The following is a 228,086-nucleotide window of genomic DNA, read 5'->3' as shown; positions in this document are numbered from 1 at the left end:
GATCTATTGCCTGGGAGCTTGTTGATGAATTGACGAATGTACTCATCGTTGAAGATGGCCAGTACTGGCAGTCACCTAAAAATTTTGAAAATTCTCCGCAAATTTCCATGGAGCAAATCAGGAGAGACCCCGATCTTGCAGCAATACTGAATTCGGACCAAAATGCCAGCAAGAGAATGCTCCTGCCTAGAACGAATGGAAATGAAGAAAGTGAAGTACTGGTTGTCGGGGTTCCTTTTGAAACTGTCAGCGGCATGACAGGGACTGTGTTTATTGCGCAGTCTTTGCTTGCTGTTCATGAAACAACAAAGCATACCACAAACTATATCTTTCTGGCCGCAGGAATCGCATTTGTGTTAACAACATTTTTTGCTTTTTTCCTTTCTACAAGAATTACCTATCCGCTCAGAAAAATGCGGGAGGCCGCCCAGGAGCTTGCCAGAGGAAAGTTTGACACAAAAGTTCCCATCATGCAGCATGATGAAATCGGGGAGCTTGCCGTCGCATTCAACCAGATGGGCAGGCAGCTGAAATTTCATATTAATGCACTCAGTCAGGAAAAAGAGCACTTATCCAGCATTTTAAGCAGTATGGCGGATGGCGTAATTACGCTGAATATCGATGGTACGATACTTGTATCCAATCCCCCTGCTGAACGATTTTTGCAGGCATGGTACTATGAGCAGGGAATGAACACTGAAGATGAAGAAGAACTCCCTCCGCTTGCTTTGGAATTGTTTCAAAGAGTTGTCAGCGCTGAGAAGGAGCAAATTATAGAAATCACGCTTCAAGGACGGAGCTGGGTCATTTTAATGAGCCCTCTCTACAACCAGTCCTATGTAAGGGGAGCTGTTGCTGTCCTGAGAGATATGACTGAAGAGAGGCGGCTCGATAAGCTTCGGAAGGACTTTATCGCAAATGTGAGCCATGAACTTCGTACACCGATTAGCATGCTTCAGGGCTACAGTGAAGCCATTGTAGATGATATTGCGAGTTCAGAGGAAGAGAGGCGGGAGATATCTCAGGTCATATATGATGAATCTCTCAGAATGGGCCGTCTTGTTAACGATCTTCTGGATCTCGCGAGAATGGAAGCCGGGCACATCAGCTTGAATTATGAGGAAACTTCTGTACCTGATTTTATTGAAAGAATAAATAGGAAATTTCAGGGGCTGGCCAGAGAGAAAGGCATAGATTTAATTAGTGAAATTCAACTCAAAAACTCTGTTTTTGTTCTGGACCCTGATAAAATTGAGCAGGTGCTGACCAATTTGGTGGACAATGCAATCAGGCATACTGATTCAGGCGGATCAGTTGCGATCGCGATTTCAGGTTCAGATAGCGGGTTGAAAACAGATGTGAGGGACTCAGGTTCCGGAATTCAGGAAGAAGACCTTCCTTTTGTATTTGAACGATTTTATAAAGCTGATAAAGCGAGAACGAGAGGCAGATCGGGAACAGGACTCGGGCTTGCGATTGCCAAAAATATTGTCGAAGCACACGGCGGAACCATTCATGTACACAGTAAACTGGAAGAAGGAACTACCTTCTCATTTTACCTGCCGCAAAAAACACTGAACAATGACAGTGTGTGACGAACAATCTTGTTCCATGGGAAACAAAAACAAGAAAAATCTTGCTTCCTGTAGGGAAGGTATTTTAAAATAAAAAGAGATCAACTGAATATTATTGATAAATTCGGTACCTGTACGGGTTTAAAAGGGAATTTGGTGAAAGGCCAAAACTGTCCCCGCAACTGTAATTGCTGACGAAATTGGGCATGCCACTGCAAGAGTATTCTTGCGGGAAGGGCCTTTGAGTAGGAAGACGCATAAGTCAGTAGACCTGCCGGTTTTTCAACCTTCAGTATCTTTTCTTCGGGGATTGAGAAAGGAACGGCGGATTTTTTTTTGGCGTCGTTTAGCTCATTCTGTCCAGAATGGGCTTTTTATTTTTCATCTTCCTGATACTTAAAAAATAGGAGGACTGAACATGAACAAATACTTAATGGTGTTGATGTCCCTTGTGCTGGCTGTTTTGACTGCCTGTGCACCGGCTCAAACTGACCAGAACGATTCGGGCGCTTCACAGCAGCCTGAAAACGGGCAGCAAGAATTATCTAAAGAAGCAGGTGAAGAGCTTAGTGCTTCTATTAAGCTGACAAAAGATCAAAAGGCTGAAGAACTTTCCAGCAAAGAGGTTGTCTTTGAAGGGGGCGAATCTTTAATGGAAGTAATGAATCAGAATTTTGAAGTAGAAGATGAAGCTGGATTTATTACCAGCATAGACGGAATTGAAGCGAATGCAGATGAAAAATATGCATGGATGTTCGATGTAAATGGAGAACCTGCAATGAAGGGCGCCAATGATATCATCCTTGAAGATGGAGATGTTGTTGAGTTTGACCTTCAAAAGTGGGAGTAAAAATGAGTGTTAAAAAAATAAGCTTGCTTTCTCTGCTGGCAGCATTAGCTGTTGCAGGGAGGGTAAGCTTTCAATTTATTCCGAATGTCCAGCCGATGACAGCGGTCATCATGATCACTTCCATTCTGCTAGGACCCTTAAGCGGATTGATTGTGGCTGCATTGGGAGCATTTCTTTCCAATTTGTTAATGGGAATGGGATACTGGACCATCTCTCAAGTTGCTGCATGGGGGTCGATTGCAGTACTTTTCGGGTACCTTGGAAAACTTTCAGTAAAGAGGATGCTGATGATAGGTACGCCTTTTGCAGTCGCTGCGGGTTATCTATATGGCTTCATCGTATCACTGCCAATGTTTATCATGACAAAACATGGCTGGCTGTACTATTTGTCCGGACTCCCGTTTGATACGGCTCACGCAGTAGGAAATGGCATTTTCTTTTTTATTTTATATCCCGTGATGGCAAGGGCATACTATTCGCTTTCTGATAGATGGCTGTACTCATAATTTCACCGCAGGTTCTCAACTGCATTTGAATAGAAAACAAAGAAATGAGCATAATAATAGAATAATAGAAAATACGTTTATAACAAGGGAGGAACCTCAATGAATCTTTATACAAGAACCGGAGACAAAGGGAAAACGAGCATCATTGGCGGAAGAGTGGATAAAGATGATCTCAGAGTTGAAGCATATGGAACAATTGATGAGTTAAATTCTTTTGTCGGGCAGGCCATGACGCTTTTAAAAGAACCCGCGTTTCAGGATATTTATCAGGAGCTTGAAAAAGTGCAGCACGAACTCTTTGACTGCGGAGGAGATTTAGCTGTGATTCATGAAAAGCAAAAAAGTCCCTACAAAGCAAATGAGGAGATGGTGAAATTTCTGGAAGAAAGAATTGATGCTTATACTGCAGAGGCGCCCCCGTTGCAGCGCTTTATTCTTCCCGGAGGCTCTCCTGCAGCAGCTGCCATTCATGTGGCAAGAACTGTAGCCAGAAGAGCAGAACGAAGAACAGTTTCTTTGCAAAAAGAAACAGAGATACACAGTGTAGTACCAAAATATTTAAACAGGCTCTCTGATTATTTTTTTGCAGCTGCCAGAGTAATTAACTATAGATCCAGCTTGAATGATATTGAATATGAGAGAAGTGCGGTTGTTTTCAAGGAAAGACCAAAGGAGCAGGACTGAGACTGCAGACACACTCGAGTAACTTGAGTGTGTCTGCAGTTTTTTTAAGTTACAATGAATACATGTGGAAAAAAAGGAGAATACATATTCCCTCTATATTGCATGTTTAGCATAGGGAACTGTAATTTACTAACTACAAGATTCGTTTGCTGTTTTTCTTTCTTCAGCAGCTGTAGTCGTTGTGGTATGCTTCTGCAGATATTGTATTTTTTCTATATAATAATAGTTATAATGTAACTTTTAAAGATATATAATCGACAAATACATTGAACGGAGGGTTCTCCGATGGAAAAAACCTTTCACAGGTTATACGAAACGTATCACTATGATATTTTTCAATATTTATACTATATGGTAAAAAACCGTGAGCAGGCTGAAGATTTAACTCAGGAAGTTTATATAAGGGTTTTGAGAGCTTATGACAAGTTTGAGGGAAGAAGCAGTGAAAAAACCTGGATATTATCAATAGCCAGACATGTTGCCATTGATTGGTTCAGAAAACAAAAAACTGTCAAACAGCGGATTCTTGAGAAGTTTGACTGGGAAAAAGAACAAATCAGGGATGCTGGGCCTCTTCCTGATGAAATCACCATGCAGGGAGAGCAGGTGGCTGCAATATACAAGGCACTGGATTCTTGTACGGTTGATCAAAAGTCCGTTGTGATACTGCGTTATATTCAGGGCTTGTCCATATCTGAAAGTGCGGAGGCGTTGTCCTGGACGGAAAGCAAAGTAAAAACAACCCAGCACAGAGCATTAAAGGCAATCAAGAAATGCATAGAAGAATTTAATACTGAGGAGGGGTACAGTCATGAAGAAATCCAAAGTAAGCGATGATCAGGAAATAGAACATTTGCTGAGTCAATTACCTCCTGTTAAAGACCGGCGTACACCGGAAGAAATCTATCAGAACGTGTCGCTGAAAATGCAAAGCAGTAAAAAGAAAATTTGGCTCGGTCCAGTGTTGGCAAGCGCTGCAGCTATATTTATTCTGTTTCTGTTTTCCCCATTTCTCTTCGAAGAGTTTCGCAGCGGCTCACAATCCGGGAATGAACAATCTGCAGGAAACTCCTCCCAATCCACCGATCAAGCTGTCACAGAAGATTTGCCCAAAGAGAGGGATGATGTTAATGATGTAGTGCCTGTTCCTGAAACTACAGATTTAAAAGAAGAAGTTGATACCTTTGTTGTTCCAGCTGAGAGTTCGGAGACCTTTATCACGGTTGCATTTAGAGATGCCAATCTTCAAAATTTAATTCCGGTCAGTCTGAAAGGAATTGCTGATAGAGACAAAGCTTCTCAAATAAAAGGCATCCTCGAAAACTTTAATGAAGAAGAAGCGGGACTTGCTACCTCTTTTTTTGAAAAAGTCCAGCTGAAAACCCCAATTGAAAGTAAGAATAGGGTTCAGGTGAATCTTGAAGCTGCTGTTCTATCCTCAAGTGCAGATTCAGAAGGCTTGAATGAAATTTCTGAAACCCTGAAACAAAATGGTTATTTGGAAGCTGAGCTATATTCCAACAGCTTTCAGGAAAAGGGTGTAGAAGCCGGAAACTATGGCAAACTGGAAGAGCTGGAGCTGAAGGGGCAAAGTTTTAAAGCTTATTACCTGTATCAAGCTGACGAAAACACACCTAAGCTTCTGACACCGTCGGCCGAGACTTTTACAAGCATAGATGCTGCACTTGGGGCCATGAAAAAAAGCATTGATACCCATCAGCTAAAGTCATTATTTACAGAATCAATCAGCTTTTCTAAAATTGAAAAGTCGGAAGGCTCACTGACACTGACATTTTCGAACAGCGCGCGCATTGAAAATACAGAAGCAAATGTATTAATGCTGGAAGGCATTTTGCTCACCGCTAAAGAGTTTGGATATCAGCAGGTGAAATTTGAAAACACAAACATTTCAAAGGTAGGAAGTATGGATTTAACACAACCTATTGTTGTCCCAGCCTCGCCAAATCCGCTTCCACGAAACTAGAGATGCATACAGCATCTCTTTTTTACGTTATTTGATAAATAGAAGAAGGAAATGAGTATAGAAACGGTAAGAAAAGAAATACCGCTGTATAAATTGGAAGAATTTGCTGCAGACTAGTTTTGTTTAATGGAAGCATGTATCAATATATTGCTTGAAAGTCTAGGAGGATACAATGAGAGTATTACAATATAGCTTTGCGCTTATTTTCCTGTTATTGTCGCTTTTGTATTCAATAGAAATAAAGAGAATTGCTGCTGCAGAGCACAAGGAAAATGATTGGGTACTTCCTGTAAACGGTTATATATCTGATACATTCGGTACCAGGGCGGGGAAACATAAAGGAATAGACATCGCTGCAAGTAAAGGTGAAAAAGTCTTTTCTGTCAGCAAAGGAATTGTCAGCAAATCTTATTATTCACAAACATATGGAAATGTTATTTTTGTCATGCATGAAAATGGCTATGAAACAGTTTACGCTCATTTAAATGAGAGACTTGCAAGAGAGGGAGAAAAAGTCTCAGGAGGGCAGGTAATCGGAACGGTGGGCAACACAGGCGTATCCAGAGGAAACCATCTTCATTTTGAAGTGCATAGAGGAAACTGGACGCCTGCAAAAGAGCATGCGATTGATCCGTTTATTGTGCTTTCTGAGGAAAAAATGCAAAGTGCAGTAACTGTTTCCGCACATAGTGATCTTCAGTCAGTTGATTCAGCAGTATTTGTAAAAAAGGGAGATACCTTATGGAGCATCTCGAAGAAGCTTGGGGTGGGAAGCGAAGAGTTGAAAAGCTGGAATCACCTTTCTCACGATAGAATTTATCCTGGTCAAAAGCTGTTAATATCGAAGCCTTGCGTAAAGCATATTGTTGCTAGGGGAGAAAGCTTGTCCTCGATTGCCCAGCATTATGAAAAGTCATTGAGTGAGCTAATAGAACTTAATGAATTAAAAGACGATAAAATATTTCCAGATCAAATCCTCCTTCTTGAGAAATAGAGGACGGGAAAAAATTTTACTATTTTCAGACTTCTTCGCTATAATGTAAGAATAGCGGGAGGGATGTATATGTTGACCGATTTTCACAACCATTTGGAGCGAGGCAGTCTCACACTAGATTATTTAAAAAAATTTACGGATGAAGCAGCCAGAAAAAACATTGCACATTTTGGCATTTCTGAGCATGCTTATCACTTTTATCAAACAAAGGATATATTGAGCAATCCCTGGGTGGAAGAAAGACGTTATTATGATATGAATGATTATGTCAGCTTATTTCATCAGGCATGGGATGAAGGCATTGATGTGAAAATGTCAGTTGAAATGGACTATACTCCAGGGAAGCATGCCGAAATGAAGAAATTTATCGACAGCTACGATTTCGATTATATCATTGGATCCATTCACTGGGTTGATGGTTTTGGGATAGATCTTAAAGAATATCTTCATGAATGGGATAAGAGAAACGTTGAGGACGTATACATAAAGTACTTTGACCAGGTAGTCACGCTTGCGCAATCCAATTTATTTGATATTATCGGCCATTTAGACCTAGTGAAAATTTTTCAATATGTCCCGGCAAATGAACAATTTTTGCTGGAGCAATATGAAAGAGCTGCTGCGGCTCTCGCCGAATCTAAAACATGTGTTGAAATTAGCACAGCCGGACTTAGAAAGCCGATAGGGCAGCTTTATCCAGATCCGCGCCTGCTGGAAATGTGCTTTAAAAAAGGTGTGCCGATCTGTCTTTCTTCTGATGCACATGTGCCTGAGGATGTTGGGGCAGATTACTCAAAGGCAGTAGAGTTGGCTAAAGCAACGGGATATCAGTCTCTCATGACATTTACAAAGGGACAGGCTAAAGAAATTCCTCTTCCTTAAAAGCCGGAAGACGGTGAAAGCTGCTCACAAAAAGAGGAAGTGCAAGGGCACTTCCTCTTTCCTTATGATGTTGATCATGAATAAGTACATATACCGGGGTGTTGAAAGGCTTATAAATCAATGGTTCTGACTGAGACAATACCTTCAAGGTCATTCAGTTCAGAAACAACTCTTTCAGTAACGGCTTTGTCAAAGGAAAGCATCATGATCGCATCACCGCCGCGCTGCTTTCTCCCAACCTGCATTGTTGCAATATTGATAGAATGGTCTCCCAGAAGACGTCCAACCCGGCCAATCGCTCCAGGCTTATCAGAATGCTGAATATACAGAAGGTGGCCGTCCGGATAAAAGTCAATATTAAATCCGTTTAACTCAACAATTCGTTCGCCATAATGGGGAATATAGGTGCCTTTAATAGAAAAAACACTTTTATTGCCGACTACTTTAACAGTCAAACAATTTTCATAACCTGAAGTTTCATTTGAAATTTTTTCACTAAAGCTGATGCCTCTCTCTTTGGCAATCATTCCTGCATTAACTTCATTTACGGTTGAAGCTACGCGGGGACTTAGGAAGCCTGCAATAAGGCTTTTCGTGATAGCTGCAGTTTGAAGTTCTCCTACTGAGCCTTCGTAAGCAACTGAAATTTCGTTAACAGGCTCTGCCATGCACTGAGAAACAAAGTTACCCATTTTTTTAGCCAATTGGTAAAACGGCATAATTTTTTCATATACTTCTTTGGAGATTGTTGGCAGGTTTATAGACGAAGTAACAGGCTCTCCATTGAAAAAAGCGAGCACCTCCTCAGAGACCTGAGAAGCTACATTCAATTGTGCTTCTTTAGTAGAAGCTCCCAAATGAGGAGTCGCAATTACCTGCTCATATTGAAGAAGCGAAGTGTTTTCAGGAGGTTCCGTTTCAAAAACATCGAGTGCGATTCCCCTTATATGGCCGCTTTCCAGTAGAGGTATAACGGCTGCTTCTTCAATAATTCCTCCTCGAGCACAGTTAATTAAGTAAACACCTTTTTTCGTTTTGGATAGTGTTTTTTCATTCAGCAATCCTTTTGTTTCCTTCGTTAGAGGAGTATGTACAGTAATAATGTCTGCTGTTGAAAGCAATTCATCCAGCGACGCCGTTGTAACGCCGATCTTATAAGCTCGTTCTTCAGTCAAAAAGGGATCAAACACAATTACATTCATTTCAAAAGCTCTGGCACGCTTCGCCAGCTCGCTCCCGATTCTTCCAAGACCGACAATCCCGAGTGTTTTTCCTCTCATTTCAGTTCCAACAAACGCGTTTCGGTTCCATTCATTTGACTTTACAGAGACGGTTGCCTGAGGAATGTGCCTGAGCATGGATGCCATCATGGCAAATGTATGTTCAGTTGTTGAAATGGTGTTTCCGTCCGGAGCATTTATAACAACAATCCCTAGTTTTGTGGCTGCTTCTACATCAATATTATCAACACCTACACCGGCTCTTGCCACAATTTTAAGCTGGGGCATTTTTTTCATTAATTCTTCTGTTACTTGCGTTGCACTTCTGACTAAGAGTGCGTCAGCTGTCTCTAGTTCCTCACCTGCATCAGCAACATTTTTGTTCACGAGCATAATATGAGAAGAGTTTAACAGCGGTTGAAGACCTTCTTCACTAATTTTATCTGAAACCAATATTCGAAACATAAGTGAACTCCTCCTGTAATCAATTATCAGATAATTTACCATATTTAAATAATGGTGTCAAACTTCTGTAAAGCGTTAATAGATGAAAGAGTTGTGCTGATATACTGCAGGCAATCATTTGCTATGGTAATCGCAAATATTCGGCAACAATCATTTTTATATACAAATATAGTTTCATGCATTATAATTTATCTTGAAAACAAAATAATATGATCAATCTTCGGGGCAGGGTGAAATTCCCGACCGGCGGTGATGAACTGATTTCAGTTCTAAGCCCGCGAGCCAATGCAACACGGCAGGATTCGGTGCGATTCCGAAGCCGACAGTACAGTCTGGATGGGAGAAGATGGAGGTTCTGCGTTTTTAAAAATTACTTTTTAAACGCTTATTCAACCTGCTCACATCTCCCTTTGCTGTTATAAGCAAGGGGTTTTTTAGTGAACAGGAAGAATGGACCAATGCTTCTTTTCAAGTTGATCATGAAAAGGAGAGGAAACAAATGAAACAAAGTAAGTTAAGAAAAAACATAGCAGTTGGGATGCTGAGCAGTATTGCTTACATTCTGATGATGCTGGATTTCCCGTTCCCGGGGCTTCCGCCATTTTTGAAAATTGATTTTAGTGATGTTCCTGCCATTATCGCGGCTCTAGTGTTTGGTCCTATAGCGGGCATAACAGTAGAAGCTGTTAAAAATGTACTGCATTATCTTATTCAGGGAAGTGCGACTGGCGTACCAGTGGGACAAATGGCAAACTTTATTGCCGGCTCTCTTTTCATTCTGCCTGCAGCACTAATATTCAGAAAACTGCAGTCAGCGAAAGGACTGCTTGCCGGTCTGGCGCTTGGCACTCTGTTAATGACAGTTGTCATGAGCATTTTAAACTACTATGTGATTCTTCCGGCATATACCTTATTTTTAAATATGCCTGCTATGTCTGCGGTAGAAACAAGGCAAACAATAGTTGCAGGTATACTGCCTTTCAATTTTGTTAAAGGAATAATTATTGCCTCAGTGTTTATGATCTTATTCTCTAAATTGCAGCCTTGGCTGAAAAACCAAATGATATATAAAAGTGCGTAGATAAAGTAAAATATTTTTTATTCTTAAGGCTTAAGTAAAATTTAAGGTCCCCAGGCTGTCGAGATACTCTCGGCAGTCTTTTATTTTATCTTTTATTTTGAATTTCTAAAGTGCGAGTGAGGATTTTTGAATATTTGGAAACCGGGACACAAGAAACTAGCTTTGCGGCGCTGAAGGCAGTTAGGGGGATCATCAAAAAATGGTCTTCCTGTAACTGGTCTTTTGCTTAGTTATGCGATTCCAGAGATACTATAATAAAACCTCATATTTGTTATACGACCGGAGTTTAAACTCAAAGCAAAAAAATAACATAGTAACTGTATATAGCTCTTTCTGCAAAAAAAAAAAAGCGAAAGCCGGGGCTTTCGCTTTTTTCTATTCGAATTTTAGAGCATCGCCTTCAAATGGCTCGTCAGATACTTTAATGGAATCTGTAGGGCAGCCTTCAAACGCGTCAATCATATCTTCTTCCAGAACATCTGGAACTTCAACAGTACCTTGATTGTCATCAAGGGTTACAAAAGCAATTCCTTCGTCATCATAATCATAAATATCGGGAGCAGCAGCACCGCAGGCTCCACAGGCAATACAAGTATCTTTGTCAACAATTGTATATTTTGGCATTTAGAAAAACCTCCTGAAAATCGTTCATAAATGAACAGTATCTATAATAGTACTTTACACCGTTAAAGGTGTAAACTCTTATTTCTATACTATTGTAAAGATGTTTTTTTAACTTTTCAATAAAAAAATCATTGAGAATGCTTATCATAGAGGGTTTCTCATTTGTAATTTTCCCTTATAGTACCCCTTTAAACATTTTCATTTTCCCGAAAACTGATAAAATAGAGTTAAATCGAAACATGTCAAATCTTGCAGGGTGATATTAGTGAAAGATGAATATTTTGCAGTCATTGTCCTTTTTTGTATTAAAATGTTAAGGGGAGAAAGATCTCTTCCTGCAGTTTATCACCTGTTTAAGGGGAAAAAATCTTCTCAGACCATTCAGGACTGCCGCTTATTCAATTTGCACCAGCTGTTTTCGCTTTTTCAGGATATCACCAGAAGAGACATAGAGGATGCTGGGAAGTACCTGGTGGAAAACGGATATGTTCTCTGCTCAGCTGAGGATAAATATTTGATTACTCAGCAGGGTGAAACATTTCTCAGCAGCACAATGCAAAAGAGGCACATCCCTTCTTTGCTGAACGGCTGGGAATATGGCGATGCTGCAAGAGAGCTTTGGAGCAAACTTGCTCTTTTGGTACAGGTTCTTTCTAATTACAAGGATGGTCATAAAGCTTACCTGCCAATTACCAACAATGAGAAAACGATATCCTGGCTGAAGTCATATTTGCCCGCAAACAGGGAGGAGCGCCTGGCATTATCTTCTCAATTATATGCTGAACTCTCACATTTGCTTCAAGAGCACAGTACCGCTGAAGCAGAAATTTTTGTATATAAACTGTCTTCTGCGAAACGTATTGGATATACGAACAGCCAGATTGCAGACATGTTCACAGAGAATGAGTCGTTTGTCTCCCTCTCATTTTGGAACGTTCTTCACGGCATTGTATCAAAAGCAGACAGTGGGAAATTTCCGGTCCTGCACGAAATAGCAAATACCCATAAGAGAGAAAGACTTTATTTGACAGCTTCCACCGCAAAAACGCTTCAGTTTATTTCTTCCGGCTTTACCATAGATGAAATCGCAGTGCGGCGCGGCTTAAAAAAAAATACGATCGAAGACCACATTGTTGAAATTGCCCTGAATGATCCTGCGTTTGAATATGAAGGTTTTATTTCAACAGATCAGCTTGATGCGATTGTCAGGGAAATCAAGAATAAAAACACGTTTCAGCTGAAAGTGTTAAAAGAAGCTTTAAAACACGAGTATAGTTATTTTCAAATCAGGCTGGCCGTTGCTGTAGCTGGAAAGGAGATATTGCACAAATGAATTTAACACCCATTTTGAAATCGCGGTTTGGCTATGAATCATTTCGGCCCGGGCAGGAGGACATTCTACTCGACATTCTCTCAGGCAGAGATACGATCGCTCTTCTTCCAACCGGCGGAGGCAAATCTCTTTGTTATCAGCTTCCTGCATATGTTGGTGAAGGAAGCGTTCTGATTGTTTCACCTTTGCTGTCGCTAATGGAAGATCAGGTCCGCCAAATAAAAATGAGGGGCGAAAAGAGGGTCATTGCCCTGAACAGCTTTTTGAACGGATTTGAAAAAGAAAAGGCACTGAACTCTCTTGGGGATTACCGCTTTATCTTCAGTTCGCCTGAGGCCTTGGGAAACAGCAGCGTGTTAAGGGCGCTCAGGCAGAGTAATATATCTCTGTTTGTTGTTGATGAGGCACATTGCATTTCTCAATGGGGCCATGACTTCAGGCCTGATTACTCCAGGCTGGGCAGCATAAGGGCTTCTTTAAATTCCCCCGTCTGCCTTGCACTGACCGCTACTGCAACTACTGAAGTGATAGATGATATCAAAGCCTCGTTATGTTTGTTGAACCCGAGTGAGAGGCTGCAGAGTATTGACCGGCCAAACATTGGTATTTCACTGGAACAGCATGACTCGTTAAAAGATAAGCTGAACAGGCTGGGTGAACTTGTGCAGCAGCTAAAAGGTCCGGGCATTATTTACTGCAGCAGCAGGCAATGGACAGAGAAGCTTTCAGCTGCTTTAAGAGAACAGGGAATTGAGAAAACAGCATATTATCATGGAGGCATGGATAACGAGCAGAGAATACTCATACAGCAGCAATATATACATGGACAGCTCGATGTTGTTTGCTGTACAAATGCTTTCGGCATGGGCGTCAATAAGGAGAATGTCAGATATGTCATCCATTTTCACATACCATCACAGCTTGAATCATATATGCAGGAAATAGGCAGAGCAGGAAGAGATGGTCTTCCCAGCATTGCAATTATGCTCATATCAAAGGGAGATTTTGAGATTCCCAAAAATCTGATTTCATCAGAATTTCCAGAAAAAGATCAGGTGAAGTACTTTACAGATCATCTGCAGGAAATATTGGAGGGAAATCCCGAACATTTCGGCTTTACGGAAACACAGGGCAGATATTTGACCTTCCTGACCAGTCAGCATGCTGAAGAACAGCAGCAAATTCCGCTTTTCAGCTACATAAACCAGAGAATCTCTGCCCGATTGGAACATAAGCATGACAAGCTCAGAAACATGGTAGAGTTTGCCAGCTTGACCACCTGCAGAAGAAAATTTATTCTCGAATATTTCGGCAGCCAAATACCCCAAAAGGCAGCGGAGATTTGCTGTGATGTGTGCGGACTGCAGCTAAAAGCGTATCTATCTGCAGGGAATAGGCAGGAAGAGAACAGCCCATTGAGAGACTGGCGCCTTGAATTGCAGGATATTTTTCTATAAAGAGAGTTGTTCATGAGTGTTTAAAAACCAAAATGAGCTGATTTCCAGGTTAACAGACAAACAAATGGTTCAGCAGCTGTATCTCACACAAGCCTTCCTTCTTTTAGCATCAATTCTTTTGGGCTTCTTTCTTTTTCAGTCTTTTGCAGAATTTATGTCTTTGTGGAATGTTTCCTTTTACAGCATATTCTTTATAGGTGGAGGTACCGCACTTCTTGTCATTGCAGCTGACTTGCTGCTCGTCAAATTTGTGCCGGAACACATGCTTGATGATGGTGGAATCAACGAAAAGCTATTTCGAAGCCAAAGCGTGCCTAGTATTATCTTTTTGACAGCGCTAATTGCAGTAACAGAGGAGCTTTTGTTCCGCGGAATCATTCAGACGCATTTCGGCCTTTTTACAGCCAGCATCATTTTTGCGCTCCTGCATTTCCGCTATATAACCAAATGGGTGTTATTTATCATGGTAGTCGGGGTCAGTTTTTTACTGGGAATTGTGTTTGAGGCAACCGGAAGTCTGCTGACGACTATTTTTGCCCATTTTATAATCGATCTGGTCTTTGCTTTGCAAATCAGAATTTCTTATAAACATAGAGGTGATAAAGGATGACTCAGGAAAAAGTGCAGATGGACCGCAGAAAGTATCATAAAGAGAAAATGATTCAAGAGAGAAAAGATAAAACAGGTGCTTATCCTTCCAGGAAAGAAGTGCATACAAGGGTAAAAAAGCAGGAGGAAAAAAACACTAAGCATAAAAAGCTGAAATATCCCGTTATTAGTATTCTTGCTGTACTGTTTATTCTGCTGCCAGTCATGATTTTATCTTATTCATATTATACAGAAGCCAAAGGCGATCTTCCCTTTGGTGGGGGAGGAGATTTTGAAAATATCTTTATCCAAAAAGGCAGCAGCGGCAATGTACCGGCTGCCTCAATAAAACTCCAAAAGGAAACGAAGGAAGAAACGCAGACAGCCGAAAAAGAGGCTGATGAACGTCAAGAAGACAGTAAGCCGGCTCAAGAAAACGTGGAAGAGGAGCCTGCCTCTGTACAATCTGCTGAGGACACAGCAGACCCGGAAACCAGCTCTCCCCAGAATGAAGCTTCAGATACTGTTCCACTCGCAGCACAAGAAGAGAATCAGCCGGAAGAGCCCCAGCCTGCAGAGGAATATGATGTGATTTCCCATACTGTTGGCCCTGAGGAAAATTTATTTCGTATTTCAATGAAGTATTATAACAGTCGTTCAGGTGAAGAACTGATACGAAGCTGGAACAATTTGCATGGTAATGAAATCTATCAGGGTCAGGTGTTAAAGATACCAATTCAAAGATATTGAGTGCTAACCGCTGAACTGATAACAACTCTCCCGTACATGTGGGAGGGTTGTTTATTTACGTTACTAAAGTAAGAATTACTCTATATCTATACCCCCGGCTTTCTCTCAAATAAGAGCTTCTGCTTCATAGAATGCTGCCTTCCTTCATAATATGTATTATTAACGGACAAGGGTGATGATATGGAACAGGCCATTAGGGAATTGGATCAGCATACTACTGATGAACCCGCTAAACATATGCTGCAGGGACTTGTTGAAAAGAAGAGAAAGTTTGATACTTTAAAAAAGAAGTGCCTGCAGGGTCAGTTGTTTACATTCGGTTTTGCCATTTGTTTTATGATCTATTTTTATTACTTCATCCTTCAGCCGAACACGGTTGATTTTACAGTCATACTGAGCAGATTTGTGCAGGATCCGTTTCATTTATTCTTTGTCGTTGGAATTGCAGCCGGTTATGCAACTTGTGTATATTACAAGAAAAAAGAGGAAAAAGCTGAGGCTGAGTATCATCAATTAAGGTGTGAAGTTATCAAAAAAAGCCAGGAGCTGTGGCCTCAGCCCTATTTCTGGAAGAAAAGACATGAAGTATATACGATGATGAAAAGTGAGTTTGGCATAAACTTATTTTTTGAGAGCAAATAATGTCCTTATGCTTCAGCAAATGCCTGCGTTTCTTGACGAAGCAGGCATTTTTCCTTGTTTTGAAATCTGTTTTTATATATGATATGTCAAATAAGAAGAGGAGCAGCAGGAGGATATGATGGTAATTGTTTATATCACAATGGCATTTGGAGCATGTTTGTTTTTTTATATGCTTTATAATGCGTTCAGAAATAATGTAAAGAATCAAACGCTTTACTTTAGGAATCTTCCAGAGGAATTTGATGGCTTTAAAGTGTTATTTATCTCTGATATTCACAGGAGAAGAGTCACTCACAGACTAATTAGTAAGATTTCAAGCAGTCCGGATGCTGTTTTGATTGGCGGAGATATGACGGAAAAAGGTGTACCTGCCAGCAGAACGAGAGAAAATGTCAAGAGGCTGTCCGAAATAGGTCCGCTTTATTTTGTATTAGGGAACAATGATTACGAAGTGGATACTCTTGAGCTGACAGCTATGTTAGAAGAGCACGGTGTTTCTGTCTTACAGAATAGTTCAGTAGTGCTTACGTCCGAAACAGGAAAATCACTTGCTGTTGTGGGTGTGGATGAAATGAAATTCAGGAAGGATAACCTTTCTCTGGCTTTAAAAGGGAGCGGTGAAGCAGATTTTCGTATTCTGCTCTGTCACAATCCTGATATTGTGAAAAAGGTAAAAGCTGATGATTCCATTCATCTCATTTTAAGCGGCCATACTCACGGGGGGCAAATCCGAATTTTTGGCTTCGGACCCTATGAAGCTGGAGGTATTAAGAAAGCTAATGGCCTAATAACACTCATCAGCAATGGTTATGGAACTACTCAGCTTCCTCTCAGGCTTGGTGCCCATCCGGAAGTGCATATGATCACGTTGAAAAAAGGCTGCGATAAATAAACTATTGTTTCCTCACAAGTAACAGGGTCCGTTTAATCCAGCTAGGAAAGGACAAATAATGCTGCAAAGGAAAAAAAAACAGAACTTTTGTAGTGATGCACAGGAAAATAACTCTTTTCATGCTGCTTTGGGATTAATAGGCGGAATACCTAAGGAGAGCTATTCTTTAAATAAGCAGAAATGTGATGCCTGTTGATCAGGTCAGAATCCTCATTCTCAACCATGCAGCACCCAGTGATTGCAGAGCTATAATGAAATTAATTAATATCTCTTTATAAAAAATCGCCCACAACTGCTTTTCAAAGATTATACAAAGTTTACACAGTGTGTTTAATCCTATATAATTTAAGCCATGATGCTGCGCGCTTAAGGTAATGTTTACCAATTATAATTTGATTGTACGCATTACCATTGTGATTTATTTAATGGAGGAAACACTAATGTCTAATCAAGAAGGAAAATATAATATTAAAGCTGTTTCCAAAATGCTTGGTATCCAGTCCGGTACTCTTCGTGCATGGGAGAGAAGATATAATATGATAGCGCCTGTCCGTAATGATTCCGGCCACAGGCTTTATACTGAGGAACATTTAAAAATTCTGAAATGGCTGATTGCAAAAGTGAATAAAGGCTTTACGATTAGTCAGGCCGTCAATCTTATGGAAAACAGCGGGCTGAAAGAGAGTGTTCCTGAGAACGGTGAGGAGAATATCTCCCGTAACCATTCACAGGATTTGATGGAAGAGCTGATGAGAGCTCTTTTGGCTTTTGATGAAAGTGAAGCACATGAGTTAATGAATAAAGCATTTAGTTTATATTCCATCGATAAGGTGGTTATAGATATACTGGGTACAATGCTCGTGAAAATAGGCGATTTATGGGAAACTGGCAAAATCACCTCTGCACATGAGCATTTTGCTTCGTCGTTTCTTCGTTCCAGAATCGGGATGATACTTCACACTCTGCCGGTAAATGGGTTGCTGCCAAAGGTAATCGCTGTTTGCGGTCCGGATGAATGGCATGAGCTTGGCCTGCTGATTTATACTTTGTATTTAAGAAGACAGGGGTTTGAAGTAATCTATTTAGGGTCAAGCATTGCTGAAGGTGATATCGATATTGTGCTGGATCAGATTCAGCCGAAGTTCCTGTTTCTGGCCTGCACGCTGATTGCTAACCTTCCTAAAACACTTCAGCTTGTTGACCGGCTGGAAGAAAAGTATGAAGAACTTATCATCGGCCTTGGCGGAACAGCTTTTCAACGTGCAACCCTAAAAGAGTTGGAACCATTCTCAGATCACATTGTCGGCGAGACTCGCGGAGATTGGGATACATGGCTGAGAAAAAAGCTCCAGACACAGTACACATGAACAAAGGCTTGTCTTCTTTTTGCTGACAGTGTAAACTGTTAACAAATTCAAGAACCAACTTTCTTATTTCACATAGTATGAATGGAGATAAGTGTGACGGCAGGAGGGAAAACAATGCGGCTGGAGCGTCTGAACTACAACAAAATTAAAATCTTTTTAACAATCGACGATCTTGTTGACCGGGGTTTAACAAAAGAGGACCTTTGGAAGGACTCCTTGAAGGTTCATCAGCTATTTAGGGAAATGATGAACGAAGCCAGCGAGGAGCTTGGTTTTGAAGCTCATGGACCAGTGGCTGTTGAAGTGTATTCTCTCCAGGCGCAAGGTATGGTTATCATTGTAACTAAAAATCATGAAAATGAAGATACTGAGGAAGAGTACGAAGATGATTATATAGAAATGCAGGTGAAGCTTGATGAAACAAGCGACATCGTATATGAATTTCAAAGCTTTGAAGATTTAATTCAGCTGTCAGGCTGCCTGAACAGGCTGGACGTAAACGGCGGTTCCGTTTACTTTTTTAACAGCTGCTATTACCTGCTGATTGACGGCGAACAATATATTTCATTGGATCATCTCATTGCAGTTCTCGCAGAATATGGGAGTCCGACAACTTATACTAAATACAGGATTAAGGAATACGGCAAAGAGATATTTGCTGATTTCGCCATCCAGGGTTTAAATCAATTCTTTGGAGAAAAGCGGTGATAATTTTACCGCTTTTTTTATATGGAATGATCTGCTGATAAATACGGGCCGCTTACAGTGAATATCCATGCTGGCTTTGAAATTAGACCGTCTTTTCCCGCGCATAATCATCTTCTTAAATGCCCGCTGAAATGTTTTTTTATATTCTAAACCCCCTATTTGTAATCGCTTACAAATTAAATGCAATTTTTCTCCAGATTGAATTGTTTTGTCTTTGCAGAAAGAGAGGGAAGGTGTATACTATGTCATGAAAGGTGGACGCCACTATTTTTAACTTGAATGTATATTAGGAGGTTTACTGAATGGTAGCCGAAAAAAACACCGGAAAACAGAAGGACACTCATGATGTCTTAAAATCAACTCAAACGGTGATACATAAGGCCCTTGAAAAGCTGGGTTATCCTGAAGAAGTATATGAATTGTTAAAAGAACCAATCCGAATGATGACAGTAAAAATACCTGTAAGAATGGATGATGGCTCTGTAAAAATCTTTACCGGCTACCGTGCACAGCATAATGATGCTGTTGGACCGACAAAGGGCGGAATCAGATTTCATCCTCAAGTTTCTGAAAAGGAAGTTAAAGCGCTTTCGATATGGATGAGTTTAAAATGCGGAATTGTTGACTTGCCTTATGGCGGGGGAAAAGGGGGTATCGTCTGTGATCCCCGAGACATGTCATTCAGAGAGCTTGAAAGGCTGAGCAGGGGCTATGTTCGGGCAATCAGCCAGATTGTCGGGCCTACAAAGGATATACCGGCTCCTGATGTTTTTACAAATTCGCAGATTATGGCGTGGATGATGGACGAATACAGCCGGATAGATGAATTCAATTCCCCGGGCTTCATTACAGGCAAGCCGCTTGTGCTTGGAGGATCCCACGGACGGGAGTCAGCTACTGCAAAAGGCGTGACAATCTGTATTGGTGAGGCGGCTAAAAAGAAAGGCATTACTCTGCAGGGTGCCCGTGTTGTCGTGCAGGGATTTGGAAACGCAGGAAGCTATCTTGCGAAATTTATGCATGATGCAGGAGCAAAGGTAATCGGTATTTCTGATGCATATGGCGGGCTTCATGATGAAGACGGCCTCGATATTGATTATCTGCTTGACCGCAGAGACAGCTTCGGAACAATTACAAAGCTGTTTAACAATACGATTACCAATAACGAGCTGCTGGAGCTGGATTGCGATATCCTTGTACCTGCGGCAATTGAAAATCAAATTACGGAAGACAATGCCCATAATATTAAAGCAAGCATTGTAGTGGAGGCTGCGAACGGCCCAACCACACTCGAAGGAACAAGAATATTAACAGACCGGGGAATCCTGCTTGTTCCTGATGTTCTTGCCAGTGCAGGGGGAGTAACCGTTTCCTATTTTGAATGGGTTCAGAACAATCAGGGGTATTACTGGACAGAAGAAGAAGTGGAAGAAAAACTGGAAAAAGTAATGGTAAAATCTTTTGGAAATATTTATGACACAGCTTCAAACCGCAGAGTAGATATGAGGCTGGCAGCTTATATGGTTGGTGTAAGGAAGATGGCTGAAGCCTCACGTTTCAGAGGCTGGATTTAAATCCTGAAGCCCTTCTATTTGCAACTGACTGAAAAATCTCCTATCATTGTATAGGAGATTTTTTGCAGTACAACAGATCATATGGAGTGACTTCCCATGAATAAAGAAAAAGCCATCATTATAGGTGGAGGGCCCTGCGGCCTTGCTGCAGCGATAGCCTTGAAAAATATTGGAATGAATCCTCTTGTTATTGAAAAGGGTAACATCGTCAATGCAATCTACAATTATCCAACTCATCAAACATTCTTCAGTTCGAGCGAGAAGTTGGAGATTGGCGACGTCGCATTTATAACAGAAAACAGAAAACCTGTCAGAAATCAGGCTCTCAGCTACTACAGGGAAGTAGTGAGGAGAAAAGAACTGCGTATCAATGCTTTCGAAAAGGCGGAAGAAGTCCAAAAAGCGCAAAACGGATTTTTGGTATATACAGATAAAGCACAGTATGAAGCTTCCTATATCATTATAGCGACCGGTTATTATGATCATCCGAATTATATGGGCATTCCAGGCGAAGAGCTTCCGAAGGTATCCCATTATTTTAAAGAAGGACACCCATTTTTCGGTAAGCGGGTGGCGGTGATCGGCGGGAAAAATTCAAGTGTGGATGCAGCGCTGGAACTCGTCAAAGCTGGTGCAGATGTAACGGTCCTTTACAGGGGAAGCGAGTATTCGGCAAGTGTGAAGCCGTGGATTCTTCCCGAATTCCATGCGCTTGTTCGAAACGGCACGATTACAATGGAGTTTAATTCCCTTGTGGATAAAATAGCGCAGGATACATTGTCGTATACCAAGAACTGCAAAGAACAGATTACCATACAGAACGATTTCGTATTTGCAATGACTGGCTATCATCCTGATCATAACTTTCTGCGTAAGATGGGGATCTCCATTGATGAAGAAACAGGGCGTCCTTATTACAGTCATGAAACCATGGAAACAAATGTAGAGGGTATCTTTATAGCAGGAGTAATTGCGGCCGGGAATAATGCCAATGAAATATTTATAGAAAACGGAAGGTTTCATGGAGATTCAATTGCTGCCAGCATTCTGGAGTACGAAAAAAAATCAAGGGGTTAGCCCTTGATTTTTTTAATGTGAAAAAATTTGCTCCAGTTTTTCTATGTTTTTAGTTGTTTGTAGTGCAAGCATCAGCTTAATCCGGGCTTTCTGACCATTAAGGCCGTTGCTTAATATCACGCCCATATCTTTAAGCTGCTTTCCGCCGCCTTCATATGCATAGATATCCTGAACTACGCCGTTAAAGCAGCGGGAAACCATCACGACAGGGATTTTCCTGTTTATGAGTTTTTGCACTGCCTGTGCTACTTTTGGCGGCAGATTTCCCTGTCCCAGCGCTTCAATCACAAGACCGTCCAAGGTACTGTTTCCTATTAAGTCAAAAATAAATTCATCCATGCCGGCATAAGCTTTAAGCAGCAGAACATTTTTGTTAATACTGGTGACAGGAATTCTTTCAGATAACAGGGGCATATGATGAAAATTCACGCCCTTTTTATTTACAATTCCAATCGGACCATATTGAGGGCTCTGAAATGTGCTCACATTGGAAGTGTGGGTTTTAGTCACGTTTTTGGCAGTATGAACCTCATCATTCATCACAACAAGAACGCCTTTTTCACGAGCTTCATCAGCGGATGCTACACGAACAGCCGAAATAAGATTGTACAGCCCGTCTGATCCAAGCTCATTGCTGGAGCGCATTGCTCCTGTTAACACAACTGGTATCTCGGTTGTTAATACGATATCTAAAAAATACGCTGTTTCTTCAAGAGTATCGGTGCCGTGAGTGATTACCACTCCATCTATTTGATCACTCTTTGTATAGTCTTCAATTTTACATTTCAGCTTCAGCATTTCAGCTGGAGTAATGTGGGGAGAGGGCAGATAAAATACTTCTTCCATAAGAAAATTCACATCTTCAAATAAATGAGCGCTGTTCAGCATCAGCGGATTTTCCTGTCCCGGTTTCACTTCTCCCGTTTTGTCGTCCTGCTCCATTGAAATGGTTCCTCCAGTATGAAGGATTAATATCTTTTTCATCTTTTCTCCCCCAATGAATCTTTCTATTGATATAGAATAAAGGATTACGAGTAGAAAAATCAACGACGAAGAAAGCCAAAGTTAGAAAATGTATACATTTTCAATTCAATAGGAACATGGTACGATGTTATTTAGAAGATATTTCAAGAAATGAGGCTTTTGAATGCTTGCGATCATTTCTGCCGGAATTGCGCCGGGACTTGCACTCCTCAGTTATTTTTATTTAAGAGACAAATATGAAACAGAACCGGTTTCAATGGTCATCAGAGCTTTCATTTTTGGGGTTTTGCTTGTATTTCCAATCATGTTTTTACAGTATGTGATAGAACTGGAGCAGGTTTTCTCCAATCCTGCTGTCCATATCTTTTTTACATATGGATTTCTTGAAGAGTTTTTCAAGTGGTTTATTCTGTTCTATACAATCTATCAGCATGTGCAATTCTCGGAGCATTATGACGGTATTGTGTACAGTGTTGCAGTCGCCATGGGTTTTGCGACCTTTGAAAACATCCTTTATCTATTTGCAAACGGAATTGAGCATGCATTTGGAAGGGCCATGCTACCGGTATCGAGTCATGCTCTTTTTGGAGTCGTGATGGGCTATTATCTTGGAAAAAGCAAGTTTTCAGAAAAAAAGGATAGGCCAAAATGGCTGTTTCTCTCTTTATTTATCCCGTTTTTGCTGCACGGCACCTATGATTTAATTTTGTATCTTTACCATCATTGGCTGTTTATCATTCTCCCGTTCATGGTTTTCTTATGGTGGTTTGGTTTGCGAAAGGCAAGAAAAGCAAATGTTATAGAACAGCATGCGGATTATTAAGGCTGACGCCCTGTCAGTCTTATTTTTTTTTTCACAATTGAACTGTGAATTGCCATCCGTGAATGAAAAGCACCTGATTATTTTCCTTTTTTCATCAAATGGCGAATAAAATACCAGCGGCAACAAAAAATACAATATAACAAATTTACAATGATTGGAGGCAGCAAGATGAAAAAGAAGAATGTTAAAACCACGACTGTGTTGATCTTGTTAGCAGCAATTTTGAGCATCACTCATTTTGTGGCACTTCCATCCCATACAGCCCATGCATTCACAGCTCAGGTTATCCAAAGAGGAGCCACGGGGGATGATGTGGTTGAGCTGCAGGCCAGGCTTCAGTATAACGGATATTATCATGGGCCGATTGATGGTGTGTATGGGTGGAGTACTTACTGGGCAGTCCGCAATTTTCAACATCAATTTGAGCTGAAGGAAATTGATGGACTGGTAGGCACGAAAACGAAAAATATGCTTGCCGACTACACGAAGTTTTATGCTGAATTTGTGCATACACAGCTGAATAAGGGCAGAGATTTTACTCACTACGGCGGAATTCCGCTGAAACAGCAGGTAGCTCCTACTAAGGCTGAAAAAGCAAAATTTAAGCAGCAGGCTGAAGCAAGAAGAGCTCAGCAGGAAAAACAATATGCTGCCCGGCAGCCAGCCGGGGAAGGTACAGAAGGGCAGGAAACGCCAGAACAGCCGCAAGAACAGTCTCAGGAACAAGGGCAGCCTCCACAGCCTCAGCCTGAAGAGCAGGCTCAACCGGATCAGCAGGCACAGCCTGAAGAACAAGCAGAGCCTCAGCAGCAGAATGCCGCTGTGAACATGCCGGAAGGTTTTTCGCAAAATGACATTCAGCTGATGGCCAATGCCGTATACGGGGAAGCGCGGGGCGAACCTTACGTCGGCCAGGTGGCAGTGGCAGCAGTTATCTTGAATCGCCTGAACAGCCCTACTTTTCCAAATACAATTTCAGGTGTAATTTTTGAACCTAGAGCTTTTACTGCTGTAGCAGATGGTCAAATCTGGCTGACACCGAACGAAAGAGCAAAAGAAGCAGTAATGGATGCGATAAATGGCTGGGATCCTTCCGAAAATGCAATGTACTATTTTAATCCCATTACTGCTACAAGCGGCTGGATATGGGGCCGCCCGCAAAAGAAGCAAATCGGAAAACATATCTTCTGTGATTAAGAAGGGGTGAGATGATGATGATAAGAGGAATATTAATAGCCGTCCTGACTGTTGGATTGGTCGGCACCGGCTATTGGGGCTATAAAGAACATCAGGAAAAAAATGCTCTTTTAATAGAGGCAGAAAATAACTATCAGCGAGCTTTTCATGATTTAACATACCAGGTTGATCATTTGCATGACCAGATTGGAGCAACACTCGCAATGAATTCAAGAAAGTCTCTTTCACCTGCCCTGGCGGATGTTTGGAGAATTACTTCAGAGGCTCACAATGATGTCGGACAGCTGCCTCTGGCACTGCTGCCTTTTAATAAAACAGAAGAGTTTCTGGCTAAGATCAGTGACTTCAGCTACCGGGCAGCTGTACGTGATCTTGATAAAGAACCGTTATCAGATAAAGAATACGAAAATCTGCAGGCTCTGTATGAGCAATCTGCAGACATTCAGAATGAATTGCGTTCCGTTCAGCATAAAGTCCTTGCCAACAACCTGAGATGGATGGATGTTGAGATGGCTCTTGCTTCAGGTAAAAAGCAAGCGGACAACACAATTATCGACGGCTTCAAAACTGTTGAGAGAAATGTGGATGCATACTCGGAAACCGATCTTGGACCTTCCATGACATCAGTTAAAAACCGTGATGAGGGCTTTAAGCATTTGGAAGGCAAAACAATAAATGAAGAAGAAGCTGTGAGGATTGCAAAGGAATTTGTACCTGACACAACGGATTCCTTTAAAGTAACAAAAAGCGGAAAAGGAGCTGACTTTCAGTTTTACAGTATATCTATTAACCATCAGAAGAATCAAGCTGACATTTATATGGATATTACTGAAAAGGGGGGCCATCCTATTTGGCTTATTCAGGAACGGGAAGTCAAAAACCGCAAAATCAGCTTGAATGATGCCTCCAATAAAGCTGCAGAATTTTTAAATTCGCATGGCTACAAAAATTTGCAGCTGGACGAAACAGCTCAATACGATAATATTGGTGTCTTTACCTTTGTTCCAGTAGAGAATCAGGTAAGGCTTTATCCTGAAGCAGTTCGGATGAAGGTGGCAATGGATAATGGGCAGGTTGTTGGTTATTCAGCAAGAGATTATTTGTCCTCACACCGCAAAAGGGAGCTGCCTAAGCCGCAAATAGAGGAAAAGGAAGCTGCAGGCATGCTGAATCCAAACCTGCAGATTCAGGAAACGAGATTAGGGTTAATCGTTAACGAATTAGGAGAAGAAGTATTGTGCTACGAATTCTTCGGTACGATTGACAATGACACATACAGGATTTTTGTGAATGCAAAAGACGGTTCTGAAGAAAAGGTTGAAAAGCTAGATAATTCCGAACCGCTGTACAGCGGCTTGTGATTTTGGAAAAGGAAAAGTTGAAAGAGACTTTTCCTTTTTTTCATTCCATGATTTAATAGTAAAGACAGCCTATGAGTAACTATGAGTAAATAATGAAAGTGATGGTTTTATGCTGAATATCGGGGATGTATTATTGCTTGAGCAAGAGGGTGAAGGCAAACAACGAATGAAATGCAAAATTGCCGATCTTGACTCAAACTACATATACATTGATTATCCAATCAATGAAGAATCAGGAAAGACTGCTTTTCTGATGAATGACGAATGTTTGTATGCTTCCTTTACAACCGGAGAGCAGGCATACAGATTCACTTCAAAAGTTGCAGGAAGAAAAAAAGAAAAAATTCCATTAATCTTGCTTAAGCTTCCTTCAGAAGAAAAAATAGAGCGGATCCAAAGACGGCAGTTTGTCAGGATTGAGGCAGCTTTAGATGCTGCTGTTCACTCGCTTGACGGAACATTCGGTCCTTTTACTACGCTGACTTCGGATATCAGCGCGGGGGGATGTGCCATTAAGCTGAATGAAGGACATCCACTTGGACACTCCAGAGAGATAAGGCTGCTGCTCGCTTTGCCTTTTAAAGAAAAAGTGGAATATATTGATGCGAAGGCAGACATTATCCGCATTCTTAAAAATGAAAAAACGGGCACACTGAAAGCCCCGCTTCATTTTACCGAGATACAGGAAAGTGACAGGCAGGCTGTTTTGCGCTATTGCTTTGAAAGGCAGCTGCTTCTAAAGAAAAAAGGGCTTCTTCCAGAATAAACCACAAACTTTTTCAGCATACTAGTAGAAAAATGCAGGAGTTGACCTTGCTTGCCGCGACTTGAAAAGCTGTTGATCAAAATCATTGCAGTTCAATTAGTATGCCTGATTATTGTTCAGATCCTCATTCAGCAGGAAGCTGTATCACCCTATTTATCTAAAGTTGTTCAATATGAGGGCGTAAATAAAATGACCGTAACAGAATGGCTTGAAACATTTAAACAATGATCATTGCAGGTGAGCCCAGCCTGCAATTTTGTTTTTCAGCAATTCTATGAAACTAAAGGAGAAAAGTATGACACGAAAAATTTCAATTGCAATAGACGGACCGGCAGCTGCTGGAAAAAGCACAGTTGCTAAAATTATTGCAGAGGATATGACATATATTTATATTGACACCGGCGCCATGTACCGTGCTATCACATTTGAAGCCCTTAACAAAGGAATCAGCCTTGAGGATGAAGAGGCTCTAAATATGCTGCTGAAAGATACACAGATTGCCTTAATTCCTAAGAACGGAAGGCAATTGGTAGAAATAAACGGTATGGATGTCACAGATATTATTCGCAGTAATGAAGTGACCAATTCAGTTTCCATTCCAGCCAGGCTTCCAAAAATAAGAGAAGAAATGGTGAAACGGCAGAGAGAAATGGCTTCCTCAGGCGGTGTTGTGATGGACGGCAGAGATATCGGGACCCATGTTCTTCCCCATGCAGAAGTAAAAGTATTCCTAAGAGCTTCAGTGGAAGAAAGAGCTCGAAGAAGATTTGAGGAGAATCTCGGGAAAGGGATCGACACCGACTTGGAACTTCTAAAGCATGAAATAGCCCTGCGTGATAAAATTGATTCAGAAAGGGAAGCTGCTCCCTTGAAAAAAGCAGAAGATGCAGTAGAAATTGATACAACCTCTCTCGATATACAAGGTGTGGTCGGCAGAATTAAGGAATTAATTAACGAAAGGCTCTGATTAATATGTTATTTTATCAATTTGCAAGATCTGTGGTTGCTTCAGTTTTAAAGCCCCTGTATAGAATAAAGGTCAGCGGGCTTGAGCATTTCCCAAAAGAGGGGGGAGTGCTTCTTTGTACAAACCACATTGATAATTTTGATCCTCCCGTAGTGGGAATCACCTCTCCCAGGATGGTTCACTTTATGGCAAAAGAAGAATTGTTTAAAGTTCCTGTTCTTGGAAATACAGTAAGAAATCTTGGTGCTTTTCCGGTTAAAAGAGGTATGAGCGACAGAGAAGCATTGAGAAGCGGGCTTAAAATCCTGAAAGATGGGGGTGTGCTCGGACTGTTTCCTGAAGGAACAAGAAGCAAAAACGGAGAGCTGGGAAAAGGACTGGCAGGAGCAGGCTTTTTTGCTCTGAGATCTCAGGCTCATGTTGTGCCGTGTGCAATCATTGGTCCTTATAAGCCCCTTCAGCCTTTAAGGGTTGTTTATGGAGAACCGCTGAACTTAACAAAACTGAAAGAGCAAAAAGCTTCTGCTGAGATGGTTACTGCTGTTATAATGGAATCAATAAGCGATCTGCTGATCAAAAACGGCCGGCAGCCGCTGCCACTTGACAAAAGTTAGCATTTATCAGAAGTTTATAAAAAGTGGGTTTTTCATTTCATTCTTTAGGGAATGGAAATTATACATATTCTTTTTATTAAGTCGGGCAGGTTTTGGCCAAGGAGGTAAAACGGAATGGTAGAAGAGATGAACTCAGTTGATGTAAAAACCCCGGAAGTTGGAGATGTAGTCAGAGGAACAGTTTCAAAAGTAGAGGATAAACAGGTAATTGTTGAAATTGAAAATGTGAAACACAGTGGAATTATCCCGATCAGTGAGCTTTCCAGCCTGCATATTGAAAAAGCTTCTGATGCAGTAAGCGAAAATGACGAGCTTGAGCTTAAGGTAACAAAAGTAGAGGATGAAGCTCTCATTCTTTCTAAAAGGGCTGTGGATTCCGACAAAGCATGGACTGATCTTGAGAGAAAATACGAAGATAAAGAAATTTTTGAAGCAGAAGTAAAGGATGTTGTCAAAGGCGGCTTGGTCGTTGACCTTGGCGTACGGGGATTTATTCCTGCTTCACTTGTTGAAACGCATTTTGTGGAAGATTTTTCTGATTATAAAGGAAAAACCATTTCACTCATGGTAGTGGAGCTTGATAAGGAGAAAAACCGTGTCATTCTTTCCCACCGTGCTGTTGTTGAAAAAGAACAGACTGATAAAAAGCAAGGTCTTCTAGACAACCTTCAAGTTGGTGATGTTGTTGACGGCACTGTACAAAGATTAACAGACTTCGGTGCCTTTGTAGACATCGGCGGAATAGACGGTCTTGTCCATATTTCTCAACTGTCCCATACACATATTGACCGGCCTTCAGATGTTGTTGAAGAAGGGCAGAGCGTCAAAGTAAAAATTCTGTCTGTCGACCGGGATAATGAAAGAATTTCTCTTTCTGTCAAAGAAACTCTGCCAGGACCTTGGGAAGATATCAGTGACAGACTCAAGCAGGGTGAAGTTGTTGAAGGAACTGTCAAGCGCCTTGTTACATTCGGTGCATTTGTAGAGATTCTGCCAGGGGTAGAAGGCCTGGTCCATATATCTCAAATTTCCAACAAGCATATCGGCACACCTCAGGAAGTGCTGGAAGAAAATCAGACTGTAAAAGTAAAAGTTCTTGATGTGAATGAAAATGAACAAAGAATTTCTCTAAGCATTCGTGAGCTGGAAGAATCGCCAAAAGCATCTGATGATGATTTCCGTAATTATCAGCAAAAGGAAGAGTCCAGTTCCGGCTTTCAGCTTGGCGAAATGATTGGAGATCAGCTTAACAAACTAAAATAAATTGGTGATGAATGGTGAGCAGAGCAAAGCGAAAAATCGATCATATCAATCATGCAATAAAAACCGGGCAAAGCCGCCAAAATGGTTTTGACGATGTTTCATTTGTTCACCACAGCCTTCCGAATATTTCTGTAAATGAAATTTCACTTCAGACGTCCATTGGCGAACTTTTATTAAGTTCGCCATTTTTTATTAATGCGATGACTGGCGGAGGCGGACAGGAAACATTACATATTAATAGGAATCTTTCTCTTGCAGCTGCAGAATGCAACATACCAATCGCTGTAGGATCGCAAATGTCTGCAGTCAGAGACCCCGCTGAAAGAAGCACATTTGAAGTAGTCAGAAAGGTAAATCCAAAAGGGATCATTTTTGCGAATCTTGGGAGTGAAGCTTCTGTTGAGCAGGCTCGGCAGGCAATAGAAATGCTTGAAGCAAATGCGATTCAAATTCATTTGAACGTTATTCAGGAACTTGTCATGCCTGAAGGAGACAGAAACTTCAAGGGGGCATTGGATCGAATTGCTCAAATTGCAGCATTGTCGGGCGTTCCTGTTATCGTGAAAGAAGTTGGCATGGGCATTAGTAAAGAGACAGCTGTAAAGCTTGAGAGTGCGGGAGTTACAGCAATTGATGCAGGGGGCTATGGGGGTACCAACTTTTCTAAGATAGAAAATATGCGCAGATCCACGGTTCTTTCCCAGTTTGATGATTGGGGAATTCCAACTGCAGCCTCCATTGCCGAAATTTCACCCTCTGTTCGAGAAGTAACTATTATTGGTTCAGGCGGGATTACAAACGCTTTAGATGCAGCCAAGGCCATAGCCCTTGGAGCATCAGCAGCTGGTCTGGCTGGATTTCTTTTGAAAACTTTTGTAGACAGGGGCTATGAAGCTTTAATTGAAGAAATTTCATCATTAAAAGAGAATCTTGCTTATATCATGACTGCTCTTGGTGCAGCCTCTATTGCTGAACTTCAAAAAAAGCAGCTCGTTATATCTGGGGAAACTCATCACTGGCTATCTCAAAGAGGCGTCAGCACAGAGGAGTTCAGCAGAAGATAATGCAATGCAATGTAATGACTGATTTATTAATTCCCAAAGGTTATCATAGCTTTCAGTATTCGTACATGTAGTAAAAAAAGGGTGAATTCCAGCATTGTTCTGGCATTCACCCTTTTTAATTTTGTGGATTTTTTTGCATTGCTCCCTGCATGCCGGTATTCATCTGCTGTACGAGGCATACAACACAGTGGTCTGGTAACAGAAATACCTGACTGCTTATTTATTTCGTCTTCTTGCTGATTCAGGTCCTTCCATTACGGTTGCTCCGTTGTAGTTAATCTGCTGATCGCGGTCTGATTCAACTCTTCCGCTTTTTTTGAGCTTTTTTTCTTGTCTATCCTTTCCCATCTGCTTCCCTCCTTTATCAAGTAATATTGTTTAACTTCTGCTGCAGGATGATACAAAACAATTTTGCTGTTTTTGGATTAAGTTACATGTTTTCAATCCATAATGGTAATAATGGGGAGGATGATGTATGGAGGGAATATTATTTTTATGGTTAGCTTGGGGTTATTGGCTGTACTGTACATTCCTTATGCAAAAAAACAAAGCACGGACTTTACAGTCGGCTGCTGTGCTAACAATTATTATATGTAGTTCTCTTTCACTGCAGCTTGGTGCCTTTCACGTTACAGGCGCATTGCTGCTGATTTGGATCATCTCTATGATAAGTGCTTCAGCTGGCGGCTTGCATTATACCTTGACGTTTCCGGCTCTCGTGCTGGCTCTCACACTTGCATCTTCAGGACTTAGGCTGTTTGAGCTTTGTGATCCAGTCTGGTTTGTTGTAAGCGGTGTTCAGCTTGCATCAGCTATTGCTGCAGTATGTTCTAATTATTTCGGGAAATCACTGCAGGAAAAGCTCAGTGTTTATGGCATGTCAATGATTCAAGGCGAGGTTTTATACAGCTTGCTGATTCACCGGCTGAATCCGGAAGGGGTTATAGGATCTCTTGCATTTCTGGATCCTTTTTTTGCAGGTGGAGCTTTTATTGTCTTATGGTCAGCTTTTAACATTTATGTTGTCAATATGGAGAGCTGGCTTGAAAGAACTTGGAAGGAAAGGGAGGGATAGCATGAATGAATTTGTGTATCCGATTTTGTTTGGAGTCATAGTAGGAGTAGCGATTCGCATGTATATGCTGAAAACTGATTACAGGCAATATCCTACCTATTTGCATGGCAAGGTCATACATATTGCTTTAGGATTTATTGCGGCAGGACTGGGAACGATTGCTGTTCCTGCAATTATGGAGGAAGAATTTACTGCCATCACCTTTTTAGCTCTGGCGGCTTCGCAGTTCAGGGATGTTCGGAATATGGAACGAAACACCTTAACAGAACTTGATGATTTAGAGCTTGTGCCTAGAGGCAAAACATATATTGAGGGCATCGCAGTTGCATTTGAAAGCAGAAATTATATCGTCATTTTTTCCTCACTGCTGACCACTTTTGCCTATCTTGTTTTCAATATATTTGCGGCAGCAGTTGCGGCGATTCTTTGTCTGCTTGCAGCAAGAATGCTGATGGCTGGCAAAACACTAAAAGATATTGTGGATATTGAGTATGTAGAACCTCATTTTGAAGGTGCTGGGCTGCTTGTGGACGATATTTATATCATGAATATCGGAATTCCAGAAAAACAGAAAATGATTTTAAAGTATGGAATGGGGTTTGTTCTGGTTCCTAAAAACATGAATGCCAGATCTACTATTGCAAATCTTGGTCAGCGGCAGGCAATCCTGCACGATGTATCCATTGCCCTTGGCATTGTAACCGACTCTGGAGAACCTTCCCTATCGCCTCTTGCCAAGCGGGATCTTGATGACGGCAGAGTTGGCATTTTTGTGCTGCCGCAGTTGAAAGACAGGGAGATGGCTTTACAGGTGATAGGTGATGTCCCAATCCTCGAAAATGCTATCAGGATGCCAACGGAAATGAAAGCCAGCAAAAGGGGTCGATCACAGTGAGCGCTGCACTAGAAAAATACATACTCGCCATTATTACGACCAGCCCTGAAAAAGCTGCAGGCGGAACGGCTATATTTGTCTGCCGAGACAGAGATGAAATGGACTTTTATGCCAGAAATCTCGAAGCAATACTGGATGGTATTGCCCATGGAATCGGGGAAGATATGTACGTGGTTGTAAGACATTAAGTTGTCGAACTTAGGAAAAACTGATAAAATATAAAAGTTAACCCTTCTATGGCAAACTAGAAGGGTTTCTTTTATAAAAGAATGGCCAGGCTCTCTTCTGCTGATACGGCCGGCCACAATCCTGATGTATTGCTGTTACAACTGTTTCTTTTTATAAAAGTATGCTGTTTTTATATTCTTACTTATTTCAAAAATTCTTTCTTATAGCAGATATGAAATGTGTGGATGACTACTCATGAATTGGACTATTTATTATGCTGATAAAGCAGCAGATGCATGGTTATCATTCTTTACCGAGAGGAATTGCATCTCCTTTAGACACCTTTTACAATATGAGAAGGAGAAAATGGAGCTGGTGAACTCAACGCCAGGGAAGCTAAAGCTTCTCAGGCTGCCCGCAACCCGAATTTTCTCACTGGAGAAATACAGGTATTGCAATTGGACAGTTTTGTTACTTGCGTAATACGGATAAAAAAACAACTAAAAAATGATACATAAATGAAAGGTGCGAGCATGTATGCCAAAACCGATAATAGCGATTGTAGGAAGACCTAATGTAGGCAAGTCAACTATTTTTAACAGAATTGTAGGAGAGCGAGTATCAATTGTTGAAGATATTCCCGGAGTAACAAGGGATCGCATCTACAGCTCAGGAGAGTGGCTGACTCATCAGTTTAACATTATTGATACTGGTGGAATTGATATAGGAGATGAACCTTTTCTGGCACAAATTCGCCAGCAGGCAGAAATAGCCATTGATGAAGCTGATGTGATCATATTCTTAACAAATGGACGTGAAGGTGTTACCTCAGCAGATGAAGAGGTAGCGAAAATACTGTATCGTTCCAAAAAGCCTGTCGTTCTTGCTGTAAACAAAATTGATAATTTTGAAATGCGCTCAGCTATCTACGATTTTTATTCACTTGGCTTTGGCGAACCGTTCCCGATCTCTGGATCCCACGGAATTGGACTCGGCGACCTTCTTGACGAAGTTGCCAAGAATTTTAAACATATTGCGGCGGATGAATATGACGATGAAACAATAAAATTTTCTTTAATTGGCCGTCCCAACGTTGGGAAATCCTCTCTGGTGAATGCAATCCTGGGTGAGGAAAGGGTCATTGTGAGCAACATCGCTGGAACAACAAGGGATGCGATTGATACTCCTTATAAAGCAAACGGCCAGGATTTCGTCATTATTGATACGGCTGGTATGCGTAAAAAGGGTAAGGTATATGAAACAACTGAAAAATACAGCGTTCTTCGTGCATTAAAGGCCATCGACCGCTCCGATGTAGTGCTGGTTGTGATTGATGGAGAAGAAGGAATCATTGAACAGGATAAAAAGATTGCAGGCTACGCACATGAAGCCGGCAGAGCAGTCGTAATTGTGGTAAACAAATGGGATGCTGTAGAAAAAGATGAACGCACGATGAAAGAATTTGAACAAAATATCCGGGAACACTTTTTGTTCCTGAGCTATGCGCAGGTTGTATTTCTTTCCGCAAAAACGACAAAGCGTATTCATACCTTGATGCCTGAGATTGTGAAGGCAAGCGAAAACCATGCACTCAGGGTGCAAACGAATATCTTAAATGAAGTAGTCATGGATGCAGTTGCCATGAATCCTACTCCGACAGACAAAGGAAAACGTCTGAAAATATTTTATGCAACACAAGTTGCAGTCAAGCCGCCTGCCTTTGCTGTTTTTGTCAATGAACCTGAACTGATGCATTTTTCGTATGAGCGTTTTCTTGAAAACAGAATTCGGGATGCATTTGGATTTGAAGGCACACCAATTAAAATTTTTCCAAGAGCTAGAAAATAAGCGTATTTCACTCTAAAGAAGTTTTTAAGAAGGGGTGTTTCCATGGAGAAAATAACAGTGCTTGGCGCAGGGAGCTGGGGAACGGCTCTGGCTATGGTGCTTGCCGACAATGGCCATGATGTCAGGCTGTGGGCTCACCGGCATGAGCTGATTGAGGAGATTAACAAAAACAAAAGAAATGAAAGATATCTGCCCGGTATAGAACTTCCCGCAAATATAACTGGATTTTCAGGGATTCATGAAGCGTTAGAGGGAATTCAGTATGTTGTTCTTGCTGTGCCGACAAAAGCAATTCGGGAAGTGCTTCATCAGGCACAAACTTCTTTGCAGCAGTCTGTTACAATCATTCATGTCAGCAAGGGCATTGAGCCTGATAGCTTGTTAAGAATTTCAGAAATTATCAGGGATAGCATGCCAAAAGAAAAGTTGAATGATGTTGTTGTTCTTTCAGGACCAAGCCATGCAGAGGAAGTAAGCCTGAGACAGCCTACAACTCTCACTGCCTCATCAGAGAATATGAATGCAGCAGAAAAGGTGCAGGATTTGTTTATGAATCACCACTTCAGGGTTTATACCAATCCCGATGTCATCGGAGTGGAGATTGGCGGTGCACTCAAAAATATTATCGCGCTGGCAGCTGGCATTACTGACGGTCTTGGATACGGTGATAATGCAAAAGCAGCATTAATTACAAGAGGCCTGACAGAAATTGCAAGACTGGGAAGTGCAATGGGAGCAAATCCGCTGACTTTTTCAGGGCTGACAGGTATCGGTGATTTAATTGTAACCTGTACAAGCGTACATTCAAGAAATTGGCGGGCAGGCAACTTGCTTGGTAAGGGGCATAAGCTTGATGAAGTGCTTGAAAACATGGGTATGGTGGTGGAAGGTGTCAGAACCACAAAGGCAGCCTATCAACTATCGGAAAAATATGAAGTGAAGATGCCGATTACAGCGGCTTTGTATGATGTGCTTTTCCATCAAAAACCACCAAAAGAGGCAGTGGATGTGTTAATGGCAAGAGTTAAAACACATGAAATGGAAGACCTTGTAAATATTATGGATGACAAAAGCTTTTTAAAGTGACAGCGCAATAAGCCGGGGCATATAATGCATGGAGTCAAAAAACAGGTGTATAAGAAGCAAAGTTTTCCAGCTGTTTTGCAGTAACTAGGCCATTAGTGGATGCAAAACCTCCAAAACGTGCATAAAATGCATCGTATTATACGTAGAGGTGTTCTAAGTGTTTGGGGAATATTAGTCAAAACGGGCTGAAGCAGAGCTGCCCCCCTCTGCTTCAGCTTTTTTTGTGGGAGCAGACAAGTTTATGGAGTTTTCCTGAAGACAAGCTGCATCTGTTTTTTCAGTGTAATGAAAATAGTTAAAAAATAATCATGATAACTGTATTTTGATATGATATAATAATTTTCGGAAAAAGGGAGGAAAAAGAATGAGTCCAGCACTAATGAAAATGTGGGTTGCGCTTGCGTCCATGGGCTTTATGTTTATATCAGTCATATCGATTTATTTTAGCCGTTTCAAATTTCGTAACCGCTTTCTGAAAATAATTTTTTCAAGTATCGCCTATATATTTATGATTCTAGCAGGCCTTATCATCTTTTTTGTCGTGTTAAGCGGACCTGTCAATGAATAAGCGTGTAAGATTATCAGGGACTATATTGATTTTAATGTCTGTTCTGCTGTCCGGCTGCCTTTATCCACAGGACAGGCTTCAGCAGAATCAGGCTCCCTACCGTGATCAGATAGCTGCTGTTCAAGAAGCGGTTAACGCATTCAGGGAAGATTCGGGAGGCCTGCTTCCGATTCAGACAAGGGATATGGAAACCCCGATATATCAGAAGTACCCGGTGAATTTCAAGCAGATTGCTCCAAGGTACATAGCAGATCCCCCGGGAACCGCATTTGAAAGCGGCGGAATTTATTTGTATGTTTTAACAGATGTTGAAGAAAATCCAACAGTAAAGCTGATTGATTTAAGAGTAGCTGAGAAAATTCAGGAGTTGAAAATTAGAATTGAAGCCTACAGGCAATCCAAGGGATATCCCCCTTTAAAGGATGTCCTCGGCAAAAATGTTCTCTCTCTTGACTATCAGAAGCTGGGCTATAAAGAACCGCCGCAGGTGAAAAGTCCATTCACAGGCCAGCATCTTCCTTTTGTGATGGACCGTACCGGTGAAATCTATGTTGACTACCGTTTAGATTTGTTTCAGGCGCTTCAAAGGGAAGAGGAATCTTTTTCGGAGGGTGATGATATAAGGGATATCCTTGTAAAAAACTCGCCTTTTGTTCCGGCATTTTCCTTGCCTTACACGATAAATGAAAAAAATGAGCCAATCTTTATGGCCGAATGAGTCATGAACCCTTCTGACTGAGAATAGACTCAGTTAGAAGGGTTTTTATATTTAACTTTCTATCCTTGTCCTGCTTATTTGAAAAAATATATCAGCCCTAGTCATAAATAAATAGGACAACATCATAGATATATACTGTCCTAAACTGAAGCAAGTAAACGGAATTCATACAACCATTAAACATATGACCGGGAGGAGATCACTTGGAAAAGATTGATATTTTCAAGGATATCGCTGAACGTACTGGTGGCGATATATATTTGGGAGTTGTAGGTGCAGTCCGCACCGGAAAATCTACCTTTATTAAAAAGTTTATGGAACTGGTAGTTCTGCCTAATATCAGTAACGAATCAGACAAAGCCCGCGCTCAGGATGAACTTCCTCAAAGCGCTGCAGGTAAAACCATCATGACAACAGAACCTAAATTTGTTCCAAACTCTGCTGTATCTGTTCATGTGGATGAGGGGCTTGATGTGAACATCAGGCTTGTAGACTGTGTAGGATATACTGTTCCAGGTGCAAAGGGATATGAAGATGAAAATGGTCCCCGAATGATTACAACCCCTTGGTATGAAGAGCCAATTCCTTTTCATGAGGCAGCTGAAATCGGAACACGCAAAGTCATTCAGGAGCATTCAACGATCGGGGTCGTCATCACCACTGATGGATCGATTGGGGAGATTCCAAGAAGAGATTATTTGGAAGCGGAAGAAAGAGTCATAAACGAGCTGAAAGAAGTTGGCAAACCTTTCATTATGATTATTAACACAGTTCACCCTTATCATCCGGAGACAGAGACTCTCAAAAATCAATTGAATGAAAAATATGACATTCCTGTTTTGGCAATGAGTGTTGAAAGTTTAAGAGAATCTGATGTTATGAGTGTGCTTCGAGAGGCATTGTATGAGTTCCCGGTTTTAGAAGTGAACGTCAACCTTCCAAGCTGGGTAATGGTTCTTAGAGAGAACCACTGGTTGAGAGAGAGCTATCAGGAGTCTGTAAAGGACACTGTGAAGGATATTAAAAGGCTGAGGGATGTAGACCGCGTTGTAGGACAGTTCAGCGAATACGATTTTATTGAAAGAGCAAGCCTGGCGGGAATTGAAATGGGGCAGGGTATTGCCGAGATTGACCTGTACGCACCGGACGACCTTTATGATTCCATTCTCAAAGAAGTGGTAGGTGTTGAAATTCGAGGGAAAGATCACCTTCTGCAGCTGATGCAGGACTTTGCTTATGCCAAAGCAGAATATGACCAGGTTTCCGATGCCTTGAGAATGGTAAAGCAAACCGGCTATGGAGTAGCGGCACCTGCTTTGGCAGATATGAGCCTGGATGAGCCCGAAATCATCAGACAGGGTGCCAGATTTGGAGTACGCCTAAAAGCGGTTGCTCCTTCCATCCATATGATTAAAGTGGATGTAGAGTCTGAGTTTGCCCCGATTATCGGGACAGAAAAACAAAGTGAAGAATTGGTAAGATACCTGATGCAGGATTTTGAAGACAATCCGCTATCTATCTGGAATTCCGATATATTTGGAAGAAGCTTGAGCTCCATTGTAAGAGAAGGTATTCAGGCTAAGCTTTCACTCATGCCGGAAAATGCCCGCTATAAGCTAAAAGAAACACTGGAACGGATTATTAATGAAGGATCAGGCGGATTAATCGCCATCATCCTATAAGTAAAAGACCTCTGTCAAGCAGAGGTCTTTTACTTTTTACTGTCTGTCAGCTCTCTCTATGAGCATGCAGAATGAGTGAGTGGACATGCTGTATGTACAATAGCAGCTAAAGAGCAGCTCAGTTAAAAAAAAGAAGCAAATTATTCTATAAAAGTTTTATATATGATGAATTGTGGTAATAGTTTTGATGTAAGCCTGTTTTTTTAAATCTTGCAATAATGATTGATTTTGGAACGTTTGTTCTGAAAAATGGCTAAAACCCTTATAAAACAAGTGTTTGAGCTATTAAATCTCTTGATAAGACAAAACAGATATGATAATCTACTAACAGTAATTCATTTTCAGCTGGTCAAAACTTCCTTTATAGGCAATAAACATAGCGAAAAGGATTGAATTATGAATTCCTTTCCGTTATTATAAGCCTGACCACAGTTAAAATAGCTCTTCTATGTATAGAATGGGCACGATCTGTGAAGAAATGAAGATAACAGGCTGTCTGTTAAATGAACGTTTCCTTGGGAGGAGGTGAAAGGCATGAACAAAACAGAATTAATCAATGCTGTAGCGGAAGCTAGCGAACTATCTAAAAAGGATGCTACAAAAGCTGTTGACGCAGTTTTTGATACAATTTTAGATGCGTTGAAAAACGGTGACAAAATTCAATTAATCGGTTTTGGTAACTTCGAAGTACGTGAGCGTGCTGCTCGTAAAGGGCGCAACCCGCAAACTGGAGAAGAGATTGAAATCGCTGCAAGCAAAGTGCCTGCTTTCAAACCTGGTAAAGCACTTAAAGACGCTGTAGCTGGCAAATAATTTATAACAGCTTTAGTGTATGAAATGCTAAACAATTACATACACATTTCTTCACAGAAAAGCCCCTGAAGCAGGGGCTTTTCTTTTTGCAGAGCAATAAAAGCTGAAGGTCTTTCCTGTTATTTTTCTTAAGAGTGTTTACAAGAGTGCCTGCTTTGCTTTTTGCCTTCCTTTTATGCTAGACTTCAACTACATGAGCTTGCAGGAGGATTTTATTATGGAAGAAAAAAACATGGAACAAATTGAACAGGCAGTCAGAATGATTCTCGAGGCCATTGGCGAGGATCCGAACAGGGAAGGGCTGCTGGATACACCAAAACGCGTGGCCAGAATGTATACTGAAGTATTCTCCGGTTTAAATGAAGATCCTTCTGAACATTTTAAAACAGTGTTTGGAGAAGATCATGAAGAACTTGTACTAGTAAAGGACATTCCTTTTTATTCAATGTGTGAACATCATCTTGTTCCTTTCTTTGGAAAAGCACACATTGCCTACATACCGAGAGGCGGAAAGGTGACAGGCCTCAGCAAACTGGCAAGAGCGGTAGAAGCTGTCGCCAAGCGTCCTCAGCTTCAGGAAAGAATTACATCCACAATTGCTGACAGTCTATTGAATTCACTGGAACCTCATGGGGTCATGGTGGTTGTTGAAGCAGAACATATGTGCATGACCATGCGCGGAGTAAAGAAACCTGGTTCCAAAACCGTTACTTCTGCAGTTCGGGGAGTTTTTGTAAACGATGAAGCGGCCAGATCTGAAGTTCTCGCTCTGATAAAATACTAGAGGCAGGTGATTAGCATGAAGGAACAAACTAGTGAGATTGTTGTAATAAAAGCCGCCGAGGACGGAGTGAATGTCATCGGTCTGACGAGGGGATCTGATACGAGATTTCATCATTCTGAAAAGCTTGATAAGGGAGAAGTGATGATTGCGCAGTTCACTGAGCACACTTCAGCCATAAAAGTCCGCGGAAATGCCATCATTCAAACAAATGTGGGCCAAATTGAAAGTGAATCTCGTAAATAAGCAGGTTTTCCTGCTTATTTTTGCATATTGAAGAGCCTGTTGTCTCAAATATACTTCATATGTATGTTATAATAGCTATTATCTAATTACTTTTATGTTATTGCTAGCTATTGAATGATTCGTAAAAAACTAAGCGCATTGATTATGGGAACAAGGGTGATATACTTGCAGGACATCTATGCTAAGATAGCTGATATAAAAGAAGTACTCAATGATAAATTATCTCATCCCTATCTTTTGAAGCATCTTTCTTCTCCTAAGATAGATGAAGATAAGCTTATTTTGTTTATTGCTTTATTCGAAAACATTCCTTTGCAACAAGCTGAAAAGGACAATTACATAATTACAGCGATGCTGGTTCAAACCGCCCTTGATACCCATGAGGATGTCACGACCGCTGACAGGCTGGGCCGAGACCAGTTTGTCCAAAGGCAGCTGACTGTGCTTGCCGGCGATTATTTCAGCGGTTTGTACTATGCTCTCCTGTCCGATATGAAGGACATTGAAATGGTTCGAACGTTAGCAACAGCCATAAAAGAGATAAATGAACATAAAATCCGCTTATATGACTATTCACAGCAGGATTTTTCACGTTTTATCAACAGTCTGATGATTATTGAGACTGCACTGTTTCAGCATATATTAAAGCATTTTAATATGGAGCCATTCACAGAACTGACTGAAAAATACCTGTCATGCAAAAGACTCTATATGGAAAAAAGAAGATTCGAGACAGACGCACCCACCGTGTTTCACGTTCTTGAAAAGAGTTCCAAAAATACCATTGAGCTCGCCGGCACATTTTTTAAAGATATGTGTAATACCTATTTTGAAGAGGCGATATCTCTTTTACATTCAACGCTCGGGATTTCTCCAGGGACAAAAGCTGTCTTAATCAGCAGGCTTCAGTCCTATGGTTTTAAGGATGCGGGCCTATACAATTCGTATGCGGAAGAAGGATTATAACATGCAGCAATCTAAAGAAGAAAGAGTCCACGGAGTTTTTGAAAAAATATATAAAAACTACGATCAGATGAACTCTGTCATCAGCTTTCAGAGGCACAAGGCATGGAGGCGCTATACCATGAAGAGAATGGATGTGCAGCCCGGCGCTTCTGCTCTTGACGTATGCTGTGGGACTGCGGACTGGACGATTGCTTTAGCTGAGAAAGCCGGAGAAAACGGAAAAATATTCGGATTGGATTTCAGTCAGAATATGTTGAAAATTGGTATGGAAAAGGTGAATCAAAAGCAGCTGTCACAAGTGGAGCTGCTGCACGGCAATGCCATGAGCCTGCCTTTTGATGATAACAGCTTTGACTTTGTGACAATTGGTTTTGGACTGAGAAACGTCCCTGACTATATGAATGTATTGAAGGAAATGTCCAGAGTTGTAAAACCTGGAGGAAAAGTTGTCTGCCTTGAAACGTCTCAGCCCACTCTTCCAGTTTTTAAAGGAGTTTATCATATTTATTTCCGCCATGTTATGCCGCTGTTTGGAAAGATTTTTGCTAAAAGCTATAGTGAGTATTCATGGCTGCAGGAGTCTGCAAGAGATTTTCCAGGTATGGAAGAACTGGCAGCAATGTTCAGAGAAGCCGGACTGACTGATGTAGAAGTTAAGGCTTTTACCGGCGGTGTTGCAGCAATGCATCTGGGGCACAAGCCGAAGGAATGAAAATGAAAGTGTTTAGGTGACTGCAATGAAATTTAATTTAATGTATTCATTTCTGAATACTGACCTGGATGTAATTGAAAGAGAACTAGAAAGCACTGTTAAGTCTGATTATCCTCTGTTAAGTGAAGCAGGCCTTCATTTGCTTCAGGCTGGGGGAAAGCGGATTCGTCCGGTTTTTGTTCTCCTTTCAGCAATGTTTGGCAATTATGATATACAGCGCGTGAAAAATGTAGCTGTAGCACTTGAATTAATTCATATGGCTTCTCTCGTGCATGACGACGTAATAGATGACGCCGAGCTGAGAAGAGGAAAACCAACCATTAAAGCAAAGTGGGACAATAAAATTGCCATGTATACCGGTGACTATCTCTTTGCCAGATCGCTTGAATTGATGACGGAGCTGGACAATACGGCTGCACATAGAATATTATCAAAAACCATTGTCGAGGTCTGCCTTGGAGAAATTGAGCAGATCAAAGACAAATATGTTTACTCGCAAAGCATAAGAACTTATTTCAAGAGAATTAAAAGGAAAACAGCTTTGCTGATTGCTGTCAGCTGTCAGCTTGGTGCAGTATCAGCGGGTACAAGCGAAGAACTGCATAGAAAACTATTTTTGTTCGGATATTATGTCGGCATGTCGTTTCAAATTACAGATGATCTATTGGATTTCACTTCGACTGAAAAAGAGCTGGGCAAGCCTGTCGGCAGCGATCTCCTACAGGGAAATATTACCTTGCCGGTCCTGTTTGCCATGAAAGATCAGCAGCTGAAGGAAGAACTGTCCGCTATATCTGCAGACACTACCCCTGAAGAGATTCAGCCTGTCATCCAGAAGATTCTTCAATCCGGAGCAATCGAGGAATCTGCCAAAGTCAGCGACCACTATCTTGATAAAGCTTTTGGGATATTGGAAGAGCTGCCGCGTAATAAAGCAAGAACCACACTTTATAATATTGCTAAGTATATTGGAAAAAGAAAATTTTAGAATATTCTCCACTTTAATTGCTAAATATTTAAAAAAATGGTACTATTTCGTTGGGGATAGAAAACCTTTACATAACGACAATTGGGGTGGAGAATTTCATATGGAAAAGACATTTTTAATGGTCAAACCTGATGGAGTACAAAGGCAGCTAATCGGGGAAATTGTTGCTAGATTCGAAAGTAAGGGCTTTCATTTAGCCGGTGCCAAGCTGATGAGCATCTCTAAAGAGTTAGCAGAGAAGCATTATGGTGAGCATGACGGCAAGCCATTTTTTAAAGATCTTGTAGACTTTATCACTTCAGGACCTGTTTTCGCAATGGTGTGGGAAGGCGAAAATGTGATTGAAATCTCTAGACAGTTGATGGGAAAAACCAATCCAAAAGATGCACTTCCAGGTACAATTCGGGGTGACTATGGAATGTTTGTGGGAAAAAACATCATTCATGGTTCAGATTCTCCGGAAAGTGCAGAAAGAGAAATCAGCCTCTTTTTTAAAGAGGAAGAATTGTTGGAATATACTTCTTCAATAAAAGAATGGATTTACTGAGAAAAGCCGGCCCAGCCGGCTTTTTTTTTATCCAGAAAAATTGGCTGCTATTTTAGAATTCTTAAACGAGATGAAAATTCCTGCATCCAGAATAGGAAAAATACGCTATACTAATGTAAAAAAAGCAGCAGATTTGGAGAAATGATTTCAATGGAAGATTATCAGCAGTTTATTAAAAATATAAAGATAAAAACTGGTATTGATTTATCTCTATATAAAGAGGCGCAAATGAAAAGAAGGCTGACCACTTTATATGAAAAGAAAGGTTTTAAAGGGTTTGGAGATTTTTATAGTAAGCTACAGCAGGATCAATGCCTCCTGCAGGAATTTCTCGACCGAATGACAATCAATGTATCCGAATTTTATCGAAACAGCAAAAGATGGATGGTGCTGGAAGAGAAAATCCTGCCGCAACTATTAAGTAACAGCCCCAGCCCGAAAATCTGGAGTGCTGCCTGTTCAACCGGAGAGGAACCCTACACAATTTCTATGATTCTTTCACGCTACAAGCCTCTTCACTCAATAGAGATCTTAGCGACAGACTTGGACTATAATGCACTTGCTAGGGCTAAAATAGGTTTATATCCTGAAAGATCTCTTCAGGAGGTTCCTCAAGCAATGAAGAGCAAGTACTTTGCAAAAGAAAACACATTATATAAAGTTTCAGATGACATTAAAAACACAGTCACATTCAAACAGCACAACCTGCTGGGAGATTCTTACGGCAGCGGCTTTGACTTGATCGTCTGCCGAAATGTTTTAATTTATTTCACCGAAGAGGCAAAAGAAGAAGTGTACAAAAAGTTCAGCAGTGCTTTGAAGCCGGGAGGCGTTTTATTTGTAGGAAGCACCGAACAGATTTTTCATGCAGAACGATATGGATTGAAATCGGTAGACACTTTTTTTTATCAAAAAACTTAAATAGCACTTTTGGATTTTTATTCAAGCGGACACATCCTCAGTGCGTTCTAATATAACAGCTATCAGCCCGTAACAGGTTCGTACAATTGTGTAACACTGTTTTCAGCGACGGAAACAATGCGGTTTTTTGAATTTTAAATTTACAAGACGCCATCCCATCACAACAAAGAAAAAATAAGCGTAGGAATTCCGGTTAAATCCAGAATAGGTCGTTTTTTAAAGAAAATAAGGGAATGAATTCCTTTTAAGCTACTGAAAACACCTCATTTTAAGGCTACTCAGGTACAAAGACGGAAATCCTCCGTTTAGTTCGATTCATTTTCGTTAGTTTTTCTGAATAGGCGGAATCCCTCTGTTAAATCTAATACATTTACGTTAGTTTTTCTGAATAGGCGAATTTCGCTAACCCTGAAAAAGATTTGTGTCCTTAATGAAAAATTCACCTGATCGTTTCACATAGCCTCTTAAAAAGAACGGTATAACTTTTTGTTTATTTTTTCTGAATGTATGTGTTATAGTTTTACTTAAAAGCGTTAAAGGATTGAAGGGAGAGTGTCGAATGAGATATTTAACAGCAGGAGAATCGCATGGACCTCAGCTAACAGCAATACTAGAAGGCGTTCCTGCGGGTCTGGAGCTTACAGCTGAAATGATCAATGAAGATTTGGCACGCAGGCAAAAGGGACATGGCCGGGGCAGGCGGATGCAGATTGAAAAGGATACTGTACAGATTTTAAGTGGTGTGAGACATGGAAGAACACTCGGAGGCCCGATTGCTTTAGTGGTAGAAAATAAAGACTGGACGCACTGGACGAACATTATGGGAGCTGAGCCAATCAGCAAAGAAGATGCTGCAGAGGTAAAAAGAGTTATTTCCAGGCCCAGACCCGGCCACGCAGATCTGAACGGAGCCATAAAATATGGTCACAGGGACATGAGAAATGTTCTTGAAAGATCTTCGGCAAGGGAAACAACAGTGAGGGTCGCTGCTGGTGCGGTAGCGAAGCAGATTCTCTCTCAGCTGGGCATAGAAATAGTAGGACACGTCATTGAAATTGGCGGCATCGTCAGCAGTCCTCTTCGAGATGCTTCAATCAGCGAATTGAAAAGGGTAACAGAAGAATCATCAGTAAGGTGCTATGATGCTCAGGTGGAAGAGAAAATGAAATCAGCGATTGATGAGGCGAAGAAGAATGGCGATTCTATCGGCGGAGTGGTCGAGGTAAGGGCAGAAGGCGTTCCAGTCGGGCTAGGAAGTTATGTTCACTACGACCGAAAGCTGGATGCTAAAATTGCTGCAGCCGTCATGAGCATCAACGCATTTAAAGGAGTAGAATTTGGTATTGGCTTTGAGGCTGCCAGAAGAAACGGCAGCGAAGTTCATGATGAAATACTCTTTAGTGAAGAACGCGGGTACTACCGCAGGACGAACAATCTTGGAGGTTTTGAAGGCGGCATGACAACAGGGATGCCTATTGTTGTCAGGGGAGTGATGAAACCAATCCCGACATTGTACAAGCCGCTTCAAAGTGTCGATATAGAAACGAAAGAAATTTTCCAGGCAAGTATTGAAAGATCCGACAGCTGTGCTGTCCCGGCTGCTGCAGTTGTGGCAGAATCTGCGGTGGCCTGGGAGTTGGCAAATGCGATCGTGGAACAGTACGGCGTTGATACGATGGAACTCATTTCCAGCAATGTAAGTAGCGCTGCTGAACGTTCAAAGGATTTTTAATGATGAAAACCTTACACGTACAAGCAAGTTCAGCTTCTTATCCTGTATATATAGGAGAGGGCCTTTTAAACAGTGCGGGTAATCTATTGAAGGAGTTAGGCTTAAAACCTTCAAAAATTCTTATTGTCACAGATAAGATTGTAGAAAGATTATACAGTAAGGAGCTTCTTCCGCAGCTTCAGAAGGAATATGACGTTTTTACGTATATTGTAGATAGCAATGAGACAGCGAAATCTTTTGAAAATTATCATGGTATTCTCACATACTGCCTTCAACACAATTTTGACCGCTCCTCCTGCATGATGGCCCTTGGGGGAGGGGTTGTAGGAGATTTGGCCGGCTTTGCAGCATCTACATATATGAGAGGCATTTCTTTTATCCAGCTGCCCACGACTCTATTGGCCCACGACAGTGCGGTAGGGGGAAAAGTCGCAATCAATCATCCACTGGGCAAAAATATGATAGGTTCCTTTTACCATCCTAAAGCAGTCATTTACGATGTGCTTACTTTGGAAACCTTGCCGCCAAAGGAAAGAAGATCAGGTTTTGCCGAAGTGATTAAACATGCATTGATAAAAGACGGAGAAATGCTGAAGTGGCTGCATCAAAATGTCAGCGGTCCTGCAGATATTGGACCGCCGCTGCTTGAAGACATGATTTTTAAGGGAATTCACATTAAAGCGGGCATTGTGGAAAAAGATGAAAAGGAAACGGGAATACGTGCATACCTCAATTTTGGACATACTTTAGGCCATGCTATTGAATCAGAAGCTGGTTATGGGAAAGTGCCGCATGGAGATGCAGTAGCTTCCGGAATGCTGTTTGCGACGTGGCTCAGCAATGAAATATTGCAGTCAGGGCTGGATTACGGCAAAATGTATCAATGGTTTAAAAAACTTGGTTTTCCTGTAGCACTGGAAGAGCATTATCATACAGATTTACTGATCAGCAGAATGACCATAGACAAAAAGGCCTCTGGAGGCAACATCAGGATGGTGCTGCTGCAGGATATCGGGCAGCCTGTACTGCACGACCTCACAGTTGATGAAAGCAGATCCTTTTTGCAGAGATGGAGAAAAGAGGGAGAGTTATGATCCGTGGTATTAGAGGGGCAATAACTGTAAATGAAAACACCGAGTCTAATATCGTAGCTCAAGCGGAAAAGCTTTTAAGAAAAATGATAAGTGATAACTCAGTTGCTGCAGAGACGGTATCATCCATACTCATTTCAGCAACAGCTGACATAGATGCAGCATTTCCGGCAAAAGCTCTCAGAAATATTAGGGAATGGCAGTACGTTCCTGTGATGTGCATGAGAGAAATAGAGGTGCCGGGGGGACTTCCGTTTTGCATCAGAGTCATGATGAATGTAGAGACAGAGAAGGAACAGAGAAGCATAAAGCACGCTTATTTGGAAGGTGCAGAAATTCTCAGACCAGATTTGGCATTGACAGATTAAGACGGAATATAATACCATTGTAGGAAGGGTATGATCGTTCACTTCAGGAAGTAGAGAAAGTGAAGAAATAACCCCGAATGCAGAGCAGAGAGCAAGCAGTAAGTAATAGCAGGATTTATCCAGACAGTTGAGATGAGAATAGCATAGGGTAGCAGAGAATGAGCTGAGCAGAGGGATATGTTAGTTAAAAAACGTCTACCCAAAAACCAGTGTTTTTGGGTTTTTATATTTTCTCTTTGATTTTTAACATCAGAGCGGAAACTCTTTTAAGGATGGAACCATCAGCAGTAGCGCCGGTGCTGTTCCTCCTTACCCCCATCCTCCCCACTCATTCTCCTCCTGATGCACAAGGAGTGAGAAGATATGCAGACAGATTTTAAGATGTTTTCAGAAGCTGCTAAAACCTACAAAACCATTCCAATCGTAAAGAAATACAAAACAGATTTACTTACACCCGTAAAGATTTTTCAATCTTTGGAAGCTGATGCAGTATATCTCCTGGAGAGCAATGAAGCGCAGTCACAATGGTCAAACTTTTCTTTTGTCGGCCTTAAACCTTTTTTAACCCTAGTGGAACAAAACGGAGACATTCTTCTAAAGGATGCAGAAGGGTACGAGGTATACAGATCAGATAAACTTAAGGAAGTCTTTTCGTTTATTCAGGAAAAAATGGCTGTAATGGTTCCAAACCTCGACATCCCCTTTACGGGGGGAGCAGTAGGAGCGCTTAGCTATGAATTTATCAGTCTGACGGAACCTGTTTCCTGTAAGGAGAATCAGAAGGCAAAGTGCATGCTGTATATATGCGAGACCATTGCTGCTTTTAACCACAAGCAAAATGAATTAACCTTCATCCATTATGTTCCATTAAGCGGAGGGGAAAGCATAGAAGAACTTCGCACTCTTTATGATATTGGAGTGCGAAAAGTAGAAAAGTATACAAGGCGGCTATTATCTTCACCGCAATTGGAAAGTTTAATTCTTCCTTCTGTTTCTCGCGGGAAAGTGGATATGAGCCATGTCAGGTCCAACTATCAAAAAGAAGAGTTTGAAAGAGATGTCAGAAATATTCAAGAGTATATTAAAGCGGGAGATATTTTTCAGGCAGTACTGTCACAAAGATTCGAAGTAGACGTTACAGCTGCTGGATTTGATTTATACAGAGTTTTAAGAGCAGTCAATCCATCTCCATACCTGTTTTATATTAAGTTTCAACATGAGGAGCTGATTGGCAGTTCTCCGGAAAGACTGGTGCATGTACATCAGTCCCGCCTGGAAATTCATCCTATTGCAGGGACTAGAAGAAGGGGGCGGGACGATCAAGATGACGAGCTGCTTGGGGAAGAGCTGCTCTCTGATGAAAAAGAAAAGGCGGAGCATTTTATGCTGGTGGACCTGGCCAGAAATGACATTGGTAGAGTCGCGGAATACGGAACCGTTCAAACTCCAGTGCTGAAAGAATTAATCAGATTTTCTCATGTCATGCACCTTGTTTCAAAGGTAACCGGAAGGCTGAGAGAGGATATTCACCCTGTAGAAGCCCTTTTGTCTTCGTTTCCTGCAGGAACAGTATCAGGTGCCCCAAAAATTCGGGCAATGCAGATTTTATCTGAATTGGAAACTCATCCAAGAAACTACTATGCCGGCTGCGTCGCCTATGTTGGTTTTGACGGAAATATTGATTCCTGCATTACGATCCGAACCATACAGCTGAAAGATGGAGTGGCATCTGTGCAGGCAGGCGCAGGAATTGTGGCAGATTCAGTTCCGGAGCTTGAGTGGAAGGAAACGATTAACAAAGCAAGTGCGCTCCTGCATTCAATCAGCATAGCAGAAGAAACGTTCAGCAAAGGGGGAGAAACGGAAAATGAAAGTTTTACTTACTAAGTGCCTGAGCGGCACACCTTTGAGCGGAGAAGAAGCAGAACAGGCGATGGAGCTTATGATAACAGGAGAGGCAACAGAAGCCCAAATATCCAGTTTTCTGACGCTTCTAAAAATGCGCGGAGAGTCTGCGGAAGAGATCGCCGGCTTTGCTGCCGGAATGCGCAGGCATATGGAAAAGCTGAAGGCAGACGGCCCGGTTATTGATACTTGCGGAACTGGAGGGGACGGGTCATCAACATTTAACATTAGTACTGCGGCTGCCATTGTGGCAGCTTCGGGAGGTGTGAAAGTGGCAAAGCATGGAAACAGGGCCATGTCTTCTAAGAGCGGCAGTGCGGATGTTCTTGAGAAACTGTCTATTCCGTTTCAATCACAGCCGGAAGAAGCTGCAAACACCCTGCAGCAAACGAATCTTTGTTTTTTATTCGCTCCCTACTATCATCAGTCCATGAAGCATGTAGCAAAGGTAAGAAAAGATATTGGTTTTAGGACAGTCTTTAATCTATTAGGACCACTGGCAAACCCCGCCGGTGCTTCCAGACAGGTGATTGGCGTTTTTTCAGCAGAATATGCTGAGAAAATGGGAAAAGCGCTTCTGTCACTTGGAACAGAGCATGCTCTCCTTGTAGCAGGCCAAGACGGCCTCGATGAAATAACGATAACGGGATCTACTGACATCATCGAAATAAAAAATGGCAGCTTTTCAAGATATACAGTTACGCCGGAGGAACTGGGGGTTGAGCGTGGGCCACTCCATTCTCTGCAGGCAGCTAGTCCTGCTGAAAGCGCGGAGAAAATACTGGCTGTTTTTGAAAACAAGTCTTCTCTGGCAGAGCGGAATATTGTCGCTTTAAATGCCGGTGCCAGTTTTTATGTCGCAGGAAAAACCAGTACTTTAAGGGAGGGAGTTGCATTGGCACTGGCTGAAATAGAAAAGGGCTCTCCGCTCCGTAAATTGGCCGAGCTGCGATTGGGAAAGGAGGTTAGTGCATGCTGAACAAAATTCTTGAAAGAAAAAAGGAGGAAGCAGCACAGCTGATTCTTCCCCCGGCTGCAGACGTGCACCGATATTCATTTTCAGCTGCTTTAGAAAAGCCGCATCGAACGATGGGATTAATTGCCGAGGTAAAAAAAGCATCTCCCTCAAAAGGGCTTATTAAAGAGAACTTTCATCCTGTCAACATTGCAGCTTCATATGCTGCCGGAAAGGCAGACTGTTTATCCGTTCTCACTGACCGGGATTTTTTCCAGGGCAGTCCTGACTATATTGAAGCAATAAAACAAGAAACTGAACTGCCGATATTGCGCAAGGATTTTATTATCAGCCATATCCAAGTGGAAGAATCATTCAGAATTGGTGCAGATGCGCTGCTTCTCATAGCGGAGGCGCTCGACCCTTTGCTGCTGCAGGAACTTTACGTTCACGCTCAGGAGCTGGGTATGGATGTACTGGTGGAAGTCCATTCGCCTCAAGCCCTGGAAAGTGTCCTTACAAAGATAACTCCTTCTTTACTGGGAGTGAACAATAGAAATTTATCTACATTTCAAACGAATGTACATCAGCTAAAAGAAATGCGAGGAATGGTTCCCAAGCAGTCTTTGCTGATCAGCGAAAGTGGAATCTCTTCTTATGAAGATGTTGAACTAGTTAAAAGCTATGGCGCTAAGGCAATTTTGGCAGGTGAATCTCTGATGAGGCAGGAAAATCAGACGGATGCGATATTACAGCTATTTGGTGAAAATCTATGACCCGGCTCAAACTATGCGGCAATAAATCTCTTGAAGATTTGCGGGTAAGCAGCGGATCAAGCAAAGCAACCGATCTCGGCTTTATTTTTACACAGCACAGCAAAAGAACAGTTTCACCAGGAGACGCAGCAAAATGGCTGAAAGAGATACCTGTTAAAGATAAACGACTTGCAGGAGTATTTGTAAATGAAGAGATTGAAGAAATACTGAAGGTGCTGACTCTTGTTCCGCTGCATGTGATTCAGTGCCATGGAACTGAAAGTGCAGAACAGCTTGCAGCAATAAAAAATGCAACAGGGCTTGAAATCTGGAAAGCACTGCCTCATGAAGAGAAAACCCTTGAAAAAATGCAAAAATATAAAGAGTGTGCGGATGCCTTCTTAATTGATTGCGCAGTAAAAGGGAAATGGGGAGGAACAGGTGTATCGTTTGATTGGAGCTATGTTCCTTCCTATATGAAAGCTGCGGAGCAATGGGGCAGAACCTGCATGATTGCAGGGGGAGTTAATCCTGACAATGTGAGTAAACTCGTTGCTATGCGCCCTCATGGCATTGATTTGGCGAGCGGAATAGAAGTAAATGGAAGCAAAGACAAAGAACTGATACTAAAACTAGAGGAGTGTTTATAATATGAAGCTTCAATATCCGGATGAGAGGGGCAGGTATGGGGATTTTGGAGGTAAATTTGTCCCGGAAACCCTGATGCAGCCTCTCAAAGAAATAGAAGATGCATTTAGAGCCAGCAGGGAAGATCCTGCTTTTCAGATAGAATATCTTAACATGCTGAAGGAATACTCTGGAAGGCCGACAGCATTAACAGCTGCGGATAATCTGTCTAAAAAGCTTGGCGGAGCAAGGATCATACTAAAGCGGGAGGATTTAAATCATACAGGTGCGCATAAAATCAACAATGCAATCGGACAGGCGCTACTAGCAAAAAGAATGGGTAAGACGCAGATTATCGCTGAAACAGGTGCAGGTCAGCATGGAGTTGCAGCAGCAACGGTTGCTGCTAAGTTCGGGATGAAGTGCAAAGTATTTATGGGCGAAGAAGATATTGCGAGGCAGCAGCTCAATGTTTTCAGAATGGAGCTTCTTGGAGCCGAAGTGGTTCCGGTATCCAGCGGGAGCCGGACACTGAAGGATGCAACCAATGAAGCCATCAGATACTGGGTGCAGCATTGCAGTGATCATTTTTACATGATTGGCTCTGTGGTCGGTCCTCACCCATATCCTTATATTGTGAAAGAGTTTCAGAGAATTATTGGTGATGAGGCAAGAGAGCAGTTCTTAAAAATCTATGATTCTCTCCCTGACAGGATTGTAGCTTGTGTGGGCGGAGGCAGCAACGCAATAGGGATGTTTACTGCCTTTTTGGAAGATGATTCAGAAATTTTCGGGGTGGAAGCAGGAGGCCTTGGCGTTGAAACGGATAAGCACGCGGCCACGATTACAAAAGGAACCAAAGGAGTGATACACGGTTCTTTAACTTATCTTCTTCAAGATGAATACGGCCAGATTATTGAACCTTACTCTATTTCAGCCGGACTGGATTACCCGGGGGTAGGTCCGGAGCACGCATATCTTTCCAGCATTAACAGAGTGCAGTATGTGAGCGTTACGGATGACGAAGCTTTGGCGGCGCTCAGGCTTTTGGCGGAGACAGAAGGAATACTGGCCGCAATAGAATCAGCACACGCTCTTGCTAAAGCATTTCAGCTGTCTCAGCAGATGGATTCTTCTCAAACAGTGCTTGTTTGTTTATCGGGAAGAGGAGACAAAGATGTTCATACTTTAATGAACGCAGAGAGGGGGATGTAAATGGAATCACTACAAAAATTGCAGCAATCAGGCGAGAAATTATTTATCCCTTTTATCACTGCAGGCGACCCTTCTCTGCAAGCTTCAGCAGATCTGGCTCTCGCCCTTCAAGAAGCGGGCGCCTCTGCAATTGAACTTGGAGTCCCTTATTCAGATCCGCTGGCAGACGGACCTGTTATCCAGCGGGCTTCCGTTAGGGCATTAAGCAGCGGTGTTACAATTAAAAAGGTGATGGAAATGGTTCCTGAGCTAAGAAAAAAAGGGGTTACAATCCCAATAATTCTCTTTACCTATTATAATCCTGTGTTACAATTAGGTGAAGAATACTTTTTCGCTTTAATGCGAAAAAATACCATAAACGGGCTTTTAATTCCTGACCTTCCTTATGAAGAAAACCGATACTTGAAAAAGCAGTGCAAAGAAAATGGGATCTCACTGATCTCACTTGTTGCACCTACTTCCTCTGATAGAATCAAAAAGATTACGGAGGAAGCAGAAGGCTTTCTTTATTGTATATCCTCGCTTGGCATTACTGGCGAAAGGCAGGGTTTTGAAGAGGAAGCCTATACATTCATTAAAGAGGTTAAACACATGAGCCCTGTCCCTGTAGCTGTTGGCTTTGGCATATCGTCAAGGCAGCAGGCTGAGGAAATGAACAAAGTCAGCGACGGAATTATTGTAGGAAGTGCTTTGGTCAGAAAGATTGAAAGCCTTCGTGAACAACTTCAAAATCCTGAGACTTATGACAGAGCTCTTGCTGAATTCAAAATGTTTGCCAGCGAATTCAAAACAACATAATGCTTACTTTGCACCTTTTTTCTCATAGCGTTATGATGGGAAAAAGGTGTTTTTCAGAAAGAGGTGTTCATGAAATATGGAAATTAAAAATCAGCTGCTGAATTTAAAGCCCTATCAGCCGGGCAAACCGATTGAAGAAGTTAAAAAAGAATATGGCTTGTCAAAAATAGTCAAGCTTGCTTCAAATGAAAACCCGTTTGGTACTTCTCAAAAAGCAAGAGAAGCGGTTCAAAGAGAATTGACACAGCTTGGTATTTATCCTGATGGATACAGTGCCGTGCTGCGTAATGCCCTCGCTGCTCATCTTGGAAGAAAAGGGGAGGAAATTATCCTCGGTAACGGATCTGATGAAGTTGTGCAAATCATCTGCCGTGCCCTGCTGAAACCCGGCACCAATACGGTGATGGCCGTTCCTACTTTTCCGCAATATAAGCATAATGCAGTAATAGAAGGTGCAGAAATCAAAGAAGTTCCGCTTGTTGATGGGAAACACGATTTGGATGCCATGCTAAAAGAGATGAACAGTGAAACAAAAGTGGTGTGGGTCTGCAGTCCTAATAATCCGACAGGCACACATGTCAGCAAGCTTGCACTTGAGCAGTTTCTTTCTAAAGTTCCCAATCATGTCCTGGTTGTTCTCGATGAAGCTTATTTTGAATACGCAGTCGCGGAAGATTATCCTGATACACTTTCCTATTTGGATACATACAGCAATGTGATGGTTTTGAGAACTTTTTCCAAAGCATATGGCCTGGCCGCCCTGCGCATCGGTTACGGGGTAGCAGGCAGAGAGTTTATTGCTTCAATCGAGCCTGCAAGAGAACCTTTTAATACAAACAGAGTCGCACAGGCTGCAGCAGCTGCGGCATTGGAAGATCAGGATTTCATCCGCTATTGCAAGGAAGAAAATAGAAAAGGCCTGCAGCAATTTTATGATTTTTGTGATGAAACTGGCTTAAGTTATTATCCTTCAGAAGGAAATTTCATTTTAATTCATTTTGGCCGCAATGCAGATGAGCTGTTTCAAGCACTGCTTGAAAAAGGATATATCGTTCGTGCGGGCACTGCTCTTGGATTTCCGGAAAGCCTGCGGATTACAATTGGTACGAGGGAGCAAAATGCAGACATCATTGAGGTGCTCGGCAAATTGGTGAATAGAGAATAGGTCCATGGGGCTGAAGCCGTCTGCTGTGCTTTGAAAAAAGCGGGTTCATGGCCTGCCGCCATGAAAAGTGGTCATGGGCTTTTAATAGGAGATGGCATGTATGCAAAAAAGTGTATTGATTCTGGGCCTCGGACTGATTGGCGGTTCAATCGCCCTTTCTATAAAACAGGAATACCCGCAAGTCTCAATTATTGGCTATGATCGGGATGAGAATACATTGAAAGCTGCAAAAAAGCTTGGTGTGATTGATGACAAGGCAGAATCAATCGTTGCTGCGGAAGAAGCTGATTACATTATCTTTTCAACTCCGGTTATCCAGACGCTTGAACTGATGAATCAGATTAGTACTCTTTCATTAAAGCGGGATGTAATTATTACTGATGTTGGCAGTACAAAGGGGAGCATTGCTGCAGAAGGTGAAAGGCTTTTTACCGGGAGTAACGGTGTTTTTGTCGGCGGGCACCCAATGGCAGGCTCTCATAAATCGGGCGTAACAGCTGCAAGAGCAAGATTATTTGAAAATGCCTTTTATATCCTAACGCCCACTTCAAAAGAGAGTGCTGAAGCCGCAGAAAAGCTTAAAGTACTCCTAAAAGGTACAAATGCTCACTTTATTGACCTGGATCCACAGCAGCATGATTCCCTCACAGGAGTCATCAGCCATTTTCCTCATGTGATTGCGGCAGGCCTTGTACGCCAGGCAGAAATACTTCAGGAGAGCCAGCCCCTGACAAGCAGGCTGGCAGCCGGCGGTTTTCGTGATATCACAAGAATTGCTTCCAGCAATCCGGCAATGTGGAGGGATATACTTCTCCAAAATAAAGAAGAGCTTCTAAAGCTGTTCCAGCAGTGGCAAGGTGAAATGGATTACGTTAGAACAATGATTGAAGAAGAAGATGCTGCAAAAATATATACATATTTTTTGGAAGCAAAACAGTTTCGGGATGGCCTTCCTGTGAAAACAAAAGGAGCTATCCCGGCATTTTATGATCTATATGTGGACGTTCCTGACTATCCGGGTATTATCTCTGAGATAACCGGATACCTCGCTGAGGAAGAAATCAGTATCACCAACATCCGCATTATTGAAACACGCGAGGAGATTTACGGCGTTCTGCGTCTTAGTTTTCAGTCAGAGGCTGATAGAATGAGAGCGCAAAGATGTATTGAAACAAAAGCAAAATATGACACTTTTTTTATGGAATGAGGTAGAAGAATGAAACTGAAAAAAGCAGCCTCACTAAAAGGTATAATCAGAATTCCCGGTGATAAATCGATTTCCCACAGAGCGGTGATGTTCGGCTCTATTGCGGAAGGTATAACCAGCATCACTAACTTTCTTCCTGGCGCCGACTGTTTAAGCACCATTTCCTGTTTTCAAAAGCTTGGAGTTGAAATAGAAAGAAAAGGCACAAATGTGACTGTCAAAGGTATAGGGCTGAAGGGTCTTGCACCTGCTGAAGAAACTCTGGATGTCGGCAATTCCGGCACTACGATTCGGCTGATTATGGGCATCCTTGCAGGCACTTCTTTTGAATCAAATTTAGCGGGAGACGAGTCTATCAGCAAAAGGCCGATGTCTCGTGTAACGAAGCCCTTAACAGAAATGGGAGCAAGCATTGTTGGGAGAGAAAATGGAAATTATACCCCTCTGACAATTTCAGGCGGTCATCTCAAAGGAATTGAGTACAAGTCTGAGGTTGCAAGCGCTCAGGTGAAATCTGCGATTCTTTTGGCAGGATTAAGCGGAGAAGGAATGACAACAGTGGAAGAACCACACAAGTCCAGGGATCATACAGAAAGAATGCTGAGAGCTTTTGGAGTTGAAGTTGAAGAGGAGAAAACCACAGCATCAATTAGAGGCGGACAAACGTTAACAGCAGCAGACATAAACGTTCCCGGCGACATTTCTTCTGCGGCTTTCTTTCTAGCAGCAGGTGCCATTGTGCCAGACAGCAGCATTACTCTGCAAAATGTTGGTGTGAATCCAACCAGGACGGGTGTGCTGGATGTTTTAAAAGCTATGGGAGCAGAAATCAGCATGGGGAATATGAGCAGTTCGGCAGAACCGGCTGCAGACATCTCAATAAAAACGTCCAATTTAAAAGGGACCACGATCTCCGGAGAACTTATTCCCCGCTTAATTGATGAAATTCCGATACTGGCCCTTCTTGCAACACAGGCAGAAGGTACAACCATCATTAAAGATGCGGAAGAACTAAAGGTGAAAGAGACGAACAGAATTACAACCGTTGTAGAGGAACTCAGCAAGCTGGGGGCTGATATAAAAGCGACAGCTGACGGAATGATCATAGCAGGCAGAACTCCGTTAAAAGGGGGTTGCAAGGTCTCTTCACATGGCGACCATCGCATCGGCATGATGCTTGCAGTAGCAGGACTTATGACAGAAGAAGAACTGGAGCTGGAAGGCAGCGACGCCATTTCTGTATCTTATCCAAGTTTCTTTGATCATCTTGCAGAGCTTTCAGCAAGTTCCGAATTATAATAGTTAGCAGTCCGGCCAGTTATATTACTGCCGGACTTTTTTTTGATGCTTAGAATAACATCTCCTCTGTCAGCATAGCTTGTCTATAGAAAGGCAGGAGATGGAATGAAGTACATCGTATATGGCGCCTCCCTTTTCTCCAATGGCTGCCTGACACAGCAATCTTTACTGATTAGCGATAACAAAGTCTGCTATAAAAAAGACACCATGGATAACTATAGTTTCATGAAGCTGGATGCAAAAGGCTTTCTTCTTACACCAGGCTATCTGTGTTTTGTTCAGCAGGAGAAAGAAGCTGGATCTTTTACAGCATTGAAAAAGGAATGTAAACGTTTGATTGCAAAGGGAGTTACGTCTTTCATTACGGTTGTTGAGGCTAAAAGCCAGCATGAGCTCCTGCCTTCTATTAAGCTTTGCCGCCAGCAGCTTTTGAACTCGCCGATTGACTATTACTTAGCAGTGAAAATTCCTTTAAAAGTGTTAACTCCCGGGCTGATACAAATTTGCAAAAAAGCAGGAATTACTATGCTGATTCTGGACTACTCCACACCAGAGGAACTGCAAAGCATTGCCTGGAGCTGGATCAGGGGGGTTCTTCATAACCAGCCTCTCACGCTGATTTCTGCACCTAAGGGCCAAAGCGGCTTTTCCTTCTTCAAAAAAAGGGACAAATTTGCCGAACTAATGAAAAGATATGGTTTCAGCCACTTTTCTCAGCCCTTTTCTCCGGGAGTTCCGCTAACAAGAGAAGATCTGGGCATACTCGGGATCTACCCCCATAAAGGAGACATCAGGGTAGGAGGCTCTGTAGATTATAATTTATACCTCATGGACAAGTTAAGCTATACTGTTGATGAAAACCCTGTTCTCGATTATGATAGTTACATTCCCGATTGTGTCATTCATAAGGGGAAAGTCTTAAAAGCCGGGAATGTGTACTATATTCATCCCGGGTTTGGGGAAGAATGCAAGATGGCTTTAAGCGGAAGCTTTCTTCCATATCCTGTATAGATGCAAGAGAAGGGGCGAGAACGTTGAAAGAAGAACTGAATTACGCAATAGACCTGGTAGAAAAAGGACAAGTAGAACAAGGACTGAATTTACTTTTATCTATAGAAAGTAATCTGCATGATGAAGAAAAGTATTACCTTGCTGAAAAATACTTCGAATGGGGTAATACAGAAAGAGCACTATCAATCGTTGAAGATCTGCACGAATTGTATCCTGATGAGACAGATATCTCACTGTTTCTGGCTGATTTATTTATCGATAGTGATAAAGAGGACGAAGCGATTACAGTACTGAACAGTATATCGCCCACTGAACAAGGTTATCCTCAAGCTTTGCTGTTACTGGCGGATCTATACCAGATGCAGGGATTAAATGAAGTCAGCGAGAGAAAACTTCAGGAAGCAAAGAAACTTCTTCCAAACGAGCCTATCATTGATTTTGCTTTAGGGGAATTTTATTTTCACAAAGCAGATTACAAAAAAGCTTACGGTTATTATGAAGAGGTATTAAAAGAAGCGTCAGTGCTTGCCGGCATCAGTATTCACCAGAGGCTTGCAGAATCATTAAGCCTGACAGGCAGCTTTGAGGAAGCTCTTCCTTTTTACGAAAAAGCTGCTGAGGAACAGCCGGATCTTCAGACGCTGTTTGGATATGGATTTACCGCCATGCAGGGGGGGTTTTACGGAACGGCGATCAGCCAGTTTCAAGCATTAAAGGAGATGGATCCCCAATATACCTCACTTTATCTGCATCTTGCGAAAGCCTATGAGCATGAAGGAATGCTCAAGGAAAGCCTCCAAACAGTGAAAGAAGGCCTTTCAGAGGATGAATTTAATAAAGAGCTTTATCTCTACGGGGGAAAAATAGCCTTAAAAGCTCAGCGCCCTGAAGAGGCAGAAGCTTTGCTGAGAGAAGCCGTAGCTCTTGATCCGGGACATGTGGAAGCAATCATTACACTGACTAACATTCTGCTTGTGGAAGAAAAATTTGAAGATGTAGCTGATGTACTGAATGAGACGGCGAAATATGGCGAAGAGGACCCTCAATTCGATTGGAACATGGCTAAGGCGCAATATCATCTGGAAAATTATTCTGATGCACTAAATCTTTATCAAACGGCATATAATTCTTTCAAAGACAATCAGGCATTTCTGATTGAGTATGCATTCCTGCTGATGGAAGAAGGCGACAGGAAAGAAGCGAAGAAGTTATTTGATAAAGTTTTGGCTGAAGATCCTGCAAATGTCGAAATTCAAGAGATTGTGATGCAATTAGAAGATGAATTTTCGTTAGAATAAGGAGGATTTCCTTTTTCTTTTGTTGAAATTCTCTATTAAGAAAAGTCACGAAACAGAGGAGGGAACAGAATGGAAGCCCCTGTATCTGTCAATGAAAAAAAGGACTTTGTTCGCTGGTTTCTCAACCACTATCAGCTAAAGCGGAGAGAGTGCGTCTGGATCCTGAATTACTTGATGAGCCATGATACCTTAATGGAAAGGGTTCACTTTGTAGAGCAAGCACAGTACTGTCCCCGCGGCATCATAATGTCGACTCATTGTGTTGAGGAAGTGCCGTTCAGATTCTATAAAGAGAATATCATGACTACAGACGCTGAAAAATCCTTTCATGATATTAGGCTTAATAAAGAAGAAGAGCTTTATATTCAGTTGAATTTCCGTTCTTCCTATCAGTCTCCGCATTATGCTGCGGTACTTGAGAGCAATCCATTTATGCCGAAGCACTTTGCAGCTAACGAAAAAGACCGGCTGATTGCAGAGAGACTTCTGGAAAATTCGCTTAAGAGCTATCAGAAAGAACTGCTCCTGAAGCAGATTGATGATGCTCTTGACAGCAATGACCGGGAAACATTTGTCAAGCTCAGTGAACAATTAAGAAGATATGTGAAATAGGACCTGGGGACAGGTTCTTTTTTTTGTTAAAAAAACCAAATGACAGAGAATGATGATGCTTTCAACTTGCGGGAGTCCCTATTATAGGGCTTTTTCTATTTACAACAAAGGCTGATGAGGAGTAAGCTAAAGGATAGCTTGATTATCAGGGAGGAAATAACATGAAGTGGACAACGAAAGATGCAGAACTCTACAGCCATTCCAAAGAATATGTAGACACAGCAATAATGCCAATACTTTTCGCAGGCGGCAATCCAAGTGATAAGGCAGCGGCAGGAGAGGCCGAATTCGTACAAGTGCTTTCACATGAGCTGGAACGGCAGCTAAAAGGAAGGTTGTACTTGTATCCTTCTCTGCCTGTCAAAGATGCAGGAGAGGAAGCGTTTCAAGCTGCTGAAATGTGGCACAGGGAACTATCGGTTCAATTTAAACATGTTGTATTTTTAACTTGCAGGCGCGAGTGGAAAGAGGAAGAATCTTCTCTTCGTGACCATGTCATTTATATACCCCCGGTTCCTCTGGAGCACATGGATCAGCAGCTGAGAGATTCTGTTATAAGAGACCAAATACAGCAAATTTTGAACATTTTATTACAAAAATGGAATATGGCATAAAAACCCTTTCATTTTATTTTTTCCAAAAAAGGATTATATTGACCTTCCTTACAGATTGCAGTATCATGAGAATGTCCTAGTTTTATATATTTATAGCCTTGTCCGTACGGACTTCAGCATAAGAGATAGAGGGGGGAAATTTATGAGCGAGAAAAAACACCGGGTTTCAAGGCGCCAGTTTCTTAATTATACGCTTACTGGTGTAGGCGGTTTCATGGCTGCAGGCATGCTGATGCCAATGGTTCGCTTTGCACTCGACCCTGTGTTAAGACCAATTTCAACTCAGGATCTGGTTCAGGTGAAAAAAGTAGACGAATTAACTGAAGAGCCGCAGCGTGTTGACTTTAAAATTCAGCAGGTTGATGCATGGTATGAATCTGAGGAAGCAAGGTCGGCATGGGTCTACAAAGAAGGCGAGACAATAGTAGCCCTATCTCCGGTATGCAAGCACTTGGGGTGTACTGTAAACTGGAACAGCGACCCAGGCAATCCTGAGAAATTTTTCTGTCCTTGCCATTACGGACTGTATGACAAAGACGGAACAAACGTACCGGGAACACCGCCGCTGGCACCGCTGGATCATTATCAATATCAAGTGAAGGACGGCTGGCTGTATCTTGGCGGAGCTAGACCAAAGGAGGCGTAATCGTTGTTAAATAAAATTTATGATTGGGTTGACGAACGGTTGGATATCACGCCTTTGTGGCGGGATATAGCTGACCATGAAGTTCCGGAACACGTGAACCCGGCTCACCATTTTTCAGCTTTTGTTTATTGTTTTGGAGGTCTTACATTCTTTGTAACCGTGATTCAGGTTCTATCGGGAATGTTTCTGACAATGTATTATGTACCGGATATTAAAAATGCTTGGGAATCTGTTTACTATCTGCAAAATGAAGTCGCGTTCGGACAGATTGTCCGCGGGATGCATCATTGGGGAGCGAGTCTTGTTATTGTCATGATGTTCCTACATACTCTTCGGGTGTTCTTCCAGGGTGCATACAAAAAGCCTCGTGAGCTTAACTGGGTTGTAGGTGTTCTTATTTTCTTTGTTATGCTTGGTTTAGGTTTTACAGGCTATTTGCTGCCTTGGGATATGAAAGCGCTGTTTGCTACTAAGGTTGGTCTGGAAATTGCTGCGGCAACCCCTTTAATCGGTGAACAAGTGAAAACGCTTTTAGCAGGACATCCGGAAATAGTCGGGGCACAAACTTTAACCCGGTTCTTTGCAATTCATGTATTCTTCCTGCCGGCAGCGCTGTTTGGATTAATGGCTGCCCACTTTATCATGATCCGCAAACAGGGTATTTCTGGTCCATTGTAAAATAGCAATTATATATTATAGAAATGTTATTGATTACCACCTTATAAAGGAGGGGAAAGCATGCATCGCGGTAAGGGTATGAAATTTGTAGGCGATTCGCGTGTTCCTGCGGAAAGAAAACCAAATATTCCAAAAGATTATTCGGAATTCCCGGGAAAAACAGAAGCGTTTTGGCCGAATTTCCTTTTAAAAGAATGGTTGGTAGGTGCCGTGTTTCTGATCGGCTACCTCTGTTTAACAATTGCGCATCAGTCTCCTCTTGAACGTGTGGCGGATCCGACTGATACGGGATATATACCACTTCCAGACTGGTACTTCCTGTTTTTATATCAATTGCTGAAATACGAGTTTGCAGCAGGGCCATATACAGTTTTGGGCGCATTTATTATGCCGGGTCTTGCTTTCGGTGCACTTCTTCTTGCACCGTTTATTGACCGCGGGCCTGAGAGAAAGCCGTCAAAACGTCCGATTGCAACTGGTATGATGCTTCTCGGTGTAGCTTCCATTTTTTATCTAACCTGGGAATCAGTCGTATCCCACAACTGGGAAGCTGCTGCAGAGCAAGGAAAGATACAGGAAGAGATTGCAATAGACACAGAATCTGATGCTTATGCAATTTATCAGGAACAGGGTTGTGTTTCCTGTCATGGAGATACTCTTCAAGGCGGAGCTGCAGGGAAATCTCTTGTTGATACTGGATTATCTCCTGAAGAGATTGCGAAGATCGCTGTTGAGGGACAGGGTGAAATGCCGGCTGGGATTTTTAAGGGTACAGATGAAGAGCTTCAGACTCTTTCAGAGTTTATTTCAGAAGTTACTTCAGACTAAAGCTGACAATTGTCAGCTTTTTCATTTTTCTGTCCTGTTCAGACAAAATGAACCAGTTAAGAACGTGTTGATTTTTCTGGAATGTGGTGCCCATGCTATAATGGGAGCTAGTGAAAGAAAGATAAAATGGTTAGGACTGTGATGTTTTTGAAAAATCTGCTTAATTTCTTGAGTTTCAGGCCTTTTTTATGGCTCATATTCTGGGTTAACCTGCTTGGTACGATTTACGGTTACATATGGTATATACCGCAGCTAGTCATTACTCCGGCAAAGTTTTTAGTGTTTGTGCCGGATAGTCCCACTGCGAGTTTATTTTTTACGATTGCAATAGCAGGTTTTCTGTTCAAGAAAAACCTCCCTTTCATTGAGGCGCTTGCGATTGTAACACTGTTTAAATATGGCATATGGGCAGTAGTTATGAATTTGCTCGTTTTAGCAGAAACAGGAAGTATGGCATGGCAGGCCTATATGCTGATCTTCTCTCATCTGGGAATGGCTGTTCAAGGACTGCTTTACAGCCCCTACTACAGATTTAAAAGTTACCACTTAGCAGCAGCAGCAGTGTGGACTCTGCATAACGATGTGATAGATTATGTATTTGGCATGATGCCCAGATATGGTTCCCTCATGATTTATCTTCCGCAAATCGGTTATTTTACATTTTGGCTCAGCATGTTATCCATCTTCCTGGGCTATTATTTAGTGGTGAGGAAAAAAGCATACAAACTTTCCTTATCATTCGCGCAGTAATGTTTACTGCGTTTTTTGGTCTATCCTTGTCCCTTTCCTCATAAATTTTAATAGATGTTTTAGGAGGGACAAGGATGAAAAAAATAATAGCCGGTATGATGGTGTTCTTTTTTCTTGCTGCGCCTGTTATTGTTCAGGCAGTTGAAACACATGACTGGGGCACATTAAATAAGCTTTCAGATACAGCCTATCAGCTGGCGAAGCAAAATAAGTTTACAGAGTCAGCTGAAATACTAAAATACTTTGAGCAGGAGATTCAAAAAATGCCTGAGCTTGGAGAATCTATGCCAAAGGAGCATTTCAGGACCATATCTATTTCTCAGCAGCATGCACTCGAAGCGATGAGCTCAGGGGGAGCAAGAGAAGATGAGAAGGTAAGGGCAGTAACCCAATTCAGGCTGCTAGTTGATGCATTAGGCTCTCAATACGATCCTTTGTGGAGTTCCTTTGAGGAGCCGGTTATGACTGTTTTACAAGATCTGAAGCGGTGTGCCGAGAGAGGGGATACCCTATCCTTTCAATACAGCTGGAGCAAATTCGCAGGCATTTATAATATGATCTACCCTAGTGTAGTGGTGGACGTTCATCCCCAGGAGATTAAGAGAATGGATGCGCACATTTCAGTAGTAGAGGATTCTCTGTTTTTTTCCCTTCCGGCTACTGCCCGAACCAAGCAGCTGCTGGTAATGGAAGAGGACTTAAAAACTATCTTTGAGAGGGCCCATAAAGATGAAGCAGATCCATCGCTGCTTTGGGTCATCATTTCAACAGGGAGCATTATTATTTCCACTTTAACCTATGTTGGATGGAGGAAATACAGAGCGGAAACTGAAAGAAGAAATCAGCGGGATACAGATCAACAAAAATAGGAAGCCGGCAGGCTTCCTATTTTTTAGTGAAGGTAAGGGCGTTGAAGTCGCTCCTTTATGAACCATTAAAGTTAACGGATAAGGGGTGCCTTATTTTCATCAAGCGTAAATCCTTCTCCGAGAACATCATGCACATCACTGACTGCAACAAAAGCATGAGGATCAATGGACGTAATGACTGATTTCAATTTTACAATTTCGTTCTTTCCGACAACACAATACAGGACATTTAAATCCTGCTTTGAAAATGATCCCTGACCTTTTAAAACCGTCACTCCCCGGTCCATTTCCTTCAAAATCTTGGCTGAAATCTCCTCGTTTTTACTGGAGATAATGGTTGCGCCTTTTGCAGCATACGCACCTTCCTGCATAAAATCAATTACCTTTGCTCCAACGAATACTGCCACCAATGTATACATTGCTTCCCGATAGGAAAGATAGACTGCCAAGGAAACAGCGATCACAGCCGCATCGAATAAAAACATTGTTTTTCCCATGCTCCAGCCGATATATTTATGAGCAAGTCTCGCTATAATATCGACTCCGCCGGTAGTTCCGCCGTACTTAAAGATAATTCCAAGTCCAACACCGATAAATACGCCTGCAAAAAGTGCGGCCAGTGCCAAATCCTCATAAAGCGGCATATGAATCTGATAGCGCTGAAACAGCCACAAAAACACTGATAAGCTGACTGTTCCCAACACAGTGTAAATAAAAGTGATCCTTCCAAGAAGCTTCCAGCCTATGAAAAATATCGGGATATTCAGCAAGAGGTTGGATATGGAAGGATCTATGCCAAAACTAAAATAAAGGAGAAGGGTGATACCTGTAAATCCTCCTTCTGCAAGCTTGTTCTGCATGTTAAAATGGACAAGGCCAAAAGCAAAAATAGCTGAGCCGGCAAGAATAAAAATAATATTGCGGATTCTAATCTCAGAGAACAAAATATTCAGCTCCTGTTCACTCTTTCTGTAGCGAATCTATTATAGTAGAAGATGAATGGAGTGGCAAATTTATTTTATATACTCGAAATATTTGTCAAAGCTTCAAGGATTAGCTAACATGGAAGAGAATAAAATTGAGGTGAAGGATAATGGACCGAAAAAGCATCCATGAAATGCAAGCAGAGGTAGATACATACATAGGACAGTTTAAAGAAGGCTATTTCAGCCCGCTTGCTATGGTGGCAAGGCTAACTGAAGAGCTGGGAGAGCTGGCAAGAGAGGTAAATCATCAGTTCGGTGAAAAACCAAAAAAAGATACTGAAAAAGAAAAAGCAATTGAAGAGGAACTTGGCGATTTGTTGTTCGTTGTGATTTGTTTAGCGAACTCTCTTCAAATTGATCTGCAAGAAGCTCATGACATGGTCATGAATAAATTTCAAACCAGAGATAAAGACCGCTGGACGAAAAAGGAACTATAGGGGGATTCACTCGATGGAAAAGACAATCAAGGTTGTTATTGCAGGACCAAGAGGAAGAATGGGCAGAGAAGCAGTTAAGCTAGCTGAAGAAACAGCCCATTTTGAGCTTGTGGGCGTGGTTGATCATAAATTCGGCGGCATGCAGCTGAGTGATCTGGAAGGCTTTACATCTAACGCTGCTATTTATGAAAGCATGACTGAGTGCTTTACAGAAACAAATCCCGATGTCCTGATTGACTTGACAACTCCGGAAATCGGAAAGAAACATACGAGGCTTGCACTAGAATACGGAGTAAGGCCTGTTGTTGGAACGACAGGATTTTCGGAATCGGATTTGAAAGAGCTTGAAGGGTTGACAGAACAGAAGGGAATAGGTGCCATTATTGCTCCCAACTTTGCAATCGGAGCCATATTAATGATGAAGTTTTCTAAGATGGCTGCAAAATACTTTGAGGATGTAGAGATTCTTGAAATGCATCATGACCAAAAGCTTGATGCGCCTTCTGGAACTGGAATGAAAACTGCAGAACTGATAGCATCTGTTCGCGAAAGCAAACAGCAGGGCCACCCAGATGAAACAGAATTGCTGCCTGGAGCCAGAGGAGCAGAATTTGACGGTATCAGGCTTCACAGTATCCGTCTGCCCGGACTTATTGCACATCAGGAGGTTATATTCGGAGGAAACGGACAGTCATTGAAAATCCGCCATGATTCATACAATCGCGAGTCTTTTATGTCAGGGGTAAAATTTGCAGTGGAACAAGCGATGAAAATTGATGTGTTGGTGTACGGTCTCGAAAATTTGATGGAATAGGAGGCGAAACGATGAAAATTGCATTGATCGCACATGATAAGAAAAAAAACGATTTGGTTCAGTTCTCTCTTGCTTATCAACAGGTATTAGCATCTCATCAATTATTTGCGACAGGTACTACCGGCCTAAGAATTAATGAGGCAACGGGGCTGCCCATCCACCGTTTTCAGTCCGGCCCGATGGGAGGAGATCAGGAAATCGGGGCGATGATTGCCAAGAATGAAATGGATATGATTATCTTCTTCAGGGATCCCCTCACAGCTCAGCCGCATGAACCGGATGTATCCGCATTGATTCGTCTATGCGATGTTTACTCTGTTCCTCTCGCTACAAATATGGGGACAGCAGAGATTTTGATTAAAGGACTCCAAAGAGGAGACCTGACCTGGAGAACTGTTATTCAGGAAGAGGGAGAAACTCCTCTGTCAGAAGAATAAAAAGGAACAAAAAAGCGGAGGTATGATTTGCTGGATAGGAGCAGTGTATGCTCTGGCCATGCCTGCAAACAGAGGCTGAACTTTAAAAGCAACTTTCACCTACATAATAAGTGTAAGAACTTATGCTTTTGATAATTTTATCAGCTTTTCGGCTACAATGAAAATGGATGGCAGGGAAGCTTGTGAACACTTGCTGCTGTTGGTTCATTAAGAAGGAAACAAGCACGGCAGCCTTTTCACACGCCATGCTACAGGCTGCTTTAGATGGAAAAAAAATATTGCCTGCAGGGCAAGAAGGTAGGGCAGAGAGGGTATCTTGAGCTGAGAGACGCTGCTGCATCAGGCTTTCTCTGCTTTTATCTAAAGATTTGTTAGGGGAATAGAAGATGAAAAAGCTTAAAATTGGAATCACATGCTATCCTTATGTTGGAGGATCTGGAGTAGTTGCTACCGAGCTTGGCAAGCTTCTTGCTGAGAAGGGCCATGAAATACACTTTATAACATCAAGTCTCCCTTTCAGGCTCAATAAACTGATGACAAACATTTATTTTCATGAAGTGGAAGTGAATCAATATTCTGTTTTTAAATATCCACCGTATGACCTGGCGCTTGCAAGCAAAATGGCGGAGGTTGCTAATCGGGAAAAATTGGATATTCTTCATGTTCATTATGCCATTCCCCATGCTGTTTGTGCATTTTTAGCAAAGCAGATGGTAGGTGATCATTTGAAAATTGTGACAACTCTCCACGGAACCGATATCACTGTTCTAGGGCATGATCAGTCAATGTCTGAGCTGATTAAGTTTGGAATTGAATCTTCGGATACAGTCACTGCAGTATCAAATGCGCTTGTTCAAGAAACATATGACTTGCTGCGCCCCAGCAAAAAAATAGAAACAGTTTATAATTTTATAGATGAAAGAGTGTATTACAAAAGAGAAGACTCTGGCTTAAAAAAAGAACTTGGAATTGCAGATCATGAAAAAGTATTGATTCATGTATCAAACTTCCGCCAGGTTAAGAGAGTAAGTGATGTGGTCAATTGCTTTCACCTCATACAAAAAAACGTGGATTCTAAGCTCATATTGGTTGGGGACGGCCCTGAAATGACTGCGGTCTGCAAGCTTGTTAGTGACCTTCAGCTGAAAGAAGCTGTGCTGTTTCTAGGAAAACAGGAAAATTTGGCGGAGCTGTATTCTATAAGTGATCTGATGCTTCTTCTTTCTCAAAAAGAAAGCTTCGGGCTTGTTCTTTTAGAGGCAATGGCCTGCGGCGTACCTTGCATCGGAACTGATATAGGCGGAATACCTGAAGTCATTAAAGATGGTGTAACAGGATACATTTGTGAAGTTGGCAGCATCGAGGAGATTGTCTCTAAATCACTTTCGCTGCTCGAAAACCCTGAAAAGCATGAAACTTTTTCTGAGCGTGCAATCTCTGAAGGAACTGCAAGGTTTCATTCTTCAGAAATTGTAAAGCAGTACGAAGATATTTACAGGAGCGTTTTAAAGAAGGGGGAGTAACCTTGCAGTCCGAATTTCAATCAGCTCTTCCGATTCTGCAAAAGCTTCAAGATGCCGGATATGAGGCGTATTTTGTCGGGGGCTCTGTCAGGGATTCTCTTTTGAAAAGAAGCATCGGAGATATTGATATTGCTACATCTGCCAAGCCCAGGGACATACAAAACTTATTTAAAAAAACGATAGATGTTGGAGCAGAACATGGGACAATCATTGTTCTGGAACATGGGGAGCCTTATGAAGTCACTACCTACAGGCAGGAAAGTGAGTACATCGGCCACAGGCGCCCCGCCGGCGTAGTGTTTATTGCTTCACTAAAGGAAGATTTGAAAAGAAGAGATTTTACTATCAATGCGATGGCAATGGATGCAGACGGGGAAGTCATTGATTACTTTGAAGGCAGGAAAGACTTGCAGCAAAGAATTCTCAGAACGGTTGGAAAAGCAGCAGACCGGTTTTCGGAAGATGCTCTAAGAATGATGAGAGCAGTGCGCTTCGTAAGTCAGCTGGATTTTAAACTCTGCCCCTTTACACTCGCTGCGATCAGCACTCATGGTTCTTTGCTTCAGCATATTTCTGCAGAAAGAAAGACTGCTGAATTTCAAAAGCTGCTGAGGGGTCCGGGTGTCGGGGAAGGTGTCAGGCTTTTGGTGGAAACAGACTTGTACAAGCACCTGCCGGGACTGAACGAAAAGGCAGCACAGCTGATGTCATTGGGGGCACTTCCTCTTCACAGGCTTCAGAGTGCGGATGAATTATGGACTGCAGCTGTATGGTCCCTGAATCCGGCATCACTACAGATTTTTCTTCGGGACTGGAAGCTGCCGGTTAAGCTTATAAAAACGGTTGAAAGCTATTGCACCATAACAGAGAAGGTCATGGTATCCGGCTGGACTCTGGAACTGCTGTATTCAACAGGGTCAGAGCAGGCTGCATGTGCAGTAGAAAGATTAAGAAGCTGCTTTACTTTCTCGGAGGAAGCTTCGGAAAAGATAGCCGCGAAATATCGCCAGCTGCCAATCCAATCTAGAAGTGATTTACAAATAGATGGCAGGCAGCTTGCCCAGTTTTACAGGCAGACGCCTGGGCCATGGATAGCGGAGATATTAGGCAGTGCTGAAAGAGAAATATTAAACAAAAGGCTGTGCAATACAGAAAGTGCTATAAGGGAGTGGCTGGAAAAATGCAATCTCTAATAAGAAAACAGCTGCTGGAGGCTTTTTCGGAAGCGGAAGGGAATTTTGTTTCGGGACAAATCATAAGTGATTTGCTGGGCTGTTCAAGAACAGCCGTCTGGAAGCATATCGAAGACCTGCGGAAAGAAGGCTACGAGTTGGAAGCTGTCCGCCGCAAAGGCTACAGAATCCTTTCCAAACCTGACAGTATCAGCGGCGATGCGGTAGCCATCGGACTAAAAACAAGATATATGGGCCGGCAGATCGTGCATGAGCAATCAGCAGGATCCACTCAGAAAATCGCTCACAGCTTTGCAGCAGAAGGTGCTCCCGAAGGCACTGTTGTTTTTGCAGAGGAACAAACAGAAGGAAGGGGAAGGATGTCGAGAAGCTGGCATTCTCCAAAAGGCACCGGGATATGGATGAGCATGATTTTACGGCCGTCTATTCCAGTAAATAAAACACCGCAGCTTACCTTGCTTACAGCGGTGGCAATTGTTCAGGCGATAGAGGAAGTGACGGGACTGCACCCTGTAATCAAATGGCCGAACGACATCATGATGAATGGAAAGAAACTTGTCGGCATACTAACAGAACTGCAAGCAGAAGCAGATGGAGTCCATTCCGTCATTATTGGGTGCGGAATCAATGTGAATCAGCAGATAAATGATTTTCCTGAAGAGCTGCGGAACATTGCAACCTCTGTAATGATTGAAAAAAAGGAATCTATAAACAGGGCTTTGCTTATTCAGCATATTCTGTTTCGTTTTGAAGAGCTGTATGAACAATATCTTCAGCACGGATTCAGCCCTGTAAAGCTTCTTTGGGAAGCATATGCCATCAGCCTGAACAGGCAGATCATTGCAAGAACACTTCATGGATCTGTGAAAGGCAAAGCTGTAGGAATTGATGATGATGGTGTTCTGCTGGTGCATACATATGATGGCAGGATTGAAAAGATTTATTCGGCAGATATCGAAATTGATTGTTAATATTGGATAATGTCTTTTATTTTGGTATACTTTTTCTGGGTAGTATCCCCTGTGGAGCTGCACCTTAAGAAAGTTTTGTAACCGAAAAATAGTTCTGCCTTGATCCTTTTGGGGACTGGGACAGAGGGATGCAAACTGATGCTGTCATGATACGATCCTTCTTCCTTGTGAAGAAGGTTTTTTTCATGTATTCAGTAATTGGGTTCCTCAAGTGTGAGGAGGGAAACAATTTGAAAACAGTCAAAGATTTTTTGAAGATGAAAAAGGAAAAAGAGCCGATAGCGATGATTACCGCCTATGATTATCCATCTGCAAAGAGAGCTGAGGAAGCTGAAATCGATATGATCCTTGTAGGAGATTCGCTTGGAATGGTTGTTCTCGGCTATGAGTCAACAGTGAAGGTTACGCTAAGCGATATGATTCATCATTCAAAAGCTGTGAGAAATGGGGCGCCTGACACATTTATTGTGACTGATATGCCATTTATGTCCTACCATATTTCCAGGGAAGAAACATTGAGAAATGCTGCTAAAATCATTCAAGAAGGCTTGGCTGATGCTGTAAAGCTTGAGGGGGCTGGTGAAGTTGTTGAGATGATTTCATCCCTCACTAGGAGCGGAATTGCAGTTGTAGCACATTTAGGCCTTACGCCTCAATCAGTGGGGGTATTGGGGGGCTATAAGGTGCAGGGAAAAGACGCTGATTCTGCCCGAAAGCTGATAGAGGATGCTAAAAAGTGCGAAGAAGCCGGGGCTTGTGCTCTTGTACTGGAATGTGTTCCAAGGCAGATTGCTGAGGAGATAAGCAGCGTGCTCAGTATTCCAACAATCGGAATTGGAGCAGGCAGCGCCGCAGACGGACAGGTTTTAGTGTATCATGACTTAATCGGCTATGGAGTTGACAGGCTTCCCAAATTCGTTAAGCAGTATAGTCATATAGATCAGCAAATTCATCAAGCACTGAAATCATATAAAGAAGAAGTGAAGCTGCGTGCTTTTCCAGAGCTTCAACATACATTTACAATGAAAGAGGAAGAGCTGGAGGCCCTTTACGGAGGTAAAAAATGAAAACTGTTGAGACAATTGCGGAATTAAAGAATAAAATATCCCAATACCGTCAGGAAGGCAGATCAATTGGATTTGTGCCTACAATGGGTTACTTGCATGAAGGCCATTTGAAGTTAATCAGCAGTGCGAAAAGTGAAAATGACAGAGTGATTGTCAGCATTTTTGTAAATCCCCTTCAGTTCGGCCCAAATGAAGACTTTGATGCTTATCCAAGAAATCTGGACAGAGACAGGGAGCTTGCCGCAGAGCAGGGCGCAGACTTGATTTTTGCTCCTTCTGTGAAAGAAATGTACCGTGGGGAGCCTTTTGCAACGGTGAACGTGCATAAGAGGACGAACGCTCTCTGCGGGAAGTCAAGGGAAGGGCATTTTGACGGAGTGGCTACGGTACTGACTAAGCTATTCCATATAGTTGCGCCTGACACCTCTTATTTTGGAATGAAAGATGCACAGCAGGTTGCCATTGTAGAAGGATTAATTGAAGATCTTTATTTTTCCACCGAACTAAGGGCAATTGAAACTGTGCGTGAAGAAGACGGTCTTGCAAAAAGCTCGAGAAATGTGAATCTTACCGAAAATGAAAGAAAAGAAGCGCCTTCGATTTATAGAGCGCTCTCTTTAGGGAAACAACTAATAGATGAAGGTGAAAAAGATCCTGATGAAGTTGTCAAAGCTGTAACTGCCTATTTACAAACGCATACTTCAGCTAGCATCGACTATATATCACTTTTGTCGTATCCGAGCTTGGAACCTGTCGACAGAATAAACGGAAAACTCATTTTGGCTGCTGCAGTTAAGTTTACAAAAGCGCGGCTTATTGATAATATTACTTTGAATCATCAATAAAATCCTTAATTTTATACAAAGTGGGGAAAAACATGTTTCGAACAATGATGAATGGCAAAATACACCGTGCAAGAGTTACAGAAGCCAACCTTAATTATGTTGGCAGTATCACTATAGATGAAAACATTCTTGATGCAGTTGGAATGGTGCCTAACGAAAAAGTTCAGATTGTAAATAACAATAATGGAGCCAGGTTTGAGACCTATATCATTCCCGGACAAAGAGGCTCTGGGGTTATTTGTATTAATGGAGCAGCAGCCCGGCTTGTTCAAGAAGGCGATGTGGTAATTATTATTTCCTATGCTTTCATTCCAGAAGAACGGGTGCCTGCCCACCAGCCGAAAGTGGCAATCATGAATGAATCTAATGATATTGTTGAAATTATCGGCCAGGAGCCTGCTTCCACAATATTATAAATAAGTATTCCCCCTTTTACAGGGGGTTTTTCATTATCAAACAGAGAACATACATAACATAAGCGTAAGTAACAGGATTGAAAATTTAGAGGTGCTGAACATGAAAAAGCAGCGTTTTGTCGTTGTAGATGTAGAAACAACTGGTAATTCTCCAAAAAAGGGAGACCGGATTATTCAAATTGCCGCAGTTGTAGTGGAAAATCAGAAAATAGTGGATACTTTTTCGAGCTTTATCAACCCATATACTGAAATCCCGCTGTTCATTGAACAATTGACAGGAATCACACAGCAAATGGTTGAAGATGCCCCTCCATTTAAAGAAGTTGCGAAAACAATATCAGAAATGCTGGAAGACGCATATTTTGTTGCCCACAATGTTTATTTTGATCTTGCTTTTATTCAGGAAGAACTTCAGCAATCAGGTATGCCCCGGTTTCAAGGCGGGCTTATTGATACTGTTGAGCTCGCCAGAATTGCCTATCCGCAGTCATCAAGCTATAAGCTGACAGAACTCTCAGAAGAACTTGGCATCAAACATGATCATCCTCATAGAGCTGATAGTGATGCTGAAGTGACTGCAGAAATATTGTTAAAGATTCTTGCTAAATTTCAGGAGCTCCCGGTTGTATCGCTTCAAAGCCTTCAGAAACTTTCTGCTTCTTTTATCAGTGATATTGATGAAATTCTTGAAGAGCTGGTCTCACTTAATCTGCTTCGTCTCGATAAGAAAAAAGACGGGCGTTTTGAGATGGCAGGGTCGCTGGCTTTGAGAAAATTTGATTCCCCTGATATACATCCGGAGGAGAAGGACAAGCAGTTCTCTTTCCAGGATTACATGGATAACACGCTGAATACTCTAAAAGAAAAGTTTGGTTATGACATAAGAAACAGCCAAATTCAATATATGAATGATGTTTATACTTCTTTTTCAGACAATCAGCATTCATTGCTTGAGGCGGGAACGGGTAATGGAAAGACATTGGGTTATCTTCTTCCCTCGATTTACTATTCCCTGCGGAAATCTGTACCAGTCGTTGTCAGCACGTATACAACACAGCTTCAGCAGCAAATTATGGAAGGGGAAGTTGCTCTTCTTAAAACTTCGTCACCGCTGGCATTCAGAGCCGCTCTGCTCAAGGGAAGAAAACACTATGTATCTTTAAGGAAATTTCAGGCCGCACTTCATGATCAAGATGATAATTATGATGTTTTGCTGATGAAAGCTCAAATACTGATCTGGCTGACTGAAACCTTGACCGGCGACATTGATGAATTGAATTTTCCTTCAGGCGGAGCCTTCCTGTGGGAAAGAATCCACCATGAAGCAAGCGAAGAGAAAATTCAGGATGAATGGGAATTCCATTGTTTCTATAACAGAGCGAGGAACCTGGCAGATTCGGCAAACATCATCGTAACAAATCATGCCCTCCTTCTCAGTGATATAGCGGAGAATTCCAATGCACTTCCATCATATTCATCCATGATCATTGATGAAGCACATCAATTTGAACGGGCGGCCAGCCGCTTTTTCGGTGAACGGCTTTCTTATAATGACTTTGTATTTCAAGCGAACAGACTTGAAAACGAAGGGCTTCTGAAGAATATGCAAAAAGAGGCTGTGCAAAACGGGTTAACAATTCAGCATTATGAAAAAGTAAAAAGCATTCTTCCATTGCTGATAGAAGATGCGAATGTCTTTTTTTCTGCACTTCATTCTTACGGTGCAAAAAAAGCAGGGCAGGGACAGTCCAACAAAGTGAACTACCGGTATCAGCTTCTTAAAGAAAAAAACAGGCATTGGCAGGGAATCATAGAGGCCGGAAGCAGAGTGAAATTTTTATTGCTGGATCTCGTTAACCTCTTGAAAAAAGACATGCATGCCTTGTATCCAGAGGCAAAAGATATGAACGGTATCACTAAGGGTGAGCACAAGTCCTATTTTCAATTTATCTATATATTTAAAGAGTTGTATGAGAAAATAGACGCTTTGTTTTTCCAGGCCTCTTCAGATGAAGTTACCTGGATTGAGGCACAGGCAAGAGGGGCTAAAAACGCAGTGTCTGTTTATTCTCAGCCTGTTGACATTTCCAATATTCTTGCAGATCGCTTTTTCTCTGCAAGAAAAAGTGTTGTGCTGACTTCAGCAACACTGAGTGTGAGGGGATCATTCGACTACATCATTCAGTCTCTCGGGCTGAATCATTTTTACCCTAGGACAGCATTATACGAATCGCCCTTTTCTTACAAGGAGCAGGCCAAAATTTTTGTGCCGACTGATATGCCTAATATTAATCAAGTTCCACAGGATATTTTTATTTCTGCAATTGCCACCCATATTTCTTCAGCAGCACAGGCAGTCGGAGGGAGAATGCTGATTTTATTCAATTCCTTCGATATGCTGAAGAAGACCAATTCTTTGCTGAAAGAAGATGATTCTCTTTCTGAATTTGTCCTTCTTGCACAGGGCACGGGAAGTGGAAGCCGTTCTAAAATAACGAAAAACTTCAAACAATTTCCTAAAGCGATCCTGCTGGGTACAGCAAGCTTTTGGGAAGGGGTTAACTTTCCCGGTGAAGAATTGTCATCCCTGATGATTGTCAGGCTGCCTTTTCAGCCCCCTGATGAGCCGATTGCTGCAGCCAGATCTGAAAAAATTGAAAAGCAGGGCGGCAATGCCTTTTACCAATATTCTCTTCCAGAAGCCATTCTCCGCTTCAGACAGGGATTTGGAAGGCTTATTAGAACAAAGGATGATAAAGGTGTGCTATTCATTCTCGATAGAAGGATCAGTACGACAAGGTATGGTAAGCACTTTATCCAGTCGCTTCCTCAAGCTGATTATTATGAAAGGCCAATGGGGGAGCTCGAGGAAATTGCCAAAAGGTGGCTGGCAGATCATTGATCAAAGCTGCAGGTCAGTCCAGGAGCGAAGGGTAAACACATTTAAAAAAAGCCTGTGTCAGACACAGGCTCAATAAGGTGTGGGGTTGGAGAAATTTATTTTCACGATTCGTCAAATTTCTTGTTATAATGGGTTCATGTAAAACAGCTGCTGCTGTGTAAGCTTATTATCTCCCGCAGCTGAAGACATATAAGTAACAATATTTGTTGGTAGTAGGAGGAATTGCTATGGAAAGCAGGATTGAAATTCTTTCAACAGTCACGATAGAAAATTCTGATGATCTTTACAAAATAGTGGATACTTTAAACAGAACTTTAAAAAAGGAAAATCTGATGTTTGGACTGGCTCTTGACCAGGAAGACAAATCAAAAGCAGTATTTTCAATATACAGGACATAGAAATTACGATGAGAAATAAAATACTTATCGTGCTGGGCATCCTGTTAGTTTTTGGAGCTGCTGCAGGCATTTATGCCAATTCCATTTATCAGACAGCAATGAAGCAGAAAACATCAGGCCACAGTGCAGCAGCTGAAACCGCCGCTGCGAACGGCAATGTAGCAGGCATAAGTTCGGTAAACAGCTTTTACGGCCAGGAGCATTATTATGTGATCAGCGGAACCGCTGAGGACGGTACAGAGGTGTATGCCTGGGTAAAGGATGAAAGCGAACCTGAGGTGATTGTGAAAGAAAAAGCTTCAGGAATTTCAAAAGAAAATGCCCAGAGCATTATTCAGCAGTACAATCCAAAGCGCATCACGGGCATACAGCTTGGAATGGAAAAAAATATCCCGCTTTGGGAGGTAAAGTATATCGACGAACATGATCGTTATACTTATGATTATATAGACTTTACGACTGGAGACATTATTAAACATTCTGCGATTAAATAGGGGGAATCACAATGGAGCTGGCGAAAAGAGTAGCAGCATTAACACCTTCAACTACGCTTGCCATTACTGCAAAAGCAGCAGAACTGAAAGCGGAGGGGCATAACGTCATCGGTTTGGGTGCAGGGGAACCTGACTTTAACACGCCGACGCATATTATTGAGGCAGCGGAGGAAGCAATGAAGGAAGGTTTTACAAAGTATACACCTTCCGGGGGAACGAACGGACTGAAAGATGCCATTATAAACAAATTTAAGCTGGATCAAGGCCTGAATTATTCCCGTAATGAAATTATTGTCTGCTCAGGGGCTAAGCATGCACTTTATACTCTTTTTCAAGTCATTTTAAACGAAGGAGACGAAGTGGTTATCCCAACTCCTTACTGGGTAAGCTATCCGGAACAAGTAAAGCTTGCCGGAGGCAGTCCGGTGTATGTGGAAGGCCTTGAAGAAAATCAGTTTAAAATTACGCTGCAGCAGCTTCAGGAAACTGTAACAGATAAAACAAAAGCTGTTATCATCAATTCACCAAGCAACCCGACTGGTATGCTGTACAATGAACAAGAATTAAAAGAGCTTGGAGAGTATTGTGCTGAAAAAGGCATATTGATTGTATCAGATGAAATATACGAAAAGCTGGTGTACGGGGAAAATCAGCATGTGTCAGTAGCACAGCTTTCAGAAAATATTAAAAAACATACCATTATTATTAACGGCGTCAGCAAATCACATTCCATGACAGGATGGAGAATCGGCTATGCAGCTGGAGACAAAGACATCATAAAAGCGATGACCAACCTGGCGAGCCACAGTACATCCAATCCTACGAGCATTGCACAATATGCGTCTGTTGCTGCCTACGAAGGGCCTCAAGAAGCCGTTGAAGAAATGAGAGCAGCATTTGAGCAGCGATTGAACACGGTGCACGAAAAGCTCAACAGCATCCCGGGTTTCAGCTGCCTGAAGCCTCAGGGAGCGTTCTACTTGTTCCCGAATGTGAAAAGAGCTGCTGAAATGGCGGGCTGCAAAGATGTGGATGAATTTTCCGCACAGCTTCTTGAAAAAGAAAAAGTAGCGGTTGTTCCTGGATCAGGTTTTGGTGCACCTGACTATATCAGGCTTTCTTATGCTACTTCACTGGAGACTTTTGAAGAGGCGTTATCCCGTATTCAGCGCTATATGAGCCAATTTCAATCTTAAAGCGGCAAGTAGCCGCTTTTCATGCAGTGATGGAAGATGACAATTTTTCTTGTGTTGACCTTAGCTTTCGCAAGCTAGTATAATAATCTCTACGTACATAGATTAAATTGCAGTGCTATTTTGGAGGGAACTTGAAATTGAAAACAACAATAGCTGAAGTATATAAATATGTTGAACAGGAAGTCACGATTGGAGCCTGGCTTGCCAACAAACGCTCAAGCGGCAAAATTGCTTTTTTGCAGCTGCGCGACGGAACAGGCTTTATTCAGGGTGTTGTTGTAAAAGCTGAAGTAGAAGAAGAGATTTTTCAGCTTGCTAAATCAATTACACAGGAAACGTCAGTATATGTTAAGGGTACAGTGAAAAAGGACGAGCGGTCTCCATTTGGGTATGAGCTATCAGTATCAGGGCTTTCAGTCATCCATTCTGCAGTCGATTATCCTATCACTCCTAAAGAGCATGGAACAGAATTCTTAATGGACCACCGTCACTTATGGCTGCGTTCAAAGAGGCAGCATGCTGTAATGAAAATTAGAAACGAAGTAATTCGGGCTACATATGAGTTCTTTAATAAAGAAGGATTTGTAAAGGTTGACCCGCCAATTCTGACAGGAAGCGCTCCTGAAGGGACAACTGAGCTTTTCGCTACTAAATATTTTGATGAGGATGCTTACTTATCACAGAGCGGGCAGCTGTATATGGAAGCTGCAGCAATGGCTCTTGGAAAAGTATTTTCATTTGGCCCTACATTCAGAGCCGAGAAATCAAAAACAAGACGCCATCTTATTGAATTCTGGATGATTGAGCCTGAAATGGCTTTCTATGAATTCGAAGACAACCTGGTGGTGCAGGAAAATTATGTGTCATTCATCGTGCAAAGTGTTCTTGACAACTGCGGGCTGGAGCTTTCGGTCCTGGGAAGAGATCTTGAAAAGCTTCAAAGAATAAAGGCTCCGTTCCCGCGTGTTACGTATGATGAAGCCATTGTTTTTCTTCATGAAAAAGGCTTCACAGATATTCAATGGGGAGATGATTTTGGAGCTCCGCATGAAACTGCAATTGCTGAAGCCCATGAAATGCCTGTGTTTATCACCCACTGGCCGACAAGCTTAAAACCATTTTATATGCAGCCTGACCCGAACCGGGAAGATCTTGTGCTATGTGCAGATTTAATCGCTCCGGAAGGCTACGGAGAAATCATCGGCGGTTCCGAAAGAGTTCATGATTACGAACTCCTTAAAAAGCGAGTTGAAGAGCACAAGCTGGAGTCTGATGCTTATAAATGGTATCTTGAACTTCGCCAATATGGTTCTGTGCCGCATTCAGGTTTCGGACTTGGGCTTGAACGGACAGTCGCATGGCTCAGCGGAGTGGAACACGTGAGGGAAACAATTCCATTCCCGCGTCTTTTAAACCGCCTATATCCTTAATATCAGGCTGTATTCGCTTTGAGTTAGAGACGTTGAGACTTTAAAAACCAACGTCCGGCTGCATAGATATTTTTTCAGCGAAGAGCTTAACTGATGTGAACAGCTTTTTGATAACGCAGCAATACTGCATCATAAAAAGAAAGTCTCCTTTCATAATTTTCGGAGAGGAGGCTTTTTTGTTCAATGATTGCCATATATGAATTTTTGTCAGCATGCTATACTTGATGATGAGGTGTTTTCAATGAATAAGGAACAATTTATTGCTTTCCAGGAAAGCGGCCATTTTACGATTCCAGCGCTGCTGATAGAGAAATACGCAAACCTGGGATTGAACGAAGCAGAATTTATCATGATACTGAAAGTTCAATACTATATTCAAAGGGGAATCTTCTTTCCTACTCCGGAACAGCTGTCTGAACAGATGTCCATCTCCACTACATCATGTACCTCTATGCTTCGCAGCCTTATGCAGCGAGGTTTCCTTCACATAGAAGAATTTCAGCAGGATACAATTATGTATGAAAAGTACTCCCTAAAACCATTATGGGAAAGGCTGTATGACAGTCTTCAGCATGAACAGGCTGCTGAGCATAAATTGTTGGAGAAAGAATTAGAAAACAGCCTTTACACAGTGTTTGAGCAGGAATTCGGCAGACCGCTCTCTCCGTTTGAATGTGAGACGTTCTCCATCTGGCTGGACCAGGATTATCACGATCCCATAATTATTAAGGCAGCTCTGCGTGAAGCGGTGATATCAGGGAAATTAAATTTTCGGTATATAGATCGAATTCTGTTTGAATGGAAGAAAAACGGGATAAAAACCATTGAGCAGGCACGGAATCATGGAAAGAAATTCAGGCAGCATCAACAAAAAGACCGAAGCGCCGAAAACGATTCTCATAAAGATTATGTTCGAAAAGTTCCTTTTTACAACTGGCTTGAAAGTTAAGAGATGCTATAAAGGAGAGACTTTTCTCCTTATTTTTTTTGAAGAAGCAAGGAATGGGTGAATGGCCTGGAGTTGTCACTTGGAAGATTTATCTTCAGAAGAGTATATCATTCAGTATAAAACATAAGGTGATTCAGGAGCCTGCAGGAATGTGTTAGTGTCCTGCTGAGCTAATTAGTTAGATCATAAAGCTTTTTGAAAAGGAAGAAAGGAAGACAGCTTATGGCAACGAAAGCACAAATGCGTGAAATTCTTGATACTATGAGCAACATGTTTCCTGAGGCACACTGTGAATTGGTTCATTCCAATCCTTTTGAGCTTGTGGTGGCTGTTTCATTGTCAGCACAATGCACTGACGCACTCGTTAATAAAGTAACAGCATCACTGTTTCAGAAGTATAAAAAACCTGAAGATTATCTTGCGGTGTCTTTGGAAGAACTGCAAAATGATATTCGTTCAATCGGCCTTTTCCGCAATAAAGCCAAAAATATTCGAAATATGTGTCAGTTGCTGCTGGAACAATATCAAGGAGAGGTGCCAAGAGACAGAGATGAGCTGACGAAGCTTCCCGGAGTTGGAAGGAAAACTGCAAATGTTGTTGTATCAGTAGCTTTTGATATACCGGCAATCGCAGTAGACACTCATGTAGAAAGGGTCAGCAAAAGGCTTGGAATTTGCAGGTGGAAAGATTCAGTCCTTGAAGTGGAAAGAACCTTAATGAGAAAAATACCTGAAGATGAATGGTCGGATACACATCATAATATGATTTTCTTCGGAAGATATCATTGTAAAGCTCAAACGCCTCAATGTGAAATATGTCCGCTGCTGCATCTTTGCAGAGAAGGAAAGAAGAGAATGAAAAACAAGGAACCGGTAAATGGCTGAGATTGTGATTCCTGCTGAATTCAGAATCCCCCCTTTTTATGACGAAGACTATATAGCTGTGTCTTTGGAAGGGAAGAGCATCCAGGAGGTGCTTTTGCAGTATCCTTTCATATTTGATATTTTGAATAAAAATGGACAAGCCTGGCACACTCCTTGGAATACACCGGAACAAACTCTGCCTCTTCTTCTGGAGGCATGGAAAGTTTCTGAAAAGAGTATGTTAACCAGTCTTCAAAAAAAACAGCTGAATGGGAAACAAACAGCCATTTCAGCAGCACTGCTGATTAACTGTATTTGCTGGAGTGCTTCACTCCCGGTAGAAGAGGCAGTGAGCCTGATTCAGCTTCAACAAAGCAGCAATGCACCTGTGAACTGCAGAGAGCGATTGCAGTTTGTACTATCAAGGCCAGAACAGTATCATTCATTCATTCAGCTTCAGCAACTATTTGAAGAATTCAAAAAAATATATGCTGTACAGCAGGCGATTAAAAAACGGCACTTCTAAATAAATTGCTGCGTTCATGCCGGTACGTACATAGCAAATCCTTCAGCAGTCTCATAGACTGCTTGTTTTTATTGGCGGAGTTATCTCCTTCTTCTACCCGGCAAGAGGGCAGGGGAAGGGTAAAGCAAGCTTTCCTGATACATAGACATAAGGTTTCCTCTTAACGGGGTACCGAATAATACGTTTTCTGGAAGTAAAAAGACGATTTTCCCTACTCTAAGGTGAAATCGTCTTTTTACTTATTTAAATAACCTCACCTAGAGAAGAAATTTAAACTTTTCTTTAATATCTATTAGAAATAATTTGTTCGTTCATTTTGAAAAACAAAGCCTCCTTCATAGAATGGTATCCCTTTTTGATTTCCTTTGGCTACTGATACCCATTGTTTTGATGCTCCATTTCTACTTGGACCAGTGTTAGAGTGTTTAATAAAAGAGTACCAATTCCTAATTCTCCTCCTGGTTTCTTACACCTCAACTTTATAGTCATTATTTTATCAATTCATTTTTCCTGCTTATAACACTGATGTTGCTATAAAAAGCAGCAATATAAATAACGAAAGAAATCCTCTTATTATCGTAACCTTTATATGAGGTGATTTATATGGATCTAAAAGTATTAAGGAACAGAAATATTGTCTTTTATATAGCCGGCGCAGGAGCTTCTAGTTTAGGTGATGTTGTTTCAGGTTTAGCTTTCCTCTTCCTGGCTTATGAGTTAACAGGATCAGGTCTCCATACAACAGGTATAGCCATTTCACAAGCTCTACCTTATCTTTTGTTTGGACTGATCGGGGGAGTGTATGCGGATTGGGTAAATAAAAAATCTTTAATGATACTCATTGATCTTATTCGAGTCCCTATCATTTTTTCCTTAGTTATAATTAATCATTTTGGAATGCTGAACTATTGGTACTTAATCGTGCTAAGCTTTGTTATTCAGACCTTAGGTTGTTTCTTTAACCCGTCACATCGTGCTATATTACCAATAATCACAAAAGCGGAAGAAAGAACAACCACCAATAGCTTGTTAGATACAGTAACCAGAGGTGTTCAAGTATTATCTCCTCTCATTGTTGTTGGATTTATACATACCATTGGAGAAATCCATTTATTTACATTAGATGCGGTTACCTATCTTATTAGTGCTTTTTTTATAGGTAAAATTCAAGTGAATGAAGATAGATCTCCCCTTACTAAACGTAATAAAACATATCACATATTTTACTCTATTAAAGAATTTGGTATATGGCTAAAATCAGATATTACACTTAAAAAGTTGTTTTTAGTCACCTTCATCATGGTTTTTTGTAATACCTGGGTTTGGCAGGTAGGCTTATTGTTACAAATTGTAGAAACAGTTCCTAATGGTGAACAATGGTACAGCATTCTCTTGGGATGGTATGGTGCTGCTGTTGTGATCACAAATATACTGATTCCATTTATTTGGAAGGAGCTAACGATTAAAATTTATTATTTAGGTACCATCATTTGGAGTGTGGGAATCGTTATTTTGGGTGTTTCATACCAGCTGCCTATATACTTTCTTGGCGTTTTTATAACTGCCGTAGGGTTACCTATAGCAAGTCTTTCAAGAGTATATATACTACAAAAGCTCCTCCCTAATGATAAATTAGGACGTGGATTCAGCTTTAACTCGGTACTTTTATATTTTTCTAATGTCGTATCTCTAGGCTTATTTGGATATTTATCTTCCTTCGTGTCTACACATGTACTATTCAAAGTTTGTGGTGGATTAATGCTCTTATTTACTTTGGTTTACCTTGTTAGTTTTTTACGAAAAGTACCGGGAGTACCTCCATACAGGCGTTTAAATAGCTGATTATAAACGGAAACAGATGAAAAACCGCAATCTAGTGCAATATCTAATATGCTTTTACCCGTATTTTTTAAATATTCTTGGCTACGTATTATGCGATATAATTGTAGCCAGGAATATGGTGACAAACCCGTAATTTCTTTAAATAAGTGAGCAAATTGATATTTACTAAGATTTGAGATGTTTGCCATCTCATGTAAAGTCCATTGATGCTTATAATCTTCCATTATCGCTTCCATCGTTTTATATATCAAGGGACTAATGGTTTTAAAACTGTTTACATTCCATGTTTGAGTATGAATTCCAACTGTGTTTTTGATCAATAGGATGGCTAATTGGGCCAAGCTGTGGTCCAAAAAAAGAGCCACTGAATTATCTATTTTTTCATCGTACATAGATGCATGTTCATTTACAAAATGAGCCCACTGGGTGATCTGAGGATTTTTTTGAATAGAATTTGCGAATTGAATATCGTAATTATTAAAGTTAAATGAATTTGCTATTTCATTTAAGAACAAAGGATCTAGTTCAATAAGAAATTTGTGGTTTTCTATTGCAAGCTGCTTATGTTCATCGTATGGATTAACAATAATGAATTGTTCCTTTGAAAGAGTAAAATCATTTCTTTTCATTTGATAATTCATAGATCCGTTTATTGAAAAGATCATTTTATAACAATTATCATAGCGCCAAATGCTCTCTTTCTTTTTATCATTGGTAGACAATAGTGCTCCTGTTGGACGTTCAATAAGTATCTTTTTATTAGTCACATGATCACCATGTTCATTTAGATTTTCCTATATCTTATCATAAAGGGAAATACCATCAGAAGAATAACAACTTCCCTATAACGAACGTTTTAGGATAACCGAATACCCTCCTGTGAATTACGCTGAAATAAGCCTTAAAATGAAGTTGCAGAGTGATCTCCGGTAATTTTCGCTGGTAACTCTGGTGAGCATGAAAGTGAGATTTACGGAAGCATCGCTGGTACTTACTTTACAGGATGAATTTGATCGAAATAAAAAAAGCGTGAATTCCAATGAATTCACGCTTTTTCTCCTTATTGTGTTCCTTCGCCATTCCCGTTTCCGTTTCCATTGCCATTGCCGTTTCCATTGCCCTGTGGGGGAACGGCAGCAGGAGGGGCCTCCTGGTTGTCATCTTGTCCATCACCATTATTCTGGTCTTCTTCAGGTACTTCAGGTGTTTCAGGTGTTTCTTCCGGCTGTTCTGGTGTTTCCGGTTCAACAGGAACTTCCTCTGCAGGTGGCGGTTCTTCTTCAGGTACTTCTATTTCAGGAATTTCTATCTCCTCCTCAGGAGCTCCCGGAACCTCGATAGCAGCTGAGGCAGCATCGCTTCGATTAGAACCGCTGTCGCTTATTGCTATTACCTGGAAGCGGTAAACGCCGCCAATCACAGCATTCGGAACACTGAAGGAAGTTTCCTTTCCTGAATAAACAACCTGATAGTCACCATTATTCAGAGACTGACTGACTTGGAATGTAACATTTTGACTGTTATCGTAATTCCAATTTAAGGAAATTGTGTTGTTTTCCTGATTGTATGAAACGCCTAATCCTGATGGTTTTGCAAGGCGTTCAAACCTTTGCGAAACTTGTTTAGGCTCCGTACCTTTAACAAAATACTCAATGGATACTTGTGATCTTGGTGTATATTCGCTTGCTTTTCTAGGAGGTTTCGAACCTTTTTCAATTCTAATTTCAGATACGCTGTTAGGCTTGCTGAAATCAGTTGAATCTCCTTTTGATACCTCTGTCATAATGTCCTTAAAGATTCGTTTTGCATATTGCTGATCTTCTTGATTCAAGTAAATTTTTTCATCATTCTTTTCATATCCGGTCCATACTGCAGCTGTGTACTTTGGAGAGTAGCCCACAAACCAGGCGTCCTTCGCAGTGCCGGAAGGAATGTTTCCACTCTGTCTTTCCTTCTCAGAAAAGTTGGTTGTCCCTGTTTTACCGGCAATCTGAACGCCGCTGACAGCAGCTGCTCTTCCTGTTCCATCAGTAACAACGGATTTCATCATATCCGTCATCATAAATGCAGTATAATCACTCATGGCAGCCTTTGGTTCAGGTGCCAGTTTCATTTTGGTGCCATCCGGGAATTCAATTTCTTTCACAGCATGGGGCTCAGTATAGATACCGTTATTACCAAAGGCACTATATGCCCCGGCCATTTGCAGAGGTGAAACGCCGGTGCTGAATCCGCCAATTGCATAAGGCTCATAAATTGTTTCTTCCAGTGGAATGCCAAGCCCTACTGCAAAATCTCTGGCTTTTTCAAGACCGACTTCCTGCAGTGCTTTCAGGGCGGGAATATTTCTGGAATCTGCAAGTGCTTCTCTAATTGACATGATGCCTTTATGTTTTCTGTCATAGTTGTTAATCGGAGTACCGTCTGAGTAAGTGTACGGCTCATCAGCAACCTGCTCATACGTAGACCATTTTTCATGCTCAATGACCGGACCGTAGTCAAGGATAGGTTTAATAGTAGAGCCAGGCTGCCTTCTCGTGTCGGTGGCATAGTTAAATCCGCCAACTGCCTGATTGCGTCCTCCGCCGATTGCTCTAATTTCACCTGTTTCTGTATCAAGCAGCGTTACACCTGCCTGCAGATGTTCGCTTGGAAAAGAGATATTGCCTTCGCCGTTTAAAAGACTTTCCACATGTGTTTGAGCTTCAGGGTCAATGGTTGTATAAATCTTTAATCCTGCTGATGATGCATCAATATCCGTTTTATCTTTGATTTCTTCTACAACTTCTTCAATAAATGCATGATAAGGGTTAGATTTCTCTTTTGGCTCAACAAGAGTAGACTGAACAGGAACTTGTTTTGCTTCATCCGCTTCCTGCTGAGAGATAAATCCGTGCCTTGCCATTAGATTTAGAACAATATTTCTTCTCTTTTCAGCTTTTTCAGGGAAGTTTCTTGGGTTGTAATTAGTCGGACTTTGAGGCATACCTGCAAGCATAGCCGCCTCATGCAGCTCTAGCTGGTCGATGCTTTTGCCGTAAAAAACTTCGGCAGCCTTTCCAACTCCGTAGCTGCTTGGTGAAAAATAAATCTTATTCAAATACATTTCCAGGATTTCCTGTTTGCTGTATTTTCTTTCGAGCTGAAAAGAGAGCCACAATTCCTGGGCTTTTCTTTTAATGGTTTTTTCATGAGAAAGCAAGGAGTTTTTCACAACCTGCTGGGTTATTGTGCTTCCTCCCTCAGCGCCGAAGCCCTCTTGTACGTTTGCAACAAAGGCACCGCCGACACGAATGACATCCACACCATTATGATTGTAAAACCGGGCATCCTCTGTTGCTAGGAATGCCTGTTCAAGTGTTTCGGGTATCTGGTCATAGGGCACGTAAGTTCTTTTTTCACTTCCGACCTCAGTTATTTCATCACCGTTCATATCAAAAATCTTTGAGGAGAAGGAGTCTTTTAATTTGCTATCATCAATTTTAGGAGCGTCGCTTATTAATACTGCGAAGGTTGCTCCTCCTGCGACAATTCCCAGGATGCCAAGAACCAGCATACTGATGAAAACTTTTTTCCAGAGAGAGCTTCCGCCTTTACCGGCCTTTTTGCTGCTTCTCGGTCTTCGTTTGCTCTGCTCCCTGGCTTTCCTCATTTCTTCACGGCTTTTATATTGATCAGACATATCAATCTCAACCTTTCATTTCTAAAGCGAAAATTTAACGTAAACAATAAATACCATAACCTTTATATTATAAACGATTGCCGTTCTTTTGCGAAGGAATTAAAAGTACAGCTTATCCAATATCTTCAAATAATCAATTCTCGCCTGATAGCCGAGTTGAATGCTGTGTGCTGCATCTTCAAGTTCCTCTTTTTTAATCGATTTTCTTCCGCCGTCGGCCATGCGCTCCCAAAAAACAAACAGGTGCTGAGCCTGTAATAAATAAATTTGCTGAAAAGCTGAAATAATAACAAAGCATATTCCATCCTGGCGGCAGACATTTTGCATATGGTCAATTTGATGCTGATGAAAATTCTGCAGCGGGAAGGATGTACTGTTTCTTGTTTCTTTTGCTTCAAAATCAATATATTTTCCCTTGTACACACCGTTGTAGTCAGTTGTAGAAGACTGCTTGAAATATGCTTCTTTTATAACAGCAGCACTTCTTTTTGGGTAATCAACATTAACAATTTGTACCGGAGTCGGTTTTTTATGAATAACGGCAAGACCTTGGTGAAGGTAATACTCATTGGTTGCATTTAAATCTTCTTCAAGGGTCATGCCCCGGTTGCCATAGCTGCTCTTTGAACTTTCAGTTTTACCAGCTTGCTGAACAGGGCGGTATATTTTGCCGTTTGGGTAATTAACAGCCATTTTTCTCCTCCTAAGTAAAACTATAAACATCATAACAGAAAACAGGGAAGGATATTGGAGAATATATTACCCTTGTTTCTTTCGCTTTTCAAGATATTTCTGCCTCATATTCCGGGCAGGGGAGGTCATCAGCACATATGACAGAACAATCTGCAGCGGCTCAGGAAGACAGGGAAATTGTCCGCTATATACAATATTCGACGAAAAAAAGAAATTATGACAATATATCCAGAACGGAAAGCTACAGGACCTACTATAACAGAAATAAAGATATTCAATGGTCCTTTTTGGCCAGTATGGTTTCCAGAAATGCTGGCTGGTGCATGACTGATTTAAAAGGAACATGGTACCGCAAATTTCTTTCTGCAGAAGAAAGAGAGTCTATTTTTTATGCATACGAGGCTGCTAATTTTCTGATCTTTTCCGATGCCTACCCTCAGCTTCTTTTATATGAATACTCTTTAAAAGCAGGCAAGCCATTTTTTTACTTGCTGTCCCATTTCAATGTTTCCATGTTTATGGTGAATGAGTGGAATTTTTATTGGAAGCACCAGGATAAAGCCAGGCTGATGACTTCTTTAATTATTAACGAACAGCATGTAATCCAAAAACCTGTGCTGGAAGGACTCTATTTTAAGAAACATGTTTTTTCAACCAGTAAATTTTTATTTCAGGATACTTTTCATTTTAGTACTGTTATTTTCCCTGTACTTCATAAAAAACTGTATGGAATAACTGTGAATGAATTCAAAAACCCTAAAAAAAGGATTTCTCTGGGTAAGAAGCTGGCATGGCTGTTGTTCCATCCACTTTATTATAGTCAATTTAAAGAGTTTTCAGATACAGTGGTTCATACTGGCTCCCGATTTGATTATGAAAGAGTGCTGAAATCCACTCACAGAAGGACCACTCCCATGCTTAGAACGGCATATGGAGCGGTCTCAACAAATATAGACGATTATAAAGCAGATTGGTTTCACGGACAAAATGTAGCGAAATTCAGAAGAGCTGAAGCTGCTCCCAAAAAATTTGAAATCACAGACTGGTATCATCAAAAACAAAATCAGCTTCATATTCTTGCACTATGTGATGAGTATTGGAAGTATGTCAGCCATCGGGACAAGAAGAAAGATTGATGATCAGGTACTGCATATTTTTAGATCTTGATGAAGGTTTCTTGTCATTCATCTGACTAAAGGTTTGACCAATCAATTTATATAGTAAAGAAAAATGAGCTTAGCATTTTCGATTGATGCAGTGATGAATAGAAGAAAAGCTATTCCGGTTGTGCTGATGAAAAATCTCCTTCTCAGTTATCTAAATAATGAAATGCCATGGCTATTTACATAAGCGGAAATGTTATGCCTGCTTATCAAAATATATGCTTAACCAGATTGTTCAGCATGTTTTATGGTACATAAAACAATGGCAGGAGTTACAGGGACTCAACAGAAAAAAGCAAGAACAATTCTGTCCTTGCCATTTTTTAGCTCTATCTCACTCTGAAGGACGATTAGGTCCTTCTAATTTTTTGTCTCCATAACCAGCTGCTTTTTCCTGTCCTGCTTTTTGCTGTTTTTTATTTGATTTCTTTGACATATTGTTACACCTCCCGCTCTTATTGTCTGCATTCAAAAATTTTTCATACTTTATGTAATCTGCATGGATGTCGAAAACTGAGAAAAAGCTATTCATTTCTTCTTTCTTTGGCGAATGGCTTCTAGTTTTGTCAAGCGGGAAGGAACAGCACTCTTTTTCAAGAATTCTTAGGTTATGAAAGGAGAGGTGATTTCATGGAAAAGCTGATCCCCAGACAAGAACTTGAAACAATGCTGAATGAGGTTTTGGATGAACTGAACGAGTTGGAGGACAAGGTCACTGACAGTATGGCAAATTATATATATATGAAGGAACTGGAATTGCAGTCAGCAGCAAGGGATGTTGAACTGCAGCTGCATGAATTGGAAGGCCATATGCTTGAAATTCAACACCAAAAGCCTCAGTATGAGGAAAATTCAGCGCTGACTGTTTTTAAAATCAGTACGAGCTTTGAGAAGAGTATTTGTGAGACCTCTGCTTGTCTGTTAACATAAGACAGAGGTGAAAATAGTGAAAGATGATGTAAGAATATTAACAGAAAAACTGCTGCAGCAAGCTCAAATAAGCATGGATAACTTTCAGGAAACATTACTAAAAGACGGGGAAAATGACTTTTTTTCCGTCGTAAAGCCGGCAGTAGAGGAAGCAGATTCCTTGATAGATGAGTGGAAAAAAAAGACGGCACAATGGATCAAGGAAGCAGCTCCAAAATATATTCACATATCACAGGTTGAGGCAGCTGCAGAAAACCTGGAACAGCTCGTTCTTCAGTCTTACTATAAAGATTCCAAGCAGAAACGCTTTAAAAATCAAAAAGAGTCTATAGATTATTTTTTGCAATCTATTTTGGATGAGCTCAGCTAACTTCTACATTTTTTATGAAGAATGAGTTTTCTTCACAGTAAACTCTACAGACTGCTTATATCTGTCCTTCATCATTTTGATGAAGGACATTTTTGTCGCTGTACCGCTGGGTTTTGTCCTTCATCGCCCGCGGGCATGAGGCAATCCGCAAGAAAAATCAATCATCCGATACTAGTTCCAAACTAAAAAAGGACTGTAAACAAGCCCAATTTCCATCGAGTTTGTTTACAGTCTGAGAGACACTTTGTACAGTGTCACCCTTTATCTCTGACAATTTCAACCGGAGACCTGTCAGCAGAACCTGCAGGCTGAATAGAATATTCAACAATTTCGTTGTTCTTGGGGTGCACCTCTCTGCCATAGGCTGGCGGCTGCGATTGATGGCCTTGCTTCTTGTGCCCAAAATGTTTTCCTCTGCTCATGCATGATAGCCCCCTTTTGTATTGCCTCATTATTATCTGTTTAAAAGGTTTTCGCTATGTGCATTGGATGGCTAACAGGGCCGTTAAATTACGCCAATAAGAAGCAGTTGTGATTGTGAAGTTAAAAAAAGGCAGCCGTAGATTTACGGCATGCCCGATTATCATTTACATGGTTTCAGGAAGTGTAGCCCCGTTTGACTCTAACTGCTTCAAAGCTTGTCTATATTCCGAAAGGTTCAGTTTTCCTTTAAGGTAAAGCAGGCGAGTAAAATCCATCAATTGATCAAGGTTTTCATAGCGGTATGCTTTTACCTTAAAAAATGTCTCTTCTAATTCAAAAAGTTTCATTTTAACATCCCCTTTTTTTGCTTTTTTACATGTTATCACAATTATGAGTTATCTTCTTTTTTTGAAAAATTTAAACTTCCGACAATTTTAGACAAAGTTCGAAACGTTTCTATAACACCAAAGTATCTCTTTTCCCATATGTATGTATTAGCCCAATGTATAAAGCAGGGAGTGAGAGAAGTTGCATTATTTTAGTGATTCCCAAGCAAGAAGAAGTAAAAGAGAAGAGAGAAATATGAACATGCAGCAATTTTATCAGCCCTATCATGAAGGAGTTCCCTACAGCCCGTTTTACCAAGTTCCTATGAACCCTTATCCCCAAAATCCGCAGCAGCAGAATATTTTTGCGCCTCCTGGTCAATTTCCTTTTTTTCAGCAGAATATTGATTACATCCAAAATGGAGGAGCACCTAATCAGCATGCTTTTCAAAGTGGAGGAGCACCCGGTCAGCAAGGCTTTCAAATTGGAGGATTTCCCCAGCAGCCGGGAATCTTCGGGCAGCAGCCGGGAGTCTACAATCAACAGCCCGCTGCATACAATCAGCAGGCGGGAGCATTCAATCAGGCAGGATATTTCCCAAATCCGTATCCAAAACCTATGCCGTTCATGAAGCCGCAGTCTCCCGGCTTTCAATCCATTATGTCGCAGTTTAAAAATAAAAATGGCCAGTATGATATGAACAAAATGATGGATACAGCAGGACAGATGATGAGTGCGGTGAACCAAATGGGATCTCTAATGAAAGGTGTCACATCTATCTTTAAGGTATAAAAAAACAAGCATGCAGCCATGCTTGTTTTTTAGTGATACTGTTTTTCCACGCTTTGTGCTATTAATCGCCAGGGAATTTTCCATGCAGTGAAATTCACCTTGCTGATACATCTTCAGCTATTGAATTAGTACATCTCTGACATCCTCCAGCTGGCAGCCATTTCTCCCTTTTTCAATAGCACCTTCTTGAAATACTATAGAAATATACCTGTTCATGTTTTCTTTATTCATTTTCAGTCCCATTAATACAGTTGTTCAAAGACTTCATTCAGCTCATGCACACGCTGATAATCTTTTTCATCCATCGCATAACGAATTTCATCTGGAAGGACGGAGTTAAGAAAGCTGATCTCCTCGTCTGAGAGTACATCTACAAAATACCTTTCAGACTGATAGGAGCCATTTTGAAGTTTATAATCAATACTGATACTTTGTTCGTTTCTGTCTGTATAGTTAGATATAGCTTCTCTTAAGTATCCCAGTGATTTATTCATGGTTGTTTTCACCAAAATAGTCTTGAAGCTTGTTTTGTTCGGCTTCACTTGATGCATAAGGATTTTGATCCAACTCGTCCTGAGGATCTAGGTTTGTTTTTATCACAAGAGAAGGAGAGTTAGTTGGTTCAGCATAAATTCTTGAAGTGTTTGTTGAAGAATGGCCTGTTTTTTTCATGTTGCACCTCCTGCAGTTATTTTTCTCTTTACGCGGAAAATTACCGTGTAAATAATTCCCTTTCAAAAAGAAAAAAAGTGAAGAGCTGCTAGTAGCTGCAGCGCCAACACAAAAAGCAGATGAATTGGTATCATCTGCTAAGCTTCTATGGAAGAAATACAGCTTAGGTAAGCACGCTGTAACTTTATTTAGGAATTTTAATCAATAAAGTATCATCACGGTGAAGAGTGATCATGTCCTTCTGCTTTACTTCCGCTGGGAGAAGGACAGAACGGGAAATGCTGTTTGCCGTTACAGATTTACGGAAATAGTGTGTGTTACTGTTTTCTTCAGTGATTTCTTCTCTTTGTTGTATTGAAATTGTCACATATCTGCCCTCGGCGACAACCTTTACTTGCTGCGGATTCACATTTGGCAATACAGCTTCAATTAAATAGTGCTCTTCGGTTTCAGTTGTTGAAATATCTAAATAGGGAAATTGCAGGTTTTCAGATGCAAATTCTCCAATCTCTTTAATAAATTCCTGGATTGGGTGTGACGATAATACTTGCTGAATTAAATCCCCAAAGTTGAGATTCTCCGGCAACTGTGAAATCACCTTGTCTTCAATATTTTTATTCACTTTTTTCAATTATAGCCCTCCTCCGTTTACCTGTGTTCCAGATAAAATATGCTGCAGCCTAGAGAGATGTTAAGATTGTAATTGAGAAAGTGTAAAATTTATGTTTTAATGAAGTTGTATATACATATGCCAAGGCGTGATGATAAAGGGGAAACCCCAGTGATAATCATGTCTTTTTAGGTTTTAAAATAACTTGGCGTGGTAATGAGAATAATAAGAGCATGCTCGGAAGGAGACGTGTCCATATGTTTAAAAAGCTATTTGGAAAAAAAGAAGAGGTTATAACTGAAGAAGCTGTTTTCGCTCCTTTAACAGGAAGAATGATGAATCTTGAAGAAGTTCCGGATCCGGTATTTTCACAAAAAATGATGGGTGACGGGGTAGCGATAGAGCCTTCTGAGGGAACGATTGTGTCTCCTGTAGACGGTGAAATTATCCAGCTGTTCCACACGAAGCATGCAATCGGGATTAAGTCTCAAACAGGTATGGAACTGTTGATTCATATCGGTCTTGAGACGGTTACGATGAATGGAGAAGGATTTGAGGCGCATGTGAAAGAAGGAGACAAAGTGAAAGTTGGGGATACCCTTATCACTTGTGATTTAGATTTGATTAAAGAAAAAGCATCCAGTACCATCACACCGATTGTAGTAACGAATGGAGATATTCTTGAAAGTCTTGACATTCAGGCAACCGGCGAAGTCACCAAAGCAACGAGCGAAGTATTTAAAGTTAAAGCTAAGTAAAAATGCAGGCCTTAAGGGCTTGTTTTTTTTGTATTTTGGGCTGCCATACACTGGCACGCCTGCCTTTACAGCTGGCAGATCAAGCGCCAAGGTTTGAACAGCTTTTCTATAGCGAAAATTTTTCTTTATCATCGAACGTTCATTCGCTAAAATAAAGCTATAAGGAGTGAATGAAATGTTCAAGAAAAAATCCTTAGGGGATATTATTCATTTTTTACAAAATGATCAACTAACGAAAAAACAAATAGTCCATTGGCATACCATAGATGAAAAACCTGCCATTTCAAATCCTTTTCCGAATTACGTTGATGAGAGGCTGAGGAGTGCCCTTGAAAGAAGAGGGATTACCGAACTGTATACACATCAAGAGGCATCTTTGCAGGCTGCAGAGGAAGGGAAAAGCTTTGTGGCAGTTACACCTACAGCATCAGGGAAGACGCTTTGCTATAACCTTCCCGTACTTCAAAAGGTGATTGAAGAGGAAAACAGCAGGGCCCTCTATATTTTTCCCACCAAGGCACTTGCTCAGGATCAGAAGAGCGAGCTGAACGAAATCATAGCTGAAATGGGGATGGGAATTAATTCCTATACCTATGATGGAGATACCTCTCCCGCGATCAGGCAAAGAGTAAGAAAAGCAGGCCACATTGTCATTACGAATCCAGATATGCTTCATTCAGCTATTCTGCCTCATCATACAAAATGGGTTTCTCTTTTTGAAAATCTAAAATATATAGTCATCGATGAGCTTCATATATACAGAGGCGTGTTTGGAAGCCATGTAGCTAACGTACTTAGAAGGTTATTAAGAATATGCAAGTTTTATGGCAGCAGCCCTCAGTTCATTTGTACGTCCGCCACCATTGCCAATCCTCTCCAGCTTGCTGAGGAGCTTACAGGAAAGGAAATGACCCTTATTAATAATAATGGCGCCCCATCCGGCAGGAAGCACTTCCTGTTTTATAACCCGCCTGTAGTGAATGAGCCGCTTAATATCAGAAAAAGTGCTACGCTTGAAGTCAGGGATCTTGCAGGCAGGTTTTTAAGCAACAATATACAGACGATTGTTTTTGCCAGAAGCAGGGTCAGAGTGGAAATTATTCTAACTTACCTGCAGGAGCTGATTAAAAAGAAGCTTGGTCCTAAATCAATTCGTGGCTATCGGGGAGGTTATCTGCCCAACCAAAGGAGAGAAATAGAAAAGGGTTTGAGGTCTGGAGAAATCATGGGAGTGGTCAGTACAAATGCTCTTGAACTAGGTGTGGATATTGGACAGCTTCAGGTTTGTATTATGACGGGTTACCCCGGTACGATTGCAAGCGCCTGGCAGCAGGCTGGAAGAGCAGGAAGAAGACAGGGAGAGTCTCTGGTTGTTATGGTGGCAAGCTCAAGCCCGCTTGATCAGTTTATTATTCAGCACCCGCAGTACTTTTTTAATCAAAATCCGGAAACAGCTGTCTTAAATCCCGATAATTTGATTGTATTAATAGATCATATTAAATGTGCTGCTTTCGAACTCCCATTTTCCAGAAGCGAGAGCTTTGGAGGAGTTGAACTCCAAGAGGTGCTTGAATTTTTAGCAGATGAAAGGGTTCTTCATGAAAATAACGGAAAATTTTACTGGATGAATGATGCTTTTCCCGCACACAATGTCAGCCTTCGTTCAGCTTCACAGGAAAATGTGGTGATTATCGATTATGGAAATGTAGCAAACGTAAGAGTAATTGGAGAAATGGATACATTCAGCGCAATGACGCTTCTTCATGAAGAAGCTATATACCTTCATCAAGGTGTGCAGTATCAAGTGGAGAAGCTCGATTGGGAAGAAAAGAAAGCATTTGTCAGGGAAGTGGATGTAGACTATTTTACAGATGCCAATTTAGCTGTACAGCTGAAAGTGCTTGAAGTGGATAAAGAAAGAGCAGAAAAGAGCATAGCTTTTGGCTATGGAGATGTGACCGTACAGGCAATGGCCACCATCTTCAAAAAGATAAAATTCGATACTCATGAAAATATCGGTTCAGGTCCTATTTCCCTTCCTGAAGCAGAGCTTCATACCAATGCAGCCTGGCTGAGCGTTGGAGAGGAATTGAAGGCAGAATGGAAGGAGAACCGCCTTGAAGATGCGCTGCTGGGTGCCGCTTCCCTGCTTCACCGGATTGCACCCTTAAAAGTAATGTGCGATCCTTCAGATTTGCATGTGATATCACAAATCAAAGCATCACACAACAATCTGCCGACAATTTTCCTTTATGACCGATATCCGGGAGGAGTCGGGCTGGCAAGCAAGGTTTACGAATCTTTTGACAGCATTATAGCTGATGCTCTCCAAGCAGTGCAAAATTGTCCTTGTGAAGCAGGCTGTCCTTCCTGTACAGGACTTGAGGGAGGAAGTCAGAATCATAAAACTGACTCTCTGTATTTACTGGAGAAAATTAGAGGAGACAAAAAATAAAATGTCACTTAAAGGAAAACTCAGCAGATATAAAAGTCAGATGAAACTTCCGCAGGAATCACCACATCCTGCAGATGCTGCAATCGGGAATACAACGAACATTCAATACCTAAAAGAGTGGGGTCACCACGATGTGAAATCAGTATTTCATGGGGAAGAATACTCGCTTATTAGAGAGATTTCTTATCCCTTGACCTATGAGCATGGACTGTATTGCCTGGGGGAATTTGTGAATGTGGTAAATGAGTGGAACAAAAGCAGTTCTACACATCCTTTATCAGCAAAAGGCCATACTGCAGGGGAATTATTTTTCTTTGATACAGAAACAACAGGGCTTGGAGGGGGAACCGGCAATGCAATATTTTTGCTGGGCCAGGCCAGGGTGCAGAAAAATGAAGTGGTGGTGAGGCAGTATCTACTACCTGCTCCAGGTAACGAGACAGCGCTCTACCACCATTTTCTGAGTGGAATTAATTTAAAAACGCTTGTCACCTATAATGGGAAAGCCTTTGACTGGCCGCAGGTAAAGACAAGACATACCTTGGTAAGAGATGCAGTTCCTGCCCTCCCTGAATTCGGCCATTTTGATTTGTTCCATGCTGCCCGCAGGATGTGGAAGAACAATATGGACTCGGTAAAATTGGCTAATGTAGAAAAAGACATTCTTAACATTCACAGAGATGCTGATATACCTGGTTACCTTGCTCCGATGATGTACTTTCAATTCCTACAATCACAGCATCCAGAGAATATTGCAGGTGTACTGAAACATAATGAAATCGATGTACTGTCATTGATTACACTGTATATTCATCTATCTAAAAAAATTCTCCTTGCTGAAGAAGTTGAAGATCAGCAGGAGCAATATGAATTGGCCAGGTGGTTTCAAACAGCCGGAGACACCCCCACGGCCTTGAAAATATATGAATCAGCAGCGGAGAAAGATGGTAGTAACCAGTATCGGGCTAAAATGGAGGCGGCAATGATATTAAAGAAATCCAATGAGTGGGAAAGAGCGGAGCCAATGTTTAACGAGGTTTTTCAACACTCCAGCGGGACTTCGAAAATCAGAGCAGCAATCGAAATGGCGAAGCATTTGGAACACAAGAAGAAGATGGCTGCAGAGGCACTTGAAACGGCGAGTCTGGCATATGCGCACCTGAAAGAGATTGAACAGTTTGCAAAACTGCATCCAAGCCTAAAAGAAGATCTTCAAAAAAGGATAAAGAGACTGCAACTTAAAGTAAATAAATGAAAGTATTCCCCGGGCAAGCGCAAAATCCTTGCTTTTTAGATAAATTATGACGAAATTATGACTTTTTGTAAAACGATTCCAAAGACATTGTAGAAACAACTCGGAAAATGTAAAATAAACGATATAAGTGATCTTTTTTGGGGAGAGTTTAATAATGTATAAAGGAATATTGTATTTGTTTTTTATTGTGCTTGTCCTGACAGCATTTATTTTTTCGAATTTCAAAGAAAGCTTTTATGCTTTTCTCTAAAAAATAGGTTTTTGTAATAGTACATGTTTACCCCTTTCATCATAGGCTATTAAGGAAAATAATAAACAACCTTAGCGTTGAAAGGAGAATAAACACATGCATTGCAGACCAAAAATGTTGGCTCCCATTGTTCATCCGACAAAATGTTGTGTGAATAATACTTTTTCAAACACGGTAGTACCTCACGTTCATCCTTCACACACTACTAATGTGAACCACGAGATGTTCCAGCATGTTCACTATTTCCCGCATTCTGAGTCTTTCGTAAACGAAGTGGCTCATCAGCATTTTAATGCTGCCGGGCCAGCCCCTTTTGGAGGACCTGGCGTTGGCGGATTTCCCGGACCAGGTGTAGGCGGATTTCCTGGACCAGGTGTAGGTGGATTTCCTGGACCTGGAAAAATGTATCCAGGCCGCTAAAAGATACGGAAAATGGAGCTGAGTTTCAGCTCCTTTTTTCTTGTATAGATGTTAATATGCTCTTTTTCATTGTATGAAGAAAAACAAAAACAGGGCACAATTCCTCTGCAGGAATCATTTCGGGAATTCTATAGTTGAAAAGCAAATAACGTGGCACCAAACTGTACATACAGTCATTTCTGCAGGGGAACCAGAATATATACTATCGGCTTACATTTTTGAAGCACCTATTCTCCTTTTTCAGGACTATGTAACAAAATCCCTTCTGTTAAATATAATATGAATGGAGCATATGAGTTGAATGGAGAGGGATGAGAAAGTGGCTAAACTGAATTGGCATGAAGATTTTATTACCAATCTTGCAAGTGCTGTTCGTCCAAGTATGTATGTGGAGCTCGGACTGTTTAAATGCGAGCTGTTTAACAAAATGGCTGAGTTTACAGATCAATTAATTGGAGTAGATATAAATGCTGAAGCTGGAAAATTAATGTTGAATTCTCCTAAAGCCCAGTTTTTCCACGGATCTACTCAGGATTTTGCCGAAAGTTTAAAAGCGAACCCAATAAAGATAAATATGCTATTTATTGATGCAGATCATTCAAAAGAGGCAGTGTTGCAAGACTTTAGAAATTTTTTTCCGTTTGTTGTACCGCATGGTCTGATTTTATTTCATGATTCACATCCTGAAAATGAGTGGATGATTCAGCCGGCTTTATGCGGGACAGCCTATCAAGCAATTGATGAATTGTCTAAAGAAAGGGACTTATTTGAAATGGTGACACTTCCTGTTTCTCCTGGGTTAACCATTTGCAGAAAACGGCAGAAACAACTATCCTGGCATGAAAATGATGACAATTTCCTTTGAGCAAGTATGCTGCTTTACCGGTATCATTCACATTTGTTAGATGGAAAATCTAATTATATGCTGTTTAAACAGCACAGATTTTTAGGTAATTGCAGAGGAAGACAGCCTTAAAATGGTACAATGAACATATGGCTGTAAAGAGCAAAATTTTGCTCATGATAAGGAGCTGAAACTCAGCTCCTTTCCTCTAAAATATCCATTAAATAAGCCTAAGCTGCATGTGTGCTTACTGTAATTTAAAGGAGGTGCATAATGGCTAGAATATTGACTGTAACGGGCTACAAGCCCCATGAACTGGGTATCTTCAGTTCTTCACATGAAGCCGTAGATTATATTAAAAAAGCTTTTTTAAAGGAGTTACATAATCTTGCAGAAGATGGATTGGAATGGGTAATCGTGAGCGGCCAGCTTGGCGCCGAGCTTTGGGCAGCAGAGTCTGTTTTTGAACTTCAGGAAGCTTTTCCAGATGTGCAGCTTGCTGTTATAACGCCATTTTTGAATCAGGAAGAAAATTGGAACGAACATAACAAGGAATTATATGAGATGGTGGTTTCGCAAGCGGATTTTGTAGACAGCATTACAAAAAGGAATTATGAAAGCCCGCAGCAATTTCGTTTAAAAAATGATTTTTTAGTTGCCAAAAGTGATGCTGTTCTTTTATTATATGATGAAGAAAAAGAAGGGTCGCCAAAGTTCTTTCTGGAAGCCGCAAAAAAAGCGCAGCAAAATAAAGACCTTAAAATAACCCAGATCACTTTTCATGATTTGCAGGTAATTGTAGAAGAAGAACAGCTGAAAGATTGGTAAATATAAAAATATTGGCAAAACAGCAATAATTCGGCAGGTATATGAAAAGATGAATTGACAACGAGGCCATAATCTGAAAAAATAAAATGTGAGGATTTCACAATAAGAGGTGAAGTAGATGCTTGCGGACAAAGTTAATTTAACTGCAAAAGAAATCTTGGAAAAAGAATTTAAAACTTCTGTCAGAGGCTACAAACAGGAAGAAGTCGATAAGTATCTTGACAGCATTATTAAAGACTATGAAACGTTTCATCAGGAAATTGAAGAGCTTCAGCAGGAAAACATGAGACTGAAAAAGCAGCTTGAGGATTCATACAAAAAACAGCCTGCACAAACGAATACAACTAACTTTGACATCCTGAAGAGATTGTCAAATCTTGAGAAACACGTATTCGGAAGCAAGCTTTACGATTGACGAACTGGTTATTGTTAACATTTGCGATTTTACTTTAATTACTGTATAATCAAATTTACTGGTTAGATAATAATATCATTCGGGTAATCGCTGCAGTCTTCAGGGCTGCAGAGGAAAGTCCATGCTCGCACGGTGCTGAGATGCCCGTAGTGTTCGTGCCTAGCGAATAAATAAGCTAGGGCAGTCTGGTTTGCCAGGCTGACGGCGGGGAAAGAGCCTAAGTCTTTAGATATGGCTTCAATACCCTGAAAAGTGCCACAGTGACGGAGTCCTGAAAGAAATTTCAGGAGTGGAACGAGGTAAACCCCTCGAGCGAGAAACCCAAATATTGGTAGGGGCATCTTCTCTAAGGAACTCAACAAGGAGAAGGACAGAGCGATCTGTAGATAGATGATTACCACCTGAGTACGAGGCTTTGCCGTTTGCAGTACAAAGGAACAAAACATGGCTTACAGAATGTTATTATGACCGGTTACTTACATCATATATTGTAGGCTCTCCTTTATATAGGGGAGCTTTTTTACATAAGCTATAGATATTGGTTACAGATATTGAAAAAATGCAGCAAAGGACGGGTGAATGATGTCGCACCTTACAATTATAGCAACTGCAGCGATGGGACTTGAATCTCTCGTGGCTAATGAAGTCAAACAACTGGGGTATGAACCCAAAACAGAAAATGGAAGGGTAACATTTCAAGGTGATGAACTAGCGGTCGCAAGGGCAAATTTATGGCTGAGAACGGCTGACAGAATTAAACTGCAAATTGCCCAATTCAATGCATATTCCTTTGACGAACTTTTTGAGAAAACCAAAGCTCTTGATTGGGCACAATATATTTCCGAGGATTCTGAGTTTCCTGTCATCGGGAAATCGGTGAAATCAAAACTCGCATCAGTACCAGACTGTCAGAGAATTGTTAAAAAAGCGATAGTGGATAAACTTCAGGCACAGTATAAAAGAAGCTCATGGTTCGAGGAGAAAGGTGCGCTGACCCGCATTGAAATCTCCATGCTGAAGGATGTTGCGACACTGACAATTGATGCAAGCGGAAGCGGGCTCCATAAAAGAGGTTTCAGGACAGGCCAGGGTGAAGCGCCAATAAAAGAAACACTTGCAGCAGCTCTTGTCACATTAACTAATTGGAATCCTGATAAGCCTTTTGTAGATCCTTTTTGCGGGTCTGGAACAATTCCAATTGAAGCGGCTCTGATCGGGCAGAATATTGCACCCGGGTTTAACCGTGATTTTGTTTCTGAACAATGGGACTGGATGGAGAAAAAAGCTTGGAATGAGGCAAGAATGGAAGTCGAAGATCTTGCCAAGTATGACTTGCCCCTGGATATAAGCGGACATGACATTGACCATAGAATGATTGAGATTGCCAAGGTAAATGCAGAAGAAGCAGGCTTAAGCGATATCTTATCATTCAAGCAGATGCAGGTTAGGGATTTTACCACTGAAAAACAGTATGGAGTGATCGTTGGAAATCCTCCTTATGGAGAACGTCTTGGTGAAAAAGAAGCGGTAGAAAAAATGTACCGGGAAATGGGAGAGGCTTTTAAGCCTCTTGATACTTGGAGCATCTATATGCTTACTTCTCATGAAGGGTTCCAAGAGCTATACGGAAAGCCGGCAACGAAAAAAAGAAAGCTCTTTAACGGATTTATTAAGACTGATTATTATCAATACTGGGGCAAGAGACCTCCCAGAAATGAATAGGAATAAAAATGCTTCTTTATGAGTAAACTGATATTACCCCTTATGTTCGTTACTCGTAAAGGAGTGGTATTGTTTGTTGACTAATGAAGATTTCCTGCTCATTTCCCGTGCTTTGCAGTCCTCTTATGAGTCATTGGAAAACAGTGAGGAAAGCAGGCCCGTCAGAAATATACTAGATGAAGCACGAACAGAGCTTTTCAATGCTGCAGCCCACGCAGCTGCACTGGACAGGAAATACATTGTTCATACGATGCTGCATCGGTAAGAGAGCCGGACACGGCTCTCTTTTTATTGTCATTAAGGGTATGTATTTGTGATTTTTCTTATTCAGTGATATGATAACTAGTCTGAATAAAATTTATTGGAAAGGTGGACACTGGATGTCTGCGTCGCGTTTACCTTTTTCCTTAACAAAGGAAGAAACATTTTACCAGGGTTTGAACAACTGGATTGGAGATGTATTTTACGATATATTGCCTGATAAAGGCTTTGATTTACGGGATGAACAAATTTTTATGGCATTCCAAATGGAACGTGCCTTTAGAGAAAAAAATATCATGTTCGCAGAAGCAGGTGTTGGCACTGGAAAGACAATTGTTTATCTCCTCTATGCAATCATCTATGCTAGATACACTGGAAAGCCGGCAATTATAGCCTGCGCGGATGAAACTTTAATAGAACAGCTCGTCAAAGATGAAGGAGATATTCAAAAGATTGCAAAACACCTGAACATGGATGTAGATGTGCGGTTAAGCAAATCACAATCTCAATATTTATGTTTAAATAAATTGGACAGTGTTTTGCAAAGGAAAGAAGGAGATATCTTTCTTGATTTGTATGAATCTCTTCCTTCTTTTGTTCATGAACAAGCCGGTATGCAGTCGTTCCATCATTATGGAGATCGGAAAGAATTCTCATCACTGCCGGACAGTGATTGGGAAAGGGTTTCTTGGGATTCATTTCAAGACTGTGTATCCTGTCCGCAGCGAAACAGGTGCGGCCTGACCCTGTCAAGGGATCATTACCGAAAAGCAGCGGATATTATTGTTTGCTCCCATGATTTTTACATGGAGCATATCTGGACTTCAGATTCCAGAAAAAGAGAAGGTCAACTGCCACTGCTTCCTGAACACAGCAGTGTTGTGTTTGATGAGGGGCATTTATTGGAGTATGCAGCCCAGAAAGCCCTCACGTACAGAGTGAAAAAAAGCACGCTTGAGCTTCTTTTGGAACGATTGCTGCAAAATGATGTGAGAGAAGACTTTGCTCATCTTGTAGAAGAAGCAATCACTATTAATGATGAGTTTTACGAGGCGCTGGAGAGTTCTGCTTCCATCGTGCAAGGATCACACCGGATGAAAATCAGTATGTCTGCCCACGTAAAACATCATGGAGGGCTTCTTCTGCAAAAGTTATCTGAAATTAGTGAGGCGCTCGTTTTTGAAGGGGAACTGTATACAATTGATCCGTACGAGCTGAAAATTGTGGAAGAGTACTTGGACCAAATGGAATATTCAATGGCGCTTTTCGTAAAAAATGATAGTGCTATCAGCTGGATGGAGATGCAGGCAGAGGATGTTTCTCTTGTCATTATGCCAAGAACAGTTGAAGAAGTTCTAAGGGAAAAAGTGTTTTCCAGAAAAATCCCTTACATTTTCTCTTCTGCAACTCTCTCAAATGGAGGAGATTTTTCTTATATGGCCGACAGCCTTGGCATAAGAGATTACATGTCCATGAGTGTTGAGTCGCCATTTGACTACGAGGAGCAAATGGAGCTGCACATTCAGACTGCAGGCAAATCCCATACAGAAGAAAAATTTAAGATCTCAATGAAAAGCATTGAAGCGGCAGGTGGAAAAACGCTTGTACTTTTCTCGAATACTGAGGAATTAGCTGCTTTCAAGGAACTGCTGCAACATACAGAAACACCGTACCCTTTTTTATTTGAAGGAGACGAAGAAATGAGTTCAGCTGTTTCAAAGTTTCAAAATAACCCGTCGTCTGTACTCTGTGCTGTTCACCTTTGGGAAGGACTGGACATCCCCGGCGAATCATTATCAAATGTAATCATTTGGTCGCTGCCGTTTCCACCTCATGATCCAGTATTTGAGGCAAAAAGGAATATAGCTCAAGATGCATTTGCTGACGTAGATCTGCCTTATATGCTGTTAAGGCTGAGACAGGGAATCGGCCGTCTTATTCGATCAAGCAGTGATCAGGGGAGCGTACACATCTTTATTGAAAACGAAGAAAAACAAACTGTCAGGGATGCGGTACAAAAGGTACTGCCTGTCAGCATCACTGTGTAAGCAGGAGGTTTATCCTCCTGCTTTTTGTTTTTTTTGTTTTTCTTGCTGCGTACTTACAGCCAAATGCTCTTTAGTCATGCAAGATAGCAGACGCAAAAACTCCTTTAAAAACTGACTGCATTTTTTATTGACTTCCATACCCTTCTGGGATAGTCTACATATGCAATTAATTATTTCCAGATGGAGCAGCACAGCAGAAAACCTAACACTTACTTGGCAATCCCAAAAATGAAGCAGGAGAGAGAGGGCTCCTGTAATCCGTGTGGAGATGCATGCAAAACTATAGTAAAGTAAGTGGAACTGAATAGAAAATGTAAAAAGTAAGTGAAAACAGCCTGAAAATAAGGGAGTGGTAAACAATGGAAGGTTCTGAGAAAAAGTTTTATGACTATTTAGCAACGATTCAGGGATATAATGAAGCAATTAATTTAATGTATTGGGATTTACGGACAGGTGCACCCAAGAAGGGAGTGGAGTCGCGCTCACAGGCTATCGGCACACTGTCTGCAGCGGTGTTCGATTTGAAGACTTCCGACGAAATGAAACATCTTCTGGACGAATTGTCTGCTGATTCAGCTGATTTGTCACAAGTTACAGTGAAAGCTGTTGAAGAAGCCAGAAAGGATTATGATCAGTTTAAGAAAATACCTGCTGCTCAGTATAAAGAGTATGTAATTCTTCAGTCTCAAGCTGAATCAATCTGGGAAGAGGCAAAGGAAGCATCAGATTTTTCTTTATTTGCTCCATATTTAAAAAAGCTTGTTACATTCAACAAAGAATTCCTTGAATACTGGGGATATGAGGGAAATAAATATAATACACTTCTGGACTTTTATGAGCCGGGCATGACAGTTGAGGTTCTAGATAGAGTATTTGGCGAGTTAAGGGAAAGCATTGTACCGCTTGTAGCCAGTATTGGGTCCTCTTCCAATCAGCCTGAAACTGATTTTCTGTTCCGCCATTTTCCAAAGGAAAAACAAGCTGCCTTTAATACATACATACTGGAAAATCTCGGGTATGACTTCAGTGCCGGCAGACTTGATGAAACGGTTCATCCTTTTGCCATTTCCTTGAACAGTGGAGATGTCAGGATTACAACAAAATATGATGAGCAGGATTTTAGAACAGCAGTTTTTGGTACGATTCATGAATGCGGACATGCTGTATATGAGCAGAATATTTCAAAGAAATTGACTGGTACGAATCTGTGCGATGGCACCTCAATGGGGATACATGAGTCACAATCATTGTTTTTTGAAAATTTTATTGCAAGAAATAAAGGATTCTGGAAGAAAAATTACAGTAAGCTGCAGGAGATCTCTCCTGAACAATTTAGGGATATAGAGCTTGATGATTACTATTTTGCCATTAATGAATCTAAACCATCATTGATTCGGATAGAAGCGGATGAGCTTACGTATCCACTGCACATTATGATTCGATATGAAATTGAAAAAGGACTTTTTAACGATGAAATAGAAGTTGAAGATCTTCCTGAAATTTGGAATAAAAAATATGAAGAGTATTTGGGAATCACACCTCCTAATGATGCGAAGGGTGTGTTGCAGGATGTACATTGGTCAGGCGGCAGCTTCGGCTATTTTCCTTCCTATGCACTTGGATATATGTATGCTGCTCAGTTGAAGCAAGCTATGTTGAAAGATCTGCAAAACTTCGATGAGCTGATTGAACAAGGAAACATCAGTCCGGTTAAAGAGTGGCTGACGGAAAAAGTTCATACTTACGGCAAGCTGAAAAAACCATTGGACATTATTAAGGATGCTACAGGTGAGGAACTTAAAGCTTCCTATTTAATTGACTACCTGAACGAAAAATACAGCAGACTTTATAAACTTTAAAAATGTAATCAACAGGTTAAGCATTGTACCATGTTTAGGTCGATGAAGGACAAAACTAGGTGGAAAAGCTGTTTAAAAGTCCTTCATGACGCCGATGAAGAACAAAACAAGGTGAAAAAGCCGTAGAAATGTCCTTCATAACGCCGATGAAGGACAAAACTAGGTGAAAAAGCTGTTTAAATGTCCTTCATAAGGGTGGCCTGGGGCTCTTAAGTCCATAACAAGTCTTAAAATAATGAACAATGACAATGCGGTAGTTTATTCATTGCCTCACTAGAGGAACCCTGCGTACCCCACCGTGGAATAGATCCTCTATTTAGATCATATATAGAAGTGATTTGCATTTTCATTTTAGATTAATGCTTAAATTTTCATTCATCCTTTGCCAAGTTCTGAACATACTAGGCCTAAGAACTAGCATAGGGTGTGAAACTGGATGAGTGCTGTTTTTCAAGAAGTGAAAAGGTATACTGCAAAAAACGGAGAACCGGTCATACTGAGACCTGTTCAACTGAAAGATGCTGCAGATGTCATTCAGTCAGCGAGGGACATTATTACATCTGGAAAATATATTCAAAAAGAACGTCCAAGAACCCTTCAAGAGGAAGAGAATTTTATCCGGCAGGCCCGGCAGTTTGATCATATGTATACAGGTGTTGAAATAAATGGTGCTGTTGCCGGAATTGCCAGGGTTCTTAGAGGAGATCTGAAAATGAAACAGCATACAGGCATGTTCAGGACCTGGCTTGATCAGCCTGCACAGGGTAAAGGAATAGGAAAAGAACTGATGTATTATACGCTTGACTGGTGCAGAACACATGGACTGCATAAGCTGTCATTAACAGTATTCGCAAGCAATGAAATTGCGTACCAGCTTTATAAAAAAACAGGTTTTATTGAAGAAGGCATATTTAAGAATCAGGTAAAGATAGACGGCAATTTTGATGATGAAATATACATGTCGTATTTTTTTAAGTCAAACCAAAAAAAACCAGATGGAAATCTCAGCTGATTATTGTATAATGAAAGTGCACAGCAACAACTCCTTTAAAGCGTCAGCCTTTCCTCGGAAAGGCTTTTTTTTTGCTGTTTTCGCATAGACAGCGTTTCAAGAAAGTTGCTGCTTTCTTTCAATCAGCTGCTTGCTTTGCTAAGAATGAAGTAAAGCCGGCACCTCTTCTTTATAAAATACACGCATTCCACTGAGACAAAGAGCATGTGTTTGTTTGATAGAGAGCACCCAAGGGTAATGAAACATTGTTCTTAAGGGAGAATATTCCTAGAGCTATTGGAAAAAGTAACGATAATGTATACAGCAAAGGTGTTGGGAAAATGGGATATATACTGTCTGTCGGCAAGGGAATACCAGAACATGAATATCAGCAGGACGTAATCATGAGCTTTGCACGTGAGAAATTTAAAGATACTTTTAAGGATATTGACAGGCTTCTTAAAGCTTTTAAAAATGGAGAAATCAAAAAGAGGCAGTTTGTTGAAACGTTATCATGGTATCAGGAAGATCACAGTTTTAAGGAGAAAAACAATACATATATTGAACATGCTGTAAGGCTCTCTGTTTCTGCGATAAAAAATTGTCTTACTAACCAAAAGCTTTTGAAAAAGGAAATTCAATGTGAAGAAATAGATGCTATCTTTTTTGTATCAAGTACAGGAATCAGTACACCCAGCATAGACGCAAAAATTATTAATAACCTGCCATTTAAAGAAACCATTAAAAGAATGCCTATTTGGGGTTTAGGGTGTGCTGGCGGTGCATCAGGCCTCTCAAGAGCTTTTGATTACTGTGAAGCTTATCCTGAAGCTAAAGTGCTGGTTGTGTGTGTTGAGCTTTGCAGCTTAACCTTTCAGCATGATGATCACTCAAAAAGCAACTTTATTGGAACTTCTCTTTTCGCAGATGGAACAGCCTGTACCTTAATTGCGGGAAAGAAAGTAAACCTTTCAGCTAATTCTTCAAAAGAAAGTCTTCCTGAAATACTTGCCACAAGATCCGTATTTATGAAGTCTTCTGAAGAAGTAATGGGATGGGACATCAAAGACAATGGATTTTATGTGATTTTTTCAAGAGATATTCCAAGCATCATTAGCAAGTGGCTGAAACCGGCTGTGGAGGAGTTTCTGAGTACCAGAGAAATTGAGTTGCACTCTATCAATCATTTTTTAGCGCATCCCGGCGGTAAAAAAGTACTCGACGCTTATAAAGACAGTTTGGGATTTGATGAGAGTGCGCTGACTGTATCACAAAAAGTCCTTGAAAACCATGGAAATATGTCTGCGGTTACCGTTATGTACGTGATTGCCGATTATCTAGAGCAAGATTTGGCTAAAACAGGAGAAAAAGGGCTGATAGGAGCATTAGGTCCAGGATTTTGCGGAGAATTACTGGCAGTTCAATGGGAGGCCGTAACATGACACTTTTTTATATAGTGATCAGCCTCCTTATTATTCAACGGATAACGGAGCTCATCATTGCCAAGAGAAATGAAAAATGGGTTCTAAGCAGAGGAGGTGTAGAGCATGGAAGAGAACACTATTACTTAATCGTTACTCTTCATGTTTCCTTTCTGCTTGCCCTGGTTCTTGAAACAACCTATTTTTCTTCCGGGATATCCCCCTTATGGCCAGTGCTGCTGCCGCTGATCATACTAACCCAGATCATCAGATATTGGGCAATCGCTTCACTTGGATATTACTGGAACACAAGGATTATTATTATACCAGATCATGAAGTGGTATCAAAGGGTCCCTATCAATTCATGAGGCATCCAAATTATGTAGTGGTGGCTGCGGAAATACTGTTCCTGCCTCTTCTGTTTTCAGCATATGCTACTGCAATTCTGTTCAGTATATTAAATGCTTTCATGATGCTGATCAGAATTCCAGCAGAAGAAAAAGCACTCAGACAGCATACAAATTATCAAAAAGCATTCACAAATAAACGTCGTTTTCTCCCAAAATAAAACTGATTTAAAAAAGATGAAGCGAGTTTTCATCAACAAAGCTGAAAAACCCTATTGAAAATGATTATCAATCATGGTATTCTGTGATTAAGGAATGAAAATCATTTTCAGTTAGGTTGGTGAAAAGCTATGACAATGGTTCTTGTTGCAGGTACAGTTTTCACTTACAGCTTATTGATCGGCTACATATTAAAAAAAATTGAAGCTCAATATATGAGAAAAGCATAAAATGAACTGCGCTTGCAGTTCTTTTTTTTATGGTTTTTTGAAGCATTCCTGTCGGTTCTCGCCAGTCAAACAAGTTGCGATAAGGAGTGTTTTACACTTAGGGATGCTGTCTCGAATATTTTCTATAGGAAAAAGACGATAGTTTTTGTAGAATAAGATTAAGAACCAACAAAGGGGATACTAAATGATTTCAACAAACAAATTAGAGGGCCTTATGCCCAGGATGCTTGCCATTAAGAACGAGATCAGCCAGACGGGGGATAGTATCAACACTTTCCGCCTGGAAGAATTAATTCAAAAATTGAATTCAGAAAGTATATACCTTGCATTTGCAGGTCATTTTTCTGCGGGAAAATCTCTCATGATTAATAAGCTGCTGAATACGGAACTACTGCCGTCCAGTCCAATTCCGACTAGTGCGAATGTAGTGCTGGTAGGGAACGGTGATCCGGAAATACTGCTGCAGGATAACAATGCAAACATATATAAATTAACAGAAGAAATGCCTATAGAGGAATTAAAGAAACATTTTAAAAATGGTGATGACATTCAAAAAGTGTTGATAAATGGAAGATACGGAATACCTTCAAAAGCAGTTTTGATTGATACACCTGGAATTGATTCTACAGATGCTGCCCATAAATTAGCTGCAGAATCTGTCCTGCATCTAGCGGATATCCTTTTTTATGTGACTGACTACAACCATGTCCAATCTCAAGAAAATTACGGGTTTGTCCGGGAAATGGTCAAAAGGGGCAAGCAGGTCATTTTGATTGTGAATCAAATTGATAAACATCGTGAAGAAGAGCTGAAATTCATTGATTTTCAAAGGCATATAGAAACTTCCTTCAGCGGAGAAGATTTTACGAATCTTAACATTTTCTATACTTCACTGCTTAATGAGGCACACCCGCACAATGAATATTACGCTTTAAAAAGCTATATCCATCAGGTGATTGAATCAAAAGACGAAGTTGTATACAAGCAGTCAATGAATAGTTTGAAAGCTCTTGTGAAAAATCATTTGGAAAAACAGGAAGAAAGCAATGAAATCAGTTTACAGCAAATAGAGCAGTATATCCTTGAAGAAGATACGGCAGCCAAAGAGCTGTATGCGATTGACTCAGAGATTGCAGAGCTGGAGGGGACAGCAGAAAAAAAGGTTGCTCATTTAAAAGAAGATCTGAAAAACATTTTAAAAAATGCCAATATTATACCTTACCAAACAAGAGAAGCCGCCCGAAGATATCTTGAAGCAAGCGATTCTTCTTTTAAAGTGGGTTTTTTATTCTCAAGGAAAAAAACAGAAGAAGAGCTTGAGAACAGGAAAAATCAGCTACTAACGGAATTAAAAGAGCATACGTCAGCCATGATTGACTGGCACTTCAGGGAAGCACTTACCTCATTCGTTAAAGAGGTACGGCTGGCAGGTTACTCAGAGCAGACGTCTTCTTTCCAAACAGACATTCCCGGCGGCCTCCCGAACAGCTGTTTAAAAAAGGGAGCTTCCTATACTGATGCTTATCTTATGAACTATTGCAGAGATCTCTCAGAAGCTGTAAAGAAACAGTCGCTCATGACTGCTGTCAGTCTGCTGGAACTCTTACAAAGCAGCTTGAAGGATTCTGGCGGACAAGAAGAGAAAGCTTTAAGAAATGAAGCCGAAAATTTGAGAATGAAACTTTATAAGATTACACAAACAGTGCAGGCAGCGCAGTATGTTAAGAACCATTCAGACAAACTGAACAGTTTTTGTAAAGGGAAGAGTCTTCCTGATCTGAATATAAAAGCGGAGCTCTCTAATCTGCTGAAGCCTGCAATTCCACTTAACATCGAGAATTTTTCTTCTTTAAGAAACAGTACAGAAAATGCAGCGAAGGATGTTCCAGTTACCCAAGACCGCACATTTAGCGGATTGAACAGCAGCCGGGCAGCTTCTGCAGCAAGGGAGCTCAGGAAAATTCCTTCTTTAAAAGGACTTGCTGATGATGTTGAAAAAAAGCTGGAGAGACTGAATAGGCAGCAATATACGGTTGCCCTTTTTGGAGCATTCAGTGCAGGAAAGTCCTCTTTTGCAAATGCAATCATTGGAGAAAGAGTTCTGCCTTCTTCTCCTGCACCGACTACAGCATCAATTAATAAAATAGCGCCTGTCACTAGTGAAAAACATCATGGGACTGTAGACTTGATATTTAAAACAGCTGATGAAGTGACCGCTGAACTTAATGAACTGCTTCAGCCGCTGCAGCTGAATATATCTCATCTTCATGAGTTTGGAGAGGTATACAAAGCTGCTATAAGGAGAAAAAGCGCCACTGACGCACTAAAGCATTCTTTAAAGGTTTTTCATGAGGCCCTTGAAAAAAACAGCAGGTTACTTTCAGAAGGAGTAGGGACAGCTGATATTCACAGTTTTCAGTCCTACGCTGCTGAAGAAATAAAAGCCTGCTTAGTCAGGGAAATCATTATTTACTTTGATTGTCCTTTAACAAGAACTGGCATTACCCTTGTGGATACACCTGGAGCAGACTCATTAAATGCACGGCATACTGCTGTTGCATTTGACTATATCAAAAATGCAGATGCTATTTTGTTTGTCACCTATTATAATCATCCTTTTTCAAAGGGAGACAGAGCATTCCTAAAACAGCTTGGGCGTGTTAAGGATACATTCGCACTGGATAAAATGTTTTTCCTTGTCAATGCGGTGGATCTTGCAGCAGACGAAAAAGAAGCACTGCTTGTGAAAAATTATATCAAGGAACAGCTCTCGGTCATGGATATCCGCAACCCGAGGATATATGGCATCTCAAGTCTGAATATCCTGAAAAATCTCGGCCAGTCCTATGATTATTCTTCATTTCAAGAAGATTTTGAAGAATTTGTTAAGAGGGGTTTAAGCAGCGGAGTAATTTCCTCTATACAAAATGATATCAGGCGGGCAGCAGCACAGATTGAAGCCTGGATTGAGGCATCTGCTAAGAGTCAGGAAAAGAGGCTGGAAGACATTGCTGTGCTGCAGGGGACTAGCGAAAAGGTTTTAAAAACAGTGGATGAGGTCCTCCTGCCGGCTCCAAGTTCGATCATCTCACAGGAATTGACAGAGCAGATTTATTACATGGAACAGCGAATCTCCTTTCAATTCAGCGATTATTTTAAAGAGGCATTTCATCCTGGCCTTTTCACCCGGTATGACAAAAAAACAGCGTTGATGATCGCACTGCAGGAGCTGCTTGAGTCTGTAAACTTGCAAGCAGTGCAGGAATTGCAGGCCCTCTCTCTTAGAATGGAAAGATTTCTTATGAACGCACTTAGTGAACAGCTGCAGAACCTGCAAAATGAAATGAAAGTGCTGGAACAGGGGTGTATCTTTTCAGCATACAACAAGGAAGATATCAGCACGCCTCCTATAAAAGTTGAGCTAAAAGCACATCCCTATGAGGACTTCCAACAAGAACTCAGTTTATTTAAAAATACGAAAGCCTTTTTTGAAAAAAATGAAAAAAAGCTGATGAGCGAAGCGCTGCAGGAGAGAGTGGGAAGACTGGCTGCAGCTGAATTATCAAAAGCTAAAGAGAACTTTACGGACTTTTATGAAGAAGTTTATGAGAATGTAAAAAAGGATGCAGCTCATATTTGCAAGAAAGAAGCGGAACAATATTACTCAAACCTTATGTCTGTTTATGAAAAGCCTTTGGATACCTCGGTGCTTCAGCAGCTAATGACTGAAATGAATAAAGTGCTGCATGAACAGGAGCTGGAAAATGGAAAAAATTAATTATCAGGTGTGTGCAGCTTGTATTCATTTCCGCTCCTTAAAAGGTGATGGAAGAAGAGCTTATTACTGTGATAGACTTGGTTATGAAACAATGCCGCACTATTCCTTTTCGTGCTGGACACCAAAGAAATCAGTTTTGAAAATTATGAAAAAAAGAGGAGACAATGATGCAAGAAGTTCATAAAGCAATTAGTGCCCATTCCAAAAAACAAAACGCTCAAGTTGCAGCATTTCTGGAATTGGATGAAAAACGAGAAATGTATATAGAAGAAGCAGTTCAGCGCTGCAAAAAAGGAGAACCCTTTACTGCAGGCTATATCAACAAAGTTACAGCGGAAATCAATGAAATGGCTGCAAAAGGAATTGCTCCGCAACGGTCACTTGTAACAGAAAAAATGATTATAGATTTTGCTCGGAAAAACGGTTGATTTTTCTCCCCCTGAGATACACTAATGGTGAAAAGGGGGTAGAAAAATGGGAAGAACAAAGCTCGGAAATGCAAATGCGCAGAGAAATAACAATAAGAAACATAAAAATGGGTACAATGAAGGCCCTGAATCCTATATGCAGGCTCAGGCTTTAAAGCTTAGTGGAGACAAGAAGGAATCTTAAAACACCATATATTCAGGTAGCCGGGCTCCCAGCCCGGCTATTTGTCATTATTTACGCACCTCCTGAGTCCTTAAATTATGGTAAAATGATAAGATCAGCAAAAAAAGGGGACTACGATTTATGAAGCAGAATCATATACTATTGGTGGACGGAATGGCCTTATTATTTCGTGCCTTTTTTGCCACATCTGTACACGGCAATTTTATGTATAACAGCAAGGGACTTCCTACAAATGGAGTCAGCGGACTATTAAAGCATTTAACATTGGCGATTAATTCATTTCAGCCATCACACGTCATTTGCTGCTGGGATATGGGCAGCTCCACATTCAGAAACGAAAGCTTTCAGAACTACAAAGCAAACCGCTCAGAGCCGCCTGTGGAGCTTCTGCCTCAGTTTGACATGGCTAAAGAGGCTGTTAGCGCACTTGAGATACCAAACATCGGTATCAGGGGCTATGAAGCAGATGATTGCATTGGGACTCTGGCCCTTTCTTATCATGGAGATATGAAGGTAACTATTTTAACTGGAGATCGCGATCTGCTTCAGCTGTTAACAGACAATATAGAGGTCGCTCTGCTTCAAAAAGGGATGGGCAACTATAAAATTTACAGTGAACAAACCTTTACAGAAGAAACAGGCATTCACCCTCTGGGACTAATTGATGTAAAAGGGCTTATGGGAGATGCGAGTGACAATTACCCGGGCGTGAAGGGTATTGGAGAAAAAACAGCTTATAAACTGATTGCACAGTATAAAAGTATAGAGGTCCTTTTAGATAGTCTTGCCGAATTAACAAAAGGGCAGAGGACAAAAATTGAAAATGATTTGGAAATGCTGACACTATCCAGATCACTGGCAAGAATAAATTGTGAGGTTCCTCTTGAATGTGTTCTGGAAGATGCTGAACTGTCTTTTGATCCCCATCATACAATGAACAGACTGGGAGAACTTGATATCAAAGGCTTTAGAAAGCTTCCTGAACACTCTAATAGTGAAGCTATGTGAAAATGAAAAAGGGCAGCAATGTGGCTGTCCTTTTTCTAGTTCACATATTTAGCTTCCTGCACCTTGCTGAGAGGACGGGCAGCCAGCTTCATTGATTATTGATATGGTTCTTGAAGCAGGCAGAAAAACTGTCACCTTCCACTTTCGGAGCAGTTATCTTTTAGTATTGCTTTTTTTTGCTGCGTTCTCAAGCTTGCTTTTTGGCTGGTGAGCCAGTTCATCTTCTGCATATCCCTGAGGATTAACTGCCGGAGCTGCCTGACCGCGGTTTTGTTTTTTGCTCATCCTTCATCACCTCCGATTTTATTTTCTCCTATTTTTGATGAAAGAATAGTTTTTCTTGTAAAAATTCGCTATGATATGGAAAGAAATAAAAATATGATAGGATGGAAGAAAATGTCGCAATCATTGCATGAATTTCTTGCATTTCTTCATACAAAGGGATTTAAATTAGGGGAAGATGCAAAAGGATTTATCTTGTTCGGACAGCATTACACTGGAGCGGATGACAGTCTTGCCATCGCCGCATTGGAAGTCACCTTAAAAGCTCAAAAGCAATTTGACGGTTCTTTTTTTATCTCTTTTCTTGAGGTATTGGTGAAAGAAGGGGCATATACAAAAAAGGCTGCTATTGAGAAAGCGAAAGCTCTGCAGATACTTTAACTTTAGAAGCTGCGAAAGCAAACGGGAATTCCGTTTGCTTTTTTAAATGTAGCCGGAAACTCCCCCGGTTACATAGTTTTTTTAGGACTGTTCATTTTTGAAAATTGCTTTTCTAGCCAGCTCATCTGCAACTTTATTTTGCTTGCTTGGAATCCATTTAATAAAAAATAAGTCGAACTGTTCCGACATGCGGATACATTCTTCATGAAGCGGCAGGTATTTCTCATTTTTTACATAATTTTTCTCAAAGGCACGATCAATCAGCTGAGAATCCGTTCGAAACGAAACAACAGTATATGAGCGGGAAAGACAGATTTCCATTCCTTTTTTTAAAGCATGATATTCCGCTTCGTGATTGGACATTTCCCCCAATGGAAAAGAAAAAGTTTCTGCTTTTCCGTGTCCCTTTATAAAGATTCCTGCTCCAGACATGCCCGGGTCACCTGCGCTTGCTCCATCAACATACACTTCAATCATTACTTTCTCTCCCCATTCAATGAATTACTTACCTTCATTCTTTTGGCAATATAGGCAAAAGGTGTATCAAGGGCTGCGACCAGTGATTTAATAAGATAAGTGGTAATAAAGATTTGAATCCAGACATCAAAGGGATACACTCCCCAAAAGGCAATGGTAGTAAAAACTGCAGTGTCCAGAAGCTGACTCAAAAAAGTGCTTCCGTTATTGCGGATCCACAGTTGTTTTGGAAACCTGGTTTTTAAATATTGATAAATGGAAACATCAAGATGCTGGCTGATTAAATAGGCGGCAAGACTTCCAATTGCGATTCTTGGCAGCAGGCCGAAAATGGTTTGAAGGGATTCATGGGCAAAATCAATTTCATGAGGCTGAAACAGTAAAGTAGCCTGCATAATAAATGTCATTGTGATTAAGGTTGCAAAGCCAAGCCAAACTGCTTTTTTTGCCTCTTCCTTACCATACTTTTCGTTGATAATATCTGTAACAAAAAATGCACTTCCGTACATAATATTACCGAGAGTTGCAGTAAGGCCGAACAGCTCAACAGTTTTTACAACCTGTATGTTGGCTATAACAGTAGAAATACCCAGCCAGACAAATAAACCGGTTTTCCCAAATTGTTTATAAAAAAGCAGAACAATGCTAAAATTAAGCAATACACAGACTAACCAAAGTAATTCATTGAACATGTGTAACTTCCTTTCTGATGAAAAACGTTCTGATTTGGACCGTAATCCATTATATAATATTGTATGTCTCAATAGAAGCACAACAAATCATGCCATGGATACGCTGAGGAGTGAAGAAATATGAAAGTGATTGTGGAGTGGACCTATACTACCCCGAAAAAGCTGGAAACTGTTTTTCGTTCTGATGCACTTCCGCTGGGAGACGCTCTGATTCTTTCTGATGATTTAGAGCGCACGGGGCGAACCAAACATCTTCAATTTTTAGATGATACAGGCACCACATGGAACCTGAAGGAATTGAGAAAGCTGGAAAAGGATATAGAGTATGAGCCGCAGGATATCTTGTGTTATTTTGACGGCAGCTATGATGCGCAATCCGGAGAGGGCGGACTTGGTGCAGTTATTTACTATAAGCTTGGGAAAGAAGATTACAGAATAAGGGTCAATCAAAAAATTGATGAGATGGATTCCAATAATGAGGCAGAGTATGCTGCTTTTTGGTTTCTTGTCAGGGAGCTGGAAGAACTTGGTGTCAAAAGGCAAAGGGTGCTGTTTAAAGGAGATTCACAAGTCGTGTTAAATCAGCTGTCCGGGGAGTGGCCATGCTATGAAGAAACGTTTGCCAAATGGCTGGACCGAATTGAGGAGAAGCTGAAGCATATGGGTGTGGTTCCCGAGTATGAGGCTGTATCACGCAAGGCAAATACAGAGGCTGATCATCTGGCAGGGCAGGGCCTTCAGGGAATTGCTATCAGAAGCAGCATAAAATTAAACAGTTAATGGAGCATGAATAGAATGGAAAAAAGGATATCCTTCTAAAGATTACTTGCATGATGGATACGTATTGTGAAGATTGTTTTTTGAAGAAACATTTTAGGAAAGAAAAAGGCAAGAATTTTGCCCACTCTTTTTGTATTAATCAATGTACAGTCGGACAGGAAATCAGGGATACAGGTAAACAGCTGAATGTTGAAAACCCGCAATCATAAAATGATTGCGGGTTTTTTTATATGGTGTGTCACTGCAGCGCTTCTTTGATCTGGTGTTCACACTGATGCAGAAGTTTCAGCTGCTGTTGGAAAAAAGCTGCATCTGTATCTGGGCTTTCTTGTATAGCTCTGCTGTAAATCTCTCTTGCATCTGCTATAGATTGCTCAGCGTGTTTAAAAGTATTAGGATCCAGAGTCATTGTAGCTGCGCCAGTCATTTTTTGGGCAGCTGCGGTCGCAAGCTCAAGCTGCTTCAAATCATTTAACCCGCTGATCAGGCCTGTATGTTTTATTTTATCCATTCCATACACCTCCTGTTTTTATATTATCTCTAGAACAGGGAAATCATCCGTAAAAAAAAATCATACTAATTTCACTAAAAAAGCAGGAAAATACAAAAAAAAGACGTATAATGTAAAAATATAGAATATATATGCAACTTTAAGACTAATTCAAAGGTCTTATAAAGAGGAGGGACACTGCTTATGAAGGATAAGGAATTAGATGAGGGTTTGCAAAAAGCTTTTCGAGAAATTTATCAGGATATAGAAATGCTCGTTTACATTGCAAACAACGCAAACGTATTTAACTCTATAGAAAGCGACAGGGTACATAAAAGGCTGAAACAAAACATTAAAGCACTTGAGTATTTAATAATTGGCAAATTAAGATAAAACCCCCCTTTGCAGCTGTGACTGAACAGGGGTTGAGGTTTTTTATGCACTGGTGCTTGATGTGTCACAATTTCATATAGCTGTACAAAAAAAGAGGCGGACCAAAGGTCTGCCTCTTTTTGTATATGTGAGTGTTTACATTAAAGTTTAGTTACGTTAGAAGCTTGTGGTCCGCGGTTACCTTCAACTATTTCAAAAGAAACCTCTTGGCCTTCTTCTAAAGATTTGAATCCGTCACCTTCAATTGCCGTGAAGTGAACGAATACATCTTCTCCACCTTCTACTTCGATAAACCCAAAACCTTTTTCGTTGTTGAACCATTTTACTTTACCGTTTTGCATATTTACTTAATCCTCCTAATAACTATCGCACCTTACAGTGCTAGTAAAAATTTTATCAGATAACAAGATATAGTATGTATTAGTGGATAATAGCCTATATTATGTCATTTGATGCTTCTAATATACACTATTCAACATTTTCAGTCAAGAATCAGGGAAGCAACTTGGCAAAACTTTCTGCATATTCATTCTTCTTTATACTGTCTCCTCATACAGTAAAACATGGAGGAGGATTACTATGTTATACAGAACAATTGTTAATGGGACCGAGCTTTTTATTACGTCTTCACGACATATAACAGAAGAGGAGTTTGCCCATGCGTGCATGTCTTTAAAGCTGGCTGCAGAGAGGAAAAAACTACTGGACAGCAGCAGGACTTTTGCCATCAAGCATGAAAGTATCATTGTCTTCGCGGAAAAAATTGAAGCCGCTCATTCTTCCTTTCATATTTGGAGCTGTATTAAACAGCAGGATTTGCTGGATATAAGCACCATCTGATAATGATCTTAAATGTGCCATACTACAAGCAGGAGGGCTGCATATGAATATAAAAAAAATGCCTGCAGACAGTGAGGCTGTAAAAGCCAACAAAGATATTCAAAAAGAATTTTATAGTGAACAGCAAACAGATCTTCACGTATATATGAACAATGAAACCAGTATTTTGGGAATTTCTGCAACAGAAGATAAACAATAAAGCAGGCAATCCCTGCTTTATTGTATATTCCCTGTACGAGTTACCGGTTATATTATGCGCCCAGTTTTAGCAGTGCTCTTTGTGTTTTGTTATTACTGTCTCCCTAATATATGATAGTAATATAAATTCCACTATACAGTAAGGAAATATGATAAATGTATCAGTGGCATGAGAGAGGCGGAAAACAGGATGGGAAATCACGAATGGCTGACTTCTGCAAAACAGCAATGGGACAGCAAGGCGGCGGACTGGAATTCACGCAGTGAGGGTATGTGGGAAAGAGGAAGCAGGAGTAAGATAGTTGATTTTTTTGTACCGTATCTTCAGAAAGGTGATCATATTATTGACATTGGCTGCGGAGACGGCTGTGGATCGAGCAGATTGGCCGAAAAAGGGTACAGGGTGACAGGCATTGATATTTCCACCGCAATGATTGAACTGGCAAAACAGAAAAGCATTCAGGGCAGCTTAGATTTTAAAACAGGTAATGCAGAAAGTATAGAGATGAAGGATGAAACTGTCAACGGAGTGCTCCTTGTAAATGTTTTGGAATGGACAAGCAGCCCGCTTACTGCACTGAATGAAATCAGGAGAATTACTAAAGAGGGCGGGACACTGTGTGCTGCTGTTTTAGGTCCTGCAGCAGGGCCAAGAGTGAATAGTTATAGAAGACTTTATGGAGAAGACGTGATTTGCAATACGATGATGCCCTGGGAATTTCAAAAACTGGCTTGTGAAAATGGATGGAAGCTGATGGACGGGCTGCCGGTATACAAAGAAGGTGTTTCTCGAAGACTGGCTGATGAGCTGACAGTTGATCTTCAGCAGGCACTATCTTTTATGTATATTTTTATTTTGAAGAAAGTACAGTCCTGATAAAGTAAAAAATAAGTTTAAAATGCCCCCCTTGACCAAAGGAGGGCAGTAACTTATGAAATTGGACGAGAAATAGAACTGCTGCTGGATATCAACTTCTTGTGAAGCTTTGGCAGGTGATGGATCCAGCCTGCTGCTGAGGACAGAATGTTATTTTCAAAGTCCACTGCGACAGCGGCCATATAAGGATAATGATCTCCCTGGCGAAATCTTAAATCGAAAAATCTGACTTCCGTATAACTTCCTCTTGGAATAGCCAGACAATGCACATGCTTGGAGTTTTTCAGAAAATGCTGAACATCTTCAGCGTGCACAATGACATTCTGCACAATTTCAGAGAATGCTGATTTAGGAAAAGTATGAATGATTGACAGTTGATTTCTGCAAACAGTACCGGTTATAAAAACATGTTCATTTTCATAAACAAAATTCCATTGCTGTGTGTGGATAGTAGGAACAACTGTAATGATGCCGTCATCTTCAAAGGCTTGCCGAACAATTTTTAAAGCTCTCCGTGAAAGATAGCAGCGTATGACTGCATATATAGCGATGACCAGATACAGGACCAGAAAAACAATTCCTGCGTGTCCCCAGAAAACCCAGAGCAGCACGCCTGTCACGTGAAGAGTCATAATGAAAGGATCGAACAGCGGGATAAATCCTAAAGAAAGCCATTTTGACGTAAATGGTCTTCCAGCTTGTGTTCCATAAGGATTAGTGATGTCAGTCAAAATATGAACAACAACTGCAAGAAGGATCCACATGCTGATAAAAGTTATGGAACTTTCCGGAAAGATCAGCCAAACAGTCAGCGACAGTAACAGTGTCCAGCAAAATACTGCAGGAATAGAATGTGACAGGCCCCGGTGGTGTTCAACGTAAGCTCCCTTTCCTTTGAAAATCCTGATAAGAAAATCAAAATCAGGTGCATTAGAACCTAAAATTGTTCCTATCAGGACAGCGTTAGCCAAAACAGGGTCTGAATGTACAGCAGGACTTAGCTGGGAAAGTCCTGCTAATCCAATGCCCATTGCTACATGTGTGCTTGTATCCATTTCTGACCTCCAGGGTATATTGATGATACCCTTCATCCAGAAGCCTTTTTAATAGTTGACAGAGCCCTTCATTGAATATTTTATTTTTATGCGTTCTGCCTCACTGAGTATATCGTTCAGTATGACAGAAGCAGCGTCGCCTTTATGAAGCGAGGAAATGTTATACTTCATGCTTTCAAGCTTTCTTTCATCTTTTAACAGTGCTGATACAGTATCATATAAATCTTCATATTTGTTTATGACAACAGCAGCTCCCTTATTTTCAAAGAATACTGCATTTTCTTTTTCCTGACCTGGTACAGGTTTGTATAAAACTACTGGAACTCCCAGTGCTGCCGATTCGCTTAGTGTAATTCCACCGGGCTTTGTAATCATACAATCTGTGATGCGAAAAAGCTCGTCAACCCTTTCGACATATCCTAGCGGGATAATCTGCTGCGGATATAGAGATGCTACTTCCTCGAGAGCTTCTTTCAGTAAATGATTTTTTCCGCACACCACAACAATCTGCAGATTGGAATCAGAGGCAAATGCTGTACATAGCTCCCTGACATTTTTTAAGACGCCATGTGCACCTGCCATAATCAGCAATACTTTCTTTGAAGGATCCAGTCTATATTTTCTGTAAATTCTGCTCTTGCTCACATTGTCTTCAAATTGAGGCCTGATTGGTATTCCAGTAACTTTTACAGAAGAAGAAGGAATGCCGATGCGCAGCAATTTTTCTTTCACGTGATTAGTTGCAACATAATATTTATCGATATTTTCATGAACCCAAATCTTATGAAGACAAAAATCTGTCATCACGTTAAACGTAGGAATCACTTTTCCGGAGCGGCGCCGGTATTCTGGCACAACAATCATCGGGAAAGTGTTAATAATCATATCGGGATTTTCTTTTGTAATGATTTCATGCAGCCTCTTATTGCCCATATTATAATAAAGGTTCATCATCCGTTTGTTGTATATTTTATCCACGCCATAATAAAACAACCTGTAAAATTGTTTTCCTATGGAAAAGCTTTTTAAATACAAATATTGTGTGATATCAGACGTAATAGGATGTGATTCAGAGTACAGGTCACATATTATGGCGTCCATTCCAAGCTTTTGGCATTCTTTCAGCATGGTATTTGCTACCTGTACATGACCATTTCCATAGTTGGCTGTTAAAATTAACACTTTTGTTTGCTTTCTCAACATATTCACCCCATCTAATCAACAACACAGGCTTATCTTCAGCCGGAAGACAAATTTTTGAACTAATGATGTTAAGGAATAATAAAACTCCAACCCATTATAACATGATAAGTACATTATAAAATGTTGCTGATGATTTTGAATACTCAATAATAAAACTTTAAATAAATGTAAAAAAATTTACAATCCGTCTCAGGAAGTATTTTCAAGATATCTGGAATCATCTGTAATAAATACGCCGGAGAAGTGAAAAATCCTGCAAGTATTATTAAGCTCTTTATCTCAATTGAAAATAATAGCGTGACTTTTCATGTGTTACAATTTATTTATGCGCAAATGTTACATATTAGGACATACATTATACAATTGGAACAGGAGAATGCCACATGAATCAAGGTAAACAGCATACTGATATTGAAATTGCACAAGCTGCAAAACTGAAGCGGATTACAGACATTGCCAGCTCCCTGCAGCTGCTTGAGGACGAACTGGAACCGTATGGCCGGTATAAAGCGAAAATATCTCTGGATGTTTTAAATAGGCTGGCTGAAAGGAAAGATGCAAAAGTTATTCTGGTGACTTCCATTAATCCCACTGCTGCAGGCGAGGGAAAATCTACTGTCACTGTAGGACTGGGCCAGGCAATGAATAAGCTTGGGAAAAAGGCAGTTATCGCGATGAGAGAGCCTTCCCTGGGCCCGACAATGGGACTGAAGGGAGGAGCGACAGGAGGAGGATATTCACAGGTGCTTCCTATGGAAGATATCAACCTGCACTTTACAGGTGATCTGCACGCAATCACAACTGCAAACAATGCTCTTTCAGCATTTATTGATAATCATATTCACCAGGGAAACGAACTTAAAATAGATTACAGGAGAATTACTTGGAGAAGGGCTTTGGATTTAAATGACCGAGCGCTAAGGGAAGTCATTACCGGGCTTGGCGGACCGGCAAATGGAGCTCCGAGAGAAGATGGTTTTCAAATAACGGTAGCTTCGGAGATCATGGCCATCCTCTGCCTTGCCAAGGGAATCGATGATCTTAAAGAAAGACTTTCAAAAATTGTAGTCGGATACGATTACGACAAATCGCCAGTGTTTGTAAAGACCCTCGGGTATGAAGGAGCGCTTGCTCTTTTGCTGAAAGATGCTCTCAAACCGAATCTTGTTCAGACAATAGAACACACTCCTGCCATCATACACGGAGGGCCGTTTGCCAATATAGCACATGGCTGCAACAGTATTCTAGCTACTAAAATCGCTTCTAAGCTGGGTGATTACGTTGTAACTGAAGCAGGATTTGGAGCAGATCTTGGGGCTGAAAAATTTTTTCATATTAAAACACGTGCCGAAGAGATTAATGTGGGGGCAGTGGTTATCGTGGCTACAATTAGAGCCTTGAAGCTGCACGGAGGCGCCTCTAAGGATTCTTTATCAAAACCAGATGCCGACACGCTTAAAAAAGGATTTTCCAATCTTCAAAAACATATTGAGACAATTAAAAAATTCGGAAAGCCATATGTGATAGCCATCAATAAATTTTTAAATGATGCTGATGAGGAAATTCATGCGCTTCTTCAGTGGAGCAAAGAGCATGCTCACCCTGTATCTTTGACTGAAGTCTGGGAAAAAGGCGGAGAGGGCGGCTTGGATCTTGCAGAGAAAGTTATAAAGGAATGTGAAGGAGACACTAACCAAATAACCTATTTGTACAAGCCAGAGGATTCCATAAAATCAAAAATTGAAGCTGTTGCAAAAATAGTATATGGTGCTGACGGAGTCGAATATTCACCTGCCGCTGAGAAACAAATAAAAGATTTTGAAGAGCAGGGATGGGATGGACTGCCGGTGTGCATGGCTAAAACACAATATTCACTTTCAGATAACCCCAAATTAACAGGCAGGCCTGAAAATTTCACCATGAATGTCAGGGAACTTCGGCCTTCTTTAGGAGCGGGATTTCTGGTTGTTTTAACAGGTGAAATACTCACAATGCCAGGTTTGCCGAAAAAGCCGGCAGCACTTCAAATGAATGTCAGCAGTTCAGGAAAAGCCAGCGGGCTCTTTTAAGTTCTCACGCTGCCTGAGGTGTTGAAGAAGATAAGGCCTATGAGGGTGCGCATGTAATATTTGCAGCAGAAGAGTCTTTAAAGCAAACGCTTATAAAAAAGGATGGTCAGCATGTTTGATCCAACTGTATTTGATAACTTAAAAGTCCTGCTGGAAGGCCACATCTACGACCTTGATCTTCAGGAAGAAATATGTGTAACAGGAAGAAAGGACTTGGTTGATCTTGCTTCCATGTCCCGCAGCTGCACACTTGAATTTATACCGGTCAACAGCGGGAGATATTTGAAGGCTTTCATTACTCTGGAAATTAGCCATGAACAAATATCAGGGGAGCTGCTTGGTACGGGAGTGAATCCGGGGTGTTCTTTGACCATGAAATTTGAAACACTCTCAAATGAACAGTCAGCGGGTGAAAAAGAACTTTCTTATTTAAAAGATATCTGGGGGTCGAGCGTCTCCTATGATCTTGAGGTGAAGTGGAGGCAGTCTCTTCCAGGCGAATACTTGCATGTTTATGAATTGAAGCTGAAACGGATGCTGACCGAAGAAGAAGCACAAGATCTTTATCAATTGGTTCAGCATGCGGAGTTATCATTCAGCGCATTTGGAACATAGCTGATGCTTGCATTATTTTTATATTCATAGCATCTTTATTACAGGAGGGATAAGTATGAGTATATACGAGTATTCTGCAAAGACTATTTTGGGAAAAGAAGTCAGTATGAAAGAGTACGAGGGAAAAACAGTTCTGATTGTCAATACGGCAAGCAAATGCGGCTTTACACCTCAGTTTAAACAGCTTCAGGAATTATATGATAAGCATGCTGAACACGGCTTGGAAATTCTTGGTTTTCCCTGCAATCAGTTCATGAATCAGGATCCTGGAACTGAAGAGGATATTAAGGATTTTTGTGAAGTAAACTATGGGGTGAAGTTTCCGATGTTTTCCAAAGTAGATGTTAATGGAGAAAGTGCCCATCCTTTATTTAAGTATTTAACAGCAGAGGCTCCCGGTCTAATGGGATCTAAGGCAGTTAAGTGGAATTTCACTAAATTTCTTGTAGATCATCAAGGGAAAGTAATCCAAAGGTATTCACCTAATACTTCCCCGGCGGATATAGAAAAAGACATAGAAGAACTGCTGAGAGAAGCAGCGCTATAAAACATAAGCAGCCTGTTTTCCACGTATTCGCAAAACGATGAAGACTGTTTTGAAAAAGCCTGAAGTTTGGACAATCAGGCTTTTTTCAATTAGAAGGGGGACAGATCTTTGAAAATCATTGATGCGCATATTCATTTTTCCAATATACATAGCTTCCATCACACGGCAAAATCTCTTTCCCAGGTCACCTATGATGCCGAGGGTCTCCAAAAAGAGTTCAAGAACTCAGGAATCGTTGCTGCTGTAGCGATGGGCCTTACGGAAAGTGTTGAGGGAGCATTTCCGGACAAAAATACCCCCACACCAATGGGGCTGGATCTTCAGGACAGTTTACCATCGAATATCGGCTGCTGTCCTGGCATCAATCCTTATCAGCTGACAGAGGCAGCTCTTTTGCAGCTTGATCAGCAGCTGTCGCAAAAGGAAACAGTCGGTATGAAGATTTATTTAGGCTATTACCCGTTTTATGCATATGATAAGGTTTACGGTCCGGTTTATGAACTTGCGAAAAAACATAAAGTTCCTGTTGTATTTCACACGGGAGACACATACTCAAATAGAGGGCTGTTAAAATATGCTCATCCTTTGACTCTGGATGAAGTGGCTGTTCAGCATAGGGATATTTCTTTTATGATGGCACATCTTGGAGATCCCTGGGTGCTTGACGGAGCGGAGGTTGTTTATAAAAACGACAATATGTTCGCTGATTTGTCAGGGTTAGTGGTTGGAAACGCTGCTGCTGCTTCGGCAGAAAGAGTATCATTCAAACTTCAGCATGTGAAACATGCAATAGCATATTGCGACCATTATGAAAAGCTGGTGTTCGGGACCGACTGGCCCCTCGTTCAAATTCAACCATATATAGAGCTGATGCTTGATTACATACCTGAAGAGCATCATCATAATTTCTTCTTTGCTAATGCTTTGAACCTATTTCCCAAACTTCACAGGCTGCTGGAGGACGAAGATGCGTAATATCCAATTGAATGACATTGAAGCATTCAGCCGGCAGCAGCTTTACAATGAAAAAAGCGGTCATGACTGGTTTCATATTGAGCGGGTCAGAAAGAATGCGCTTCTGCTGTTGGAAGGTGAAACAGGAGCAAATTCAGCAGTCATAGAAGCAGCAGCCCTGCTGCATGAAGCATTTGACACAAAGCTCGACGTACATAGGAGGTCAACGTCAGGTGAAATTTTCAACCTTCTTACAGCTTGTGGTTTTTCAGCAGGTGAGGGCACTGATATTCTACATATTATAGAAAACCTCTCATTCAAAGGAGGGAGGGAGCGTCCTTCCCTTTCATTTGAAGGGGAAATAGTCCAGGATGCTGACAGGCTGGATGCGCTTGGAGCTATTGGCATCGCACGTGCTTTCACCTATTCAGGCTGGAAAGGGCAGGATTTATTTGATCCAGAGCTGAAAGTCCGCGAAGAGATGTCTGAAAGAGAATACAGAGAAGGAGAATCGACAGCCATTAATCATTTTTATGAAAAGCTGTTAAAGCTTCCAGCCTTGATGAATACTGACCGTGGACGAAAGATTGCCCAGAGCAGGGTTAAGGTGATGGAGAATTTTCTGGACGAGTTTTTTTTGGAATGGAAAGGCATCAAGTAATCACCTTGATGGAAAGAGCCGGAATTCCTGTGATAAAATAAAAGTTATACTGCGAAGATGGAGGAGGGCATTCATGAATATAGTTTCAATTGAGCCTACACCTAGTCCTAATACAATGAAAGTTTTGCTGAATCAGGAGCTCCCTGCCGGAAAAAGCAATAATTATAAAAAAGATCAGGCAGCACAAGCACCTGAAATGATTGCAAGCCTGCTTTCAATAGAAGGTGTAAAAGGTATTTATCATGTCGCAGATTTTCTTGCCATTGAAAGAAATGCCAAGTATGACTGGAAGGGCATACTCAGTGAAGTTAGAAAATCTTTTGGACAAGAAGAAGAAGGAGAAGCTTCCGGGGGAACAGTGAATGATTCTTTTGGTGAAATTGGTGTGCATGTTCAATTTTTCAACGGTATCCCTATGCAGATCAAATTATCAGACGGAACGGAAGAAAAACGTTATTCGCTGCCGGATAAGTTCCAACAGGCAATTTTTACGATCCAAGAGCAGTCAAGCAATGTGGTGCTTGACCGTGAATGGAAAGAACAGGGTGTCCGCTATGGTGACTTTGATGATATTGGAAGAGAAGTAGCGGAAGAATTAACAGCTGCTTACAGTCAAGGGCGTTTAGACAGAATGATCAGCCAAATTTCCAACAAAGAGAGTGCGGAAAAAAGAGAGAGAACTTCGTATAAAGTCAGTGCAGAAATGCTGGAAGAAGAAGATTGGGCAGTTCGTTACGCTCACATGGAACAAATGAATCCGGATATTTCCGATTTGCCGCTGCTGTTAAAAGCACTTGATGATCCAAAAGCGTCAATTAGAAGATTGGCAACCGTCTACCTGGGCATGCTGGAGACAAGCGAAATTCTTCCTGGACTTTATAAAGCGCTAAAGGATTCGTCTGTAACTGTCAGAAGGACTGCGGGAGACTGTATCTCCGATTTAGGTGATCATGCAGCAATGACTGCAATGATGGAAGCGTTGAAAGATAAAAGCAAGCTGGTCAGGTGGAGGGCGGCTATGTTTCTATATGAAGTGGGAGACGAATCAGCACTTCCTGCTTTAATGGCAGCCCAGGATGATCCGGAATTTGAAGTCAGCATGCAAATCAAAATGGCTATAGAAAGAATACAAGGCGGGGAAGAAGCGAAAGGATCTGTCTGGAAGCAGATGACAGAAAGCAGAACCTCACAGTAACACAAAGAAATCATTTTTTGGGTCAAGACTCTGGAAAGAGCCAGATGGCCAAAAAGATGGTTTCTTCTTTTTTGTTTAAAAAATCAGAATATTATTGAAATAATACTCTTAATTTACTATAGTTAATAACTATAGTCACAATTGGAGGTAATTACATGAATCCGGACTTAAGAATAAAAAGCAAAGAAATTAGTGAAGATAGTAAAAGAGCGCCTAACAGGGCTATGCTGAGGGCGGTTGGATTTAAGGATGAGGATTTTAAAAAGCCCATGATTGGAATTGCAAGCACCTGGAGTGAAGTAACGCCGTGCAATATACATATTGATGCACTTGCGGTCGCTGCAAAGGAAGGTGTCCAAGCTTCTGGGGGAGCCGGACTGATATTTAATACCATTACAGTATCTGATGGGATTTCCATGGGAACAGCGGGGATGAGGTATTCGCTCCCGAGCAGGGAAGTGATTGCTGACTCAATTGAAACTGTAGTAGGCGGGGAAAATCTCGATGCATTTGTAGCAATTGGGGGCTGTGACAAAAATATGCCAGGCTGTCTGATTGCCATGGCAAGAGCTGAAGTGCCTTCTGTATTTGTATATGGGGGAACGATTAAACCAGGAAATTTAAATGGAAAAGATATTGATATTGTTTCAGTTTTTGAGGGAGTAGGACAGTTTAACCAGGGAGCCATTGATGAGCAGGAATTAAAAAAAATTGAGTGCAACGCCTGTCCAGGTGCAGGTTCATGCGGAGGCATGTACACAGCCAACACGATGGCATCTGCCATTGAAGCAATGGGAATGAGCATGCCGGGGAGCTCTTCCAACCCCGCCGAAACGGAACATAAAAGGGAGGATTGTCATAAGGCAGGAGAAGCGGTCTTCAATTTGCTTCAAAAGGGCATCTATCCAAAAGACATTATGACAAAAAAAGCTTTTGAAAATGCGATCACCGTCGTAATGGCCTTGGGAGGATCCACCAATGCCGTTCTTCATCTTCTTGCAATAGCAAAGGCTATCGGGGTAGACTTGAACCTTGATGACTTTATCAGAATTCAAAAAAGAGTTCCGCACATTGCGGATCTTAAGCCGAGCGGCAGATATGTTATGCAGGATCTTCATCAGGCGGGCGGTGTACAGGCAGTTATGAAACTTTTGCTCCAAGAAGGACTTCTTCACGGCGACTGCCTGACAGTGACAGGCAATACCTTGGAAGAAAATCTTAGAAATGCCGAAGGGCTGGTGGAAGGGCAGACTGTCATCTATCCGTTATCGAAGGCCTTGAGGAAGGATGGTCCCCTTGTAGTTCTGCGCGGTAATCTTGCTCCGTCTGGAGCTGTAGCAAAAGTATCCGGTCTGAAAATGACCTCGCTTACAGGGCCGGCTAAAGTATTTGATTCAGAAGAAGAAGCTACAGATGCGGTACTAAAAGATCAAATACTTGCTGGAGATGTTTTGATTATCCGCTATGAGGGACCTAAAGGAGGACCTGGAATGCCGGAAATGCTATCGATTTCAGGTATTTTGGTTGGCAAGGGGCTTGGAAAGGAAGTAGCCCTATTAACCGACGGAAGATTCTCAGGCGGCACTCATGGCCTGGTTGTCGGCCATATCGCACCTGAGGCACAATCAGGAGGTCCCATCGCTTTTGTGAAAAACGGGGACAGCATCACTGTGGACAGTGAGAATGGGGAACTGACCCTTCATGTAGCTGCAGAAGAACTGGAAGAAAGAAGAAAGAGCTGGAGCCCTCCGCCCCTATTCAAAAAGGGAGTGCTGGGCAAATATGCGCATACTGTTTCTTGTGCATCAGCAGGAGCGGTGACAGATGATTTTACTGAAGAAAAGGAAGCTGTCAGGCTGTAGATTTGCATACTGTCTCCTCCCTATAGTATCCTATGACGTAAAGTGATTAACGGGAGGCAAACAAATGTCAAATGCTTATGAGGAATATATGCGTCAAATTGTACAGCCGATGAGAAGCGAACTGACAAATGCCGGTTTTCATGAGCTCACAACCCCCGATCAGGTTGAAGCTTTTATGAATGAGAATCAAGAAACAGCACTTGTTGTAGTCAACTCAATATGCGGCTGTGCTGCCGGTTTGGCCCGGCCAGCTGCTGTTCAGGCCATCATGGGGGATAATGCCCCTGAAAAATATGTAACAGTTTTTGCAGGACAGGATAAAGAAGCAACTGCAAAGATGAGAGAATACTTTGAAGGCTTTGAACCTTCCTCTCCTTCTATGGCTCTTTTAAAAGGAAAAGAAGTCGTGCATTTTATCCCGCGCCATGAAATTGAAGGCCATTCTATTGGAGAAATTATAGAAAACCTTCAAACTGCTTTTAATCATCAAAGCTTGTGATGCCGATTTGGCATCCTTTTTTTTATCGCTCAAAATAGAACAGTTCTGCTGTGAAAAAAGGGAACTAAAGGTTGTGTCAGCCAGAGAAGTATAAAGCTGGCGCCAGTGCAGCAGCTGATCTTCTTTCAAGACACTTGAAAAACTTCTAAGAGATTGTCTGAAATAGACACCTTCAAGATAAAGAATGCAGAAGCTGTCCCGTTAAATCATCAACAAGTCAAGATGGCTGACAGGGAGGATGTACGATATGAATGTGACAACATCAGGCAGAACCGCTGAAAAACGAATTCTGCTTGCGAAATCCATTGCTGAGGAACTTGGTGCGGATTATAAAAAAAGAGAAAAGAAATCTGTGGCTGACATGATTTCCCTCTATGGTCAGCCTCTGTTGGTGGTAGGAGAAAACCGGCTGGAGTTGTATCAGGATAGTAAAGATCCGGCCTTTTTTCACCCGAACTCTTCTATGTTCAGAATAAAAAGGCTGATGAAAGGCGATAGAGATCCCTTTCTTGAAGCATGCGGACTTCAAAGCGGACAGAGCCTGTTGGACTGTACAGCTGGGCTTGCCTCTGATGCAATTCTTGCCAGTTTTCAAACTGGAGTCTCTGGAAAGGTCGTTGGAATTGAAGGAAACAGAAACACAGCTTATCTCACAGGAAAAGGATTGCAAACCTGGGAGACAGGGATAAAAGAAATGGACGAAGCGATGAGACGAATACAGATACTTCATAGCGATCATGAAGCTTTTCTGCAGAACTGCAGTGACAATTCTTTTGATGTTGTTTATTTTGACCCTATGTTTCATGAAACAATAGTGGCGTCGCAAGGCATTGCCGGTCTCAGAGGCATGTCTGTGAGAAAAGAGATCAGTAAGAATGCTATGAGAGACGCTTTGAGAGTTGCGAAAAGCCGGGTGGTTTTAAAAGACCACTGGCAAAGCCCCAGATTTCAGCAGTTTGGTTTTTCGGTCATTGTTCGCAAAACAGCCAAATTTCATTTTGGATTTATAGAAAAGGACAAATAAGGAAACATAACAATGGAGGTGGTAAAATTGTCAAAAAGGAAAAGTGATCCTTCAACTGCAGGGCTGAGTTCCTCTCATACAGAAGGTCAGGGAACAACCGTCGAAGAAGTGGGTACTAAAAAGGATTCCAGCAGGAAGAAAAATAAAAAATAATGAGTAAAAAACCTCATGGGCTCCATGAGGTTTTTAATCAGCTATTTCAACATAAATCATATAAGCAAGTGTCGCAAAGCTCAACACTACAAACAATCCTTCAAACATTCTTCAGCCCCCTGTCCCCTTCAGTCCGTTGAAATGACTATGTACGTATTCTCCTCTATTTTATATGTTTTCCCTGAATATTTAAAGCCCTTTCAAAAAATAAGCACATTATCGTATTCTGTTAGTTTGACAATATGGTAGAATAGCTGTTAAGAGCCTATTTGGAAGGAAGAGCAAAAATGAATAAATGGTTTAAGAAAACCCTGGTCATTCTATTTACAATTGCAACCTTTGGAATGGTATCACCCCCTGCAGCTCTGATGATGGAGGAACAAACTTCAAAAGATACAGCAGGCAGCAGCTCAGAAGACGGAAAGCTGCTGGCAAGCTCACACGAGTTTTCTGTGGAACAGCTTTTGCATCTTGCAGAAGAACAATCATATTTAAAGTTTGGTAATAAGATTGGCCCTGTGATTGAAGATGAATTTAAGGAAGTGATTCTTCCAAAGATTGAAGAAACAATTACCGAATTTGCTGAAAATGATGAAAGATTTCTGAATGTGATACTGTCGAAAAAGCCTGCCGGAGGTATGGGAGAAAAAATATTTCATATTTATGACGCTCAAACCGGTGAAGATCTTATCAGATTCCATGTGAGAAGAGACAATCCTCCCCATCAAGGCTTCTGGTTTAACTTTCACTATCATACTTACCACGATTCCTTTGCTTCTCATCATGAATTGGGAAGCATATATTGGGATAAAAATACCCCCCCAAACTGGATGGCTAATTAATAGCAAACAACTTAACTTTTTTGATTCATAGAAAAAACCTGCTCACTGCAGGTTTTTTTATTTTCTGTTATACAGGAGGAGTTACTGGAGAGAAGCGTATGTTGCACACTTAAACTTTGCAGTCAATATAAATATTTCAGGGAAGGGGCTTACAAACGAAATTTTTATGAGAATTCCCTGAAAGTTTTATGGTAGTATATTCATAGATTAAAATTAGGGCAGGATGTGAAATGTAGACAACATGAAAAAATGGCTCCTTGCAGCACTGCTGCTTTTAGTGATTCCCTCTGTTCAATATGCAAAAGCAACTCCTTCAGGAACACCTCTATATACCTACAAATTTAAATCCCAGCAAGAGGCTGAATATCATTGGAGTCTCGGTGAACTCGTTTTGCTTCCGGAAAGCACTTTTAAAGAAAAAGATGTACTGGAAATGGTCGAAAATCTGAATAAGGTTGACGAAAACATTCTCAGGCTTGCTGCTGACAAAGGCGTAAAAATTAAACTTTTTGATGGTCCAATAACAAATGAAAGCAAGCTTCATGACTTGAAGGGAAAGACCCCGCATGGCTATGAAGGGACAGGACTGACTTGGGAAGACATTCCCGGCTTGTGTGAAAACAAATATGTTTATGCTAAAATTGGTCATAGCTCTTACGGAATGGGGCATGGCTCCGTAGCACTTGAACTTCATGAACTTGGGCATGCAGTAGATAAATATGTGTTTGGGCAGGTAAGAAAACAGCCGGCATTTTTGAATATATGGAAGCAGGAATCAGGTATTATTTTTCAAAACAGAGCTTATTTTACATCCTTTCCGGAAGAGTACTTCGCTGAAGTGTTCGCTATGCTTTATTTTAGTGAAGACTCCAGGAACGTATTAAGGGCAGATGCTCCTTTAACATACGCATTTTTGTTAAAACTAGAAAATGATGCAGCGTTGTTTGCAAAACAATAAAGCCAGGAGGGATTCTGATGAAGGAATATTTAACATTATGCAGCCATGTACTTGAAACAGGCACTGTAAAGGAAGACAGAACAGGAACAGGGACAATCAGCACATTCGGATATCAAATGCGTTTTAACCTTGAGGATGGTTTTCCTTTGGTCACTACTAAAAAAGTACATTTAAAATCTATTATTCACGAGTTATTGTGGTTCCTGGCAGGAGATACAAACATTAAGTATCTGCAGGATAACGGGGTAAAAATATGGAACGAATGGGCAGATGAAAACGGTGATCTTGGGCCGATTTACAGTCATCAGTGGAGATCGTGGGCGGCAGCTGACGGAAGCAGTATTGATCAAATTGCTGATGTTGTTCAGCAGATAAAAGAAAATCCAAATTCCAGAAGATTAATAGTAAATGCATGGAACGTCGGAGATCTTCCTGATATGGCTTTACCGCCATGCCATTGCTTTTTTCAGTTTTATGTGTCCGATGGAAAGCTATCCTGCCAGCTTTACCAGAGGTCGGCAGATGTATTTTTAGGAGTTCCTTTTAACATTGCCTCCTATGCTCTTCTCACGATGATGATTGCGCAGGTAACCGGTCTGAAGCCAGGGGAGTTCATTCATACATTCGGAGATGTTCATATTTATAAAAACCATATAGAGCAGGTTAAGCTTCAACTTCAAAGAGATCCTAAACAGCTTCCTAAGATGAAGATCAATAGTGATGTTTCCTCTATATTTGATTTCAAATTTGAAGATTTCGTTTTAGAGGGTTATGAATCTCATCCAGCTATCAAGGGGGCAGTCAGTGTATGATATCCTTACTTTTTGCGATGGACCAAAACCGCTTGATTGGCAAAAATAATGATTTGCCATGGAGACTGCCTGCAGATTTAGCATATTTCAAAAAAGTGACCATGGGCCACAAAATTATTATGGGAAGGAAAACCTTTGACAGTATAGGGAAACCTCTCCCTGGGAGAGAAAATTTCATTTTGACAAGGGACACTTCCTATCATCAAGACGGCTGCAGCATTCTTCACAGTACAGAAGAACTTCTTCAGCTGAATAAAGAGTGCGGTGCAGAGGAGTTGTTTGTAATCGGCGGTACTGAGATTTTCAAAGAAGTACTTCCGCACAGCAGCAAGATGTATGTAACAAGAATTGAAGAATCTTTTGAAGGTGATAAATATTTTCCTTTTTTTGAAGAAAAAGAATGGACTGTTCTTTCAAAGGAAAAAGGCGTGAAAAATGAAAAAAACCCTTATGATTATGAATTCCTCGTTTACCAAAGAAAATAGAGCTGAAAAGTTCTGAATAAAGCAGTGAACCCAGATACAAGTAATAAGGACCAATGTTTGCTAGAAGGTCAGCTTACATAAAAGAAAGAATGAGTGTTTCGTGCACGTTCAGTCATTCACGGAGGTATCACGTTGTTTCGATATGCTGCAGTTATGATATACGGGGCATTGTTTGTCCTGTTCAGTTTACCGAAGTTAAGAAAAATTAAAAAAATAGGCCCTGATGTGCCTGTTGCCCTCAGGGACAATGCAGCCCATCAACAGCCTGAACTTCTTGGCCGAAGACTATTGAAAATTACAGGTTCTGATATCACAGTGAGTGGACGGGAAAACATTCCTGATGGTCCTGTATTGTTTGTGAGTAATCATCAGGGCAATTTTGATATTTTCGTTTGTCTGGGCTATCTTGAGAAACCAATTGGTTTTCTTTCTAAAGTAGAAGTGAAAAAAATACCGGTTGTTCCAAAATGGATGGAAGCGATAAACTGTATTTTTATTGATCGAAGAAACAGACGGCAGGCTCTGCTGTCCTTAAAAGAGGGAACGGAAAAATTGAGAAACGGCCACTCTCTGCTTATATTTCCGGAAGGAACAAGGAGCAAGGGAAGGCAGCTTGGTGAGTTTAAGACAGGTGCTCTCCGTATGGCAAGAGATGCAGCAGTCCCGATTGTGCCGGTAGCCATAAATGGCACGTATGCAATTATGGAACACAATACCGGACCGGTTCTGAAGCCGGCATCTGTTACACTGTCAATATCAAAGCCTCTCCTGCCGGAAGACTATATGAATATGGATTTAACAGAAATAGCTCAGCGTCTTCATCATACTATACAGCAGTCGCTGGAGAAATAAGTAAAGGGTGTTGCAAAGGTTTTCAACCTGTGTAACACCCTTATTTTGCATATTGTTCACAACCAGTACATTTTGCTGCTGTGCATCCTTTATACTTCGTTCAGGCCGGCGAGAGTACTATATTTTATACATGTCAATTTCTTATGAGGTTCCTGAACATACTGTTCATATAAAAGGTACATCCAGTACAAAAAAGAGAACGCAGAAAAACATAGCAGCACTTCCTGCAAGAACAAATCCGTGCCAGATTGCGTGATGATACGGGATTTTTCTCCATACATAAAATATAGATCCAAATGTGTAAAGCAAGCCTCCCGAAAGAAGAAGAATAAAACCTGTCACAGTCAGGCTGTAAAACAGTGGTTGTATCGCAATGATAATCAGCCAGCCCATCACGATATACAGAAGGGTAGACAGCACAACGAATCTTTTGACAAAAAAGATCTTAAATATGATGCCGGTAATGGTGAGTCCCCATATGACAGCTAAAAGTGTCCATCCAAGAGTTCCTCTCAGAGGCCCGAGGAGAAAAGGGGTATAGGTACCGGCTATTAAGATGTAAATGGCTGAATGATCCAGTATTTCGAATACATCCTTTGCTTTTTTTGACGTAATGCTGTGCAGCAATGTCGAGAAAAGATAAAGCAGCAGCATAGAAACGCCAAACACAGTGAAACTTACAATATCAATGGCATCTCCATATCTGGCTGCAAAAACAATCAAAATAACCAAGGCAGGAATGCTCAGTAGCACACCAATACCGTGTGTAATTGCATTAGCAATTTCTTCTTTTGGTGAATATTCCATTTTTTCAGCTCCTTATTGCATATAATCGGTCAGTGAATTCAGAAAGTCCAAGCCTTCCACAGTAATTTTAGTTCCGGCACGTCCTCTTCCTTTTGTGACGTAATGGCTTTTTTCCAAAAAGTCAAGGCGGTGCCGAACTTGCTGTGCTGTAAGAGGTATTCTTGTAGTTTTGCTCATTTCAGCTATCATTCTTCTACTCGCAGGTTCGCCCTCTTCATTAGCTTTGTTAATTGATTGGAGGATAAATAAATACTGTTCTTTATCCATCACAGTCAGTTGAATGTCATTTGTTTTGGAAGTTTTCTTTTTAGCAGGTTTCTCCAGATGGCGGTTCGGTATATCATGCAGCTGGATAGTCCTGCCGTCACATACTGCCAGCATATAATCTATGCTGTTTTTTAATTCTCTAATGTTGCCTGGCCAATCGTACTGCAAAAGGGCTTTCTCTGCGGCGGGATCGACTCTTACCATTCTTCCGCTGAGCTCAATAAAATGCTGAATCAGCAGAGGTATGTCGCTTTTCCTATCTTTTAGCTCTGGAATTTGAAGAGAAAGAACATTCAGTCTGTAATATAAATCTGCCCGAAATTCCTGATGTGAAACCTTTTCAAGCAGATTATTATTTGTTGCAGAAATGACTCTTGTATCAATAGGAATCAGTTTATGTCCGCCTGTTCTTCTTATTTCTTTTTCCTGCAGAACTCTAAGCAGCCTTGCCTGAAGGCTTTGGGAGATATCTCCGATTTCATCAAGAAAAATGGTTCCCCCATTTGCCAGTTCAAACAAACCTTTTCTGCCGCCTTTTTGAGCACCGGTGAAGGTACCTTCTTCATAACCAAAAAGTTCACTTTCCAAAAGGGTTTCTGGCAGTGCACTGCAATTTACTGCAAGAAAAGGACCGTTTTTTCTCGAAGAATAAGTATGAATGCTATGTGCGAAAAGTTCTTTCCCGGTTCCTGTTGCACCTTGGATCAATACGGGCAGCTCTGACATTGCAAGTTTTTTTGCAATCTTTACAACATCCTGAATAAGTGGATGCCGGCCTTTGATATGTTCAAAGGTATACTTTGCAACAAGGCCATTTTGGGCAAGCTCTTTACGGGCAGATTGTTCAATCTCAATTGCCTGCCTGACAGTTTTAATAGTAGCAACGCATGTTCCTTCTGTTTCCAGTACATACCGGTGAATCATAACATCTATGCCATTAAGTGTATGAAACTCATTTTCCTCTTCGCCATGCAAGATAAAATTGGCAACGGCATCATCTTGAAGAATTTCTTGAAGCGGTTTTCCTACAGGTGAGTACTCTTCCTCTAAATTCAGCAGCATTTTAGCCCCATCATTCAAAACACTGATTGTATGATCCTTTGATACTGCAATGACACTATCGTCCACTGCATCCACCACATGCTGAAGATGCAGGCGGAGTTTGTTTGCAGTTACTTCGGCTAAAAGCAGGTCTTGATGTAATGATATTAGATTTCGTAAGTACCTTTGTGAAATCATCTCAGCCAAATCAGTCATATTTAAACTATAAAGAATTTCAAAAATAGTAGAGTAATCCAGCAGTCTTACACCTATATCAATTTTATCCTGCACTGTCTCAGGTACAGAATCCATCTCCCCTGGAGATATCGCCAGAGAAATACCGGAAGGAACAGGATGTCCTTTTTGATAGGGTATGTATTCTATGTGTGTAATTCCTAATTGAGTTAGTGTGCTGATGGTATCCTGTGCGGATTGGTAGCTGTCATTTACTACTAACGCTTTTGTTTCAGCAGGTATTGCCAATAGTTTATCCAGATGCTGATGATCAGGCATTCGGTTGGCAACAATAACGGAAGCGCCTGATAATAAGATAGCAGGAATCTCTTTTTTAGCCTGCATGGAAGAAACGATGACAGTCCGGCTGTTTAAGGAACTTGGAAGTTCTTCATCTATTGCAAATGCATCAACAGTCAATATATCCCCGAATAACTGCTTCAGCTGTTTGGACAAAATGGTTTTTGTTTGTGAAGAACCAGCAAGCAGCGTAATGCGATAAGTATTCATATGTGCTCCTTTCCATTATTTCATTGATATTATAATAACAACCAATTAGAGACAATTGCAACCAAAAAGATTTTTTTATTGTGTAAATATCTCTTAGGGAAGAGTATTTGATGGTGGCACACTTCTTGCATGTACTATAAAAAAAGAGGGGAGAGAGTTGGATATGAAAAAGGAAATCAAAATGCCTCACACATTCGTCATCGTATTTTTTGTCGTTCTTTTTGCGGCGTTTCTCACTTACCTAATCCCTATGGGCAGTTTTCAAACTGAAGAGATGAACTATAACAGCGGGGGCAGTGAGGAGACTAGAACTGTTCTGGTTCCAGGCAGTTTTCAATATGCAGTAGATGAGGAAGGCAATCCGCAAAAGAATGGGACATCGATTTTTGAACCATTCGGAGAAACGGGGCTGCTGAATTATTTGTTTGAGGGTCTCGTTTCAGGTGATAAATGGGGATCAGCGGTAGGAGTTGTTGCTTTTATTATCATTATTGGCGGTTCATTTGGAATATTGATGGAAACGAAAGCAATCGATGAAGGAATACTTTCTTTGATTGATAAAACAAAAGGACGCGAAGTTCTTATTATTCCCGCCATGTTTTTGCTCTTTTCGCTTGGCGGAGCTGTTTTTGGTATGGGGGAGGAGGCTATCGCTTTTGCTTTGATTTTGGTTCCGCTTATGGTGGCATTAGGCTATGATTCTCTAACAGCCATTATGATTACATACGTTGCAACTCAAATTGGATTTGCAACCTCGTGGATGAACCCTTTCGGTGTAGCAATCGCCCAGGGCGTCTCGGGTATTCCTGTTTTATCAGGAGCACCTTTCAGAATTGTCATGTGGACAGTATTTACTGCAATTGGCATAATCTATACGATGAGATATGCAGCTAAAATAAGGAGAGATCCCAACAGCTCCTTGTCTTATGGATCAGATGCAGCGTTTAGAAAAGAGAAGCAGAGCGGAAAAGTGAAGGCCTCTTTCGGACTTGGTCACGGACTTGTTATTTTGACTCTGGCTGCAGGGGTAGGATGGATTGTGTGGGGAGTGATCTTTCATGCCTACTATATACCTGAAATAGCTACACAGTTTTTTGTAATTGGCCTCTTATCAGGAATCATCGGTGTCATTTTTAAGCTGAACAATATGTCCATAAATTCGATAGCAGAAAGTTTTGCTGATGGAGCAAAGGATCTTCTGCCTGCTGCATTAATTGTAGGAATGGCAAAAGGAATTATACTAGTGCTGGGAGGCGATGCACCAGATTCGCCCTCTGTACTGAATACCATTCTCCACAGTGCCGGCGGACTTGTCGATGATTTTCCAACAGTTCTTTCAGCGTGGTTCATTCTAGTCATCCAGTCAGTTTTTAATTTTTTCATTGTATCGGGATCAGGACAGGCAGCTTTAACGATGCCATTAATAGCTCCTTTAGCAGATATAGCTGGTGTCAGCAGACAAGTTGCTGTAGTTGCATTTCAGCTTGGTGACGGTTTAACAAATATTATCGTGCCGACATCGGCTGCTCTCATGGGAAGCCTGGGGGCTGCACGTGTAGACTGGGGAACATGGTTTCAGTTTATTTTTAAATTTCAGATTCTGCTGTTTGTTATGGCTTCTGCTTTTGTCATACTTGCTGTGTTAATCGGACTGCACTAAAAAAGGAGTGAGAGAGAAATGTTTACTTTAATTCAAAATGGTATTTTATATGATCCTGAGTTTAGAGGAAAGAAAGATATACTATTAGCTGGAGAACAGATTTTTGCCGTATTAGACGAATCTGCTGATCTGCCGGAGCGCTATATCAGCAGAAGAGTGGACGCAAAGGGGCACTTGATTTTTCCGGGTTTTATCGATTCCCATGTCCATATTATTGGCGGCGGTGGAGAGGGCAGCTATAAAACGCGTACACCGGAATTGCAGCTGTCTGATGCTACTGAGGCAGGAATCACAACAGTAATTGGTGTCATCGGTACAGACGGAACAACCAGAACAATGAGTGCGCTTATTAGCAAAGCAAGAGCGCTTGAAGAAGAAGGAATATCCAGCTATGTTCATACAGGAAGCTATCAGGTGCCTGTAAAAACATTAACAGGAAACATTGAAGACGACATACTATTAATAGATAAGGTAATCGGTGCCGGTGAGATTGCCATCAGTGACCACCGCTCGTCGCAGCCTTCGGTTGAGGAAATGGCCCGCATCGCTTCTTCTGCAAGACTGGGCGGAATGCTTTCAGGCAAAGCGGGAATTGTGAATGTCCACCTGGGGGACAGTAAATCGGCTCTCTCTCTCCTGGAGAAAGTGGCGGAGACTACTGATATCCCGTTAACAAGTTTTTATCCGACGCATATAAACAGAAATCCTTACCTTTTTGAAGCTGGTATTTCTTTTGCAAAAAAAGGAGGATTTGTCGATATGACGACCAGCACAATCCCTAAATTTCTCGAAGAGGGGGAAATAAAGTGCAGCACCGGACTGAAGAGAATGCTTGAAAGCGGAGTTCCTGTTTCACAGATTACTTTTACTTCAGACGGACAGGCGAGTCTTCCTGATTTTGATACGAATGGCGAATTGAGAGGATTAAAGCTTGGCAGGGTTTCTTCTCTATACAAGGAAGTCAGAGATGCAATTCTTGAAGATGGTATACCAGTTGAGACTGCCATTAAAGTCATTACTGAAAATCCTGCCAGCATTCTTAAGCTGAAGCAAAAAGGCCGGATCGCAGAAAATCTTGATGCCGACCTGGTGATTGTGAATTCTGAGACGCTGCTGATTGACACAGTTTTTGCACGCGGAAACATGATGGTGAAGCAGGGACGTGCAATTGTAAAAGGGTATTTTGAGCAGTAAATATTTACTGCTCTTCTTTATTTTGTTTTAAAGTTTGAAGAATTTCATGAAATTGTGCAGGACTTTCAAATTGCTGAGGTGTCCAGTACTGCTCAATCCAGTTGATCAGTGATGTTTTATCGTTAAAAACCTCGCCGCTGGTATCTTCTTTTCTAATCATGTACCGTCCGTTATCTTCATCTGCAGTGATCAAACAGGGTACTGCTCCGTCTTTTCCTTTTATATGAAACTCCATTATTCTCATCCTTTCTTAACTATGATTAATACTATTAGCATTCCCGAAAAAAACTTTCTTAAATTATCTTTTAATTATGAATATTCATGTTATAATGTCACATTAATACATAGTATCAGTTAGCGGAAGGGATGAAGAAATGGACGTTACTTTAAATAATCCGGTTTTACCTGGAGTGGAAGATATAATCAAGGCTCATCAGCTTATCAAAGATGTTACGGTGCACACGCCCCTGCAGAAAAATCAGCGGCTTTCCGACCAATACGCCTGCAGTGTTTATTTAAAAAGGGAAGATCTTCAAATTGTGAGATCATTTAAAATTCGCGGGGCTTATCACAAAATGAAAAAGCTGGATGTAGCTGCGCGTGAAAAAGGTATTGTTTGTGCAAGTGCTGGAAATCATGCTCAGGGTGTTGCATATTCTTGTTCACAATTAAATATTCGGGGAAGTATTTTTATGCCTGCTACTACTCCAAGGCAGAAGGTGGATCAGGTTAGGCTTTTTGGCGGAAATCAAGTGGAAATCCTCTTAACAGGTGACACTTTTGATGATGCTTATCATGAAGCTCTGTCATATTGCGAAAGTAACGGCAGGACTTTTATTCATCCTTTTGATGACTTTGACGTGATCGCGGGTCAGGGAACAATGGCCATTGATATTTTAAACGACTGCCCGGAATCTGTTGATTATCTGTTTGCAAGTGCGGGAGGAGGAGGGCTCATGGCCGGACTTGGCACATATTTTCATGCAGTGTCGCCCCAAACGTCCTTAATAGCCGCAGAGCCTGCAGGCGCAGCTTCGTTAAAAGCTGCATTTGATTCAAAAAAGGTTGTTGAGGTAGCGCAGATTGAAAAGTTTGTAGATGGTGCAGCAGTCCAGAAGGTAGGCAGCTTAACATATGAAATTTGCAAATCTATCATTAAGGATATTGTTCTGGTTCCTGAGGGAAGAGTATGTACAGAAATTTTAAAGCTTTATAATACGGATGCAATCGTGGTAGAGCCGGCAGGAGCCCTCCCCATTGCAGCCCTGGATATGTATAGCGGCCAAATTAAAGGCAAAACAGTGGTATGCGTTATTTCAGGAGGGAACAACGATATAGATAGAATGCAGGATATAAAAGAAAGATCGATGATTTACGAAGGGCTGCAGCACTATTTTATTGTTCACTTCCCCCAGAGAGCAGGCGCGCTTAGAGAATTTTTGGATGAGGTGCTGGGTCCTCAGGATGATATTAACAGGTTTGAATATACAAAGAAAAATAATAAGGAAAGCGGCCCTGCTGTTGTAGGAATTGAACTAAAACAAAAAGAAGACTACTTTCCGCTGATTAGCAGAATGGACAAAAAAGGTTTTTCATATATGGAAATTAACAAAGATAAGCAGCTGTTTCATTTGCTGATTTAACGAATTATCTGCAGAAACTTCTTCTTCTCTCATCACCTGCATTTGAAGTAAAGCTTTAACTCGTTAAGCGTTTGCAAAAGTTGGAATGAAGCTCTTTCATGACTGAAAATTTTATAATTTCTTAACATGTTTAGACAGACTTCGGCAAACAGATACGTTATAATATAGGAAACGGGATAAAAAGAGGATTGATAGCTTGTTATTGAAAAGCCTGGAGTTCAAAAGAAATGATGGACAGAAGGTAAAAATCATTGAGATACCGGTTTTGCCCAAGCATAATCAATATTACTTTATGCTTGAAATACGTTTGCAGACATTCTTAACGTCTATTTACCAGAGAGAGAGCCAAAAGAGTGTGTATTCATTCCGGGAATATCTTAAAAAGGTTCTGAAATGGCCTGATTACGATGCTATATTCCAGACTGCTATTCTGAAAAACAATGCATAGGACTCTGAGACTGCTTAAGCAGTCTCATTTTGTTTTTTTGGGTATAATAACTACTATAAAAGCTACTTTTTGTGCAATAATCCTAAAATGGATTGAAACATCTGCATTTGAAGGTATAATACAAGTTAGTGAGATTGATAGGGATGTGAAGAGATGCCAAACGTTAAAATTGTTACAGATTCAACAATTGCAGTCCGAGAAGAATTGATTCAAAAGTACAACATTCATATAGTTCCGCTGACAATTACCATTGATGGTGAAACTTTTATTGATGGAGTTGAACTTACACCGGATGAATTTCTTGTAAGGATGAAAAAATCCGAGGAACTTCCAAAGAGCTCTCAGCCTGCGGTAGGTAAATTTGTTGAAGTATATGAAAAACTTGCAGAAGACGGCAGTGAAATTATTTCCATTCATATGACCGGTGGAATGAGCGGAACAGTTCGTTCTGCAGAGAGTGCAGCGAGTATGGTTGATGCCTCTGTTTCTGTGATTGATTCTCAGTTTATCTCCTACGCTCTTGGATTTCAGGTTCTGGAGGCTGCCAAAATGGCCGAGGAAGGTGCTTCCAAGGAAGAAATTCTCCAAAGGCTGAAGATTATCAAACAAAACACACATTTGTTTGTCACTGTAGATACGCTGGACAACTTGGTGAAAGGCGGCAGAATTGGAAGGGGAAAGGCGATGATTGGTTCGCTCCTGAACATCAAACCGATTGCTTCCCTTGATGACGGTGTCTACACACCTGTTACAAAAGTACGAAGCCATTCTCAAATTGTTAAGTTTTTGGCCAAACAGTTTGCTGATGACGTAAAAGGAAAAACAGTAAAAGCTGTAGGAATAGCCCATGCAGATGCTTTGGAGCTTGCTCACAAAGTGAAGGAAGCTGTTTTAAGTGCAGCTCCCTCTGCGGAAGTGGAAATTTCCTTCACCTCTCCGACCATTTCTACACATACTGGTCCTGGCGCAATCGGCTTTATGTATTTGGCTGAATAACAGAATCACACTTGGTGTACTCCTAATGCTCCCTTTAGGCAGACAGATTGAAGGTAAAATCAATCTGTAAACCCTAAAGGGAGTATTTTTATTAGCGCGGTTAAAAAAAGACCTTCAAATCAGAAGGTCTTCAAATCTGCAAACACAGCTGTATTGGTCACTCTGCTATAAATACATACAGAGTGACATTTAAAAATCTCGAGCTGCTGTCCATTAAACAGAAGGCATTGGTGATGGTGTTGGATTGGCATAGCCTTCTTGATAATTCTCATCAATCCATTTTCTGATTTCCAATGGGGTTTTACCATTTTTCAGCTCAATGATTGACGCAGCTGCAATATCAAGGCACACTTTGCACTTGGTTCCGTGGTCATCCCAGACAACCGCTCCGTTTTCCTTCCTTTCCTTTATAAAACAATGGTGGCTGTGCTTATGCCCAACAGAATCTCCACAGCCGCAATAACACGGAATGTGTGTTAAGAGCTCTTCATGCTGAGCCGCAGCTGCATAAACAGCTTTCACTTCTTCCGGATGTGATTGCAAAAAAGATGGAAGCTCTCCCAAAGAGGCTGTTTCTTCATGTATATCCGCATGAACAAATGAAGGTTTGTGCTGATGCTGTTCCCCGTCACCGGAGGCATTGCCGGAGCAGCCTGCCGAAAGAATCAGACTTGATAATGTAATAGCCGCCAAAAAAAATTTGTACATACTTTACCCCCTCCTTGTTTTTTTATAACTATATCACAAGTGCTGAAAAGTCTGGGGCAGTTTTTATTTACTATTCATGTGAAATGATTGCGACATTTATGTATATATTAGCACTATAGCGGTTTTTGGAAGGGGATGAATATGAGCAGAAATGTATTACTTTTTGCTGATTTTGGTATAGATGATATTGCAGCTCTCCTTTACGGTTATTACAGCAGCGAAGTAAACATTGTTGGAATTGTTGCAGACTATGGAAATGTGCCTAAGGAAACGGCTATGCAAACCGCGCTTTATTTAAGAAAGGTTATATCACGGGAGGATGTCCCGGTGATTGTAGGTGCTGAGCAGGCGCTGACGGGGGAAACGCCTGTTTACTATCCTGAGATTCATGGAAAATATGGCTTAGGGCCAATTATTCCTCATATTTCAGAAGATGGCGAGGACAATATTTTAGAAAATTTTTTGGAAACATCAAATGTGATCCGAAAATACCAGAACAATTTAACAATCGTGAATGTAGGAAGAATGACGTCTTTGGCAACATCGTTTGTACTATACCCGGAAGTAATGAAGCTTGTGAACGAGTATTACATAATGGGAGGGGCTTTTCTCTATCCAGGCAACATAACACCAATAGCCGAGGCAAACATTCATGGTGATCCTTTTGCTGCTAATATTGTCTTTACGCTTGCCAAAAATGTGACCATCTTGCCGCTTAATGTGACCAACTACGCTATTATCACTCCACAGACGGTCGACGAACTGGATCAATTCTACAAGATCAGGGGAGACGCGATAGGTGAAATTTATAAACCGATGCTGGATTATTATTATCAGTTTTACAAAGAACGTGTTCCGGCAATAGAAGGAAGCCCCCTGCATGACGTCCTGACACTGTGGGCAGTCACTCATCCGGGCTCCATTGAATATGTTGAAAAACCAGTAAAGGTAGATACAAGTATGGGAGGGGCAAGAGGGCTCAGTATTGGGGATTTCCGGCCGTTTCAGAAGCTTGAGGACTATCCTGTGCACAGAATAGCCATCAGGTTTGATCAGGAAAGGTTTCAGGCTGATTATCTCGCTGTTATGAAGAGCCTTCCCTCTACAGAGCTGAATTCAGGTTTGTAAAATAAGAAGTTTTCTTGAATTTTCCTGCAGCCTCTTTTCTCATTGCTTTACAAATGATAAAATTTCAATCAAAAGCGTTGTGAGAGGGATTAGGGATGAGTGGAATAAAAGTTATTGCAGCAATGGTGTTCGCTTCAGCTTTTCTGTTGACCGGGTGCGGTGCCGGCGGTTTGAAAGATTCTTTGAATTATCAGGTGGAGTCCTTTCGTTACAATGATCAAAGCGGCTCTGCTGTTCAATTGTCTGACTTGAAGGGTAAAATTTGGGTGGCAAACTTTATCTTTACTTCTTGCGAAACAGTGTGTCCTCCTATGACTGCCAATATGGCCCGGCTTCAAAAACTGGCAGCTGAAAATCAGCTAGATGTTCAATTTGTCTCTTTCAGTGTAGACCCGGTAGTAGACTCGCCTGAAGTGCTGAAAACTTATGGAGAAAAATTTGGGGCAAATTTTGACAACTGGGTTTTCCTAACAGGTTATCAGCAGAAGGAAATAGAGGATTTTGCGAGAAAAAGCTTCAAAACTATCGTAAAGAAACCGGAAGCCGAGGATCAAGTCATTCACGGTACCAGCCTGTACCTTATAGATACAAACGGAAAAGTCATGAAATCATACAGCGGAGTGGAGAACACTCCTTATGAAGAGATCGTCAGTGATATGAAATTGCTGCACAAATGAAAAAAGATCCTAGTGAAAGCCTTGTCTGATGAGGCTTCATGACGGATCTTTTTTAACTGTATGATTTTGTAAAGGTTTTCTTTATTATCTCATGGGCGGGAGTATATGATTAAGCCTCAAAATACCCGTCAGATATTGATAATACAGCTGCAATTCATTGAATGTGTATGACGGCTTTACTTCAAATGATATGATCTGCTGCTGCAGCTCTTGAGCAAGCTCCTGAAAAAGCGCATACCGCTTGGAGGCTGCGGGAGTTGAAATTCCCTCTCTGCACAAATAGACAGCCTGAAAATCACCGGGATTTGTAGGTTTCATAATCACCAAAAAGGAAGCTGCTTCCTTATCATTCAATTTCGTATGCAGGGCAAGAAGCTTTGTTACCCTGTGTTTGTTTGCTCTTGTTGTTTCTAGGAGCTCATATAAATCTGAGTAGCCTTCTCCCAGTTCTATAAATTTCTGTATCATGTTTGTCTTCCTTTCAGCGCTGTGTTTAACTCTAATGTAGCAAAAAAGGAGGAATAATTGAAGCGGGAGGGGAATAAAAAAAACCCCGCCGGCTTTCGCAGGCGGGGTCCTTCTCATCCTTTACAGGATAGAAGGCAAAGGGAGAGGAGAAACCGGAGGAAGAACTTATGGGGAAACGTAAGTCTTCTCCGCGGTTGGCAACAACATCAACGATGCTGTCTGTAAACAGTATTGGCTGCAAAAAGAAATGTTATACATGAATTGAAAAATTTTTATATTCTCTTGATTTGTTGTATTGAAAAGGCAGCTGTGTTAGTATTATGGATGCGAAAATACAGGAATAATGTAAAGCTGTGGTGAATAATAGATGAGAGTTGTATCAGGCAAATATAAAGGACGGGTTTTGAAAGCTGTTTCAGGTGTTTCGACGAGGCCAACCACTGATAAAGTAAAAGAAGCTCTATTTAATTTGATCGGCCCCTATTTTGATGGAGGAACCGTATTGGATTTGTATGCGGGGAGCGGAGGATTAGGAATAGAGGCGCTGAGCAGAGGTGCAGAAAAATGCATTTTTGTAGATAAGGAGCAAAAAGCAGTTTCTACTGTACATAGCAATCTTGAAGCATTAAAAATGGATAAGAACTGTTTTGAAGTTTATCGCAATGATGCTGAAAGAGCGTTAAAGGCTCTTCAGAAAAGGGACATTTCTTTTCAATTCATATTTTTGGATCCGCCATATAAGCAACAAAAAATGAAAGCGCTTTTAGAATTTATTGACGAAAACATGCTGCTGATGGAAAATGGTTATGTAATCGCTGAACAGGCTTCGGATGCCAAATTGCCTGAACAGTGCGGAAGTCTGTCTGTTTACAAAAGAGAAATTTATGGAACAACAAGCATAACAATCTACAGTAAAACAGATAGCAGGGATGGGGGATGAAGATGGCAAGCATTGCAGTGTGCCCGGGGAGCTTTGATCCAGTTACATATGGTCATTTAGATATCATAAAAAGAGGGGCAAATGTTTTTGACAAAGTATATATATGTGTGCTGAATAACTCTTCCAAGCAGCCGCTTTTTTCGGTAGAGGAAAGATGCGAGCTCTTAAGAGAAGTAACAAAAGAGCTTCCCAACATTGAGGTTGAATCCTTTAAGGGGCTGTTGATTGATTATGCAAAAAGCAAGAATGCCAGTGCAATTGTAAGGGGTTTGCGGGCTGTTTCTGATTTTGAGTATGAAATGCAGATTACTTCAATGAACAGAGTGCTGGATGAAGAAATAGAGACTTTTTTTATGATGACTAACAATCAATATTCTTTTTTAAGTTCCAGTATTGTAAAAGAAGTTGCTAAATACAATGGCAACATCTCAGAATTAGTGCCAAAAGCGGTTGAAAAAGCCTTGATAGAGAAATTTAATGGGTAACAACCTCTCAGTTTAGTTGACCATAATACTAGATAGATGAAAAACAGCATTGGATATATATCCAGTGCTGTTTTTTCATAGCCTATAGCCCTCGGCCTCAAGCAGGGTCCAGCATCATTCCATGTATGTTACATCACTTTTTTTTGTTACATTCTGATCATCATGTGTACCTGTCATAAAGCTGTTAAATTCAGACAGGTTTTCTGTCCATTCTAAGAGCATAGACAATAATGTAAACAAGGAGAGACAGAATGGTGATGGAAGGCCCCAGGTGCGATAACATCTCCCAATAGGAAACAGCCCATGTTTGCTGTGCGAACATTGAAAATGCCGGAATTGTATTGCTTGAGCCTGCTTGAAGACCTTCGTACAAGGGATCCCATAGCAAAAAAGCAAAAACAGAAGAGTACAGTCCCTGAAGAATCCGGGCGTAAAAAAACGGCTGAAATCTAATATCTGTAGGAGCCAGGATGCTTGCCACCTGTGCGTGAATCGAAAAGCCGCTGAAAGCCAAAATGAAGCTTGCAATAATTCCTTTATGCATAAGCTCTGCACTTACTTGGCTTGTGAGCTGATTACCTAATGTTGTTTCAAATAAACCTGAAATCAGCGGAATGCTGAGTTCAGCAGGTATGCTAAAGGTACTTAGCAGCAGGGCAGCTGCAGCACCGGCAAGATCTGTAAGCTGAATCACAGCTAGAAGGCGATTGAAAACAGAAAAAAGAATAATAAAACCGCCTATCATCAAAAGGGACTGTATAGATGAAATAACTGCATCTCCAAGCAGTTTTCCAAGCGGTCTGTTTTCTTTTATTCTTGTTCTATGCATTTCCCTGAAGGCTTCTATCAGTGAAGGGAACTTATTTTTGTTTCTGAGGTAATGGCTTTCCTGATCGTCCCGGCCGTAAAATCTCATCGTTAGTCCTACACAAATGTTTCCTAAATAATGGGCGGCTGCAAGCAGAATTCCTAATGTTTCATCGTGAAAGAATCCTACGGCTACAGCTCCAAAGATAAAGAGCGGATTTGATGAGTTTGTGAAAGAAACAAGCCTTTCCGCTTCTATTTTGGATAGCTGCTGTTCCTGCCGAAGCCTGGCTGTCAGCTTTGCACCTGCAGGAAAACCTGAAGCCATTCCCATTGCCCATACAAACCCTCCAACACCAGGAACTTTGAAAACAGGCCGCATCAATGGCTCAAGCAGCACACCTATAAATTTAACTACTCCAAAACCGATCAAAAGCTCTGAAACAATGAAGAACGGGAGCAGTGAAGGGAACACAATTTCCCACCACAAATTCAGACCAGCTTTAGAAGCGTCAAAGGAAATCTGCGGATGTAACATAATATTAACGGTCAGAAAAGAAATAATAAAAGTAAGTAATAGGGTTCTGAGCTTTGATGAAGTTAACATAGTTCCTCCTAGTCGGCTCCGTTTCTATACATAGTCAAGGATTCAATGGTAGAATAAGCATATTCAAGTGCAGGACAATCCTTATTAATTCAATATACGAGAATAGGGGGTCATTTTAGACCATAAGAATGTCGTATACATTCACAATTAAAGGAGGGCTCTCCTTGGATATTGAACCAAAGATAGGGCTTGCACTAGGCTCGGGAGGAGCAAGGGGATTTGCCCACCTGGGCGTTTTAAAAGTTTTGAAGGATGCCGGTATACCTGTATCCATGATAGCTGGGAGCAGCATGGGCGCACTTGTGGCAAGTTTCTATGGTGCAGGCCAGGACATTGGCAGGCTCTATCAGCTTGCCGGGGCATTTAAACGAAAGTATTATCTTGATTTTACAGTCCCAAAAATGGGGTTTGTTGCTGGAAACCGGGTCAAGGATTTGATCAGGATATTTACTTATCAAAAAAAAATTGAAGAACTTGATATTCCAGTCGCAATTGTGGCGACAGATTTAAAAGCCGGAAAAAAAGTTGTATTTCAAACTGGCTCTATAGCAGATGCTGTCAGGGCAAGCATTTCAATTCCCGGTATATTTGTACCGGAAACAATTGATGGCAGGCTTTTAGTAGACGGCGGTGTCGTTGACAGGGTTCCTGTATCAGTTGTGAGAGAGATGGGAGCCGATATCGTGATTGCGGTAGATGTGGCACAGGTGAAACGTACTGAGGAAATTTCCAGCATATTTGACGTGATTATGCAAAGCCTTGATATTATGCAGGATGAACTAGTTCATCACCGTGAAATTGCTTCTGATATTATGATTCGTCCCCATGTAGAACATTTTAGTTCCAGGGCTTTTACTAATCTGATGGAAATTATTTATATTGGCGAAGAAGAAACAAAAAAGCAGCTCCCTAAAATAGAGGAGCTTTTGAAGCGCTGGAAGGAGTCGCACAACCATGAGAAGAAAGAGTAACGGCATATTTAGGCCGTTAATGATTGCAATCATTATCATCATCATCATTAATTTTATAAAACTCCCTTATTACGTGACAAGGCCGGGAATGGCTACAGAGCTGGAACCGATTGTGGAGGTTGAAAACGGCTATGAAGAGGAAGGAAGCTTTTCACTGACAACGGTAAGAATTGGCCGGGCAAATCCTTTCACCTACCTGAGTGCACAATTTAATAAATACCATGAAATCTTTCCTGTTGCTCAGGTAAAACAGGAAGGCGAAAGTGACGCTGAATATCTGACTCGTCAGATACACTTAATGGAAACCTCTCAGGATGCTGCAATTGCTATAGCTTATACAAAAGCGGGAAAAAAGGTGGAATACCGGCATCAAGGTGTATATATTACATTTGTTATGGAAGGGATGCCTGGTGAAGGTAAATTAAAAGCTGGAGACAGGGTCTTCAAAGCAGATGATAAAGAGCTCACTACAGCAGAGGAATTTATTGCGTATGTAGGGGAAAAAAGTGCGGGTGATGAAGTAGCGGTCACTTATAAAAGGGATGGAAAGGAAAATACCGTATCGCTCACGCTTGCCCCGTTTCCAAACGACCCTGAAAGAGCTGGTGTCGGGATCTCACTTGTGACGGACAGTGAAGTAGTTGTAGATCCTAAAGTGACATTAAAGACAGAGGATATAGGCGGCCCATCAGCAGGACTGATGATGAGTTTGGAAATTTATAATCAGCTCGTTGAAGAAGATATCACGAAAGGGCAGAAAATAGCAGGAACAGGAACCATCAATTCGAACGGAGAAGTTGGTCCAATCGGAGGAATCTCGCAAAAGATTGTTGCTGCTGATAAAGCCGGTGCAAGTATCTTTTTTGCACCTAATGAAAAAGGAAAAAGCAGATCTAACTATGAAATTGCGATAGAGGCAGCAAGGGATATTGATACAAAGATGAAGGTCGTACCTGTTGATACCTTTGACGATGCGCTGCACTTCCTTATGAAGAAGCATCAATAAGCATGGCGTGCATAAAAAAACCCCTTTTCACATAACAGCTGAAGAAGGGGTTTTTAGCATTATATTTAATACGCAATGTCTGCACTGACGATTTTTCTAATTTCTGACACGTTTCATGTTATTCATAGGTGCTGCTCACTCTGTTGTACCTTAAAGGAGGTGTGCTATATTCCTGATGATGCATGCTTACTCTGACATCTTCGGGGAAAATGGAAGCATAAACATTGCCGGCCTTTTTATCAAGCTCAAGCATAGGATGCTGAAATGCAGACAGCTTTGAAATAACAGGTACAGTCATGCTTTTCTTGATGGCAGACAAATAGGCCTGTCCCTCTTTGCTCATCCCGAGCAGCCTGATATACGGGGCCTTTTCAGGAATGTTTTTCATCTGCTGCTTTGTAGTTTTAGTAAGAAGATGTGTGCTTAAACGCTGAAGTCTTGTCCAGGTATAGCGCTTAGTCTTCATCTTGTTCATCCATTCATGAAAGTTTTCTGCAGAATAAATAGTTTGATTAATTCGGTTTTCAAGTCCTTCTTCCACTTCGTATATTTGTCTCAATTCCTCCTGTGAGAGGGTTGAAACCATATATTTTAATAGGTGGAAATAGCTTTCCCAATTATGATAGCCGCGAAATTCCTCCCGATATTCTGACAGCAGGGCTTCCGTACTTTTCGGGACATACTGTGAAATGTCGCTGCTTCCATCTGAAAAGATCGCTTTTCGAATGCTTGTCGCACTAGCGATAGAACAGTCCGGCAACTCTTCATCATGATATCCGGCTGAAGTTCTCACAATAGTTTGAGGTTCAATGGAAGCCTCCTGCCCAGCTGCCGCCTTCACGTAATGATAGCCGAGAATATTATTAGGTTTGGATAAATCCAGGGAAACAGCTGTGCCTGCCGTCTCTTTATAGGCCAGTGAAAGGGATTTTGGGTAGCTGAAGCCCTCTTTCAAAAACCCTTTTATTGCGCTGTCATACTCCTGCTGGTGTTTTTTCAGCGCATTCAATGCACCTGTGAAGCTTGATATATCTCCATTTTCGCTCCCGAAACAAAAGCTGGTGCATTTTAAGGCTTCTAAAATTGAAATGGCTCCGTTTGCAAAGCTTTCAGCCTTTTGCGTGGCATAGGCATAAGGCAGTTCAACCACGAGATCTACACCTCCTTCCAAAGCCATTTTGGTTCTGTTCCATTTTGATACAAGAGCAGGCTCGCCCCTTTGAAGAAAGTTTCCGCTCATTACGGCGATGACCACATCAGCCTTTGCAGCACGCTTGCTTTCAGTAACATGATATAGGTGTCCATTGTGAAAAGGGTTATATTCAACTACAATTCCAACTGCTCTCACGATTCCCATCCTCTATAGTTTGTTTTTTGGACAAAACGTGGTAAAGTGTATGTATTGTTGCCTACATTATAGTGTAAAGAAAAAAATTACACTATAAATGGTGATAAACCCTTTTATCTATGGGCTTTTGCCGCCTTCATTTTTCTCTTTGACCACACTTTGCCCACCAGATAATATTTCATCAATTTTGTCTGTCGCTTCCACTTGACGTTGATCAAAGACATCTGTATAAATATTAAGTGTAATAGAAACGTCACTATGGCCCAACCTTTGTGACACTACTTTTGGACTCACGCCTTCATCAATTAAGATGGAAGTGTGGGTTCTTCTTATGTCGTGAAATCTAATATAGGGAAGATCTAACTCCTCACACAACTGTTTCATCATGTACCTGAGTGTGTAAGGAACAACCAATTTCCCCTTTTTTGTGCGAAAAACTAAATCCTCTGAAGTATTCCTACTGGTTTGTTTATGTTCTATTAATTGATTAAGCAAATTGGCGCTCACCGGAATATGCCTCTCCGATGATTCCGTTTTGACCGGACCTATTACATATTTGCCTTCATTCAAAGTCAGAGTGTGCTGAACATGTATCATCCTCTTTTCAAAGTCTATATCCGACCAATGCAGGCCTAAGACCTCACCGATTCTCATTCCTGTAAGTAAAGCAAGGTAATAAGCTAGATAATAATCCGACCTGGCCCGAGCAACTTTCAGAAATTCAATTGCTTGTTCGGCGGTCCAGCTTTTTTGTTTATTCTTTTGCATTTTAGGCTTGTCTACATCTTGCACAGGATTTTTATAAATCAGTTCCAAAGAAACACCTTTTTTGAATATTGATCCGAGTATTGTGCCTATATAAGAAATATATCGTTTAGCTGCACCCTCATTTTTAAGCTTCTGATAATAATTGTGGATTTGTAAGGGTTTTATGCTTTTGATATCAAGTTGACCGAATGTGGGCATGATCCTGGCGTTCAGGGCCCGTTTATAGGAGTATAGAGTGCTTTCCCTCACGTTCCCTTCTTTATCATCCAGCCAAAGCTCTGCAAGCTGCTGAAAGGTGAACTTCCCACTTAGATCAAGCATACCTCTTTCATAATCGGCCATAGCCAGCACCATTGCTTTTTCGGCTTCTTTCTCCTTATCAAATCCACCTTTAGAAATTTCTTTTCTTTTATTGGTGATGGGATCGCGCACATGAAAACGATATTGATATTTGTTCCCTCTTTTTCGGATGCTGCCTTTCACAGTTGTATTTCCTCCTAAATATTGTTTGAAAATTTCCAGTTCAAATGATACAATTGCACCATAACTTACGAACGATTGTTCTCATTTTAAATTATATAAAAATTTTTAGTTATTTGACAAATTTCGACTTACTTAAATTTACATAGGTGGTACTATATATCTATATCGTTATATCCGAGACCTAAAGGGTGCGGTATAGTCGATGATAGGCTTATTGCCTACCATTTTTGATACCTACTTCAATTATTTCGTATAGTTCCAAAACACTAACATTTAGCACAGCAGCAACATTTAGAGCGGTTTCAAACGACATTTTCTTCTTGTCGTTCACATATTTGCTTACCTGTTGTCTTGAGACGCCAAGACGGTTCGCTAACTGTTGTATGCTAATGCCCTGATCTTTAAGGATATCTCGAAGCAGGCACCTTCCGACTTTGACCGTCAAAAGACACCATTCCCCTACATTAAAATAGCTAAGGAGTTGGATCGTGTTGGCTAAAAAAGAAATTAAATTAGAACAAATACTTGCTAAAATAATAAAAAAAGAAGAGAAAAAACTTACTACCCCCAAAGGGTAGTTATTTTTTTATGTCTCGTTTCACTTTAAGGTACGTCAGTATGTCTTTTAATTCTTCATCGGTCACTGGTTTACCCTCAAAGGTTATATTGTATTTTTCTTGTACTTCTTTCAATGAAAGGTCCAGATCCTTCACAAAATCTTCTTCATCTTCGTTAAATTCGTATGTGTCCACTTCTCCTAATAAATAACTCGCCTTAACTTCAAAAAACTTGGCTAACAATTCAATTGTTTCTAAACTTGGTATTTTCTGCCCGTTCTCAAGTCTGGACAGATGGCTGTAATTCATATTTATTCTTTCACCTAGTTCTCGTAAGGACAGACCACTCCCTTGCCTAAGTTCCTTCAATCTACGGCCTAAATAACTCAAACCCACTCCTCCTTTGTCCTTCGGGACAACTCTCAAGATAACAATAACATACTGAATACGGGTATATTGTTGACCATTAAGCAACAATGTATGCAAATTAATTAAAAAATATAAAAAGGTGTTGACCTATTGCATAACATGCATTAATATAAAATCATAAGTTGGCTACAGGACAACAAAACGCGGTCAACAAAAAAATTTTCAATCTTAGTTGTCCATCAGACAACAGAAAGGATGTGAACAATGGCTCAACAATATCCATCTTTGTTAAACGCAAAGCATGTTTCTGAAATTCTTGGTTGCAGCCTTCGCCATGCATACGAATTGATGGAGCAGAAGGATTTTCCATTGATTCGGATTGGCAGAACTAAGCGGGTTGATAAAGATGATCTATTCAACTGGATTAACCAGCATAAATTTAAAAAGGAGGTTTAAGGAATGAATAAAAATTTAAGCACTGATCAAAAAGTTGAAATCCTTAGGAAAGCCATTGAGGAAGGAGCAAGTATAAATATATATTTCCATACTGACTCTGACTCGGATGTGAATGAAGAATCCGCTCTTGCTACAGCTAACAGTTTTGCGGATATGTATGTTAGCGGTTCTGTTGAAAAACATTCAACTAGCGGAACAGAATGGTTTGAAGTTTTAGGTGACAGTAGTTTAGAGTTAGCAGTCTTTTATAAATATAAATCGGAGGACGAAGATGAAGAAACCGTCTGAATATCAGAAGCTTTTAAATGACGAGGGCTTCTTGGTTCAGTTGATTGAATTTCACCTGTTAAACGGCAATGAGGGTGAAGCGTTCTATGTGGAATATTTAAAAAATGCAAAACGGAAGGAACGGCTTGAATACCTGGCCGGGAAACACTAATGGACATTTTGAATTTAATTGCAATCATGTGGATGTGCACTTTTATCTTTGGTGGCTGCATTATCCTGTGGATGTCAATAGAAGATTAAACCCCTCGGGGCTTTCTTTTTTGCCAAGTGCGCGATATTTGTTGAAAGGATTTAGTCATAAATTTTAAGGGAGGTGATGCAGAAATATCGGTCAAGCTTCACAAAAAATTTGAGGAGGAAGGTTATATGAAACCTTTAGGAATTGTAAGAAATGTTGATAAATTAGGACGGATCGTTCTTCCAAAAGAAAGTAGAGACATTTTCGGATGGGAACCAGGAACACCTATTGAAATAATGGCCACACATGATGGGATTCTACTTAAAGCATACAAGCCGGAAATCCAAAGGGAGAATCTTATCAAGGCTCTGGAGCAGCACAAACTTAAAGATCTTTCATCTATGGGGTTGATTGATGAAGCAATCACTTTCATCAAGACAAAATAAAAAACCTGCTGGGCCAACAGCAAGTTAAAAGTAATTGTATCTATAGTTTAACCTTTTCCATTCATTATATTCAACTGTTTGAATGGACATGCCATATAAATTTGATAATCCGGGAGGAATCGGAAATGAATCCATTGCAAAATCTTGAATTGGTGGAAGTTGAAGATATTAACTCACTTAGCCAGGAAGAAAGAAAGTTTGAAATCACTGACCTTGACAGCTTGAACTGGGTTTTTCGTAAGGTGTCAGCCCTTCATGCCAAACAGAAAGAAATTAAGCAGCTGGCTGATGTTGAACGTGAAAGGATTGCTGATTGGGAACGCGGGGAGCTGTCCACAATTACAAATAGTCTATCATTCTTTGAAAATATGGTGAAAGTGTACCACATGCAGAAACTTGCTGAGGATCCAAAGGCTAAAACAATCAGCACACCATACGGTAAATCTAAAACAAGAAAGTCTGCAGCAACTCCTGAAAAGCAGGACGAGGAAAAAATCCTGCAGTATGCCATTGAAAATGAAATGGATGAATGCATCAAAAACAGCGTTAAATGGGCAGAGCTCAAAAAGGTCCTAAAGATTGTGGAAATCAGCGGCGAGAAAGTCGTGGTTGATAACAATGGGCAAATGGTTCCTGGAGTAACGGTTAAGCCGGAATCAATCTCCTATTCTGTGGAGGTGTAATTTTGGCTCAACAACATAACTTCACTTCACATAATGCAACTGAAATTGAAGAGAAACAGGGGAAAACTTATCTGTTATACGCAAACCCCGGCATGGGCAAGACACATACATTAAGACATTTGCCAGGTAAAACGTTAGTCCTTGATATAGATCGCACTTCACAGGTACTAAAGGGTGAAGCGAATATTGACATCATTTATGTGGACAACCAAAACACTTGGGAGTATTGGGAAGCACTATTGACTCACCTCAAAGAAGTAAAAGGCAAGTATGAAAATATCGCAGTCGATAATGTCTCTGAGCTGGAGCGCTGTTTATTATCTCATTTAGGGTTTCTTGGAAAAAATCAAGGTGTTCCATCACAAGGGGATTATCAAAAAATGCAATTCCGAGTGGTTAATAGTTTCAGATGGATGAAGAATCTTGCTGACCGAATTGTATTTACTGCATGGGAAACAACAGATCTTTATACAACAGCTGAAGGTCAGCAGTATAACCGCTCTTATCCGCAGATTAATCAAAAGATTTTAAATAACGTTTTAGGTTTATGTGATGTGGTTGGTCGCTTGATGATTAATCCAGAGGGTGATAGAGGCTTTGTTTTACAAGGAACAAACAGCATCTACGCAAAAAATCAATTGGACAGTAGAAAAGGTTGTAAGCAAGAAGATGTTTTCTTGTCATCCACAAATGAAAATACGGGAGGAAATAAATAATGTCATTCTTTAAATTTGATGAAGAAAATGTAAACACTGGATTTGAGTTAGTAGCTGAAGGTAAATATGAGGCGGTTATCGTGAACGCTGAAGCAGGCAAGTCACAAGCTGGAAAAGCTAAACTGCAAGTTGATTTTGAAATTCGCAGTGATGTTCCACAGAACCACCAGGGAGCCAAAGTCCTGTATAACACTTTCACTTTTGAGCATGAAGTTGCTGTACGGATTGTGAACTCACTATTAAAAGCATGTGGTTTCTCTAACAACCACTCATTTAGCTCTCCGGAGGATATGGCTAAGCAGCTGATTAACAAAAATCTGAAAATTACTGTTAAGCATGAGGATTATGAAAAAGTAGTTGACGGGGTGAAACAAAAACGTGTGGCTGCCCGAGCAAAGTATTATGATCCTTCGGATGTTAACCCGGTTTCCACAGGTGGTAGTATCACAATCAATGATGATGATTTGCCTTTCTGATAACAACTAAATAGAGAAGTTGGTTTTGCCCAGCTTCTCTTTTTTATACCTAAAAACAGTGAAATGAGGTGAAAATCAATGGCCAAAAGTCCCAAAACAGGCATGTATGGTATATGGAGCAGTGTTAGTAAACAGTTTGTATTTGGTATTCAAGAGCCTTCAAAATCAAAAGCGATTCGTAAAATCAAAAAAAAAATCGGTCATGATTGGGCTAAATGGCGCTTCAGTACAAAAGCGATTCAAAAATCTCATGAGCATATGTTTCGCCAAGGATTGATTTATAAGGATGGAGAGCAGCATGAAAGAAAATCCGTACAACTTTAATGAAATCCCAGCTGAATTAAAAGCCCTTCCTCAGTGGATTTTGTGGAAGTCAGAAAAGAAAAACGGCAGATACACTAAAGTTCCTTGCCAAGTGAACGGTGAAATGGCTCAGGCAAATAACCGCCGCACCTGGAGCACCTTTGCAACAGCAGTGAAATTCTACTTAGAAGGCGATTATGACGGAATAGGCTTTGTATTCAGCCGGCAGGATAACTTTATCGGAATTGACATTGATAAGTGTGTTGTGGACGGAAAGCCAAATACTTTTGCAACAGAGATCATTGATACTTTGGACAGTTACACCGAATTTTCTCCTTCGGGCAATGGCATCCACATCATCATCAAGGGTGGCCTTCCACAGTCAGTGATGGGGACGGGGAGGAAAAACACCCAGCATGGTTTGGAAATTTACTCATATGGCCGGTACTTCACTTTTACCGGGAACAGAGAAAATTCCAATGAAGTGTATGACCGGACAGATGAACTGGCCGAAGTATTTGAAAAGTATTTTGATGACAGTGATATTCAGGGCAGAGTGAACTTGGCTGAATTTGAAAATGACGAAATCAAAATATCAAATGAAGCTCTATGGGAGAGGATGTTCCGCAGTAAAAACGGTGATGACATCCGCTCATTGTACAACGGCAATCTAATTAACAATGATCATTCAGCTTCTGACCTGGCTTTATGTAATCACCTTTCCTTTTGGACAGGGAAGTCTGCAACAAGAATAGATACCATGTTCCGGGAATCCGGTCTTATGCGTGACAAATGGGACGTTATCCATTTCAGAGACACAAATGAAACATACGGTGAGAGAACCATTGCCATTGCAATTTCATCTACATCCACAACCATCCTGGACAACAAAGAGGAATTCAATGAATTCTCCTTTGACTTCCACAATGGTGATGCAGCAGAAGTTGTGGAGGAAAAACCAAAGAAGAAATTCCGCTTAACGGAACTAGGAAATGCTGAACGGATTGCATACGAATACGGTCATGTAATCAAATATGTCTCAGATATGGGCTGGCTCATATGGGACGGTAAGCGCTGGAAACTGGACACCAAGAAAGAAATTGAACGGATCACAGCCAAAGTTCTCCGCAACCTTTCCAAGTCAGATGATGAATTAGAGGTAAAGTGGTCCCGGATGTGTGAAAGAAGAAATATCCGGATGAATAGCATTAAAGACCTCATGCCATTGGTTCCAGGGGAACGTGAAGAGTTTGACCGGCATAAATACCTGCTGAATCTCGAAAACGGCATAGTGGACCTGAAAACCGGCAAGCTGCAGCTGCATGATCGTGAACTGGCTTTGACGAAAATATCACCGGTTCCCTTTGACAAAGATGCGAAATGTCCTGAGTGGCTTAATTTCTTGGAACAAATATTCCAGGGGGATAAAGAGCTTATTGAATACATGCAAAGGCTGATTGGATATTCCCTCACCGGAGAGATATCAGAACAAATCATGGTTTTTCTAATCGGTGGAGGTTCTAATGGAAAATCCACTTTCATCAATACCATTAAAGACCTAATGGGCGAATACGGCAAGCAGGCAAAATCAGACACATTCATCAAGAAAAAAGAAACCGGCGCAAATAATGATATTGCTAGATTGGTAGGGGCCCGCTTTGTATCAGCAATTGAAAGTGAAGATGGGGAGCAGTTATCAGAGTCTTTTGTAAAACAGATAACAGGCGGTGAGCCGGTGCTGGCCCGGTTCCTCAGACAAGAATATTTTGAGTTTATTCCAGAGTTCAAAGTATTCTTCACGACAAACCATAAACCAGTCATCAAAGGTGTGGACGAAGGAATCTGGCGGCGCGTTCGATTGGTTCCATTCAATCTGCAGCTACCAAAGGAAAAACGCGACAAAAAGCTTCCGGAGAAATTAAGCCTGGAAATGCCCGGGATTCTTAATTGGGCGATTGAAGGGTGCCTGAAGTGGCAGCAGACGGGGCTGAATGATCCAAGAACCGTTATGAAAGCCACCAGTGATTACAAAGAAGATATGGATATCTTGGGACCATTCTTATACGAACGCTGTTACATTGCCGATGATCAGAAGATATCCGCGAAGGAACTTTATGAAGTTTATTCAAACTGGTGCTTCCAAAATGGTGAGTTTGCTCTCAAGAATCGAGCATTTTACCGCTCACTAGAAACAAAGGGTTTTAAAAAGGAACGCGGCTCCGGAAACAAATTTTACATCATGGGAGTTACTTTACAGGAGCGAAAAGTTAGTCATTTACAGCAAAAGTTACCGAATTTAGATGAAAATCAGCCTGATTCTTCAAAAAGTAACTTTTTCAAAATTACTTGAAACCCTTGAGGCTCTAAGGTTCATGTTACTTTTTTAGTTACTTTAGTTACTTTTGTTACCTAAAAAATATATAACAAAAAAAATAAATATATATAAGTACTTATAGTACAGTAACAACCCGAAATTAGGTAACTTTAGTAACTCGAATTGTTCAATCCCTTGTGGCTCTAAGGTTGAAGCCTGTTTTAAAAAGTAACTTTTCACTAAAAAGCGCTGTTTTTGAGTAACTTTTGCGTAATTATGAGCCCTTTTTAGTAACTATCCAGAAACGAGGTGATCAATTGCAAGTTTTAAAGATCCTCAGTCAAATTTGGAAATCTGGAGCGGATATCTATCTGGATAAAGTCGATAATCGAGTGGCTATCAAAAAGCAAAATCTAATTCCTCCAGAAGTGATGCAAGCTGCCGAAGGGAATTTTTCTAAAATAGATGATTGGTTTAAATCTTGGAAGGATGCCGGCGGGGAGAAAATTACACTTTTAAAAATGGTTTCTCATATTTGTGGATGGCAACTGAACGAAAAGCTTGAGAAATGGTTTTGTGAAGATGAAGAATCTCTCATGTTGTTTATTGATTGGACAGTGGTCCTGGCTAAAAACGGCTGGAAAGACATTTATGAGGACTACCGGAAATACGAAAATGATAAATCAGATGCAATGGCTCAGGAGTTGTATAAACGGGCTGTGGCGCATGCGAAGAAGGGAGCAGGGCAATGAGGGAGATTAAGTTCAGGCAATGGTATCAAAAAACAAATACCATGTTCCAAAGCCTATCGATGAGAGCAAATACAAATGCAGGTGAAGTTGAAATCATTCCTGCTAAGATGACTGGTTACATTCCAATGCAATACACCGGCCTAAAGGATAAGAATGGCAAGGAGATTTATGAGGGGGACTTAGTTAAAGGCAAAGCTTATGAATTTAACGGCTGCCCTAGAATCATCGGAGAGGTAATTTATGATTACTGCGAGTTCAAAGTGAAAAGCAGGCGAGATAATACTTCATTGCTAAAGGCAGAATTAAATACAACTTATGAAGTCATCGGCAACATTTACGAAAACCCTGAACTACTGGAGGTGTAAAAATGAATCAGCCAATAAACCAAAAAATAAATGTCACCTTCTATAAATCTTCTGGAAAATATTATTCATCTGGTACGGCTGTAGTGAACCATTTCATGTTTCAGGATGGCTATAAACAAGACATTGTAAATACTCAAGATTGTTTAATGGACGGATGGCAGGAGCACAGTGATTTTTATGTGGTTACTTCAGCTTCTGATGACGTAGAAGGTTTTCATGAGGGTCTTTATCAACCAGGCGCATTTAAAGGGATTGAAAAGAAATGATCCATTACAGCTACACAGACTCAGAACTTACTAAAATATTAAAAACTCTCACCATTGTCATTGACACCCGGGAAAATGTAAACGGTCATATCTTGGAGTATTTACGGCTGAAAGAAATACCGGTAAAGATTCAAAAATTGGACACCGGTGATTATGGCTGCATGATCCCGAAGAATGAAGAACTGGGAATTGCTCGGGATATTTTCCTAAACAGCCGAGTGGAACGGAAAGCCCACATTGATGAAATTACAGGGAACCTTCAGAAAGACACAGCAACGGCCTTTGAGAACGAATTAATACGTTCTAAAGACATTCCCTTCACATTGATCGTGGAGGACCTCCATGGCTACGAGAAGATGCTCAAAGGGCAATACCGTTCCAAGTACAATCCTTTGGCTCTGCTGGGTAGGTTAAATACCTTCAAAGCTAAGTATAATTTTGAAATTGTTTACATGGATCAGAAATACAGTGGCAACTGGATATATCACCATTTTTACTACCAGGCAAAATATTATCTAAAAACAGGGATTTTTTAATCAAGAAAGCGAGGGGCATATGAAACGTCCAAAAGTGAGCCAAACGGTAATAGATGAATTCTCCAGGATTGTTGACCTGCAGGATCAAAAAGGTTTTGAAAAGTACGGTGTCTCCATTGATGATGCCCAAGATGAAAATTACAGCTGGGAGCTCATGGCACTTGAGGAAACTGCTGATTTGCAGAAGTATCTTGTGAAGCGAATCCAACAGCTAACCAAACAGAACCGGGAATTAAGGCTAGGTCAAAGAAGGATCCTCATGAACAAGCTTATGAACGAAAATTTGAGGTTAGAACAGCAAAATAAAGAACTTGCTGCTGAACGGAATAAATACAAGCAAGCATATAACGCTCTAAGGGACAAGATTATACATCAATTGAACATCACCTCAGATAGCTTGAAATAAAACAAGCAAAGGGGATAGGGAAGATGGGAATTTTATATGACACTGTTATGAAGCAAAAAAGGGAGTTTTTAATCGAGGAACTGAAAAGCATGTCTGTTGTTAAATCTCAGGATGGGAAAGAGCTCCATGAACTTGACTATGACACTTTGGAATATGAACTGGTGCTTGCAGCCTTCCGTTATATTGATACAACTGCAGATGCAAATAAATTTTTCTAGGAGATTGAAAAATGGATTGGTTAAAAGCCACTGATAAGCAATTACAGGCAATCATCAACCATGACGGCCAGTGTCCTCCACAATTACTCTATGAAGCTGTGGAGGAAGCTGTCCGGCGGGATCTATACCATTACTACTTGTGGTACTTTATCACTAAACGGTTTAAGTCGGTACGCTTTGCCGAGCAGCTGTTGCAAATGTCCTTCGATGATATGAAACAGATTATGTACATCAAAGCCTTTGATGCACTCAAACGATACAAGCCTGGCAAATATCCGTTTATATGTTTTTGGGCGAGATTTATGAATACTAAACTAAGTGACTTGAACAGGGACCGGAAAGCAGGAAAGCGTGAAGGGGAGACAGTCACTATTGACGATGAAGAAAAACCGTTTCACTTGGTCAGTGATTACAATGTCGAAAGGCTCGTATTAAACCGGATAACCATAAACAACCTTTTATCCCGCTTAACGCCGCTTGAGAAAGAAGTTGTTCTGTGGAGGGAGCAAGGGTACAAGTTCCCGGAGATAGGGCTTAAAACAGGCTTCACGAGAACGTACATGCACAAAACATATAAACAGGCACTAGCCAAAATGAGGGAGGTACACAATGAATCTAAAAAAGTTGTTTGAAACTCAGCAGGTATTGCGTGAACGTATTGCTTACAATGGGCCGGATCGCTTCAGCAAACTGGTACTGGCATTACTTGTGGAGCTCGGGGAATGTGCAAATGAGCATAGAAGCTTTAAATTTTGGAGCACTGACCAGGAACCGAGAACGAAAAAAGCGCGCCAGCCTTATGTGGATCTTGAAGATGCTGAGTTTTACAATCCAATGCTTGAAGAATATGTGGACGCACTCCATTTTGTCCTGGAGTTGGGGATTGAAAAAGACTACACACCGTCAACACTTAATATTTGGTTAGTTAGCGAAGAAAACATCACCGATTCATTCCTGAGTGTTTATGAAGCAGTTTTGGAATTTGAATTATATTCTTCACCTGACAATTATGATGTATTGTTATTCCGTTTCTTTGAATTAGGTCTGTTTCTCGGATTCAACTGGGAGCAAATAGAACAAGCCTATTACTCTAAGAATCAAATAAACCATCAAAGACAGGATCAAGGTTATTGATCAGCAGATAAAACATTGAGGGGAGTGCTTAGAATGGATGATGCCGATTATCAAGCAATGAGGGAGCTTATTGGCAACCTTACTATCCAGAATAAGCAGTTAAAAAGGGCGAACATCAACAAAAGCAAAGAGAACAAAAACTTGAAACGTGTCATCAAGAAACTAAAGGATGAAGCAGCTAAGGATAGAAAGCCGCATTACCGGAACGGACAGAAGCGCGGCAATGGCATGAACGGGTGATGTGGGTAGTTGACCGAAAGAGCGACAGAAAGGAGCAATTACATGGAAACAGTAAATGTTATTTCAATATCAGGCGGCAAAGATAGTACAGCCCTTTGGTTATTAGCCAGAGAAGAAGAAACTGAAAACATGAAGGTTATTTTTTCAGATGTCGGACACGAACATCCAGAAACCTATAAATATATTGAATACTTGCAAGAAAATCTAGGTGAAATAACAATAATCAAGCCTGATTTTTCTGATCGGATAATGAAAAAGCGTGAAGTGGTACAAACGAAATGGAGAAAAGACTGTGTTCCTGAAAACATTATTGATCAAGCTCTGGAAGTATTGAAACCTACAGGTATACCATTTTTAGATCTTTGTCTCTGGAAAGGTAGATTCCCCTCAACAATGGCTAGATTCTGCACGCAAGAATTGAAGGTAATACCTGTTTACGAGCAGATATATGAGCCTTTATTCCAGCAAGGAAAGCATGTGGTGAGTTGGCAAGGAATCCGAGCGCAAGAGAGCCGAAAAAGAGCATCTATGCCAGAGAGAGAAATGACTCCAGAAGGATATGAAGTCTATCGCCCTTTGATAGATTGGGACGTGTATGATGTTTTCAAAATGCATGATAAGCATGGAATAAAACCTAATCCATTATATACACAAGGAATGGGACGGGTTGGATGTATGCCGTGTATAAATAGTCGGAAAGATGAACTGTTTGAAATAGCAAGAAGATTCCCTGAGGAAATTGAAAGAGTCTCCGATTGGGAAAGGATAGTGGGGCTAGCTTCCAAGAGAGGATCAGCTACATTCTTTACGAGCGATGAACGGGGACATGGAATAAAAGAGGTTGTGGAATGGTCAAAGACATCACGAGGCGGCAAAAATTATGATTTAGAGAAAATTATTGCATTAGATGATGTCCCGACCTGTTCCAGTCAATATGGACTTTGCGAGTGATGAACAATCCGATTAGAAAGTACAGTAGACAAAAAATGTGCAGTAGAAGGAGCGAATAAATTGAAGCGAAAGCTCAAAACAAAAGCACTATTAAACAATTCATTTCACTTTGTATTCGGTTTACTGTGGTTGATACCGCTAGGACTTTCACAATTCTTTAAATTGAAAGGTAAAACATTTGATTGGTTAAAAAGTAAAGTCGAATACCACATTCGTAAAATGAATTAGGGCGTAATACGATTAAAAAGTACAGTAGACTCAAAATACGCATTAAAGGAGAGGGATGAAAAAATGAAGCATTCAGATTGTTATTACAAAATATCGTTAAGGTCGAAGTACACAGATGATGAATACGTAGAAGTTTATATAAAAGGCGATAAAAAGAAACTTGTAGCATTTCTAATGGACATAGGGGATAGCTTCTATGTATCTATTTTAGATGTAAATACAGAAGGCTACATCTTAAAACGGAAAGAAGCACCAGTCGAAGTAACACCGGATTGATGAACAGTCCGATGAGAAAACGAAGGAGGATAACAATGGAATACTTTGTACCCTGTCCTTGTGATGGGAAAGAAACACCTTGTTACAGTTGTGTTGGAACCGGAAAGATCGGACCTTTGTCTGTTTATGAATATATGATGTACTACGATAAAGAGCGTAAAAAGTCGATGATCAAATCACAAAAAGTCGTGAGAACATTTCCTAAGTCGTGGACAAACTCAACAAAAAAATTAACAGAAGCTTTGGATCAAGGATGGATTGTGGTGATGTCTAACCCTTTTGATTGCGGAGACGGAACAAAAGGGATGGAGTACATTCTCGAAAAGGTCATGAATGAAGGAGGCAAAGGATTATGAATATCATTCAAGCTCTTGAACAGATGCAGGCAACGCTGCGGGATCTTTCTCCGGTGTTATGGAGTTATAAAGAGAACCTTGTAAAGCAAGGATTCACTGAAGAGCAAGCTTTTGCTTTAGTAAAAGATTATCAGAACACTATTCTTTCTAACGGAAAGTAGGGAGGGTGCAAAATTGCAATCTGTCTGGAGTCAATATAAATGCGATATCTGTCTACATGAATTTAAAGTTAAGTTTGAAATCTCAGCATTTACCGAAGATGAAGTGTCTTGTTGCCCGGTCTGTAGTCATGAAAAAATAACATTCATGGGTGATGAATAGACTAAGCTGAAGAAGAACAAAAGTATAAAAATAGCGATATAAGAAAGAGGTGGGTGAAATGAAACGGTACAGGATTACTTATAAGCAGGAATTTATGGGAGAAATTCTCCAAAACTCATATACAAGAACCGTTAGCAACTCAGTAGAGTTACAAGACGCTATTAACGCATTGTACGATGATCCCCATGTATTTCATGTAGATTATGAGGAACTAAAGAGTTAGTAATGCAGATTCCGATAAGAAGTGAAGGAGGAATACTTATGAAAAGAGTAGCAATAAGGGTTACTTTAGAAAGGGAAATCTGGTTAAAAAAAGACGTTTGGGAAAGTTTTGGAGAACAGCTCCCTACAGACGTAGAGGATTTAGAAATGTTAGAAGCAGAATGTTTACTGACCAACACTGAACTTAAGGGTGCAGGTGTTATCAGCGAATTTGAATTGACAGACTAATGAACTATTCGATTAAAAAGGTCACTACTAACCTAGTGGCCTTTCATTTTTATTTAGAAATTTTTTCTATATAATTTAAAAACCATTTAAGTTATTTGCTTTTATACCTGTTAAATTTATATTATCGGAAATTGATTAAGACACACTTTTTACTCCATTCCTGGTTGTGGATGACTGCTCGGTGCAGCATACCACAGCTCATACCTGCCTCCTCAGGATGCGGTGATCTCAGCTGCTAAAGGTTTGGATCGGGACGGCTCGCCATCTGCCGCAGTAAAGATGGTAAATGAACATCTCTAAATCTATGTTATATCGTCTGTCGGCCTGGAAAACCAACAGACACTTTGTATAAGGCCACCATTGTGTGGCTCTTTTTTATGCAGACTGTCTTGATGAAAGGAGATGCACAATCATTAATACAGATACCGGTAATCAAAAAGAAACAACACCATTAACAATAAACGTCAGCATTACTGATACGGAATTATTTACAGACTTCTATTACTTATCCCTGTGGATGTTCAGGAGATTACCAAAACACCATCAAGATCCAGCATATAAACAAGTTGTTGAACTATTAGGTGGTCAATTCGATTTGGAAGAGTTTGATGTATTGAGGAAAAGATAATGACTGAATACAAATCAAAAGAACAAAAGAAGAAGTTCTACAATTCAAAGTCATGGAAAGAACTCCGCTTATTAGCACTGGATAGGGACAACAGGGAATGCCAGGAGTGCAAGCGTCAAGGCAAGTTTAATCATGGGCAAAACGTCCATCACATTAAAGAGATTTATTTCTACCCTGAATTAGCACTCGATTTAGACAACCTTGAAACCGTCTGTATCAATTGCCATAACATTGAACATAAAAGAACCTTTGCACACATCAATCCAAATAAAAGCACAAAGAAAATTTGGCAAGACGAAAGGTGGTAAAGGATATGAACGCATATCAAAAACAATTAATAAATAGCAAAATTGAAAATTTGGAAATACATGAGAGAGAAATTCAATCTTACATTAATGATTTGAAAGTCAGTTTAAGAATTCAGGAAGAACAGTTAGCGAAAATTCAAACGGAAAAGAAAGCATTGCAAGAATAACACCCCCCCATCAAAAAATCCAAGACTGAATTTCATCTGGAAGACCGGGGCGATGGGTTGACCGGCAAATGTTTTATCGAAAAACGCGCACATTAGGGGCATATAGGGGGGAGGGGGTATCTTGAATGGGATGTTAGAGCAATTAAAAGAGCAGCTGATGGCTAGAATTGATACAGATGATCTGTTGGAAGTTGATAAAGTCAATCGGTATATAAAATTGCGTGAGTTGGATCTAGCGTGCAGTGAAGCGATTGACAAAGACGGGGCAACAATAGTAATTGAAAATGGATCACAGCGGTTTATAAAGGCGCATCCATCTATGAATGAAAAGAGTAAATTGAATTCACAGATGATTGCTCTTGAGAAAAGCATTAATTTTACCAACGGGAGTCTTGTCCCTGCCTCCCCTGCATCATCTGTGGAAGGGAAACAAGGCGATTATGAACCCGGTGATCTTGTGTGATACGACAAAAATATGTTGATGAATATATTCAGCTTTATAAAACAGGGAAAATCAAGCTAAACAAAGAGCGATTACTGTTAATAAAGTTTGTTCAAAAAAACATTTTAAATAATAATGATGTGTATTTTGATGACGAATTAATTGAGAAGTGTATCGCATTCGGTGAAAAGTGGTATTTCCCACTGGCTGCATTCCAGAAATTCTTGATTGCATTCGTTTTTTTATTTTGGAAAAAGAATAATCGTGTGGTATTCCGTAAGTTTCTCTGGATGCTTGGGCGTGGCGGCGGTAAGAATGGTTTGATCACTGTTATTTCAAACTTTCTTATTAGTGAGCTTCATGGAATTGAAGATTATAATATTTCGATTGTAGCAAACAGTGAGGAACAGGCAAAAACATCGGTTGACGAAGCTTATAAGTGCGTGAAGAAACATGAGGTGCTGCAGAGGGCATTTAAGGCCACCTTGACCAAAGTTGTTTCCAAGAAAACAAACTCAATATTCACCTTCAGAACATCGAACGGCGGCACAAAGGATGGTCTGAGGGACGGCGCTGTTATCTTTGACGAGATTCACCAATATGAAGATAACAAAGATGTCCGGGTTCACATTTCCGGTCTTGGTAAAAAGCCGAATCCGAGAGAGTTTTACATTGGTACTGATGGATATGTTCGGGAGGGTTTCCTGGATAAGTTGAAAGAAAAAGCCATGAAGGTGCTTAATGGTGAAGCTCGCTGGAACTCTCTTTTCCCGTTCATCTGCAAACTGGATGATGAAGCAGAAGCTAACCATCCGGATAAGTGGGAAAAGGCTAATCCCATGTTGTGCGAGCCCAGAAGCGATTATGCTCAAGGTCTTTTCGACACCATCTATGAAGAGTATGAGGATTTGGAAGAAGATCCATCGAACTATGAGGAATTTATGACCAAAAGGATGAACCTCCCAAAAGTCGATTTAGAAAAGTCGGTTGCAACTTGGGAGGAAATCGAAGCGACTAACCGCGAAATGCCGGATCTATCAGGGCAAGAATGTATTGGAAGCCTGGACTTTGCTTCCATCCGAGACTTTGCAGCATGCGGTCTTTTATTCAGGGATGAAGAAGAAAATTATATCTTTAAAACTCATTCATTTGTGCGAAAAGAATTTGTGGACAAACACTATGCGTATTCCAGAAAGAATAACGACAATGTTAAAAACCAAATAAAATTAGCGCCTATCCGGGAATGGGAGCAGCAGGGATTGTTAACTGTTGTCAACGAACCCACTATCAATCCACAGATAATTGTTCAATGGTTTGTCCAGATGCGGGAGCATTATCTGATAAAAAAGGTTGTTGCTGATAACTTTAGGATGGAAATTTTAAGGCCATTTTTTGAAGAAGAAGGTTTTGAAGTTGAGATACTTAGAAATCCGAGAGCCATCCACAGTTTGTTGGCTCCTAGAATAGAAACAGCCTTCGCTAATAAGAAAATAATATTCGGAGACAATCCAATGCAACGATGGTATACAAATAATGTTCTTGTGGTTACGGACAAGAGAGGGAACAAAGAATACATGAAAAAAGAACAAGTAAAACGTAAAACGGATGGTTTCCAAGCATTTGTACATGGGATGTACCGGGCAGATGAAATACAGCTAGGAAATGACTTTTTCCTTGATGCGATTAGCTTTTAAAGGGGGTGAGAATTATTGGGTTGGTTAGATGCAATATTCAAGCGAAATAGTGAACTTGGTTATATGTTCGATGTGGAGTTTTTGCAAGACACCCGGACTAGAATCCATATGAAGAGATTAGCCATTGATACCTGCGCCTCCTTTTTAGGAAGGACGATAAGCCAGGCAGAGTTCCGCGTGAAGGATGGAAAAGATTACGTCAAACAGCACCTTTATTATCGCTTGAATGTGCGGCCTAACAAAAATATGACGGCCAGCACCTTTTGGCAGACGGTAATCGAGAAACTTATCTATGACAATGAGTGTCTGATTATCCAGGCAGATGATGATGATTTGTTGATTGCTGATGATTTTGAACACAATCAATATGCTGTGTGGGAAGACACTTTTTTCAATGTAAGAATTAAAGATTACGAGTTCCAGAGAATATTTAAACAGAGTGAAGTTTTGCATCTGCGGTATAAGAATGAAGAACTATCACCTCTTATTGACAGTCTGTTTAATGACTATGGTGATTTGTTTGGCCGGATTCTGAGTGCTCAGAAACGTAAGAATCAAATTCGCGGAACTGTAGAAATGGATATGTTGGCGGCAAAGGATGAAAAAACAAAACAGAAGCTTCAAGAATTCATTGACAATATGTATAAGGCAATAGAAGAGAAGGATGTTGCCCTCATTCCGGAGCAAAAAGGTATTAAATACACTGAGCATTATGACGGCACTGGGAATGTTCCTACTGTGGATGAAATCAACAAAGTAACAAACGGTTTTTTAAACTTAGTTGCAATGGCTATCGGCATTCCGATTGGCTTACTGCATGGCGATATGGCCGATGTGGAAAAGCAGACCAAAAATTATATGCTATTCACCATTAATCCTTTACTAAAAAAAATAAAGGATGAAGGAAATAACAAGTTCTTTTCACAGAATGAATACTTAGAAGGAAAGCAGCTTGAAGTGCAAGGTGTCTCTTATCAGAGCATATTTGACCTTGCTACAAGCATTGATAAGCTTATTGCTTCCGGATCCTTTACGCGTAATCAAATCAGAATGGCAACAGGACACGATGCTGCTGATGATCCTGAACTGGACAAGTATGTTATCACGAAGAACTATCAAGAAGTCGGAACAGTTAAAGGAGGTGATAATGAGTGAAACAAATGAAGCGGAAATTTGGTTTTAAGAATGAAAAATATAACGAGCAATTAGCAAATATTCCTCATAACTTTGCTGCCATACACAATGCAGACACTGGAGTCAGCGAAATAACTATTTATGGTGACATCGGTGACTCATGGTTTTGGGACTCCACTTCAGCGGCAGATGTTGACAATGCTTTGAAAGAAGCCGGCAACAATGATCTGGTTATTCACCTTAATTCTCCGGGTGGCAGTGCCTTTGATGGGATTGCTATATACAACCGTCTGAAAGCCCATAAGGGCAAGGTGACAATCAATGTTGACGGATGGGCTTGCTCTGCGGCTTCTATTATCGCTATGGCGGCAGACGAGTTGATCATGGGAGCAGGAGCCATGATGATGATTCATGAAGCTTCTACCATCGTATGGGGCAGCAAGACCAACATGAGAAAAGAAGCTGACATGCTTGAGAAGCTTGAAGATGGGATCATTGACATCTACATGCTTAAAGCTCAAAAAGAGCGGGAAGAGATCCGCACAATGGTCAATGAAGAGACTTGGTTCAGTGCAAATGAGGCTGTTGAAATCGGTTTTGCCACATCCACTGCAACAACTGTGGAGGACACCACCTCCGAAGAATTGGCACAATTAAAAGCACAGATGAATGCTATGCAAGAAGAAATAAACCAATATAAAAACCAACAAAAAGAGCCAGAGCAAGTACCGGCAGCAACTGCTAAACGGAACTTGAACACGCTCTTTTTAAATTTATAAGAATTGAGGGATAACATAATGACAATTAGATTTAATAAATCAGAAGAATTCAAGAAAGCGAAAGCAGCCCTTGCTAAAGCGATGACAGAAGGAACGGAAGCTGAACAACAATCAGAGTTCGTTAACTATCTGGATGTGCTTCAATCCGAAGTGACAGCAGAAGTGGCGAAGCAAGTAAATGTGGAAATGATGGATCGCTCTATCTTGCAAAACCGCGGACAAAACGTACTTACATCTGAGGAAACAAAGTTTTTCCAGAATGCGATTGATAAAAAAGGATTTGATGAAGATTCAATCTTGCCGGTTACAACTCAAGACAGAATCTTTGAAGATCTAGTTGCAGAGCATCCATTACTAAATGCACTCGGTCTTGTGGATATGGGTGCTGTTACTCGTATCATTACTTCTGACCCTGAAGGCGCAGCTGTGTGGGGGCCGCTATTCGGTGATATTAAAGGGCAGCTCGGTGCAACATTCGGTGAAGAAGAAATTACTCAGCTTAAATTGACTGCATTCGCTGTAGTGCCTAATGACATGCTTGAACTTGGTCCAGTATGGGTTGAGCGTTATGTCCGCACAATCGCTGTAGAAGCTATCTCTGTGGGCCTTGAAAGAGGGTTTGTATTAGGTGGCGGTGCTGCTAAACATGAGCCTGTAGGATTGACAAAAGACGTTCGTCCAGACGGAGCTGTAGTGGACAAAGCACCAAGTGGCGTACTTACTTTTGAACCTGGAAGAACTACAGTTACAGAGCTTAAAAATGTTGTAAAAGGTCTTTCCAAAAATGCAAAAGGTAAAGTTCGCAGAGTGGCCGGCAGAATTGTTGCTGTTGTTAACCCATTTGATCACTTTGACATTGTGGCAGCTTCTACAACACAAAATTCAAACGGTGTTTACACTTCCAATCTACCATTCAACCCGCAAATCGTTGAGTCTGAGTTTGTGACAGAAGGAACAGTGATCTTCTTCATCAGAGGCGAATACCTGGCAGTCACAGCTGGCGGCTACAAGTTAAAGAAATTTGACCAAACTCTTGCCATCGAAGATGCTACGCTCTACACGATCAAGCAATTTGCAAACGGTAAGCCAAGAGACAACAATTCTTCTGTGGTGTACACATTAAACATTGAAGATGGAGTGTCAGGGGTTCCCGAAGTATAAAACGGAGGTGATGTAAATGGACATCACACCAGGCATTCTGGAGCGTTTTAAGGGGCGCATGCGTATCACTCATAGCAGTGAAGATGAAACGCTCATTGAAATGCTCCAAGCATCCTATGAGGATATACAGGGTAAGTGTGGCACATTTGATATTACTTCAAATCTGAGAGGCCGAGAACTTGTTTTTGAACGTACCAGGTATGTTTATAATGATGCCCTTGAGTATTTTAATGACAATTTTCTCAGTCAGTTAAACAGCTTTGGATTTGATAATGTGCTGGAAGAAGGTGACGGTTATGAGGGATAACAAATATAAACCTCAGAGGGTTCACTCTGGTGAGCTCCGGACACCTGTCACCTTTTTTGAATATGTTGCTAATGATGGTCCGATGCCCGGTGAATCCGAAGCGCGGACCATTTTTAATGCATGGGCTAAAATCGACCAAGTGTGGCTGAAGGACTTAGAACTAGCCAAATCAAACGGCACGTTATCAGATGTAACAATCACTATCCGGGATCCGCAAGCTGAGTTTATTCCGAGTAATAAACACTATCTTGAAATAGACTCTGCCGAATACCGCGGGAGCCATTACAATATAAAAAAAGTGCAGCCTAACATGCAAGACAGGCGCTTTATTGACATTGTTGCGGGGTTATCACAATGACAGTGAGAATAACTGGTATGAACAGAGTCCTGAATGAACTTAACAGTAGGTTAGGTCCAGCCAGAGTCCAGGTAATTACTGATATAGGGTTAAGAAGAGGCGCAAGAAAGTTTGTAGAAGAATTGGAAAAGGAATTCCTGAGGTTCAAAGACACAGGGGCTTCTATTGATGAAATAACAATAGCAGATCCTGTTTCTATAATGGGTGTTCGTACAATTAGAGTTCATTGGAAGGGCCCTAAAGGTAGATACAGAGTCATCCATTTAAACGAATTTGGCACAGTAAAAAACCCTAATCCGCAAGGTAAAGGGGCAGTTGCTAGAGCAATGAGAAATGCTCAGAGAGCTTATCAAGAAGCCATCAAGCAAGCCATAAGGGAGGGGATGTAAAAGTGATATATAAAATTCATGAAGCTTTTATCGCTGATCCCCTTATTGCTTCAAAAGTCGGCAAAAGGATTAAATTTTATGAGTACCCTGCAGCCGGTGATGTATCTGGACCAATTATAGTTATTGATCCAATTGCTCCACCTATACCCACAGATTACGCTGACAACGATTGGCTCACAGAGGAATATCTTTTCCAGATTGAGGTCTGGTCCAAAAGTAAAACGGACACAGATGCTATTGCTAAACGAATGCAAAGGATCATGTGGAAAGAGATAGGCTTTGGTCAGAGCGGGAGTGGCGTGGACGAATGGGACAAGGACTTTGGAATTTTCCGCGATGCCAGGCGTTATACCGGCAAAGCATATATAAACTAAGGAGCTGAATATAAATGGCAGAAAAAAATTATCGTGCGTCCACAGGTGTGGATCAATTTTATTACGCTGTACTAACAGAAACAGGAACATCATTAATTGAAGGTGACGTAGAACGTGTGGAATTCCTGCAAACTATTACTGTAGAATTACCTCAAGAAATTGTCAGGGCACATGGTGACAATAAAACTGCTGAATTAGCAGTATCAAACGGTAATATTTCGGTAACTTCATCTTTCCACAAACTCCCTCTTGTGGACAGACAGGTGCTTTTAGGCTTGGAAACAACAACTGATGGCCTTGCTGCATTCGGAAGCAGCGACAATCCACCTTATGTTGCATGTGTATTTGCAAAAACACATGAAGATGGAAGCCGCGAATGGGTAGGGCTGCCTAAGGGTATTTTCACCCGTCCTTCTATCAATGGACAAACGAAAACAGACAGTGTGGAATTTCAAAGTGATGAAATCTCTGCAGAGTTTATGGACCGCGATGTTGCCGGTTTCAGTGAGGAAAAATCAGTTATTGTCGGAGTGGATGCTAAAGGATCTACTACTACAAGGGACGCGTTGTTTCAGGCTGTGTTTGGCACGACATACCCAGCAGTACCAAGTGTGTAAGGAGGGATAGATTATGGCTAAATATGAAGCAATTGCAGCCTTCCGCGATTCTGAGGACAAGGGCAGAACGTATCATAAAGGTGATCGTTACCCTTTCCCGGCAAATAAAAAAATCAGTGCCAAGCGCCTTAAAGAATTGTCATCAAGTGATAACGGCCTTGGATATCCAGTTATCAAAGAAGTGAAAGATGAAAGCGGGGAGTAGCATTGCTACTCTCTTTTCTTAATTAATTTATGGGAGGAAAATCAAAATGGCTAACTTAAAAAGAAACATGATTGAGCTTGTAACTGATGTAAAAGAAGGGGAACTGGTTACAAAAAAATATCTCACTCCACCTTTTATCCCTTTGACAGTGGTTTATACAGCAATTGATCTAATAAGCGAAATTGAAAAAGAAAACAAAGCCAGTGAAAAGGATTTGATTGATAAGTTGATTGACTTTGTGGCTAAAGACCTTTACAAAGAACAATTTTCGAAAGATGAACTTATCAATGGCCTTCATGCTCCGGATGCAATTGGCGTGCTGCAGGCTCAAATTATGTTTATTGCTCAAGGTCAGCAGAGTGATGAAACAAAAAAGTTTTTAGAGAAGAAGAACTGAGTGATGCTGACTTTAGTTACGAAAAACAAAAAGAATACTTAGACAATCTAATCCTGAAGTTGATGAAGGATGGGAAGGACATAAATGAAGTGCTTAATATGCCCTATCACTTTGTAATCGAAATACTACGGGAAGAGAATAAACCTAAACAAGAAAAGTCTTTAATCTCGGCGTTTGGAGGTTAAGGGCTTTTTTTATTTGTAGTCAGAAAGGAGGGCAAAAATGACTGGAAGAATACAGGGTTTATCAATTGAACTAGGACTCGACACTCTAAGGTTAAGTAGTGGATTGTCTGATTTAAGATCAAGATTATCAACCGTAAACAGTGAAATGAGGGCTAACCTCTCAGCGTTTGATCGCGGTGACAGGTCTATCAATAGATATCAAACAACCCTTAATGGGCTAAACCGTAAAGTGCAAGTGCAACGAGAAATCACAGCAAGAGCTTTAACAACCTACGAAAGAATGGTTCAAGAGTTCGGAGAAGGATCCAGAGAAGCCGAAAGGGCTGCCAGACAATATAACAATCAGGCAGCAGCTCTAAACAACCTTGAAAGAGATATTGAACGTACTACTGAGGAACTGGAACGTTTGCGCCGCGAACAAAGAATTGCTGAATCGGGTTGGGGGAGAATGGGAACATCCTTAACAAATGTTTCAGGGCGAATGATCACTGCAGGGCAGAATATGCAAAATGTCGGCAGTAGTATGAGAAATTCATTTGGAATTGCTACGGCTGCAGTAGGTGGTTTTTTTGTTTTAGCTACCAAGAAATCAATGGATTTTGAAGCTCAATTATCCTCTATGAAATCAGTCATGGATCCTCAAGAGGCTAAAGAATTTGGTGGAGAGTTAGAAAAACTGGCTATTACAATGGGAGCTAAAACAAAATATTCAGCACTAGAAGCCGCCCAAGGCATAGAAGAATTAGTGAAAGCAGGTGTCTCTGTTACAGATATACTTCAAGGGGGACTTGAAGGAGCTCTTTCCTTAGCTACTGCGGGCGAACTGGAATTAGCTGATGCGGCTGAAATTGCTTCCACAGCCCTGAATGCCTTTAAGGATGATGGACTCAGTGTATCAAAAGCTGCAGATATATTAGCAGGTGCTGCTAACGCGTCCGCAACCTCAGTTGGAGAGATAAAGTACAGTTTAGCTGCAGTTTCTGCGGTTGCATCTGGGGTTGGTTTGACTTTTAAAGATACCTCAACAGCCCTTGCTGTATTTGCACAAAACGGGTTAAAAGGATCCGATGCCGGTACGTCACTCAAAACTATGCTCTTGCGTTTATCCCCACAAACTAAAGCTGCTTACGAGGCATTTGATCAGCTTGGATTATCATCTTACAATACGACAGCTGGATATAAATACTTAGTTAGCAAAGGGCTCGAACCAACGGGGCGGCATGTAGAAGATTTAGAAAAAGGGTTAATGAAATTAACCGAGCAAGAATTAGGTGCAGGAGCAAGTAAGGCAGAGCTGAAAAAACGTTACGAGGAAAACCTTCAAGCGTCCGGGTTAATGTCCAGTGCATTTTACGATGAACAAGGCGAACTAAAGTCAATGGCAGAAATAGCCGGCCTGTTACAAAACTCTATGAAGGACCTTAACGATGAACAAAGACAGAACTACTTAAATACAATGTTTGGCTCAGATGCCATTCGTGCCGGTAACATCCTCTTTAAAGAAGGGGCTAAAGGAATTGAACAGATGGCTGCTTCTATGGATAAAATTAAGGCAGCTGATGTGGCCGCAGAAAAACTAAATAACTTAAAAGGGCAAATGGAAGAGTTAAGCGGAGCAGCCGAGACGGGATTAATTTCATTGGGGAGTGCCATAACCCCTCTTGTGAGTAAAGTGGTAGTTGTGCTGCAATCTTTAGTGGATAAATTTAACTCTTTGTCTCCAAAAATGCAAAGCACCATTGCCATAGGTGGAGTATTAACAACTGTTTTTTTAGCTTTAGGTACGGGTCTTGGAATCATGCTCACTATATTAGGTGGGGCTATAAGTGGATTAGGTGCATTGGCGGGTGCATTGGCTCCTGTAATGACAAGTATTGCAAGAGCGGGTGGATTACTCAAATGGCTAAGGCTGGGCTTAGTAGCTTTTACTGGTCCAATTGGATTAACCATAGGCGCACTTACACTATTGGGAACAGGATTTGTAACACTGTATGCTAAGTCTGAGACATTCCGAGAAGGTGTAAATCAGTTATTTGTTAAGATAAAGCAATTGGCATCTGATGCACTGAAGGCTTTACAGCCGGCGATTGCTGCAGTGGTTAAGTTTTTTCAAGATCAGTTAGCTGTTATTCAACAATTTTGGCGAGAAAATAGTTCAACTATCTTGGCTGCACTTAAAAATATCGGTAGCTTCATAAAGGTAATTATGGATGGGATTTTAGCAACGATAAAATTTGTCATGCCGTTTATCCTGGTCATTATTAAATCTGTGTGGGGCAACATACAGGGCGTAATAAAAGGTGCCCTAAATGTAATTATGGGTGCTGTTAAGGTGTTTGCAGGACTGTTTTCTGGCGACTTCAGCAAGATGTGGGAAGGCTTAAAACAGATTTTTACGGGCGCAATAACCTTCATTTGGAATCTTATTCAGCTATCTTTTTACGGAAAACTGCTATCAGGTGCAAAGGCATTCTTCACTCCATTTAGAGCCGGGTTTACAAGCTTGTGGAATAGCATAAGATCAATTTTCACTACTGTGATAAATGCAATCATTAACTTTGTGAAGGGCAGCTGGGCGAACCTCAACACTATAACAACCTCTTACTTCAATCTTATGTTTAGGTTTTACGGAACCATCTGGAATGCTATTCGGAATGTTTTTACGACTGTGATTAATGGCATATTTAATTTTGTAAAGCAAATATGGTTAAGCCTAAGTAGTAATACGACTTCCATTTTCACAGTGATTAGAAACACACTCACAAGCATTTGGAACAGTATCAAGAACAGCATCACAAGTATAGCAACAGGAATTTGGAACAGCGTTAAGTCAACTTGGAACAACGTTCTGACAACTACTACAAATGTTTTTAGAGGCGTATACAACACTGTTAACACGCAGTTTACAAATATAATAAACAGAGCGAAAGAACTACCGAAAAAGATCGGTGACGGCATCGGAAGCATGGCCAGCAAGGTAAAAGAGGGAGTCAACAAAGTAGTAAACAGCATGGCCGGAACTCTTGGAAAAGGTATCAATGGAGTGATCGGTGGGGTTAACTGGGTTTTAGATAAAATAGGGATTACTTCAAAGGTTTCTGAATGGCCTGTACCGCAATACGCTAAAGGAACAGATGGGCATCCTGGTGGATTGGCTATAGTTGGAGATGGAGTAGGATCAAATGCTGGAGAAGAATTGATTCAAACGCCAGACGGAAAGCAATATTTGTCTCCTAACAAGCCATCATTAGTTAATTTACCAAAAGGTACTCATGTCTTATCTGCAACGTTAACAAAGCAATTATTCGATGTTCCTAAGTATTCTTGGGGGACATTGAAAGGTTGGGCTGCTAACGCGTGGTCCAAAGGGAAAGAAGCTGTCTCAAACATAAAAGACACTGCTTTGGATGTCTGGTCTTACATTTCTGATCCTGGCAAGCTCTTTAACAAAGCTTTAGAAACATTTGGTGTACAACCGCCTAACATGCCGGGAATGCTAAAAGGAATTGGTACAGGTGCTTACAACAAAGTTAAGGATTCAATGAAAGAATGGTTATCAAAACAAGTTGGCTCCATGTTTGAAGGTGGTGGAGGATTCGGGGGCGGCACTGGTGGCAAAGGTTGGCCACCTCCATTTAGGTTAACTTCTCCATTTAACCCAACGCGCCGACATCCAATAACAGGGCAGATCAAGCCGCATAGAGGGGATGATTGGGCTGCACCTACCGGGACACCTATTCCTGCACAGGCAGCTGGTAAGGTTTCATTCAGTGGATGGGCGCGGGGCTATGGAAACCTCATTAGAATCGTTTCTGGAGCTTTTGAAAGGTACTACGGACATAATCACAGGAACTTGGTAAATGTCGGGCAGATTGTAAAGGCTGGACAAACCATTGGTCTTACTGGTTCAACCGGTGACAGCACAGGGCCACACGTTCACTACGAGGTTCGTAAAAATGGCGTACCTATCAATCCAAGAGGTTTTAAAACTGGTGGACTCATTAAAAAATCTGGATTGTACCCTATTGCTGAAGGTGGGCATCCTGAATGGATAATTCCTACTGATCCAAGCAAGCGCACCGACGCCATGAAACTTCTGGCACTGGCCGGCAAAGAGATACAGGGCAACAAGCGGCCACATCAATTGCCTAATGTTGGCGGCGGCGGCAGTGACAATGGTCTGCTGCAAGCCGTTTTGGAACAAAACAAAATTTTAATGGCCTTATTGCAAAGCAGTAAAAACATTGAAATGAAACCTGTATTATCCGAAGGCGATATCGGAAAAGCTGCAGAGCGCTACGATGCAAGACAATCTAGTAAACATTCAGTCTACAGCGGAAGGGTGGCCTTTTAATGTTTAAAATTTATGATTTAGCTTTTAATCCTGTTGCCCTTCCTGTGGACCAATGGGGCAACGGATTTAAAGGGCTTGATATCAATGTCTCTTCTGTCGGACAAGATGTGACCGAACACACTTTACCAGGAGTGCCTGGCAATATAATCACTGGATATCGGGATAATGAACGCGAAGTCAGCATTACAGTAAGTTTGAAGAAATATGAAGCAAAAGAGTTTCGCAAAAAACGTGATGAAATTTATGCTTTTTTTAAAAGGCTGGGCACCTTTTATGTTGCTGAAACACAGCAGGAATATAAGGTCTTGAAGGTACGTGTAACAGATTCTTTCAATCTGGAAAGGCCGGAAAACGTGAGGACTTTTGCCACTGCGAATATCCCCTTAAAGATTATAGGGCAACCATATTGGCTTAGTCTATTTCGGAGCAAACAAATTACAGAGGATCTAGCTTTCAGCTTGGGGATTGATGCCTCAAAAGCTGTGTATGAACACAGCAATAAGACAACCTTTAATATTTTTAATCCGGGTACGGTTCCGCTTAAAACGATTCAAGAAACAGATAATTGTATTATCACAATTGATGTTAAACAATCGGTTACAAGCTTCAGAATTTATGATGACACAGGACGTCATTTTGAATATAACCCAGCCAAACAAGCAAGTTGGGCTTTGGTGTCGAATAACAAAATTGTCTTAAATGGTCACTACATGACGATGAACAATACACCGATTATGGACAGAACAAACAGATATTTCTTTAACCTACTCCCCGAAGATAACCTATTTAGGGTTGAAGGATTATCAACTTACACAATCAACTTTGATTTTCGCAGCCGGTTTTATTAAAAAGGGGGTCGTAATATGTATAAAGTATTTGATGTTGTTGTCGATACCATGCAGAAATCGAAACACAACAATATTGTAATCAACACCAATGACTTAAAATCAGCCAAGTTGAATATAACGATCAATCAGTCATTGAGGCCATTTGTTCTAACTGGCGCCACAGTAAGGATTGCCATTGTTAAACCTGACGCGAAAACGGTATTTCAAGATTGTACTATCACTGATGCGACAAAGGGTAAATGCGAAGTAACTTTAAATTCCCAGGCTTATATTATCAAGGGCCTTTATGTAGCAGAAATTATGGTTTATATCGGAAGTGACAAGGTTGCGGTTACGGGAACTTTCACTTATTCCGTTCAAAAAGGAATTTTAAGCGGTTCAACTTTAGAGAGTACGAACGATTGGCAAGCTATTAATAAAGCTATTGTGGATGCAGAAGGAATTCTTAAAGATATCCGCGAAAAAGGAACAGGAGTAGATGCCCAAGCAAGGGATCAGCTCCAGTCTGTTAATGTACAGTTGGCGCAAAAGGCGAATCAAAGTGATGTTATTAGAAAAGGGTATGGAACATTAAATGATTTTGACGAGCCTACAAGAGCGACTATTCAAGGTCTAGCGCCTGGACAGATAAACGCTGTACTTGGAGAGAGGAATGTTAAAACACCTAACCTAGATGATAAGGCGGTTACACAAGGTAAAACATCCTTCGCAAAACAAGGGAAAAATAAATTTGATGGGGCATTTACAAAAGGTGTCAACTTAACAGGTACTTACCCAAACGTATACTATGATGATTTCAATTTTCCCAATCCGTTCAGTATAGTATTCAAAGCAGAAAGAGCAATATCGTATACAATATCAAAATCGAATGACACTGACCGATTTACTGTAGCTACTTTTATAGGTAAGCCCCAAAGGAATCAATCACCTGCTAGAGCTATCAATGCGCCTACAAATCTAGTCAACTCTGTTACCGTTACTTTGCAAGGGAGTGAAGATTATATTGTTATTACTGTTTCCTCCAATACACAAAGTAAAATCCCTGCATGGGTGCAAATAGAAGAAGGTTTATCAGCAACTTCTTTTAGTGGCTATGACAATGTTAAGTTTAACCTAACGGACAGCATTGAAGAGAAAGATTTAAAAACAAATGCGGTCACGGCTAGAACTGTTGATTTTAGCGCTATGAATAAACTAGGGTTGGTTTTAGGTTCTCCCGAAAAGCTAGAAAATGAATTGAATAGATTTGAACAAATCAGCAACACAAGCAATCCATTCACATTTAACGGTATTAAATCGGTCACATTTGGCAACAGCATTTACTTTGACTGTAATATAGTTCCTAACAACGTAAATGGTATTTTAAAAATGGAAGAAAATATTAACATGATTTTTAAAGTGGATGTTCCAGATGGTGATTATAATAATGTCGAAATTTATATTCGTAACCACAGAGATAACCTTAATTTATCAACATCTACAAAGTACGCTGAATATATAGGTGATGGTTATTACAGTATCCCTAATTACAAAGTCATCGAAAATCGAACTCACCGAGTTTTTGTACGAAATATAGGTGGGAATCCAAACAAAAAAATTAAAGATATTTTTATTTCAACAAACGGAATCCCCTCTAGAGGTGGAATTGTTGATGAGATTGACAATCTAAAAAAGAGAGTTAGCGGAAATTCACTTACAAGGTACGTAGCGCCTAATGGGAATGATAACAACACAGGAGCAAAAAACTCTCCTTATCTGACATTCCAAAAAGCGATTGACGAAGGGGCTACTAAGATTATTGCTCAACCAGGCGATTATGTAGGGCAACGGTTACTCGCTAATAGTATGGACAACTTAACGATTTTAGTTGATTCTCCTGTGACTAGTCAGGTGAAGCCGAAAGCACGAATAGTTAATGCGTTAGATTTATCGTTGTCCCATGATGCGAGTGTTGATTTGTTTACTGCTAACCTAACAGTGAATGCCTCAAGCAATTGGCACAAGGTGTTTGTCTCTAAAGAGTTAACGGGCGAAAGAACTGGACTTCAATCTGTATCGTATAACGCTATTTTATGGGAAACAAACACAGGGAGCTATGAGTTAGATTATAAAATGGTTCCTGTTTTAACATTAAGCGCATGTCAGAGTACAGAAGGAACGTTTTTCTTTGATGGCTCGAAAGTTTATGTTCACCCTAAAGGAAAGACAATTACAAACAAACTCTTTAAACGATTAATTAACGAAGAAGATCAATGTGTTCATTTACAGAGCATTAACTCAGTATTAATCGAGGATTTAGAGGTTTCGTTTGCTGCAGGAGTAAATATTCATACTGAGGATTGTTTAGATACAACCTTCAGAAGTGTAGATGTAGCTTACTCTGCATATAGTTCAGGTTTTACACCAAGACGAACTAACGGGAACTTTTATAATTGTAAAGGATATAAAAATAATGCTGATGGTTTCGCACCAGTAGCTAATGGTAATACCAACTTCTATAACTGTTTTGGGATGTATAACTATGATGATGGACTTTCACACCATGACGGATGTACAGGTGTTATAGAGGGTGGAGAGTACCATCACAATGTAAAGGGCGGACTTGCACCTGCACATGGCGCACAAGTAGATTTATTTAATGTTATTTCTCACAATAACGGTCACGGTATATACGCACAAGCAAGTAGCGATCGACCTGTAGGAAGAAAAGTAAGACATGTGAATGTTGTGACATATGACAATAGATATGGAATTAGCGTCCAAAATTATCATGTCGTTGCGTATAACTGCAAGCACGAAAATAATCAAACGCCAGTATGGATAAGAGACGTTGGTGATCCAAAGGATAGAAGTTTTATTGAACTGTAGGATGAAACTGCGCAGTAAGCAAAAATTGAAAAATGCATAAAAAAGAGCAGCCGGATCACTCCGATTGCTCCTTTTTAAGTTCTAAAACGTCATTGATTTGACAATCCAAGACTTCACAAATTTTAGCCAAGTTGTTTAAAGGTAATCTAGCTGTTTGGTTTCGACACATTTCATTAATTGATGGCTGACGAATTCCTGTTAATCGCGAAAGTTCATGTTGTGACATCTGCCTTTGAGATAACAATTCATCCAGGATAAAAATCACCTTCATAAAATAATCGCTCCTTTTCTGTTGATACGTTAATCGTATTATAGTATACTCTGTTTATCAATACGTTATACGTATTAAATATAGAGGAGGAGTAAATATGATTAATGATACTGCCCGCCTTGCCACTGATCTTAATGTTGTAATTAGCACACTTTCTCCTGATATTGACATGCATAAACTTGAAGTGCGTTTAGAAGAAGTTTTAAGTAATTATGAAATTCATAGGAAAACTCAGAAAGACATTGTAAATGATTTAGCCGACAAGATTGAAGTATTCCTTTCGTCAAGAAAAATTGAAGGTCTTTCAGATCTTACATTAGATGGATATAAAATTGAACTGAAAAAATTTGCTGAGCATGTAAATAAGCCGGTAGTTCAAGTTAACACATCCGATATTCGTAAATACCTGGCTCACAATAGCAAATGGATGATGAGCACTGTGGACAGAAAACTATCGGTTATTAAAAGTTTTTTTGGTTGGCTAGTTAGAGAAGAAATGCTGCTACGTGATCCTTCAGCTAAAATAAAAGCACCTAAAAAACCTAAAAGGTTACCGAAAGGATTGTCTATTGAGGAGCTTGAAATAGTAAGAGAGTCATGTCAAACAGTCAGGGAAAGAGCACTAATTGAAGTGATGTATTCCACCGGATGCCGGCTAAGTGAAATACGAAATATGAAAAAGTGTGACATTAATATTCAGGACATGAGCATACTTGTAATCGGAAAAGGTGATAAAGAACGTATCGTTTATTTAACATTTAGAGCTTTACATCAGTTAAGGAAGTACTTAAAATCACGCGATGATGATTGCCCGTACTTGTTCATTACAGAGCGAAAGCCTTTCCGTCAACAGAGCAAAAGGAATATTGAACGGATTGTCGATGTAATAGAACAACGCTCTAAAATAGCCAAGAAACTTACCCCACATACTTTTAGACACACCTTTGCTACACTTGCTATGGAAAATGGAGCAGAACTGACGGATGTGCAGCATTTATTGGGGCACGAGGATCCAGCGACTACTTTGGTGTATGCTCATGTTACTGAAGAAAGAAAGAAGCAGGCACATAAGCGACATATTTTATAGCAAAACAGCAACACGGAAAGAAGGTGATGCAATGTACAACGCTGGACAAACAGCTGTTTTTGTAAAGGATTTAAAGGGCACTGAATACCCAGCAATAGCAACTGTCAACAGAAAACGGAGAGTAAACGGGCAGCGTGAAATCACGCTGTCTTTTTTGTACACAGAAATCAACAAAGACTTTATGAAGGATTTGGAGTTTGGCTGGAAAGTACTATTTAAGGGTGATTGGTATACAATCACTCACCCTGGCTACGAAACTGACGGTGATCACATGAGTGTAAGTGTGACAGCCGTCTTGAGCTTTTTTGTAGTGATGAATGGTTTTTACCACCAAGACAAAGCATCAAACAAGTCAATGACACCTTCAGCTTATTTTGAAGAAGTATTCAGCGGCACAATGTACAATTACTCCATCATTAGTCCACTTGCTGCTAACACATTAAATTATGAGGACAATCAAAGTAAAACTGCACGTTTTCTCTATGGCATAGACAGGTATAAATCAGAATTTGAAGTTGCCGGCAATATGGTCTATATCAAGGACATGATTGGCTATGACAAGGATGTTATCCTGCATGAGGACTTGAATGTGAAACGTATTCGGATAGAAGTGAACGCCAGCGGTTTTCACACTTGGGCTAAGGGATATGGAGATTTGCCGGAAGATGATCCAGAAGGTGATTATCAAATAGAGGTTGAGTATCGTTCACCTCTTATTGGCAAGTACGGAGCCATTGAGGGACCAGCCTATAAAAATGGCAACTTTAAACATAAGGACAATCTCATTGAGGCTGTAAAAAATCAAGTTGATAATAGTTATAGCATATCCACAGAGATTGATGCTGTGGACCTAACACAGAATGGCTACCCTGAAATGGTTTTTAATGAAGGAGACCGGATATGGTTGTATGTCAACCGTCTTGATCTTAATCAACAGGTCCGAGTGATGGAAGTTGATGAAACCTTTGATTGGGAAGGTAATATCATTGACGTTCGTTACACACTTGGAAATGAAGGAATTGCTTCAAGGTATAAAACACAGCAGTATGACACCCTGAAGGACTTCCAGGACATTGTAACCGGCAGAAACCCTATCAAGTACGATTGGCTACCTGGTGCCGTCAAGAGAGCATCTGAGATTATCAATGGCAATAAGGACAGTCTTTTTCAGTACCATGCAGGTGAGATTATTGGTATCAATCAAAGTGATCCTAACGGATATATGCGTTTCAACACTGACGGACTTGGATTTTCACGCGATGGTGGAAAAACGTATCAGAGTGCTATCACCTATGAGGGTATCAACGCTAATGCAATCACTACAGGGCTGCTGAGTGCAAACAGAATCAGAACTTGGGAGCTTGTAGTGGGTGACAACATCGCAATGGGACCTAATGCAATAATCTCGTGGGGGCAAGTGTATGACAGACCTTCTGCCGAACAATTAGGTGCTATGCCGATAAAAACTTACATTGATGAAACAGGCGTGTTCACCGGTATGGTAAGGGCTAACAGATTGATTGGTGACACTTTCCTTGTCGGTAATGGGGTAACAACAACTAAACTTGAACTGTACACCAGAGACAACGGAGCACACTATATTAGGTCTGACCAAGCAGCAGGTTTCCGCATTGAGTCTACTGGTTCCTTATCCTTTAAAGCATCAGATATTAACGGTATTTTGTTTGAAACTATTGCAAAATTCCGTTCAGGTGTTGTTATAGATCGCGCTGGATATGATCTACAGGTGGATGCAGGGGCAGTATTTAATTACTATTCAAGGTTTTACGGACTTGTGGAAATACATTACGGTGGATTTAATGTATATGGAACTTCTTACTTTGGACAAACAGTTACAATGTCATCCGGATTAAATGTGTATGGCTCTATAGGATCACTTGGTTCTATTTCGGCAGATGAAAGCTTGAATACGGGTAGCGGGACATTTGGTTATATAAGACATAGGTCAAACCAATCCACATATATGAGACTAGGATCAGACGGATTAACATTCTATGTGGCAGGAACATACAAGCAAAGAATTTCATCCATACCAAAAAACAGGCTTGATACAGAGGTTGATGAAAGCGGGAAATACATCACCTCAGAAAAATCGTTCATAGCTTCCTCTGTGGCTTCACTACAGCCAGTCCTGCAAGACTTGATTCAAATAGATGTTTCTGGCCGGGCAAAAGTTTACTTGAATGATAACTTCAAAAATTTTACCGGTTGGTATGAAGTCTTTGCCAGGGGTGGAGAGGTAATTGAAATATATGAAGATCATTTTGTGATTGAAGCAGATGGAACAGTCACCTGCTTAATTGTAGGTGTGGAAAACAGAAAAGAAGGCATTAGAGGCTACGATATCGGATATGAAGTCTTGGATGTATGCGGTTGTGAAGAAGAACCTGTGGGATGGCAGCAATCGAAAGAACAAACTGAAATCCCTATCTTTGAGCAACCGAGAATCGAAAAAATAAAAATATGAAAGAGGTTAAAACATGGAACAAAATCAAATCCAAATCAAAGATGCTAACAGGGTTATTCAAAAGTTAACAATGCAAGCTGCTAATTTAATTCAACTGAATGCATTACTGTCTGCTAAAACTGAGGAACTTGAAGAAGAAAATACGTTGTTGAAGAACCAAATAGATGAAGTAAAAAAGGCTAAATAAGCCTTATTTATCTAGGGAGGTGGTATATGTAAGTATAACCTCTTTCACAGAAAATATAGAGCCATAGGGGGGAGCGAATTGGAGGAGATGGACATGCCACATCGCTTGGACAACCATGAAGAACGTATTTCAGCTTTAGAACAGAATTATGGAACTTTGTCCTTAAAGATCAATGACCTTGAAAGAGGGCAGTTGGACATGAAAAACACTTTGCTCACTGAATTTAGTTCAACAAAGAGCATGCTTAATGATCAAAACGCAATGAACCAACGGTTACTTGAGCACATGTATGGCATTCAGACAACAAAGATAACTAGCAAAAAAGACATCATACTTGGGTTGGTGGGTGGCGGTGGAATTGTCGGAGTCTTGATTGGGATTGTAGCCTTTTGGGAACAAATATCGAACGTATTTGGAGGATGATAACATGATTAACTGGAAAGTTAGATTTAATAATAAACTGTGGGTTGTGTCCTTTGTGTCACAACTTTTTATTTTGGCCCAAGTTTTATTGGTGGGGGCCCATGCAGCCGGCATTACGGATTTTCAACTGACAGAAGCCATGAGAGACTGGGTGTATTTGCTGGTAAATGCCATCTTTGGGGTGCTGGCTACTCTAGGAGTTGTCCAGGATCCAACCACAAAGGGACTGCAGGACAGTAACCGCGCCTTAAAATATGATGAACCAAGAGAGGGGTATTATTTATGAAGATTATTTTAGATGCTGGACATGGCTATAATACGCCTGGTAAAAGGACACCTGATGGATCTATGCGAGAATGGGAATTCAACAGCCGCGTTACAGAAATTGCTAAAGGAATGTTGGAACAGTATGAGGATGTACAGGTGCAATTCTCTCATGATCCAACAGGTAAGATTGATATTCCTCTCGGCAAAAGAACTGAGCATGCAAACAGATGGGGTGCTGATGTAGTTGTATCTGTTCATGCCAATGCATTTGGAGAAGGAGGATGGCACAATGCTGAAGGAGTTGAAACCTTTGTGCACACTTCACCTTCTGAACAGTCCCTACGAATTGCTAATGCCATTCACAAGAGATTAGTTGCACAAACGGGATTAAGGGACAGAGGTGTTAAAAAAGCAAGCTTTCATATGGTACGCGAAGCGAAGATGCCGAGTGTGCTACCGGAATGTGGATTTATGACAAATAGGAATGAAGCAGCATTATTAAAGACTGAACCGTACAGATTGTCGTGTGCTGTTGCAATAGTGGAAGGTCTTGTGGAAGTTTATAAACTTAAAAGAAAAAGAGAGGTGAAAGGCGTGTCTATTACTCCAACAAAATCAGTAATTAAATTAACTAATCCACAGAAAAACGCTGTGACTTTCTTAGAAAACAAAGGAATTGTGAAAAAAGGATATGCTGAAGAGATTTATGATGAATCTCAAGTTCTGCTAATCTCAACACTTACACAGCTTATCAAGAAAATTGAATCCGGCGAGATCAAAGCCAGGTAACTAAAAAAGCCCTTCTCATAATCGAGAGGGGCTTTTTTTATTAATGTTATCAATTGTTTTTTTGTTTTGATTCTTCCCAAGTTAATACTTCAAATTCAATGCGTTTTTCTTCCCCTACATCCTCCCAGTCATCTGTGGAAAAAGGAGCGCTGACTACTAATGTTAATTTCTTAATATCTTTATCTAGGTTCTTCACAAGCCACCAAGTTTGACCTTCTTTGGCCACTTTGCCTAAAAAGTCCCCTCCGGCTTCACCCATAAACATCATTTCTGATTCAAGCTGCTCTCCGGTATCTGTTACAATTATGGACTGATTAGGGTTAAAGGTGATGTCCTTGTCTGATGTGTTTTCTGCTTTCATGTCAACGATAATTGCCCGGACTTGATCTTGTTCATTAAATATATACTTCATTTCTTCCTCTGGTTCCACATCTACAATGCCGACACTGTTTATATATAGATTCATTGTACCCATGCTAATTGGTTTTACCGGTGAATCAGTTCCGTCAATTCCGGCTTCTTCACTATAACCCACACCGATGGCTTTCATTTTGCCAAAACCTTCTTCATACATTTCTCCATTATCTTGTTCGCTTAAAGATTCACCCTCAGTGCTTTCTTCTTCTGTGTTAGGCACTTCTTCCATCGGTGCTTCTTCTTTAGCTGTTTCCTGTGTTTTAGGAGACTGATCAGCAGGTGCAGGTGTTGTTGCTCCTTCATTCCCTCCACAAGCTGTCAAAACCAATACTCCACTTAATACTAATCCGCATGCCAATTTCTTCATTCGATTTCCCCCTCTTTAATTACATCATAAAGCTGATCTACACTGCAGTTCAAAATCTTGGCCAGTAAAAACAGTTTAGGGACTGTGGGAAAACTCTCACCTAGTTTGATTTTCCTTAATTGGTGCTGCTTAACGTTCAAGCTTTCCCTGAAAATTTCATCCCTTAGGCCACTTTCTTTGATTAACCTTCCGATGTTGCTTTTTAATTTCATTCTACATCACCGCTATATATATTCTACAGAAATTAAAATTATCCTTTTCGTAAATTATATTTATTAGTACAGGCATTATAAATGACATTTGCCCATAAAGTTAATTGCGGATGTAAATTCGGTTGGTAGTTCGGAAAATCAAACAAAGTTGAAAGTGGTTTCTAGTCTTTCCGTTTCGTTCAGACATTCTTTTTAAAATTCGTATGGCGAATTCATTAACGAATTAAGAAACTCTTATAAATTACAGGTTACTATTCGTCCACAATTATTCGTTTAACTTGAAACTATCCTATTGGATATTAAAAGAAAGGTGGTGGGGCCTTTGATTTTCGAGGTGGTGAGTTCAGTGATGATGGGTGGAATAATTTTAGCTGCACAAATAAAAGCAAAAGGATCAGGAAATGATGCTGAAAAGATTCAGACCATTTGTGCTAATGCCGGTCTTACAAACAAGCATGGAGAAACAATTCAGTTGAAAAGAAGAACAAAAAAAGAGTGGGGCATGGAGTATGTTTACCGAATTCCGTTAGGGCTCTCTTTTAAGGATTTTCAGAACAAGTTGCATACTCTCCAAGACGGACTGAATGCAAAGGATTTGATCTTGCAATGGTCAGATTTAAGTGAACTCAGAATCAGGCCGGATATTATCAAGCAGATAAAGCAGCTCCTGAAGGACAAAAAAGAAAAATACAAAGAAGTTGAACTGAGTTGGGATGGTTTTTTAAAGATTAAGGTTTTCAATGAAAAGATGAAAACGAACGTACTATATGATCAAGACTTACTGATTCGAGTTAAGGGGTGGAAAGTGCCAGTGGGGTTAGATCGAAGTAATCATTTAATAAAGCATGATTTTGAAGAAATTCCACACATGGTTGTGGGCGGCGGCACCCGGTACGGAAAATCTAACTACTTAAATTCATTGATAGTAACCTTGCTTAAAAATCAGCTGGATGATGTCACGTTCACCTTAATTGATCTGAAAGGCGGCGTGGAGTTCTCGGACTATGACGGTGTGAAACAAGTTAAAAGAGTAGCCTACGAGCCAGAGGAAGCCCTGGAAGCTTTGGAGAATGCTTACATTGATATGAAGAACATGCAGCAACACCTCCGGAGAATGGGCAAGAAAAAGGTCCAAGATGCCGGCATAAACCAACGGCATTTCATCATCATAGATGAAGTTGGGGAGTTGAATCCTGCTGAAGCCGTCACTAAAGATGAAAGAAAGCTCAAGGAAGCATGCCAAATGTATATGAGTAAAATTGCAAGGCTGGGAGCCGGACTTGGTTTCAGGCAGATTCTAGCCACTCAGTACCCCACAGGAGACGTTATACCGAGACAGTGCAAGCAAAACAGCGATGCGAAGCTTTGCTTCAGGGTGCGAAATGCTGTGGCTTCTAGGGTGGTTCTGGATGAAGAGGGAGCAGAGGCATTGCCGCGGGTAAAGGGCCGGGCAATCTATCAGACAGATACAAGGCATGTTATACAATCAGCCTTTATACCTGAAGAAGAAATTCGGAACACTATTGCTCCTTTGATTAATATACGTCCTAGAAAGGAAGATCCGGATGCGAAAAGCCATTCTGAAAACAGAAAGGAACACAAACATACTCTTATCATTGAAGAAGCTTGATTACTTAACAAGGTCCCAGTTGCAGGTCCTCCACAATCTTGGAGGTGAGCGCAACGCTCAGAAGGTTCTCAAGGAACTATCTCCTTATGTTGAATGCTTTAGGGATGGAGAAAACGTTTATTACTTAAATGCTGCAGGCAGGTCTATTGTGGGCGGCAAGCCGAGAGCTAAAACACTGCAAGCCAGGCATTTTATAATGCGGAATTCTTTGTATATCGCTTTTGGGCAGCCTGAAACCTGGAAATCAGAAACAAGATTGAAGGTGAATAAACAAGTGTCTGTCGTAGCTGATGCCATTTTTTATGACGAGGAAGGTACACTAAACATTGTGGAAGTAGACCATACACAAACTATGGCTAAGAACGCAAAGAAGCTGGAAAAGTACACAAAACTATTGGAGCTCGGAGTTTTCAAAAGCAGCCCGCGTTTTATCTGGATCACGATGACCGAATATCGAAGAAAAAAAATCAAAGAACTTTCTGCCGGAATGCATTCTCATGTTTTCACAGCAGCTGAGTTCAATTAAGGGGAGTTTATAATGGCGAAAATTCAAACTGTAGGTACTGTTAAAGAGTTTATGTCCGGAGAATGGAAGCTTAAAAAGAAAGAAAAAGCAGCTCTTTCTGCAATGGCCAGCATATCACTTTATCCGCTGTTACTTTCTAAGCCTGCAGCTGCGGGTGCATTAACTGGAGTTATCACAGAAAGAACTGTTACTGCTTTTGATCCAATTGTTGATCTTGTTTTAGGTATATCATATCCGATTGGCTTAATTGTAATGATGTGTGGAGGGATAGTGTGGATGATCGGCAATAAAGAAAAGGGTTTAGCTTTAATCACTAATGCCGGGATGGGCTATATCATTGTGCAAATGGTTCCGCTTGGGATGAAAATGTTAGTGGAAGTTGCAAAGACGTTTTAAGAGCAAAAAAATAACCTCCCCCCAGGAAAGTTACTAAATAAGAACTTATGCATAGAGTACCCGCCAGTACTACTTATAAAATGATTATAACATATGACCACACTGACCACAAATTTGTCCACACACTCTTTTCAAACTATGCAATATAGGACATAATAGTTAAAAGGAAAACACAATAATGTGTTGATATATCAAAACATAGCATCCAATGCACTATTGAGGGTGTAAAGAAAAAATATTGACAAATACTATTGTGAAAGCTATAATTACCTTTGTTGCCTTGAGGTGATAGGAATTGAATTGGACAGTTAGTCAACTAAAACAGTTTATTGGCAAGGGATTTGAATTGGATGAAACAGCTGATCTTTCCGGATTGGTACAGAAGCATGCCGAGCTTCGGGATATTTCTCCTGTACGTGTTACCGGCAGAGCGGACGTAGGTTCGACAAGAGTAACTTTTCATCTTAAAATTCAGGGAACAATGGTTCTGCCTTGCTCCAGAACGTTAGTGGATGTACCTTATCCGTTCAATGTTCAAACGACAGAAACATTTTTATTGAAACCTTCAGATTATGAAATGGATGAAGAGGAAGTTCACCTGGTGAACGGCGATACAGTAGATTTAACACCAGTACTTGAAGAAGCTGTACTCCTTGAAATTCCAATACAGGTTTTTAGTGAATCTGTTGATCAAGAAGGAGCCGCACCTCAGGAGGGGAAAGATTGGAAGCTGGTTTCCGAAGAGGAAAACCGGAACAAAATTGATCCGAGGCTTGCTGGTTTGGCGCAATTCTTCGATAAAGATGATGAAAGCAAATAGCTTTCAGCTTCGTACTTAACAAAGATATAGTGATACTCTGTAAGGAGGTGGGAATAAATGGCTGTACCTTTTAGAAGAACTTCTAAAACAAGAAAAAGACTGCGTCGTACTCATTTTAAATTATCAGTGCCTGGTATGGTAGAATGCCCAAACTGTGGTGAAATGAAACTTTCACACCGTGTATGTAAAGCATGCGGATCATACAAAGGTAAAGAAGTTGCAAGCAACGACTAATACTGCGAAGAAAGCATCTGACTCTGTCAGGTGCTTTTTTTGTGCTGCTGTTTTTCTGAAGCCTGCTGTTTATTGTAAAGCAAAGTTCTCTCCTGATTCCTTTTTTAAATTCTTTCATGAAGGAATTCAGCATCAGAAATGAGAGACATGTATAATAAAAAATAAAGGGGATGATGAAGATGGTAAAAGTCATTGCTGGACTTAAGGAAGAAGGAATTTTCGAGATCAAGCTGAACAGGCCTGAAGTTCATCATGCAATTGATTTTGAGGTAATGGATCAACTGGAGAAAGCGATCAGCCGCATACAAGCAATGAAAGATCTCAGAGCCGTGATTGTGACGGGGAGCGGGGATAGAACGTTCTGTTCAGGAGGAGATCTTTCTGCGTTTCACAGTATTACCACTCAGCCGGAAGCATATGAAATGCTGTCAAGAATGGGGAAAATATTGTATGAACTGAATATGCTTTCCCTTCCTACATTTGCGGTATTGAACGGAACTGCGGTTGGAGGAGGGTGTGAAATTGCGGCTGCATGTGATATAAGAATAGGAAAAGAAGGTGCTTTTGCTGGATTTATCCAGGGTCAGCTTGGCATAACAACCGGCTGGGGAGGAGGTACACTTTTATTTGAAAAGCTTCCTCATCATAGGGCGATTGAATTTCTTCTGTCTTCGAAGAAGTATACAACACTAGAAGCAAAAAACGCCGGTTTTTTTTCCGAAATTCTCCCCGAGAAGGATTTTCAGGGGGAAGCACAAAGATATATACATAATCTTCTAAACACAAGCAGCATTGTCGCCGGAGCATATAAGCGGATTGCAACTGAAAGATGGAGCAATTCCGACTTATGGAGCCGGATGGAACAGGAAATTCTTTCGTGTTCCAGACTGTGGGAAAGCAAAGAACATACCGATGCAGTAGAGAAATTTTCCCGGCGTAAATGACCCTGTCTTGAACACAAGCGCTCTGCTGCAATAAAGATTAGTCTATCTACTCTATTATCCGCATATGTATATATCACAGTTACTTTTACGATATGGATATTGGAGGGATGATGATGACAACAACAAGGCAGGATGCTTGGTCACAAGATGAGGATCTGCTGCTGGCAGAAGTGGTGCTTCGGCACATAAGGGATGGCGGTACCCAGCTGGCTGCGTTTGAGGAAGTTGGCAGAAAACTGACAAGGACTGCAGCAGCCTGCGGGTTTCGCTGGAACTCCTTTGTCCGGAAGCAATATAAAACCGGAATAGAGGTTGCCAAGAAACAAAGAAAAGAGCTGAGAAAATCAGGGCCTCATGAACCTGCCAGTGCTTCTGAACAGCTCCAAGGAGATGTGCAAGCTGTTGTACATGAAAGGAAAACTCTTGAGCAGCTGTCAATGGAAGACATCATTGCATCCCTAAAAAGGTATGAATCTGCGTTAAGTTTTACAGATTTAAGGGGAGAAAATGAAGCACTGAAGGAGAAATGCCGTGCGCTTGAAAAAGAAATTTCAAGACTTGAGCAGGAGAGACAAACGCTGCTGAACAGTCTGCAGGGAATAGAGCAGGATTATAAAGCCCTGATTGAAATAATGGAAAGGGCAAGAAAAATGGTTGTACTGCAGGAGGATGAAAGAAGCAGGAAGGTCAAATTCCAGCTTGATCGCAGCAGCAATTTAGAAAGTGTTCAAAAGTAAAGGACTGCAAACATGCAGTCCTTTACTTTTTTGCACAGAATGTATGAACCAACCTTTACTCAGCTTTTTCTAGAAAACCTGACGGATGCCAGATCAGCGGGTTTTCTCCTTTGTCACGGTCCATGTCATATTTTACAGTTGTAAATTGCATTTTTGACCAGAAATCTGCGGATTTTACTCTTGGATTTGTTTTAATAGGAAGTCCATAAGATTTCGCGTATTCTACCAGCGACTGTCCAAACCCCAGGCGCTGATAGCCCGGCAGTACTTCAAGCTTCCACAGCTCAAGATAGTCCTGCGGGGGAGAAAAATACCGGTCCTCTGCCTTAGAAACCGTATAAAGGCTCATACGGGCGACAAGCTTATCTCCGTAATAGATTCCGTAAAAAGGTGAAACACTGTCATTTTCAATCATATTATCCTGAAGATCTTCAAGCATGGACAGTTCCTGCAGTCCATACTCCTTGAATTTCTTAAATTCTTCCAGCGTTTTATAGTTGATCAGCAATTTTTGTACCTGATGCATCCAGCTATCCCCTCTCATGCCATCTTGCCGCTCTTTCTATATGGAGCGTGCTGCCTTCATTATACTAAATGAATGACTGTAATGACAAAATCTTAATAATATTTAAAAAACTGAGTATTTTATATAAATATATTTTATCAAAAAATCACCTTTTGGGAAACGCTTTCAAAAATAAAGAAGGATATTGAAAAATATTGTAGAAATTATTGTATTGCAAAGGGATTTTCATAAGATGGGGAGGGATGTTTTTGAAGAAAATACTGATTGCAAACAGGGGAGAAATTGCATCCCGGATTATAAAAACATGCAGGGAGCTTGGAATCGAAACCATCGCAATATACTCAGATGCTGATAAAGAGCTGCCTTATGTGAGCGAAGCTGATTATGCTTTCCGAATTGGTGAGCCGCCTGTTCTTAAATCATATTTGCTTGCAGATGAAATTTTAGCTCTAGCTGAAAGAGAGGGTGCAGACGCTATTCACCCGGGGTACGGCTTTCTTTCAGAAAATGCAGCATTTGCTGAGGGCGCCGAGAAGAAAGGAATTGTATTTATAGGTCCTAAATCTAATCTGCTGTCTCTTATGGGTGATAAAGTCGCGGCCCGTAATTCTATGAAAGAAGCGGGAGTGCCAGTGGTTCCCGGAAGCGAGACAGGCGTTTCAACAGTTGAAGAAGCGTGCGAAACAGCCGGTAAGATCGGTTATCCTGTTATGCTGAAAGCGAGCGGGGGGGGCGGCGGCATCGGTATGCAGCTATGCGCGGATGAAAAATCGCTTGTAAAAGCATATCAATCTACCCGTACCAGGGCAAAAAGCTACTTTGGAAATGATGAAGTTTTTATAGAGAAATACATTGAAAATGCGCGCCACATAGAAGTTCAAATATTTGGGGATTCACACGGCAATATTCTGCATTTGTTTGATCGCGACTGTTCGATTCAAAGGCGCAATCAAAAAGTGGTTGAAGAATCTCCGTCACCTTTTCTGTCAGCTGAAGCGAGAGAAAACATGTTTAAGGCCGCTGTTAACGCTGCAAAGCATGTATCTTATGAAAATGCAGGAACCATTGAGTTTATCGTCGATGAACAGCAGCAGTTTTATTTTCTTGAAATGAACACAAGGCTGCAGGTGGAACATAGAGTAACTGAAATGGTTACAAATCTGGATCTTGTGAAATGGCAGATACTTGTCGCAAGGGGCGAGATGCTGCCGCTGGGACAAGAGGATATTCAACAGAGGGGCTTTGCTGTTGAATTCAGGCTTTATGCTGAAGATCCGGTCAAATTTCTTCCTTCTCCGGGGAAAGTTGAAGTGTTTACATATCCTGAAAGCAAAGAGGGCTTCCTGGTTGATGCTGCCTATCAGCAGGGAAATACAGTTTCTCCGTTTTACGATCCCATGATAGCCAAGGTTATTGTCCATGGAGAAAGCCGGGATCACACCTTGAAAAAAGCGCGTCAGCTGCTGGAGCAGGTTAAAGTGGAAGGAATTAAAACAAATCTGCCCTTGTTCCTGCACCTTCTGGGGGAAGAGCAATATTTGTCAGGCAGCTATACAACTTCTTATTTACAGCAAAAATCACTAGTGAAATAGCATAGGGGGATTGGAAATGAGCCAGATTACAGCAAGCATGGCAGGTACTGTATTGAATGTATTAGTGTCAGCGGGGGACGAAGTGTCAGCGGGACAAGATGTTATTATTTTAGAATCAATGAAAATGGAAATTCCGATCGATTCACCATCATCAGGCACAATTACCGAATTGAATGTTAACATCGGGGATTTTGTGAATGAGGGAGATGTACTGGCAACACTCACAACTTAAAGGGGGGAGAAACATGGTACAAACAGCAGAGCTTGAACAGGAACTTCGTAAAAGAAAAGCGGAAATTGAAACAGGGGGCCACCCAAAATATCATGAAAAACTCAAAACCCAAAACAAACTGTTTGTAAGGGATCGGCTGAACAGGCTGTTTGACAATGGAAAATATACAGAAGACGGTCAATTTGCCAATTGCAATGCTGAAGATCTTCCTGCCGACGGTGTCGTTACGGGTACCGGAAAAATAAACGGGCAGACAGTTTGTGTGATGGCCAATGATGCTACTGTGAAAGCGGGATCCTGGGGAGCGAGAACGGTTGAAAAAATTATTCGAATACAGGAAACCGCAGAAAAACTGCAGGTTCCTCTGCTTTATCTTGTGGACTCGGCAGGAGCAAGAATTACTGATCAGATTGACATGTTTCCAAACAGGCGCGGAGCCGGCAGAATCTTTTACAATCAGGTAAAGCTGTCAGGCGTTATTCCGCAAATCTGCCTGCTGTTCGGACCTTCAGCTGCAGGAGGGGCGTATATACCGGCTTTCTGCGACATCGTGATCATGGTTGACGGCAATGCTTCAATGTATCTCGGTTCTCCAAGGATGGCTGAAAAAGTCATTGGAGAGAAAGTGACACTCGAAGAAATGGGAGGAGCCAGAATGCACTGTTCAGTCAGCGGCTGCGGTGATCTGCTTGCAGAGTCTGAAGAAGAGGCAATACTGGAAGCCCGCCGTTATTTAACGTATTTTCCTCGAAATTTTAAGGAGAAAACTCTTCCGGCCGAAAGTGCAGAACCCATTTCTGGAAGATCTCTGGCAGAGATTGTCCCTGAAAATCAAAATGCACCATTTGACATGTATGAAGCGATCTATTCCCTAATAGATGAAGGGAGCTTTTTTGAAATTAAAAAGCTGTTTGCTGCAGAACTGATTACCGGTCTGGCCAGAATTGACGGAAGAACTGTAGGCATTATCGCCAATCAGCCCAGAGTAAAGGGTGGAGTATTATTTGTGGACTCAGCTGATAAATCAGCTAAATTTATCCAGCTTTGCGATGCTTTTCATATTCCTTTGCTTTTTCTTGCCGACATTCCTGGATTTATGATTGGGACAAAGGTTGAAAGGGCCGGGATCATACGCCATGGAGCCAAAATGATCGCAGCTATGAGCTCAGCAACTGTACCAAAAATCTCTGTCATTATCAGAAAAGCCTACGGTGCGGGGCTGTATGCCATGGCAGGTCCTGCATTTGAACCTGATTGCTGCATCGCTCTGCCGACGGCGCAGATTGCTGTTATGGGTCCGGAGGCGGCTGTGAATGCTGTTTATTCCAATAAAATTAATGAAATTGAAGACCCTAAGAAGCGAACGGAGTATGTACAGCAAAAACAGCAGGAATATAAAGAACACATTGACATTTATAAACTTGCGTCCGAGATGATTGTCGATGACATTGTGGCGCCAAACCGTCTTCGTGATGCGCTGATAGAGAGATTTGACAGCTACGAATCCAAAGAACTTCATTTCAGCACCCGCAAACATCCTGTGTACCCTGTATAAACATTCAAAGGATGAAATAGCAAGAACCAATAACGCTGCAGCCGTTATTGGTTCTTTTTCTTTTCATCCTTTCTCATGATAAGATAGGGAGAGACTAAAAAGAGGCGATATCATGGAAATTGGAATTATAGGATCAGGAGCCATTGGACTGCTGTTCGGCTTCCATTTAAGTGAAAATCATTCAGTACGGCTTTATACAAGGAGAAAAGAGCAGGCTGAAGCCCTAAACAGGGATGGCATTGTCCTTAAGAACTTGACCGGGGATAATAGACAAAGAAAGATCTCAGCAGATACTTCCGATAATTATCAGGAAGAGTTTTTAATTGTGGCCGTAAAGCAATATCAGTTAAAAGAAATTGCTGCATCGCTTAAAGGGTGTAGGGAGAGAAAAAAATTACTTTTCCTGCAAAATGGCATGGACCACCTTTCTATATTAAAGGAGCTTTCCCAACAGCACGACTGCTATGCAGGTGTCGTGGAGCACGGTGCGAGGAAGGAAAGTGAGAATACTGTCAAGCATACTGGGATGGGAAAAACAAATCTCGGCAGTTTTGGTACCGGGGCAGCTGAGGAGTTGGCACTGCAATTGGACAGTCCCGCTTTTCCTTTTCAATGGAAAGAGAACTGCCGGGTCATGCTTGCTGAAAAGCTTCTCATAAATACTTGCATCAATCCTTTAACGGCCCTGCTTGGTATTAAAAATGGCGAATTGATCTCAAACTCACAGTACAACTTAATGATGAGAAGTGTGTTTGAAGAAGCGTTTGCTATTTTAAAACTTACGGATAAAGAAAAGTCATGGGATAAAGTACAGGAAATCTGTGCAAAAACTCATCATAATGTTTCCTCTATGCTGGCAGATATTCAAAGTGGGAGAGTAACTGAAATTGATGCGATTCTCGGCTATTTGATTAAGTTGTCACCATTTCCGGAGACAAATGCACCGATCATTGTCTTTTTATATAGAAGTATAAAAGGAAAAGAAACCTCTTAGGCCCGAGTCCAAATCTTTAACAAAAGTATATAATGATGCTATACTCTTTTCGGAATATATTAAAGGTGTGAGAAAGGAAGTACAAGTATGGAGACCTTCGAACTAACGCTCCATTCGAAGAATAGATTAATCAGTGATTTATTTGCGGGAGAATTACATACAGAAAACTTTTTTGATTATAACATTCTGAACAAGGATGTCTACCGGCAAAGGGCAGCAGAGCTGAAAGAAAAAGAAATCGACAGAAGCTCACTTGTCTCCTATTTAAGAAGTTATCATAAACGGTTCAACAGTCCTGCTGCGATGAAAAACATTGAAAAGCTTTCCGAAGCGGACTCTGTCACAGTAATTGCCGGACAGCAGGCGGGATTATTAACGGGGCCGCTTTATACTATACATAAGATACTCTCAGTCATTGTTTTTGCAAAACAGCAGGAACAGGAATTGAATATTCCCGTTGTGCCTGTCTTCTGGGTTGCGGGAGAAGATCATGATTTTGCTGAAGTTAATCATGTTTTTGTTCAGAAAGAAAAGCGGATCAAAAAGAAAGCCGTTTCTTCCCGTATACTGACAAAAACGCCGGTTAGCAGCCTGACCATTGATCAAAAAGATTGTCAAAAATGGATTGAAGAAGTATTTGAATCTTTTGGTGAAACTCAATATACAGAACAGCTGCTTCAAACTGTGAGACATCACCTCAGCAAATCAGAAACCTACACTCAGTTTTTTGAAGAATTGATTATGGATCTTTTCCGTCACGAGGGGCTGATCATTCTTAATTCTGCTGACCCGCAATTAAGAAAACTGGAGAAGCAATGGTTTCAGCAGATCATTAAACAGTCTTCCAGCATAGCTGAGGCGCTGAGAGAACAGCAAAATATGATGAGGGAGCAGGGCTACTCTCCAATCCTGGAAATACCGGAAGGCAGTGCCAGCATCTTTTATCATATTGGAGGAGAAAGATTTCTTCTTCAAGAGAACAATGGAGTCTTTGAAGCTGGGGACACCGGCCAATCCTTTACAACGGAAGAGCTGCTGAAAGAGGCGGAAGAACACCCCGAACTGTTCAGCAATAATGTCGTCTCGCGGCCGCTAATGCAGGAGTTCCTGTTTCCTACTTTGGCCTTTTTTGCGGGACCGGGCGAATTTACTTACTGGTCAGAACTTAAAGGAGTTTTCCGCGAAGCAGGGATGAAAATGCCTCCGGTTCTTCCAAGAAAAAGTTTTTCATTTTTGGAAAGGTCTGTTGAAACTGATATAAATGAGCTTGGGCTGCAGCTTTCAGAAGTATTTGATGATGGAATTGAAGTGCTTAGAGAAGGGTGGCTGGCCGGTAAAAAGAAATGCGACATCTCTGATCTTACAGAAAATGCTAAAATGGAGATAGAAACAATACATAAGAAACTGAGGGAAGAGGCGCTGATTGTTGATAAAAGCCTGCAGCCGATGCTTCTTAAAAACAAAGCATTTATTGATGCTCAGCTGGATTTTCTTGCGTCGAATGTTGAAAAACAATTTCTGCTGCAAAATGAATTCTCATTAAACAAATTCCGCAGAATTGAGACATCTCTTGTCCCATTGGGGCAGCCGCAGGAAAGAATATGGAATATTTATTACTATTTCAACAAATACGGCCCTGATTTTCTTGATAATCTCATGAAATTGTCATATTCCTTTAATAATAAACATAATATTGTCAGATTATAAATGAATTTTTCCTGAAATCCTGTGCTATACAGGGTTTTTTTTTATTCCTAAAGAGGGTACAATAGAGGTGGAGATAAGTGGGGGAAAGTGGTGGGCTACGGAGAGAAAGTGGGGACAGCGGGCATGTTCATGGGAGAATATCATCACACCATAGATACAAAAGGAAGAATGATTGTACCCGCTAAGTTCCGTGATGGGCTCGGTGACTCATTTGTTTTAACAAGAGGGCTGGATCAATGTCTTTTCGGCTATCCCATGGAAGAGTGGAAAATCATTGAAGAAAAGTTAAAAACTCTTCCGCTGACAAAAAAAGATGCCAGAGCGTTTACCCGTTTCTTTTTCTCCGGAGCTATGGAACTAGAATTGGACAAGCAGGGGCGAATTAACATCGCTGCACCACTTTTGCAGTATGCAAAACTAGAGAAGGACTGCGTTGTTATCGGAGTGTCAAACAGGATTGAACTGTGGAGCAAGCAGATATGGGAAAACTACGTTGTGGAGCAGGAAGAGTCATTCGAAGAAATTGCTGAAAATATGATTGACTTTGATATATAATGATCTCTTGTGAAACAATGATAGTAGCTCATGGCTTGAAAGCCGTTCAATACAGTAAAGGTGGTAACAACAATGTTCGTACATAAAACAGTGCTATTGGAAGAAACAGTTGATGGTTTAAATGTAAAAAAAGATGGATTGTATGTAGACTGCACGCTTGGGGGTGCCGGACACAGCAGCTATCTGTTATCCAAGCTGTCTGGTGAAGGAAGGTTAATTGCTTTTGATCAGGACGAAACGGCACTTCAGCATGCGAAGGAAAAATTATCTTCCTATCATGCCAGAACAACATTTATAAAAAGCAATTTCAAACATTTGAAAGAAAAGCTGCATGAGCAGGGCATACATGAGGTTGATGGAATATTGTTTGACCTCGGCGTTTCTTCTCCGCAGCTTGACACGCCAGAGAGGGGCTTCAGCTATCATCACGATGCTCCGCTTGACATGAGAATGGATCAGCAGGCTGATCTCACTGCCTACGATGTCGTTAACACATGGGATTATAATGACCTGGTGAGAATATTCTTCAAGTATGGGGAAGAAAAATTTTCAAAGCAGATTGCCCGAAAAATTGAGACGGCCAGAGAGATTAAGCCTATTGAGACTACCAGCGAATTGGTTGAACTAATTAAAGATGGGATTCCAGCTCCCGCAAGGAGAAAGGGCGGCCATCCTGCTAAACGCATTTTTCAGGCTATCAGAATCGCAGTGAATGATGAATTGCAAGTGTTTGAAGATGCAATCAAGCAGGCGCTGGATCTGTTAAAACCAGGTGGAAGGGTGAGCGTTATTACCTTCCATTCATTAGAAGACCGCATCTGCAAGACTGTGTTTAAGGAAGCTGGCGAGTTGCCGCCGCTGCCGAGAAACATCCCTGTTATTCCAGAAGAATTCCAGCCAACTGTAAAGATTATTACTAGAAAGCCGATAATACCTTCAGAACTAGAACTGGAGGAAAATAATAGAGCCAGATCAGCAAAGCTGAGAATAGCCGAAAAAATATAAAAAATATAAGAACAGAAGTATATATCAGGGGAGGTATAGAGAATGAGCAATTTAGCTGTTAAAATTCAGCAGCAGAGACAAGAGCAGCAATCACAGCAGCAGGTTCAGCAGCAGACGGTCGTCATAAGAAAGAACAGGTCCATTACTTTGGGGGAAAAGTTCTTGTTCGTTCTCTTTATTGCAGGAGTCGTACTGGCTGCTGTCAGCATGATTTCCAACAGTGTTGCTGCCTACCAGACGAATGTGGAAATTCAAAAGCTTGAACAGAAACTGGAGCTGCAGCAAAAAACGAACAGTGACCTTCAGGTTGAGGTAAAAGAGTTAAGCAACTATGACAGAATTTGGACTAAAGCCAAGGAAATGGGTTTAACTCTTGAAAAAAATAATGTTAAAGTGATACAGGAATGACAGCTTATGAATAAAAATAAAAATATGAACAGAGGAGCAGCGATATTAAGTTTAATATTCGTTCTGCTCTTTTTTACCATTACAGCCCGATTTATGTATATTCAGACAACAGGAAAGGCTGCAGGAGAAGTGCTTGCGGCAAAAGCAGCTGAAAAGTATGAACGAAAACGTGTAATAGAAGGAACAAGAGGTTCTATATTAGACCGCAATGGAGAGATTATTGCCCAGGATACCTCTTCTTACAGAATATTTGCCGTGCTGGATGAAGAACTTACCCAGAACCCGAAAAGGCCTCAGCATGTGACAGACCCAGCGGAAACTGCTGAAAAACTGGCACCTCTATTGGATATGGAGGAGCGGGAAGTTTTTGAGATTCTCTCCAGGGACAAAAAGCAGGTTGAATTCGGTTCGAAAGGCCGCAGTCTGACACAGGCACAAAAAAATGAAATAGAAGATTTGGAGCTCCCTGGAATTGCATTTTCGAGAGACTCCATCCGTTACTATCCTAACGGAATGTTTGCATCGCACATCATTGGCTATGCAGAGAAAAACCAGGAAAGTGGAGAAATAATCGGTCAGATGGGCCTCGAAAAAAACCTGGACAACTACTTAAAGTCAAAAGATGGATATATGACTTATGAAGGCGACCATTATGGCTGGAAACTGCCGAATGGGGATGAAACAGTGGTACCGCCTCAGAACGGGAAAACGGTATATCTGACCATTGATCAAAAAATACAGGCGTTTTTAGAAGATGGATTAAATTCAGCCATGGAAGAGTATCAGCCTCAAAAAATAATTGCAGTGGTTGCAGATCCTAAAACGGGCGAAATTCTGGGAATGGGTCAGCGTCCGAGTTTTAATCCCAATACAAGAGATATTTCAAATTACTATAATGATAGTATCACTTACAGATTTGAACCCGGATCAACGATGAAAATTTTCACTCTTGCTGCTGCAATTGAAGAGGGTGTGTATAATGGTGACGAAACATTCTCTTCCGGTTCATTTCCGGTGGGCGGCAGGGTAATCCGTGATCATAACAAAACAGGCTGGGGAGAGATTACTTACAATGAAGGTGTTCAGCGCTCTTCTAATGTTGCATTTGCCAACCTGGTCAGCCAGAAAATCGGCTATGATCGCTTCTTTCAATATTTGCACAAATTTCAGCTCGATCAAAAAACAGGGATAGACCTTCCTGGAGAAACTGACAGCAGTATCAACTACAAGCGTGAACAAGATAAGGTATCATCTGCTTTTGGCCAGGCATCTGCTTACACGCCAATTCAGCTAGTTCAGGCAGCTACGGCTATCGCAAACGGTGGAAATATGATGCAGCCTTATATTATTGATAAAATAGTAGATGAAGAAAAGAATGAAGTTGTACAAGACAATAAGCCTAAGGTAAAGAGTAAGCCAATTTCCGAGAAAACCTCTAAGGAAGTGCTGGATATCCTGGAAACTGTGGTCAGCTCAGAAAAAGGGACTGGCAAGCCTTATCAAATTGAAGGCTATGAAGTAGCCGGAAAAACTGGTACTGCACAAATCTGGCAGGATGGAGGCTATCTGAGGGGCCATGATAATTTTCTGTTTTCATTTATTGGAATGGCTCCAAAGGATGATCCTCAGCTGCTTGTGTATGTTGCTGTTCAGCAGCCAAATTTGAAGGAAACAGAAATAGGGGCGATGCCGGTTTCCACGGTGTTTAACACAGTGATGAGAAACAGCCTGCAATACCTGGAAATCAAGCCTCAAGCCAAAGATAAGAATGAACAAGATCATAAAAAAGAGAAACAGGAAGCTGGTAAGAGTCTGGCAAATCTTACAGGAGAAAATATCTCTTCTGTTAAAAAGAAGCTCGGTGAAATGAAGGCAGAACCTGTTGTACTTGGAAACGGCTCAAGAGTGGAAAGTCAGTTTCCGCTTGAAGATGCCCGTCTTACCCCTGGGGAAAAAGTTTTCATTTCTACAGGCGGAACTATCAAAATGCCGGACATCACCGGCTGGTCTAAACGGGATATTTTGAAATTAGCCAAACTAATGGAACTTGATATCTCCTTCGAAGGCAGTGGATATGGAGCATCTCAAAACATACCCGCTGGAAAAGAACTTCGCAAAGCTGACAAACTGGTTGTAGGACTAAACAATCCTGAAGACCTGAATGAAGCAGCGCGACAGGCTTCCCAAACAGCAGAATCTGATGAGGATGGGACATAGGGACGGGTACCTCGTCCCACCCCCTCCGCCTCAGTTGGTTCGGGAAGTAAATGATCTGAAATGAATTTGAATACTAGCAGCTAGGTTCAGCTCCCCGTTTGGGGAGTTTTTTTCTATGCTTTTATAAATTTTCAAATACTGAATGGCAGTTGTGTAATAAGGTACAAGCCTCTATTGTCCTTCTTTTAGTGTTTTTAACCACCGAAAGAAAAATTAGCGGAGCAATTCCGGTTAAATGAAAAAGAGGGCACGTTTTAGGGAATGTAAGGGGAGCAATTCCGGTTATGCTGCTGAAAAACCATTATTTCATGTTATTAAAAGTCAATAGACGGAATACCTCCGGCTATTTAAGGTTTTTTATGTTAATTGTTCATTAAGCGGAAAATTTACGTCTATTTATAAGCGGTTGGGTATTCTGCTTTTCGGTTTGTCCAGCTCCAGGCGCCAGCCCTTCGAGGTCATAAGCCGTCTTGGCCAAAAGGTCAAAGAGCGACCTCCTGCCCAAGCCATCTTATGCTTGTCAGGGCTGAACGGGCGCCTTCCGCTTTTCGGTTTGTCCAGCTCCAGGCGCCAGCCCTTCGAGGTCATAAGCCGTCTTGGCCAAAAGGGCAAAGAGCGCCCTTACGTCCAAGCCGTCTTATGCTTGTCAGGGCTGAGCGGCGCCTTCCGCTTTTCTACATTGTCCAGCTCCAGGCGCCAGCCCTTCGAGGTCATAAGCCGTCTTGGCCAAAAGGGCAAAGAGCGCCCTTCCGTCCAAGCAGTCTTATGCTTGTCAGGGCTGAACGGGCGCCTTCCGCTTTTCTGCATTGTCCAGCTCCGGCAGCTAGGCCCTCGAGGTCATAAGTCATCTTGGTCAAGAGGTCAAAGAGCGACCTCCTGCCCAAGCCGTCTTATGCTTGTCGGAGCCCGACACGACGTCGGACAGTCATGCGTTGCCACAGGACGTGGCGCTCTTAGCATGACTTCCTTTGATTGTGTTTTCTGCATTGTCCAGCTCCAGGCGCCAGCCCTTCGAGGTCATAAGCTGTCTTGGCCATAAGGGCAAAGAGCGCCCTTACGGCCAAGCCATCTTATGCTTGTCAGGGCTGAGCGGCGCCTTCCGCTTTTCTACATTGTCCAGCTCCAGGCGCCAGCCCTTCGAGGTCATAAGCCGTCTTGGCCAAAAGGGCAAAGAGCGCCCTTCCGTCCAAGCCATCTTATGCTTGTCAGGGCTGAGCGGCGCCTTCCGCTTTTCTACATTGTCCAGCTCCACCGGCTAGGCCCTCGAGGTCATAAGCAAATCTGGCCTGAAGGTTAAAGAACAACCTTCATTCCAGCTTGTCTTATGCTTGTCGGAGCCCGACACGACGTCGGACAGTCATGCGTTGCCACAGGACGTGGCGCTCTTAGCATGACTTCCTTTGATTGTGTTTTCTGCATTGTCCAGCTCCAGGCGCCAGCCCTTCGAGGTCAGAAGCCATCTTGGTCAAGAGGTCAAAGAGCGACCTCCTGCCCAAGCCGTCTTATGCTTGTCAGGGCTGAACGGGCGCCTTCCGCTTTTCTGCATTGTCCAGCTCCAGGCGCCAGCCCTTCGAGGTCATAAGCCATCTTGGTCAAGAGGTCAAAGAGCGACCTCCCGCCCAAGCCGTCTTATGCTTGTCAGGGCTGAACGGGCGCCTTCCGCTTTTCTGCATTGTCCAGCTCCAGGCGCCAGCCCTTCGAGGTCATAAGCTGTCTTGGTCAAGAGGTCAAAAAGCGACCTCCCGCCCAAGCCGTCTTATGCTTGTCAGGGCTGAGCGGCGCCTTCCGCTTTTCTACTTTGTCCAGCTCCACCGGCTAGGCCCTCGAGGTCATAAGCCAATCTGGCCTGAAGGTTAAAGAACAACCTTCATTCCAGCTTGTCTTATGCTTGTCGGGCCTTGCAAGCCGGTTCCGCTTTTCTAGTTCTATACATCCCCTGTACAAGCATATATTTGAAACGAGCCTAGACAAGGGGTGGTTGAAGAGGATGCGGGTTTCCAATGTTACGGTCAGAAAGCGGCTTGCGCTTGTATTGTTTTTTGGTTTTCTTATTTTTGCTGTTATAGATGTCAGGCTTGGTTTTGTCCAGTTTGTTCTGGGGGAAAAGTTAACATCCCTGGCAAAGGATTCTTGGAGCAGGAATATTCCTTTTGAGCCTGAGCGGGGAGAAATACTGGACAGGAACGGTGTAAAGCTTGCCACGAATAAAAGTGCCCCGTCAGTGCTCGTTGTTCCGAGGCAGGTGGAGGATCCTGCCGGTACAGCCGAACAGCTTGCTGCAGCTTTGAATATGTCAAAGGAAAAAGCTTATCAGTTTGTAACGAAAAAAGCTTCTATTGTCCGGGTAAACCCGGAAGGAAGAAAGATTTCTCATGAGAAAGCGAAAGAGATCAGGTCGCTTGGCCTCAAAGGAATATATATTGCGGAGGATTCTATCAGGCATTATCCCTTTGGCAACTATCTCTCACATGTTTTAGGATTTGCAGGAATAGACAACCAAGGCCTGCTTGGTCTCGAAGCGTATTATGATGAACAGCTGAAAGGCAAGAAGGGATATGTGAAATTCTATTCTGATGCTAAAGGTAAAAGAATGCCGGACGAGGCTGATGATTATACAGCTCCAATAGACGGGGCGAGTTTAAAATTAACTGTTGATTCCAAAGTTCAGACCATTATTGAGAGGGAATTGGATCTGGCAGAAGCAACCTATAATCCGGATGGCATGATTGCGATAGCCATGAACCCGAACAACGGTGAAATCATTGGTATGTCGAGCAGGCCCGGCTTTGACCCTGCTAATTATAAAAACACAGATCCGATAGTCTACAATAGAAATCTGCCCGTTTGGAGCAATTATGAGCCCGGTTCAACTTTTAAAATCATTACTTTGGCGGCAGCGCTTGAGGAGAAAAAGGTAAACTTGGAAAAAGAGCATTTTTATGATGGCGGATCAGTGGAAGTCGGAGGAGCAAGGTTAAGGTGCTGGAAAAGGGGAGGACACGGAAGCCAAAGCTTTTTAGAGGTTGTCCAGAACTCCTGCAACCCCGGATTTGTCGAACTGGGGCAGAGGCTCGGAAAGAAAACTCTATTTCAATATATAAGCAATTTTGGCTTTGGCAAAAAAACCGGAATTGATTTGCAGGGAGAAGGAACTGGAATATTATTTCGTCTGGATAGAGTAGGTCCGGTTGAACAGGCAACCACCGCGTTTGGACAGGGTGTCTCGGTTACACCGATACAGCAGGTAACAGCTGTTTCTGCTGCAGTTAACGGGGGAATCCTGTATACCCCTTACATTGCTAAAGAATGGCTGGATCCGATCACAGGCGAAGTGTTGAACCGTCATACGCCTAATGCCAAGCGAAGAGTGATTTCTGAAGACACTTCAAAACAAATACGATATGCCCTGGAAAGCGTAGTTGCTCAAGGTACAGGGGGCAAGGCGTTTGTAGATGGCTACCGCGTTGGCGGAAAAACAGGAACAGCACAAAAAGTGAAAGACGGAAAATACCTGAAAAACAACCATATTGTTTCCTTTATTGGATTTGCTCCGGCTGACGACCCTCAGCTCGTTGTGTATGTTGCAGTCGATAATCCAAAAGGCACCATTCAATTCGGAGGAACAGTTGCTGCTCCGATTGTAGGAAATATCATTGGAGACAGTTTAAGGGAACTTGGTGTGAAACCGAGGAAAAATCAGATCGAGAAAGAGTATAAATGGCTGGACACAAAACTGGTAGCTGTGCCGAACCTTTTAGGACTGACAAAGGGTGAAGTGCAGGAACAGCTGATAAATATGAAGCTTGACGTTTCAGGAGAGGGCGGGGTGGTCGTGCAGCAGTCTCCGTCTGCGGGAGCCAAAATGAAAGAGGGCGGTACGATCCGCTTGTACTTGGGAGATCAAAAAGCTCCTCCTGACAAGGAAGAGGAGTCTTAACAAAAGCGGCAGTCGTTTTTACGATTGCCTGCATGTTTTTGGGAGTTACTCCTTACTGCTTGATTGGCCCTCAAAAAAGAATTCCTTGATGTATGGCATATGCGTCCATATTGCGTTAAAATATGTACTGTATGCCATAAAGAATTTTATTTATCAGGGAAAGAATTGAGAGGTTTTTACATGAAATTGAATGAGTTGCTGAATTTGTTGCCATTTTACAAATGCAAAAACGCTGAAGAATTGAATATTGATATTCAATCCATTGAAATGGACTCCAGGGAAGTGAAAGACGGAAGTCTGTTCATTTGCATAGAAGGGTTTACAGTTGACGGCCATCTGTTTGCTGCTGCTGCCAAAGATAAAGGAGCGGCTGCCATTCTTGCAGAAAGGGACATAGAATGTGACTTGCCGGTCATCATTGTGAATGATACTAAAAGGGCCATGGCTGTGCTGGCTGATGCATTTTATGGGCAGCCTTCCCAAAAGCTGCATCTGATTGGAATAACAGGTACCAACGGCAAAACAACTACAAGCCATATTGTGGAGCAGATTCTTAAAAATCACGGCAAAAAAACTGGTTTAATCGGCACAATGTACATAAAAATTGGTGAGAATGTGTCCAACGTCAAAAATACGACCCCAGACAGCCTGACACTGCAAAAAACTTTCCGCCGTATGCTTGATGAAGGTGTGGAAGGAGCAGTGATGGAAGTATCATCACATGCATTGCATATGGGAAGGGTGTACGGCTGTGATTATGACGTTGCTGTCTTTACAAACCTGACTCAGGATCATTTAGATTATCACAAAACAATGGATTCATACCGTCAGGCCAAAGGTCTTCTATTTTCTCAGCTGGGAAACACGTTTTATCACAACAAGCCCAAGTTCGCAGTGCTGAACAATGATGATCCCGCCTCTTCACAATATAAATTAATGACAGCTGCGCATATTCTAACGTATGGCATTGATAGCAGCAGCGATATTATGGCGGAAGATATCAAGATGACAGCCAGCGGCACTAGTTTTAATTTAAAAACACCTGCCGGCACTAAAAAAGTAGAGATGAAGCTGATCGGCAAATTCAGTGTTTATAATGTGCTTGCCGCCGCCGGTGCCGCCGCCGCTTCTGGCATACCGCTAGATACGATTGTCGAAGCCATTGAGAATCTCCAAGCTGTCAGAGGGCGCTTTGAAGTCGTGGATGCAGGACAGGATTTTACTGTGATTGTAGATTATGCACATACTCCCGACAGTCTTGAAAACGTGCTGAAAACCATCAGGCAGTTTGCGCGCAGCAACGTATACGCTGTAGTGGGCTGCGGCGGAGACAGGGACAGGGCAAAACGTCCCGTGATGGCTGAAATTGCTGCAACATACAGTGATGTCCCAATCTTTACTTCAGATAATCCTCGAAGCGAAAATCCTGAACAAATTCTGAAAGACATGGAACAAGGCGTGATGGGCAAAGATTATCTGAAGATTATCAGCAGAGAACAAGCTATATTTGCAGCGATCGAAAAAGCTGAAGCCGGTGATGTTGTCCTTATTGCAGGAAAAGGCCACGAAACCTATCAGATCATCGGGACAGAGATTTTAGATTTTGACGATCGTGAAGTAGCTATCAGAGCAATTTCTTCTGTCAGAAGCGGAGGAAAGTAAAAATGATAAGCAAAAACAGAATTTTGGAAGAAAGAGTTGTGGATCAATTGAATAAGGTTATAAAGCTAAGTAAAATGTGTAAGCTGAACGAGAAGGGAGGGGCTTCCGTATGCTCGAACAGGTAATATTCTTTACGATTTTATTGGGATTTTTAATCAGTGCCCTCTTCTCTCCCATCTTTATCCCCTTTCTGAGAAGACTGAAGTTTGGCCAGTCCATCAGGGATGAAGGGCCAAAATCCCATCAGAAAAAGACGGGTACGCCTACGATGGGCGGCATTATGATTATCATATCAATCATTGTAACGACATTGGTCATGACATATAAATTCTCTGAGCCTAGCGTGGAAATGTATTTGCTTCTTTTTGTAACGCTCGGGTATGGAGTTCTTGGCTTTTTAGATGATTTTATAAAAGTTGTGATGAAAAGAAATCTCGGATTAACATCTAAACAGAAGCTGATTGGTCAAATAATCATTGCGGTTATTTTTTATCTGGTATTCAATCAATTCGGTTTTTCAACAGACATCCGTATTCCAGGGACCGATGTTAGCTTTGATTTAGGCTGGTTTTACATTGTTTTAGTGGTCCTTATGCTTGTTGGCGGATCTAATGCAGTTAACCTGACAGATGGTCTGGACGGTCTTCTTTCCGGAACGGCTGCTGTGGCCTTCGGCGCATTCGCAGTGCTGGCCTGGAATCAATCTCAATATGATGTTGCCATTTTCTCAGTTGCTGTTGTAGGGGCTGTTCTTGGTTTTCTTGTTTTCAACGCCCATCCGGCCAAGGTGTTTATGGGTGATACAGGTTCATTGGCTCTAGGAGGAGCAATCGTTACAATTGCAATTCTGACAAAGCTGGAAATACTCCTGATCTTAATCGGGGGCGTCTTTGTGCTGGAAACACTTTCGGTTATTATTCAGGTCATATCATTTAAAACAACAGGAAAACGTGTCTTTAAGATGAGCCCGCTGCATCATCATTACGAGCTGTCGGGATGGTCAGAGTGGAGAGTTGTTGTGACTTTCTGGACTGTTGGCCTGCTGTTTGCCGTGTTGGGAATTTATATTGAGGTGTGGTTATAATTGAAGCAGATTAAACAATATGTAAATAAACAAGTACTTGTACTCGGTTTGGCAAAAAGCGGCTTAGCTGCAGCTAAATTACTACACGCGCTGGGCGCTGTAGTCACTGTTAATGACATGAAGCCATTCGAAGAAAATGAAGCGGCCCAGGAGCTGGAAAAACTAGGAATTACAGTCATCTGCGGGAACCATCCACTCAGCTTGTTTGAAGAGCGGGGAATTGAACTGGTAGTGAAAAATCCCGGAATTCCTTATTCAAACTCCATGATTGAAAAGGCGCAGCATTTGAATATTCCGATTGTTACAGAGGTAGAGCTTGCCTATCAAATCAGTGAAGCGGATATAATCGGTATAACAGGCTCTAATGGAAAAACTACTACAACCACGCTGATCTATGAAATGTTAAAAGCAGACAGCCAGCATGCGCTGATTGCCGGAAACATTGGAACAGTTGCGTGTGAAGTAGCAGCTAAAGCAGAACAGGGCCAAGTCATCGTTACGGAACTGTCTTCTTTTCAGCTGATGGGTACATTAGAATTTAAACCTGACATTGCGATTGTATTGAACATCTTTGATGCCCATCTGGATTATCATGGTACACGCGAGGAATATGCCTCTGCAAAAGGCAAAATTTACGAAAATCTGACAGAAGACGATATTGCTGTTATCAATTGGGACGATAAAACAGTCAACCTGCTTGCTGAAAAGACGAAAGGGAAAAAATTATATTTTTCTGTCAGCAGCGAACTTGAAAACGGCGTTTGTATAAAGGACGGCTGGCTTACATATTTAGGGGAACCGATTATGAACATAAAAGAGATTGTTCTTCCTGGAAAGCATAACCTTGAAAATATACTTGCGGCAGTAGCTGCTGCAAAAAGCAGGGGAGCTGGAAATGAAGCCATTAGAAAAGTGTTAACAAGCTTTTCAGGAGTAAGGCACCGCCTGCAGTTCGTTGATCAGATGAATGGTGTGAAATACTACAATGATTCTAAAGCCACGAACATTTTGGCTACAAGCAAGGCGCTTGAAGCATTTCAAAATCCCGTTATCCTGCTTGCAGGAGGTCTGGACCGCGGGAACGAGTTTGACGAGCTGCTTCCTTCCCTGAAAAATGTCCGCGCCCTGATAACTTTCGGGCAGACTGCCCCTAAACTTGAGGCAGTAGCTGTAAAAGCCGGAATAGAAATTATACAACGCGTCGATAATGTGGAGAAAGCAGTATCGGCTGCCAATGAAGTTTCCAAAGAAGGCAACGTTGTTTTATTGTCTCCCGCTTGTGCAAGCTGGGATCAGTATAAGACGTTTGAGCAAAGAGGAGACATGTTTATTGATGCCGTGCATATGCTTAAATAAGGGCTTGTACACGCGCAGCAGGGAACACTTCACGCACCGGCCCTAATAACTTTTATTGGGGTGTATGGCGTTGACGACAAAAAGATCTACACCGGATTTTATTCTGGTCATCATAACACTGCTTTTGCTGTCCATCGGGCTGATTATGGTGTACAGTGCCAGTGCAGTATGGGCTACTTATAAATTTGATGATTCTTTTTTCTTTGCGAAACGCCAGCTTTTATTTGCTGTAATCGGCGTAATAGCCATGTTTTTTATCATGAATGTTGATTATTGGACCTGGAGAACATGGGCAAAGCTGTTGATCATCATCTGCTTTGTGTTGTTAATAGCTGTTCTCGTACCAGGTGTTGGAATGGTTAGAAATGGATCTCGAAGCTGGATAGGTGTAGGGGCTTTTTCCATTCAGCCCTCTGAATTTATGAAGCTTGCCATGATTGCGTTTCTGGCAAAATTCTTGTCCGAGCATCAGAAGAAAATCACCTCTTTTAAAAATGGGCTTTTTCCATCATTGCTGCTTGTATTTACTGCTTTTGGCATGATTATGCTGCAGCCTGACCTGGGCACCGGCACCGTTATGGTGGGCACTTGTATTGCAATGATTTTTGTAGCGGGAGCGAGAATCAGCCATTTTGCATTTCTCGGTCTTCTGGGAGTAGCGGGCTTTGTAGGCTTGGTTTTGTCAGCTCCATATCGCATAAAAAGGATTACCTCATTTCTTAATCCATGGGAAGACCCTCTCGGAAGCGGGTTTCAGATCATTCAATCACTTTATGCAATCGGCCCTGGAGGTCTTTTTGGTTTGGGTCTGGGACAAAGCCGGCAAAAATTCTTTTATCTGCCTGAGCCTCAGACAGACTTTATATTTGCTATCTTGTCTGAAGAACTGGGGTTCATCGGGGGGTCTCTGGTTATTCTGCTGTTCAGCCTGCTGCTTTGGAGAGGGATTCGAATTGCGTTGGGAGCCCCGGATCTTTACGGCAGTTTTGTCGCAGTTGGAATTGTTTCAATGATTGCCATACAAGTCATGATCAATGTAGGTGTCGTAACAGGCTTAATGCCTGTCACAGGCATCACTCTGCCTTTCCTGAGCTATGGAGGTTCCTCGCTGACACTTATGCTGATGGCAGTAGGTGTTTTGCTGAACATCAGCAGATATGCCAGATACTAAAGATACTTCTTTCATACCGCCTGGTAAGTTATGCTGCAGCGTATCTATAAATGCTTGTAGATCAGAAAAATGGATTTTAGTTAGATTAAGAGTATATTTGACGCTTGTCTTTCCGTTATAATATTTTTGAATGGCCCTGTTGACGCTCAACAGGGTTAAGCTTTTTAACTATCAGTTTTATTGGAGGTTTGCAAATGAAAGTAGTAGTAAGCGGCGGAGGTACCGGCGGTCATATATATCCTGCTTTGGCATTGATCAATGAAATGAAAAAAGAAGATCAAGAAGCTGAGTTTTTATACATAGGAACAGAAAAAGGTCTTGAGAAAAAAATTGTCGGCAGAGAGGGCATTCCATTTCAATCCATTGAAATTACTGGGTTTAAAAGAAGCATTTCTTTTGAGAATGCAAGAACAATTTTTCGCTTTCTCAAGGGTGTTAATGAAAGTAAAAAAATGTTGAAAGAATATAAGCCGGATGTTGTCATAGGAACTGGCGGGTATGTTTGCGGACCTGTCGTATACGCAGCATCCAAATTGAAAATTCCAACGATCATTCACGAGCAGAATAGCATTCCAGGTTTAACGAACAAGTTTCTTGCAAGGTATGTGGATAAGGTAGCTGTTTGTTTTGAGGAAGCAAAAAGCTTTTTTCCTTCGGAGAAAACTGTGCTGACAGGAAATCCGAGGGCATCGGAAGTCATCGGTGTGGACGGAAGCAAAGGGAAAGCTTCTGCTGGGCTCCATCCTCAAAAAAACACTGTGCTGATTTTTGGGGGAAGCAGAGGGGCTAAGGCAATTAATGATGCTGTTCTTGCTATGCTGAATAACCTTGGCAAAAGGGAGTATCAGGTACTCTATATTACTGGTGAAGTACATTATGAGACGGTTATGAATAAAGCGAAAAAAGCAGGTATACCGGATAATGTGCACATTAAACCTTTCATCCATAACATGCCGGAAGTCCTTGCAGGTGTCGAGCTCATTGTTTCGCGTGCCGGTGCCACTTCACTGGCGGAGATAACAGCTCTTGGGCTTCCGAGCATTTTGGTTCCAAGCCCTCATGTTACAGCAAATCATCAGGAAAAAAATGCCCGCGCACTCAGCGACCATGGCGCAGCAGTACTTTTACTGGAGAGCGAATTAAACAATGACAATCTTCTCAAAAAAATTGATGATATCCTTTTAAATCAGGAAGAACTTCAACATATGCAGCAGGCTTCAAGGAAATTAGGCATGCCGGATGCGGCAAGGCGATTGTCTGAACTGATGAGAGATTTAACAAACAAATAAAAAGAATATTCTATATGGTTTCAAGAGTTGCAAAGAAGGGTATGAGACGTGAGGTTTGCTAAAATCTCTTTGGCCCCTTTATTTTCAGCCCAGAATTAAGTGAAGGATTTACAGGAGGTTGTCATGGAGACATTTATAAAAGAACTGCAACAGGCGAATGTAGGGAAGGTTACTGAACTTGAACCTTTATCAAAGCATACTACAATGAAAATTGGCGGACCTGCCGATGTATTTGTTCAACCCGGCAGCCTGGACGGCCTAAAAAAGACGATTGAACTGGTAAAAAAACATGGAATCAGCTGGACTGCAATTGGCAGGGGATCCAATTTGCTTGTATCCGATGAAGGAATTGAAGGTGTTGTTATCAAATTGGGTGACGGCCTTGATCATATGGAAATCAGCGGAAATGTCTTGACAGTTGGAGGGGGCTACTCTCTGATCAAGCTGTCGACCATCATCAGTAAAAAAGGATTATCAGGCTTGGAATTTGCAAGCGGAATTCCAGGATCGGTAGGCGGAGCAGTATATATGAATGCCGGCGCACACCGTTCAGATATGTCCAGTATTCTTTTAAAGGCTCTTGTTTTGTTTGAAGACGGAGAGATTCAATGGCTTTCAAATGAAGAAATGGAATTTTCATACCGGACGTCAGTTCTCCAGAAAAAACGCCCAGGGATATGTCTTGAAGCAGTTCTGCAGCTTCAGGAAGGAACAAAAGAAGAAATTGTGGGTGTCATGCAGAAAAATAAGGATTATCGAAGAGAAACACAGCCCTGGTCACATCCTTGCGCAGGAAGCATTTTCAGAAACCCGCTGCCTGATTATGCCGGACAGCTTGTTGAAAAAGCAGGTTTAAAAGGATACCAGATTGGCGGGGCACGCATCTCAGATATGCATGGGAATTTCATAGTGAATGCCGGCGGCGGAACTGCAAGAGATGTATTGGAGCTGATAGAGTTTGTAAAGGGCACAATTCGTGAAAAATACGGTGTCGAATTGGAAACTGAAGTCGAAATTATGGGAAGAAAACGGTAAAGAAACTCAACCTATTCACGCTGTTAGTGTGTTATAATCCTCATAAAGAGATCGGAAAACGGCATCTTCTCGTGCCGTTTGTTCTCTTTTTAAGGATAAACTTAGCCCGGAGGTTTTCTCCTGGGACGGGGTGAGGATTGTTGAGTTTGCATGAAGAAAAAAAAGTAGTATCACTGGAAGATAGAATACCGAAGATCAAGCAAAACAGAAAACAAAAAAGCAACAGAAGGCTGATCTCCTTTCTTTCTCTCTTTTTTATACTTATCCTGCTTGTCATCTACTTTCAATCTCCTCTCAGCAAGGTTTCTCATGTTGATGTTACGGGCAATGACATGGTCTCTAAAGAAGAAATCCTTAGTATGAGCGGAATTACCAGTTCAACAGGCTACTGGAATGTGAAAGAAGAAAATGTAAAAGAGCAGGTAACCAAACATAAAAAAATTAAAGATCTACAAATAGAGAAAAGACTTCCTGGAACGATAATCATAAAGGTAGAAGAGTATGCCAGAGTAGCTTATGCAGAAAAAAACAATGCATATTTCCCATTTCTTGAGAACGGAAATATTTTAGATGCTGTTCCTGATACGATTCCAGCTGACGCACCAATCCTTGTTAACTGGAAGTCCGGAGAAGAAATCAGAGATATGGCGAGTGAATTAATGAAACTGCCGGACAGTATCGCAAACTCCATTTCAGAAATTCATCATACTCCAACAGAGTCGGATCCATGGCGCATTACACTCTTTATGAATGACGGGTTTGAAGTGAGTGCTTCCGTGAGAAATTTTGCAGAAAAAATGTTACTCTACCCTTCAATTGCAAGCCAGCTGAATCCTGATGTAAAAGGTGTCATCCATTTGGAAGTTGGTACCTATTTTAAGGCTTACAATGGGGAAACTGAAGAGCTTGAAGGAGAGAACAGCAGCAATGAAAATGAAGAGTAAATCTGTCATTTTTTCTTTGATTATGCTTGTGGCGGGATTTCTTATTTCCTTTTCCTATCAATTGACAAAAGAACAGCAGGTACTTCATCCGCTTTCTACTGAACAATGGGAAAAAGAGTACAAAATAAGGAATGACCTCATACAGCAGGAGGAAAAAAACCGTTCTTTACAGCAGGAGCTCTATCAAAAGCAGGAGCAGGTTAGACAGCTGGAAGAAGATCTGAAGAATGAAAAACAAATATATTTTAATCTTGTTGAAGATGTAGAAAAATACAGAATGTTTACCGGCGAAGTAGGTGTGGCAGGAGCAGGTGTTCAGGTAACGCTTGATGACTCGTCCTACATCCCTGAAGGAGAAAATGTGAACAATTATATAGTTCATGAGAGCCATGTTTTCAAAGTGGTCAATGAACTCCTGATTGCGGGTGCAAGCGCGGTCTCAATAAACGGACAGCGCTTATCACATAACTCCTATATATTTTGCAACGGCCCGGTTATCACAGTGGATGGAAATCAATTTCCTGCACCTTTTGTTATTTCTGCAATTGGTGATCCGGATGTTTTAGTTCCGGCTTTGAATATCTCAGGAGGAACGGTTGAACAGCTTGCGTTTGATAATATAGTGGTTACTCTTGAAAAAAGAGATTCTGTCGTGATGAATCCGTTGCTTCGGGATGGGAATTCCTCCTAAAAAGAACAGGTGGTAGTATAGCGAAATGAAATGGAACAAAGGATTGGGCTTTACAATATTAACAATGGTGTTTGGTTTCATGCTTGCGGTCCAGTTTTTGTCTATTAAGGAACCTGCCGTCAGAGATACAAGAGACATGTGGGAGATACGGGAAGATTTAAAAAAAGAACAGCAGCTCGGTGCCCAGATGCTTTCGGAAATAAGGAAATATGAAGAAATGCTGAAAAGTTATGAGGAGCAGGAAAACCAGAATCCTGAACGAGCTTTAAAGGATGCTCTGCAGCAGCTAAAGGTGAAGGCCGGTGTGACTGAAGCTGAAGGACCAGGCATTGAAATCATGGTAGAACCCCTGTTCAGCGGAGAAGTGCTAGGGAAAGAAATACAAAGTGTGCCTCCTGAGCTCCTGAAAAGGCTCATAAATGAATTGAATTCCTACGGAGCTGAGCAGATTTCAATTTCGGGAAGAAGGTATATTAACACCAGCGTTATCAGGGATATTAACGGCGTTACGAAAATTGACGGCTACAGCCTTAACAATTATCCTATTATTTTAAAAGTAATTTCTTCAGATGCGGACAAGCTTTACAACCGATTGTCAGCATCAAATACAGACGAGAACTTTGCAATTGACAATCTGAGTTTAAAAATTTCCCAGCCCAGGCAGTCTGTTAAAGTTCCTGGCTATGAAGATTCAATCAGGGTCAAGCAGCTGAAGCCTGTAAAAGCCTCAGAAGGGGGGGCTTCTTGATGTGGCTTCCGATTCTCGGGTTAATTTTAGGAATTGCACTCGGTCTGTTAACAGAGTTCCGCATTCCTGCTGAATACTCAAATTATCTTTCTATAGCAATTTTAGCAGCGCTGGATACACTTTTGGGAGGCATCCGCGCCCAGCTTCAAAATGTGTACGATGAGCTTGTATTTGTATCGGGATTTTTCTTTAATATTATCCTTGCGGCAAGTTTGGCTTTTCTGGGTGTCCATCTTGGTGTAGACTTGTATTTAGTGGCTGTCTTTGCGTTTGGAGTAAGGCTTTTTCAAAATATAGCAGTCATTCGCAGAATTATTATTTCAAAGTGGAGTCTTCATCGAGAAAATTTGAAAAAAAAGTGATTTTTAAAAAGGGATATAGAAGCTTATAGCGAATAACTCATGTAACTGTATTTGTGGATAAAAGACAACAAGTGTATAACAGTTGTTACAAAGCTGTAATACCAGTTTAATTGTATTGTTGTTCTCCTAATAATAGAATAGAAAAGATAGATAAGGAGGTGCCATAGAATGAACAGCAATGAAATATTTGTAAGTCTTGACATCGGTACATCCAGTGTTAAAGTAATCATCGGCGAAATGGCTAATGATTCCCTGAACATTATAGGTGTTGGCCATGTAAAGTCTGAAGGTCTAAGAAAAGGCTCAATAGTTGATATAGATGAAACAGTTCATTCTATAAAAAAAGCTGTAGAGCAGGCGGAGAGAATGGTAGGGATCCCTTTAAAGAAAGTGGTTGTGGGAGTTACCGGAAACCATGTCCATCTCCAAGACTGTCACGGAGTTGTTGCGGTTTCCAGTGATAATAGGGAAATCAGCAACGAGGATGTTCGAAGAGTAATTGAAGCGGCACAGGTTGTTTCCATTCCACCCGAACGGGAAATAATTGATGTTATACCACGCCAGTTTATCGTGGATGGGCTTGATGAAATTAACGATCCTCGCGGCATGCTGGGTGTTAGATTAGAAATGGAAGGAACCATTATTACAGGTTCCAAAACGATCTTACATAACTTACTTAGATGTGTTGAAAGAGCAGGGTTGGAAATTACTGATATTTGCCTGCAATCTCTTGCAGCGGGGTCCGTGGCTTTGTCTAAGGACGAAAAAAATCTGGGTGTAGCGCTTGTTGATGTTGGCGGCGGTTCTACAACAATCGCTGTTTTTAAAGACGGACACCTGCAGTCAACAACTGTGTTCCCTGTCGGAGGGGAGCATATTACAAAGGATATTTCAATCGGCCTGCGAACAAATACGGAAGAAGCTGAAAGAATAAAAGTGAAACACGGTCACGCTTACTATGATTATGCTTCAGAGGATGACATCTTTGAAGTTTCAATTATTGGAACAGACCAGAAGCAGCAGTTCACACAGCTGGAATTATCTGAGATTATAGAGGCAAGGCTTGAAGAAGTGCTGGAACTGGTGCAAAATGAAATTAGAAGAATGGGATATCATGACCTTCCTGGAGGGTATGTGCTAACTGGGGGTTCCGTTGGAATGCCCGGTGTCTCCGAGCTGTCCCAGGCAGTTCTGCAAAACAGCGTCAGAATTGCCAGCCCTGATTATATAGGGGTTCGCGAACCCAAATATATGACTGGTGTTGGTTTGATCCAGTTTGCCCACAAAAATGCAAAAATACAAGGTAGAAAAATCAGTTCCAATGTTGCTGCAGAAAAAGTGGAGGTAGCTGCTGCGAAGGAAGAGCAGCGCACCAAAGCAAAGTCTCAGCAGCCTAGCGGTGAAAAAAAATCTAATAAAGTGAAAAAGTTTTTTGGTTACTTCTTTGAATAGAATCACCGATGAGAAGCCATTGATGGATTAGGAGGATTTTGCATGTTGGAGTTTGATACAAATATTGACGGATTAGCCACTATAAAGGTAATTGGAGTTGGCGGCGGTGGAAACAACGCTGTTAACCGGATGATTGAGCATGGAGTTCAGGGGGTTGAGTTTATTGCAGTAAATACTGATGCTCAAGCCTTAAACCTGTCCAAAGCGGAAATTAAAATGCAAATAGGCTCCAAATTAACAAGAGGACTAGGTGCCGGAGCTAACCCTGAAGTAGGGAAAAAAGCAGCTGAAGAAAGCAAAGAACAGATTGAAGAAGCACTGAGAGGTGCTGACATGGTGTTTGTTACAGCTGGTATGGGAGGCGGCACTGGAACAGGTGCAGCGCCGGTTATTGCTCAAATCGCAAAAGATCTTGGAGCTTTAACAGTTGGTGTTGTTACAAGGCCGTTTACATTTGAAGGCCGTAAACGCCAAATGCAGGCTGCCGGTGGAATTGCATCTATGAAAGAAGCGGTAGATACACTGATCGTCATCCCGAACGACCGTCTTCTTGAGATTGTTGACAAAAATACACCAATGCTTGAAGCGTTCCGTGAGGCTGACAATGTTCTTCGCCAGGGTGTACAAGGTATATCCGACTTGATTGCGACTCCAGGGTTAATTAACCTCGACTTTGCAGACGTAAAAACAATTATGTCTAACCGTGGTTCTTCTCTTATGGGAATCGGTGTGGCGACCGGAGAAAATCGTGCTGCAGAAGCAGCTAAGAAAGCTGTTTCCAGTCCATTGCTCGAGACTGCCATTGATGGTGCACAAGGTGTCTTAATGAATATTACCGGAGGCACTAACCTCAGCCTTTATGAAGTTCAGGAAGCTGCTGATATTGTTGCTTCTGCATCTGATCAGGATGTGAATATGATTTTCGGTTCTGTGATTAACGAGAATTTGAAAGATGAAATCATTGTTACAGTCATTGCCACTGGATTCAGTGAGCAGGAAATCAATACTCCTAAGTCGGGACGTCCATTCGGGGGCATGAAACCAAATGTGACACCTACAGCTAAAAGGGAAAGAGAAAGAGAAGTTAAAAGGGAAGAACAGCCTCAAGAAATACCTACAAGGTCTCAACAGCCTGAGGATGCGCTTGATATCCCTACTTTCCTTCGTAACCGTAATAGACGCAGATAACAGATCCGGCATGATCCCCATTGGGGATCATGCTTTTTTTTATGAAATAGCAGAAATAAAGCTGCCCCAATTCAAAGGCTTCTTATATTATAGAACAAACGTTCTTGTAAATCAAGGGTAAAAACCAGCCCCCGCCATTTACGTCAGAAAATGGAGGGGGTCAAGTATTTTCTCGTCATATTCTCTCGACAAAACTTCCAGTTTTCCTTCAAAATTTCTCCCATCCTCTCAACAGCAAGTGACAGACTTTCAACTTCTTTCTGCTTTATACTAATCTCTAACAGGCTTGCTTTCTTTATAAGTTTGTATATTCTGCTTAAAGAAATACAGGGGAAGGAGCATGCGGTGGCAATATATCTTGATGTAATCTGGCTGTTAAACTTTACTTTTGATGGCATGCTTCTGCTGCTGACAGCACTTATACTTAAAAGAAGTTTCAAGTGGCATAGGCTTATGCTGGGGGCTCTTATAGGATCCAGTATTGTGGTTCTTTTGTTCACCCCGGCAGCACCTTTGGTATCTCACCCTGCAGGTAAACTTTTATTTTCTTTACTTATGGTAATTACAGCTTTTTCTTTTAAACGATTTTCTTTCTTCATTCAAAATTTACTGACATTCTATTTTTCTACTTTCATTGTTGGCGGCGGAATTATCGGGCTTCACTTTTTCTTGAAAACGGAATTCAGTGTATTCAGCGGCATTGTGAATACGTATTCTACAGGCTACGGAGATCCTGTCAGCTGGATGTTTGTTGCAGCTGCTTTTCCGGCTCTCTGGTATTTTTCAAGAAGAAGAGTGGAAGAATTTGAAACAAAAAAAATACAATATGATCAGATAGCAGAAGTGTCTATTAGGATAGAAGATTCTTTTCTGCAGATTAGGGGATTGATAGACAGCGGAAATCAGCTTTCCGACCCTCTGACTAAAGTGCCCGTTATGATACTGGGTGTGCAGTATGTAAGAGACCAGCTGCCCCAGCAGCTGGTGAGCAATATTATGTCAGGAGATGCGGCTGTATCTTTTTTAAATGACAGCAGTGAGTGGCCTTGGCTGGACCGGCTGCGGATTATACCGTACAGGGGAGTTGGTCAGTCACATCAATTCTTGCTGGGTGTAAAGCCTGATTTGGTTAAGATTACTACTGCAGAGGGAGTCTTTGAAGTAAAAAAGGCAATAGTAGGACTTAATGCCGAGCCCCTCTCTTCAGATGGAGACTTTCAATGTATTCTGCACCCTAAAATGCTTCAGGGAGATCCTGTACAGCACGTTTCCTAAAGGCACAGATAGTATTATCTTACTCGTTAAATAAATATTTAGAAGGGGGAGAATAATGAAAAAACTCAAACTGTACTTTACGTATCTTTGGTATAAACTGCTAATCAAGCTCGGATTAAAAACAGATGAAATTTACTATATCGGAGGCAGCGAAGCCCTGCCTCCACCATTATCAAAGGAAGAAGAGGAGCTTTTGCTGATTAAGCTTCCTTCTGGGGATGAAGCAGCCAGATCCATCCTAATTGAGCGTAATCTGAGGCTTGTTGTTTATATTGCCAGAAAGTTTGAAAATACGGGGATCAATATAGAGGATTTAATTAGTATTGGAACAATCGGTCTTATCAAAGCGGTGAATACATTTAATCCTGAAAAGAAAATTAAGCTGGCTACATATGCATCCCGGTGCATTGAAAATGAAATACTGATGTATCTGAGAAGAAATAATAAAATCCGCTCAGAGGTTTCATTTGATGAACCTTTGAATATTGATTGGGACGGCAATGAGCTTCTTCTATCCGATGTTCTTGGGACCGATGAGGATATCATTACCAAAGATCTGGAAGCGAATGTGGATAAAAAGCTTCTTTTAAAAGCACTTCAACAGCTGAATGAGCGTGAAAAGCAAATCATGGAGCTGAGATTCGGCCTTTTGGGAGGAGAGGAAAAAACACAAAAAGACGTGGCTGATATGCTGGGGATTTCGCAATCCTATATTTCAAGGCTGGAAAAAAGAATTATTAAAAGATTGAGAAAAGAATTTAATAAAATGGTCTGATGGAATTTTTAAGTTGTTGTTTTCTAATATTTACCATAGGTTCACAAGGACAAGGGAATACCTTGTCCTCAGGCTGTCGAGAAACTCTCGACAGTCTTTTATTTTTTTTCTTTTACTTTCCCAATTCACCGCGTTAATTTGGTATAATATAGGTAATAACTCTAGGATGGTGAATGGGATGTTTAAACCAAAAAGAGAATCACAAAATGAAGCGGAATTTGTTTTTATTGAAGACTT

General features: G+C 41.2%; 256 protein-coding genes, 1 other RNA gene, 1 pseudogene and 2 riboswitches (1 of these 260 running past the window's edge). Of the genes and pseudogenes, 219 read left to right on the top strand and 39 right to left on the bottom strand.

The annotated features are described in order from the left end of the window. The 8 genes and pseudogenes from GJU40_RS02550 to GJU40_RS02515 all read left to right on the top strand — a co-directional run. Nucleotides 1-1,595: the 3' portion of an ATP-binding protein gene (locus GJU40_RS02550; RefSeq protein ID WP_246188256.1), read on the top strand. The gene continues 199 nt to the left of window position 1, outside the view; only the last 1,595 of its 1,794 coding nucleotides appear in the window; its start codon lies beyond the left edge, outside the window; its stop codon occupies nt 1,593-1,595. Between the two features lie 86 nt (nt 1,596-1,681). Further along, nucleotides 1,682-1,867: riboswitch (cobalamin riboswitch) on the top strand. Nucleotides 1,868-1,992: 125 nt separating this feature from the next. Beyond that, nucleotides 1,993-2,424, top strand: a complete 432-nt coding sequence (locus tag GJU40_RS02545; RefSeq protein ID WP_154306163.1) for a DUF4430 domain-containing protein — start codon at nt 1,993-1,995, stop codon at nt 2,422-2,424. Nucleotides 2,425-2,426: 2 nt separating this feature from the next. After that, nucleotides 2,427-2,930, top strand: a complete 504-nt coding sequence (locus GJU40_RS02540) for an ECF transporter S component (protein ID WP_154306162.1) — start codon at nt 2,427-2,429, stop codon at nt 2,928-2,930. A 99-nt stretch (nt 2,931-3,029) separates the two neighbouring features. Then, nucleotides 3,030-3,614 (top strand): cob(I)yrinic acid a,c-diamide adenosyltransferase, encoded by a 585-nt coding sequence (locus GJU40_RS02535; protein WP_154306161.1) that lies wholly within the window; start codon nt 3,030-3,032, stop codon nt 3,612-3,614. A 285-nt stretch (nt 3,615-3,899) separates the two neighbouring features. Next, nucleotides 3,900-4,451 carry an RNA polymerase sigma factor SigX gene (gene sigX / locus GJU40_RS02530; protein WP_154306160.1) on the top strand — a complete coding sequence of 184 codons (552 nt, stop codon included), beginning with the start codon at nt 3,900-3,902 and terminating at the stop codon, nt 4,449-4,451. Beyond that, a complete protein-coding gene (locus GJU40_RS02525; RefSeq protein ID WP_154306159.1) occupies nt 4,426-5,598 on the top strand; it encodes a hypothetical protein in 1,173 nt (390 codons plus the stop codon). The genes sigX and GJU40_RS02525 overlap by 26 nt, the downstream gene beginning before the upstream one ends. A gap of 172 nt (nt 5,599-5,770) precedes the next feature. Next, nucleotides 5,771-6,442 (top strand): annotated as a pseudogene (locus tag GJU40_RS02520) (peptidoglycan DD-metalloendopeptidase family protein); the annotation flags it as partial. 219 nt (nt 6,443-6,661) lie between these two features. After that, nucleotides 6,662-7,474, top strand: coding sequence for a histidinol-phosphatase (locus tag GJU40_RS02515; protein WP_154306157.1), 813 nt, complete (start codon nt 6,662-6,664; stop codon nt 7,472-7,474). A gap of 110 nt (nt 7,475-7,584) precedes the next feature. Here GJU40_RS02515 and serA read toward each other — a convergent pair whose 3' ends face one another. Next, complete coding sequence (serA, locus tag GJU40_RS02510) at nt 7,585-9,159, bottom strand: phosphoglycerate dehydrogenase (RefSeq protein ID WP_154306156.1); 1,575 nt, start codon at nt 9,157-9,159, stop codon at nt 7,585-7,587. Nucleotides 9,160-9,371: 212 nt separating this feature from the next. After that, nucleotides 9,372-9,511, top strand: a riboswitch (FMN riboswitch). Between the two features lie 147 nt (nt 9,512-9,658). Between serA and GJU40_RS02505 the strand changes: the two genes are divergently transcribed. Continuing rightward, nucleotides 9,659-10,240: an ECF transporter S component gene (locus GJU40_RS02505; RefSeq protein ID WP_154306155.1), complete on the top strand. Its 582-nt coding sequence runs from the start codon at nt 9,659-9,661 to the stop codon at nt 10,238-10,240. 375 nt (nt 10,241-10,615) lie between these two features. Here GJU40_RS02505 and GJU40_RS02500 read toward each other — a convergent pair whose 3' ends face one another. Further along, nucleotides 10,616-10,864, bottom strand: a complete 249-nt coding sequence (locus GJU40_RS02500; RefSeq protein ID WP_154306154.1) for a ferredoxin — start codon at nt 10,862-10,864, stop codon at nt 10,616-10,618. A 265-nt stretch (nt 10,865-11,129) separates the two neighbouring features. Between GJU40_RS02500 and GJU40_RS21330 the strand changes: the two genes are divergently transcribed. The 10 genes from GJU40_RS21330 (at nt 11,130) to GJU40_RS02450 (ending at nt 21,252) form a co-directional block, all read left to right on the top strand. Continuing rightward, nucleotides 11,130-12,197: a helix-turn-helix domain-containing protein gene (locus tag GJU40_RS21330; protein WP_154306153.1), complete on the top strand. Its 1,068-nt coding sequence runs from the start codon at nt 11,130-11,132 to the stop codon at nt 12,195-12,197. Further along, nucleotides 12,194-13,654 carry a RecQ family ATP-dependent DNA helicase gene (locus tag GJU40_RS02490; protein WP_154306152.1) on the top strand — a complete coding sequence of 487 codons (1,461 nt, stop codon included), beginning with the start codon at nt 12,194-12,196 and terminating at the stop codon, nt 13,652-13,654. Before GJU40_RS21330 ends, GJU40_RS02490 begins: the two co-directional genes overlap by 4 nt. 16 nt (nt 13,655-13,670) lie before the next feature. Further along, nucleotides 13,671-14,264 (top strand): CPBP family intramembrane glutamic endopeptidase, encoded by a 594-nt coding sequence (locus GJU40_RS02485; protein ID WP_343031344.1) that lies wholly within the window; start codon nt 13,671-13,673, stop codon nt 14,262-14,264. After that, nucleotides 14,261-14,992 (top strand): LysM peptidoglycan-binding domain-containing protein, encoded by a 732-nt coding sequence (locus GJU40_RS02480; protein WP_154306151.1) that lies wholly within the window; start codon nt 14,261-14,263, stop codon nt 14,990-14,992. The genes GJU40_RS02485 and GJU40_RS02480 overlap by 4 nt, the downstream gene beginning before the upstream one ends. 180 nt (nt 14,993-15,172) lie before the next feature. Beyond that, on the top strand, nt 15,173-15,634 hold the full coding sequence (locus GJU40_RS02475) for a DUF2663 family protein (RefSeq protein ID WP_154306150.1): 462 nt from the start codon (nt 15,173-15,175) through the stop codon (nt 15,632-15,634). Nucleotides 15,635-15,749: 115 nt separating this feature from the next. Further along, nucleotides 15,750-16,526: a metallophosphoesterase gene (locus tag GJU40_RS02470; RefSeq protein ID WP_246188247.1), complete on the top strand. Its 777-nt coding sequence runs from the start codon at nt 15,750-15,752 to the stop codon at nt 16,524-16,526. 440 nt (nt 16,527-16,966) lie between these two features. Next, complete coding sequence (locus GJU40_RS02465) at nt 16,967-17,893, top strand: MerR family transcriptional regulator (RefSeq protein WP_154306149.1); 927 nt, start codon at nt 16,967-16,969, stop codon at nt 17,891-17,893. 114 nt (nt 17,894-18,007) lie between these two features. Continuing rightward, nucleotides 18,008-18,601 (top strand): genetic competence negative regulator, encoded by a 594-nt coding sequence (locus GJU40_RS02460; RefSeq protein WP_154306148.1) that lies wholly within the window; start codon nt 18,008-18,010, stop codon nt 18,599-18,601. 302 nt (nt 18,602-18,903) lie between these two features. Next, on the top strand, nt 18,904-20,175 hold the full coding sequence (locus GJU40_RS02455) for a Glu/Leu/Phe/Val family dehydrogenase (RefSeq protein ID WP_154306147.1): 1,272 nt from the start codon (nt 18,904-18,906) through the stop codon (nt 20,173-20,175). Between the two features lie 96 nt (nt 20,176-20,271). Next, nucleotides 20,272-21,252 (top strand): YpdA family putative bacillithiol disulfide reductase, encoded by a 981-nt coding sequence (locus GJU40_RS02450; protein WP_154306146.1) that lies wholly within the window; start codon nt 20,272-20,274, stop codon nt 21,250-21,252. Nucleotides 21,253-21,264: 12 nt separating this feature from the next. On the opposite strand, the gene GJU40_RS02445 is transcribed toward GJU40_RS02450, so the two are convergent. Further along, nucleotides 21,265-22,236: an asparaginase gene (locus tag GJU40_RS02445; RefSeq protein ID WP_154306145.1), complete on the bottom strand. Its 972-nt coding sequence runs from the start codon at nt 22,234-22,236 to the stop codon at nt 21,265-21,267. Between the two features lie 163 nt (nt 22,237-22,399). On the opposite strand from GJU40_RS02445, the gene prsW reads away from it, so the two are divergent. The 9 genes from prsW to fni all read left to right on the top strand — a co-directional run bounded on the left by prsW (nt 22,400) and on the right by fni (nt 30,291). Further along, on the top strand, nt 22,400-23,059 hold the full coding sequence (prsW, locus tag GJU40_RS02440; protein WP_154306144.1) for a glutamic-type intramembrane protease PrsW: 660 nt from the start codon (nt 22,400-22,402) through the stop codon (nt 23,057-23,059). Nucleotides 23,060-23,227: 168 nt separating this feature from the next. Then, nucleotides 23,228-24,256: a spore cortex-lytic enzyme gene (gene sleB, locus GJU40_RS02435; RefSeq protein ID WP_154306143.1), complete on the top strand. Its 1,029-nt coding sequence runs from the start codon at nt 23,228-23,230 to the stop codon at nt 24,254-24,256. Between the two features lie 17 nt (nt 24,257-24,273). Continuing rightward, the gene (gene ypeB / locus GJU40_RS02430) at nt 24,274-25,617 is read left to right on the top strand and encodes a germination protein YpeB (protein WP_154306202.1); all 1,344 of its coding nucleotides are present in this window, start codon (nt 24,274-24,276) and stop codon (nt 25,615-25,617) included. Between the two features lie 109 nt (nt 25,618-25,726). Next, nucleotides 25,727-26,383 (top strand): flagellar brake protein, encoded by a 657-nt coding sequence (locus GJU40_RS02425; RefSeq protein WP_154306142.1) that lies wholly within the window; start codon nt 25,727-25,729, stop codon nt 26,381-26,383. A 51-nt stretch (nt 26,384-26,434) separates the two neighbouring features. Beyond that, on the top strand, nt 26,435-26,611 hold the full coding sequence (locus GJU40_RS20655; protein WP_170289306.1) for a YpfB family protein: 177 nt from the start codon (nt 26,435-26,437) through the stop codon (nt 26,609-26,611). A gap of 67 nt (nt 26,612-26,678) precedes the next feature. After that, nucleotides 26,679-27,350: a (d)CMP kinase gene (cmk, locus tag GJU40_RS02420; RefSeq protein ID WP_154306141.1), complete on the top strand. Its 672-nt coding sequence runs from the start codon at nt 26,679-26,681 to the stop codon at nt 27,348-27,350. 5 nt (nt 27,351-27,355) lie between these two features. Beyond that, nucleotides 27,356-27,964, top strand: coding sequence for a lysophospholipid acyltransferase family protein (locus tag GJU40_RS02415; RefSeq protein ID WP_154306140.1), 609 nt, complete (start codon nt 27,356-27,358; stop codon nt 27,962-27,964). A 114-nt stretch (nt 27,965-28,078) separates the two neighbouring features. Then, nucleotides 28,079-29,227 carry a 30S ribosomal protein S1 gene (gene rpsA / locus GJU40_RS02410; protein ID WP_154306139.1) on the top strand — a complete coding sequence of 383 codons (1,149 nt, stop codon included), beginning with the start codon at nt 28,079-28,081 and terminating at the stop codon, nt 29,225-29,227. Between the two features lie 14 nt (nt 29,228-29,241). Next, the gene (fni, locus tag GJU40_RS02405; protein WP_343031350.1) at nt 29,242-30,291 is read left to right on the top strand and encodes a type 2 isopentenyl-diphosphate Delta-isomerase; all 1,050 of its coding nucleotides are present in this window, start codon (nt 29,242-29,244) and stop codon (nt 30,289-30,291) included. A 216-nt stretch (nt 30,292-30,507) separates the two neighbouring features. Here fni and GJU40_RS02400 read toward each other — a convergent pair whose 3' ends face one another. Then, entirely contained in the window at nt 30,508-30,639 is a 132-nt protein-coding gene (locus GJU40_RS02400; protein WP_154306137.1) for a YpzI family protein, read from the bottom strand. A 127-nt stretch (nt 30,640-30,766) separates the two neighbouring features. On the opposite strand from GJU40_RS02400, the gene GJU40_RS02395 reads away from it, so the two are divergent. From GJU40_RS02395 to ypjB, 37 genes are all read left to right on the top strand, one after another. Next, entirely contained in the window at nt 30,767-31,366 is a 600-nt protein-coding gene (locus GJU40_RS02395) for a YphA family membrane protein (protein ID WP_154306136.1), read from the top strand. 1 nt (nt 31,367) lies between these two features. After that, nucleotides 31,368-32,261, top strand: coding sequence for a YIEGIA family protein (locus GJU40_RS02390; RefSeq protein ID WP_154306135.1), 894 nt, complete (start codon nt 31,368-31,370; stop codon nt 32,259-32,261). Next, nucleotides 32,258-32,449 carry a capping complex subunit for YIEGIA gene (locus tag GJU40_RS02385; protein ID WP_343031343.1) on the top strand — a complete coding sequence of 64 codons (192 nt, stop codon included), beginning with the start codon at nt 32,258-32,260 and terminating at the stop codon, nt 32,447-32,449. The genes GJU40_RS02390 and GJU40_RS02385 overlap by 4 nt, the downstream gene beginning before the upstream one ends. 517 nt (nt 32,450-32,966) lie before the next feature. Then, nucleotides 32,967-34,277 carry a ribosome biogenesis GTPase Der gene (gene der / locus GJU40_RS02380; RefSeq protein WP_154306134.1) on the top strand — a complete coding sequence of 437 codons (1,311 nt, stop codon included), beginning with the start codon at nt 32,967-32,969 and terminating at the stop codon, nt 34,275-34,277. 42 nt (nt 34,278-34,319) lie between these two features. Then, the gene (locus GJU40_RS02375) at nt 34,320-35,363 is read left to right on the top strand and encodes an NAD(P)H-dependent glycerol-3-phosphate dehydrogenase (RefSeq protein ID WP_154306133.1); all 1,044 of its coding nucleotides are present in this window, start codon (nt 34,320-34,322) and stop codon (nt 35,361-35,363) included. Between the two features lie 364 nt (nt 35,364-35,727). After that, complete coding sequence (locus GJU40_RS02370; RefSeq protein ID WP_154306132.1) at nt 35,728-35,931, top strand: DUF2768 domain-containing protein; 204 nt, start codon at nt 35,728-35,730, stop codon at nt 35,929-35,931. Further along, nucleotides 35,924-36,649: a hypothetical protein gene (locus GJU40_RS02365; RefSeq protein WP_154306131.1), complete on the top strand. Its 726-nt coding sequence runs from the start codon at nt 35,924-35,926 to the stop codon at nt 36,647-36,649. Before GJU40_RS02370 ends, GJU40_RS02365 begins: the two co-directional genes overlap by 8 nt. A 203-nt stretch (nt 36,650-36,852) precedes the next feature. Then, nucleotides 36,853-38,331: a stage IV sporulation protein A gene (gene spoIVA, locus GJU40_RS02360; protein ID WP_154306130.1), complete on the top strand. Its 1,479-nt coding sequence runs from the start codon at nt 36,853-36,855 to the stop codon at nt 38,329-38,331. Between the two features lie 534 nt (nt 38,332-38,865). Next, on the top strand, nt 38,866-39,144 hold the full coding sequence (hbs, locus tag GJU40_RS02355) for a non-specific DNA-binding protein Hbs (RefSeq protein ID WP_154306129.1): 279 nt from the start codon (nt 38,866-38,868) through the stop codon (nt 39,142-39,144). A gap of 217 nt (nt 39,145-39,361) precedes the next feature. Then, nucleotides 39,362-39,928 carry a GTP cyclohydrolase I FolE gene (gene folE / locus GJU40_RS02350; RefSeq protein ID WP_154306128.1) on the top strand — a complete coding sequence of 189 codons (567 nt, stop codon included), beginning with the start codon at nt 39,362-39,364 and terminating at the stop codon, nt 39,926-39,928. Between the two features lie 15 nt (nt 39,929-39,943). Then, nucleotides 39,944-40,171 (top strand): trp RNA-binding attenuation protein MtrB, encoded by a 228-nt coding sequence (gene mtrB / locus GJU40_RS02345; protein WP_154306127.1) that lies wholly within the window; start codon nt 39,944-39,946, stop codon nt 40,169-40,171. A 165-nt stretch (nt 40,172-40,336) separates the two neighbouring features. After that, nucleotides 40,337-41,137 (top strand): heptaprenyl diphosphate synthase component 1, encoded by an 801-nt coding sequence (locus GJU40_RS02340; protein ID WP_154306126.1) that lies wholly within the window; start codon nt 40,337-40,339, stop codon nt 41,135-41,137. 1 nt (nt 41,138) lies between these two features. Further along, nucleotides 41,139-41,849, top strand: a complete 711-nt coding sequence (locus tag GJU40_RS02335; protein WP_154306125.1) for a demethylmenaquinone methyltransferase — start codon at nt 41,139-41,141, stop codon at nt 41,847-41,849. 25 nt (nt 41,850-41,874) lie between these two features. Then, entirely contained in the window at nt 41,875-42,837 is a 963-nt protein-coding gene (gene hepT, locus GJU40_RS02330; protein WP_154306124.1) for a heptaprenyl diphosphate synthase component II, read from the top strand. A 100-nt stretch (nt 42,838-42,937) separates the two neighbouring features. Beyond that, nucleotides 42,938-43,384 carry a nucleoside-diphosphate kinase gene (ndk, locus tag GJU40_RS02325; protein ID WP_154306201.1) on the top strand — a complete coding sequence of 149 codons (447 nt, stop codon included), beginning with the start codon at nt 42,938-42,940 and terminating at the stop codon, nt 43,382-43,384. Nucleotides 43,385-43,534: 150 nt separating this feature from the next. Next, nucleotides 43,535-44,305: a CheR family methyltransferase gene (locus GJU40_RS02320; protein ID WP_154306200.1), complete on the top strand. Its 771-nt coding sequence runs from the start codon at nt 43,535-43,537 to the stop codon at nt 44,303-44,305. Between the two features lie 559 nt (nt 44,306-44,864). Further along, nucleotides 44,865-46,037, top strand: a complete 1,173-nt coding sequence (aroC, locus tag GJU40_RS02315) for a chorismate synthase (protein ID WP_154306123.1) — start codon at nt 44,865-44,867, stop codon at nt 46,035-46,037. Between the two features lie 2 nt (nt 46,038-46,039). After that, the gene (aroB, locus tag GJU40_RS02310; RefSeq protein WP_154306199.1) at nt 46,040-47,131 is read left to right on the top strand and encodes a 3-dehydroquinate synthase; all 1,092 of its coding nucleotides are present in this window, start codon (nt 46,040-46,042) and stop codon (nt 47,129-47,131) included. Then, complete coding sequence (gene aroH / locus GJU40_RS02305; RefSeq protein ID WP_154306122.1) at nt 47,128-47,496, top strand: chorismate mutase; 369 nt, start codon at nt 47,128-47,130, stop codon at nt 47,494-47,496. Before aroB ends, aroH begins: the two co-directional genes overlap by 4 nt. 363 nt (nt 47,497-47,859) lie before the next feature. Beyond that, on the top strand, nt 47,860-49,383 hold the full coding sequence (gene trpE / locus GJU40_RS02300; protein WP_154306121.1) for an anthranilate synthase component I: 1,524 nt from the start codon (nt 47,860-47,862) through the stop codon (nt 49,381-49,383). Next, the gene (gene trpD / locus GJU40_RS02295; protein WP_154306120.1) at nt 49,364-50,380 is read left to right on the top strand and encodes an anthranilate phosphoribosyltransferase; all 1,017 of its coding nucleotides are present in this window, start codon (nt 49,364-49,366) and stop codon (nt 50,378-50,380) included. Before trpE ends, trpD begins: the two co-directional genes overlap by 20 nt. Beyond that, nucleotides 50,374-51,132 carry an indole-3-glycerol phosphate synthase TrpC gene (gene trpC, locus GJU40_RS02290; RefSeq protein ID WP_154306119.1) on the top strand — a complete coding sequence of 253 codons (759 nt, stop codon included), beginning with the start codon at nt 50,374-50,376 and terminating at the stop codon, nt 51,130-51,132. Before trpD ends, trpC begins: the two co-directional genes overlap by 7 nt. Then, nucleotides 51,129-51,761 (top strand): phosphoribosylanthranilate isomerase, encoded by a 633-nt coding sequence (locus GJU40_RS02285; RefSeq protein WP_154306118.1) that lies wholly within the window; start codon nt 51,129-51,131, stop codon nt 51,759-51,761. The genes trpC and GJU40_RS02285 overlap by 4 nt, the downstream gene beginning before the upstream one ends. 1 nt (nt 51,762) lies before the next feature. Continuing rightward, nucleotides 51,763-52,953 carry a tryptophan synthase subunit beta gene (trpB, locus tag GJU40_RS02280; RefSeq protein WP_154306117.1) on the top strand — a complete coding sequence of 397 codons (1,191 nt, stop codon included), beginning with the start codon at nt 51,763-51,765 and terminating at the stop codon, nt 52,951-52,953. Next, a complete protein-coding gene (trpA, locus tag GJU40_RS02275; RefSeq protein WP_154306116.1) occupies nt 52,954-53,751 on the top strand; it encodes a tryptophan synthase subunit alpha in 798 nt (265 codons plus the stop codon). A gap of 76 nt (nt 53,752-53,827) precedes the next feature. After that, nucleotides 53,828-54,916 (top strand): histidinol-phosphate transaminase, encoded by a 1,089-nt coding sequence (hisC, locus tag GJU40_RS02270; RefSeq protein ID WP_154306115.1) that lies wholly within the window; start codon nt 53,828-53,830, stop codon nt 54,914-54,916. Nucleotides 54,917-55,016: 100 nt separating this feature from the next. After that, on the top strand, nt 55,017-56,123 hold the full coding sequence (locus GJU40_RS02265; protein WP_154306114.1) for a prephenate dehydrogenase: 1,107 nt from the start codon (nt 55,017-55,019) through the stop codon (nt 56,121-56,123). Between the two features lie 9 nt (nt 56,124-56,132). Next, nucleotides 56,133-57,422, top strand: coding sequence for a 3-phosphoshikimate 1-carboxyvinyltransferase (aroA, locus tag GJU40_RS02260; protein ID WP_154306113.1), 1,290 nt, complete (start codon nt 56,133-56,135; stop codon nt 57,420-57,422). A 105-nt stretch (nt 57,423-57,527) separates the two neighbouring features. After that, nucleotides 57,528-58,433, top strand: a complete 906-nt coding sequence (locus GJU40_RS02255; protein WP_154306112.1) for a hypothetical protein — start codon at nt 57,528-57,530, stop codon at nt 58,431-58,433. 23 nt (nt 58,434-58,456) lie between these two features. Next, nucleotides 58,457-59,731, top strand: a complete 1,275-nt coding sequence (locus GJU40_RS02250; RefSeq protein ID WP_246188245.1) for a tetratricopeptide repeat protein — start codon at nt 58,457-58,459, stop codon at nt 59,729-59,731. A 69-nt stretch (nt 59,732-59,800) separates the two neighbouring features. Beyond that, nucleotides 59,801-60,343 carry a ReoY family proteolytic degradation factor gene (locus GJU40_RS02245; protein ID WP_154306110.1) on the top strand — a complete coding sequence of 181 codons (543 nt, stop codon included), beginning with the start codon at nt 59,801-59,803 and terminating at the stop codon, nt 60,341-60,343. Nucleotides 60,344-60,504: 161 nt separating this feature from the next. Next, nucleotides 60,505-60,957, top strand: coding sequence for a DUF2487 family protein (locus GJU40_RS02240; protein WP_154306109.1), 453 nt, complete (start codon nt 60,505-60,507; stop codon nt 60,955-60,957). A 142-nt stretch (nt 60,958-61,099) separates the two neighbouring features. After that, a complete protein-coding gene (locus GJU40_RS02235; protein ID WP_154306108.1) occupies nt 61,100-61,603 on the top strand; it encodes a Rieske (2Fe-2S) protein in 504 nt (167 codons plus the stop codon). 3 nt (nt 61,604-61,606) lie between these two features. Then, complete coding sequence (gene qcrB / locus GJU40_RS02230) at nt 61,607-62,281, top strand: menaquinol-cytochrome c reductase cytochrome b subunit (protein WP_154306107.1); 675 nt, start codon at nt 61,607-61,609, stop codon at nt 62,279-62,281. Nucleotides 62,282-62,341: 60 nt separating this feature from the next. After that, nucleotides 62,342-63,109 carry a menaquinol-cytochrome c reductase cytochrome b/c subunit gene (locus GJU40_RS02225; RefSeq protein WP_154306106.1) on the top strand — a complete coding sequence of 256 codons (768 nt, stop codon included), beginning with the start codon at nt 62,342-62,344 and terminating at the stop codon, nt 63,107-63,109. A 147-nt stretch (nt 63,110-63,256) separates the two neighbouring features. After that, nucleotides 63,257-63,859, top strand: coding sequence for a lipoprotein heptaprenylglyceryl N-acetyltransferase LhaT (gene lhaT, locus GJU40_RS02220; RefSeq protein WP_484502499.1), 603 nt, complete (start codon nt 63,257-63,259; stop codon nt 63,857-63,859). 74 nt (nt 63,860-63,933) lie between these two features. Then, nucleotides 63,934-64,728 carry a sporulation protein YpjB gene (gene ypjB, locus GJU40_RS02215; RefSeq protein WP_154306104.1) on the top strand — a complete coding sequence of 265 codons (795 nt, stop codon included), beginning with the start codon at nt 63,934-63,936 and terminating at the stop codon, nt 64,726-64,728. 71 nt (nt 64,729-64,799) lie between these two features. Here the strand turns inward: ypjB and GJU40_RS02210 are convergent, their stop codons facing one another. Beyond that, nucleotides 64,800-65,672 carry a YitT family protein gene (locus tag GJU40_RS02210; RefSeq protein WP_154306103.1) on the bottom strand — a complete coding sequence of 291 codons (873 nt, stop codon included), beginning with the start codon at nt 65,670-65,672 and terminating at the stop codon, nt 64,800-64,802. 149 nt (nt 65,673-65,821) lie between these two features. On the opposite strand from GJU40_RS02210, the gene GJU40_RS02205 reads away from it, so the two are divergent. From GJU40_RS02205 to mgsA, 3 genes are read left to right on the top strand one after another with little or no spacing between them, the layout of a single operon-like run. Continuing rightward, nucleotides 65,822-66,151 carry a nucleotide pyrophosphohydrolase gene (locus GJU40_RS02205; protein ID WP_154306102.1) on the top strand — a complete coding sequence of 110 codons (330 nt, stop codon included), beginning with the start codon at nt 65,822-65,824 and terminating at the stop codon, nt 66,149-66,151. A gap of 13 nt (nt 66,152-66,164) precedes the next feature. After that, on the top strand, nt 66,165-66,965 hold the full coding sequence (dapB, locus tag GJU40_RS02200) for a 4-hydroxy-tetrahydrodipicolinate reductase (RefSeq protein WP_154306101.1): 801 nt from the start codon (nt 66,165-66,167) through the stop codon (nt 66,963-66,965). An 11-nt stretch (nt 66,966-66,976) separates the two neighbouring features. Then, nucleotides 66,977-67,402 (top strand): methylglyoxal synthase, encoded by a 426-nt coding sequence (gene mgsA / locus GJU40_RS02195; RefSeq protein ID WP_154306100.1) that lies wholly within the window; start codon nt 66,977-66,979, stop codon nt 67,400-67,402. A gap of 82 nt (nt 67,403-67,484) precedes the next feature. On the opposite strand, the gene GJU40_RS02190 is transcribed toward mgsA, so the two are convergent. Continuing rightward, entirely contained in the window at nt 67,485-67,814 is a 330-nt protein-coding gene (locus GJU40_RS02190; protein ID WP_154306099.1) for a hypothetical protein, read from the bottom strand. Here GJU40_RS02190 and bshA point away from each other — a divergent pair. The 15 genes from bshA to GJU40_RS02115 all read left to right on the top strand — a co-directional run bounded on the left by bshA (nt 67,789) and on the right by GJU40_RS02115 (nt 84,018). Then, nucleotides 67,789-68,925: an N-acetyl-alpha-D-glucosaminyl L-malate synthase BshA gene (bshA, locus tag GJU40_RS02185; RefSeq protein ID WP_154306098.1), complete on the top strand. Its 1,137-nt coding sequence runs from the start codon at nt 67,789-67,791 to the stop codon at nt 68,923-68,925. The two genes, GJU40_RS02190 and bshA, sit on opposite strands and share 26 nt — an antisense overlap. Nucleotides 68,926-68,927: 2 nt before the next feature. Continuing rightward, on the top strand, nt 68,928-70,118 hold the full coding sequence (locus tag GJU40_RS02180; protein ID WP_154306097.1) for a CCA tRNA nucleotidyltransferase: 1,191 nt from the start codon (nt 68,928-68,930) through the stop codon (nt 70,116-70,118). Further along, nucleotides 70,106-71,089, top strand: coding sequence for a biotin--[acetyl-CoA-carboxylase] ligase (locus GJU40_RS02175; RefSeq protein ID WP_154306198.1), 984 nt, complete (start codon nt 70,106-70,108; stop codon nt 71,087-71,089). The genes GJU40_RS02180 and GJU40_RS02175 overlap by 13 nt, the downstream gene beginning before the upstream one ends. A 230-nt stretch (nt 71,090-71,319) precedes the next feature. Then, nucleotides 71,320-72,156 carry a 3-methyl-2-oxobutanoate hydroxymethyltransferase gene (gene panB, locus GJU40_RS02170; protein ID WP_154306096.1) on the top strand — a complete coding sequence of 279 codons (837 nt, stop codon included), beginning with the start codon at nt 71,320-71,322 and terminating at the stop codon, nt 72,154-72,156. Continuing rightward, entirely contained in the window at nt 72,153-73,001 is an 849-nt protein-coding gene (panC, locus tag GJU40_RS02165) for a pantoate--beta-alanine ligase (RefSeq protein WP_154306095.1), read from the top strand. Before panB ends, panC begins: the two co-directional genes overlap by 4 nt. Before the next feature lie 32 nt (nt 73,002-73,033). Then, nucleotides 73,034-73,417 (top strand): aspartate 1-decarboxylase, encoded by a 384-nt coding sequence (gene panD, locus GJU40_RS02160; RefSeq protein ID WP_154306094.1) that lies wholly within the window; start codon nt 73,034-73,036, stop codon nt 73,415-73,417. A 100-nt stretch (nt 73,418-73,517) separates the two neighbouring features. Next, nucleotides 73,518-76,319 carry an ATP-dependent DNA helicase DinG gene (gene dinG, locus GJU40_RS02155; RefSeq protein ID WP_154306093.1) on the top strand — a complete coding sequence of 934 codons (2,802 nt, stop codon included), beginning with the start codon at nt 73,518-73,520 and terminating at the stop codon, nt 76,317-76,319. A 227-nt stretch (nt 76,320-76,546) separates the two neighbouring features. After that, a complete protein-coding gene (locus tag GJU40_RS02150; RefSeq protein ID WP_154306092.1) occupies nt 76,547-76,717 on the top strand; it encodes a YpmA family protein in 171 nt (56 codons plus the stop codon). A gap of 8 nt (nt 76,718-76,725) precedes the next feature. Next, nucleotides 76,726-77,211 (top strand): cell wall elongation regulator TseB-like domain-containing protein, encoded by a 486-nt coding sequence (locus GJU40_RS02145; protein ID WP_154306091.1) that lies wholly within the window; start codon nt 76,726-76,728, stop codon nt 77,209-77,211. A gap of 11 nt (nt 77,212-77,222) precedes the next feature. After that, nucleotides 77,223-78,407, top strand: coding sequence for a pyridoxal phosphate-dependent aminotransferase (locus tag GJU40_RS02140; protein ID WP_154306090.1), 1,185 nt, complete (start codon nt 77,223-77,225; stop codon nt 78,405-78,407). Nucleotides 78,408-78,544: 137 nt separating this feature from the next. Next, nucleotides 78,545-79,837 carry an asparagine--tRNA ligase gene (asnS, locus tag GJU40_RS02135; RefSeq protein WP_154306089.1) on the top strand — a complete coding sequence of 431 codons (1,293 nt, stop codon included), beginning with the start codon at nt 78,545-78,547 and terminating at the stop codon, nt 79,835-79,837. Between the two features lie 241 nt (nt 79,838-80,078). After that, nucleotides 80,079-80,786, top strand: a complete 708-nt coding sequence (locus tag GJU40_RS02130; protein WP_154306088.1) for a DnaD domain-containing protein — start codon at nt 80,079-80,081, stop codon at nt 80,784-80,786. A gap of 222 nt (nt 80,787-81,008) precedes the next feature. Further along, on the top strand, nt 81,009-81,671 hold the full coding sequence (gene nth / locus GJU40_RS02125; RefSeq protein ID WP_154306087.1) for an endonuclease III: 663 nt from the start codon (nt 81,009-81,011) through the stop codon (nt 81,669-81,671). Further along, entirely contained in the window at nt 81,664-82,176 is a 513-nt protein-coding gene (locus GJU40_RS02120) for a YpoC family protein (RefSeq protein ID WP_154306086.1), read from the top strand. The genes nth and GJU40_RS02120 overlap by 8 nt, the downstream gene beginning before the upstream one ends. 603 nt (nt 82,177-82,779) lie before the next feature. Then, nucleotides 82,780-84,018, top strand: a complete 1,239-nt coding sequence (locus GJU40_RS02115; RefSeq protein WP_154306085.1) for an MFS transporter — start codon at nt 82,780-82,782, stop codon at nt 84,016-84,018. Here GJU40_RS02115 and GJU40_RS21325 read toward each other — a convergent pair. The 3 genes from GJU40_RS21325 to recU all read right to left on the bottom strand — a co-directional run bounded on the left by GJU40_RS21325 (nt 83,955) and on the right by recU (nt 88,393). Further along, nucleotides 83,955-84,785 carry an AraC family transcriptional regulator gene (locus GJU40_RS21325; RefSeq protein WP_343031340.1) on the bottom strand — a complete coding sequence of 277 codons (831 nt, stop codon included), beginning with the start codon at nt 84,783-84,785 and terminating at the stop codon, nt 83,955-83,957. The genes GJU40_RS02115 and GJU40_RS21325 overlap by 64 nt on opposite strands. 293 nt (nt 84,786-85,078) lie before the next feature. Beyond that, nucleotides 85,079-87,700, bottom strand: a complete 2,622-nt coding sequence (locus GJU40_RS02105) for a PBP1A family penicillin-binding protein (protein WP_154306084.1) — start codon at nt 87,698-87,700, stop codon at nt 85,079-85,081. Nucleotides 87,701-87,799: 99 nt separating this feature from the next. Next, nucleotides 87,800-88,393 (bottom strand): Holliday junction resolvase RecU, encoded by a 594-nt coding sequence (recU, locus tag GJU40_RS02100; protein WP_154306083.1) that lies wholly within the window; start codon nt 88,391-88,393, stop codon nt 87,800-87,802. Between the two features lie 137 nt (nt 88,394-88,530). Here recU and GJU40_RS02095 point away from each other — a divergent pair, with 137 nt between their 5' ends. From GJU40_RS02095 to GJU40_RS02085, 3 genes are all read left to right on the top strand, one after another. Further along, nucleotides 88,531-89,529 (top strand): DUF2515 family protein, encoded by a 999-nt coding sequence (locus GJU40_RS02095; RefSeq protein ID WP_154306082.1) that lies wholly within the window; start codon nt 88,531-88,533, stop codon nt 89,527-89,529. Between the two features lie 657 nt (nt 89,530-90,186). Continuing rightward, on the top strand, nt 90,187-90,486 hold the full coding sequence (locus GJU40_RS02090) for a hypothetical protein (protein ID WP_154306081.1): 300 nt from the start codon (nt 90,187-90,189) through the stop codon (nt 90,484-90,486). Between the two features lie 16 nt (nt 90,487-90,502). Continuing rightward, the gene (locus tag GJU40_RS02085; protein WP_170289305.1) at nt 90,503-90,856 is read left to right on the top strand and encodes a YppE family protein; all 354 of its coding nucleotides are present in this window, start codon (nt 90,503-90,505) and stop codon (nt 90,854-90,856) included. A gap of 254 nt (nt 90,857-91,110) precedes the next feature. Here GJU40_RS02085 and GJU40_RS20650 read toward each other — a convergent pair whose 3' ends face one another. Further along, on the bottom strand, nt 91,111-91,278 hold the full coding sequence (locus GJU40_RS20650) for a hypothetical protein (RefSeq protein ID WP_170289304.1): 168 nt from the start codon (nt 91,276-91,278) through the stop codon (nt 91,111-91,113). 165 nt (nt 91,279-91,443) lie between these two features. After that, entirely contained in the window at nt 91,444-91,626 is a 183-nt protein-coding gene (yppF, locus tag GJU40_RS02080) for a YppF family protein (protein ID WP_154306079.1), read from the bottom strand. 181 nt (nt 91,627-91,807) lie between these two features. Here yppF and GJU40_RS02075 point away from each other — a divergent pair, with 181 nt between their 5' ends. Next, nucleotides 91,808-92,398, top strand: coding sequence for a YppG family protein (locus GJU40_RS02075; RefSeq protein ID WP_425481185.1), 591 nt, complete (start codon nt 91,808-91,810; stop codon nt 92,396-92,398). A 242-nt stretch (nt 92,399-92,640) separates the two neighbouring features. Here the strand turns inward: GJU40_RS02075 and GJU40_RS02070 are convergent, their stop codons facing one another. The 3 genes from GJU40_RS02070 to GJU40_RS02060 form a co-directional block, all read right to left on the bottom strand. Next, the gene (locus GJU40_RS02070) at nt 92,641-92,892 is read right to left on the bottom strand and encodes a sporulation protein (RefSeq protein ID WP_154306078.1); all 252 of its coding nucleotides are present in this window, start codon (nt 92,890-92,892) and stop codon (nt 92,641-92,643) included. Next, nucleotides 92,885-93,070 (bottom strand): hypothetical protein, encoded by a 186-nt coding sequence (locus GJU40_RS02065; protein ID WP_154306077.1) that lies wholly within the window; start codon nt 93,068-93,070, stop codon nt 92,885-92,887. The genes GJU40_RS02070 and GJU40_RS02065 overlap by 8 nt, the downstream gene beginning before the upstream one ends. A gap of 184 nt (nt 93,071-93,254) precedes the next feature. Next, nucleotides 93,255-93,692 (bottom strand): Hsp20/alpha crystallin family protein, encoded by a 438-nt coding sequence (locus GJU40_RS02060; protein WP_343031349.1) that lies wholly within the window; start codon nt 93,690-93,692, stop codon nt 93,255-93,257. A 245-nt stretch (nt 93,693-93,937) separates the two neighbouring features. On the opposite strand from GJU40_RS02060, the gene GJU40_RS02055 reads away from it, so the two are divergent. From GJU40_RS02055 to GJU40_RS02005, 11 genes are all read left to right on the top strand, one after another. Then, nucleotides 93,938-94,438 carry a PTS sugar transporter subunit IIA gene (locus GJU40_RS02055; protein ID WP_154306075.1) on the top strand — a complete coding sequence of 167 codons (501 nt, stop codon included), beginning with the start codon at nt 93,938-93,940 and terminating at the stop codon, nt 94,436-94,438. A gap of 175 nt (nt 94,439-94,613) precedes the next feature. Then, entirely contained in the window at nt 94,614-96,893 is a 2,280-nt protein-coding gene (locus tag GJU40_RS02050) for a DEAD/DEAH box helicase (protein ID WP_154306074.1), read from the top strand. Between the two features lies 1 nt (nt 96,894). Beyond that, nucleotides 96,895-98,148: a ribonuclease H-like domain-containing protein gene (locus GJU40_RS02045; RefSeq protein ID WP_154306073.1), complete on the top strand. Its 1,254-nt coding sequence runs from the start codon at nt 96,895-96,897 to the stop codon at nt 98,146-98,148. A 346-nt stretch (nt 98,149-98,494) separates the two neighbouring features. After that, nucleotides 98,495-98,818 carry a CotD family spore coat protein gene (locus GJU40_RS02040; protein WP_154306072.1) on the top strand — a complete coding sequence of 108 codons (324 nt, stop codon included), beginning with the start codon at nt 98,495-98,497 and terminating at the stop codon, nt 98,816-98,818. A 319-nt stretch (nt 98,819-99,137) separates the two neighbouring features. Next, nucleotides 99,138-99,683 (top strand): class I SAM-dependent methyltransferase, encoded by a 546-nt coding sequence (locus GJU40_RS02035; protein WP_343031339.1) that lies wholly within the window; start codon nt 99,138-99,140, stop codon nt 99,681-99,683. Nucleotides 99,684-99,935: 252 nt separating this feature from the next. Further along, a complete protein-coding gene (locus GJU40_RS02030) occupies nt 99,936-100,490 on the top strand; it encodes an SLOG family protein (RefSeq protein ID WP_154306070.1) in 555 nt (184 codons plus the stop codon). Nucleotides 100,491-100,608: 118 nt separating this feature from the next. Further along, complete coding sequence (gpsB, locus tag GJU40_RS02025) at nt 100,609-100,905, top strand: cell division regulator GpsB (RefSeq protein WP_154306069.1); 297 nt, start codon at nt 100,609-100,611, stop codon at nt 100,903-100,905. Between the two features lie 75 nt (nt 100,906-100,980). Continuing rightward, an RNA gene (rnpB, locus tag GJU40_RS02020) (RNase P RNA component class B) lies at nt 100,981-101,362 on the top strand. 125 nt (nt 101,363-101,487) lie between these two features. Further along, nucleotides 101,488-102,627 carry a THUMP domain-containing class I SAM-dependent RNA methyltransferase gene (locus GJU40_RS02015; RefSeq protein WP_154306195.1) on the top strand — a complete coding sequence of 380 codons (1,140 nt, stop codon included), beginning with the start codon at nt 101,488-101,490 and terminating at the stop codon, nt 102,625-102,627. Between the two features lie 73 nt (nt 102,628-102,700). After that, the gene (locus GJU40_RS02010) at nt 102,701-102,892 is read left to right on the top strand and encodes a hypothetical protein (RefSeq protein WP_154306068.1); all 192 of its coding nucleotides are present in this window, start codon (nt 102,701-102,703) and stop codon (nt 102,890-102,892) included. Between the two features lie 115 nt (nt 102,893-103,007). Beyond that, on the top strand, nt 103,008-104,936 hold the full coding sequence (locus tag GJU40_RS02005) for an ATP-dependent DNA helicase (RefSeq protein WP_154306067.1): 1,929 nt from the start codon (nt 103,008-103,010) through the stop codon (nt 104,934-104,936). A 9-nt stretch (nt 104,937-104,945) separates the two neighbouring features. Here the strand turns inward: GJU40_RS02005 and GJU40_RS21185 are convergent, their stop codons facing one another. Then, nucleotides 104,946-105,074, bottom strand: coding sequence for a hypothetical protein (locus GJU40_RS21185; protein ID WP_281350653.1), 129 nt, complete (start codon nt 105,072-105,074; stop codon nt 104,946-104,948). Between the two features lie 221 nt (nt 105,075-105,295). Here GJU40_RS21185 and GJU40_RS02000 point away from each other — a divergent pair, with 221 nt between their 5' ends. From GJU40_RS02000 to GJU40_RS01965, 9 genes are all read left to right on the top strand, one after another. Then, nucleotides 105,296-106,795, top strand: a complete 1,500-nt coding sequence (locus GJU40_RS02000) for a carboxypeptidase M32 (protein ID WP_154306066.1) — start codon at nt 105,296-105,298, stop codon at nt 106,793-106,795. A gap of 436 nt (nt 106,796-107,231) precedes the next feature. Continuing rightward, nucleotides 107,232-107,807, top strand: a complete 576-nt coding sequence (locus GJU40_RS01995; protein ID WP_154306065.1) for a GNAT family N-acetyltransferase — start codon at nt 107,232-107,234, stop codon at nt 107,805-107,807. Between the two features lie 320 nt (nt 107,808-108,127). Beyond that, nucleotides 108,128-109,228, top strand: a complete 1,101-nt coding sequence (locus GJU40_RS01990) for a type III polyketide synthase (RefSeq protein ID WP_154306064.1) — start codon at nt 108,128-108,130, stop codon at nt 109,226-109,228. Further along, a complete protein-coding gene (locus GJU40_RS01985; RefSeq protein ID WP_154306063.1) occupies nt 109,225-109,776 on the top strand; it encodes an isoprenylcysteine carboxyl methyltransferase family protein in 552 nt (183 codons plus the stop codon). The genes GJU40_RS01990 and GJU40_RS01985 overlap by 4 nt, the downstream gene beginning before the upstream one ends. A 412-nt stretch (nt 109,777-110,188) precedes the next feature. Beyond that, nucleotides 110,189-113,782, top strand: a complete 3,594-nt coding sequence (locus GJU40_RS01980; protein ID WP_154306062.1) for a dynamin family protein — start codon at nt 110,189-110,191, stop codon at nt 113,780-113,782. Continuing rightward, nucleotides 113,769-113,966 carry a hypothetical protein gene (locus GJU40_RS01975; RefSeq protein ID WP_154306061.1) on the top strand — a complete coding sequence of 66 codons (198 nt, stop codon included), beginning with the start codon at nt 113,769-113,771 and terminating at the stop codon, nt 113,964-113,966. Before GJU40_RS01980 ends, GJU40_RS01975 begins: the two co-directional genes overlap by 14 nt. Next, entirely contained in the window at nt 113,947-114,210 is a 264-nt protein-coding gene (locus tag GJU40_RS01970) for a DUF2533 family protein (RefSeq protein WP_425481184.1), read from the top strand. The genes GJU40_RS01975 and GJU40_RS01970 overlap by 20 nt, the downstream gene beginning before the upstream one ends. A gap of 46 nt (nt 114,211-114,256) precedes the next feature. After that, on the top strand, nt 114,257-114,394 hold the full coding sequence (locus tag GJU40_RS20645; RefSeq protein ID WP_170289303.1) for a hypothetical protein: 138 nt from the start codon (nt 114,257-114,259) through the stop codon (nt 114,392-114,394). Nucleotides 114,395-114,514: 120 nt separating this feature from the next. Further along, a complete protein-coding gene (locus tag GJU40_RS01965) occupies nt 114,515-115,402 on the top strand; it encodes a 5'-3' exonuclease (protein ID WP_154306060.1) in 888 nt (295 codons plus the stop codon). 153 nt (nt 115,403-115,555) lie between these two features. Here GJU40_RS01965 and sspL read toward each other — a convergent pair whose 3' ends face one another. Further along, complete coding sequence (sspL, locus tag GJU40_RS01960) at nt 115,556-115,687, bottom strand: small, acid-soluble spore protein L (RefSeq protein WP_154306059.1); 132 nt, start codon at nt 115,685-115,687, stop codon at nt 115,556-115,558. A 111-nt stretch (nt 115,688-115,798) separates the two neighbouring features. On the opposite strand from sspL, the gene GJU40_RS01955 reads away from it, so the two are divergent. Beyond that, the gene (locus GJU40_RS01955; RefSeq protein WP_154306058.1) at nt 115,799-116,065 is read left to right on the top strand and encodes a DUF6123 family protein; all 267 of its coding nucleotides are present in this window, start codon (nt 115,799-115,801) and stop codon (nt 116,063-116,065) included. An 81-nt stretch (nt 116,066-116,146) separates the two neighbouring features. On the opposite strand, the gene GJU40_RS01950 is transcribed toward GJU40_RS01955, so the two are convergent. Both GJU40_RS01950 and GJU40_RS01945 read right to left on the bottom strand, forming a co-directional pair. Continuing rightward, a complete protein-coding gene (locus GJU40_RS01950; RefSeq protein ID WP_154306057.1) occupies nt 116,147-116,542 on the bottom strand; it encodes a reverse transcriptase-like protein in 396 nt (131 codons plus the stop codon). Continuing rightward, nucleotides 116,542-117,234, bottom strand: a complete 693-nt coding sequence (locus GJU40_RS01945) for a queuosine precursor transporter (protein WP_154306056.1) — start codon at nt 117,232-117,234, stop codon at nt 116,542-116,544. Before GJU40_RS01945 ends, GJU40_RS01950 begins: the two co-directional genes overlap by 1 nt. A 120-nt stretch (nt 117,235-117,354) precedes the next feature. On the opposite strand from GJU40_RS01945, the gene GJU40_RS01940 reads away from it, so the two are divergent. Both GJU40_RS01940 and GJU40_RS01935 read left to right on the top strand, forming a co-directional pair. Then, entirely contained in the window at nt 117,355-118,014 is a 660-nt protein-coding gene (locus GJU40_RS01940) for a ribonuclease H family protein (RefSeq protein ID WP_154306055.1), read from the top strand. Nucleotides 118,015-118,043: 29 nt separating this feature from the next. Continuing rightward, nucleotides 118,044-118,223, top strand: a complete 180-nt coding sequence (locus GJU40_RS01935; RefSeq protein ID WP_343031348.1) for a zinc-finger domain-containing protein — start codon at nt 118,044-118,046, stop codon at nt 118,221-118,223. Between the two features lie 29 nt (nt 118,224-118,252). Here GJU40_RS01935 and GJU40_RS01930 read toward each other — a convergent pair whose 3' ends face one another. Continuing rightward, nucleotides 118,253-118,525 carry a DUF2564 family protein gene (locus GJU40_RS01930; RefSeq protein WP_154306054.1) on the bottom strand — a complete coding sequence of 91 codons (273 nt, stop codon included), beginning with the start codon at nt 118,523-118,525 and terminating at the stop codon, nt 118,253-118,255. A gap of 183 nt (nt 118,526-118,708) precedes the next feature. Between GJU40_RS01930 and GJU40_RS01925 the strand changes: the two genes are divergently transcribed. Next, a complete protein-coding gene (locus GJU40_RS01925; protein ID WP_154306053.1) occupies nt 118,709-118,897 on the top strand; it encodes a hypothetical protein in 189 nt (62 codons plus the stop codon). Nucleotides 118,898-119,037: 140 nt separating this feature from the next. Here GJU40_RS01925 and cspD read toward each other — a convergent pair whose 3' ends face one another. Continuing rightward, on the bottom strand, nt 119,038-119,238 hold the full coding sequence (gene cspD / locus GJU40_RS01920; RefSeq protein WP_154306052.1) for a cold-shock protein CspD: 201 nt from the start codon (nt 119,236-119,238) through the stop codon (nt 119,038-119,040). A 238-nt stretch (nt 119,239-119,476) separates the two neighbouring features. Between cspD and GJU40_RS01915 the strand changes: the two genes are divergently transcribed. From GJU40_RS01915 to GJU40_RS01905, 3 genes are all read left to right on the top strand, one after another. Then, entirely contained in the window at nt 119,477-119,737 is a 261-nt protein-coding gene (locus GJU40_RS01915; RefSeq protein ID WP_154306051.1) for a hypothetical protein, read from the top strand. A 43-nt stretch (nt 119,738-119,780) separates the two neighbouring features. Next, nucleotides 119,781-119,936, top strand: coding sequence for a hypothetical protein (locus GJU40_RS01910; RefSeq protein ID WP_154306050.1), 156 nt, complete (start codon nt 119,781-119,783; stop codon nt 119,934-119,936). Between the two features lie 189 nt (nt 119,937-120,125). Beyond that, nucleotides 120,126-120,812 (top strand): class I SAM-dependent methyltransferase, encoded by a 687-nt coding sequence (locus GJU40_RS01905; protein WP_154306049.1) that lies wholly within the window; start codon nt 120,126-120,128, stop codon nt 120,810-120,812. A gap of 53 nt (nt 120,813-120,865) precedes the next feature. On the opposite strand, the gene GJU40_RS01900 is transcribed toward GJU40_RS01905, so the two are convergent. Next, on the bottom strand, nt 120,866-121,867 hold the full coding sequence (locus GJU40_RS01900; RefSeq protein WP_170289301.1) for a metal-dependent hydrolase: 1,002 nt from the start codon (nt 121,865-121,867) through the stop codon (nt 120,866-120,868). Between the two features lie 48 nt (nt 121,868-121,915). Next, nucleotides 121,916-123,070, bottom strand: a complete 1,155-nt coding sequence (locus GJU40_RS01895; RefSeq protein WP_154306047.1) for a diglucosyl diacylglycerol synthase — start codon at nt 123,068-123,070, stop codon at nt 121,916-121,918. A gap of 383 nt (nt 123,071-123,453) precedes the next feature. Here GJU40_RS01895 and GJU40_RS01890 point away from each other — a divergent pair, with 383 nt between their 5' ends. The 15 genes from GJU40_RS01890 to GJU40_RS01820 all read left to right on the top strand — a co-directional run bounded on the left by GJU40_RS01890 (nt 123,454) and on the right by GJU40_RS01820 (nt 136,598). Beyond that, nucleotides 123,454-125,139, top strand: coding sequence for a formate--tetrahydrofolate ligase (locus GJU40_RS01890; protein ID WP_154306046.1), 1,686 nt, complete (start codon nt 123,454-123,456; stop codon nt 125,137-125,139). Nucleotides 125,140-125,250: 111 nt separating this feature from the next. Beyond that, nucleotides 125,251-125,754, top strand: coding sequence for a hypothetical protein (locus tag GJU40_RS01885; RefSeq protein ID WP_154306045.1), 504 nt, complete (start codon nt 125,251-125,253; stop codon nt 125,752-125,754). Between the two features lie 55 nt (nt 125,755-125,809). Beyond that, nucleotides 125,810-126,301, top strand: coding sequence for a glutathione peroxidase (locus tag GJU40_RS01880; protein ID WP_154306044.1), 492 nt, complete (start codon nt 125,810-125,812; stop codon nt 126,299-126,301). A gap of 108 nt (nt 126,302-126,409) precedes the next feature. After that, entirely contained in the window at nt 126,410-127,276 is an 867-nt protein-coding gene (locus tag GJU40_RS01875; protein ID WP_154306043.1) for an amidohydrolase family protein, read from the top strand. Then, nucleotides 127,269-127,916 (top strand): HD domain-containing protein, encoded by a 648-nt coding sequence (locus tag GJU40_RS01870; protein ID WP_154306042.1) that lies wholly within the window; start codon nt 127,269-127,271, stop codon nt 127,914-127,916. The genes GJU40_RS01875 and GJU40_RS01870 overlap by 8 nt, the downstream gene beginning before the upstream one ends. Before the next feature lie 73 nt (nt 127,917-127,989). Then, a complete protein-coding gene (locus GJU40_RS01865; protein WP_154306041.1) occupies nt 127,990-129,111 on the top strand; it encodes a conserved virulence factor C family protein in 1,122 nt (373 codons plus the stop codon). 155 nt (nt 129,112-129,266) lie between these two features. Next, nucleotides 129,267-130,973, top strand: a complete 1,707-nt coding sequence (ilvD, locus tag GJU40_RS01860) for a dihydroxy-acid dehydratase (RefSeq protein ID WP_154306040.1) — start codon at nt 129,267-129,269, stop codon at nt 130,971-130,973. 64 nt (nt 130,974-131,037) lie between these two features. Next, the gene (locus tag GJU40_RS01855; RefSeq protein WP_154306039.1) at nt 131,038-131,472 is read left to right on the top strand and encodes a BrxA/BrxB family bacilliredoxin; all 435 of its coding nucleotides are present in this window, start codon (nt 131,038-131,040) and stop codon (nt 131,470-131,472) included. A 247-nt stretch (nt 131,473-131,719) separates the two neighbouring features. Next, on the top strand, nt 131,720-132,496 hold the full coding sequence (locus GJU40_RS01850; protein WP_154306038.1) for a class I SAM-dependent methyltransferase: 777 nt from the start codon (nt 131,720-131,722) through the stop codon (nt 132,494-132,496). A 27-nt stretch (nt 132,497-132,523) separates the two neighbouring features. Continuing rightward, nucleotides 132,524-132,649, top strand: coding sequence for a YuzL family protein (locus tag GJU40_RS01845; protein ID WP_154306037.1), 126 nt, complete (start codon nt 132,524-132,526; stop codon nt 132,647-132,649). 287 nt (nt 132,650-132,936) lie between these two features. Then, nucleotides 132,937-133,491: a YpjP family protein gene (locus tag GJU40_RS01840; protein ID WP_154306036.1), complete on the top strand. Its 555-nt coding sequence runs from the start codon at nt 132,937-132,939 to the stop codon at nt 133,489-133,491. A gap of 241 nt (nt 133,492-133,732) precedes the next feature. Continuing rightward, nucleotides 133,733-134,449: an anthrax toxin lethal factor-related metalloendopeptidase gene (locus GJU40_RS01835; RefSeq protein ID WP_154306035.1), complete on the top strand. Its 717-nt coding sequence runs from the start codon at nt 133,733-133,735 to the stop codon at nt 134,447-134,449. Nucleotides 134,450-134,466: 17 nt separating this feature from the next. Continuing rightward, complete coding sequence (locus GJU40_RS01830) at nt 134,467-135,261, top strand: thymidylate synthase (RefSeq protein ID WP_154306034.1); 795 nt, start codon at nt 134,467-134,469, stop codon at nt 135,259-135,261. Next, the gene (locus GJU40_RS01825; protein WP_154306033.1) at nt 135,258-135,746 is read left to right on the top strand and encodes a dihydrofolate reductase; all 489 of its coding nucleotides are present in this window, start codon (nt 135,258-135,260) and stop codon (nt 135,744-135,746) included. The genes GJU40_RS01830 and GJU40_RS01825 overlap by 4 nt, the downstream gene beginning before the upstream one ends. A 132-nt stretch (nt 135,747-135,878) precedes the next feature. After that, nucleotides 135,879-136,598, top strand: a complete 720-nt coding sequence (locus GJU40_RS01820; RefSeq protein ID WP_246188243.1) for a lysophospholipid acyltransferase family protein — start codon at nt 135,879-135,881, stop codon at nt 136,596-136,598. Between the two features lie 165 nt (nt 136,599-136,763). Here the strand turns inward: GJU40_RS01820 and trhA are convergent, their stop codons facing one another. Next, the gene (gene trhA / locus GJU40_RS01815; protein WP_154306032.1) at nt 136,764-137,405 is read right to left on the bottom strand and encodes a PAQR family membrane homeostasis protein TrhA; all 642 of its coding nucleotides are present in this window, start codon (nt 137,403-137,405) and stop codon (nt 136,764-136,766) included. 12 nt (nt 137,406-137,417) lie between these two features. Further along, nucleotides 137,418-139,457, bottom strand: a complete 2,040-nt coding sequence (locus tag GJU40_RS01810; protein WP_154306031.1) for a sigma-54 interaction domain-containing protein — start codon at nt 139,455-139,457, stop codon at nt 137,418-137,420. A gap of 163 nt (nt 139,458-139,620) precedes the next feature. Here GJU40_RS01810 and yfcC point away from each other — a divergent pair, with 163 nt between their 5' ends. Continuing rightward, a complete protein-coding gene (gene yfcC, locus GJU40_RS01805; protein WP_154306030.1) occupies nt 139,621-141,117 on the top strand; it encodes a putative basic amino acid antiporter YfcC in 1,497 nt (498 codons plus the stop codon). Nucleotides 141,118-141,135: 18 nt separating this feature from the next. Continuing rightward, nucleotides 141,136-142,311 carry a beta-aspartyl-peptidase gene (gene iadA, locus GJU40_RS01800; protein ID WP_154306029.1) on the top strand — a complete coding sequence of 392 codons (1,176 nt, stop codon included), beginning with the start codon at nt 141,136-141,138 and terminating at the stop codon, nt 142,309-142,311. 4 nt (nt 142,312-142,315) lie between these two features. Here the strand turns inward: iadA and GJU40_RS01795 are convergent, their stop codons facing one another. Then, on the bottom strand, nt 142,316-142,546 hold the full coding sequence (locus GJU40_RS01795) for a hypothetical protein (RefSeq protein ID WP_154306028.1): 231 nt from the start codon (nt 142,544-142,546) through the stop codon (nt 142,316-142,318). 139 nt (nt 142,547-142,685) lie between these two features. Here GJU40_RS01795 and ilvA point away from each other — a divergent pair, with 139 nt between their 5' ends. The 3 genes from ilvA (at nt 142,686) to GJU40_RS01780 (ending at nt 145,398) form a co-directional block, all read left to right on the top strand. Further along, nucleotides 142,686-143,954 carry a threonine ammonia-lyase IlvA gene (gene ilvA, locus GJU40_RS01790; protein ID WP_154306027.1) on the top strand — a complete coding sequence of 423 codons (1,269 nt, stop codon included), beginning with the start codon at nt 142,686-142,688 and terminating at the stop codon, nt 143,952-143,954. A 196-nt stretch (nt 143,955-144,150) separates the two neighbouring features. Then, complete coding sequence (locus GJU40_RS01785; RefSeq protein ID WP_154306026.1) at nt 144,151-144,402, top strand: DUF2535 family protein; 252 nt, start codon at nt 144,151-144,153, stop codon at nt 144,400-144,402. 153 nt (nt 144,403-144,555) lie between these two features. Beyond that, the gene (locus GJU40_RS01780) at nt 144,556-145,398 is read left to right on the top strand and encodes a DegV family protein (RefSeq protein ID WP_154306025.1); all 843 of its coding nucleotides are present in this window, start codon (nt 144,556-144,558) and stop codon (nt 145,396-145,398) included. Between the two features lie 213 nt (nt 145,399-145,611). Here GJU40_RS01780 and GJU40_RS01775 read toward each other — a convergent pair whose 3' ends face one another. Then, nucleotides 145,612-146,106 (bottom strand): PCYCGC motif-containing (lipo)protein, encoded by a 495-nt coding sequence (locus GJU40_RS01775; protein WP_154306024.1) that lies wholly within the window; start codon nt 146,104-146,106, stop codon nt 145,612-145,614. A 141-nt stretch (nt 146,107-146,247) separates the two neighbouring features. On the opposite strand from GJU40_RS01775, the gene GJU40_RS01770 reads away from it, so the two are divergent. Both GJU40_RS01770 and GJU40_RS01765 read left to right on the top strand, forming a co-directional pair. Next, the gene (locus GJU40_RS01770; RefSeq protein ID WP_154306023.1) at nt 146,248-147,234 is read left to right on the top strand and encodes a nucleoside hydrolase; all 987 of its coding nucleotides are present in this window, start codon (nt 146,248-146,250) and stop codon (nt 147,232-147,234) included. Between the two features lie 95 nt (nt 147,235-147,329). Then, nucleotides 147,330-147,911 carry an SCO family protein gene (locus tag GJU40_RS01765; protein WP_154306022.1) on the top strand — a complete coding sequence of 194 codons (582 nt, stop codon included), beginning with the start codon at nt 147,330-147,332 and terminating at the stop codon, nt 147,909-147,911. A gap of 84 nt (nt 147,912-147,995) precedes the next feature. On the opposite strand, the gene GJU40_RS01760 is transcribed toward GJU40_RS01765, so the two are convergent. Next, complete coding sequence (locus GJU40_RS01760) at nt 147,996-148,379, bottom strand: DUF7147 family protein (protein ID WP_154306021.1); 384 nt, start codon at nt 148,377-148,379, stop codon at nt 147,996-147,998. A gap of 367 nt (nt 148,380-148,746) precedes the next feature. Between GJU40_RS01760 and rsmD the strand changes: the two genes are divergently transcribed. Then, complete coding sequence (gene rsmD / locus GJU40_RS01755) at nt 148,747-149,319, top strand: 16S rRNA (guanine(966)-N(2))-methyltransferase RsmD (protein WP_154306020.1); 573 nt, start codon at nt 148,747-148,749, stop codon at nt 149,317-149,319. 2 nt (nt 149,320-149,321) lie between these two features. Further along, nucleotides 149,322-149,804, top strand: a complete 483-nt coding sequence (gene coaD, locus GJU40_RS01750; protein WP_154306192.1) for a pantetheine-phosphate adenylyltransferase — start codon at nt 149,322-149,324, stop codon at nt 149,802-149,804. Between the two features lie 190 nt (nt 149,805-149,994). On the opposite strand, the gene ylbJ is transcribed toward coaD, so the two are convergent. Continuing rightward, on the bottom strand, nt 149,995-151,218 hold the full coding sequence (gene ylbJ, locus GJU40_RS01745) for a sporulation integral membrane protein YlbJ (protein WP_154306019.1): 1,224 nt from the start codon (nt 151,216-151,218) through the stop codon (nt 149,995-149,997). Nucleotides 151,219-151,346: 128 nt separating this feature from the next. On the opposite strand from ylbJ, the gene GJU40_RS01740 reads away from it, so the two are divergent. Beyond that, nucleotides 151,347-152,189: a patatin-like phospholipase family protein gene (locus GJU40_RS01740; protein WP_154306018.1), complete on the top strand. Its 843-nt coding sequence runs from the start codon at nt 151,347-151,349 to the stop codon at nt 152,187-152,189. Continuing rightward, nucleotides 152,173-153,195, top strand: coding sequence for a SepM family pheromone-processing serine protease (locus tag GJU40_RS01735; protein WP_212029777.1), 1,023 nt, complete (start codon nt 152,173-152,175; stop codon nt 153,193-153,195). The genes GJU40_RS01740 and GJU40_RS01735 overlap by 17 nt, the downstream gene beginning before the upstream one ends. A 118-nt stretch (nt 153,196-153,313) precedes the next feature. On the opposite strand, the gene GJU40_RS01730 is transcribed toward GJU40_RS01735, so the two are convergent. From GJU40_RS01730 to GJU40_RS01715, 4 genes are all read right to left on the bottom strand, one after another. Then, nucleotides 153,314-154,543 (bottom strand): nucleotidyltransferase, encoded by a 1,230-nt coding sequence (locus GJU40_RS01730; protein ID WP_343031338.1) that lies wholly within the window; start codon nt 154,541-154,543, stop codon nt 153,314-153,316. Nucleotides 154,544-154,660: 117 nt separating this feature from the next. Beyond that, nucleotides 154,661-155,794 (bottom strand): site-specific integrase, encoded by a 1,134-nt coding sequence (locus GJU40_RS01725; RefSeq protein WP_343031337.1) that lies wholly within the window; start codon nt 155,792-155,794, stop codon nt 154,661-154,663. 211 nt (nt 155,795-156,005) lie between these two features. Further along, nucleotides 156,006-156,239 carry a helix-turn-helix transcriptional regulator gene (locus GJU40_RS21465; protein ID WP_170289300.1) on the bottom strand — a complete coding sequence of 78 codons (234 nt, stop codon included), beginning with the start codon at nt 156,237-156,239 and terminating at the stop codon, nt 156,006-156,008. Between the two features lie 133 nt (nt 156,240-156,372). Then, on the bottom strand, nt 156,373-156,741 hold the full coding sequence (locus GJU40_RS01715) for a helix-turn-helix domain-containing protein (RefSeq protein ID WP_170289299.1): 369 nt from the start codon (nt 156,739-156,741) through the stop codon (nt 156,373-156,375). Between the two features lie 243 nt (nt 156,742-156,984). On the opposite strand from GJU40_RS01715, the gene GJU40_RS01710 reads away from it, so the two are divergent. From GJU40_RS01710 to GJU40_RS01510, 42 genes are all read left to right on the top strand, one after another. Continuing rightward, entirely contained in the window at nt 156,985-157,176 is a 192-nt protein-coding gene (locus GJU40_RS01710) for a helix-turn-helix transcriptional regulator (RefSeq protein ID WP_154306013.1), read from the top strand. Between the two features lie 3 nt (nt 157,177-157,179). After that, entirely contained in the window at nt 157,180-157,464 is a 285-nt protein-coding gene (locus tag GJU40_RS01705; protein WP_154306012.1) for a hypothetical protein, read from the top strand. After that, nucleotides 157,448-157,615 carry a hypothetical protein gene (locus GJU40_RS01700; RefSeq protein ID WP_154306011.1) on the top strand — a complete coding sequence of 56 codons (168 nt, stop codon included), beginning with the start codon at nt 157,448-157,450 and terminating at the stop codon, nt 157,613-157,615. Before GJU40_RS01705 ends, GJU40_RS01700 begins: the two co-directional genes overlap by 17 nt. Before the next feature lie 215 nt (nt 157,616-157,830). Beyond that, the gene (locus GJU40_RS01695) at nt 157,831-158,088 is read left to right on the top strand and encodes an AbrB/MazE/SpoVT family DNA-binding domain-containing protein (protein ID WP_154306010.1); all 258 of its coding nucleotides are present in this window, start codon (nt 157,831-157,833) and stop codon (nt 158,086-158,088) included. Nucleotides 158,089-158,213: 125 nt separating this feature from the next. After that, a complete protein-coding gene (locus GJU40_RS01690) occupies nt 158,214-158,771 on the top strand; it encodes a host-nuclease inhibitor Gam family protein (protein WP_154306009.1) in 558 nt (185 codons plus the stop codon). Nucleotides 158,772-158,773: 2 nt separating this feature from the next. Beyond that, nucleotides 158,774-159,487, top strand: a complete 714-nt coding sequence (locus tag GJU40_RS01685) for an AAA family ATPase (RefSeq protein WP_154306008.1) — start codon at nt 158,774-158,776, stop codon at nt 159,485-159,487. Continuing rightward, entirely contained in the window at nt 159,487-159,963 is a 477-nt protein-coding gene (locus GJU40_RS01680) for a DUF669 domain-containing protein (protein ID WP_154306007.1), read from the top strand. The genes GJU40_RS01685 and GJU40_RS01680 overlap by 1 nt, the downstream gene beginning before the upstream one ends. Before the next feature lie 78 nt (nt 159,964-160,041). Then, the gene (locus GJU40_RS01675) at nt 160,042-160,287 is read left to right on the top strand and encodes a hypothetical protein (protein ID WP_170289298.1); all 246 of its coding nucleotides are present in this window, start codon (nt 160,042-160,044) and stop codon (nt 160,285-160,287) included. After that, complete coding sequence (locus tag GJU40_RS01670; protein ID WP_154306005.1) at nt 160,262-162,616, top strand: phage/plasmid primase, P4 family; 2,355 nt, start codon at nt 160,262-160,264, stop codon at nt 162,614-162,616. The genes GJU40_RS01675 and GJU40_RS01670 overlap by 26 nt, the downstream gene beginning before the upstream one ends. A 281-nt stretch (nt 162,617-162,897) precedes the next feature. Continuing rightward, entirely contained in the window at nt 162,898-163,332 is a 435-nt protein-coding gene (locus GJU40_RS01665) for a hypothetical protein (protein ID WP_154306190.1), read from the top strand. Continuing rightward, the gene (locus tag GJU40_RS01660; protein WP_154306004.1) at nt 163,329-163,697 is read left to right on the top strand and encodes a YopX family protein; all 369 of its coding nucleotides are present in this window, start codon (nt 163,329-163,331) and stop codon (nt 163,695-163,697) included. Before GJU40_RS01665 ends, GJU40_RS01660 begins: the two co-directional genes overlap by 4 nt. 2 nt (nt 163,698-163,699) lie before the next feature. After that, nucleotides 163,700-163,963, top strand: coding sequence for a hypothetical protein (locus tag GJU40_RS01655; protein WP_154306003.1), 264 nt, complete (start codon nt 163,700-163,702; stop codon nt 163,961-163,963). Next, a complete protein-coding gene (locus tag GJU40_RS01650; protein ID WP_154306002.1) occupies nt 163,960-164,499 on the top strand; it encodes an ERCC4 domain-containing protein in 540 nt (179 codons plus the stop codon). Before GJU40_RS01655 ends, GJU40_RS01650 begins: the two co-directional genes overlap by 4 nt. Nucleotides 164,500-164,518: 19 nt before the next feature. Then, complete coding sequence (locus GJU40_RS01645) at nt 164,519-164,905, top strand: hypothetical protein (protein ID WP_154306001.1); 387 nt, start codon at nt 164,519-164,521, stop codon at nt 164,903-164,905. Nucleotides 164,906-164,928: 23 nt separating this feature from the next. Continuing rightward, complete coding sequence (locus GJU40_RS01640; protein WP_154306000.1) at nt 164,929-165,123, top strand: hypothetical protein; 195 nt, start codon at nt 164,929-164,931, stop codon at nt 165,121-165,123. A gap of 11 nt (nt 165,124-165,134) precedes the next feature. After that, nucleotides 165,135-165,755, top strand: coding sequence for a sigma-70 family RNA polymerase sigma factor (locus GJU40_RS01635; protein ID WP_154305999.1), 621 nt, complete (start codon nt 165,135-165,137; stop codon nt 165,753-165,755). Further along, on the top strand, nt 165,733-166,257 hold the full coding sequence (locus GJU40_RS01630; protein ID WP_154305998.1) for a dUTP diphosphatase: 525 nt from the start codon (nt 165,733-165,735) through the stop codon (nt 166,255-166,257). The genes GJU40_RS01635 and GJU40_RS01630 overlap by 23 nt, the downstream gene beginning before the upstream one ends. A gap of 33 nt (nt 166,258-166,290) precedes the next feature. Further along, on the top strand, nt 166,291-166,497 hold the full coding sequence (locus tag GJU40_RS01625; protein WP_154305997.1) for a hypothetical protein: 207 nt from the start codon (nt 166,291-166,293) through the stop codon (nt 166,495-166,497). A 42-nt stretch (nt 166,498-166,539) separates the two neighbouring features. Next, a complete protein-coding gene (locus GJU40_RS01620; protein ID WP_154305996.1) occupies nt 166,540-167,448 on the top strand; it encodes a phosphoadenosine phosphosulfate reductase domain-containing protein in 909 nt (302 codons plus the stop codon). A gap of 291 nt (nt 167,449-167,739) precedes the next feature. Further along, a complete protein-coding gene (locus GJU40_RS01615) occupies nt 167,740-167,952 on the top strand; it encodes a hypothetical protein (protein ID WP_154305995.1) in 213 nt (70 codons plus the stop codon). Between the two features lie 35 nt (nt 167,953-167,987). Further along, nucleotides 167,988-168,308: a hypothetical protein gene (locus tag GJU40_RS01610; RefSeq protein ID WP_154305994.1), complete on the top strand. Its 321-nt coding sequence runs from the start codon at nt 167,988-167,990 to the stop codon at nt 168,306-168,308. Beyond that, nucleotides 168,305-168,469, top strand: a complete 165-nt coding sequence (locus tag GJU40_RS01605) for a hypothetical protein (protein ID WP_154305993.1) — start codon at nt 168,305-168,307, stop codon at nt 168,467-168,469. The genes GJU40_RS01610 and GJU40_RS01605 overlap by 4 nt, the downstream gene beginning before the upstream one ends. Nucleotides 168,470-168,687: 218 nt before the next feature. Next, a complete protein-coding gene (locus tag GJU40_RS20640) occupies nt 168,688-168,852 on the top strand; it encodes a hypothetical protein (protein ID WP_170289297.1) in 165 nt (54 codons plus the stop codon). 38 nt (nt 168,853-168,890) lie between these two features. Continuing rightward, entirely contained in the window at nt 168,891-169,079 is a 189-nt protein-coding gene (locus GJU40_RS01600) for a hypothetical protein (protein ID WP_154305992.1), read from the top strand. Nucleotides 169,080-169,706: 627 nt separating this feature from the next. Next, nucleotides 169,707-170,015: an HNH endonuclease gene (locus tag GJU40_RS01590; RefSeq protein WP_154305990.1), complete on the top strand. Its 309-nt coding sequence runs from the start codon at nt 169,707-169,709 to the stop codon at nt 170,013-170,015. A gap of 5 nt (nt 170,016-170,020) precedes the next feature. Then, nucleotides 170,021-170,182, top strand: a complete 162-nt coding sequence (locus GJU40_RS01585) for a hypothetical protein (protein ID WP_154305989.1) — start codon at nt 170,021-170,023, stop codon at nt 170,180-170,182. Between the two features lie 121 nt (nt 170,183-170,303). Further along, nucleotides 170,304-170,645: a terminase gene (locus GJU40_RS01580; protein ID WP_154305988.1), complete on the top strand. Its 342-nt coding sequence runs from the start codon at nt 170,304-170,306 to the stop codon at nt 170,643-170,645. After that, nucleotides 170,642-172,318: a terminase TerL endonuclease subunit gene (locus GJU40_RS01575; RefSeq protein ID WP_343031336.1), complete on the top strand. Its 1,677-nt coding sequence runs from the start codon at nt 170,642-170,644 to the stop codon at nt 172,316-172,318. Before GJU40_RS01580 ends, GJU40_RS01575 begins: the two co-directional genes overlap by 4 nt. A gap of 63 nt (nt 172,319-172,381) precedes the next feature. Then, nucleotides 172,382-173,473, top strand: coding sequence for a phage portal protein (locus GJU40_RS01570; RefSeq protein WP_154306188.1), 1,092 nt, complete (start codon nt 172,382-172,384; stop codon nt 173,471-173,473). Between the two features lie 5 nt (nt 173,474-173,478). Then, nucleotides 173,479-174,231 (top strand): head maturation protease, ClpP-related, encoded by a 753-nt coding sequence (locus GJU40_RS01565; RefSeq protein WP_154306187.1) that lies wholly within the window; start codon nt 173,479-173,481, stop codon nt 174,229-174,231. Nucleotides 174,232-174,249: 18 nt separating this feature from the next. Continuing rightward, nucleotides 174,250-175,392 (top strand): phage major capsid protein, encoded by a 1,143-nt coding sequence (locus tag GJU40_RS01560; protein ID WP_154305987.1) that lies wholly within the window; start codon nt 174,250-174,252, stop codon nt 175,390-175,392. A 16-nt stretch (nt 175,393-175,408) separates the two neighbouring features. Then, nucleotides 175,409-175,699, top strand: a complete 291-nt coding sequence (locus tag GJU40_RS01555) for a head-tail connector protein (RefSeq protein WP_154305986.1) — start codon at nt 175,409-175,411, stop codon at nt 175,697-175,699. Next, nucleotides 175,689-176,057: a phage head completion protein gene (locus GJU40_RS01550; protein WP_154305985.1), complete on the top strand. Its 369-nt coding sequence runs from the start codon at nt 175,689-175,691 to the stop codon at nt 176,055-176,057. The genes GJU40_RS01555 and GJU40_RS01550 overlap by 11 nt, the downstream gene beginning before the upstream one ends. Then, nucleotides 176,054-176,446, top strand: a complete 393-nt coding sequence (locus GJU40_RS01545; RefSeq protein ID WP_154305984.1) for a hypothetical protein — start codon at nt 176,054-176,056, stop codon at nt 176,444-176,446. Before GJU40_RS01550 ends, GJU40_RS01545 begins: the two co-directional genes overlap by 4 nt. Nucleotides 176,447-176,448: 2 nt before the next feature. Then, nucleotides 176,449-176,820 carry a hypothetical protein gene (locus GJU40_RS01540; protein ID WP_154305983.1) on the top strand — a complete coding sequence of 124 codons (372 nt, stop codon included), beginning with the start codon at nt 176,449-176,451 and terminating at the stop codon, nt 176,818-176,820. A gap of 14 nt (nt 176,821-176,834) precedes the next feature. Next, nucleotides 176,835-177,437 (top strand): major tail protein, encoded by a 603-nt coding sequence (locus tag GJU40_RS01535; protein WP_154305982.1) that lies wholly within the window; start codon nt 176,835-176,837, stop codon nt 177,435-177,437. A 13-nt stretch (nt 177,438-177,450) separates the two neighbouring features. Further along, on the top strand, nt 177,451-177,642 hold the full coding sequence (locus GJU40_RS01530) for a hypothetical protein (RefSeq protein WP_154305981.1): 192 nt from the start codon (nt 177,451-177,453) through the stop codon (nt 177,640-177,642). Between the two features lie 46 nt (nt 177,643-177,688). Further along, complete coding sequence (gpG, locus tag GJU40_RS01525; protein ID WP_154305980.1) at nt 177,689-178,039, top strand: phage tail assembly chaperone G; 351 nt, start codon at nt 177,689-177,691, stop codon at nt 178,037-178,039. 62 nt (nt 178,040-178,101) lie between these two features. Continuing rightward, nucleotides 178,102-178,224 (top strand): phage tail assembly chaperone GT, encoded by a 123-nt coding sequence (gene gpGT / locus GJU40_RS21460; protein WP_425481183.1) that lies wholly within the window; start codon nt 178,102-178,104, stop codon nt 178,222-178,224. Nucleotides 178,225-178,261: 37 nt separating this feature from the next. Next, nucleotides 178,262-182,578 (top strand): phage tail tape measure protein, encoded by a 4,317-nt coding sequence (locus GJU40_RS01520; RefSeq protein WP_154305979.1) that lies wholly within the window; start codon nt 178,262-178,264, stop codon nt 182,576-182,578. Next, the gene (locus tag GJU40_RS01515; protein ID WP_154305978.1) at nt 182,578-183,426 is read left to right on the top strand and encodes a phage tail domain-containing protein; all 849 of its coding nucleotides are present in this window, start codon (nt 182,578-182,580) and stop codon (nt 183,424-183,426) included. Before GJU40_RS01520 ends, GJU40_RS01515 begins: the two co-directional genes overlap by 1 nt. A 15-nt stretch (nt 183,427-183,441) precedes the next feature. After that, complete coding sequence (locus GJU40_RS01510; RefSeq protein ID WP_154305977.1) at nt 183,442-186,294, top strand: BppU family phage baseplate upper protein; 2,853 nt, start codon at nt 183,442-183,444, stop codon at nt 186,292-186,294. Between the two features lie 55 nt (nt 186,295-186,349). Here GJU40_RS01510 and GJU40_RS01505 read toward each other — a convergent pair whose 3' ends face one another. Further along, nucleotides 186,350-186,565, bottom strand: coding sequence for a helix-turn-helix domain-containing protein (locus tag GJU40_RS01505; RefSeq protein ID WP_154305976.1), 216 nt, complete (start codon nt 186,563-186,565; stop codon nt 186,350-186,352). Between the two features lie 97 nt (nt 186,566-186,662). On the opposite strand from GJU40_RS01505, the gene xerA reads away from it, so the two are divergent. From xerA to GJU40_RS01475, 6 genes are all read left to right on the top strand, one after another. Continuing rightward, the gene (gene xerA, locus GJU40_RS01500) at nt 186,663-187,652 is read left to right on the top strand and encodes a site-specific tyrosine recombinase/integron integrase (RefSeq protein WP_154305975.1); all 990 of its coding nucleotides are present in this window, start codon (nt 186,663-186,665) and stop codon (nt 187,650-187,652) included. Between the two features lie 31 nt (nt 187,653-187,683). Further along, a complete protein-coding gene (locus GJU40_RS01495; RefSeq protein WP_170289296.1) occupies nt 187,684-190,140 on the top strand; it encodes a phage tail protein in 2,457 nt (818 codons plus the stop codon). Between the two features lie 13 nt (nt 190,141-190,153). Further along, entirely contained in the window at nt 190,154-190,327 is a 174-nt protein-coding gene (locus GJU40_RS01490; protein ID WP_154305973.1) for a hypothetical protein, read from the top strand. Between the two features lie 78 nt (nt 190,328-190,405). Further along, nucleotides 190,406-190,750 (top strand): hypothetical protein, encoded by a 345-nt coding sequence (locus GJU40_RS01485; RefSeq protein WP_154305972.1) that lies wholly within the window; start codon nt 190,406-190,408, stop codon nt 190,748-190,750. A 4-nt stretch (nt 190,751-190,754) separates the two neighbouring features. Then, entirely contained in the window at nt 190,755-191,036 is a 282-nt protein-coding gene (locus GJU40_RS01480) for a phage holin (RefSeq protein WP_154305971.1), read from the top strand. After that, nucleotides 191,033-191,806 (top strand): N-acetylmuramoyl-L-alanine amidase family protein, encoded by a 774-nt coding sequence (locus GJU40_RS01475; RefSeq protein WP_154305970.1) that lies wholly within the window; start codon nt 191,033-191,035, stop codon nt 191,804-191,806. Before GJU40_RS01480 ends, GJU40_RS01475 begins: the two co-directional genes overlap by 4 nt. Nucleotides 191,807-191,855: 49 nt before the next feature. Here the strand turns inward: GJU40_RS01475 and GJU40_RS01470 are convergent, their stop codons facing one another. Together GJU40_RS01470 and GJU40_RS01465 are read right to left on the bottom strand one after the other, a co-directional pair. Beyond that, entirely contained in the window at nt 191,856-192,590 is a 735-nt protein-coding gene (locus tag GJU40_RS01470; protein ID WP_154305969.1) for a DUF4352 domain-containing protein, read from the bottom strand. Continuing rightward, nucleotides 192,587-192,802 carry a helix-turn-helix domain-containing protein gene (locus GJU40_RS01465; protein ID WP_154305968.1) on the bottom strand — a complete coding sequence of 72 codons (216 nt, stop codon included), beginning with the start codon at nt 192,800-192,802 and terminating at the stop codon, nt 192,587-192,589. The genes GJU40_RS01470 and GJU40_RS01465 overlap by 4 nt, the downstream gene beginning before the upstream one ends. A gap of 349 nt (nt 192,803-193,151) precedes the next feature. Here GJU40_RS01465 and GJU40_RS01460 point away from each other — a divergent pair, with 349 nt between their 5' ends. The 7 genes from GJU40_RS01460 to GJU40_RS01430 all read left to right on the top strand — a co-directional run bounded on the left by GJU40_RS01460 (nt 193,152) and on the right by GJU40_RS01430 (nt 198,089). Continuing rightward, entirely contained in the window at nt 193,152-194,432 is a 1,281-nt protein-coding gene (locus GJU40_RS01460; RefSeq protein ID WP_170289295.1) for an FtsK/SpoIIIE domain-containing protein, read from the top strand. Next, nucleotides 194,368-194,958 (top strand): replication-relaxation family protein, encoded by a 591-nt coding sequence (locus tag GJU40_RS01455; RefSeq protein WP_154305966.1) that lies wholly within the window; start codon nt 194,368-194,370, stop codon nt 194,956-194,958. Before GJU40_RS01460 ends, GJU40_RS01455 begins: the two co-directional genes overlap by 65 nt. A 12-nt stretch (nt 194,959-194,970) precedes the next feature. Then, nucleotides 194,971-195,354 carry a TrbC/VirB2 family protein gene (locus GJU40_RS01450; RefSeq protein ID WP_154305965.1) on the top strand — a complete coding sequence of 128 codons (384 nt, stop codon included), beginning with the start codon at nt 194,971-194,973 and terminating at the stop codon, nt 195,352-195,354. A 295-nt stretch (nt 195,355-195,649) separates the two neighbouring features. Beyond that, nucleotides 195,650-196,174: a YceD family protein gene (locus GJU40_RS01445; RefSeq protein ID WP_154305964.1), complete on the top strand. Its 525-nt coding sequence runs from the start codon at nt 195,650-195,652 to the stop codon at nt 196,172-196,174. Nucleotides 196,175-196,231: 57 nt separating this feature from the next. After that, entirely contained in the window at nt 196,232-196,408 is a 177-nt protein-coding gene (gene rpmF, locus GJU40_RS01440; protein ID WP_154305963.1) for a 50S ribosomal protein L32, read from the top strand. A 179-nt stretch (nt 196,409-196,587) separates the two neighbouring features. After that, the gene (locus GJU40_RS01435; protein ID WP_170289294.1) at nt 196,588-197,352 is read left to right on the top strand and encodes an enoyl-CoA hydratase/isomerase family protein; all 765 of its coding nucleotides are present in this window, start codon (nt 196,588-196,590) and stop codon (nt 197,350-197,352) included. 113 nt (nt 197,353-197,465) lie between these two features. Continuing rightward, nucleotides 197,466-198,089, top strand: a complete 624-nt coding sequence (locus GJU40_RS01430) for an RsfA family transcriptional regulator (protein ID WP_154306186.1) — start codon at nt 197,466-197,468, stop codon at nt 198,087-198,089. Nucleotides 198,090-198,144: 55 nt separating this feature from the next. Here the strand turns inward: GJU40_RS01430 and GJU40_RS01425 are convergent, their stop codons facing one another. Beyond that, nucleotides 198,145-198,615: an N-acetyltransferase gene (locus GJU40_RS01425; RefSeq protein ID WP_154305961.1), complete on the bottom strand. Its 471-nt coding sequence runs from the start codon at nt 198,613-198,615 to the stop codon at nt 198,145-198,147. A gap of 248 nt (nt 198,616-198,863) precedes the next feature. Between GJU40_RS01425 and GJU40_RS01420 the strand changes: the two genes are divergently transcribed. From GJU40_RS01420 to GJU40_RS01380, 9 genes are all read left to right on the top strand, one after another. Then, a complete protein-coding gene (locus GJU40_RS01420; protein WP_154305960.1) occupies nt 198,864-200,207 on the top strand; it encodes an acetyl-CoA carboxylase biotin carboxylase subunit in 1,344 nt (447 codons plus the stop codon). A gap of 16 nt (nt 200,208-200,223) precedes the next feature. Next, a complete protein-coding gene (locus tag GJU40_RS01415) occupies nt 200,224-200,439 on the top strand; it encodes an acetyl-CoA carboxylase biotin carboxyl carrier protein subunit (protein ID WP_154305959.1) in 216 nt (71 codons plus the stop codon). 13 nt (nt 200,440-200,452) lie between these two features. Continuing rightward, on the top strand, nt 200,453-201,994 hold the full coding sequence (locus GJU40_RS01410) for an acyl-CoA carboxylase subunit beta (RefSeq protein WP_154305958.1): 1,542 nt from the start codon (nt 200,453-200,455) through the stop codon (nt 201,992-201,994). Nucleotides 201,995-202,106: 112 nt separating this feature from the next. Beyond that, nucleotides 202,107-202,988, top strand: a complete 882-nt coding sequence (locus GJU40_RS01405; protein WP_154305957.1) for a 2-dehydropantoate 2-reductase — start codon at nt 202,107-202,109, stop codon at nt 202,986-202,988. Nucleotides 202,989-203,075: 87 nt separating this feature from the next. Next, entirely contained in the window at nt 203,076-204,695 is a 1,620-nt protein-coding gene (gene bshC, locus GJU40_RS01400) for a bacillithiol biosynthesis cysteine-adding enzyme BshC (RefSeq protein WP_154305956.1), read from the top strand. 123 nt (nt 204,696-204,818) lie between these two features. Beyond that, a complete protein-coding gene (gene mraZ, locus GJU40_RS01395) occupies nt 204,819-205,250 on the top strand; it encodes a division/cell wall cluster transcriptional repressor MraZ (RefSeq protein WP_154306185.1) in 432 nt (143 codons plus the stop codon). Between the two features lie 72 nt (nt 205,251-205,322). After that, entirely contained in the window at nt 205,323-206,255 is a 933-nt protein-coding gene (gene rsmH / locus GJU40_RS01390; RefSeq protein ID WP_154305955.1) for a 16S rRNA (cytosine(1402)-N(4))-methyltransferase RsmH, read from the top strand. Nucleotides 206,256-206,297: 42 nt separating this feature from the next. Next, nucleotides 206,298-206,663, top strand: coding sequence for a cell division protein FtsL (gene ftsL, locus GJU40_RS01385; RefSeq protein WP_154305954.1), 366 nt, complete (start codon nt 206,298-206,300; stop codon nt 206,661-206,663). A gap of 6 nt (nt 206,664-206,669) precedes the next feature. Next, nucleotides 206,670-208,880: a penicillin-binding protein gene (locus GJU40_RS01380; RefSeq protein ID WP_154305953.1), complete on the top strand. Its 2,211-nt coding sequence runs from the start codon at nt 206,670-206,672 to the stop codon at nt 208,878-208,880. Nucleotides 208,881-209,501: 621 nt separating this feature from the next. On the opposite strand, the gene GJU40_RS20635 is transcribed toward GJU40_RS01380, so the two are convergent. Both GJU40_RS20635 and GJU40_RS20630 read right to left on the bottom strand, forming a co-directional pair. After that, entirely contained in the window at nt 209,502-209,687 is a 186-nt protein-coding gene (locus GJU40_RS20635) for a hypothetical protein (RefSeq protein WP_170289293.1), read from the bottom strand. Between the two features lie 247 nt (nt 209,688-209,934). Continuing rightward, nucleotides 209,935-210,132 (bottom strand): hypothetical protein, encoded by a 198-nt coding sequence (locus GJU40_RS20630; protein WP_170289292.1) that lies wholly within the window; start codon nt 210,130-210,132, stop codon nt 209,935-209,937. 735 nt (nt 210,133-210,867) lie between these two features. Between GJU40_RS20630 and GJU40_RS01370 the strand changes: the two genes are divergently transcribed. The 15 genes from GJU40_RS01370 to sigE all read left to right on the top strand — a co-directional run bounded on the left by GJU40_RS01370 (nt 210,868) and on the right by sigE (nt 227,849). Beyond that, nucleotides 210,868-212,817, top strand: a complete 1,950-nt coding sequence (locus GJU40_RS01370) for a stage V sporulation protein D (protein WP_154305951.1) — start codon at nt 210,868-210,870, stop codon at nt 212,815-212,817. Between the two features lie 180 nt (nt 212,818-212,997). Beyond that, nucleotides 212,998-214,479, top strand: coding sequence for a UDP-N-acetylmuramoyl-L-alanyl-D-glutamate--2,6-diaminopimelate ligase (locus tag GJU40_RS01365; RefSeq protein ID WP_154305950.1), 1,482 nt, complete (start codon nt 212,998-213,000; stop codon nt 214,477-214,479). Nucleotides 214,480-214,588: 109 nt separating this feature from the next. After that, nucleotides 214,589-215,563: a phospho-N-acetylmuramoyl-pentapeptide-transferase gene (gene mraY / locus GJU40_RS01360; RefSeq protein WP_154305949.1), complete on the top strand. Its 975-nt coding sequence runs from the start codon at nt 214,589-214,591 to the stop codon at nt 215,561-215,563. Continuing rightward, a complete protein-coding gene (gene murD, locus GJU40_RS01355; RefSeq protein ID WP_154305948.1) occupies nt 215,564-216,919 on the top strand; it encodes a UDP-N-acetylmuramoyl-L-alanine--D-glutamate ligase in 1,356 nt (451 codons plus the stop codon). A 70-nt stretch (nt 216,920-216,989) separates the two neighbouring features. Continuing rightward, nucleotides 216,990-218,090 carry a stage V sporulation protein E gene (gene spoVE, locus GJU40_RS01350; protein WP_154305947.1) on the top strand — a complete coding sequence of 367 codons (1,101 nt, stop codon included), beginning with the start codon at nt 216,990-216,992 and terminating at the stop codon, nt 218,088-218,090. Nucleotides 218,091-218,284: 194 nt separating this feature from the next. Beyond that, nucleotides 218,285-219,379, top strand: coding sequence for an undecaprenyldiphospho-muramoylpentapeptide beta-N-acetylglucosaminyltransferase (gene murG, locus GJU40_RS01345; RefSeq protein ID WP_154305946.1), 1,095 nt, complete (start codon nt 218,285-218,287; stop codon nt 219,377-219,379). Nucleotides 219,380-219,502: 123 nt separating this feature from the next. Beyond that, entirely contained in the window at nt 219,503-220,414 is a 912-nt protein-coding gene (gene murB, locus GJU40_RS01340; RefSeq protein ID WP_154305945.1) for a UDP-N-acetylmuramate dehydrogenase, read from the top strand. 140 nt (nt 220,415-220,554) lie between these two features. Continuing rightward, nucleotides 220,555-221,358 (top strand): cell division protein FtsQ/DivIB, encoded by an 804-nt coding sequence (locus tag GJU40_RS01335; protein ID WP_154305944.1) that lies wholly within the window; start codon nt 220,555-220,557, stop codon nt 221,356-221,358. After that, a complete protein-coding gene (locus tag GJU40_RS01330) occupies nt 221,348-222,049 on the top strand; it encodes a DUF881 domain-containing protein (RefSeq protein ID WP_154305943.1) in 702 nt (233 codons plus the stop codon). Before GJU40_RS01335 ends, GJU40_RS01330 begins: the two co-directional genes overlap by 11 nt. 25 nt (nt 222,050-222,074) lie before the next feature. Beyond that, entirely contained in the window at nt 222,075-222,797 is a 723-nt protein-coding gene (locus GJU40_RS01325) for a DUF881 domain-containing protein (protein ID WP_154305942.1), read from the top strand. Next, nucleotides 222,797-223,159 carry a small basic family protein gene (locus GJU40_RS01320; RefSeq protein WP_154306184.1) on the top strand — a complete coding sequence of 121 codons (363 nt, stop codon included), beginning with the start codon at nt 222,797-222,799 and terminating at the stop codon, nt 223,157-223,159. Before GJU40_RS01325 ends, GJU40_RS01320 begins: the two co-directional genes overlap by 1 nt. Nucleotides 223,160-223,327: 168 nt before the next feature. Continuing rightward, nucleotides 223,328-224,611, top strand: coding sequence for a cell division protein FtsA (gene ftsA, locus GJU40_RS01315; protein WP_154305941.1), 1,284 nt, complete (start codon nt 223,328-223,330; stop codon nt 224,609-224,611). A 42-nt stretch (nt 224,612-224,653) separates the two neighbouring features. After that, a complete protein-coding gene (ftsZ, locus tag GJU40_RS01310) occupies nt 224,654-225,799 on the top strand; it encodes a cell division protein FtsZ (RefSeq protein WP_154305940.1) in 1,146 nt (381 codons plus the stop codon). A gap of 345 nt (nt 225,800-226,144) precedes the next feature. Beyond that, on the top strand, nt 226,145-227,074 hold the full coding sequence (spoIIGA, locus tag GJU40_RS01305; RefSeq protein WP_343031333.1) for a sigma-E processing peptidase SpoIIGA: 930 nt from the start codon (nt 226,145-226,147) through the stop codon (nt 227,072-227,074). Between the two features lie 55 nt (nt 227,075-227,129). Further along, a complete protein-coding gene (sigE, locus tag GJU40_RS01300) occupies nt 227,130-227,849 on the top strand; it encodes an RNA polymerase sporulation sigma factor SigE (RefSeq protein ID WP_154305938.1) in 720 nt (239 codons plus the stop codon). A 30-nt stretch (nt 227,850-227,879) separates the two neighbouring features. Here the strand turns inward: sigE and GJU40_RS20805 are convergent. After that, nucleotides 227,880-228,086, bottom strand: a 207-nt coding sequence (locus tag GJU40_RS20805; RefSeq protein ID WP_212029776.1) for a hypothetical protein, incomplete at its 5' end; no start/stop codon positions are given.

Origin of the sequence: Metabacillus lacus, assembly GCF_009674805.1 — a bacterium.
GTDB lineage: Bacteria > Bacillota > Bacilli > Bacillales > Bacillaceae > Metabacillus_C > Metabacillus_C lacus.
Note: the sequence above shows the minus strand (reverse complement) of the source record. Positions and strands in the feature narration are given on the sequence as shown.

What these genes read in the sequence shown, in the direction of transcription:
- GJU40_RS02545 (WP_154306163.1), top strand. Translation starts at nt 1,993, where the DNA reads ATGAACAAATACTTAATGGTGTTGATGTCCCTTGTGCTGGCTGTTTTG.
- GJU40_RS02540 (WP_154306162.1), top strand. Translation starts at nt 2,427, where the DNA reads ATGAGTGTTAAAAAAATAAGCTTGCTTTCTCTGCTGGCAGCATTAGCT.
- GJU40_RS02535 (WP_154306161.1), top strand. Translation starts at nt 3,030, where the DNA reads ATGAATCTTTATACAAGAACCGGAGACAAAGGGAAAACGAGCATCATT.
- sigX (WP_154306160.1), top strand. Translation starts at nt 3,900, where the DNA reads ATGGAAAAAACCTTTCACAGGTTATACGAAACGTATCACTATGATATT.
- GJU40_RS02525 (WP_154306159.1), top strand. Translation starts at nt 4,426, where the DNA reads ATGAAGAAATCCAAAGTAAGCGATGATCAGGAAATAGAACATTTGCTG.
- GJU40_RS02515 (WP_154306157.1), top strand. Translation starts at nt 6,662, where the DNA reads ATGTTGACCGATTTTCACAACCATTTGGAGCGAGGCAGTCTCACACTA.
- serA (WP_154306156.1), bottom strand. Translation starts at nt 9,159, where the DNA reads ATGTTTCGAATATTGGTTTCAGATAAAATTAGTGAAGAAGGTCTTCAA.
- GJU40_RS02505 (WP_154306155.1), top strand. Translation starts at nt 9,659, where the DNA reads ATGAAACAAAGTAAGTTAAGAAAAAACATAGCAGTTGGGATGCTGAGC.
- GJU40_RS02500 (WP_154306154.1), bottom strand. Translation starts at nt 10,864, where the DNA reads ATGCCAAAATATACAATTGTTGACAAAGATACTTGTATTGCCTGTGGA.
- GJU40_RS02490 (WP_154306152.1), top strand. Translation starts at nt 12,194, where the DNA reads ATGAATTTAACACCCATTTTGAAATCGCGGTTTGGCTATGAATCATTT.
- GJU40_RS02480 (WP_154306151.1), top strand. Translation starts at nt 14,261, where the DNA reads ATGACTCAGGAAAAAGTGCAGATGGACCGCAGAAAGTATCATAAAGAG.
- GJU40_RS02475 (WP_154306150.1), top strand. Translation starts at nt 15,173, where the DNA reads ATGGAACAGGCCATTAGGGAATTGGATCAGCATACTACTGATGAACCC.
- GJU40_RS02470 (WP_246188247.1), top strand. Translation starts at nt 15,750, where the DNA reads ATGATGGTAATTGTTTATATCACAATGGCATTTGGAGCATGTTTGTTT.
- GJU40_RS02465 (WP_154306149.1), top strand. Translation starts at nt 16,967, where the DNA reads ATGTCTAATCAAGAAGGAAAATATAATATTAAAGCTGTTTCCAAAATG.
- GJU40_RS02460 (WP_154306148.1), top strand. Translation starts at nt 18,008, where the DNA reads ATGCGGCTGGAGCGTCTGAACTACAACAAAATTAAAATCTTTTTAACA.
- GJU40_RS02455 (WP_154306147.1), top strand. Translation starts at nt 18,904, where the DNA reads ATGGTAGCCGAAAAAAACACCGGAAAACAGAAGGACACTCATGATGTC.
- GJU40_RS02450 (WP_154306146.1), top strand. Translation starts at nt 20,272, where the DNA reads ATGAATAAAGAAAAAGCCATCATTATAGGTGGAGGGCCCTGCGGCCTT.
- GJU40_RS02445 (WP_154306145.1), bottom strand. Translation starts at nt 22,236, where the DNA reads ATGAAAAAGATATTAATCCTTCATACTGGAGGAACCATTTCAATGGAG.
- prsW (WP_154306144.1), top strand. Translation starts at nt 22,400, where the DNA reads ATGCTTGCGATCATTTCTGCCGGAATTGCGCCGGGACTTGCACTCCTC.
- sleB (WP_154306143.1), top strand. Translation starts at nt 23,228, where the DNA reads ATGAAAAAGAAGAATGTTAAAACCACGACTGTGTTGATCTTGTTAGCA.
- ypeB (WP_154306202.1), top strand. Translation starts at nt 24,274, where the DNA reads ATGATAAGAGGAATATTAATAGCCGTCCTGACTGTTGGATTGGTCGGC.
- GJU40_RS02425 (WP_154306142.1), top strand. Translation starts at nt 25,727, where the DNA reads ATGCTGAATATCGGGGATGTATTATTGCTTGAGCAAGAGGGTGAAGGC.
- cmk (WP_154306141.1), top strand. Translation starts at nt 26,679, where the DNA reads ATGACACGAAAAATTTCAATTGCAATAGACGGACCGGCAGCTGCTGGA.
- GJU40_RS02415 (WP_154306140.1), top strand. Translation starts at nt 27,356, where the DNA reads ATGTTATTTTATCAATTTGCAAGATCTGTGGTTGCTTCAGTTTTAAAG.
- rpsA (WP_154306139.1), top strand. Translation starts at nt 28,079, where the DNA reads ATGGTAGAAGAGATGAACTCAGTTGATGTAAAAACCCCGGAAGTTGGA.
- GJU40_RS02400 (WP_154306137.1), bottom strand. Translation starts at nt 30,639, where the DNA reads ATGGGAAAGGATAGACAAGAAAAAAAGCTCAAAAAAAGCGGAAGAGTT.
- GJU40_RS02395 (WP_154306136.1), top strand. Translation starts at nt 30,767, where the DNA reads ATGGAGGGAATATTATTTTTATGGTTAGCTTGGGGTTATTGGCTGTAC.
- GJU40_RS02390 (WP_154306135.1), top strand. Translation starts at nt 31,368, where the DNA reads ATGAATGAATTTGTGTATCCGATTTTGTTTGGAGTCATAGTAGGAGTA.
- der (WP_154306134.1), top strand. Translation starts at nt 32,967, where the DNA reads ATGCCAAAACCGATAATAGCGATTGTAGGAAGACCTAATGTAGGCAAG.
- GJU40_RS02375 (WP_154306133.1), top strand. Translation starts at nt 34,320, where the DNA reads ATGGAGAAAATAACAGTGCTTGGCGCAGGGAGCTGGGGAACGGCTCTG.
- GJU40_RS02370 (WP_154306132.1), top strand. Translation starts at nt 35,728, where the DNA reads ATGAGTCCAGCACTAATGAAAATGTGGGTTGCGCTTGCGTCCATGGGC.
- GJU40_RS02365 (WP_154306131.1), top strand. Translation starts at nt 35,924, where the DNA reads ATGAATAAGCGTGTAAGATTATCAGGGACTATATTGATTTTAATGTCT.
- hbs (WP_154306129.1), top strand. Translation starts at nt 38,866, where the DNA reads ATGAACAAAACAGAATTAATCAATGCTGTAGCGGAAGCTAGCGAACTA.
- folE (WP_154306128.1), top strand. Translation starts at nt 39,362, where the DNA reads ATGGAAGAAAAAAACATGGAACAAATTGAACAGGCAGTCAGAATGATT.
- mtrB (WP_154306127.1), top strand. Translation starts at nt 39,944, where the DNA reads ATGAAGGAACAAACTAGTGAGATTGTTGTAATAAAAGCCGCCGAGGAC.
- GJU40_RS02335 (WP_154306125.1), top strand. Translation starts at nt 41,139, where the DNA reads ATGCAGCAATCTAAAGAAGAAAGAGTCCACGGAGTTTTTGAAAAAATA.
- hepT (WP_154306124.1), top strand. Translation starts at nt 41,875, where the DNA reads ATGAAATTTAATTTAATGTATTCATTTCTGAATACTGACCTGGATGTA.
- ndk (WP_154306201.1), top strand. Translation starts at nt 42,938, where the DNA reads ATGGAAAAGACATTTTTAATGGTCAAACCTGATGGAGTACAAAGGCAG.
- GJU40_RS02320 (WP_154306200.1), top strand. Translation starts at nt 43,535, where the DNA reads ATGGAAGATTATCAGCAGTTTATTAAAAATATAAAGATAAAAACTGGT.
- aroC (WP_154306123.1), top strand. Translation starts at nt 44,865, where the DNA reads ATGAGATATTTAACAGCAGGAGAATCGCATGGACCTCAGCTAACAGCA.
- aroB (WP_154306199.1), top strand. Translation starts at nt 46,040, where the DNA reads ATGAAAACCTTACACGTACAAGCAAGTTCAGCTTCTTATCCTGTATAT.
- aroH (WP_154306122.1), top strand. Translation starts at nt 47,128, where the DNA reads ATGATCCGTGGTATTAGAGGGGCAATAACTGTAAATGAAAACACCGAG.
- trpE (WP_154306121.1), top strand. Translation starts at nt 47,860, where the DNA reads ATGCAGACAGATTTTAAGATGTTTTCAGAAGCTGCTAAAACCTACAAA.
- trpD (WP_154306120.1), top strand. Translation starts at nt 49,364, where the DNA reads ATGAAAGTTTTACTTACTAAGTGCCTGAGCGGCACACCTTTGAGCGGA.
- trpC (WP_154306119.1), top strand. Translation starts at nt 50,374, where the DNA reads ATGCTGAACAAAATTCTTGAAAGAAAAAAGGAGGAAGCAGCACAGCTG.
- GJU40_RS02285 (WP_154306118.1), top strand. Translation starts at nt 51,129, where the DNA reads ATGACCCGGCTCAAACTATGCGGCAATAAATCTCTTGAAGATTTGCGG.
- trpB (WP_154306117.1), top strand. Translation starts at nt 51,763, where the DNA reads ATGAAGCTTCAATATCCGGATGAGAGGGGCAGGTATGGGGATTTTGGA.
- trpA (WP_154306116.1), top strand. Translation starts at nt 52,954, where the DNA reads ATGGAATCACTACAAAAATTGCAGCAATCAGGCGAGAAATTATTTATC.
- hisC (WP_154306115.1), top strand. Translation starts at nt 53,828, where the DNA reads ATGGAAATTAAAAATCAGCTGCTGAATTTAAAGCCCTATCAGCCGGGC.
- GJU40_RS02265 (WP_154306114.1), top strand. Translation starts at nt 55,017, where the DNA reads ATGCAAAAAAGTGTATTGATTCTGGGCCTCGGACTGATTGGCGGTTCA.
- aroA (WP_154306113.1), top strand. Translation starts at nt 56,133, where the DNA reads ATGAAACTGAAAAAAGCAGCCTCACTAAAAGGTATAATCAGAATTCCC.
- GJU40_RS02255 (WP_154306112.1), top strand. Translation starts at nt 57,528, where the DNA reads ATGAAGTACATCGTATATGGCGCCTCCCTTTTCTCCAATGGCTGCCTG.
- GJU40_RS02245 (WP_154306110.1), top strand. Translation starts at nt 59,801, where the DNA reads ATGGAAGCCCCTGTATCTGTCAATGAAAAAAAGGACTTTGTTCGCTGG.
- GJU40_RS02240 (WP_154306109.1), top strand. Translation starts at nt 60,505, where the DNA reads ATGAAGTGGACAACGAAAGATGCAGAACTCTACAGCCATTCCAAAGAA.
- GJU40_RS02235 (WP_154306108.1), top strand. Translation starts at nt 61,100, where the DNA reads ATGAGCGAGAAAAAACACCGGGTTTCAAGGCGCCAGTTTCTTAATTAT.
- GJU40_RS02225 (WP_154306106.1), top strand. Translation starts at nt 62,342, where the DNA reads ATGCATCGCGGTAAGGGTATGAAATTTGTAGGCGATTCGCGTGTTCCT.
- ypjB (WP_154306104.1), top strand. Translation starts at nt 63,934, where the DNA reads ATGAAAAAAATAATAGCCGGTATGATGGTGTTCTTTTTTCTTGCTGCG.
- GJU40_RS02205 (WP_154306102.1), top strand. Translation starts at nt 65,822, where the DNA reads ATGGACCGAAAAAGCATCCATGAAATGCAAGCAGAGGTAGATACATAC.
- dapB (WP_154306101.1), top strand. Translation starts at nt 66,165, where the DNA reads ATGGAAAAGACAATCAAGGTTGTTATTGCAGGACCAAGAGGAAGAATG.
- mgsA (WP_154306100.1), top strand. Translation starts at nt 66,977, where the DNA reads ATGAAAATTGCATTGATCGCACATGATAAGAAAAAAAACGATTTGGTT.
- bshA (WP_154306098.1), top strand. Translation starts at nt 67,789, where the DNA reads ATGAAAAAGCTTAAAATTGGAATCACATGCTATCCTTATGTTGGAGGA.
- GJU40_RS02175 (WP_154306198.1), top strand. Translation starts at nt 70,106, where the DNA reads ATGCAATCTCTAATAAGAAAACAGCTGCTGGAGGCTTTTTCGGAAGCG.
- panC (WP_154306095.1), top strand. Translation starts at nt 72,153, where the DNA reads ATGAAAACTGTTGAGACAATTGCGGAATTAAAGAATAAAATATCCCAA.
- panD (WP_154306094.1), top strand. Translation starts at nt 73,034, where the DNA reads ATGTTTCGAACAATGATGAATGGCAAAATACACCGTGCAAGAGTTACA.
- dinG (WP_154306093.1), top strand. Translation starts at nt 73,518, where the DNA reads ATGAAAAAGCAGCGTTTTGTCGTTGTAGATGTAGAAACAACTGGTAAT.
- GJU40_RS02150 (WP_154306092.1), top strand. Translation starts at nt 76,547, where the DNA reads ATGGAAAGCAGGATTGAAATTCTTTCAACAGTCACGATAGAAAATTCT.
- GJU40_RS02145 (WP_154306091.1), top strand. Translation starts at nt 76,726, where the DNA reads ATGAGAAATAAAATACTTATCGTGCTGGGCATCCTGTTAGTTTTTGGA.
- GJU40_RS02140 (WP_154306090.1), top strand. Translation starts at nt 77,223, where the DNA reads ATGGAGCTGGCGAAAAGAGTAGCAGCATTAACACCTTCAACTACGCTT.
- GJU40_RS02130 (WP_154306088.1), top strand. Translation starts at nt 80,079, where the DNA reads ATGAATAAGGAACAATTTATTGCTTTCCAGGAAAGCGGCCATTTTACG.
- nth (WP_154306087.1), top strand. Translation starts at nt 81,009, where the DNA reads ATGGCAACGAAAGCACAAATGCGTGAAATTCTTGATACTATGAGCAAC.
- GJU40_RS02120 (WP_154306086.1), top strand. Translation starts at nt 81,664, where the DNA reads ATGGCTGAGATTGTGATTCCTGCTGAATTCAGAATCCCCCCTTTTTAT.
- GJU40_RS02115 (WP_154306085.1), top strand. Translation starts at nt 82,780, where the DNA reads ATGGATCTAAAAGTATTAAGGAACAGAAATATTGTCTTTTATATAGCC.
- GJU40_RS02105 (WP_154306084.1), bottom strand. Translation starts at nt 87,700, where the DNA reads ATGTCTGATCAATATAAAAGCCGTGAAGAAATGAGGAAAGCCAGGGAG.
- recU (WP_154306083.1), bottom strand. Translation starts at nt 88,393, where the DNA reads ATGGCTGTTAATTACCCAAACGGCAAAATATACCGCCCTGTTCAGCAA.
- GJU40_RS02095 (WP_154306082.1), top strand. Translation starts at nt 88,531, where the DNA reads ATGACAGAACAATCTGCAGCGGCTCAGGAAGACAGGGAAATTGTCCGC.
- GJU40_RS02090 (WP_154306081.1), top strand. Translation starts at nt 90,187, where the DNA reads ATGGAAAAGCTGATCCCCAGACAAGAACTTGAAACAATGCTGAATGAG.
- GJU40_RS20650 (WP_170289304.1), bottom strand. Translation starts at nt 91,278, where the DNA reads ATGAGCAGAGGAAAACATTTTGGGCACAAGAAGCAAGGCCATCAATCG.
- yppF (WP_154306079.1), bottom strand. Translation starts at nt 91,626, where the DNA reads ATGAAACTTTTTGAATTAGAAGAGACATTTTTTAAGGTAAAAGCATAC.
- GJU40_RS02070 (WP_154306078.1), bottom strand. Translation starts at nt 92,892, where the DNA reads ATGAATAAATCACTGGGATACTTAAGAGAAGCTATATCTAACTATACA.
- GJU40_RS02065 (WP_154306077.1), bottom strand. Translation starts at nt 93,070, where the DNA reads ATGAAAAAAACAGGCCATTCTTCAACAAACACTTCAAGAATTTATGCT.
- GJU40_RS02055 (WP_154306075.1), top strand. Translation starts at nt 93,938, where the DNA reads ATGTTTAAAAAGCTATTTGGAAAAAAAGAAGAGGTTATAACTGAAGAA.
- GJU40_RS02050 (WP_154306074.1), top strand. Translation starts at nt 94,614, where the DNA reads ATGTTCAAGAAAAAATCCTTAGGGGATATTATTCATTTTTTACAAAAT.
- GJU40_RS02045 (WP_154306073.1), top strand. Translation starts at nt 96,895, where the DNA reads ATGTCACTTAAAGGAAAACTCAGCAGATATAAAAGTCAGATGAAACTT.
- GJU40_RS02040 (WP_154306072.1), top strand. Translation starts at nt 98,495, where the DNA reads ATGCATTGCAGACCAAAAATGTTGGCTCCCATTGTTCATCCGACAAAA.
- GJU40_RS02030 (WP_154306070.1), top strand. Translation starts at nt 99,936, where the DNA reads ATGGCTAGAATATTGACTGTAACGGGCTACAAGCCCCATGAACTGGGT.
- gpsB (WP_154306069.1), top strand. Translation starts at nt 100,609, where the DNA reads ATGCTTGCGGACAAAGTTAATTTAACTGCAAAAGAAATCTTGGAAAAA.
- GJU40_RS02015 (WP_154306195.1), top strand. Translation starts at nt 101,488, where the DNA reads ATGTCGCACCTTACAATTATAGCAACTGCAGCGATGGGACTTGAATCT.
- GJU40_RS02005 (WP_154306067.1), top strand. Translation starts at nt 103,008, where the DNA reads ATGTCTGCGTCGCGTTTACCTTTTTCCTTAACAAAGGAAGAAACATTT.
- GJU40_RS21185 (WP_281350653.1), bottom strand. Translation starts at nt 105,074, where the DNA reads ATGGAAGTCAATAAAAAATGCAGTCAGTTTTTAAAGGAGTTTTTGCGT.
- GJU40_RS02000 (WP_154306066.1), top strand. Translation starts at nt 105,296, where the DNA reads ATGGAAGGTTCTGAGAAAAAGTTTTATGACTATTTAGCAACGATTCAG.
- GJU40_RS01995 (WP_154306065.1), top strand. Translation starts at nt 107,232, where the DNA reads ATGAGTGCTGTTTTTCAAGAAGTGAAAAGGTATACTGCAAAAAACGGA.
- GJU40_RS01990 (WP_154306064.1), top strand. Translation starts at nt 108,128, where the DNA reads ATGGGATATATACTGTCTGTCGGCAAGGGAATACCAGAACATGAATAT.
- GJU40_RS01985 (WP_154306063.1), top strand. Translation starts at nt 109,225, where the DNA reads ATGACACTTTTTTATATAGTGATCAGCCTCCTTATTATTCAACGGATA.
- GJU40_RS01980 (WP_154306062.1), top strand. Translation starts at nt 110,189, where the DNA reads ATGATTTCAACAAACAAATTAGAGGGCCTTATGCCCAGGATGCTTGCC.
- GJU40_RS01975 (WP_154306061.1), top strand. Translation starts at nt 113,769, where the DNA reads ATGGAAAAAATTAATTATCAGGTGTGTGCAGCTTGTATTCATTTCCGC.
- GJU40_RS01970 (WP_425481184.1), top strand. Translation starts at nt 113,947, where the DNA reads ATGATGCAAGAAGTTCATAAAGCAATTAGTGCCCATTCCAAAAAACAA.
- GJU40_RS20645 (WP_170289303.1), top strand. Translation starts at nt 114,257, where the DNA reads ATGGGAAGAACAAAGCTCGGAAATGCAAATGCGCAGAGAAATAACAAT.
- GJU40_RS01965 (WP_154306060.1), top strand. Translation starts at nt 114,515, where the DNA reads ATGAAGCAGAATCATATACTATTGGTGGACGGAATGGCCTTATTATTT.
- sspL (WP_154306059.1), bottom strand. Translation starts at nt 115,687, where the DNA reads ATGAGCAAAAAACAAAACCGCGGTCAGGCAGCTCCGGCAGTTAATCCT.
- GJU40_RS01955 (WP_154306058.1), top strand. Translation starts at nt 115,799, where the DNA reads ATGTCGCAATCATTGCATGAATTTCTTGCATTTCTTCATACAAAGGGA.
- GJU40_RS01950 (WP_154306057.1), bottom strand. Translation starts at nt 116,542, where the DNA reads ATGATTGAAGTGTATGTTGATGGAGCAAGCGCAGGTGACCCGGGCATG.
- GJU40_RS01945 (WP_154306056.1), bottom strand. Translation starts at nt 117,234, where the DNA reads ATGTTCAATGAATTACTTTGGTTAGTCTGTGTATTGCTTAATTTTAGC.
- GJU40_RS01940 (WP_154306055.1), top strand. Translation starts at nt 117,355, where the DNA reads ATGAAAGTGATTGTGGAGTGGACCTATACTACCCCGAAAAAGCTGGAA.
- GJU40_RS01930 (WP_154306054.1), bottom strand. Translation starts at nt 118,525, where the DNA reads ATGGATAAAATAAAACATACAGGCCTGATCAGCGGGTTAAATGATTTG.
- GJU40_RS01925 (WP_154306053.1), top strand. Translation starts at nt 118,709, where the DNA reads ATGAAGGATAAGGAATTAGATGAGGGTTTGCAAAAAGCTTTTCGAGAA.
- cspD (WP_154306052.1), bottom strand. Translation starts at nt 119,238, where the DNA reads ATGCAAAACGGTAAAGTAAAATGGTTCAACAACGAAAAAGGTTTTGGG.
- GJU40_RS01915 (WP_154306051.1), top strand. Translation starts at nt 119,477, where the DNA reads ATGTTATACAGAACAATTGTTAATGGGACCGAGCTTTTTATTACGTCT.
- GJU40_RS01910 (WP_154306050.1), top strand. Translation starts at nt 119,781, where the DNA reads ATGAATATAAAAAAAATGCCTGCAGACAGTGAGGCTGTAAAAGCCAAC.
- GJU40_RS01905 (WP_154306049.1), top strand. Translation starts at nt 120,126, where the DNA reads ATGGGAAATCACGAATGGCTGACTTCTGCAAAACAGCAATGGGACAGC.
- GJU40_RS01900 (WP_170289301.1), bottom strand. Translation starts at nt 121,867, where the DNA reads ATGGATACAAGCACACATGTAGCAATGGGCATTGGATTAGCAGGACTT.
- GJU40_RS01895 (WP_154306047.1), bottom strand. Translation starts at nt 123,070, where the DNA reads ATGTTGAGAAAGCAAACAAAAGTGTTAATTTTAACAGCCAACTATGGA.
- GJU40_RS01890 (WP_154306046.1), top strand. Translation starts at nt 123,454, where the DNA reads ATGAATCAAGGTAAACAGCATACTGATATTGAAATTGCACAAGCTGCA.
- GJU40_RS01885 (WP_154306045.1), top strand. Translation starts at nt 125,251, where the DNA reads ATGTTTGATCCAACTGTATTTGATAACTTAAAAGTCCTGCTGGAAGGC.
- GJU40_RS01880 (WP_154306044.1), top strand. Translation starts at nt 125,810, where the DNA reads ATGAGTATATACGAGTATTCTGCAAAGACTATTTTGGGAAAAGAAGTC.
- GJU40_RS01870 (WP_154306042.1), top strand. Translation starts at nt 127,269, where the DNA reads ATGCGTAATATCCAATTGAATGACATTGAAGCATTCAGCCGGCAGCAG.
- GJU40_RS01865 (WP_154306041.1), top strand. Translation starts at nt 127,990, where the DNA reads ATGAATATAGTTTCAATTGAGCCTACACCTAGTCCTAATACAATGAAA.
- ilvD (WP_154306040.1), top strand. Translation starts at nt 129,267, where the DNA reads ATGAATCCGGACTTAAGAATAAAAAGCAAAGAAATTAGTGAAGATAGT.
- GJU40_RS01855 (WP_154306039.1), top strand. Translation starts at nt 131,038, where the DNA reads ATGTCAAATGCTTATGAGGAATATATGCGTCAAATTGTACAGCCGATG.
- GJU40_RS01850 (WP_154306038.1), top strand. Translation starts at nt 131,720, where the DNA reads ATGAATGTGACAACATCAGGCAGAACCGCTGAAAAACGAATTCTGCTT.
- GJU40_RS01840 (WP_154306036.1), top strand. Translation starts at nt 132,937, where the DNA reads ATGAATAAATGGTTTAAGAAAACCCTGGTCATTCTATTTACAATTGCA.
- GJU40_RS01835 (WP_154306035.1), top strand. Translation starts at nt 133,733, where the DNA reads ATGAAAAAATGGCTCCTTGCAGCACTGCTGCTTTTAGTGATTCCCTCT.
- GJU40_RS01830 (WP_154306034.1), top strand. Translation starts at nt 134,467, where the DNA reads ATGAAGGAATATTTAACATTATGCAGCCATGTACTTGAAACAGGCACT.
- GJU40_RS01825 (WP_154306033.1), top strand. Translation starts at nt 135,258, where the DNA reads ATGATATCCTTACTTTTTGCGATGGACCAAAACCGCTTGATTGGCAAA.
- trhA (WP_154306032.1), bottom strand. Translation starts at nt 137,405, where the DNA reads ATGGAATATTCACCAAAAGAAGAAATTGCTAATGCAATTACACACGGT.
- GJU40_RS01810 (WP_154306031.1), bottom strand. Translation starts at nt 139,457, where the DNA reads ATGAATACTTATCGCATTACGCTGCTTGCTGGTTCTTCACAAACAAAA.
- yfcC (WP_154306030.1), top strand. Translation starts at nt 139,621, where the DNA reads ATGAAAAAGGAAATCAAAATGCCTCACACATTCGTCATCGTATTTTTT.
- iadA (WP_154306029.1), top strand. Translation starts at nt 141,136, where the DNA reads ATGTTTACTTTAATTCAAAATGGTATTTTATATGATCCTGAGTTTAGA.
- GJU40_RS01795 (WP_154306028.1), bottom strand. Translation starts at nt 142,546, where the DNA reads ATGGAGTTTCATATAAAAGGAAAAGACGGAGCAGTACCCTGTTTGATC.
- ilvA (WP_154306027.1), top strand. Translation starts at nt 142,686, where the DNA reads ATGGACGTTACTTTAAATAATCCGGTTTTACCTGGAGTGGAAGATATA.
- GJU40_RS01780 (WP_154306025.1), top strand. Translation starts at nt 144,556, where the DNA reads ATGCCAAACGTTAAAATTGTTACAGATTCAACAATTGCAGTCCGAGAA.
- GJU40_RS01775 (WP_154306024.1), bottom strand. Translation starts at nt 146,106, where the DNA reads ATGTACAAATTTTTTTTGGCGGCTATTACATTATCAAGTCTGATTCTT.
- GJU40_RS01770 (WP_154306023.1), top strand. Translation starts at nt 146,248, where the DNA reads ATGAGCAGAAATGTATTACTTTTTGCTGATTTTGGTATAGATGATATT.
- GJU40_RS01765 (WP_154306022.1), top strand. Translation starts at nt 147,330, where the DNA reads ATGAGTGGAATAAAAGTTATTGCAGCAATGGTGTTCGCTTCAGCTTTT.
- GJU40_RS01760 (WP_154306021.1), bottom strand. Translation starts at nt 148,379, where the DNA reads ATGATACAGAAATTTATAGAACTGGGAGAAGGCTACTCAGATTTATAT.
- rsmD (WP_154306020.1), top strand. Translation starts at nt 148,747, where the DNA reads ATGAGAGTTGTATCAGGCAAATATAAAGGACGGGTTTTGAAAGCTGTT.
- coaD (WP_154306192.1), top strand. Translation starts at nt 149,322, where the DNA reads ATGGCAAGCATTGCAGTGTGCCCGGGGAGCTTTGATCCAGTTACATAT.
- ylbJ (WP_154306019.1), bottom strand. Translation starts at nt 151,218, where the DNA reads ATGTTAACTTCATCAAAGCTCAGAACCCTATTACTTACTTTTATTATT.
- GJU40_RS01740 (WP_154306018.1), top strand. Translation starts at nt 151,347, where the DNA reads ATGTCGTATACATTCACAATTAAAGGAGGGCTCTCCTTGGATATTGAA.
- GJU40_RS01735 (WP_212029777.1), top strand. Translation starts at nt 152,173, where the DNA reads ATGAGAAGAAAGAGTAACGGCATATTTAGGCCGTTAATGATTGCAATC.
- GJU40_RS01710 (WP_154306013.1), top strand. Translation starts at nt 156,985, where the DNA reads ATGGCTCAACAATATCCATCTTTGTTAAACGCAAAGCATGTTTCTGAA.
- GJU40_RS01705 (WP_154306012.1), top strand. Translation starts at nt 157,180, where the DNA reads ATGAATAAAAATTTAAGCACTGATCAAAAAGTTGAAATCCTTAGGAAA.
- GJU40_RS01700 (WP_154306011.1), top strand. Translation starts at nt 157,448, where the DNA reads ATGAAGAAACCGTCTGAATATCAGAAGCTTTTAAATGACGAGGGCTTC.
- GJU40_RS01695 (WP_154306010.1), top strand. Translation starts at nt 157,831, where the DNA reads ATGAAACCTTTAGGAATTGTAAGAAATGTTGATAAATTAGGACGGATC.
- GJU40_RS01690 (WP_154306009.1), top strand. Translation starts at nt 158,214, where the DNA reads ATGAATCCATTGCAAAATCTTGAATTGGTGGAAGTTGAAGATATTAAC.
- GJU40_RS01680 (WP_154306007.1), top strand. Translation starts at nt 159,487, where the DNA reads ATGTCATTCTTTAAATTTGATGAAGAAAATGTAAACACTGGATTTGAG.
- GJU40_RS01675 (WP_170289298.1), top strand. Translation starts at nt 160,042, where the DNA reads ATGGCCAAAAGTCCCAAAACAGGCATGTATGGTATATGGAGCAGTGTT.
- GJU40_RS01670 (WP_154306005.1), top strand. Translation starts at nt 160,262, where the DNA reads ATGAAAGAAAATCCGTACAACTTTAATGAAATCCCAGCTGAATTAAAA.
- GJU40_RS01660 (WP_154306004.1), top strand. Translation starts at nt 163,329, where the DNA reads ATGAGGGAGATTAAGTTCAGGCAATGGTATCAAAAAACAAATACCATG.
- GJU40_RS01655 (WP_154306003.1), top strand. Translation starts at nt 163,700, where the DNA reads ATGAATCAGCCAATAAACCAAAAAATAAATGTCACCTTCTATAAATCT.
- GJU40_RS01650 (WP_154306002.1), top strand. Translation starts at nt 163,960, where the DNA reads ATGATCCATTACAGCTACACAGACTCAGAACTTACTAAAATATTAAAA.
- GJU40_RS01645 (WP_154306001.1), top strand. Translation starts at nt 164,519, where the DNA reads ATGAAACGTCCAAAAGTGAGCCAAACGGTAATAGATGAATTCTCCAGG.
- GJU40_RS01640 (WP_154306000.1), top strand. Translation starts at nt 164,929, where the DNA reads ATGGGAATTTTATATGACACTGTTATGAAGCAAAAAAGGGAGTTTTTA.
- GJU40_RS01635 (WP_154305999.1), top strand. Translation starts at nt 165,135, where the DNA reads ATGGATTGGTTAAAAGCCACTGATAAGCAATTACAGGCAATCATCAAC.
- GJU40_RS01630 (WP_154305998.1), top strand. Translation starts at nt 165,733, where the DNA reads ATGAATCTAAAAAAGTTGTTTGAAACTCAGCAGGTATTGCGTGAACGT.
- GJU40_RS01625 (WP_154305997.1), top strand. Translation starts at nt 166,291, where the DNA reads ATGGATGATGCCGATTATCAAGCAATGAGGGAGCTTATTGGCAACCTT.
- GJU40_RS01620 (WP_154305996.1), top strand. Translation starts at nt 166,540, where the DNA reads ATGGAAACAGTAAATGTTATTTCAATATCAGGCGGCAAAGATAGTACA.
- GJU40_RS01615 (WP_154305995.1), top strand. Translation starts at nt 167,740, where the DNA reads ATGAAGCATTCAGATTGTTATTACAAAATATCGTTAAGGTCGAAGTAC.
- GJU40_RS01610 (WP_154305994.1), top strand. Translation starts at nt 167,988, where the DNA reads ATGGAATACTTTGTACCCTGTCCTTGTGATGGGAAAGAAACACCTTGT.
- GJU40_RS01605 (WP_154305993.1), top strand. Translation starts at nt 168,305, where the DNA reads ATGAATATCATTCAAGCTCTTGAACAGATGCAGGCAACGCTGCGGGAT.
- GJU40_RS20640 (WP_170289297.1), top strand. Translation starts at nt 168,688, where the DNA reads ATGAAACGGTACAGGATTACTTATAAGCAGGAATTTATGGGAGAAATT.
- GJU40_RS01600 (WP_154305992.1), top strand. Translation starts at nt 168,891, where the DNA reads ATGAAAAGAGTAGCAATAAGGGTTACTTTAGAAAGGGAAATCTGGTTA.
- GJU40_RS01590 (WP_154305990.1), top strand. Translation starts at nt 169,707, where the DNA reads ATGACTGAATACAAATCAAAAGAACAAAAGAAGAAGTTCTACAATTCA.
- GJU40_RS01585 (WP_154305989.1), top strand. Translation starts at nt 170,021, where the DNA reads ATGAACGCATATCAAAAACAATTAATAAATAGCAAAATTGAAAATTTG.
- GJU40_RS01570 (WP_154306188.1), top strand. Translation starts at nt 172,382, where the DNA reads ATGTTCGATGTGGAGTTTTTGCAAGACACCCGGACTAGAATCCATATG.
- GJU40_RS01565 (WP_154306187.1), top strand. Translation starts at nt 173,479, where the DNA reads ATGAAGCGGAAATTTGGTTTTAAGAATGAAAAATATAACGAGCAATTA.
- GJU40_RS01560 (WP_154305987.1), top strand. Translation starts at nt 174,250, where the DNA reads ATGACAATTAGATTTAATAAATCAGAAGAATTCAAGAAAGCGAAAGCA.
- GJU40_RS01555 (WP_154305986.1), top strand. Translation starts at nt 175,409, where the DNA reads ATGGACATCACACCAGGCATTCTGGAGCGTTTTAAGGGGCGCATGCGT.
- GJU40_RS01550 (WP_154305985.1), top strand. Translation starts at nt 175,689, where the DNA reads ATGAGGGATAACAAATATAAACCTCAGAGGGTTCACTCTGGTGAGCTC.
- GJU40_RS01545 (WP_154305984.1), top strand. Translation starts at nt 176,054, where the DNA reads ATGACAGTGAGAATAACTGGTATGAACAGAGTCCTGAATGAACTTAAC.
- GJU40_RS01535 (WP_154305982.1), top strand. Translation starts at nt 176,835, where the DNA reads ATGGCAGAAAAAAATTATCGTGCGTCCACAGGTGTGGATCAATTTTAT.
- GJU40_RS01530 (WP_154305981.1), top strand. Translation starts at nt 177,451, where the DNA reads ATGGCTAAATATGAAGCAATTGCAGCCTTCCGCGATTCTGAGGACAAG.
- gpG (WP_154305980.1), top strand. Translation starts at nt 177,689, where the DNA reads ATGGCTAACTTAAAAAGAAACATGATTGAGCTTGTAACTGATGTAAAA.
- gpGT (WP_425481183.1), top strand. Translation starts at nt 178,102, where the DNA reads ATGAAGGATGGGAAGGACATAAATGAAGTGCTTAATATGCCCTATCAC.
- GJU40_RS01520 (WP_154305979.1), top strand. Translation starts at nt 178,262, where the DNA reads ATGACTGGAAGAATACAGGGTTTATCAATTGAACTAGGACTCGACACT.
- GJU40_RS01515 (WP_154305978.1), top strand. Translation starts at nt 182,578, where the DNA reads ATGTTTAAAATTTATGATTTAGCTTTTAATCCTGTTGCCCTTCCTGTG.
- GJU40_RS01510 (WP_154305977.1), top strand. Translation starts at nt 183,442, where the DNA reads ATGTATAAAGTATTTGATGTTGTTGTCGATACCATGCAGAAATCGAAA.
- GJU40_RS01505 (WP_154305976.1), bottom strand. Translation starts at nt 186,565, where the DNA reads ATGAAGGTGATTTTTATCCTGGATGAATTGTTATCTCAAAGGCAGATG.
- xerA (WP_154305975.1), top strand. Translation starts at nt 186,663, where the DNA reads ATGATTAATGATACTGCCCGCCTTGCCACTGATCTTAATGTTGTAATT.
- GJU40_RS01495 (WP_170289296.1), top strand. Translation starts at nt 187,684, where the DNA reads ATGTACAACGCTGGACAAACAGCTGTTTTTGTAAAGGATTTAAAGGGC.
- GJU40_RS01490 (WP_154305973.1), top strand. Translation starts at nt 190,154, where the DNA reads ATGGAACAAAATCAAATCCAAATCAAAGATGCTAACAGGGTTATTCAA.
- GJU40_RS01480 (WP_154305971.1), top strand. Translation starts at nt 190,755, where the DNA reads ATGATTAACTGGAAAGTTAGATTTAATAATAAACTGTGGGTTGTGTCC.
- GJU40_RS01475 (WP_154305970.1), top strand. Translation starts at nt 191,033, where the DNA reads ATGAAGATTATTTTAGATGCTGGACATGGCTATAATACGCCTGGTAAA.
- GJU40_RS01470 (WP_154305969.1), bottom strand. Translation starts at nt 192,590, where the DNA reads ATGAAGAAATTGGCATGCGGATTAGTATTAAGTGGAGTATTGGTTTTG.
- GJU40_RS01465 (WP_154305968.1), bottom strand. Translation starts at nt 192,802, where the DNA reads ATGAAATTAAAAAGCAACATCGGAAGGTTAATCAAAGAAAGTGGCCTA.
- GJU40_RS01460 (WP_170289295.1), top strand. Translation starts at nt 193,152, where the DNA reads ATGATGGGTGGAATAATTTTAGCTGCACAAATAAAAGCAAAAGGATCA.
- GJU40_RS01455 (WP_154305966.1), top strand. Translation starts at nt 194,368, where the DNA reads ATGCGAAAAGCCATTCTGAAAACAGAAAGGAACACAAACATACTCTTA.
- GJU40_RS01450 (WP_154305965.1), top strand. Translation starts at nt 194,971, where the DNA reads ATGGCGAAAATTCAAACTGTAGGTACTGTTAAAGAGTTTATGTCCGGA.
- rpmF (WP_154305963.1), top strand. Translation starts at nt 196,232, where the DNA reads ATGGCTGTACCTTTTAGAAGAACTTCTAAAACAAGAAAAAGACTGCGT.
- GJU40_RS01435 (WP_170289294.1), top strand. Translation starts at nt 196,588, where the DNA reads ATGGTAAAAGTCATTGCTGGACTTAAGGAAGAAGGAATTTTCGAGATC.
- GJU40_RS01430 (WP_154306186.1), top strand. Translation starts at nt 197,466, where the DNA reads ATGACAACAACAAGGCAGGATGCTTGGTCACAAGATGAGGATCTGCTG.
- GJU40_RS01425 (WP_154305961.1), bottom strand. Translation starts at nt 198,615, where the DNA reads ATGCATCAGGTACAAAAATTGCTGATCAACTATAAAACGCTGGAAGAA.
- GJU40_RS01415 (WP_154305959.1), top strand. Translation starts at nt 200,224, where the DNA reads ATGAGCCAGATTACAGCAAGCATGGCAGGTACTGTATTGAATGTATTA.
- GJU40_RS01410 (WP_154305958.1), top strand. Translation starts at nt 200,453, where the DNA reads ATGGTACAAACAGCAGAGCTTGAACAGGAACTTCGTAAAAGAAAAGCG.
- GJU40_RS01405 (WP_154305957.1), top strand. Translation starts at nt 202,107, where the DNA reads ATGGAAATTGGAATTATAGGATCAGGAGCCATTGGACTGCTGTTCGGC.
- bshC (WP_154305956.1), top strand. Translation starts at nt 203,076, where the DNA reads ATGGAGACCTTCGAACTAACGCTCCATTCGAAGAATAGATTAATCAGT.
- mraZ (WP_154306185.1), top strand. Translation starts at nt 204,819, where the DNA reads ATGTTCATGGGAGAATATCATCACACCATAGATACAAAAGGAAGAATG.
- rsmH (WP_154305955.1), top strand. Translation starts at nt 205,323, where the DNA reads ATGTTCGTACATAAAACAGTGCTATTGGAAGAAACAGTTGATGGTTTA.
- ftsL (WP_154305954.1), top strand. Translation starts at nt 206,298, where the DNA reads ATGAGCAATTTAGCTGTTAAAATTCAGCAGCAGAGACAAGAGCAGCAA.
- GJU40_RS01380 (WP_154305953.1), top strand. Translation starts at nt 206,670, where the DNA reads ATGAATAAAAATAAAAATATGAACAGAGGAGCAGCGATATTAAGTTTA.
- GJU40_RS20635 (WP_170289293.1), bottom strand. Translation starts at nt 209,687, where the DNA reads ATGCAGAAAAGCGGAAGGCGCCCGTTCAGCCCTGACAAGCATAAGACT.
- GJU40_RS01370 (WP_154305951.1), top strand. Translation starts at nt 210,868, where the DNA reads ATGCGGGTTTCCAATGTTACGGTCAGAAAGCGGCTTGCGCTTGTATTG.
- GJU40_RS01365 (WP_154305950.1), top strand. Translation starts at nt 212,998, where the DNA reads ATGAAATTGAATGAGTTGCTGAATTTGTTGCCATTTTACAAATGCAAA.
- mraY (WP_154305949.1), top strand. Translation starts at nt 214,589, where the DNA reads ATGCTCGAACAGGTAATATTCTTTACGATTTTATTGGGATTTTTAATC.
- murG (WP_154305946.1), top strand. Translation starts at nt 218,285, where the DNA reads ATGAAAGTAGTAGTAAGCGGCGGAGGTACCGGCGGTCATATATATCCT.
- murB (WP_154305945.1), top strand. Translation starts at nt 219,503, where the DNA reads ATGGAGACATTTATAAAAGAACTGCAACAGGCGAATGTAGGGAAGGTT.
- GJU40_RS01330 (WP_154305943.1), top strand. Translation starts at nt 221,348, where the DNA reads ATGAAGAGTAAATCTGTCATTTTTTCTTTGATTATGCTTGTGGCGGGA.
- GJU40_RS01325 (WP_154305942.1), top strand. Translation starts at nt 222,075, where the DNA reads ATGAAATGGAACAAAGGATTGGGCTTTACAATATTAACAATGGTGTTT.
- GJU40_RS01320 (WP_154306184.1), top strand. Translation starts at nt 222,797, where the DNA reads ATGTGGCTTCCGATTCTCGGGTTAATTTTAGGAATTGCACTCGGTCTG.
- ftsA (WP_154305941.1), top strand. Translation starts at nt 223,328, where the DNA reads ATGAACAGCAATGAAATATTTGTAAGTCTTGACATCGGTACATCCAGT.
- ftsZ (WP_154305940.1), top strand. Translation starts at nt 224,654, where the DNA reads ATGTTGGAGTTTGATACAAATATTGACGGATTAGCCACTATAAAGGTA.
- sigE (WP_154305938.1), top strand. Translation starts at nt 227,130, where the DNA reads ATGAAAAAACTCAAACTGTACTTTACGTATCTTTGGTATAAACTGCTA.